Here is a 230,686-nt window from a genome sequence, read left to right on the forward strand (position 1 = left end):
TGTCACCATCAACTAAACCTGAGACATCGACACCATCAATGCTGTAGTTACCATTGGCATCTACAGTGACATTAGGCACAGTGATTTGCGTGCCGTTGGCATCGGTTAATACCAGCGTGACTGCTGAGCCTGCTGGCACGTCAGTGGTGGTACCTGAAATATCTGCGGCAGAATTAGCATCATCAAGAACAAGATCAACGGTAATAGAACCGACAATCGCATCAATAATTCCATCATCAGTATCAGTGGCAGAGTTTCCAGCAGGATCGGTCACTTCTGCAACAACGGTGTAACTGCCCTCGGCTAATGGGTTGGCTACATCAACTTCATAATTGCCATCGGGTGTTACGGTGGCAATAAGCGTTTGTCCATTGCCTGCACTGTCAGTTACTGTGAGTGTGACATTGCTTCCAACCGGCGCATCAGTGGTGCCTGTTATTGTTGGGGTGTTGTCATCACTACTCTCGGGAGCGTCAACTGTAATTATTGGGGGAGTCGTATCTAAAATTGCTGCATCGCTACCTTCAGGAGAAACATTACCTGCGGGATCAACGACTACTGCCACAACTTCAATGGTTTCGCCTTCAGCAGGGGCGGGTAAGTCTATGTTCACCGACCCCGTAGCTATATTTTCTGGGGTTAATATTATTTCTATACCATTAACAACAAGCGTATCGCCTGGTTGAGCACCTGTTGCTTCAATACCAATAGTTACGTTAACGACAGGGCTGCCATCTAATTCAGATTGACTGATGAAGCCATCATTATCAGCATCAGTATTGATCACCACGGTTGGAGCACCATCTGCAACCGGTGTCACTTCAATGGTTAACGTGGCGCTTGCACCGGTATTAGTGGTGTAAGTGATCACAGGAACTTGGCCGTTCCAGTTTTCATTCGGGGTAAAGGTGTATGAGCCATCTTCATTAAGGATTAAGCTGCCACCCTCAAGGCTCACTTCAGTCCCTGCTGGGTAAGTATCGCCCTCGACTTCAAAGCTTGTAACGCTTAGGTCTGAATCTACATCGCCATCGTTATCTAATACATTTCCGGTTGCTGGGGTATCTTCAGCCACGGTTTGGGCATCATCGATAAGCACTGAAGCATCATCAACTGGCGTCACGGTAATGGTTAGCGTGGCGGTTTCACCCGTATTAGTGGTGTAAGTGATCACAGGAACTTGGCCGTTCCAGTTTTCATTCGGGGTAAAGGTGTATGAGCCATCTTCATTAAGGATTAAGCTGCCACCCTCAAGGCTCACTTCAGTCCCTGCTGGGTAAGTATCGCCCTCGACGGCAAAGCTTGTAACGCTTAGGTCTGAATCTACATCGCCATCGTTATCTAATACATTTCCGGTTGCTGGGGTATCTTCAGCCACGGTTTTGGCATCATTGATAAGCACTGAAGCATCATCCACCGGTGTCACTTCAATGGTTAGCGTGGCGGTTTCACCGGTATTAGTGGTGTAAGTGATCACAGGAACTAGGCCGTTCCAGTTTTCATTAGGAGTAAAGGTGTATGAGCCATCTTCATTAAGGATTAAGCTGCCACCCTCAAGGCTCACTTCAGTCCCTGCTGGGTAAGTATCGCCCTCGACGGCAAAGCTGGTGACGCTTAGGTCTGAATCTACATCGCTGTCGTTATCTAATACATTCCCGGTTGCAATGCTATCTTCACTAATTGTGTTAGTGTCATTTTCAACTAGTGTTTGTATGTCATAGTCTTCAGTTGTTGTTGCCGTTCCTTTAGCATTATTGTCACCGTAACCATATACAATGGCATCAATAACTGTGTCAGGATCACTTAATAAATCACTGCCGTTAACTTCAACTGAGAATGTTCCGTCAGCTTGCATGAATGTTTGATACTGTTGACCATTAATGGTTAATATCACAACGCCTATAGTAATTGATGCGTCTGCTGTTACGGTACCGGTGATGGTTACCATGCCATCGGCTTCACCTTCTACTAGTAGGTTATCTCCTGTAACTGGGTCAAGATCAATGCTGATAGCGGTATTATCTGGGCTGTCATCATCTAAAATACGTAATGTTGCTTGAGTGTCACCGAGTACTGCATTTGTCACGTTAGATAAATTGATTAGAGCAAATTCTGGGCTTTGTTCAACAATATTATCGTCAACAATTTCGATGGTAATATAGGCCGTTGTTTGACCCGGTAAAAATGTCACTGTGCCTGATGAATTAATAAAGTCTTCACCGAATAAAGCAGTTAATTCTTCTGAGCTATAATCAATTGTGACTGTTTCAGTACTTGGGCTACTTAACGATAGAGTGAAAACGGCTGCTCCCGCGCCTTCAACGACTACCGCATAATCTATGTTGACTACGGGTAGGTTAGCTGGACCGTCGTTATCAAATATGGCGAATTGAATTTCTTCATCATAAACATTTTCGCCGCCAACTACGGCGTGGAAATATTCAGTAGGCTCAATTAATGCATCGTCAAAAATGGGGACTCGGATCTGAATACTGTCGTTACCCGCAGCTAAAGTGAAGCCAAAAATGGGGCGAGGTAAACTACCGCTATAATCAATATCTACAACGGTCATTGTTTGCCAAGTGAGGCCACCATCGTTTGAGTATTCAATAGGGACAAGATAATCATCTGCATATTCAGCAATGGGAAAACCAAGTTGGTCACTTAACAGTTCGCTGGTGAAATTGATTGTTAGTTGCTGATCTGTATCAAACGTTAGCTCAGAATTTAATGTGAACTGGTTGAAACCATCACCTTCAAAAACATCTGGGATTTCAGCTGATAGGTGAGATTTGTAGGTGTCTTGAGTGGCAGACGTGACATCTCTGAATACGGTCCAATCTTCAACTCGATAATCAATACTCAGACCTTCTAAGTCATATTGGTCATACCCTTCGTTAAGGATGATGGCATAATTACCATCGCCTAAATCTTGAAGAGTACCAATGTCGGCAAACTCAGCACTTAATCTGACATTTGAAACCAATAGGTTTTCAGTGATAACTTGTTGCCCTACAGCGCCTTCAAGTAAATCTTTAACTGTGAAGGTGATAGTGCCGTCTATCTCATTGTAATTATATTGAATTAAACCGCCTGGAACGTCTAAAATATCCACTAAACGAGCATCGTGTTCTTCTGGTGTGCGGTCTCCTGCTAATTCATCAATCGTTTCTGAAACATGCTCCATAGCGATGGTTTCAAATACGTTCTCACCATTTTCTTGGCGTTCAGAATCACGTGTGAAAATAATTCCAAGCTCAGCAAGTACTTGAGACAGCATTTCTTTACCGGCTGTAGCAATATTTAACGGTTGGCCTGTGGTTGCATCGATATAGTTAGCCAATGCATCGTGAACAGACTGTAAAATATTGATATAACTGCTATAGCTATCGTCATTGTTGATTAAGCTATTTGATTGTAAAACGCCATCATCCGTCCCATCTGAGAGGTCACTATCCAATAGTTGGAGGAATATCGCCATATTCTCCACGTAGTTCATATTGGTATCAGATAATGATGTTGCTGCAATATCTTGTAAGAAAAGAAGTTCGCCTTGAATGACATCAGCGCTGAATGTGCCTACTGTGACATTACCAACTGTGAAGGTAATGGTATCACCGGGAAGATAAGCAAAAGAACCTGGAGAGCCAAAGTCACCTGTATAACCTGATAAGCCTGACGAGGTGGTGAAAAACACGCCATTGACGAAGTTGTCGGTAAATTGGGCAATATTATATTGTGGAGCATCGGCTTGAATATCACCGAATGATAAGTTTGCAACTAATGGGTCTTGGGTGGTAAAGGTTGTGTCAAATCCAGCATCAGCTTGGGTTTCTGATGCTGTTCTATCTACAGATATAAAACCTGAATCACCTTGATTGGCAGGCGCATTGCCGGCCGCGGTTTCAGGTAAGCCTTCCGTTGGGTCTTCACCTGATTCAATCATTGCTTGTAAGGCGGCAATTTCATCTAGTGCATCGAGGTTTTCAGCAAACTCAGCAAAATTATCATCGTTTGTTAGGTTAGCCACATTTTCATTTGATGATTGAATAACATCATCTTGAGTAAAAATAGTGCCGTCATCAAAGGTAATCACAAAGCTAGCACCATCTTCAAAAGACAGTACGCTACCTTCGGGAATCATATCCCCAAGCTTAACAATACTTTGTTGATTTTGAGTCGTGATAGTAATTTGGCTTTGTGCCTCAGTTAACTGACCCACTTTAGACGTTGTAATTGTACCCATTAATTAGCTCCCAACAGCTATGTTGCATCATCTGGTTTACAGCTTGCTCACATTGGTGGCAAGTGTTAGTAAATGTATCGAAATGCGTGGTTATTCCCATTGAATATAATACCTTTAACATGAGTCTCGTGTCAATTTTTTGACTCGATGTAGCGATAATGTAGTTATTACGCATTACATGTTAGTGATAGGTGTGTGACTGTTAGTGTTTATCTGTTTTTTTGGGGTGTTTTTGACAGTGGTGGGTCGCTTGATTTGCAACCTATTACGGAGTTTATTTAGCGACAGAGTTTCAGTGGTATATGAGTGAAAATTATGGTGCTAAAACGAAAAATGCCTGCAAATAAACCTGCAGGCATTTTGTGTAATTAGCACTTAATCAAGCTGATTTTTAGGTGTTATTAACGGTTATGCATCTTCTGATGATTCGATAGTAGCAGCATGTCGATAGCTTTGAAGTGCCATGGTGTTATCGCCTAATTGTTCTTGCACCCGTGCTAAGGCCAGCCAGTTGCTTTTTCTAGGGTGTAATCGACAGGCATTTTGCCAATGACTCTTTGCTTGTCTAAATTCTCGTGACTGTAATGCCAGTTTTGCCATACAAACTTGATAACTTTCATCATGTTCATGTGTCTGTTCGAATTTGCCAAGTAACTTTCTAATGTCTTGATCATGTGCGGTGACGATATCTGGTGTCGCGGAAAACAATAACTCAGTTGGGTTCGCTTTCAATTGCTTTGTAAGTAACTTTAATGCTTCAGCTTGACGCTGATGTAAGCATAATGCCTTCAAATAAGCGATAAATGTTGGTGGATTTTGTTTTTCAGTTTTGGTGAACCAAGCCCAACATTTTTCAACTTTTTCAAGAGACTCATTAGCCGCTTCGTTGAGCAAATTAATATTGCAGTTTTTAGTTAACTGAGCAAGTTTTTCATCAGTTAGAATACTGCGCTTTGACAGTATTGGCATGATCAGTTTTAGCGCCGACCAGTCTTGTTGGGCGACATATAAATCTGCTGCTAATTTTAATACTGGAGTACTACTTTTACTCGTAGGTTCTAATGTATCCAGTAACGTTCGAGCTTGGGTTAACTCTCCTTGTTGCAGCAAATAACGTGTCTTGGTTGTCAGCACGGCTGTTTTGGCTAGCGGTTCACGTTCTGCTTGCTCAAGATATTTATCGCGCTCGATAATTTTATTTTGATGTTGTGCCGCTCTTGCCGCGGCAAAATAATTTACCGTCGGTAACTCACCATTTTCAGCTCCTTTCAACATGGCTTTTTCAGCAGCAGGCCAGTCTTCTTCTGCCAAGGCGAGAGCACCGATTAGTGTTTGCTTTTTAGCTTTACTGATTCGCCATTTTGTAGGCAGGTAACGGCTATTGAGCACTACATGCAGCGTGCTAATAATGATTTTTTTAGCAAGTTCGAAACTGATAAAAGCCGCAATGATGGCGAACAGGCCAAACAACAAGCTTGTTTCGATTTGATAATCCCATACGGCAATATAAATATAACCATCAGCCTCAATAAGATACGGAGCAATGTACAGTCCGAATAATATTATTAATAGGTATGCCAACATTTTTATCATAACGATGGCTCCTCAATTTGAGACATTTGACCATAATTAACTAATTGCTGGAGTAACGGTGTCGATTTAAATTGAGTGGTATTTAGAGGCTCAATGTCTATTTTTGAAAGGCTGTCTAATTCAGATAGCACCTTTTGAGTTTGGCCATGATGGGTATCAAAATATTGTTTGGTCCAACGTTGAGCATAACTAATGGCGTTGTCATAAGCTTTTTTGTCGTAGTTATATAATGCAAACTGCGCTTGTAATAACTTATGGCGAACGTTTTCAATTAAGTACCACTGTTGTTCAACGGGTAACAGAGGCTCTAAATCAGTGGTTCGTTCACGTATTGTGATAAAGCCTGATAAAAACTCAGTAACAGATTTAGATAGATTCGACTGCCAGTCGTCAACAGAATCAGACAGCTGACTTTCCGAGTCATCATGGCTAATTTCGGTATTAACTTGGTTTAACGGTAAAAATGCTATTTGTTCAATAACCGCATCGATGGCATAAGTTGCGCCAGTAATATCGGTGGTTTTTAGCGCTCTGGTGGTGACAATATCATGAGCAAGCGCTTTTCTGAGAGGGTTGAGCGCAGGATCTTTCATTGCCTCGATACGACTATCTGCCGCTTGAAGCAGTTTAGTGGCTGTTTGAGGGTCTTGTTCAAGCCAAAGCTTTCTACTGGCCATGCGAGCTAAGTATTCAGCTTCTGCCGCCATCCAATGATTTGGATTACGCTGGGCGACAAGATTGACTCGCTGTTGTAATTGTTGTTGCTTTTGCTTCAGCTCGCTGAGTTCAGCATAAGCTTTGGTGTCGTCTTTTTGCTGTTGTTCCAGCTTTTGAATGCGTGCTATAGGCTCATTAATTGCTTGACTAATATTTTGTTGAAGCGCCTTATTACGCGCTTCAAGTGAGGCAATTTTGGCTGTTGTAGATTGTTGAATAGATTGCTGAATAGATTGTTGTTGGTTCAATTGCATGTATAACCAATAACACGCAGCAATAGCAGAGCCCGCAGCAATCCAGCTAATTAAAATACTTAATCTGACCCACCATGAAGAGGCTTTTCTTCTTTTACGGCTAGATGGGCGGGGAGGGCGTTTAGCTTGTGGAGAAAGTTCAGCTTTCACTTTGGGATTGGTGTCTTTGCTAGCCTGATTATCTGATGCAGATGTAACATTGATGTCAGCAGAGTCGAGTTTGTTATTTTCCATGAACGGTCCTTGAAAGCAAAAGGTCAAAAACTGAAGGATTTTTATAATTAATTGAAACTATAAAAGATCAAACTATGCAGATAGACCTAATGCTGCAATAACGGCGTGGGTATTTGCCCCGTTAGCATTGGTTACCTTGGTTAAACCTAAAGCATTTGCCTGTAATTCCACACGATTACTTGGCACTATGATATGACATGAATTTAACCATGCAAATGATTCTTTTGGAATTATTGAAATTAAGTTTGTTAAAACTTCACCACTGGTTAGCACGATTGTATCTATACCAAAATGAATCCATTGCTGATAAAGCTTTGAATAATCTAATGAGGGCAGTTGGCGTTTGTAAACATTCCAGTAGCTGACATTAGCCCCTTTTAACGTGAGTTCTTGGGCAATGGTTTCTCTACCGCCTGAGCCTCTACATATAATAATGTTTTGATTATTAACATCTTTTAGCTCTGGCAAAGCAAGCAAACCTTCACTGTCTTGACTATTTTCAGGGGCACAATAGGGGGTTAATCCCTGGGAAATTAAGGCTTGGGCTGTGGCTTGGCCGACAGCAAAGTACTGACTTTGTTTGGGGAATGGGTGGTTAAGTGCTAAAGCGGCAAATTTAACGGCATTGGTGCTAACGAAGATAAGTTTATCAGCTTCAGCAAAGCCGATAGGTTGTGCAGATTGAGAGGCCACTACAGCCAGTAAGGGAGTGACAAGATGAGCAACTTGATACTGTTCAAGTTGCTCAATCATATCTTGATTACGACCTTCTGGTCGAGTCAGCAAGACTTTCATGAAGTGGATTACTTGGCGTAAACCGCATCAAGAATCGTTTTAGCACCACGACTTAATAAGTCATCTGCAAGTGATTGGCCTAGTTCAATAGCGTGTGTTTTATCACCACTGACTTCACCTGTAATCACTTGGCTACCGTCAGGATTACCCACTAAGCCACGAAGTGTTAGGATTTCTCCTGAGATTTCAGCATAAGCGCCGATTGGCACTTGGCAGCCTCCTTCAAGGCGGGTGTTCATTGCGCGTTCAGCTAATACACGATAACGGGTTTCTAAATGCTCAAGCGGCGCGAGTAAACTTTTAACGCGTTCGTCATCAGTACGGCACTCAATTCCAACTGCACCTTGGCCGTTGGCAGGTAATGACTCTTCTGCTGAAATAAAACTGGCAATGCGTTTTTCAAGTTTTAAGCGAATAAGCCCGGCTGCAGCAAGAATGATGGCATCGTAATCACCGCTATCTAACTTAGCTAAACGTGTGCCGACATTACCACGTAAATCTTTAATAACGAGATCTGGGCGGGCAGCACGAATTTGACATTGGCGACGTAAGCTAGAGGTTCCAACCACAGCCCCTTGTGGCAGTTGATCAATTGATTGATAACTATTCGATACGAATGCATCGCGTGGATCTTCTCGATCACAAATCACTTGCAGACCTAAGCCTTCTGGAAAATCGACCGGTACATCTTTCATTGAATGAACTGCAATATCGGCTCTATCTTCTAGCATGGCAACTTCAAGTTCTTTTACAAACAAGCCTTTACCACCCACTTTTGCTAATGGCGTGTCTAAAATCACATCACCTTTTGTGCTCATAGGTAATAATTCAACCACGAGGCCTGGGTGAATACGTTCAAGTTCAGCTTTGACAAATTCAGCCTGCCACATGGCGAGAGGGCTCTTACGCGTAGCAATACGAATTGTGTTTTCAGACATAGTTATGTTTATCCATCATCTAACAGTAATTACGCTAATGCTAACATTGCATTAAGACATTTGGCATAACTGTATTGAAATTGTTTGAAGTTGACCCATCATTTTAACTTTCTCAGGGTGAGTGGAAATGTTTATTTTTTGTTACAAAGCTTGTGGCCAGATTGCATAACTATAAATAGGTGTTATTCTTATCACAATAATGCTTGAAACTCGATCTTGGTCACACGCAGCAAGCCTGAAAACGACTTTGAATTAATTTGAGTTGTTTGGATTTACTGAATTAAATCACAAGATCGTTTTAGGAAAACCCTTTGAAAAATCATTTAGTGACTGAAACCAGCAGCTTAATTATCAACCGCATTAAAAAATTAAACTCGATGAGGCTTCAACGGGTTCATTCAACTTTGTCTGAAGAACAAATGCAGCTGTTCACACTAATTCCTTATCTTTTTCAAACAAATCATATTCAATTACCTGGTTTTATTGATGCAGCTACACCGTTTGGGGTAGTTAATTTTACATTTTCTGAAGCGCTAAAATCTGCGTGTTCAGCACTCAACATTGCCTATTTTGATAACCAATCGCAGCAACCGAATGCATTAGAAGGGGTTTACGCCATGGGAAGCTCTGCGAGCTTCGGGCAAAACCACAGTAGTGATGTTGACATTTGGTTGGTTTATCAAAGTTCGCTCAGTGTTGCTGATGTTGAGCTTCTTGGTCAAAAAGCTGTGGCGCTGACACAATGGTTTGCTAATTGGGGTTTTGAAGTTAATTTTTACTTAGTCCATCCTAATCAATTTAGAGAATGTGGCTTATATGATAATTGCCAACCTTTAGGTGAAGAGCATAGTGGGTCAGTACAACACTGGTTATTACTTGAAGAGTTTTTTCGTTCTCATATTTGTTTAGCGGGTAAATATATTGCTTGGTGGCCTAAAGCTAGCGGTGAAGATTTATTGTATTTAGGTGATCCAACAAATTTACCTGCCAGTGAGTACTTTGGCGCGTCTTTGTGGCAATTATATAAAGGTTTAAATAAACCCCATAAAGCACTGCTTAAAGTGATGCTTTTAGAAGTCTACGCCAGTGAATATCCTAATAATCATATGATTACTGAACAAATATGGGATTTTTGTAGTCGAGATGATTTTTCTGCCAACAATGACGCGTACTTGCAATTATATTTACGCATTGAAGCCTATTTATTGGCACGGCGTGAAGTGAGGCGATTAGAGATTGTGCGCCGATGCTTTTATTTGAAATGTGGTGTGGCTTTGTCAGATCCTACTCGTTCAAAACAAGATTGGCGTTATAACAAATTACTCGAGTTAACCCATAGTTGGAAATGGCCCAGCAGCTTATTGATCACCCTAGACAATGCTAAAACATGGCATTCAGGGCAATTACAATGGTTTAACCAACAACTTAATGAACTGCTATTAGCCAGCTATAAGAATTTACTCCACTTTGCTACCAAGTATGAATTGAGTGACAGAATGCGAGTTGAAGATCTAGGCTTGCTTGCACGTAAGCTTCATGGCTTTTTTAACGAAGATAAACACTCATTACCTTTTCTAAACCCGTTGTGGAGCCAAGGGGTATCTGAAGATCAACTTGCGGTGTGTTATTCCAAAAAAGACACTAATTATCATCTATTTAGAGGGTGTAATACTTCTCAGCAATTATTAGGTCAGCAGGCTTTGTTTGTTGCTGATACGGCAACCGCAGTGGTTGCTTGGGCTGTTTTGAATGGCTTAGTAACTGAGCATACACAATGGGCTGGTATTGAAAGTCGTAAAGTGTTTGCAGTCAAATTGGCATTATTGTCGAAAAAGCTGTTGCCGCAGATCAATCATAAAGTAAAAGTGACCAAGCGAAACCTTTGTCAGCCATGGTTTTATCAGCAAGTGATAGTTGTTGTTAATATGAATGATGACGCGACGCGAGACTGGCATGGTCAGGAAATTATGGTCGACTACATGAATGGTGACGTGTTGTCCCTTGGACGTGAAAAAAATAACATGGTGTCAAATATTGATGTGATTACCTTAAATAGTTGGGGAGAATGGCATAGTCATTGTTTTGAAGGCGAAACAGGTTTGCTAGATGCTATTTCATTTTTAGTCGTCGGTGTTAAGCGAGCTGATGCACACAGTCATATTACCGTTTTATCTTGTTCTAAAAAGCTCGTTAAACAAATTGAAGATCAACTTTCTCAATTATTGGAGCTTTGTTATCAAACCATTCAAAAAGTGACCGATAGTCAGACGCTATTAATCGAGCTTAATATTGGTAAGTCAAAATACGGTTTACATTTTAATTCGTTAGGGGTGGTGTTTAAGCTGTTAGATGGTAGTGCGCCGATTTTCTACCCCAACAAGCCAAGATTAGTGACTCATTTGCCTCGGCCAGAATTGTCTAATGAGCCTTTTTCTGCTGTTCCTGTCATTATCCAACGTTATATTTCTGTGGGAGCAAAGCAGTATTTTTTTAGGCAACTACAGCACCGAGTCGAGATTATTTTAGTGGACGAACACAATGCTTTAACCCACACAATTGAAGAAAACTGCACCATCCAATCACTGGTTAATGAACACAGTTTACGATTTGTTAAAAGTAGCCACAAAGACCAGCATGCTTTTTTTAATATGCCGCAGTTTTTCCAGTTAATTCGTCGGGAGGGGGATTTATTGGTAGAACCTTTTGGCGTGTCAGAAGATGAGATGGGTTCAGCATTTTAGTGACAATATACTGAACCCAGATCTTATTATAGTGAGATTTTGATCCCGCCTTGTTGCGCAATAGCGTCGAGAACAAAAGGAATAAAGTTAATATTATTGCGGGTATCTAACCATTCACCTTCAACATAAGCAAAGTGATAACCGCCCGTTTTGGTCGCTAGCCATATTTCATGTAAAGGTTCTTGTTTATTAATTACAATTTGAGAACCATCCTCAAAAGTAAGTTGAACCACGTTACCGCTGTAGTCGATGTCCACATCAGCGTCTTGTTCGTCAATTGCGGTTTCAATAGCGTTATCAATGGCGCTGAAAATTTCATCAGCCAATTGGTGAAACTCAGTATCTGTCATAGCCATGCATTTCTATCCTTTGCTTTCTGCGTGATGAATGCGATTATAAGGCCATAATTGAATATATGCATAGATGTTGAGAAAAATGAGACTGCTTTTATTACTTTTGCTTGCTAGCCTATCAATTACTGCCTGTGGTCAAAAAGGGGCGTTATATAAATCGCCTGACCCACAAAGTAACCAATCTGCGGAGCCTGCAGAAGAACAAGGCTCAAAAGTGAACGAGGTTGATCCCGTAACAACAGATGAACAACAATAAAATATAGGAATCGCATAGTGGATTTTTTTACCTACAAAGATAATCAGTTATTTGCCGAAGATTGCGATGTCAGTGCTTTAGCCAAAAAACACGGTACACCTCTTTATATTTACTCTCGTGCGACATTAGAGCGTCACTGGCACGCTTTTGATAACGCCGTTGCCAACCATCCACATTTAGTGTGTTATGCCGTGAAAGCCAATTCTAATTTAGGGGTATTAAACGCCTTAGCTCGCCTAGGTAGTGGCTTTGATATTGTCTCTGGTGGAGAGCTTGCTCGAGTATTACAAGCGGGAGGCGATCCAAAAAAAGTGGTCTTTTCAGGCGTAGGTAAAACAGACGCTGAAATGGCGCAAGCACTTGAGGCCGGTATTTACTGCTTTAATGTTGAGTCCAGTGCCGAAGTTGAACGTTTAAATGAAGTTGCAGGCCAATTAGGTAAAGTTGCCCCAGTGTCTTTACGGGTTAACCCTGATGTAGATGCAGGTACGCATCCGTATATCTCTACCGGTTTAAAAGAGAATAAATTTGGTATCGCAATGGATGAAGCCGAGCAAGTATTTGCTCGTGCAGCGTCTTTACCGCATTTGCATGTTAAAGGGGTTGATTGTCATATTGGCTCTCAGTTGACCGAAATTCAACCGTTTTTAGATGCAATGGATCGCATGTTAGCGTTAATTGATCGCTTAGCAGAGCAAGGTATTGTGATTGAACACTTTGATGTTGGTGGTGGTTTAGGTGTGCCATATAACGATGAAACCCCACCACACCCAGATGTCTATGCAGCAGCATTGTTAGAACGTTTAGGTGACAGACCTTTAAAGCTGATTTTTGAGCCGGGTCGTGCTATTGCTGCCAACGCAGGGATTTTTGTCACTGAAGTTTTATTTTTAAAAGAGAATAGTGATAAACGCTTTGCGATTGTTGATGGTGCCATGAACGACTTGATCAGACCGTCACTGTATAGTGCTTGGCAAAACATTATTCCTGTTAAGCAAACTCAAGGTGAAACTCACAGCTTCGATATTGTGGGTCCAGTATGCGAAACAGGTGACTTTTTGGGTAAAGACCGTCAATTAGCTGTACAAGCGGGTGATTTATTAGCGGTTCGCTCTAGTGGCGCATATGGGTTTGTGATGTCATCGAATTATAACTCCCGTCCACGAGTGGCTGAAGTGATGGTTGATGGTGACAAGGATATTTTAGTCAGAGAGCGCGAAACCGTCGCACAGTTATGGCAAGGCGAGCATTTGCTTCCTTAACCAAATAAAAGCAAAGGACACTCATTTGATTCACTTTACTAAAATGCATGGGTTAGGCAATGACTTTATGGTTGTTGATGGCGTCACCCAAAATGTATTTTTCTCGCCAGAGCAAATTCGTCGCTTAGCCGATCGTAATTTTGGCATTGGGTTCGATCAACTGTTGTTGGTTGAACCGCCTTATGATCCTGATTTAGATTTTCACTACAGAATATTTAACGCTGACGGTGGAGAAGTTGAGCAATGCGGCAACGGTGCGCGTTGCTTTGCGCGATTTGTACGTAATAAAGGGCTAACGAATAAGAATAAAATTCGAGTCAGTACTAGCTCGGGTAAAATCACTTTACGCATTGAACGAGACGGTAACGTCACCGTTAATATGGGCGTTCCGGTTACCGAGCCCAGCCAAATACCGTTTAAAGCGAAAAAAAGTGAGAAAACCTACTTACTTCAAACGCCAATGCAAACCTTTTTATGTGGGGCAATTTCAATGGGCAACCCGCATTGTGTGATAGACGTTGAAGATGTTGCCACGGCTAATGTAGACGAAATTGGCGCGTTACTGACTCGCCATGAACGCTTTCCTAAAGGGGTTAATGTTGGCTTTATGCAAGTGGTGAATGACAGTTATATCAAGTTGCGTGTATATGAGCGTGGCGCAGCTGAAACCTTGGCTTGTGGGACGGGGGCATGCGCCGCGGTTGCGGTAGGTATGCTACAACAAAAGCTGTCTAACCGAGTGAAAGTTGACCTTCCTGGTGGTTCATTAATGATAAATTGGGAAGGTGAGGGTAAGCCGTTATGGATGACAGGCCCTGCAGAACATGTTTATGATGGTCATATTCAGTTGTAATATTTTTAGGTAGATTTTTCATGAGTGACGTAACATCAGCCACTGATTTGGCCTCAAGTACCTCGTTAGAGACTTCGGTAAGTATTGACGATATTGGCCAAGATTTAGAGGCAGAAATGCTAGCTAATCTACGTAATCAAGTACTTGATGAAAATTTAGTGCGTGATTATTTACTCGATAATCCAGAGTTCTTTAATCGTCATCCAGAGTTGTTAATTGCAATGCGAGTGAATCATCATGAGCGTGGCACCGTTTCACTGGTTGAGCGCAAGCAAGAAATACTTCGTCAAAAAGTGACTCAACTTGAAGAAGAAATTACTTCGTTAATGAACGTCGCTAAAACTAACGAGCGGATATTTTTGTTCAATAATGAACTGTCATTTCAGCTTCTTGAGTGCCAAAATTTAGGTGAACTCAGACATACCTTGTCTGAAGGGTTAAAAAATGAGTTTGGTTTTACTCATGTAAGGTTAATTACCGTCCATGACATTGATAGTGAATTAGCTAATATTTGGCGTCATCGCATTACCAATAATTACTATTTTGGTCGACTCACTCAGTCAGAGTCTAAAAGGTTGTTTGGCAGTGAGGTTGGCTCTGTAGCATTAACTAAGCTATCGGAAAAAAATGGCCAAGTGATATTTGCTATTGCCAGTGCCGATGCAGCCCATTTTCATCCGGATATGGACTCATTATTATTTAGTCAAATACGTCGTTTGTTAGATCATCTTTTACCCACATTTTAAGGTCATCATAACGGCTTCATGTGTAGGCGCCTGTATCGGGCGGCCTACTATTCAATAGGAGTCAACTGGGTGAAACAACAAGATTGGTTAGGACTATTTCAGCAATATTTAACCTCTGAACGCCAGTTATCGCCGCATACCACTCGTAATTATTTATTTGAATTAAAGCGAGTCAGTGAACTGCTTGGTGAGTCCCAACCTTTATTTCAAGCAAATCGCTCAAGTTTACAAGCGGTTTTAGCTAAGCTCCATCGTCAAGGGCTAAGCCCTCGTTCTATTTCATTGAGCTTATCGGCGCAAAAACAATTTTATGAATTTTTACTGCGACAAGGGGTTATTGAAGTGAACCCCGCCAGTTCGCTTACTGCGCCTAAGCAAAATAAGCCTTTACCGAAAAATATGGATGTTGATTCTATTAGTCATCTGCTTGATATTGATAGTAATGATCCACTTTCCATTAGAGATAAAGCCATAATGGAACTATTCTATTCAAGTGGCTTGCGTTTAGCTGAGCTTGCTGGGCTTAATTGTAATGATATTCAATTTGATAACGCAGAAGTCAAAGTCACCGGTAAAGGCAATAAGCAACGTATTGTTCCCATTGGTAATATGGCCATCAATGCTTTAAAGGCTTGGTTAAGTTGTCGAGAGCAATTACCCACCGTGGCCGCCGGTGATGCGTTATTTGTTAGTAACCAAGGCAAGCGGTTATCTCATCGCAGTATTCAAGCAAGAATGAAAAAATGGGGACAGGAGCAAGCATTATCAGTGACGGTTCATCCGCATAAGCTGCGTCATTCATTTGCGACGCATATGCTTGAGTCCAGTGCAGATTTACGTGCCGTACAAGAACTATTGGGTCATGCTAATTTATCAACAACGCAAGTATATACCAGTTTAGACTTTCAACATTTAGCTAAGGTGTATGATGGCGCCCACCCAAGAGCGAAAAAACTTAAGGGAAAATAATATGCAAAAAGTGATAACAAAGAATAGTTTAGATGATATAGATGCCCCAGTAACGGCAGCAGTCACTCAATATCAGCGGTTGAGTCCTGTGAAGGCGTTGAGCTTTGACTTAGACGATACCTTATACAATAACGCTCCGGTAATTAAAAAAGCGGTGTCAGCATCATTTGCACTACTTATAGAGCAATTTCCCAAAGCCAGTGAACTGACACTGGATGATTGGCAAGCGATTAAGATTGCTGAGCAGCTAAAATGGCCGGAATTAATGCATGACACTTCTGCGGCTCGTTATGCCATGCTCCGTGAAGGGCTTATACAGTTAGGTTATAGTGAACTAGATGCCAGCCAAGGTGCACAAAATGCATTAGATTGCTTTCATGATCATCGAAGTGATTTTAAGGTGTCGGCTGATGTTATTAAAATTTTGGCACAATTAAAACAACGTTATCGGTTAGTTGGCATCACTAACGGTAATGTGAATTCAGCTAGAATTGGTTTAGATGAAGTGTTTGATTTTGTACTGCACCCTGGTTATGGGGTGAAAATGAAGCCATATGGCGATATGTTTGCATTGGCTTGTAAGCAGTTATCTATTCAGCCCGCGGAACTATTACATGTTGGCGACCATCCACATTCAGATGTTGTTGGGGCGAGAATCGCGGGGTGTCAAACGATTTGGTTAAATCCTTGTCAGCAACAAAAGTACAAATCATCGTCTAATTTATTACCTACAGTTGAAATAACCCAGTTAAATCAGTTGCTCACAATACTATTATGAAGAAGGTTGTGATAATTCAACCTTTTCATGATGGAGACTTACAATGATAGTGCTTTAGTGAACAATAGCTGATCTTCAACGTAAATATGCATGCGCAAGTCTGCTGTAAACTCAGCAAGCTTGTTATAACAATCATGCCAAATTTGACTAGCTCCTTCAGGAGGCTGAAAATCATTAGTTAACTGATAAATGTTCTCTAAAGCTTGTTCAGTATTTCTATGCTCATGATCCATAGCATTGATAGGGTTTTGAATATGACCGAAGCAAGCATTGAACTCTTCTCCCGTAGAGAGAGCACGAATTGCCGGAAATAGCACTCGCTCTTCTTTCATTAAATGTGGCATTAGCTCACCAATCAACGCATTAATCCAGTTAGCCAAGGCTGTGAGTTGTGGTTGTTGTTCGCCATAGCTTGTAACGAGTTGTGCTATATATTCTTGCAATATCGGGGCATTATCGCGCACATAAATATGGTGTGTAGCTTCAATATGTTCAATTAACTCAATTAATGACAGTGTCGATAATTGAGATATTTGTGCTGTTTGCTGTGGTAACAAAAAATCGCGCGATATCATTGATGTTCCAGATTATGCAATAAAAGGCCGAAGATTTTTAATCAGCCTTAAGGTGTTAGACAAGTGCATACGATAATATTTGCAAGGCCTATCACATTGGATGATAAAAATAGCATTTTAGGTAACGTGTAATGCTTATTGATAATAAATATCAATAAGCATTGTGATTAATAGAGCCGTCACATTTGCGGTTCAGTCGTTAAGTCAGTTCATTTGGCTCAAAGGGATTATATAACAATAATCTCCTTGAGTTGAGGTTAATTCGTTTGACTGAGTTTTTTAGCGACGATAATTCCTGCGATCATTGCTATAAAAAAACCGATGAATTGAGTGCTCATAGTGGTTAAATTAACAATAGCTGGCCCAGGACAAATGCCGACCACACCCCAGCCTAAACCAAATAAACTTGCTCCTATGATAAGTCTCTTATCAAGTTGGGTTTTTGTGGGTAAAAAAAACTGCTCGTCTAATAATGGTGCAGATTTAGGCTTAACTAATAGCTTATACCCAAGACTAAAAACAGTGAGGCCCGCTGCCATCACTAAGGCTAAACTGGGATCCCATTGACCAAAAAAATCTAAAAAGTTAAGCACTTTTTGAGTATCAACCATTTGAGCGATAATCAACCCTAAACCAAATAAACCACCACTGATAAAAGCGATGATCGTTTGCAAAAGTGTTGTTTTTTTAAGTTGTGTATTTATCATCGTTAGGCTCCAATGACGTGGCGGCTAATAAAAACCACGACTGCAGCAACACACATAAATATCAGGGTGGCTACAATAGAGCGTTTAGAAAAGCGTCCTATGCCACAAATTCCGTGTCCACTGGTGCACCCTGAGCCTAAGTAAGTTCCTAGACCGACAATAAATCCACCTATTAATGTCAGTGTCCAATTGGCATCAATTGTTGAGGGCATATTGAGGCCTAACGAAGGGGCTAAAAATCCACTCATTAGTAAGCCTACAATAAAAGCCCAGCGCCACTTTACGTTTTGCGACTGGGTAGTTAATACTCCGGTAAGAATGCCGGAGATACCCGCGATACGGCCATTTACAATTAATAGCAATATGGCGGCAAAGCCTAATAATGCTCCGCCAATTAGTGCGCTGATGGGGGTGAAATCTGTCATGGTAATGAGTCATATTTGGAAACAATAATAGCTATTATAACCAAGAACCCCGTGAGGTTAATGAGTAATTAACGCTGAGGCGTTATAATGTGAGCATAAAAATACTTTTTGAGTTTTATGAATGAAATTAAGACAGGTAGATAAGCCACAATATCGTAAAGTAAGTAATCAAGTTCAATTTGGCCTGATTGCTATTTTAGCTATTTCATCAGTGATTTTCGGGCAAATATTAATAGCCTTGTTAGGTAATGCAACCGTTGAAGTTGGCCAGCCAACGGGCAATTTTTACTTTAATTTTGGTGGGGTCATATTAGGGTTAATGCTGTGCACTTTTGTGGTGAAACATTTTCGAGAAAAGCCACAATATGCCGATGTATTCTATGTGTGGCAACTTAAGCAATTGCAAAACAAAATTTTTCGTAAATTAAATGCTGTTCAAGCTGGGGCTGCTGATAATGATGTAAAAGCATTAACTATTTTATGTTTTTACTATCAGAGTCTTGCATTAGTTTATGAGTTAGATAACAACACCTTGACCATGTCTGAGGTTAATAAGCAGCTGGCTCAGCTAAAACAACAAATTGATGATCACAATTTGACGGTGAATGTAGATGAATTTGAACCGGCACTATTAGCAGACTTTTAGCTTTTACCTTATCACCATTTAATCAAAGCCAAGGCACACATGCCTTGGCTTTTTTGTCTTTAAATTACCTTGCTATCAGTCACTTAAATGGCTTGATTGTTGACGCTAATTTTGACATCAATATTGTTACGCACTGCATTTGAGTAGGGGCAAACTTGATGTGCTTTTGCCACTAATTTAACCGCTTCATCTTGTGGTAAATCTAACTCAACCGCTAGCGCAATAGTTAAAGAAAAGCCTTGGTTATCATTTGGGCCAATACCCACTGTGGCCGTTGTTTTGGGTGGTTGGGCTAAGGTAATTTTCATTGCATTAGCAACGTGGGCTGTTGCGCTGGCAAAACAAGCAGCATAGCCTGCGGCAAATAGCTGCTCTGGGTTTGTGTGCTCACCTGTGCCACCCATTTCTTTTGGGGTACTTAGTGATAGTGTTAATTTTTTATCATCTGACTCTACTTGGCCATTACGTCCGGCTGATGCAGTGGCTTGAGTGGTGTATAAGGTTTTCATAAGTGTGTCCTGTGGTTTATAGAGTATAAAAATAGAGATTCAAAACTTAAACATCAGTAATGAGATTTAAGTTGCGCACAATTCAATTGCCTATACTTTAAACCGATTTTTGATTTCACGCAACTATATTGCGCGCAACCTAGTTTGGTGTGAGGGTTATGACACACATGTTTTGGCTACAAGAGGACGTGTTACAGAGGCTAACCGTGTATTTGTAAAGCCACAATTTTTAACGGATGGTTATCATCAAAAGAAGGGAAGTCTTCATGGCAATCTAGCCATTGATGCTTAACGACTTGTCTGTTTTGTTTTTCAACGCAGCGAATTAATTGCTCAAACCATACTTGTTTATCGACTTTAGCGACATTGTTACAACACACAATTGTGCCACCTGATTTAGTGGCTAGCATTGCGGGTTTGAATAGCCCTTGGTAATCATTGATTAAGTCAACGGTGCCGAAAGGACTTTTGGCAAATCTAGGTGGGTCGAGGAAGACTAAGTCAAATTGGGTTGCAGGTAATTTAGGGTATTTGGGCATACGTTGGTTTCGTCGCCCACCAACGGGCAACCCTGCAAGCTGTCTTACCGCAGGAAAGGCGTCGCTTTGAATAAATTCACATACCTCACTCACATCATTCAATTGGGCATTTTTCTGCCCAGCTTCTAAAGCAAATGATGAAAAGTCGACATTCACCACTCGCTTAGCTCCACCCACAGCGGCAGCAGTGCCTATGCCGCAGGTGTATGAGAATAAATTGAGTACGGTTTTATCGTGACTGATTTGTTGCACATATTCACGGCCTACACGCATATCTAAAAACAGTAACGGGTCTTGACCTTCGTGGCGTAATTTAGAAGTGAACTTGATGCCGTTTTCTTGAAACTCACTCTCTGATTCAGCAAAAGCTTGTTCTTGGGTTTCAATGTTGTTCATTACGCGAGAGTTTTTTTGTGAGCGGTCGTTATATACCACTGGATAATCACCGTGCTCAGTGAGTAGGGCTTTGATTTCAACTAATTGTGAGTCAGTTAAGGTTTGATGAAAACTTTGAATTAACCACGCATCGCCATAACGGTCGATATTAAGTCCGGTTTCACCTTCAACCGTGCCATGAAAAACCCGATAGGCGGTGGTGTTATCTCTACTTGATTGAGTTAAAAATGTGGCTCGGTTAGCAAATGCTTGAGACAGTGAAGTAGAAATAGACATAACCGTGGGCTCTTGAAAAGTGACAGGCGAAACAACGATTATATCAAGTTTTGAGCTCAAGCGGGGAAGATATTTGCGCTGATAAGCCGTGGGTTATTTAGCTAGGTACAGATTATTTAGGCAAGTGCACTTTAAATGTTTTGTCAGCCACTACTTTTCCGTTTAACTCTAATGTCATGCGCCAGTCACCGGTTTTATCTGATATTGGTGCCCAAATACAATCGCCTAAGTAAAATTTCCAATCGTTTTCTTTAACGTAGACTTCACCATCAAAGGGCGGACGTATATTGCCATCGGCATCTACTATATTGGGGTGGTAAATGCAGTAACGTAAGAGTTGATTTTTCGCTTTACGGATGCGCGCAATAAAACCAAATTCAATATCAATCGTGGCGGGCACATGCACGGTGGCTTGCAAAAACTTGGGTAGTTGATCGCTTTCGCTATCCCACTGACTAAATATGCCACTGTAAATAATGTCTACAACAGGTTTTAACTTGCTCACGCCTGACTTGCTCTCAATGTGTGTAATGGATGGATGTTTAACAGTATTAAACGGTTAATTGTTTAAGCGCTGCTTGTAATGCAAACTCATATCCTTGGGCACCTAGGCCACATATTACGCCAACCGCTTTATCAGAAAAGTATGAGTGGTGTCTAAAAGGTTCTCTGGCATGAACATTGGATAAGTGAACTTCAATAAATGGAATTGCAACACCTAAAATGGCATCTCTAATCGCCACACTGGTGTGAGTAAACGCCGCAGGGTTGATAATGATAAATTGCGCATCGGTATTATGAATAGCATCAATAATTTCATGTTCCGCGTTAGATTGAATGTGGCTTAACTCAACATTCGCTTCACTGGCTGATTGCATTAGCCCTGCAACAATTGTCTCGAGGTTCTGAGTACCATAATGCCCAGGCTCACGACGGCCGAGTAAATTTAGGTTTGGGCCGTTAATCAATAATATTTTGGCTTGCTGACTCATGATAATCCTTTGGCAATGACATTAGATGAACTGAATAATTGTTTTAACGTAACTCATCAAACGAGTAAACCACAATATGAATAAACAGTGATACTTTATGAATCTAATTTATTCAAAACGTGACTTATTTTGCCTTAGTGCTTTGGTTGCGCCACGTTGTTTTTTAGCATCCACTCGACGTTTTTGACTGTTTTTAGTGGCGCGAGTCGGGATGCGTTTTTTCGCCACAATGGTGACACTTTTCACTAACTCGATAAACTGCTCAAGGGCTAATTGTCGATTAAAGTCTTGGCTTCTCGATTGTTGGCACTTAATGATAATTTTGCCACTTTGGGTAATGCGGTGATCCGCTTTGGCGAGTAGTTTTTGTTTATAAAAATCAGGCAGCGAAGATTGATTGATGTCAAAACTTAGCTGAGCAGCGGTCGAAACTTTATTAATATGTTGTCCGCCAGCACCACTTGAGCGTACAAATTGCCATTCAAGTTCTTTATCTTCTAGCGTTACGTTTTGGGAAATATTTATCATACTGATAAGGGTATCACTTTTAGATTAAAAATAGTTATGTATTGAGCTGAGTAATTTTTGTTATTATTTGCGACCTCAACACCAAACTATGTTAAGTTGCGTTATGCAGCCTATCGCCAAGGTTATGTCGCACGGAGCTGCCTATGTTATGCCAAATACCTGAAATTCAACCCGGTGTAATTAGCTTATTTGTCAGTGGTCGTTTGTCTACTGCTGATTATCAAACCTGCTTACAACCTGCCATTTGTCGTTCTCGTGAAAATTGGCAACAAGTCTGCTTGTATATTGAAGCTGATGTGTTATTAGAAGGGTGGGAGTTTGGTTCATTAACGGGTAGTGGTGAAGTACAATTACCCCAATTCGATGCGCTGGTGTTTGTTGGCGGCCCTGATTGGGTAGGCAATGCGGTACGATTAATGGGGCCGTTTATGCAAGGTGAGGTCGCGTGGTTCCCTTTATCTCAAAAGCAAGATGCTATCGCTTGGGTTTCTGAGCGGTCAAAAAACTAACTATTTATTAAATCAGACATTTTTCATGTGCTGAGTGATATAAAATCAAGGAAGTATTATGTTATTAAAGAAATTATTAGCCGTATCTTTTGTCGTTGTATTAGCGGGTGGGTTAAGCGCATGCGCTCCTGAAGTGGGGAGTGAAGCTTGGTGTAAGCAAATGAAAGAAAAACCTAGCGGTGATTGGTCTACCAATGAAGCTGCTGATTACACTAAGCACTGTGTATTTAATTAAACACTGTGAATTTCTGTTACTTGTTAGCGTCAATTTGTCGCTAACAAGTCGGTGAAAGCCGTATCTGATCATATTTATGTCATTAATTTTTCATTTCTCCGCTTTTTCTTCCTCTGAATCAAACTGATTTTTATCGAACATCATGTTCTTTAGCTCGTTACTTTTGCTTGCTTTTTGTTGCTCGGTGATTCGTGTGCTGCCACCTTGTTAATATTTGTGCAACATATCAGCCATATAACCGTCATTTTTTAGCAGTCTTTTTGTCATTTTTGTCCTTTAAGTTTGTCACCCAACAACGACATTCATATGTGAACTTACTTAAATCCGTCTTCGGAGATGACAATGGAACTGAAAAATCTTTTCAAATTAACCGCAATTTCAACTGCATTAGCAACAACTTTAGGCCTTGCTGGTTGTGGTGGTGACATTAATATCAATACTGGAGGTGACGAGGTCACTTCTCCTTCAACCCCACCAACAGAAACGCCAACACAAACCCCACAAGAAAAGGCCTATAGCGGTTTTGCCACTAAAAGCACTACTTTTGCTGCTGTTGACGGTAAAGAAGTTTGGCAGTTAAGTGGCACATTAACGCCATCAACTGCGGCGTCAACGATGTCTACAGGCGGTCAAAACGGTAACGAAATTGTCTTAGGAAACGATGTTGTATGGCTGCTTGATGGAGCGGTTATTGCTGGTGGCGACAATGAAAACTCAGTGGAACTGTCTATTTTACCAGGCACTAAAATTCTAGGTGGTAGTGATTCATATTTAGTTATTAGCCGTGGCTCAACCATTATGGCTGAAGGTGAAATGGAAGCGCCAATTGTATTCACCTCAGCAGAAACCGCATTAGGTCAAGAAGGTAAGGCTGGCCAGTGGGGTGGTTTAGTGTTGTTAGGTAACGCGCCTGTTAATACTTGCCCTGACTTAGCCAATTGTGATGCCTCATTTGAGGTGGGTAATTATAACTATGGTGGTGACGATACAACCGATAGCTCTGGCGTGCTGAAGTATGTTCGTGTTGAATTTGGTGGTTTTAAAATTAATGATACCCAAGAAATGAACGGGATTAGTTTTGCGGGTGTAGGCAGTGGAACTGAAGTTGACCACATTCAAGTGCATTTAAATAATGATGATGGCGTTGAGTTTTGGGGCGGTAATGTTTCTATTTCGAATGTGGTATTAACCGAGAACTTTGATGATTCATTAGATTGGACTAATGGGTGGCAGGGTAGCGCTCAGCATGTTTATATTCGTCAAGCCGATAACGGTTCTAATCGCGGTATTGAGGCAGACAGTAATAGTGACGCTGCCGCTAGCCCAATGTCTAAACCATTATTATCCAATGTCACCATTCAAGTGGCTAATGGCGCTAACTCTGGTGGTGACGATGCCGAAGGTATTTTATTCCGTAAAGGAACTGGGGTAATTGCTTACAACTTACTCGTTAAAGGTGATGTCGACTCAGGTGAATGTTTAGAAGTTAATGACGACAACACAGTTAATAACGCTAACAGTGCAGATCTGGTTGTTGAAAACAGCTTAATTGATTGTGTTGAGCCATTTAAAAACGCTAAGCCAGATGACGCTGAAGGGCGCACATTATCGCTAGACGTTGAAGCTTGGTTTAAAGGTCAACAAGGCAACTTAGTGGCGGCTTCTGACTTAAACGGCTATATGCCAAATTCATCGTCGGTTGCTCTTACTGCCGGTAAAGCTGACCTTGCTAACATGGATGACCGTTTAGTCGACGCACAATACGTTGGTGCATTTGACGGTAAAAATGATTGGACTAAGGGTTGGACCACTGCCATACATGATGATGTTGATACGGCTCCTGCAGAATTACCCACGCTAACCTCTTGCCCAGTAGGAACCACATCTGAAGATGTTGTTGCCGGTCTTTATAAAGATGATTCAGTAACCTTAGTGTGTTCGTTACAAGGAAATCTGTTGAATAACACCACGTTATTAGCGGGTCAAAATGTAATGTATAAAGTGGATGGTGGTGCTGTGGTTGTGGGTGGTGATAACGAAAACTCTGCCACCTTAGCGATTCAAGCAGGCACCAAGCTTTTTGCCACCGACAATAGCTATATTGTCATCAGCCGTGGTTCAAAAATTATGGCTCAAGGTAGTGCTGATTACCCCATTGAAATGACCTCTGAACAAGATGTTATCGCCGGAGCACAAGGCGAACGCGGCCAATGGGGCGGATTAGTGGTTCTGGGTAACGGTTTAACCAATACTTGCCCTGATAAAAATGCCTGTGATGCGTCATTTGAAGTGGGTGATTTCCCATATGGTGGTAACGACAACACCGATAGTAGCGGCCAAGTAAGCTATGTAGTGGTTAAGTATGCAGGCTTTAAAGTTAACGATACTCAAGAAATGAATGGTATCTCGTTTGCCGCAGTAGGAAGTGGTACTCAAGTTGACCATATTCAAGTACATGCTAACGGCGATGACGGTGTTGAGTTTTGGGGCGGAGCAGTCAACCTTAAATATGTGTATTTAACTGATAACTTTGACGACAGCCTTGACTGGACAAACGGCTGGCAGGGTAAAGCGCAGTTTGTTTACATCACCCATGAAGATGGCAATGCCAACCGCGGCATTGAAGGTGATAGCCACAAAGGGACTAATGATACGCCCGTTTCTAAGCCTAAACTGGCTAACTTTACCATTTTACCGGGTGCCGATATTGAAAATGCGAGTGGTGACAAAGGTGAAGGGATTTTACTACGTGTAGCCACGGCTGCTGAACTTTACAACGTGTTAGTGCAAGGCCGAAAAGGTGAAACAAGTACTACAGAGTCTGGTGAGTGTTTAGAGCTTGATGGTAGCTACGCTGGCCTAGTAGACAATGTTAATGACGGCTTGTTGACCATGTCTCATTCAGTGATTGATTGTAACGAGCCATTTAAATATAGCTCAGACAATGCCGCCACCACTGATGCCATTAACGTTGAAACTTGGTTTATGGGCCAAGAAGGTAATGCCACAACTGCAGTGACATTAACTGACGGTATGCCAGCAACATCTGATGCCGCACTCATTGGTACAGGTAAAGACTTAAGTGCAGATGACAGCTTCTTTGAATCAACCACCTTTATTGGTGCATTTGATGGAGAGAATGACTGGCGTCAAGGTTGGGCTTACTTTCCACAGTAATTAATCACCACCTCACTTTAAGTTAATAGCCGCTTGCTAAGCCAAGTCATAGCAGCGGCTATATCTGAACCGCATACAGGACAGAACACGTATGAAAACCAAGCCGAGCTTTACCGCCAACAAATTAACGGTCGCAATTATATCGGTATTATCAGCCAGCGCGTTATTAACAGCCTCGCCGGTTATCGCACAAGACAACACAACAGAAGTTCAAAGTAATCAGCCTGTAAGCCCTGTTGATGAATCTTTTCCCATTGAGCCGATTGAAGTGATTTCTGTCACTGGTCGATTACGTACCTCAGCGTCGGCCGCAACAGAAGAGCGACGTGAGCAAATTAATGTTGCCGATATTATGGGCTCTGAACAAATTTCGAGAACCGGCGACAGCGACGCTGCCGCAGCATTGCGTCGTGTAACGGGGTTAACCCTCAAAGATGGCAAATTTATTTATGTTCGAGGGCTGGGTGAGCGTTATTCAAGTACGTCGCTCAACAGTGCCATTGTGCCTTCACCGGATCCCACCCGAAATGTGGTGCCATTAGATATGTTTCCGGCCTCTATTATTGAATCGCTTTCAGTTCAAAAGTCAGCCTCTGCTGACAAGCCAGCCGCTTTTGGTGGCGGGCATGTGGATATTCGCACTAAAGCCATACCGGCTAATTTCTTTTTCAAAGCGTCAGTGGGTGGCCGATATAACACGAATGACAGCAAAGACACCTATACCTACAACGGTGGTGGTGACGACTGGACGGGTAAAGATGATGGCACCCGTACCATGCCATCCAGCATTAATAACACCATAAACCAGTACGGTGGTATTAGCCCCATTGATATTGTGAGTGGTTCAAATGGTGTCATTAATTACCCAATGGCTCAGCAAATGAATCGTGAGCTGGCATTGGACATGTATCGAGATATGGCAGTAAAAACCGAAAGTACCGACCCAGGGTTTAGAGGCGATATTGCTATAGGTGATCGCTGGGATATTAACGATGATGTGGTTTTTGGTGCTTTAGCTGCTTACTCTTACAAAGAACAGGCTGAAAATTACAGTAAGTATGAAGTAGAGTTAGATGGTGATAGCGAGCAAACCCAAGTAGAAAATCAGCAAGATATTTTGGGCACTGATTCAATAGTGCAAATGTCGGCGATGATCAATTTAGGGTTAGAGATTGGCTATAACCATAAAATTGAAAGCTTTACCACGTACTTACGCGACACCTCTGACGATGTTTCTGTGGGTATTGAAGAAACCATTGATACCATTGGCGAGCCTAATGCATTACAAGTGTATGGTATTGATTATGAAGAACGCACCTTAATGAGTAATCAAATTAAGGGGCACCACTTTATTGAGATACTTAATGATGCTGAATTCAGCTGGATGTTTTCTGATGCTCAGTCAGAGCGTAATGCGCCTAATGAATTATCATACACTTACAACGTCATTTTAGATGACGCTAACCTGCCTGTTTCACGTAACTTGAACACCCAAGATGCGCCAAAATATGTGTATTCAAACCTACAAGATGATAGCCAAAACTACGGTTGGGACTTTGCTTATCCGGTGCAATTTGATAGTGCATTGATGAAGGTTAAAGTGGGCTATCAATATTACGAGCGCACCCGAGAAAGCTATGCCACACGCCTTGGTTTTGATGTTGATTTAAGCCCGACAGATCCAAATGGCAATATTTTATCTGAAGACTTCGATAAGATATTTTCAGACGACAACATCAACAACAATCTATTAGCACTAGAGTTAAAAGACGCTTCAACTGATACCGAAGACTATATTGCCGCAGAGAAAAATGACGCAGGCTTTATTGCAATAGATGTAGATTTTGATGATGTATGGCGGCTATATGCTGGCGTGCGTTATGAAGATTTTCGTCGAGTCACGTTGCCTATCACCCCAGAAGGTGACATTTCAGACGAGGGCGGCCGATACGACTTGCAAGATTATGCTATTGCGGAAGATGGCTGGTTTCCGTCAATGTCGTTAACATGGAAGCAAACGGATACTAGTCAATGGCGATTGGGTGCCAGTAAAACCATTGTGCGTCCAGACTTGCGTGAAGTGTCTCCAGTACGGTTTCAAGACCCTGTCACCGGCTTTGATTTCTTTGGTAATCCAGAGCTAACCAGCTCAGACATGATGAACCTTGATCTTCGTTGGGAATACTATTCTGATGAAGGTGACAACTATAGTTTAGGCGCGTTTTATAAAGATGTTGACGCTCCCATTGAGCCGATTCAGCGTATATCTGAAGCAGGCCGGCAGTTGAAGTTTTATAATGCTGAGTCGGGTTATGTTTATGGTATTGAAGCAGAATTTTTACAAACGCTAGACTTCATCAGTGAAGGCAGTGCATGGGAAGACTTCTTCATAGCCGGTAACCTTACCTTAGGTGATTCAGAAATTGATATTGCCCCAAATGGTGAAATTGACCCGACTAATCTTCAACGTCGAATGACAGGGCACTCGCAATGGGTCGCTAATGTGCAACTGAGTTATGACTCATCGAATAGTTATCACAGCGCCACATTGGTTTATAACGTTTTTGGTGAGCGAATTGCTTATGGTGGCCGAGGCGGGCTAGATGATGTGTATGAAAAGCCGTTTCATAGCCTTGATTTTACCTATAGCTTTTTCCCAACAACAAGTATGGCTGTGAAGTTAAAGGCGAAAAACCTGTTAGGGGAATCAACTGAGTATGACCAACAAGATATTCTGGTTTATGCCAAAGACCCTGGCACAGAGTATACCTTACAATTCAGCTATGAATATTAACCATTAATTAGAGGGGGCACCCTCAACCGAGTACTTATTTTTAGTGGCTTTTACTCATCATTTCAGTCACTAAAAATGTACATGGCCACTTTCTCTTGGAACAAGAAAGTGGCTTTTTTTTGTCAGTTTGCGGCGTTACATTCTGTAAAAATACGTCATTAACAAATGCAATAAATAGCGAGAATAACTCTGCAGGATCGTCGTTTATTTACTCATTAATTCGTCAGGTGATGCTTCACTTTCTATTTTTGATTTATGTTGATTCAGCAGGTCAATTACATTGAGATTATTTAAGGTTAAATCATCAAATCGTTGATTAATTTCTTGAAGTTCAAGCCCGTAACTAGGGTCATCTTTAGAGTTATCTTGCCAAAAACGTTTACGGTCAAGTTTTTGAATTTCGCTTGCGCGTAGAATCTCAAAATAGCTGTTTTCTTGCTTTAGCCTATATATCTCACCAGCCAATAACTGTAAAAGCTTTTCTTTAGAAATGGTTTGCTTCTTTAATAGTGCTTGAAGTGGGTCTTGTTTTAATTCGCGTTTGTCAGAGTCAATTTCAGTGGTGACTCCGTTTTCATATTCAATTTTATGTTGGCGAAATTCTTGTGGGCATACGCTATGGCTGAAGACCACTTTATTGTCTTTCATGCATTTATAAATAGCATTAGTGTTCGCTAGCGCCAGTGTTGGGCTAAGTAATAACACCATGATATTGAATATTTTTGCCATGCGGCCACATATCCTTCTGTTATTCCACGATATACCTATTTAACCTGAGTTCAGGTTATTCACAGTATAGGATCATCGTAGGCTTACCGCATAAAAACTAGTGGATTGAATTAACCTTTATGAAACATTTATTAGTGTAACGATAAAAGCACTTTTTTGACAATTGATTTTTTATTGACACATGTAACTTATTGTTACTGTGTGAGGTTTTTTCATATTGGGGTTGATTCACTTGAAACAAACTTACGTTGAAATAAATCAGCCCTGATGAACAGGGCTGATTTTAAAGCCGTAAAAGGTTAATTATTTTGAGAAGGTAAGGTTATCAATTAATCTTGCTTTGCCTAAATAAGCTGCCGCAACAATCACCAGCTCTGTATTATCAGCAGCGGCAATTTTTAAGTTATTAGCATTGCGAACTTCTAAATAATCAGGCTTAAAACCTGCCTCAATTAACATGTTAGTGGCTTGTTTTGTCACTTCAGCAATTGAGCGGCCTTGTTTAATACCTTCGGCCATCATGTCTAAAGATTGCTTAAGCGTGCAAGCAATGGCTTTTTCTTCTGTGGTCAAATAACCATTGCGAGAACTCATGGCTAATCCTGACGGCTCACGAATGGTGTCTACGCCAATAACTTTGATGGGCATAGATAAATCTTCAACCATGGTTTTTATGACCAATAATTGTTGAAAATCTTTATTGCCGAAAAAGGCTAAGTCAGGCTGAACAATGTTAAACAGCTTGTTGACGATGGTGGCGACACCTCTAAAGTGTCCTGGACGGCTTGCGCCACAAAGCTCATCACCAATTTCAGGCACATCAACAAAAGTTTGCTTGTCTAACCCTTTTGGGTAAATAATCTCTGGGGTTGGGGTAAATAATAACTCTGCACCGGCCTCAATTAATGCCCTTGAATCCGCTTCAAGGGTTCTTGGGTAGGCATCTAGATCTTCATTTTTACCAAACTGCATCGGGTTAACAAAAATCGATACAACAACATGATCGGCTTGCGTTAAGGCTTCGGTGACTAAAGTAATATGCCCTTGGTGTAAATTACCCATGGTAGGAACAAAAGCAACCGACTCGCCTTGTTGGCGCCATGCGTTAACTTGGGTGCGAATATCAGCAATATTGGCAGTGGTGATCATTTTCAATTAAACCTGCAAAAATTAGTTAAAAATATGCTCTTCAGCAGGAAAGCTGCCGTCGGCCACTTCTTCAATATAAGCTCGAATGGCACTGCGTATTTCACCAGTTTGCTTTAAGTAATTTTTTGAAAAACGTGGAATATAACCACTAGAAATCCCTAAAACATCGTGCATCACTAAAATTTGGCCGTCTGTATCAGCGCCCGCGCCAATACCAATTACTGGAATGGCTAGAGCCTCAGTAATCGACTTAGCTAACGCGGCTGGAATACATTCTAATACTAAAAGTTGAGCTCCGGCTGCTTGTAAAGCTTTGGCTTCATCCATAATACGTTGGGCGTTATCGGCATCACGACCTTGTACTTTAAAGCCACCGAATACGTGAACTGATTGCGGTGTTAGGCCTAAGTGGGCACAAACAGGAATACCGCGTTCAGTCAGCATTTTAACGCTTTCTAATAGCCAATGGCCACCTTCTACTTTCACCATATTAGCGCCTGCTTGCATAAGCTTGGCAGCATTATCCATGGTTTGTTGTGGGGTGGCATAGCTCATAAAAGGCATGTCAGCGATTAATAAGCTACGTTTAATACCACGACGCACGCATGCGGTGTGATAAGCAATATCTTCAATGGTAACAGGTAGGGTGTCGTCATGGCCTTGTAATACCATGCCCATAGAGTCTCCGACTAATAAAACATCAATCCCTTCACTATCAAAGGCGCCTGCAAAACTCGCATCATAAGCAGTTAGAGCAGTAAACTTCTTACCTTCTTGTTTAAACTTCATCAAGGTTGAACTAGTGACTTTTGACATAATGGACTCTTAAACATTCATTAAAACTTCTGCTTGAACCTAAGTTAGAGCAGGACTTTTCACCATTAACTGGTTATTTTGTGCAGTGATTGTTGCATGTCTTCAGTAAGCAAAGATTTTACGCTCTGTTGACATGGTAAAACTAAATCAGCTGCTATTTCAGCTAAAGGCACTATCACAAAACTACGTTGTTTCATGCCGTAATGTGGCACTTGTAATCTGGGGATATTAATCGTTTGATTTTCGTAAAGCAGTATATCTAAATCGAGCGTTCTTGGCCCCCAGTGTTCTTTACGAACGCGACCTTGATCTTGCTCTATTTTTTGTAATGCATCGAGTAACTCAATAGGGGGTAATTGAGTGTCTAGTGCTGCGACAGCATTGACATAGTCAGGTTGGGCGATATCGCCCATAGGGGTAGAACTGTAATAACTCGATACGGTGACCTTGTTATCAATGGCAATGTTTTTTAATGCAACAACAGCTTTGTTAAGCTGTTGTATTGGGTCATTAAGATTGGCCCCAAGTGCAATATAAACCAACGCCATTGTTACTCTGCCGTTGAATCGTTTTTTGGGGTTGTAGGCTTACGTCTACGTTTGCGATGAGTAGCATTACGGTTGCGAATACCACGGCCTTTGTTGCCACTTTTAGCAATCACTGCGCGTTGTGGTTCATCAGCTTCAACAAACGATTGCCACCAATTAGCTAACTTAGCAACATTGCCACCTTCAGCTTCGCCTCTAAGCAATAATAAATCATAGGCGGCTCTGAATTTAGGGTGCTCTAATAATTTAAATGCGCGGGTACCTTGGCTACGTTCAAGTCGCATTTGTAACTGCCATATATCTTTGGCTGGGGTGCTAAAGCGTCGTGGAATACTGATGGTACGACATTGTTCTTCCATCACATCGCCCATTGCAGCAATGTGTGCATCATATAGAGGTAAACCACTTTCTAAAGCAATGTCATCGGCACGTTGTTTTAGCGGATACCATAAAATAGCCGCATAAAAGAACGCTGGGGTGACAGACTTATCTTGATTCACTCTGTCATCGGTGTTGCGCATGACTGAATCAAGCATTTTTGCCCCGTAGCCTTTTGGTGACTCAGTAATTAACTTATGTACCAATGGGAATAATGGGGCAAATAAATGATATTTTTGCATCATTTGGTAATTGGCTTGCGCTTTACCAGCAAAAAATAACTTTAACACTTCTTCGTACATTCTGGCTGCTGGAATGTCAGCCAGTAATGGTGCTAGCGTTTTAATAGGTTCAGCCGTAATTGGATCAATTTTCATATCCAATTTAGTGGCAAACCGAACGGCTCGTAGCATCCGAACAGGGTCTTCGCGGTAGCGGGTTTCTGGGTCACCTATTAGCTTAATGGTTCTATCATATAAGTCATTGATACCGCCGCCGTAACTGCGGATAGAGTAGTCGCTAATGTCGTAATATAGGGCGTTGACGGTAAAGTCGCGGCGTTCAGCATCTTCGTCAATTTCACCGTAGACGTTATCGCGCAATAAACGGCCTTGAGAGTTTGACTTAGAAATCGCATCACTATTTTCTTTGTGGTGGCCTCTAAAGGTGGCCACTTCAATCACATCACGACCAAAAACAATATGAGCTAAGCGAAATCTACGGCCGACTAAACGGCAGTTTCTAAATAATTTTTTGATTTCATCTGGAGTGGCATTGGTAACAACGTCAAAGTCTTTTGGCTGTAAACCCAATAAAATATCACGTACACCGCCACCAACTAAATAAGCCTTGTAGCCAGACTTATGCAGTCTATAAAGCACTTTAAGTGCATTTTCACTGATTTGACGGCGTGAAATATCGTGGCTATCACGTGAAATGATGTCCAATTGTAAACCGTCTTGTGCTTCTGACGGCATTTCAGGCTCGGGCGCTGCTTGATTACTTTCAAATAATTGTTTGCAGAACTGGCTAATACGGCGAAAAATAATACACCTCGTTGACACTAAATAAATTGATTAAAAATCTGGCGGGTATGATATACCAAATGTATCAGAATGAGTAGTTGATGAAGATGATAAGTGCGCTGAATTTTGCGTTTAATCACTTGCCTGAACGGTCTTTATGCCTTTAAGTTTCAGGCCAAATAACTTCAATTTGCTTTGGGATACTGGCCAATGAAAACTGGCTAATTGCTTGCGCTAACATTCTATCAACGGTATCAGTATCAACTTTAGGTTGTCCTAAAAAGCACAGTGCGTCATGTAAGTTTTTTTGCGGTCGCTGCGGATTAATGGCATCTGCATGATTTTGCTTAGATAATTTAAACCCTTTGCGAGCACATGCTAGTGGTAGGTGTAACCATTTGGGCGTGGGTAAATTCAGCATTTGAAATAAACTGATTTGTCGACAACTGGCCTCTAATAAATCACTGCCTCTGACAACCTCATTAATGCCTTGGTAAGCGTCGTCTAATACTACGGCTAGCTGATAAGCAAATAACCCATCACTGCGCTTAATAATAAAATCTTCGCTGGCGAAATTGGGGTCAACTTTTACATCACCGTGGTTTATATCGCGAAAAGAATTCACCTTGGCATCATTTTTAATGCGGATAGCACCTTGATTGAGGCTTTGGGGAGAAGCGCCGCATCGTCCATCATAGGTACCGCCCATGGCTTGAATCATTTTTCGGGTACATTGGCAGTAATAAGCGTTATTTTGTTGAAGTAATTGGTTAATGCAATCTTGGTAAGCGTCATAGCGATGACTTTGATATAACACACTGCCATGCCAATTTAACCCAAAGGCTTCAAGGGTGCGAAGAATATCATCACTGGCACCGGCAACTTCTCTTGGTGGGTCAAGGTCTTCCATACGCACCAACCACTGACCGTTTTGGCTGTGGGCGCGCAGATAACTACCAAGTGCGGCAACTAATGAACCGAAATGAAGTGAGCCAGAAGGGGATGGAGCGAAGCGTCCAATATAAGACATAACCTTGGTATTAAATACTATGTAAGGTAAAGGTAATAGAAAAGGGCGAGAATAACCTCGCCCTAAACGTAATTAACCAGCCATTTGCTTTTCTTTGATTTCTGCAAGGGTTTTGCAGTCAATACATTGGTCAGCAGTGGGGCGGGCCTCTAAACGACGAATGCCGATTTCGATGCCACATGAGTCACAGAACCCAAAATCATCTTCCTCGATTTTTTGTAATGTTTTCTCAATTTTCTTGATCAGTTTACGTTCTCTATCACGAGCGCGAAGCTCTAAGCTGAACTCTTCTTCCTGCGCAGCGCGGTCAACAGGATCTGGGAAGTTTGCCGCTTCGTCTTGCATATGAGTCAGTGTGCGATCGACTTCTTCACGCAATTGGTTACGCCATGCTTCGAGGATCAATTTAAAGTGACCACGTTGAGTGGTATTCATATATTCCTCGCCAGGTTTCTCCTGGTAAGGTTCTACACCTGCGATAGCGAGTACGCCAAGTTTTTTAGTGCCTTCAGGCATAACGCATCTCCTGTAATCGTTTGCGTTTAAATTGCGTCTTAAATTTACGGCCGCTATCTATAGCAGAATCTGTATAGCGTGGCAAACTTTTTACTTGATAAATAATTATTATTTGATCTTAGTAATTACTTCGCATGGGCCAATTATTTTACTGGCTTGAGGGGTTATCTCGGTCCGGTATGCCAGTATTTCAACGCCTTGGTCAACGGCTAATGTCAATAAGTCTGCGTACTGTGGGTCGATATGTGTTGCTGGTTTGACTTGAAAAATACCACTGTGCTGTACCACAAACAATAATACAGCGCGGTGTCCCTGTTGCACCATTTGGGTGAGCTCCCTTAAATGCTTTTGACCTCGGGTAGTTACCGCATCCGGGAAGTAGCCCGTGTCATGCTCTAATAAAGTGCAACTTTTAATTTCAATATAGCACTTAGGTTTTTCTTGGCTAGTTAAAAGAATGTCTATCCGACTATTTTCTTCACCGTATTTGACTTCTCTTTGTAAGGTATCATACCCCTCTAATTCTGGTATGACACCATTTATAATGGCTTCTTCTGCTAGGGCGTTAGCTCTGCCAGTGTTAATGCCAATTGAGTGACCAGCATCGGTTTGCATTATTTCAAAGGTATGGGGATATTTGCGTTTTGGGTTGTCAGATTGCGAATACCACACGGTTTGCCCAGGATATAGACAGTTTTTCATTGACCCGGTATTAGGGCAATGAATGGTTAATTCTGTGCCATCTTCAAGCACTAAATCGGTTAAAAAGCGTTTATAACGTTTAATTAAACGCCCCTTTTGCAATGGGGGAGTAAAGTCCATGAGAATAAATCATTCAGCAAATAATGCTCACCATACACCATTATACCAATCGCAATAAATAATTGATCACCCTAGCTTGTTAAAATACTTGTTAAAGGCGTTATATTTTTGATTGTAGAATAATTACTTATTGAAAAATCTACCTTGTTCTCAAGCATTTTCCCAAGGCTATTTTTGTAAGCTTACTTATCGTGATTGGCATTAGATAAAACAATGTGACTACTGATATACTGGATACCATATTTGTTCGCTTCGTTTAGCAACATATTATCTGCTAAATGATGTGTGATACCAATCGTGATTGGTGTAAATGGTCGCAATTACAAGGATTTACTATGCAAGTTATGAATGTTTTATTAACCCAGCAAGCACCCGCAGAACATTGGGGCAAAGCCGATGTGACATATGAAGGACAGAATAGTGTTATTCATCTAAACGGTGCAGATCCATTACGCCAAGTGCAAATGGCGGCCAGAAAAATTCGCAGTCAAGGCATTAGCCAAGTTCAGCTTGAAGGTGAGTTATGGACGGTTGATTTACAGTGGGTATTTGCCCAAGGTTTTGCCAGTGCTAAACCGGGCTATCAAGTTGGATGGTGTGGTGATGATGCCGAGAAACAATTACTTGAGCATCGCTTAGTCGCTGCGACATTTGCGCGCAAATTGATTAATGACACCCCAGAAGAATTGTCACCGGTTAAATTAGCTCAGCAAGCGGCACAATGGTTAACAGATATTGGTGGAAACAACGTCAGTTACTCAATTATTGAAGGCCAAGAATTACTAGAGAAAAAATGGGTCGGTATTCATGCGGTAGGTAGAGGAAGTGAACGTCCACCTGCATTATTAGAACTTGATTTTAACCCGATTGGTGAAGGCGCTCCGGTTGATGTGGCATTAGTGGGTAAAGGCATTACTTTTGATTCAGGCGGTTATAGCCTGAAATCATCTGAAGGAATGTTGACCATGAAGTGTGATATGGGTGGCGCAGCTACGGTAACTGCGGCATTAGGTTTAGCCATGAAAACCGGTTTGAACAAGCGAGTTAAACTCTATCTTTGCTGTGCAGAAAACTTAGTCAGTGGCCACGCATTCAAATTAGGTGACATTTTAACTTATAAAAACGGCACGACGGTTGAAATTGTTAATACCGATGCTGAAGGTCGTTTAGTATTAGCTGATGGTTTGCAAGCGGCTTCAGAATCTGGCGCTAAGTTGATTATTGATGCAGCAACATTAACGGGTGCAGCGGTAATGGCAGTGAGTAATCAATATAATGCGATATTTTCTCCACAGGCTGAAACGATTAAATTAGCCCAAGAAAGTGCTGCTGCAGTGTCTGAAAATGTATGGCCTTTACCATTAGACCCTTGGCACAAAGACACTTGTCCATCAGCCTATGCAGATACGGCTAACAGTCGCCCTGTTAAAGGTGGCGGAGCGGGCGGAGCATCAAATGCCGCAGGTTTCTTATGGCGTTTTGTCAGTCCTGAAGCGAATTGGCTTCATATTGATTTAGCAGCAGCATTTGAAAATAACGCCTCTGCTTTATGGGGCGCGGGCGCTACCGCACATGGTGTGTTAACGGTTGCTGAGTTACTAAAACGATAAGTTACTTGGTTCAATTGGAGCGGTAATCTGATCCCAAATGTATTGATAAGCCATTAGCTTTTCGCTAATGGCTTTTTTTTGCTAATGGCTTGCCTCTCGCTCTGACAGCGTTTTGTTGAATATGGCCTGCAGCCACTAACGTCGTGGCGCTTCGCCCACACCAGACCAAAGGGGCAAAACGCTTGCGCCCCTTTGGAAACCCTCAGCGCCCCAGACGAAAAATGCTGAAAAGCGCATAATTTTCGATGGGGATTGTTCCAGCTTTTAACCTCATCTTTAGCCGTCTTCGGTCATTGTCGAAAAGCTCTAACGCTTCCGATAGGCCGTCCCTGGCCTAACGTAAGCTAGCTTGGCATCCATGCCAAGCTCACGATTTTTTCTCGATGCCCTCAATTCAAATGAAATCATCAATATATAAACTTCATGCTTTTGATTTTAGATTGGTAGTCAAAAACAAGGTTAAATCGAAGAGACAATAATCAAGGTGCAGATGAGCCAGCGAGTATCCAAAACATGGATGTTTTGGTTAAGCCCACAGGGAAGTGCTTGCGGCGTCTCGCTGGATTATTTGCACAAGGTCGCTCTTTCACATCCATGTGATCGCGACATTCCGTTCATCCTGAACATCCCAGCGGCAGGCAATTGGTTAGATTGAAGTTATGGTCTTCTGTGTCTGAGCAAAGGTACAAAAATTATAAAGTTGGTATCTGTAACACGTTTATGTCTAGAAATTGCCTAAACAAGCTCTATAGTATTGAGCAATTTACGTTGCCCACATCAATCGAAGCATTAATTAGAATTTTAGAACACAAAATAGTCAGTGCAAAACTATAGTTTATTGTTATAAACTTATTTGTGTGCATGAGGGCTCACTAGAAAAAGTGAGCGGGGCTGCAACCCACGCTCATGTACTTAGATATATTAGTAAGCAGGTGACGAAATGCTTTCGTTGCCTGTTTTACTTTTTATCTCTTGGCGGGAACGGATCGCCACCATGACTATCTGCCCGTTGGATCTTTCCATCTCTTCCATGAATAATAAACTCGCTTTCTCTACCCTGACTAAACGACCTCCCGATAGCCTCAGCTTCAGCTTTAGTTTTAGTTACTCGATAGGCTCTATCCGAACCACCTGACTTTACTTGCCACCCATCCTTATGGGGGGTTACATGAGTTGTTTTTCTAGACATTCTTAAAACCTCCACTGGCTTAACCAGCACAAGATATGGTGCTTTGAGTTAGCCTGTATACAAGATATGGTTATTGTGTGGGGTTTTCAAGTACGGGTTTTATTAGAAAGTTGTGGATAAGTTGAAGGTAAAAAAAACTGTTGGTGGTTGTTAACCGTACAGCTCTTTGGCCGTCTTAATATTTGGGGTCAGAGTTAATTTAACCAGTTGAGATACTTTTTTCATCTAAGCTACTGGTAATCAATTCGATAATTTAATCCAAAAATGTCCAAAAACACGTTTCAGAAGTAGAAAAGTTGCAAACTTTAATGTCCTCCGAAAGTTGTTACGTGACCAGAGGCCAGTGATGAATAATCGAGTACTTTACTCCCGCTGGGGTGCTGGTTGATTCATATAAATTGAGTTGTGTCGGGCTGATAACCACTGGCGAAAATTTAGGGTTTATCTCTTGTGTTGACGGTTTCGCTTTGCGAAATAAAGTTACATGTGGGCGATAAGGATAAACTGAGCTATGAAGTTTTAAGCGAGTGGCGATGTCTTGTGCAGAGTTGGCCATTGCCATGAGTTCGGCTGGTGCTTCGCCGGTGATACACATTATTCTAGGCTTAGGCCAAACATCTAAGGTATCTAGTTGAATTGTAAATGTCGGTTTTAGTAAACCATCATACTCACTAATTAACTGTAGAATATTGTGCTCAAAAACTTGGCCTAAAAAGCACAATGTCATATGAAAATTACTTGGCTTCACTGCAACAGCTTGTGAATTAATTATTGAGGTTAACTCTTGTTGTATATCAGCCAAATAACCGACATGCTGTTTTTTGACACTAAAGCCGATAAATAACCTTTTATTGACGCTGTCTGTATGTTTTTTCATCTATGGCTACTTTTTTAGTTGTTACTTTTGAATGGTTTTAAAAATTTTCATGCAGAAATACTGACTAACATCTTGTTTTCAACTATTGTTTAATAGGTTGTCAGCATTGCTGTGGATCTATACACAATCAGTGACCAGTGAATATGGTTAATCAAGGAGCGATAATCATTAACAATGTATAACTCGTCCTTTTTTATAACAAGTTTTTAGCGGTACTGGAGTCAATACATTGTTTCATTTGCTTCGGTAAGGTAGGAAAACCAACAGAGTTTATTAATGACGGAAACTACATCTCAATTATTAAAATCTGCGTTAACACCGAACGCACTGGTCGAGCAGTCGAATTCATCCATTATGATCATTGATGAAGTATTGGCGCTACTGTGTAAGCAATTAAATTGTAATGCCGTGTTTGCTATCAAAAATTGTCATAGTAACAATACCTTCTCGCCTAGTTTGGATATTGTTGATACCTCGTATAATACTGTTGCTAGTCATTTTAATGATTTCAGAAATATACAGGCAGAGATGACGCATAAAATAGAGTCGAATGTTGCATTTATTGACCAATTACTGAGTCTTAATGAAGCCATTTCTTTTCATCAATCACAAGTTTCCCCAGCGACCCCACAAGCCACTGAAATCACTAACACGTTAACCCGTTTTTTAGGCGATGAGGTTGTTATTCATCATGGTGAAGTCACTCCCGTTATTGAAGTCGGCAATGTGTCGATGATACTTATTGGGTTATCTTTTGCTGAGTTTACAACGGAGTCAGCCAATAGCAGTAATTGTTTCTGGCAAGCTAAGTTAGAAGAGCATGGCTTTCAATTGGCCAGTGCATTTGAGTTACAGCGTTTATCATTACTGATTGATAATAAAGAAAAGCAGTATCAAGAGCTGTTCAGTAACCTGCCTATGGCGTGCGCATTGATAGACGTTAAAAATAATGTGGTTATTCAAAATAATGTCTCTGAAGTCATGTTGAGTTTTGAAATTGGCCAAAGCTTGTTTGATTTACTTCATCGCGATGACCATGAACTTCTTAAAGATACTTTGCATATTGTTCGAGAAGGGGTTTTACGCCAAGCATGGTGTGAAGTTCCTATCAAAATTGGCTTTAATACACACTGGTATAAGATGAGTTTTTGTCATGCGCTTAATGTGCATAAACAGCTACTTATGATGGTTGAGGATGTGACAGAGCGCTACCGGTTAGCAGATGAACTGACTTTTCATTCTAACCATGATGCCTTAACGGGCTTGCCAAATCGTTTGCAATTTGAAGGGATGTTAGACGAGCTACTGAATAATGAAGACGCACCTCAAGCCTGTGTCGCATTTCTCGATTTAGACCAGTTTCAAGTGGTTAACGACTTGAGTGGTCATCAAGCCGGTGACGAGTTATTGCAGCAAGTGTCAAAACGCTTGAAACAATTAGTCAGAAAAGGGGATATTGTTGCTCGACTTGGTGGTGATGAATTTGGCATTTTGATGTATTACTCGGATAAGAGTGCGGCTCAACAAGTCGCCAAGCGCATTTGTCAGCAGTTAAGTGAACATGAATTCCGATGGAAAAAGGTGAAACATAACGTTAGCATCAGTATGGGGGTGGCCACATTTAATCCTGCCGCCGCGGATATTTATGAAGTGATGAGCCAAGCCGATGCTGCCTGTCGTCTCGCCAAAGAAGACGGCCGCAATCGTTGGCACTATTTCAGCCCAGATGATCCGCAAATACATTCTTTATATTCACAAATGGTGGCATCAGTTGATATTACTGGGGCATTAGCGTTAAACCAATTCGAATTGTTTTATCAACTCATTGAGCCTTTAGAGAAGAATGAGTCAGGTCTTCATATGGAAATATTGCTCCGTATGGTGCAAGAAGATGGCACATATGTATCGCCTGCAATATTTTTACCCGCTGCAGAACGTTATAACTTAGCGTCTAAAATAGATCGCTGGGTGATAGATAATTTACTTAAATGGGGCAGCGAGAACCTTAAAATTTGGCATGAAATATCGATGGTTTCGGTGAATTTGTCGGCGATGTCGTTAGCCGATAAAAAGTTCATGGGTTGGTTAGAAATGCGTTTAATGGTTGAACCTGAGCTGGTCAGTAAATTGTGTTTTGAAATAACTGAAACTGCCGCAGTGAGCCAATTAGATCAAGCCACAGCGTTAATCGACTTATTAAGACCTATGGGGTGTAAGTTAGCCCTAGATGATTTTGGCTCAGGTTTTTCGAGCTTTGCTTATTTAAAAACTTTAGACGTTGATTTTGTGAAAATAGATGGTCAATTTGTGGTTAATGTTTGTAGTGACAGAAGTGATAAGGCGATTGTTTCAGCCATATGTCAATTATCTATAGATATGGATTTTGAGGTGATAGCCGAGTTTGTGGAAAGCACTGAAATTGGTATAAAGCTTAAATCTCTAGGTGTCGATTATGGTCAAGGATATGCGATTAACAAGCCTTGCCCACTGGCTTCATTAACCTCAGGCGTTCGCGAACCTTGGTTAGCAGTGCGTTAACTTCAGTAAAAATTAATCTTTTGCTAGTTTGCTTTCATCCGTGAGCTCAGTAAACTAAGCCGCTCAAATTCAACCTGATTCCCGTTGGTAAATAATAACGACATGGCCTCTGATTTAGCCTTACCTATTAATAGTGTATTAGCTGATATTCTTGAAGCAATCGCTTCGCATCATCAAATTATATTACAAGCGCCAACAGGTGCAGGTAAGTCGACTGCATTGCCGTTAGCTATTCTGCAATCGGGTATTGTGGCGGGTAAAATTATTATGCTTGAGCCTCGGCGAGTTGCGACTCGGGGAGTGGCTAGCTTTATCGCACAGCAGTTATCACAGCCATTAGGCGAACAGGTCGGTTATCGGGTTAGAGGTGACAGTAAAGTAGGTAAACATACTCAGTTAGAAGTGGTGACTGAGGGCGTGTTAACGCGAATGATCCAAGACGATCCAGAGCTTAATGGTGTCGACTTAATCATCTTTGATGAAATTCATGAGCGTCATTTACCGACAGATATCGGCTTAGCATTAGCATTAGAAGTGCAATCTTCATTAAGAGAAGATTTAACCATACTGGCAATGTCGGCAACCTTAGATGAGCTTGAGTTAAGCACCCTGTTACCGGAAGCCGTTACCATCACAAGTGAAGGACGCAGTTTTCCCGTAGAGGTTCTTTACCGTCCGGTAAGCTCGTCTCAAGATTGGTTAGCTCATATGGCGAGCATTATTGTTGAAGAGGTTAATAGCGGTAAGGATACCGGGGCGATATTGGCTTTTTTACCTGGCCAGAAAGAAATAAATCAGCTAGCAAAACGGTTATTAGCATCAATAAGTGAAAAAGTGCTTGTGTGTCCTTTATATGGCAACTTATCTGCAGCAGAACAAGATAAGGCAATTCAAGCCGCACCAGTGGGTTTTCAAAAGGTAGTGTTAAGTACCAATGTGGCTGAGTCGAGTTTAACCATCGAGGGGGTAACCACAGTGGTGGACAGTGGCTATCAGCGTAGTGCCACCTTTAACCCCAAAACTGGGGTGAGCCGTTTGAGTTTAACGCGCATTAGCCAGGCCTCGGCAATACAGCGAAGTGGGCGTGCAGGGCGGTTGTCTGCCGGAAAGGCTATTCGATTATGGAGCCAAGAAGAACAAGGGCGATTAAGCAAAGCCTCAATGCCCGATATTATGTTATCTGAGCTGACTTCAACCGCATTAGATTGTGCTTGTTGGGGGGCGAAACAGATCAACGAGCTAGCATTATTAACCCCCGCCCCTAAAGTACATGAACAGCTTGCTTGGCAATTATTACAACGACTTTGTTTAGTCGATACCGACAATAAAATTACTCCGTTGGGTCGCAAAGCCCATGATTTAGGCTGCCATCCTCGCTTGGCGCATATGTTATTAACCGCTAAATCGATTGCTGAACGGCAACAATCTGATTTAGGGTTATTAGCGTGTTTGATTGCGACCATTGTTGAGGCCAGAGGGCTACCGGCTAAAGGTGCAGATATTAGTCGGTATTTACCCATAGCAACCCAAGGGCAAATGGGCCAACAAGCCAAACAATGGCAACGTAAGCTTGCCATAAAAGGCGAGTTAACATCTGTTAGCTTACAGGCCAGTGACTACGACATAGGTCATTTATTAGCGTTGGCCTTTCCCGATAGAATTGCAAAATCTAGAGGGCAGCTGGGCTTTTTACTCAGTAACGGCACTGGCGTAACCTTAGCTGAAGAAGATAGTTTGGCTCATGAAACATTTTTAGTCGTTGCTGATTTTCAACAAACTCAAGGGCGTAATGCGGGTCGGGTTTATTTAGCCAGTGCTTTAGATGAGCGGCTTTTAGACAATGAGTTATCTCAGCTGGTACAGCAGCAACGTCATAGTGGGTGGGATGATAAAAAAGGCCGATTTTTTGCCTCAATGCGAACTCAAATAGGCAGCATTGTGCTTAGCGATAAACCCGACACTAACATCAGTGATGCTGATATTACCCATGCCTTAATGGCACAAATTCAACAACAAGGTTTAAGCTTACTTAATATGACTGATACTGCAAAACAACTGCAGTTAAGAGTGATGATGGCTGCTCATCTGGATAATGTGACTGACAAACCTTGGCCTGACTTTTCAGATAGTGGTTTGTTAGCCACTATTGAACAATGGTTAAAGCCTTACTTAGCGGGGGTTAAGACCCTATCTCAACTTAATAAAGTGGATATTGATAAGCTATTATTGAATTTCCTATCATGGCCTCAACAGCAAAGACTAAATGAACTTGCTCCGGTAAATTGGCCAATGTCCACTGGAACAAAAGCGCCGATTTATTACCAATTGCCCACAAATGATCAAGGGGAAGCCTATTTTGATTTATCTCAAACTCGAGCGTTACTCAGTGTTCGATTGCAAGAAGCATTAGGTTTAGCACAAAGTCCGACCATATTTGATGGTAAACTTACCGTAAGCATGGAACTATTATCTCCCGCGAGAAGATTACTTGCGACAACAGCGGACTTAGCCAGCTTTTGGAATGGGCCTTATGTTGAAGTGAAAAAAGAGATGCGGGGTCGATATCCCAAACATTTTTGGCCAGATGATCCATTGAACGCCAACGCGACTAAATTCACTAAAAAGAAGACGCCAGGCTTATAAATCATTCACCGTTACTTATTATTGAAACATCATTTTGTAGAAGAACATGACACAAAAGAAATCCGCAACAAGAAAAAAACCAACCAAAAAGAAAGCCGCTAAAGGCAAAAAGTCTTGGTTGAAAGCCGCCTGGTCAATTATTTGGAAGTTGTCGTTAATCAGCATTGCTTTTGTTTTGTTGTACGCAATCTATCTTGACCAAGTTATTGCCAAAAAGTTTGAAGGGCAAAAATGGCATTTACCGGCTCAAGTATTTAGCCGTTCAATGGCGTTATACCCTGGGGCTGCTGTGAGCCATCCACAGCTGATGTCTGAGCTTAAATTATTAGGTTATCGCAAAGTGGCTAACCCTCGTCAAGTGGGTGAGTTTTCTGCATCAAGCACTCGCATTGAATTATGGCGTAGACCGTTTTTACACCCTGAGGGTAATCAAGCTGAACAACGAGTGATGATTAGCTTTGATGATTTAGGCGTGAGCTCTGTTAGGCGTATGAGTGATAAACGTGAATTAGCGGTGTTCCATTTAGAGCCGGTATTATTAGACCGCATTATTGCTGGTGATGGCGAAGATAGATTGTTTGTTCCCACTGATGAAATGCCTAGTTTAGTGGTGGACTCCCTACTGCTGGTGGAAGACCGCAGTTTTTATGATCACCATGGGGTTAACCCACTGGCAATTTTAAGGGCGGCTTTTGTCAATGTTACTGCTGGTCGTACTGTACAAGGTGGCTCTACTTTAACTCAGCAGTTGGCTAAAAACTTCTTTTTAAGTAGTGAGCGTTCACTTATTCGTAAAGCCCGCGAAGCCGTGATGGCGTTAATTATTGATTTTAGATACAGCAAAGATGAAATTCTAGAAGCTTATTTAAATGAAGTTTATATGGGGCAAGATAGAGCTCGTGCCGTTCACGGTATGGGGCTTGCCTCACAGTTTTATTTTGGTCGTCCTGTTGCTGAATTAACGGTAGCTCAACAAGCCTTTTTAGTTGCGGTCATTAAAGGTCCGTCTTATTACAATCCGTGGCGATATCCAGAGCGAGCGCAAGAGCGACGTGACCTAGTATTGCGCTTGCTGATGGAAAATGATCGGCTTACTGTGGGGCAATATAAGGCAGCGGTTGAATCTCCTTTAGGCCTGAGAGACAGTAAGAAGTCTGTGCAACAAAAATTACCTGCCTTTTTTGCTGTGGTTAAAAATGAATTATCTGAGCGCTTTGGCAGCACATTGCTAAATGAATCAGGTATTAAAGTGTATACCACGCTTGACCCCATGGCACAGGATGCAGCTGAAAAAGCTGTAATCTCCACCATGAAGTCACTTGATGAGCGCACTAAAAATGTTCAGGTAGGTATGGTGGTCACTGACAAATACTCTGGTGGTATTGCCGCCATGGTGGGAGATCGTCAACCTAGTTTCGATGGTTTTAATCGTGCCGTTGAAATCCGTCGCCCCATTGGCTCGTTAATTAAACCTTTTGTATATGCCACAGCGTTGGCTAAGCCTGAGCAGTTTAATTTAGCTTCGCCATTAGCTGATAAACCCATTACTTTGCAAAATGGTGAAGGTAAAACTTGGTCGCCTCAAAATGTCGATAAACAATTTAGTGGCGAAGTGCCATTATTGGAAGCGTTTAGAGATTCAATGAACGTACCTACTGTGAATACAGGCTTAGCCGTAGGTGTAGATAATGTGGCCTCTACCTTGAAGAAAGCAGGATGGAGCGATGCCATTTCAACTTACCCTTCTATGCTATTAGGGGCGGTAAATGGCTCACCTTTAATGGTGGCACAAGTGTATCAAACCTTGGCTGACGAAGGCCGGTATCGCAAACTCACTTCTATTACCGCTGTGTTAGATAGTGAAAATAACCCGCTGCAAGTCAGTCGCCCGCAGAATGCAATGGCTATTGATCCTGCAACCGATTATTTAGTGCAATATGCTATGACTCAAGTGGTTCAAAAAGGAACTGCAAAACGCCTTGGAGCCACTTTCCCTTATGTCAAATTAGCGGGTAAAACCGGAACCAGTAATGAAAGCCGAGACTCTTGGTTTGCTGGGTTTGATGAGCGAAACGTGGCCGCTATTTGGGTAGGGCAAGACGACAATAGTAAAACTGGTCTTTACGGCAGTAGCGGGGCGATGGCGGTGTATCAAGCGTTCTTGAAACAACGCCCTCCATTAAGCCTGCGTTTACCACCTGCCAACGGAATTGTTAATGGTTATTTTGACCGTACCACTGGTGCCCCCATGCAGCCTAAATGTAATAATGTAATTAATCTGCCTGCTCATCAAGCTAGTTATAAGCCTGCTGCAAACTGTGGTGAGCCGCTGTCTTGGTGGCAGAAACTGCTGGGAGAATAACCAAGTATTTAACCAACATTGTAAATTTATGTCGCCATATCCCAAATAGATAAAAGCCAGTAACTTAAGTTACTGGCTTTTATTTTAAGGCTTAGTTACATAAATATTAGCTACATAAATATATGCAGGTAACATGGGGAAAATTACTCACTTATAATTTATTAAACTGTGGCCCCAAAGCTTTAATGGTTTCCATATTAATATACTGATCGGTTGGTAAGTTATTATCTTTTTGGAAAGCATTTACTGCTTTTATGGTGTCATGACCGAATACGCCATCGACTTTACCAGGGTTATAGCCTTTACTTGCAAGGGCTTGCTGAATATCCATAATAATTGAACGTGTCATGTTTGTTTCACACAAAATGGGGCGCCATTCCATAAAGCCATTTTTACTCACTTTATTTAATGTAACCGTTTCATATTCGGCAGGAATATCGATGCGTTTTTCTTGAGCTGGATTAACAAGTTTATCGATCTTCACTGTTTCGTATTTTGCAGGTATTTCAATACGTTTAGTGCTGGCAGGTTGAACCACAACTTGACGAGTCACAGTTTCATATTTAGCTGGAGTTTCAGTTAAGCAGATTTTATTACCCGTTCTGGTTGATGAAGGGTGTTCAAGGTTGTGAACTTCATGCCATACAAACTTAACGTCTGAAACTTTTTTGGTTACGGTTAAATCTTTATACTCTGCTGGAACTTGAGTGCGAATTTCTTGTACCTCAGATACCAACTCTTGTACTTTCACAGTTTCATATTCAGCTGGGATTTCAATAGTTTTGGTTGTTGCGGGTGATACAAGTACCCGTTTATTCACTGCCTTATAGGTTGCAGGTACTTCCACTAAACACATGATTTCGCCTGTAGCTTCATCAATTTTTTGGATTGGGCCTGTGCCTTTTTTCCAAATGGTATGTGCTGGAATATCAACTACATTTTCCGTTACGGTTTCATATTGCGCGGGTACTTCTTCGATACGCGTACTTGCTTCTTTGATTAATATGCGCTTTTCTACCCAACGAAATTCAGCAGGAACAGTATCGACCTTCTCGTAGGCTTCGCTGATTAAAACTGATTCGTTTTGCTCTTCATATTTGGCTGGTAGATAGTGTTCGTGATAGCACATGCCAACTTCAGCAGAACTTAGATTAATTCCATGGTCTGATGCGGCTTTTAAAATCTCAGAACTGGCAGGTGCACTGCCTTTTTTAAGATCAACTAACCATTGAGTCCCCGCTTCTTGAACTACTTTTTGTTCTGTAAGCGTGTCATATGTAGCAGGTTCAGCAACGATTTTATAGCTAGCAGGTTGTATCGTTACTGTTTCGAGTGCTGTTTCATATTGTGCTGGAATGACTTCAATACGCTGGCTAGCTTCTTTTACTAAAACTTGTTCAGTGTATTGCTCATAGGTTGGTTCCACCCATACCCTAGCGTAGCATTCACCGGCATTAGCATTTGGAGGAAGTAGTTCACCGTTTTCGTCAAGGCTGCTCTGCATTGCGACTTCTTGTGCTAGAGCTTCTCGTTTTGCTATGGCCGTTTCTCGCTCTAGAAGTGCTTGATTTCGTGCTTCAAGTTCAGCAGCTGAGTAAGAAGAGACTTCCTGTTGTGGGGTTGTTGAGCATGCGCTAAGTAGTAGTGCAATAGATGTAGATAGAGCACTATATTTGAAAAAGATTGTTTTAGACTTCACCATGATTCCTCTTTAATGGATATAAACATTTTAAAAAATGCTTTTACTTGTATGTGTATCAGAATGTATCAGGGTGGGGTGTTGAGTGACATGCATGTTGCGGTTTTTATATATGAATTTTGTGAGAGTATCTGTGTGGGCATCTCCATAAATTGGAAAGTGAATTAACACAAATTGTTTGTAGTGTGCTTTGACTTTATGGTGAAAGTCGATATGTTGCGGGCGTTAGAACGGGGGCAAAAAATAGCCGCAAAAGCGACTTTTTATAATGAAAAATGATGTCAGTTAAGTTGTCTCAAGGCTGCTGTGAATGATCATTTTATATAGGGTTATTTTTTAGAATAGTACATATCTACAGTGAGTTAATTCCGTATTCAAATATCTAAATTATGGGATTAATGAGTATGCTTGTTATTTATTTGAATCTGTAGTTTTACTGAGCTCCTGTTTTAGCTGAGATATTTCATTTAACATTTTTTGTTGGTTTTGCTCCATTTGTTGTTGATTAGCTTCCATTCGTTCCAGTATTTGATCTAATTCATTTTTAATCATTTCTTGTTGTGACTCTTTACGCTCTTTTTCATCTGGGGCGACAAACACTGATGCCATATAACCTGAAATTACCCCGAAAAAGCTTACGCCACTTACAATGACAATACCGCCAATTACATGGCCTAACGTGCTAACAGGATAAAAGTCACCGTAACCTACAGTAGAAATAGTCACTAATGCCCACCAGATAGCTTGTTCGGCGGTATGAATGTTCGCCCCTTCAACCCCGCTTTCAACAATTAAAATCAGCACAGAAGCATTAGCTAAAATCATTACCATTGCCAACAGCAAGCTGGCTAAAGTGGTTTGTTTACGTTGTCTTAATAAAGGCCAAATGAATGAGCGGCTCATTTTGATTAAACGGATAACCCGTAATATCTGGAAAACACGGGCAATTCTTAACGCTTCGATGGCGGGAATACTGGCGACAAAATCTATCCAATGATGGGTCAGGTAATATTTTTTATCTCTCGCTTTGTATAAGCCCCAAAAAAAACGGCTCATAAAAATAACGCAAATACTGGTGTCGATATATAGCAATACCCGGTAGGTTTCTTTGTCTAATTTACCAAAGGTAAGTGCTAGAACAATAACGACTGAAAAGAATGACAAGATCATCATGACAAAATCAAAAGGGTCGAGAGTGTGGAGGTTTTTAGTGGACCAACGTTTTGATTTGAACATGAATAAATCCGTTTACAAGTGAATAAGGGCTATCATAAAAAATGCGCTAGGGATAAGTCTAGCGCAAGTCTGAAGTAATTGATTCTAGTTTGTAAAACAATCAGCTGGAATAAGCTCAGAACTGAGATTATTTCTTATCAACAAAATGGACTAAATCATCTAATACACGTTTTTTTATTTCTAGCTGTGCGTCAGACGGTAAACCATACTTTTCTGCCAGAATCACGTAATCTTCGCCGCTAAGAGAAACGGTTAGACGAGGTCTTTTAGGACGCTTAGAAACAGACAGGCCCAAAATAGTGCGAATTTGATCTGATGGACTCACACCGCGATCAAGTGCAGCTTTACGAATTGAGTATTGAAACTTTTCATCAATATCAAATGCCACTTGAGTTGCTTTAGCGGCTTTTTGGTTATTTAGCCATTTCTCCGGTAACGGCTTTCCTTTACTCATTAAGACAGATCTCCTTAATTAGCTTGCTGGCCAGTAGTCTCTAATGTCAGTGAGTGGACGGTATAGGGTTAACATGACTTCGGTATCGCCGCCTTCATAGACTTCAATATCAAGGGCGTGAGTGTCGTCATTGTTGACTAATGAATAGCTTTCAAAGGCTTCACCTCGTTGACCATTCTCGTCTTGTGGTGGCGTGAGGTTGCGATAATCTTCACGATGGAAATAACCAAATCCAGCAAATTCTACCTGATGGTAGTCTTGTGCTAGCCATTGACCAAACTCTTCAGCTAATTCTGTAGAAAGCGTTTGTGGTGTTAGGTTTGCCTGACCCGGCTCTTCAAATATTTCAGCAAAAGCATCAAGATCAAACAGTTGTTCAACCACTGCGCGGTTTACTTTGATTGAAAAACTCAGGTATGACTCGTCTTCAACGATAAAAGACATAAAGATAGGGTTTGCACCATGCCCACGTAGCATGAATTCACATTGTTGAGAGCGTTGATATTCATAGGTGTGAATCGCCTCAACTTTTAGCTGCTGCCCACGCAATTGCGCGGGCAGAGCAAAACTGTCATCAAGGGTTAACATATCACCCTTGAGCAGTTTAGTGGGATGGTCAAGCTGACGTTTTGGAGCTTCTTTTTTGCCAAATAGGCCGCTTAAAAATCCCATAGTCGATTAACCTTTACGTGCTTTAATGCGATCTAGTACTGCATTGGCATTTGACTTTTGCTCACCAATTCCTGCTTCAGCTAACTTCGCATGTAGCGACTTGTCGCTGTTTTCTTCGGCTAAAGTTTCAGAGGCTTTTAAGCGATCATCAAATTGCTGCTGACGGGCTTTAATGCGCTCTAATGAGTCTTTAGCGTTAAGCAGTTTTGAGTTGCTAGAGGCAAAAGAGTCAGTAATCGTTGCGGTTGCTTTTTGCACGCTTTCAGTGGTTTTCACCATGCTTAATTGACGTTGGTAATCCGATAACTGACGCTCAGTTTTCTTCACCAATTCTTTTAAGCGTGTAGCGTGAGAACTAAAGCTATCATTTGCACTTTGTTGTTCTGCTAACTCTTGGTCGAGTTGCGAAATTTTCTCAGCTACTTCAATGGCTAATGCTTCGTTTTCTTTTTCTAAAGCTTGAACAGCATAGCCTTCATGTTCGGCAATGCTACGCTTTAGTCGGTCAACTTCACGACTAGCCTGCATTTCTTTGGCCATTACATCGGTAAGTTCACGCTTGGCTTTAGTTAAATGCTTTTCTGCATCGCGAATTTCTTGTTCAAAAATACGGGTAGAGTTGGCATCAACAATGCTTTGGCCTACTTCAGTTGCACCACCACGAAACGCGGTAAGGATTTTATTTAAAATGCCCATAGTTGACTCCTTATTTCAAAAACTCTGTGAGTTCGTCGATAACTTCCAAACAGTTGTCTGAAAGTACTGCTAATTCTTGCTCAATTTCTTCCATGCTAGAACCGACTGATAATGCACCGTATACCACGTATTTATCATCAATTTTGGCAAATGAAGACAGTGGCATCGGGATGTTTAGCTCTAACATGGTTTCAAACATTTCAGCACGGCGAGCTTGATTGACTTCATCTTCTCCCCATAAATAGCTGATACATAAAATTTGGTTGTCGGTAACTGAAACAAATACTGGAATTTCTTCACGTCCCGCAACATTGACTTGTAAAACTTCAACGTCACCGTCAATGGGGTAACAATCAAATTGGAAGCCAGTTTGGCTTTTGTCACAAAGACCATTTAAATGGTTAGCAATAGTATGAATGTTCATAGTTGTCCTTTATTGACATATTATGTCTGAGTTAAAGATAGCATTGAGACATAATATGTCAAGCACTATCTGATCCATTAAAAAAGATTCATCACTTCGTTTTCTGACCATGCCGCTAAGTGGTAGTGGTATAGCTGCAACGAACCGATGTGATTAACGTTAACCTTGTCTGCGTCTTGGTAATAATTGGCTGGGAACTCAAAAGCGCCGTTGACTAAACCTAAAGTTAACCAGTCATTTTCTATGGGAAGCTGAGTTAAATTAGCTAATCTTTGCTGTGGGCCTAGCCCTTGTTTAGTGGCGATGCTCCAACCCCACTCTCCAAAGCTGGGTACATTGTGATGATACTGATTAACCTTAAATCCAGCTGATTTTAGGGTCTTGCCAATGGAAATAAAGGCATTTGGCGCATGGTAAGGCGAGGTCGATTGTACGGTAACCACGCCATCTGCACTAAGTAGCTCGTTGAGCTTTTGGTAAAATAAATCGGAATACAGCTTGTTTAAATCTGGATGGCTGGGGTCCGGTAAATCCACAATAATGGCATCAAAATGCTGGTTGTTAGCAATTAGGTTATCGACCCCATTAAAGGCGTCATCATTAATAATCTCTACTCTGGGGTCATTTAAGCTATCGGCGTTAAGTGCCAACATTGCCGTGCTCAAAAATTTAGGCATATCATCAGGAGGTGACTTAAACAGGCTAACAAGATCTTTATCTAAATCCATCAGTGTGACGGACTTAGGGTTCCATTCCAGTACCTGTTTTAAGCCTAAACCATCGCCGCCGCCAATAATGAGTACATTATCGTGCCGCGCACTGGCTGCTAAAGTTGGGTGAACTAAAAAGTGATGATAAATATGTTCATCATTGCTGGAAAATTGCAGTCGCCCATTAATATATAAATTATAAACCGGCGCTAAACCATTGCCTCTTAACCGTTCGGTAAAAGTCAGTTGCTGAAAACGAGTGGCTTTGGCATAAACTACTTTATCTTTATAAAGCAGGTTATTGAAATGCTGCTCCCATTGTGGGCCTTTACTGGCCAATAAACCAATTAAAATACTGGCAATAATATGGCCGATTAACAGGAGTTTTGCATGGTTAATTTGTTGCCAAAAACGCCAAATAAACACTAGCCCTGCCAACAAGTTAACACTAGCTGTTAATGCCGCAGCAAGTTGAATGTCGATGGCTAGCATAAAGCCGACCCATATAGCAGCACCTATGCCAGCACCAATGTAATCAGCGCCATAAATTGTGCCTGCATTATGCAGCAAGTGTGCTTCTGACAACGACTGCCTAACACGAGCAATTAGCGGAATTTCCATGCCAATCATTAAGCCTAAAATGACTCCCCAAACATAAGGTAAGTATTCGCTTAACGCTTGTAATATGGCAATAAAGCCGCCGTTAGGAAGTTGGTCAGGCGGTAATCCAAGGTTATTGGCAATGGCTAATGGGAGTTGCTGGCCAAAACCAATCACTGCGGCGGTAATGATAATGGCGAATGAGCCACACAGTGCCACGGTAAGCTCTAACATGGCAAAGCCGGTAAAGGCGCACTTAATTTTACGCGCCGCAAAAGCACCAACGCCCATTGAGACAATCATTAAGCCTATCATGGTGTAGATTGCCGCTTCTAACGCCCCTAAAATTCGCCCAGCATAGTGGGATAATAGGTACTCATAAATTAACCCACAGCCAGCAAGCAGCGCCATGATGCCTAATAAAAGAGCATCATCAAACCAAGTAATTGAATGGGATAAACGTGAGGGGGCTTCATCACTTTGCTTGAAGCCCTCCGAGGTAGATTGAGGTTGTTTTGCTTCAAGCAAAGAGTCAGACATAATTATTAAGCCATTAACGCCGTTAAGATAAGTGCCACTGCGATACTGATAGCCATTTCGACTGCTGCAATACCAATATTGTGCTGTTGCTCAACTTCTTCTGCCAAGTTAATGCCGGCAAGTACGAGCTTTTTCACTATGGTGATGATGACACTCATTAGAATTAACATCACAAACGAGAACGCTAACCAACCAATAATGTTGCTTACGTAAGCAGATGGAATGTAAATAATAAAGTGGCTAGCAGCATTAAAGCTTAATGCCATAGCGATCATGTAACCACTGTGTCGTAGCGCTAAAGCTGTTTGACCTTGTTGCAAGGCTTGTTGCATTGATGCGCCTTGATTGCGTTTAGCGTAACGGTTCTCACGGACACGAGTTAGTATCACTAACACTAATTGTGAGACTAAAAATGCACTAAAGATGGCGATGAAAGTATCAATAGTAATGTCTTCTGCCCACATTAATACCGCGCGAATAATAATGGCGGTAGCAATAGCTGATGCGGCATCTACCACAGCAACAGAGACGTTGCCTTTTAGAATTTCTTCATTTTTAGGAAATTCATTTAAGGCAATTTTGTCATGTAAAAAGCGTCCAAGTCGAATTAACACTAGACCAAAAACACCATAAGCCGTCATGCCTATGGCCTCAATGGTATAAGAGGTTGCTGCTTCACCGGTGATTGCGCCAGTAAGCACAATACCTAATGCTGCAACGACACCTGCAGTGCTGATCCCAAATGCAAAATTGTCGCGTTCGGCAAGCTCTTGAGTACTATTTACCTTTACCGACCAACCTTGTAAATAGCGCATAAAGGCAAGTAAAACGATGGCAATGGCTAAGTCGATTGCCAGAATAATCAGTAGTGGCTCTGTGATGCCATATTGTTGAAGAAATGTCATTGTTAGTCCTACTTATTTTCCACGGCTAATACCGCGAGTGGTGCGGCTACTTGAATTACGGAAACTACTGGTTTTAGAGTAGTTTGAGCGAAATTTATTACTGGCGGTACGCGTTGTAGTACTGGCTTTTGGCGCACTCGCACTTTGGCGAGATAAGCTGGTTGAGCCCGTACGTGTTTTAGCATAAGGGCTATTAAATCGCTTGCCTTGGCTTTCAAAACGCTTTTTAGTTTGTTCAAAAGTCTTCGCTTGAGCCGTAGCTTGTTTTGGCGAGGTATAACGATAGCGCCCTACATCATTGTAGTAGCTATAACCTCGACGGTTAGACCAATTGTCGTAATAAATAGGGCGTTGGAAGATATTAGAAAACATGGCATACATGCCATACCATGCCCAAAAAGAAGTCCCGCTCGAGTTTGTTTGCCAACTGCCGTAAGAAGGGTTACCCACCAATTGGCTGCCAGCGCCAAAGTCTTCATTACCATTGGCAAGTGCTGCCGCTTCACGGCTAATAGAGTTAACCCTTGCCAGCTTGCCATTGGATAGGTCGGCAACAACGTTGACCGGATCAGACAGCATATCGTTGTATAAGCTCATATCAGTAGCTTGATAAACGTTTTCAGCTTCTGCTAACTGTTGATCTAAATCGACATAGTTTGCAGCATTAGCTAAATCAGCATGACGACGTACTAATGACTGATACATTGGCCCAGTCGTTGACGCATCAAGAGCCAATTCGTTTAATAGCGGTACTAAATCAGGACTCTGACTGGAAAGTAGCTGAGTGTATTGTTTTAGTAAGGTGGCATTACGTAATTGACCATTCTCTAACCCTGATTTTAACTGTGTCAGTCGTTGAGCGGTTAATTGCTGATATTTTTCAATTTGCTCAGGTCTATCGTCGCCACAACCGGTTAGGCTTATTCCGATAAAAAGCATGATGAAAAATGTGAATACACGGGGGAACTTACCAGCCATGTTTTCTCCAAGTGTTATATAATTCATGTGCATAGAGCATATTTTTTAATGCGCGTTTGCTACAGGGTATAGTATCTTGACTATATTCGGTATCTTCAATATCAAGATATAGCATTCTTGACATATTATGTCTAATGTAGAATTGGATTAAAGGACAATTATCCCATGCCATCTCAAAGTAACAAGGCCTTATCTGCAGATATTCAACATAAAGCAGAAAGTTACTGGTCCTCTCTTAAAATACAAGCTCCTGAGATCACAAGCTTACCCCCTGAACAGCAATTAGAATTGCAACAAATGCTTGGGCTGAGTGATTATATTGCCGAGCAATTGTGCCGCCACCCACAATGGATAACTGAGCTATTTGATGGCTTGCTAGATGAAGTGAACCGTTCTGACTTTGACCAAGAGCTACATCAACTGTTGGCCGATGTGACTTCAGAAGAAAGTGCTAAATCTGTGCTTAGGCAATATCGCAACAAACAGATGGTGCGCCTAGCTTGGCGTGATTTTGGTAACTATGCCAAGTTAGAGGATTCTTTGGTTGATTTATCTTCATTAGCCGAAGCGCTAGTGATCAGTGCCAGAGACTGGGTATATCAAGATATGTGCAAACAACTTGGTACGCCACAAGATGCTAACGGTAATGCACAACCGCTATTAATTTTGGGAATGGGCAAACTTGGTGGCCGTGAACTTAATTTTTCATCTGATATCGACTTAATTTTTACCTTTCCAGAGCATGGTGAAACCCACGGTGGTAGACGCTCACTAGATAACCAACAATTTTTTATTCGCATGGGACAAAAACTGGTGAATTTGTTAGATCAAGTCACCGTAGATGGTTTTGTTTTTCGTGTTGATATGCGTTTAAGACCTTACGGCGAAAGTGGCCCATTAGTTGTGAGCTTTTCTGGCCTTGAAGATTACTATCAAGAGCAGGGGCGCGATTGGGAACGCTACGCCATGGTGAAGGCTAGGGTACTTGGGCCTTGGACAACTTATTGTGATGAATTACATGATTTATTGCGTCCGTTTGTTTATCGCCGTTATATCGACTTTTCGGCCATTGAGTCTTTGCGAAAAATGAAGCAAATGATTGCTCAAGAAGTCCGTCGTCGCCAGTTAACCGACAATATAAAGTTAGGTGCGGGTGGTATTCGAGAAGTGGAATTCGTGGTGCAAAGTTTTCAGCTTATTCGTGGTGGACGTGAACCCGCGCTCAGGCAGCAAAGCTTATTTGGGGCCATTGATACCTTGTATAGTCTTGGGCAGCTGGAATACTGGGCGGTAGATGAGTTAAAAGAATCTTATATATTGTTACGTAGGGTAGAAAATTTACTGCAAGCCATTGGCGATAAGCAAACGCAAACCTTGCCCGACAATGCCTTAGATTGGCAGCGTTTGTGTCATAGCATGGGTTTAGCTGACGAAACTGAACTCCGTGGCCAAATAGAGGCTGCTATGACTAAGATTCACAGCCATTTTAATGCCACTGTTGGTGGCAGTGACGCTCAAGAACAAAGTGACGACTGGACCAGTTTATTTTGGAATATACAGCATGATGATCATGCCGACACTTTATTGCAAGAGCATCAAATTGAAGACCCTGAACTTTGGCCCTTACTCAGTCATTGGCGTGACACAGTAAGTAAACGCTCTATTGGTCCCCGTGGTCGCGAAACCTTAGATAAACTGATGCCCAAGTTACTTGACGAGTTAATGGGGCAAGCTAAACCCAGTGCGGCTTTCTCGTCTGTGTCGAATGTGCTGGATAAAATTTTAACTCGAACGACTTATTTAGAATTACTTTGTGAAAACCCAGGAGCAAGGCAGCAATTAGTCAGTTTATGTTGTGCCAGCCCGTGGATTGCCAAAGAATTAGCCAATTTTCCGATGTTACTAGATGAGCTAATTGACCCCGCGCAGCTTTATGATATTACCTCTGTTGATGATTACCCCAGCGAGCTACGCCAATACTTACTCCGTGTACCTGAAGATGATATGGAACAGCAGATGGAAGCGCTGCGACAGTTTAAATTATCTCAACAATTAAAAATTGCGGCGGCCGATATCACCGGTGTTTTACCGGTTATGCAAGTAAGCGATCACTTATCCTTGTTAGCAGAAGCGATTATTGAACAAGTTGTGGTGCAAGCTTGGCACCAAATTTCAGTTAGACACGGTGTGCCAGAAGGCACTAGCCCAAGCCAAATGGGGTTTGCGGTGATAGGTTACGGCAAGCTGGGTGGCATAGAACTTGGCTATGGCTCAGATTTGGATTTAGTGTTCTTACATGGTAATAAATCCGCGGGTCAAACCGATGGTGATCGCCCCATTGATAACAGTCATTTCTATTTGAAGCTGGCTCAACGTATTGTGCATTTGTTTGCAACACGCACCACTTCAGGTGAATTGTACGAAGTGGACATGCGTTTGCGTCCGTCAGGGGCGTCGGGCTTATTAGTCAGTGAGATTGAACGATTTGGAGAATATCAAACTCAAGAAGCGTGGACATGGGAGCATCAAGCGTTGGTGCGATCGCGTTTTGTATTTGGCGATCATGAGCTTGCTCATCGATTCAGCGAAATTAGAGCCGCGGTATTGCAAACACAGCGGGATAAAGTTGAACTCGCCAAGTCCGTAAGGGAAATGCGCATTAAAATGCGTGACCATTTATTGCAAGTCAGTGAGGGTATTTTTGACTTAAAACAGAGCCCAGGAGGCATTGCTGATATTGAGTTTTTAGCCCAATTTATGGTGTTAGCTTATTCACATGAATATGAAGCTTTAACCGTTTGGTCTGACAATGTGCGTATTTTTGAGGTATTAGCAGAATTAGAACTGTTGCCAGTGATGCAAGCCCAGCATTTGACGCAAAGCTATATTTGGTTGCGAGATGAAAACCATGAACTAACATTACAGCAGTTACCGGGGAAAGTGGATGCTGATTTAGTCAAAGATAAAGTTGATACAGTTATTGATATCTATAAATATATCCTTGAAAATTAATGCATTAATTTTTCATCATTTGTTAGTTAATATTTGCTTTATATCAAGATAACTGCTTTATTTAGCTTAAAAAATAATTAAGGACAATTGACCTCTATGCTGTGTGCACCGATACCAGACAACGAACAAGTTCGATTAGACACCTTAAGAGGGTTAAACATATTGGACTCAGCGGCTGAAGAGCGCTTTGACCGCATAACTCGTTTAGCCAAACGCCTTTTTGGTGTGTCGATTTGTTTAGTTAGTTTGGTCGATAGTAATCGACAATGGTTTAAGTCAGCACAGGGCCTTGAGGCCGCGCAAACCGATCGTGATATTTCTTTTTGTGGTCACGCGATTATGCAGAGCGAAGTGTTGGTTATTGAAGATACCTTCCATGATCAACGCTTTGCCGATAACCCATTAGTCACCCAAGCGCCTAAAATTCGTTTCTATGCGGGTTACCCGCTAACGATGCCTAACGAAACTCGGGTGGGGACGTTATGTATTATTGATGAAAATCCTCGCAAATTCTCTCAAGATGATATTGTGGCATTGGAAGATCTTGGTCACTTAGTTGAAGATGAACTAGTGGCAATACAGCAATCGACATTAGATCCTTTAACCTGTATTTCGAATCGACGTGGTTTTGAAATGCTGTCAGAACAAGTACTTGCTAATAGTGATCGACTTGGGTTTAACACCAGTTTACTGTTTTTTGATTTGGATTATTTCAAAGAAATTAATGACGAGTATGGTCATGCTGAGGGGGATAAAGCATTACAGACATTTGCTGGGTTATTGATCGACAGTTTTAGAGACTCTGATGTGATTGCACGCTTTGGGGGTGATGAGTTTATCGTGTTGTTATCGCATGAGGGGCAAGGAGATAATTGCATGGTATTAAATCGGTTTGAGCATATTGTTGCGAAACATAATGCCCAATCAAATGCACCGTACAATTTAGCCTATAGTGTTGGCATAGCCAATCGTGCTTTCGATTCAGAACTCACATTAAATGAATATCTTACCAATGCAGATGAAGCGATGTTTGCTATAAAACAATGTCACCATCAAGATAAAGAGTTCAGTTCTTAGCGTGTTTTATTTAGCATAAACTCTTTTGCAATGTTTGTTAACCGGGTGCTTACCTGGTGATTTCTGTTGTCTACAAATCCCTTTCGTCTTGTGAAATATTAATTTTTTGCTGTGCATTCAACTGTTAATGATAACTGGGGTTTCAGTCGCGTTTTGGTTTACTTTAAGGTAAATTCAACCTAATAGACTAACCCGTATAGGAAAGTAGAATGAATAATAAAGGGAAGGGTATAACATTTATTGGCGCAGATATGTCGCTCAATGGGAAAATGGATATTCAGGGGCCAGCATTAATAGCGGGAAAAATATCAGGGACTGTGCGCTCAAGTGATGTTATTAAAATTGAACCCAGCGGTGAAGTTGAGGGAGAAATTTATTGCCAGGAGTTACGTGTTAGTGGCGTACTTAAAGGGAAGTTGTTTTGCAATAAATTAGTGATTGTCAGTACCGGCGTGGTTGAAGCTGATGTATCCAGTCACGATATGGAAATCTATGATGGTGGCCAGTTTATTGGTATGCGAACTACGGGCCCAAGTGCTGACGTATTACCTAAACCAACACAGTCAGAGGCAACCGCTGATAGCACAGCGGCAAATAATGCAGTTCAAAAAGAACTGAAATCATCTAGTAGTCACTCAACTTCTCAATCTTCAGCCGAAACTAAAGCTTCTGTTGATGCCACTACTCAAAATAATAGCCAAACTCAAGAACGAGCAGATAAGCCTGTAAAAAAGTCGAATAAAGGTGTTTTGGCTATCGCTGTAGTTGTATTGGCTGCTGGCGGGGTATGGCAATTTGGTGGTTTCAAGCACACTAATGCTTTATCTGAAACCAGTGTAGAACCGGCTTTGTTTACACCACCAAGTGCATCAACTGACACCGTTGCGGAAAAAAATGCCGCCAAGTTATTGCAAGATGTTCAAGCGGAACAAATATTAGCAGAGCAAGAGGCACCAAACTCTGAGCAGGTTGTCGATGATGCGATGGAAGATTTAGATGCCATGGCCATGTCTAATGAGCAGCTAGCAGATAACATGTTGGATTCTGACCAACAAGCTACAATTGTTGAATCGGTCAATGAAATGACTGCTGAAGCTGAGATGGTCAATAAATCTATTATTGAAAATAATACTGACAATGGAGCAGCAAATTAGCCCATTGGTTTTGTTTTATAAAGAAAACGGCTTGCATATTCTGCAAGCCGTTTTTATTGATGGATAGCTAACCGTTATGGGTTAATACGGGTAGGCGTTCCTACTCGTTGTTCTAATAAACGTTTTAATACAAAAGAGTCAGTATCTGGGTGGGCTATAAAGCGCATGGTTTCTTTATCTAAATTTAGAGAAACAGGCTCAGTTGACTCAAATTCGTCTTGGGTTCTCGATAAGGGCTCATGTACTTCTAAATAACGATTACCATCTGGTTCTTCAGTAAACTTAACTGGCTGATTAATAAACTCGACTCGCGTGCCAACCGGCACAGAGTTAAATAAATGTTCAATATCATTATCTCTTAATCGAACACAGCCCTGGCTAACCCGTAGGCCAATACCAAATGTCGCATTAGTGCCGTGAATGGCGTATAAGTTACCCACATAAAGGGCAAATAATCCCATTGGATTGTCAGGGCCAGCAGGCCAAACGTCAGGAAGAATTACGCCATTGGCGGCATATTCTTTGCGGATACGCGTGGTAGGTGTCCAGGTTGGATTTGCGCGTTTACGATACACTTGAGTCACCCAGTTTTCAGGGGTGTCTTTACCAATTTGACCAATACCTATGGGTAAAACTTCAACAGTTTTTTTCCCTTTAGGGTAATAATATAAACGCATTTCAGCCACGTTAATGACAATACCTTCTTGTTTGGTATCAGGCAAAATGAGCTGATGTGGAATCACTAAAGTGCTTCCGGCTTTGGGTAAAAAAGGGTCTACACCGGGGTTAGCTTCTAATAAATTTGTTAAGCCTAATTGAAATTGCGCGGCAATTTCCTCAAGGGTCAACTTGCCTTCGGGGACGACATAATATTGGTTTTCACCGACTAAGCGACTGCCTTTCTCAGGTAAGCGGTATTCTAATGCGTAGCTATTTAAACTTATTACCGCTGCTGTTACTGCAAAAACGACTGATTTTACAACGTTTAACATAATGCTGAGAGGTTCCTATCTATAAAAGAATTTCTGCTAAAAATGAACACCATTTAATCGGCGCATCGTTACTTATTCCGCTTAAAATATCAACTCATTTCTCGATTAAAATGGTTAAGTTAAAAATATTTAATTGTGGCTGTCGAGCCACTCTAACGACAAGCCTCTGCACAACAAATTAGTGGTTATTGATATAAGGATGGATCATCTTTATTAGGACGTGTTTTAAATCGTCGGTGAAGCCACATGTATTGTGAACGGTTTTTATTGATAATGTTTTCGACAATACCGTTACCTCTAACCGCATCGTCATATTCGTTTTCTCCAGGGAAGTTATCTAACGACGGCATAATTTCAATTTTATAGCCTTTGTCATCAGCGCTGCGCTCGACAAAAAAAGGATGCACATTGGCTTTTCCTAGTTTGGCTAAAGATGTTGCACCGGTAATGGTTGCGGCATCTGGGACAGCAAAAAATGGAATAAACACCGCACTCGAGCGACCAAAGTCTTGATCAGCGGTATACCAAATAACATCAGGGGTTCGTAAACTACGGATCATTTGTCGAATATCACGCTTGGGGACTAAGCCTTTATTTGAGCGTAAACGACCTTTGACCTGTAAGTATTCCATTACTGGATTATTATGTGGGCGATAGACTCCTATTCCTGGTTCAAATTGACCAAATATTCTTGCCCCCATTTCTAAAGGAAGGCAGTGAACAGCAAATAAAATCACCCCTTTACCATTATCAAGGCTGTCTCTGATATGTTGTTGACCCTCAATACTCATATGCTGTTGCACTTTGGCATCTGACCACCACCAAGCATTAATGGTGTCAAATATCGCTTTGCCAGTTTCTTCAAAGTTTTTCACTAGTAAGGCCTGTTGTTCTTCTTGGGGCATATCAGGAAAACATAAACTAATATTGCGCTTGGCGGTGCGGGTTCGACTACCTGCAATTTTCATTGCTGTGCGCCCTAGTAATGCGCCTAACTTCATTTGAATATGCATTGGCAGTAATTGAGTTGTACGTATTAAAGCAACACCTATCCATAATAACCAATGTTTAGGATGTAACAGTTTGGCGGTAAATTCGGCTTTCTCGACCACAAGTGACCCGTTTTCAACTAAAAATTTTTATTATTCTAACTCATTTTTATCTGAAAATTAGGTACAATTAGGCTAATTTTTTGTAATACACAATGGTTGCTGTATGAAGGTTTCTCTTCCCGCTTTTGAAAATGCTCAAGTTTTAATACTTGGTGATGTGATGCTAGACCGTTACTGGGTTGGCCCTACAGGACGAATCTCTCCTGAAGCACCTGTGCCTGTCGTTAAAATTAATCAAATTGAAGACCGCCCGGGGGGCGCGGCTAACGTGGCGTTAAATGTGGCGACATTAGGTGGACACGTCAAATTAGCAGGGTTGGTGGGGCAAGATGAAACTGCAGATGCGTTGACTTTAGGTGTAAGAACCTTGGGAATTGACCCTCAATGGTTAACCGTTGAAGATAAACCGACTATTACTAAATTAAGAGTGCTTTCGCGTAATCAGCAGTTAATTCGCTTAGATTTTGAAGAGCCATTTGCACCGAGTGATAGTGAGCGCTTATTTGCTCATGCAGAAAGCCTATTGGAAGGTGTTGACGTGGTCGTGTTATCTGATTATGCCAAAGGCGCTATTGATAAGCCGGCTGAGTTTATCGCCAAAGCTAAAGCCAAAGGTGTGAAAGTATTAGTTGATCCTAAAGGCACTGATTTTGGCCGTTATCAAGGCGCTTCTTTAATAACGCCTAATATGAGTGAGTTTGAAGCGGTAGTGGGTCCGGTAAGTGATGAAGCCGATTTAATCGCCAAAGCACAACATTTACTTAAGGTGCATCAAATTGATGCTATTTTGGTGACTCGTTCAGAAAAAGGTATGACATTAATTACTGAAGGTGAACCTGAGTTACATATTCCGACGGTTGCTCGAGAAGTCCATGATGTCACAGGTGCAGGTGATACGGTTATTTCAGCGTTAGCAACCTCAATTGCGGCGGGTGCAACCTTACCTCAAGCGTGTGCAATAGCCAATACGGCAGCTGGTGTTGTGGTGGGTAAATTAGGTACCTCAACCGTTAATCGTATTGAGCTTATCAATGCTTTTGACATGAGCCATGGTGAGTCTGGTTATGGTGTGATGAGTGAAGACCAATTAGCGTATGCCATGGAAAATGCTCGCTTACGTGGTGAGAAAATTGTCATGACTAATGGCTGTTTTGATATATTACATGCAGGACATGTCAGCTATTTACAGCAGGCACGTGCGTTAGGTGACAGATTAATTGTTGCAGTGAATGATGATGCCTCGGTTAAGCGCTTAAAAGGAGAAGGCCGTCCGGTTAATCCCGTTGATCGTCGTATGACCGTTTTAGCAGGTCTTGCCTCTGTTGATTGGGTTGTACCATTTACTGAAGACACACCGCAACGCATAATTAGCCGATTATTACCCGATTCATTGGTAAAAGGTGGCGACTACAAAGTTGAAGAGATTGCCGGTGGCGCTGAAGTGATCGCCAATGGGGGTAAAGTGGAAGTATTAGGTTTTGAAGACGGTGTATCAACGACCGCCATTATTCAAAACATTATGGCAAATAAGTAATTTGTTTAAAGAAGCGCATTTATCCGAGACGTTATCTTATAGAACGATAACAGCTCGGTTTATGCGTGGTGTTTTTCTACTCTTTATCTGTTCTATTGTTCCTTCTACATGGGCGACATCGCAGACTGTGGTATCTGCGCCCACATGGATCAATATTCTAGATAAACAAGCATTAGTGTGTCAGCTTGACACTTTGGCACCATGTTTAGCCCACCTTCCAGTAGACTTTGCTCAACTAAATGCGCTGCACCCTGACAAAATTAGTCAATCCATTGGAATGAAGTCTGCTATGGTATTGTCGATTAACCATGGGCTGATAGCAGGAATTATTGTTGTTCAACCTCATAAAGAAATCCAAATACAAACAGGATCTCTCGGGTTAAAAACCTATTCAATACCTTTAAAAAATCAATCTCAATTAAGCCTGTGGCACGAAGTAGGCCATCTGTACAATATCGCTTTGCAAGGTGAGATTTTACCTGCTTCATTGTCATCATATCAGCATGAGTGGTTGGCCGATATCTATCTCTTTTGGCAGCTAGCCCAAGTCGAACAGCTTGAATATGCTTGGCAACAATTACATCGGCGTAATTTAGCGGTTATTCATAACAGTGATAATTTGTCACATTGGAGTTCACCTCAGCTTAGTAAGGTGCTACACAGTGATGAGACTATTCGTTATGCCAGTGAGCATAGCTATAAAGACTTTATTGCTTATATTTATCCTCAATTACCTAATTATTCTGCTAGAGATCTTGCCGAGTATTCTAGTCTCATCCAACGTACTTTTGGTGCAGGAGTTGTGCAACCATTACCCAATTACATTTTTTGGCGTCAACCCAGTTTATCAAATGTGATAGCGCCTACCTTACATAAGTTGATGGGCGCCAAAGCTGCTCAAGTTTGGCTTAGCCAGCATTTAGGAGCGGGCACGACATAATAAGTTTGTTTGTTGAATCTTTAATATTGATATTAAATACGTTTATGAAAAATAAGGGTAAAATTCCGCTTTAGGTTATTATTGTTCTGAAATATCCCGATACACAGGATAATATACGGTTAAAAATGTTGTTTTTTAGCTAATTATTAGCGGAATTTTCTGTTGCTGTCTGGTAAGCTCTTGCGCAAAAATATTACAGAGTAAGAGTTTTATGGCCAAGCGTTCACGAGTAGAGACTGAGCAAACAATTAATCACATCTTAGACGAAGCCCTTAAACAAATCCTCAGCATAGGTTTTGAGGCTATGTCGTACACAACCTTATCTAATGCGACCGGAATTAGCAGAACGGGAATTAGTCATCATTTTCCCAAAAAAACCGAATTTTTAGTGCGCCTTGATCATCGTATAGGGCAGTTTTTTGTCGCAGCATTAGATTTTTCTTCAATTGAGCGATTAGAAATATCTTGGAAAAAAGCATTAGAATTAGCAGAAAACCGTGCGGTATTGAGATTGTTTTTTAGACTTTGCGGCACCAAAAGTGAGAGTGTTACTTATTTTACTGCAGTGAAAACCGCTCAAGAAACTGCGTTAAGCCAATTAGGTTCTGAGGGGGAATGTTGTATTAAGCAATTAATTGGTGACAGTGCGCTGCTATTACTCGAAAACACATCATATACCGCTGAAGCGGCATAATATGTGCGTCGATTCGGCAAATAACATGCTATAACCTGACCGTCTCAAAGGGCTAGTTGCGGTCAGGTTAATGGTGGATTAATTTTATTGGGTCATTAATTTAAAATGACCTTTAATTTAAAATGATATAGCCGCGATTAGCCATACAATTACGGACAACTTTTTCTTTTTCGGCTTGATAATTAGCTTCATTATTTCGACGGTCCTTAGCACCACCGAGTAAGCCAGATACCACACCAACGCCTGCACCAATTTTGGCCCCTTCAGAACCACTTCCTCCACCAATTGCAGAACCAGCAGCACCCACGGCAGCACCTTTAGCAGCACTGCTTAAGACACCACGAGAATGGTGGTCTTTTTGAACCTGTTGTGACATTTCAATACATTGATGCTCATCATAAATAAAGTCTTTGTCATCTACACCCGTTTTGTCATAAATGATATTGGCGTTGGCTGAGAATACGCAAAATGCCAATGCAGTTAAAATGAGTTTTTTCATTGAGGCCTCAGATAATAGATACTGAATAATGCGTTGATCCTATCACATACAAAATGTATGTATGGAATAATGCTTTTCTGAGTTGGAATAGTGAGATTCAAATCATGGAATACAGTTAAAGGAGCAAGGAGGTTTCTCAATACAATGCCACATTGGTTTATGTCGCATTGTATTAAAAGGTGTAAATTTTACAGAAAGTTAAAGCGTCTCTTTTCTTGATTCATAATATTGGCACATTTGCTGGGCTTTATCCTCTTGGTATTCACGTAATCCACTTAGCACCAATGTTTTAGTGCCACTACCAATGATGCGGTCATGAGTACGTAATTCAAAGGTCAGGGTCACATCCCCTCTTTTACCGTTAATGTCCATATGCTGATGCGTTAAATGCAAGTCAATATTGTCGAAGTCAAAATCATGCAAGTTAAATGACATACTTTCATAAATGACCAGTGGTCTATCTGGATTAATCATCACGTTATATTCTTTCATCATTGGAATAAGGACATGAATAAAGTTCAGCCCAGAAAAAGCCACATAGCTTTTAATAAAGGCGGCTGTTTGGACATCACACTGGCAAATGTCACCGTCGCGTTCTACATGTAGATACTGCTTTTCATTAACGTCAGCAATAGTGAATTGATTGTGACTTTCCGCGGGTAATGTTAACTCAATGCCATCACCTACCATACCAGCAAACTTAAAGGACATGCTTTGGCTTAAGCCGTACTCGGTAAGAACTAAAGCAAACAATAAGTCACCCGGTACACAAAAACGTTTGGCACCCACATCATGTATTGGATTGAAGTCTTCTGCGACACGTTTAGCAAAGTCACTTGCCTGCTGAGCAGAGATAAACACACTTTGATTTTGTTTGTTGTAATAAGGTGATAAAAACATGATGGTTAGCAACTTCTATTAAGGGTTAAATTTTCCCCTGCAGTGTACTGTATATTTCATAAAATACTCACCCGATGACTTAACTTTACGTTCAATTGTTAACACTTTGCTGACGTGTTAGTTGGCTTTTATTGTGACACCGATCACGACAGCTTATTAAGATTGCAGCTTTTTTGGATGGTATGTGAATTTTTTGCGTTTTTAAGGTTGCAATTTTTGTTGATTTGATTAAATATGCACACAATTGTAACAGCAAATAAGAATCGTTTTTATTTGCGTTTGTTTTATATCTGTGTCGGGAGATCACAATGAGTCAATCAAACACCTTACGTTTGAGTGTTTTAGCAAGTGCATTAATCATGAGCATGGGAGCCACTGCCGCTGAAAATGTAGCGCCAGATACGGAAAGCTCAGCGACTATTGAGCAAATTACAATTTTTGGTAGCCGTAACCCAATAAACACAGTACCAGGAAGTGCTCATGTCATTTCAGCGACTGAAATTGAGACATTCAAATATACCGATATCATGCGTACATTAGCTTCAATACCAGGTGTTTATATTCAAGAAGAAGATGGTTACGGCTTACGTCCCAATCTAGGTATGCGTGGCACGGGTCAAAACCGTTCTGAAAAAATCACCATTATGGAAGATGGCGTTTTAGCGGCTCCAGCACCGTATGCGTCACCTGCAGCGTATTATTTCCCTACGTCTGGACGTATGCAAAGTGTTGAAATATTAAAAGGCAGCTCAACTGTTAAGTATGGCCCACGTACCACTGGTGGCGTGGTGAATATGGTATCACGTGAAATTCCAGATGCGGACTTAGCCGGTAAAGTTGATTTATCAGCTGGTCAAGATGGTTTTGCCAAATTGCACGCTTATGCTGGTGGACAGGGCGAACGCATTGGAGCCGTTGCTGAAGTGTATCGTTATCAAGCAGATGGTTTCCGCGATATTAATGGCGTTGGTGGTAATACTGGTTTTGTTAAAAACGATGCATTAGCAAAAGTCAGCTTTAAAACCGATGAGTCAGCTAAGTATCAGCAAGTTGTTGAATTAAAGTTGAAGTATGCTGATGAAGTGTCAAATGAAACTTATATGGGCCTGACTGACGAAGACTTTAACGCTACACCATTTATGCGTTACTCAGCGTCTCAAAAAGATCAAATGACCACTGAGCATAAACAAATTCAGTTAAACCATGTGATTGAATTTAATGATGATTTAGTATTGAGCACCACCGGATATTATAATCATTTTCACCGTAACTGGTATAAAGCTTATAACGTTGACGGTAGTAGCTTAAGTAGTGGTGGCATTCAAACCGCAGCAGATTTTGACAAAGGTTTAATTACTGATGCGATTGAAGTGGGTGTGAAAGCCAACAACCGTGACTATTTATCACAAGGCATTCAAACTGAGCTTAATTATTATTTAGATAACCACGAGTTAGCTTTTGGTGTTCGTTACCACGAAGACGAAATGGATCGTTACCAATGGGCTGATAAGTATCAACTTGATGCATCTCAAGTCATGACTCGTACCTCAAGTGGTATTCCTGGAACCGACTCTAACCGTATTGATAGTGCGCAAGCATGGGCCTTTTTTGTTCAAGATCGTATTACTTTAGGTGACTTTGCGCTAACTGCGGGTATTCGTTATGAAGACGTGACGACCAATCGTTTAGATTGGGGGAAAGCAAACCCAGGTCGTGATGGCAACGCTGATAAAGACGTTACCAACAGCTTTGATGCGGTATTACCTTCGTTATCGGCGACTTACCAAATCAATGATGCATTAATTGTATTAGCGGGTGTTCAAAAAGGTTTCTCTCCAGCGGCACCTGGCAATGCTGATGGTCAAGAAGAAGAGAGCTGGAACTACGAAGCCGGTGTTCGTTTCAACCAAAATGCATTCACTTCAGAAGCTATTGTATTTTTGGGTGATTACAGCAACATGCACGGTAACTGTACCGCTGCTCAAGGTTGTGATGATAACAACATTGGTAACCAATATAATGCAGGTGAAGTTGACGTTAGCGGTTTAGAATTGAGCTTAGGCTACGAGTTTAATCAAACAGGCGACATTAGTGTGCCTGTTAAATTAGCTTATACCTACACCAGTGCTGAATTTGGTTCAGATTTCTCATCAGACTTTGAAAGCTGGGATGACGTGAAAAAAGGCGATTCATTAACGTACCTACCAGATAACCAGTTATATATTTCAGCAGGTGTACAAGCTGAAAGTTGGCAAGTGACGCTAGCAGGTCGCTATACTTCTGAAATGCGTACCAAAGCCGGCCAAGGTGAGATCCCAGCTGATGAGTTAATTGATGCGAAAACCATTTTTGACTTATCAGCGCGTTACTTCATCAATGATGCATCTGAGCTTTATTTAAATGTTGATAACTTATTTGATGAAACTTACATGACCACTCGTGTTCACGGTTCAGTGTTCTCAGGTAAGCCTCAGTCGGCAACTTTAGGTTATAGCTATAAGTTTTAAGCATTGCTAAAACGATAACTGAGAAAAGGGCTAACGTTGGTTAGCCCTTTTTTGTGTTTACAGTAAAAGCAGATCCTCGATGAAAGATCTTGAGGATGACAATATAGAAGGCCGTTATTACGAAAAGGGTCGTCATAGTGATAGTGGCGCCGTCATTGCGGTAATGCTTGTTGGCCGCAATCTGCTGTGTTTTTTACTGTCTAATGTACAGTTCTAAGGCGTTTGAAGCCAAAAAGCAGATCCTCGATGAAAGATCTCGAGGATGACAATATAGAAGGCCGTTATTACGAAAAGGGTTGTCATAGTGATAATGACACCGTCATTGCGGTAATGCTTGTGGGCCGCAATCTGCTGTGTTTTTTACTGTCTAATGTACAGTTCTAAGGCGTTTGAAGCCAAAAGCAGATCCTCGATGAAAGATCTCGAGGATGACAATATAGAAGGCCGTTATTACGAAAAGGGTCGTCATAGTGATAGTGGCGCCGTCATAACGATAAGGGTCGTCTTAGTGATAATGGCGCCGTCATAACGATAAGGGGCGTCTTAGTAATTTTTGCGCCGTCATAAGGATAAGGGGCGTCATAGTGATAATGACACCGTCATTGCGGTAATGCTTGTGGGCCGCAATCTGCTGTGTCTTTAGTGTTTGAAAGCATAGATCTAAGGCGTTTGAAGCCAAAAAGCAGATCCTCGATGAAACATCTTGAGGGTGACAAAAAAATACCAGCCTTAATCGGCTGGTATTTTTGTAATAAAATAAGCCTAACCTGAACTGAGGTTAACTTATTTTACCTATAAGCAATTAAAGTGCTTTTAAGATTGCTTCTACGCTGTCTTTAGCATCACCAAATAACATTTGGGTATTGTCTTTAAAGAACAATGGGTTTTGTACACCGGCGTAACCTGTGTTCATTGAACGCTTAAAGCCAATGACATTTTGCGCTTTCCAAACTTCCAATACTGGCATACCAGCAATAGGGCTGTTTGGATCTTCCATTGCCGCAGGGTTAACCGTATCGTTAGCACCAATTACTAATACTGTATCGGTGTCAGAGAAATCTTCGTTAATTTCATCCATCTCCAATACGATATCGTATGGCACCTTAGCTTCGGCTAGTAGTACGTTCATGTGGCCTGGTAAACGTCCAGCAACAGGGTGAATACCAAAGCGTACTTTAACGCCCATATCACGTAATTTACGTGTGATTTCAGCTACTGGATACTGTGCTTGTGCAACCGCCATACCATAGCCTGGAGTGATGATGACAGAGTCAGAACCTTTAAGCATTTCAGCAACATCTTCCGCACTTGTTTCACGAAATTCACCCACTTCTTCATCACCTGAAGATGCAACGCCGTCACTACCAAACCCGCCAGCAATAACCGATATAAATGAGCGGTTCATTGCCTTACACATAATGTAAGACAGAATAGCGCCTGACGAGCCAACTAATGCACCGACAATAATAAGCAAGTCGTTTGATAGCATAAAACCAGCTGCAGCAGCTGCCCAACCTGAGTATGAGTTCAGCATTGAAACCACAACAGGCATATCGGCACCACCAATAGATGCTACTAAGTGCCAGCCAAAGGCGAAGGCAATTAAGGTCATAATTAGCATTGGTGTAATAGCACCGCCTGTTTGCACAAATTGCACCATTAACACTAGTGATACAATAACGGCTGCTAGGTTAAGCTTATGACGGTGCGGCAAAGCCAGTGCTTTAGATGGGATAAGACCGCGTAATTTACCAAATGCGACCACAGACCCAGTAAAGGTGACTGCACCAATAAATACCCCTAGAAATACTTCAACTAGGTGAATATTTAACATGGCGCCTGACAACTCATGGCTGGCTTGTTGTGCTTGGCTTGCTTCAACAAGTGCAGCCTCAACTGATGCCATAGTGCTATCAAGGTCATTGCCAAGGGTTACAACGATTTCGTTAATTGCTTGAGGATGCATATCAATAAAGCTGTTATAGCCCACTAATACCGCAGCCATACCTACAAAGCTGTGAAGAATTGCCACGAGTTCAGGCATTTCTGTCATTTCAACTTTAAGCGCAAATCGAATACCAATTGCGCCACCAATAACCATGGCTAAAATGATCCATACTACACCTGTGGTACTTGGGTTTAAAATAGTTGCCCCAAGTGCAATGGTCATCCCGATGATGCCAAACAGGTTGCCGTTTTTCGCGGTTTCTTGTTTTGAAAGTCCCGCAAGACTTAAAATAAAGAATACCGCAGCGACTATATACGATGCTGTTACCAGTCCTTCTGACACGATATTTCCCCTTAATCTTTACGGAACATTTTCAGCATGCGCTGAGTGACGGTGAATCCGCCAAAAATGTTAATACTTGCTATTAATACCGCTACAAACGATAAGGCGGTGACTAATGCCGAGCCTTGACCTATTTGCAGTAATGCGCCCACAACAATAATGCCTGAAATTGCATTGGTTACAGACATAAGCGGAGTATGTAATGAATGCGAAACGTTCCACACTACGTAATATCCCACCACACATGACAACACAAACACGGTAAAGTGAGATAAAAACTCAGCAGGAGCAACCGAGGCAATTGCACCAAAGGCTGCAATACCCGCAGCGGCCAAAATATACTTCAGCTTAGATGGGGCTTTTTCCTCTTTTACCTCTGGCTCTGGTGCAGCAGCAGGCTTGGTTGGCGCTGCAGATACCGAAATAGCCGGTGGTGGGAAAGTAATTTCCCCGTCGCGGGTCACGGTCATATTACGCATAACCACATCATCAAAATCTAACACGCCGTTGCCGTCTTTGGCCTTACACATTAGCTTCATTAAGTTAACTAAGTTAGTGCCATAAAGTTGTGATGATTGAGCTGGTAGGCGGCCAGGTAGGTCGGTGTAGCCTAATACCTTAACGCCGTTGTCAGTAATTGTTTTTTCACCGGTGACAGTGTATTCACAGTTACCGCCGGTTGCTGCGGCTAAATCGACAATTACTGAACCAGGCTTCATGCTATCAACCATTTCTTTGGTGATAAGTTTAGGCGCAGGGCGTCCAGGGATCAGTGCTGTAGTGATAATAATGTCGACTTCTTTTGCCTGTTCAGCAAATAGTGCCATTTCAGCGGCAATAAACTCTTCTGACATGACTTTTGCGTAGCCGTCAGATGAGCCGCCATCGGTGTTTTCAAATTCTAGTTTTAAGAATTCGCCACCCATAGATTCGATTTGCTCAGCCACTTCAAGGCGGGTGTCAAATGCACGAACAATTGCCCCAAGTGAGCCAGCAGCGCCAATGGCGGCTAAGCCTGCAACACCTGCACCAATGACTAATACTTTGGCAGGTGGCACTTTACCTGCAGCGGTAATTTGTCCGGTAAAGAATCGGCCAAATTCATGAGCGGCTTCTACCACTGCACGATAACCGCCAATATTCGCCATTGAAGATAGTGCATCTAGCGACTGGGCACGTGAAATACGTGGCACCATGTCCATGGCCATAACGGTGATATTCTTTTGTGATAATTTTTCAACAAGTTCAGGATTTTGAGCAGGCCAAATGAAGCTAACTAATGTGGTGCCGGCTTTCATTTTGTCAATTTCTGAGTCTGTAGGCGCGTTAACTTTAAAAACAAAGTCAGCTTGATACGCGTCTTCGACGATTTCGGCCCCAGCGTGTTCAAATGCGGCATCATCAAAACTTGATAATTTACCTGCATCTGCCTCTATGGCCACACTAAAGCCGAGCTTTTGTAATTGTACCACTGTGGCGGGCGTCGCTGCTGCGCGTGTTTCACCTGCGATACTTTCTCTCGGTATTCCAATCTGCATGACTGATTCCTGATGGTTAATGACTAAAACGAACTAGGGCTCTCCCAACCTAGTCCATTATGACTACATTCATTCAAGGTTAACGGTCGTAATCTTCCTTGAATTGATATTCGCTAGTATTGATGCTGATGACTCGACACCAATTTATTCTGGTTATGATGCTTTTAAAGGCAATCGTTTACTGTTTTTTAACCAGAACAATTAACAATATGAGTTTTAAAATATTGTTCCGGCAGCCTAGCTTGCTGCAGACACTTAATTCACACAAGTGCTGTAAGGATAATTAACCCTGTTTTAATCTAAGAAAATTAAAAAGTTTTAACTACACCACACTTTTGTAGCTTAAAAAGTCACCTTTGCATATACCCAAATGGAATAAAAAATTATCTTTTATTCTTTTTTGCTTTTAAATCGTAGGAGTAAGCTTGACTGCATTACACTGTTATAAGGCCGTCTTATGTTGTTAAAAGAACTATCTGCATTAGCTTCTCCATTGTCACAAGGACAAGTCGACAAGTTAAAGCAACTCACGTCAGAATTATCTTCTGTGCAATTAGCATGGGTTAGTGGTTATTTAGCTGCTAGTGCTAATGGCGCATCAACTTCGGGTGCTGTGGTTGAAAGTCAACCTACAGCTAGCCAAACCGTTACCATTTTATATGGAAGCCAAACAGGCAATGGTAAAGGTGTTGCCACAGAACTAGCTGCAAAAGCACAAGCTCAAGGTTATGCGGTTAACCTAGCTTCAATGGGCGACTACAACGTGCGTCAATTAAAGCAAGAAACTATTTTACTTGCAGTTGTAAGTACCCATGGTGAAGGCGAAGCACCTGACGATGCGATTGAACTCCATAAGTTTTTATCTTCTAAGCGTGCACCTAAGCTCGATAACTTAAGCTATGCAGTTTTAGCCTTAGGGGATTCAAGCTACGAGTTTTTCTGCCAAACAGGTAAAGACTTTGATTCACGCTTAGCGGCTTTAGGGGCTAAATCATTATTACCTTTAGTTGAATGTGACGTTGACTACGAACAGGCAGCAGAAGAGTGGCAGGACAGCGTAGTTGACGCGGTTAAACCGCTTATTCAAACCGCATCAGCCAGTGTGGTTCCGTTAACACAAGCGCAAACAGCAACCAGTGAATACACCAAGCAAAACCCTTACACCGCAGAAGTATTAGTTAGCCAAAAGCTGACGGGGAGAGATTCAGATCGCGACGTTCGCCATGTTGAAATTGATTTAGGTGAATCAGGTATTCAATATCAAGTGGGAGATGCACTTGGCATTTGGTTTAGCAATAACCCTGCGTTGGTTAATGAAATTATTTCAGGTTTATCGTTATCAGCAGACGAGCAAGTCATAGTAGGTAAAGAAACCACAAGTTTAGTCGAGGCTTTAACTGACAAAAAAGAGCTAACCCAATTGTATCCAGGGTTAGTAAAAGCTTGGGCAGAGTTCAGTGGTAATGCTGATTTATTAGCACTAAGTGAAGATAAAGCGCAAACTCGCCAGTTTATTTTAAATAATCAACTAGCTGATTTAGTCAGTGCTTACCCCGCTAAAGTCAACGCAGCACAGTTAGTTGAAGTGTTACGTCCATTAACGCCACGACTATATTCTATTGCTTCAAGCCAAGCTGAAGTTGAGTCTGAAGTACATTTAACCGTGGCACTGGTTGAAGATGAGCGTGAAGGCCAAGCACGATTTGGTGGTGCATCGCATTTCTTAGCGTCAGCCGAAGAAGGCCAGCAAGTTAAAGTTTATGTTGAGCCTAACAAGCATTTCCGCTTACCTGAGTCGGCAGATACACCTGTTATTATGGTTGGCCCCGGCACCGGTGTTGCACCATTTAGAGCCTTCATTCAGCAACGTGTTGCTGATGGTGTGTCAGGTGAAAGCTGGTTGTTCTTTGGTAATCCTCACTTTGAACAAGACTTCTTATATCAGGTTGAATGGCAACAATATCTGAAAAGTGGTGACTTAAGCCGTTTAGATGTGGCGTTCTCGCGAGATCAGGCTGAAAAAGTCTATGTACAGCACCGCATTACCGAGCAAGCTGAGCAAGTGTGGCAGTGGCTACAAAATGGCGCACATGTGTATATTTGTGGTGATGCAGATCGAATGGCAAAAGACGTTCATCAAGCACTTGTTAATGTGGCTGTTAGCCAAGGTGGACTCAGCGAAGAAGATGCAAAAGCGTACTTTGAAGAGCTACGCGCCGCTAAGCGTTACCAAAAAGACGTGTATTAATAAGTCATTATCCCTATAGGTTTAACGGCCGAGTGACAATTGCGACGTGATGGGTCATTAGCAATATTGCCGTTAATCGATACAGAATAAAGTAAAGAGGCTGTCTCAAATGAGTGAGCAAAAGTTAGCAGTAAATGAATACTTAAAAACCGATAGTGATTACCTGCGCGGAACAATTCAGCAAGGTTTAGATACGCAAGTCACTGGATCATTTAGCGATGGCGATCAACAGTTGATCAAGTTCCATGGTTTTTACCAGCAAGATGATCGTGATTTACGTAACGAGCGTAAAGCGCAAAAATTAGAGCCATTATATAGCTTCATGCTACGTGCGCGTGTGCCTGGAGGGATTTGTTCTCCTGAGCAATGGTTAGATGTTGATAGAATTTCATCTACATTAACCACATCAAATAGTATCCGTTTAACTACACGTCAAACGTTTCAGTATCACGGTATTCCAAAGCGTAATTTAAAGACCTTGATTCAAGGGTTAGACCGAGCAGCACTCGATTCAATTGCCGCTTGTGGCGACGTTAACCGTAACGTGATGTGTAACCCTAATCCGGTTGAGTCAAAGTTACATCAACAAGCTTATGCAGTGGCAAAAGAGTTGTCTGATCATCTTCTTCCCCATACTCGTGCTTACGCCGAAATTTGGTTAGATGAAGAAAAGTTATTAGACACAGAAACTAACGAGCCTGTATACGGTAAAACTTACTTACCGCGTAAGTTTAAAATGGCCGTGTCAGTTCCGCCAGATAATGATGTTGATGTTTACACCAACGACTTAGGCTTTATTGCCGTTGAAGAAAATGGCGAACTAGTTGGATTTAACTTAGTTGCTGGCGGCGGCATGGGTTCAACCCATGGTGAAGTAGAAACTTTCCCCCGTTTAGCTGATGACTTTGGTTTTATCAAAACCACTGATGTCATCAAATTTGCAGAAGCCGTGATGACAGTTCAACGTGACTGGGGTAACCGTGTTGTGCGTAAGCGTGCACGTTTAAAGTACACCATTGTTGACCATGGCTATGATGCATTTAAAGCCGAAGTTGAAAAGCGTGCAGGGGTGAAGTTTGAACCTAAGCGTGAAGTTATCATTGGTGATCGTGGTGATCGTTATGGTTGGGTTGAAGGCATTGATAATAAATGGCACTTAACGCTATTTATTGAAAACGGCCGAATTAAAGATTCACCAGGTAAAACGCTACAAACAGGTTTACGTGAAATCGCCAAGGTGCACAAAGGTGATTTTAGAATGACCGCTAACCAGAATATGATTATTGCTGGAGTGGCTGAACAAGACAAAGCTGAAATAGAAGACTTAGCCCGTAAGCATGGTTTATTAGGCGAAGTGTTATCAGCAACCCGTGGTCATTCTATTGCCTGTGTGGCATTGCCAACTTGCTCATTAGCGATGGCAGAAGCGGAGCGTTATTTCCCAGCATTTATTGATCATGTTGATGCACTACAAGCAAAACACGGTATTAGCGAGCAAGCCATTGTGGTCCGTATGACCGGCTGTCCAAACGGCTGTGCGCGTCCATTTGCTGCAGAAATCGGCTTAGTCGGTAAAGCGCCAGGGCGTTACAATTTATATTTAGGCGCCAGCTATGAAGGCACACGTTTAAATAAAATGTACAAAGAAAACATTCAAGAAGCGGAAATTTTAGCAGAACTTGATGGTTTATTTGAACGTTATGCCGCAGAGCGTGATGCAGGTGAAACCTTTGGTAACTTCACAGTTCGTGCTGGTGTGGTTAAGCCGGTTATTGATGCAGCACAAGATTTTCACGGGTAATTGATGATGATTCTATGGGGCGTTGATTATGAATAAAGTAGCCACTGCAACAACCCAATCTTTAGTGACGCCAGAGCAATTATTGCAATTGCTCGACGCGCCAAAAGAGGTGCAACAAGCAGAACTGGAAAAGCTGAATCAGTTTTTGGCTGGATTAACCGCTCAAGAGCGTGTGGCTTGGGGGCTAGCTTTTCTACCCTCAGAACACGCTTTATCATCTAGTTTTGGTATACAAGCCGCAGTAATGCTGCACCTTGTTAGCCAAGTACAGGCAGATATCCCTGTTATATTAACTGATACCGGCTACTTATTTGCCGAAACTTATCAGTTTATTGATCAGCTCACTGAGCGTTTAAACTTGAACCTTAAAGTGTATCGCGCTGAGCAAACAGCCGCATGGCAAGAAGCTCGCTTTGGTAAGCTTTGGGAGCAAGGCCTTGAAGGGCTAGAGCAATACAATCGCATTAACAAAGTTGAGCCCATGCAACGAGCATTAAGTGAGCTAAGCATAGGTACTTGGTTTGCCGGTTTGCGACGCTCACAGTCGAGCACTCGCGAAGCTTTGCCCATTTTAGCGATTCATGGCAATCGTTTTAAATTATTGCCAATTTTAGAGTGGAGCAATAAAGACGTGCATGAGTATTTAACCCAACATGATTTACCTTATCACCCGTTATGGGAGCAAGGTTATGTTTCGGTAGGCGATACTCATTCAAGTAAACCACTTGAGCTAGGTATGAGCGAAGAAGAAACTCGCTTTAATGGTTTAAAAAGAGAGTGTGGATTACATTTTGAAATTTAGTCATTAATAGACTTTAGCTAAGTAATTGAAATACTTAAAACCTGAGCTCGAGATAACAACTTGCTTTCTAGAGGCTATTTTTACTTATAACGGCGTTAAATTTGTTTGCAATACGACCCCATGGATGGGGGAGGTAGAGCGACGTTGGAACCCAAGCCGAGGCCAGCTATTGACGCACAAATCTGCCTTGTTCTAAGCAAAAATATCTCTCTAGAATAAGACGGAAAATAAATCTTTATTAATTCAAGTTTTTAACTAACTTCTTATCCCGAGTTCAGGTTAAAAAGGGTTAATTTTTGTTTAAAAAATTAGGCAAACATTAAAAGAATAGTCTACCTTTATACGTCCCCGTAGACAGTTTTTGTTGACACTTTTTAGGGCTGTATTGCAGTCCAAGTACCTCCAAAAGCTTCGCTCGCCTCCTCGAGCACATTGATTGACTTGTTAGCGTATAAGCAATCATTTTTAGCCCCAACAATCCATTTGTTGGGGCTTTCGTTTATCTCGCCTTGTGTATTTGTTGTTTATTCTATGTTGATTAATTTCAAGGAGCCGATCTTATGGGAGATAAACCTAACAGATTGAACACTAAAACCGATTCACTTATGTTAGATAAAATAAAACCATGTTATTTTGCGTTAAGTAAAACCTGAGTTGATTCAAGCGACTTCGCTTTCTTTTCGAGTTTTCATGGAAGAGTTTATTAATATATAAATTGGAGCTTAACAATGAATAAAATGGCTGTTGCCGTTGCGGTGTTAGCACTGGGCGCGGGTGGATATTACTTTAGTCAGCAAAATGATGCTGTCACTGTGACTGCTAATCCAATGCTAGATTACATTCCTGCTGATACCTTGGTGTTTTCAGGACAACTTACCCCTTTCCCTATTGCAGACTATTTACATAGCACTGCCGGTAATAAACCGAGTTTAACTGCAGAGCAACTGGGTGATATCAGCCAATTTTCTCAGGCTCATGAAAAGTTTTTTTTCAGCCTTTATAAACAATACCTACAAATGCTTAATTCGCCTGAGCAGCTGATAACGCATTATGGATTGCCTGAAACAATGCAAAGCTTCTTTTATACCTTAGGTGCTTTGCCTGTAATGAAATTACAAATTGCAAACCCACAAGCATTTTGGGCTGAGCTGGATAGAGCAGAGCAAGAAAGTGGTTTTACCCATTCAAAGTCATCTATTGGTGGCGTTGATTATCGCGCCTATCGCCTAACAGGTGAATTTGATGAGGAAACTATTGATGTTATTTTTGCCGAGCAACAAGGCTGGTTAACAATGACATTAAACACCTCGTTTAACCAACCTGCGTTATTTGAAACAGCACTAGGGGTAAACAAAGTTCCTAACCCATTGTCTGCCACAACAATGTTAAATGATATTGCCACCAAACATGATTTTACTAATGACAGTATTAGTTTTATCAATCACGTTGAATTGGTAAAAGGGCTAACAACTGAAGATGGAAATATGCTGGCAAAGCAATTGACTAAGCTTGCTAACATGCAAAATGACGATGCACTGACTCAAATACGTACTCCTGTGTGTCAATCTGAGTTTATGGCTATTGCCAATAACTGGCCTCGAACGGTACTGGGCTTTAAATCTTTTAATGTTACCCGTGAGCAAAGCGACTTTGATGCAAGGTTTGTCATTGAATCTAATAACACGGTAATACTTAACGCACTGAGTAACCTGCGTGGCTTTATTCCTGACTTTGATGATGCTGAGCATATATTATCATTGGGTATGGGTGTTGATGTGGGTAAATTGGCCTCATCATTAAATGATGTGTATACCGAAATGACCAGTACAAGTTACCAATGCCAAGCATTGGCCGAATTGCAACAAGGTTCGCAAGAGTTTAATCCTGCCATGTTAGGCATGATGACCGGAATGGCCAATGGCGTAAAAGGGGTAAGCTTGTCTGTATTAGATTATACACTTACCGAGGTTAACGGTTCTCCAGCGTTTAAAAAATTAGATGCGTTAATGACCTTATCGGCAGATAATCCGTCAATGTTATTGTCGATGGTGAAGCCATTCTACCCACCTTTAGCGCAGGTTGATTTATCTTCAGGCGAAGTGGTTGATGTCAGCTCATTACTTATGCTGCCTCCTGAGCTAGGTGTGCAAGCTAATATGGCAATTAAAGGTAACCATTTAGTGATTTATTCTGGTAAAGGTGCATCGTTAGCCGAACGTGTTGCTAAGCAATCACTGACTTCAAATGGCCTAATCAGTTTTGGAGTTGATTACCAAAAAATGATTTCGCCTTTAGTCACTATGATGGAGCAAAACGGTGAACCGGTTCCAGAAGAGTTAACTATGATGAAAGACTACAAGATGAAGCTGAAGATGAGTGTTGATATTACCTCTGAAGGCATTGAAGTTGGCTCAAAGATGAGTGCAAAAGCGCCTTAATATCACTAGCTAATTGTACAAAAAAGCCCCGCTAGCATTGCTTTAGCGGGGCTTTTTGTTTGTGCTAGAAAAGCGTTATAAAATATCATTCATGGCTAAACCAATACCAATGCGTTGATTGTGATGATTATAGTCAATTAAGCTTTCACCGTAGCCGTTAAAGTACTGGGTATAAAGACGTAAGTTGCCGATGATGGGGTAGCTCCACGTAAATTCAAATGCGCCTTTATTATCGCTAGAAAGGTTATTGCGCAGTAACACCGTAAATCGGTGTTTTTCTAACCCATACACGCCGGTTAATTCAAAATTACCCATGTAATCGTTGATGTCTGGATTGTCATCACCTCTAGCATCAGTCGGGCTGTCTTTTTCATCTTCAGGAATACGCCACCAAGCTTTTAACCCTAATGCAAACGGGCCTCGGTCAAAAACCATGGTGCCATAAATTCGGTTCCAACTACGTGATAATGGGTTAGCTTGCCCGTTTGATTGATGCACCGCGCCAAAGCCCCAAAATGAGTTAGTTAGCCCGGCAATTTCCCAATCATTATTAAACAGCATAAACATTTCGGGTTCATGGTTGGTTTCTCTGAATGGTGATGAGACTTCTTTGTTATACACCTGCCAATAAGATTGGTTGGTATAAGCAAAAAATAAATGGCCATTGTCGCCAAAAATATTGTACCAAAGTGGGAATTTAAAACTGATTTGAAATTTAGCTTCAAGGTTGTCTACATCAATATTTTCATCAGGATACTTTTCTTCAAATGGCGTGTTATTAGGGCGAGACTGGTAGGTTACGGGTAACACGTAATTGGCTCTATGGGGGGCAATCACGAAGGGGTTTTCTGCCGTTTTTAACTCTTTTTCTACCCGATCATGAAGTAATGAGTCATCAGCGTTCGTATGAAGGCTGGTTACACCTAGCACCAAGCTTATTATAAAAGTCGTGATATTGATTTTCATAGATGCAATTCCATTGAATGTGTTTCCGTTATGTGAACTTATTGTAACCTTATCTTTTTCAAAAAATCATGCATTGTTTTATTTCATTAGTCGTTTTTGGTGCATTTCTTTCACTTCTTATATATCTAAATGGAATAAAAACTAACTATTAACTATTACATATGGAATATATAAACCGTTATATTTGACCTTAATCAAAGAATACGGGGTAGTGTGTAATGGAATTAATATCAATGCCAGGTCATCAAGCCAAAGGCAAAGTGTGGCTTGTGGGAGCAGGCCCCGGTGACATCGAATTATTAACATTAAAAGCATACCGCATTCTTAAACACGCTGAAGTGGTGTTATTTGACGCCTTGGTCAGCCAAGACATTATTGACTTAATTCCCCATAGCGCTGAAAAAATAGCTGTTGGTAAACGTGCTGGTAAACACAGTGCCAGTCAGGATGAAATAAACCAATTATTAGTCACCAAAGCCTATACCCGTAGAAATGTGGTGCGTTTAAAAGGTGGTGACCCATTTATATTTGGTCGTGGTGGTGAAGAGTTACAAACCTTAGTTGCAGCAGATATACCGTTTGAAGTTGTGCCTGGTATTACCGCGGCTAGTGGTACTTCGGCCTATGCAGGTATTCCGCTAACTCACCGAGACTATGCCCAAGGGGTAACCTTTATTACCGGTCATTGTCAGTTAGCGGGACGTCCTATGGATTGGCAAGGTTATGCTAACCCAAACAATACCTTAGTCGTTTATATGGGCACCTTAAATGCCAATATTATTAGCCAAGGTTTAATTGATGCCGGACGAGATAGCAAAACGCCGGTGGCGATAGTGTCAAAGGCGACAACACAAGATCAGCAAAAGTTTATTGGCACCTTAGATAGCTTAGGCCAATTAGCAGCAGATCCAGCACTTCACATGCCTGCATTAATCATTATTGGTGAAGTGGTTAACCTAACAGACAGCTTAAATTGGTTTAATCCGCAATCCGCGGAAGCGTGTGAAGCAGATTTTTCAACCGCGTCATTATATTAATTTAATTAGCGCCATTTATTGGCACATTTAACAAGCAAACGGAGAACCATCATGGCAGGTCGTTCATTGAGCCATTTACAACAACTGGAAGCGGAAAGCATTCAAATTATTCGTGAAGTTGCCGCCGAGTTTGATAACCCTGTGATGCTTTACTCAATTGGTAAAGACTCTTCAGTGATGCTTCATTTGGCGCGCAAAGCTTTTTATCCAGGCAAAATCCCATTTCCATTGTTGCATGTGGACACTGGCTGGAAATTTAAAGAAATGATCCAGTTCCGTGATGCGCAAGCTAAAGCTTTTGGTTTTGAGTTATTAACACATACCAATCAAGAAGGGGTTGAACAAGGCGTTGGCCCATTCACCCATGGTAGTGCTAAACACACTGACATCATGAAAACTCAAGCGCTAAAGCAAGCGCTAAACCAACATGGATTTGATGCCGCATTTGGTGGGGCCCGTCGTGATGAAGAAAAATCTCGTGCTAAAGAGCGTGTTTACTCATTCCGTGACAAACACCATCGCTGGGACCCTAAAAATCAACGTCCAGAGTTATGGCGCACCTACAATGGCGCGGTTAACAAAGGTGAAAGTATACGTGTTTTCCCATTATCAAACTGGACTGAGTTAGATATTTGGCAATACATCTATCAAGAAAATATTGAAATCGTACCGCTATATTTTGCCGCAGAGCGTCCAGTGGTTAACAAAGGTGGTCAGTTAATCTTAAAAGATGATGACCGTATGCCACTGGAAGAGGGTGAAGAAATTAAAACTGAACGTGTGCGCTTCAGAACCCTAGGTTGTTATCCGTTGACCGCAGCAATGCCATCAGATGCAGATAATTTAGAAAAGATTATTGAAGAGATGCTTCTCACTCGTTCAAGTGAGCGTCAAGGGCGTTTGATCGACTCAGACCAAAGTGCCTCTATGGAACAGAAAAAGCGTCAGGGTTACTTCTAAGTATTTTAGCCGCGCCTTATTAACCACTTAGACAGTAGATTGATAACTCAAATTGAGTGAGAAAGATTATGGATCAAGCAGTAAATAACACAACTCGTATGGCCGCTGAAATTCAGCAACACGGCGTAAAGCAGTATCTGGCATTACAGCAAAACAAAGGCCTATTACGTTTTCTAACCTGTGGCAGTGTTGATGATGGTAAAAGTACCTTAATTGGTCGCCTGCTTCACGACAGCGCACAAATTTATGAAGATCAGCTTGCGAGCTTAAAATCAGATAGTGCCAAAGTGGGGACAACCGGTGAAGCGATTGATTTAGCATTATTGGTTGATGGCTTACAAGCCGAGCGTGAGCAAGGTATTACTATCGATGTGGCTTACCGTTATTTTTCAAGTGAAAAACGTAAGTTCATTATTGCTGACACCCCTGGCCACGAACAATACACGCGCAATATGGCCACAGGTGCCTCTACTTGTGACTTAGCGGTTATCTTGGTTGATGCGCGTTACGGCGTGCAAACTCAAACTAAACGTCATGCATTTATCGCCTCATTACTAGGCTTACGTCACTTTGTTGTGGCGGTGAATAAAATGGATTTAGTTGATTTTGACCAAGGCGTATTTAACAAAATTCAAGCCGATTTTGCTGACTTTGTGAAAGACTTTGGCGATCTAGATATTCACTATGTGCCGCTTTCTGCACTGAATGGCGACAATGTAGTGAACCGAAGCACTCAAAGCGATTGGTATACTGGCGGCACCTTACTTGAGCTACTGGAAACCATTGATACTCAACGCGAACTCAGTGAGTTACCCGTGCGCTTCCCTGTGCAATATGTGCTGCGCCCTAACTTAGATTTCCGTGGTTTTTCTGGCACCTTAGCCTCTGGTGTATTGAAAGTGGGCGATGAAATTGTTGCTCTGCCTTCAAATAAGCGCAGCAAAGTTGAACGTATTGTGACCTTTGATGGCGACTTAAATGAAGCTGTTGCTGGCCAAGCTGTAACCATTACGCTTGAAGATGAAATTGATATTTCTCGTGGAGATTTATTAGCTAAAGCTGACAGCGCACCTAGCCTAGCAAACCACATAGTGGCTGATTTAGTGTGGATGGATGAAAAGCCATTACAAATTGGCCAGTTATATGATGTCAAAGTAGCGGGTAAGAAAACTCAGGCTGTGGTGAGCGAAATTGAATATGTTACTGACGTCAACACCTTAGCTCGCAGTGCAGCAACATCGTTAAGCTTGAATACTATCGCCAGAGTGAAGTTGGATTTAACTGAAACGGTAGTATTAGACCCTTATACTCTTGTTAGGGACACTGGCGGAATGATCTTAATTGATCGTTTATCAAATGCCACTGTTGCCGCAGTCATGGTGGTTGATGGTTATCAAGGTGAAAAGCAAGTTAACAGTGAATATAGTGAATTTGAACTGGAATTCAATGCATTAGTCCGTAAGCATTTTCCACATTGGAATGCCCGTGACATCAGTTTGCTTGGAAAATAATGCATGAGTGAAACGTGGCTGTTAGCGTGTATTTTGTTAGCCATGGTTGGCGGCTTGATTGCAGGGGTCGCCAAACCTGCCACCATGTTTTTTATTGCATTACTCAGTACTTACCTGCTTGGTTTAGTTGACCTAAACCAAGCACTAATTAGCTTCACTAACAATGGTTTAGTGGTGCTAGTCTTATTGGTTCTTGCAGCAACCGCATTAGAAAAAACCTGGTTAATTGGTAAATTAAGCCAAGTGATAGGTAAGGGGAGCCTGTACAGCACCATTGGTAAGTTAGGCTTATCTACAGCCTTATTGTCTTCGTTTACGAATAACACTGCAGTAGTGGCTTCACTGATTGGTGTGGTAAGGCGAAATCAAACACATGCTCCCTCTAAGCTTTTGTTGCCATTAAATTTTGCTGCCATATTGGGTGGCACTTTGACGTTAATAGGGACTTCCACAAACTTAATCGTTAACTCCTTTGTTGAGAATGCAGGTTTAACGCCATTAGGTTTTTTTGAGTTTACTCAGGTAGGCATCATCATTGTGGCAGTTGGCCTCGTAGTGTTAATGCTACTGGCCAATACTTTACCTGATCGCCGTGAAGAAAATGTAGATGAAGCCTTACCGTATTTATTAGAAGCCCATGTAGCCAAACAGTCTCAACTTGTTGGTAAAAGCGTTATCGACAACCGCTTACGATCACTAAAAAAACTCTACCTAGTGGAGTTAGAACGCAGTGGTATTCGCATTTGTCCTGTGCCACCTAACATGGTGATTCAAGCCGGAGACATGCTGCGTTTTAGCGGTGCGGTTGAGTCTGTAGAGTTATTGCATCAGTTTGATGGCTTGGAATGGTTTGGCAAGCAACATGCTAAAGGGCAAAACTTGGTGGAAGCAGTACTAGGCCCGTCTTCAAAATTGGTGGGAACCAGTTTGAAAGATGCACGTTTTCGTGAGGTGTATGACTCAGCCGTGATGGCTATTCGCCGTGGACACGCTCCGTTAAAAGGAGGCCTAGGTGATATTGTTTTGCAACCCGGTGATGTATTGCTGATTACCCCAGGTGATCGGTTTACCCAAAGCCCTAATTTAACCACTGACTTTGCGGCCATTAGTGGCTTAGATTTAAATGTTAGGTTAGACGACAAACGCAGTAACTGGGTGATACTGGGTTTTGTGTTAACCATTTTGTTAAGTGTTTTAGAAGTGGTGCCTCTGGCCAAAGGCTTAGTGGTGTTGCTATTGAGCTATTTTGCTATTGGTGCAGTGAGTTTAACTGAGTTAAAACGCCGTTTTCCAATTGAGCTGGTGGTGATTGTGGGTAGTGCCTTGTGCTTAGCCACCTTAATGATTAACACCGGCTTAGCGGCTACCTTAGCTGATTGTGTTATTAGCGTTTTTAATGGCCAAGGGGTATTTGCGGCATTTGTTGGGGTATTTTTTATTACCTTAATAGTGACCGAATTAATTACCAATAATGCTGCCGCTGCACTGGCATTTCCTGTGGCTTATGCGGTGGCAACCAGTTATGGGGTTGACCCTAGACCGTTCATTATGGCGGTGGTTTTTGGTGCCAGTGCGAGCTTTATTTCTCCCTATGGTTATCAGACTAACTTAATGGTGTATAACGCAGGTAATTATAAGATCTCTGATTTTGTTAGGGTGGGGTTGCCTTTGTCTGTGGTGTACTCGTTAACGGTTATTTTTACAGTACCTTATTTTTTTCCTTTTTAATGTTTGAGTTAATTCAGCGTTAAAACATGAATTTTTTGTAGTAGCCACCTAGGCGGTGGTGTGGAAGGAGTTAGTATGACGGATATTGTTTGGCATCAACATGAAATTGATCAAGCGGCTCGCGGTCGTCAGAAAAATCAAAATCCGGTATTACTGTGGTTCACAGGGTTATCTGGCTCAGGTAAGTCAACTCTAGCGGGTGCATTAGAGCATGCTTTATTTGAAGCGGGCTTTCATACCTATTTATTAGACGGCGATAATGTGCGCCATGGATTGTGTAAAGATCTTGGTTTTAGTCTAGAAGATCGTGACGAGAACCTTCGCCGAGTAGGTGAAGTTGCAAAATTAATGGTTGATGCTGGTTTAGTGGTATTGTCGGCGTTTATTTCGCCTACTCGCGCTGAACGTGAAAGAGTTAGACGTTTATTTCCTGAAGGTCAGTTTATTGAAGTGTTTGTTTCTACACCTTTAAGTGTTTGTGAGTCACGTGATCCTAAAGGTTTGTATGCTAAAGCGAGAAACGGTGAAATAGCTAACTTTACGGGTATTTCATCACCTTATGAAGCACCAGAAGCGGCAGAATTGACTATTGATACTAGTAAAGGTGAGCTTGCCACACAAGTACAAGCATTGGTTGATTATTTAACGGCTATTCAAGTGATTGATGGTGAGAAAATGATGGAAGGCTTAGGTATTTAACATCAAACCGCCATTAGGTTAACCTATTGGCGGTGGACTTCACTTTTATAATCTGTATGTTCGAGAGTAAATCACATCGTATATTTTGCCGAAGCTTAAGGCGTTTTTAACAAACTTATTGCAGCGGGTATTGAGGTTAAATTGAAGTCTTTTAATATGTTTTGAATAATCTCAATAAATTTAGGTTTATGCTGTCTGACTACATGATAAACCTGAAAACATTTCACAATATCTTCATTGCTCAAACGTTGGTTTTGGTTGAATACAGAGGCTAGATAACAACGTACCATAAAACAATCAATCACTAATTGTTGAAATACTTGTTCAGGCTTCTGCTTTTCGTGCATAGGAAAGTGATTGTGGAACATGGAATAAATTACAAACTTAGTAAAAATCTCGTCAGCTTCGATTTTGCTCGACGCGACTTTCTCACTCCACACTTTATTAATATCTTTAATAGAATATTGGTTTTCTTCAGTACATAAGGTACTAATAGCATCATTAATGGAGATAAACCTTTGTCTTTCGCTTCGAGAATGTAACGTGCAAAGTGCATCGTGAATAGCAACAAATGTTTGAGTTTGAGGCGTTTCCGTATAAGGAATTTGCTCAAACTGTTTACTAATAATGCCCTTTTGGGCCATGGTCTGTAACTGTTGATAGCGACTGTCTAATTTATCAACTGATGCAGTGCCTTCAGAAACTTCCTGACTGGTTTTTATTAATAAACCTATAGCAAGTAGTGCCTCTTGCCAGGTTAACCCGCAATTTAATAATAAATCTAAACTATATTCATAAGACTTTTCTAGCCACGTAGGGCTGGGTTGATGGGTTGATTTTGTTCCGCTTGGGTTAGCTGAAAAAATAAATGCTTCTTGTTCGAATAATACTATTCGAGCGACTTCAGGGCAGGACAAATACACACTTTTGTATTTGTCATTACCAATGATTTGATCTCGCTTCGGATAAGTTTTACAGGTGTAACTTAAAGCATCTTCTCCTTCTTTATCATGGATTTGGCATAGTTTTTGTGAATTTAAAAATGGGCAGGCTCCTTGCTTATCAAGTTTAATAACAGCCCAATCTGATTCACTGTCTTTTGTTTCCATCAAGGCAAACTTAGCGATGTCGGCTAAATATTTATTTGAAATCGTTTTCTTATAACTTTGTTTATCAAAAGTGATCATCCAATCATTACAGCAACTGTCACTGCATTTAGGGCCTATACAACTAAATAATGAGACATAATTAGGTTTAATTATTAAGTTTTCCATGGCATTCCTTTGGCTGTTTTTTGACTTATTTAAAATTATATCAGTACTTGGTTGATGACTCTTTGCCAGTTTCCACCCATAATGCGATCGCGATCTGATGACTTAAAACGGGCTTTCTTAAGGGCGTCATCAATCAAACTCATACGATCGATATTATTAAGCTCAGGTATCACCACATGCTTGGGCTCAACATCAAATCCCAGCACGTTTTTGTCCCGCAAGCTATGCCACCAATCTAAATACTGTTTTACGCCTTGCTCATTGTTGTTATTTAGTTTTATTAACTCTTTTTGACCCATTAGCGGAAAGTCATTGGCAATGGCGACACTGTCTACGCCAGCAATTCTGACCACATGATCAATTTGCTTGATATAGTCGCTAATGGTGGGAGTTGGGTTATTAGTAAGCCAAAAGCTCATCATAAATATGCCAAATACGCCACCTGTGTCGGCGATTGCACGAATGACTTCATCTGGTGAGCAGCGGGCATGATTCACAATACTTCGGGCGGCGCCATGGGTTTGAACTATGGGGCTGTTACTGGCTTTTGCAGTATCTAAAGCCGTTTGAGCACTTGAGTGGCTAACATCAATAAGCATGTGATGTTGGTTCATGGCTGCAATAAGCTCGTGACCCGCTTGGGTTAACGGCTTATTGAGCCCTGTTACGCCGTCATTGTCTAATGCGCCACCGGCAAAACGGTTGCCGTAATGGTGAGTCAACTGCAGTACACGTAGCCCGTGTTGTTTAAATTCTTGCAATTGTTGCCAATGTTCAGCGCTATCTTCTTCAACACAATCTGCGCCTTGTATTTGAAAGAATACTGCCGTGCGTCCAGATTCTTGTGCTTTTACGATATCTAGGCCAGTTTGGCCTTGAATATACACATCAGGATTAGCCTCTACAATTTGCTTAGCTGCTTTAATGCTTTTAATGCAGGCATTGTAACTACGTTTATAGTTAGTGGTGCCATCGGCTTGTTTGATGGCTTCAATATCAGAAATATCGGCAATGAAACTAGTCAGCTTTGATGCTTTTACATCGTTAATATCTTCGGGTAAAAATGATAAGCCGTCGATATAAAAAGGTCGATTGGCTGAAGCCCAAGTATGTTGGGCAAAAAAGGGACTACATAACGCTGCTGCGCCTAAGCCTTTAAGTAATTTACGGCGAGTGAGCATGTCATGTGGCATTCAGTATTCCTATTTTTATTATGGTTACGCTGTTAACGTGTCAGGTGATCATTCATTGCTTGTACCAGGGCGTGTAAGCCATTCGTTCTTGACGGGCTTAACTGCCCACTTAACCCTAATTGATTAAAGTATTCAGTAACATCAAATTGGCGAATGACTTCAGCTGACTGGCCTTGGGTGGCGACCAACAATAAGCCAATTAACCCTTTGACTATACGTGCATCGCTGTCGGCTACAAAGTACTCTTTGCCATTGATTGTACGATGGTACAACCAGGCTTGGCTCTCACAGCCTTTTACTTGTGCGCTTTCTTGACGAAATTCAGCAGCTAAGCTTGGCAGTTTTTTGCCTAAAAGCATTATTTGGCGATATTTCTCTTGCCAATTTGTGGCATTGGCGATTAATTTTTCGCCTTGAATTAGTGCTTCGCTAAGCGGTTCAAAAAGCGATTCAGCAGGGGTTGAAGCTGGCGACATTGATATTCTCACAAGGTTAATTTTTGTCTAGCGTTAATCACAATAACATTAATTTTACTTCGTTAAGTGCGTTGATAAAACGATCAATATCTTGTTGGTTGTTATAGATGCCAATAGAGGCTCTACAACACCCCTTAATCATTAAGTGTTGCATTAATGGCATAGCACAGTGGTGACCACAGCGCACCGCAATACCTTGTTGATCAAGTAAAATGCCGACGTCTTGGTGATGTTCACTTGCAAGGTTAAACGCAACCGCTCCTAAATTGTTCGTCGAGGTGGCGTTATTGTCAGCTAACCCACTGCCTTCAACTCCGTATAGGGTAATATCCCCTAGTTGGCTTAATTGTTGCTGAAGATAGCTGAGCATTTCACGCTCATGTTGCTGAATTTGCGGTTTATCAAGTTTTGATAAGAAGGTAATTGCTGCGCCTAAGCCAATCACTTCAGCAATTGCCGGCGTACCGGCTTCTAATCGATTCGGTAATTCGCCATAAGTGGTGGCCTCAAAGCTGACGCTTTTAATCATTTCGCCGCCGGTTAGCATAGGGTCTAGCATATTTAACGCATCAAGGGTGCCATAAAGGATGCCCACACCTGTAGGCCCATACATTTTATGCCCAGAAAAAACATAATAATCACACCCTAAGGTTTGAACATTAACGTCTAAATGCGCTATAGCTTGTGCGCCATCAACTAAGGTTAATGCACCTTGTTGCTTAGCTTTAGCCACTAAATTTTCAACTGGGTTTATGGTGCCTAACGCATTAGTCACATGTGATAACGCCACTAATTTGGGCTTTAAGGCTAATAAATTATCATATGAGCTAAGGTCTAAATGACCGGATGGAGTTAGCCCTATGGGGATGACTTTAGCGCCAGTCCGTTTTGCCAATGCTTGCCATGGCACAATGTTGGCGTGATGAGCTGCACCATCAACTAAAATAATGTCATCTTTTTTAAATTGTGTTGTCAAACCATGAGCGACCATATTGATTGATTCTGTGGTGCCATGAGTAAAAATAACTTGTTGGTTTGAGCCAGCTTGAATCAGCTGTTTGACCTGTTGACGAACTTGTTCATATTTTTGCGTTGCTCGTGCCGATAATTGATGAGCTGCACGATGTACATTGGCATTGTCTTGAACATAATAATCATTCATCGCATCAATCACGCACTGCGGCTTTTGGCTTGTGGCAGCAGTGTCTAAGTAGCAAAGTGGGTGATCGCCCAATTGCTGCTGTAACGTGGGAAATTGCTTACGGATAGCTTGATGGTCAAAACGGCTATTTGTCATGGAATATACACTCGATAAAAAGGCATCAAGATCTTCAATGATCTTGATGCCTAATGCAAGATTAACCTGTCAGCCCTAAGGACAAGGGAAGCGGTATTGTTCTGATAGAATATTAATACGTTGCTGTAATTCATCTGACAACATGACGTTATGGCTGTCGATGTTTTCTTTGAGTTGATGCAAGTTGGTGGCACCAATAATGTTAGCTCCAACAAATTGACGACTATTAACAAAAGCCAACGCCATTTGCGCTGGGGTCAGTTTGAACTCGCGGGCTAAATCTACATAAGCTTGAGTTGCTTCAAGCGCCATTGGCGTGCTGTTATAACGTGCAAAACGTTTATGAATGGTGAGTCGCGCATTTTCAGGCCATTGATTATTTTCATACTTTCCTGTCAGCATTCCAAATGCTAATGGTGAGTATGGCAGTAATGGCACGTTTTCACGTAGACTGATTTCAGACATACCCATTTCAAAGCTGCGATTGAGCAAGTTGTATGGATTTTGAATGCTGACAATTTTTGGTAAGTCATGTTTTTCAGCAAGACGAAGATATTGCATGAAACCCCATGGCGTTTCATTAGATATGCCGATATAACGCACTTTACCTTGCTTAACTATTTCAGCTAAGGCTTCTAAAGTGTCTAAGATAGGCGTGTAGTGCTCATCTTCATCATGGGTGTAAATCATGTCACCAAAATAGTTAGTATTTCGGTCTGGCCAATGCACTTGGTATAAGTCAATACAGTCGGTTTGTAAGCGAGTGAGTGAGTCATCAACCGCTTGGTGAATATTGCGCCAATCCAATGCCATATTAGGACGAATATAATCACCTTTAAGCCCCGGTGCCGCGACTTTAGAGGCAATAATCAGTTCGTCACGATTGCCATGTGCTTTTAAATAGCGACCAATAATACGTTCTGTTTCACCTTGGGTTTCGGCTGAAGGAGGAACAGGGTACATTTCGGCGGTATCAATAAAGTTAACACCTTGACCAATGGCATAGTCTAATTGCTCGAATGCTTCTGACTGCGAGTTTTGTGCGCCCCAAGTCATGGTGCCTAAACAAATTTTACTTACTTCTAGGCTTGAATGCCCAAGACGTCGATATTCCATATTTTTCTCCAGACGGATATCAAACCAATCAACATAAATAACTGCTCATTCTTGCTTGTTAAAATACTTGATAACGGCGTTAGATCTTTTGATTGTAGAATAACGACTTATCTAAATTAATCTGCCTTGTTATCATGCATTTTCCTACGCGATTTTTTGAGCATTTATTTACTAGGATTAGTATCAGTTACTTTGAGGCTACCAAGCTTTTGCAATATTGCAAAGGTTATTGATTCATCAATAATTATGCTGCTTAATAATTCAGCATTTTTTATAGAAATGGTTGTGACATCTTGATGTTTGGTACTGTTATAAGGTTTTCATCATGGCGATTTCACAGGCATCATGGCCAGTATCTCCAAAGTGCTGGCAAGGTGTAAATTGCAGGCTTTGATATAGTGCGAGTGCTTCAACTAATACTGCTGTGGTTTCTAAATAAATCTCATTAAAACCTTGTTGTTTGGCATATTCAAATGCCAGTTGTGATACTTTTTTGGCCATACCGCTTCCCCGTAACTGGGGTAAAAAATACATTTTTTGTAATTCACAAATATCACTTTTCCCCTTAAGCGGTGCGATGCCTGCGCCACCCAAGATTTGTCCTTTATGTTCAATTACCCAATAACAGCTTCGGTCAGCACTGTATACTTGGCTGAGTTGATCTAAGGTTTTGTCAGCCACCCCAAAGCCTTTATCTGGGGTTAAGCCATATTCGGCAGAGACTTGTCGAATCACCGCGGCAATGGCGGCATCGTCATTAGGGGTGATAACTCTTATGTGGTATTCGGGCTGGCTCATAAACAACGTTCCAAAAATTAACTCAGTGAATCGGGGGATAGGCATTAAATGCGTTTAATCAGCATAAAACTCGCGATTAATAAAAGGTGCCATGGCAAGAATAATCGCTTGGGTGTATATACTGCCTCGGGTAGCTAGGTTTTGAGTGAGTAAACCTATCGCACCGCCTTTTTGTTTAATGTTGTGAGTATTGAAAAGCCTGTCCATAACATGGCCTAGTTCTTCTCCCGCCTCTAGTGCCTCATACACTTTTGTGGGTAAAGGTAATAATGCACTGCGGCCAATACTCAATTGATTGTTATTAATTAATGCCATGTATGCAAATGTCGCTGCGCCGTGATCAAACATGTCTACACCCCCTTCCATCGCTACATAGTAATCCGCTTCTATGCCCGTATTGATAGCATGTTGCTGGCAGTATTTTACGCGATTAATGGCACCTTTTTTGGTTTCTTCTGCGCTCATCGGTTGTTGGGCAACCCCTGAGGGAGCATCAATCCCTGCACAATGGATGGCAGCGCTGGGAAAGTATTGTTGAATAGCCTCTTGTGCCGCCGCTATTTTGACCGGATTTTTAGAGCCCACTAAAATGGAGATTTTTTGAGGTGTCATAGAATGCAGATGTCTCAATTGGTTTGAAAATAATGTCGATGTTTCAAGGCATCATAACAGATGATAAAGCAATGCATAACTGCCGAATGTTTTGTGCAATCTAAGGCGTAATTGGCTCGGTCGCTAGCGCTGTTTTAATAAAAGTGGCATGATCAATTAAATCAATTTTCGCCCTTATGGGGCGGCACAGAATTAAAGGCATCAGCGTTATGGCAAAAAAGTTTTATGTTGTTTGGCAAGGCCGCAACCCGGGTATTTATACCACTTGGGATGAGGCTAAACGGCAGGTGGATAAATTTCCAGGCGCTAAATATAAATCGTTCCCCAGTGAGGCTGAAGCGAAAAGTGCCTTTGGTAAGTCACCTAGTCGAAGTATAGGAGCTAAAGCCACGTCTGATGCCGGTGCAAAAGGGGCTTCATCTAGCGCAAAGTCAACCAAGCTTGCTGCTCATACCGAAGACAACTTAACTGAATTTGACGTGGTCTTGTATACCGACGGTGGCTGTGACCCAAACCCCGGTAAAGCCGGTTCTGGTTTAGCTGAATACCGAAAAGGCCAGCTTTATAGCCTTTGGTATGGTTTGTATAATCCTAATGGCACCAATAATACCGCTGAATTAAATGCCTTAAATGAAGCGTTGAAAATGGCAGATAAAGCCTTAAAACAAGGTTTAACGGTGCGTATTTATAGTGACTCTCAATACAGTATTAATTGCATTACTAATTGGGCTTATGGTTGGAAAGCAAAAGGCTGGACTCGCAAAGGAGGCGAAATAGCCAATTTAGCGTTAATTCAACAGGCGCATAGTCTTTATGACACCCTTAAAAACAAACTTGAAGTTGTGCATGTTGCTGCGCACGTGGGGATTGAAGGTAATGAACTTGCAGATAGGATGTCTATTTTTGCGGTAGACCAACAGCAAGTTAACTTTGTAGCTTACCCTGAGCCGATTAATATTGCAGAAGTGATGGCTATGAGAGCGGGCTAACTTGTTAGCGGAGTGACACTTATGAGTGACCACTCCGTAGAATTTGTTTCATGAATTAAGCTTTTTCTTCAAACATTAAGTAATGACTTTGCTTCATACCTAAGGCGTTATAGGTTTTTTGCGCGGGTTCATTTTCTTGTTCAACGTATAAGCGGTAGCTTGCAGCATCTTGGTTTTTGGCGGCAATATCTTTCACCGCTTGATATAACTTGGCGTAAATACCTTGGCGGCGGTTTTGCGGACGAATATAAACACTTTGAATCCAATAATACTGACAAGCTCGCCAGTCACTCCATTCAAATGTCACCATTAACGAGCCAACAATTTCGCCTTCCACTTCAGCGACTAAATAAAAACCTCTTTCAGGATGAGCCAATAAACCATTAACGCCACGGGTTAATGTTTGTTGATCTAAGGTGAGGTTTTCAGTTTCCATTGCCATCGCTTGGTTGAAGTTAACCAATGCCGCTAAATCTTCTATTTGACCTTTTCTTATTTTCATTTTTATCTCTTTTACAAATGGGCGAATTAGGGTCGATATTCGACTAAAGTCTACTATGCTTAATTAATACCAATCGTGATAAATAATTGCTCACCCTAGCTTGTTAAAATACTCGATAACAGCGTTAGATTTTTTGATTGTAGAATAACTACTTATCGAAAAAATCTGCCTTGTTCTCAAGTATTTTTCCTACGCTAATTATGATCACTTACATATCGTGATTGGTATAATCCGTCATTTTTTAGTTGAGGGTAAATTATGCCAAAACGTTATCAATTCAGAGTTCATCGGCATCCTACTACAAATAAATTTATATCTCGAGATGCTTCCTATACTCAAGCTCAGCGTAAAAATAATGCTCGAAGCATAAATCATCCATTACATTTTTGTTTAACACTAATGAGTTTTGGATTGTGGGGGATTATCTGGTGGAGGTTGATCCTCACCTCAAAGGGGGAGAAGAGTTTTATTAGCGCATTGGATGATGATTACTGGAGCTATTTAATTGAACGAGAGCAGCCTCCAGCAGCATTGTATCCATTACAGGTTGGCCGCAAAAAAAATGATATTATTTTTGAAGCGTAATCATTTTTAGCGCATTTGTTGTGCGACTCATATTATATGTAGATGAAAATGCTACATACTGAATGCGTAGCAATTTTCAATATTTAAACTTGCAAAGCTTAGCAATATCTCATATCACAATGATCTAACACCTATATTCAAACAACTAATCTAACAATAACAGGAAATTAGAAAACACTTATTTGCTGTACTCCACTAATGGATAATTGAAATTATCACGCCAATCCAGTAATGTGACGCCACAATAGATATAAGATCTATGTCACAAATTGCATAAATAGATGGAGATGATTATGAAAGTTGCTGTACTTGGTGCTGCTGGTGGTATTGGCCAGGCTTTAGCTTTACTGTTAAAAACTCAACTACCTGCGGGTTCTCAGTTGTCTCTATATGACATCGCACCAGTAACACCTGGTGTTGCTGTTGACCTAAGCCACATCCCAACTGCGGTTGAAGTAAAAGGCTTTGCGGGTGAAGACCCAACACCTGCGTTAGAAGGTGCAGATGTAGTATTAATTTCTGCTGGTGTTGCTCGTAAGCCGGGCATGGATCGTTCTGATCTTTTCAACATCAACGCAGGTATCGTGCGTAACTTAATTGAAAAAGTAGCGGCTACCTGTCCTAAAGCATTAGTGGGTGTTATCACTAACCCTGTAAATACAACTGTTGCAATTGCTGCTGAAGTACTAAAAAAAGCGGGCGTTTATGACAAGAACCGTTTATTCGGTGTGACGACACTTGACGTTATCCGCAGTGAAACCTTTGTTGCTGAATTAAAAGGCTTAAATGTAGCTGACGTAAATGTGAATGTTATTGGCGGCCACAGTGGTGTTACGATTCTGCCATTACTTTCTCAAATTGAAGGCGTAAGTTTTACTGACGAAGAAGTGGCTTCTTTAACCACGCGTATTCAAAACGCGGGTACTGAAGTTGTTGAAGCTAAAGCCGGTGGCGGTAGTGCGACATTATCAATGGGTCAAGCGGCTTGTCGTTTTGGTTTATCATTGGTTCGTGGTCTTCAAGGTGAAGAGAATGTGGTGGAGTGCGCTTATGTTGATGGCGGAAGCGAGCATGCAGAATTCTTTGCTCAGCCAGTAGTTTTAGGCAAAAATGGCGTAGAAAAAGTTTTACCATATGGTGAAGTAAGCGCGTTTGAAGCGAGTGCTCGTGACTCAATGTTAGATACCCTAAAAGGTGATATCAAACTAGGTGTTGAGTTTGTTAAGTAAATAACTCAAGATTTATATCTTAAAATGCCGCTCATCAATGATGGGCGGCATTTTTGTATGCGTTGAATACATTTGGGCAAAGTGACTATATTGAAGGCAATAAGCGGCCATTCAGGCAAAATAAGTCCCAAAAAAAATCCGATAATAAATTATCGGATTTTAACAGGCTATATGTGTTAAGCCTGCTTTTAAAGCGCGGTAACGATGAATTAGTTAACGCTGTCTTTAAGTGTTTTACCTGCTTTAAACTTAGGTACAGTTGCAGCAGCAATTTGAATTTCTTTACCCGTTTGTGGGTTACGACCTGTTCGAGCGGCACGTTGTGAAGTCTCAAATGATCCAAAACCAACGATTGAAATTTTTTCGCCGTTTTTCATTGCTTCAGTTACTGTTTCTTCAAAAGATTTTAATGCACGACCCGCTTCTGCTTTTGTTAGATCCGCGTTTTCTGCAATTTTTGCAATCAGTTCACTTTTATTCATGTTGATGTTCTCTGCTTTCCATAGAAATGTTTAAAAACGAAGTTAACATGCCATAAGCTTCCAAGGTTTAAAAGTGTTTTGTCCGATAAAAGCGAAATTTCCTCCAAAATTTGGGCAAATTTACTCTTCTAGTAATTTATATAAAATTTGTTTAACTAAATTGGGTTCAAATGGCTTGTCACAAAGTGCATTGACTCCCGCGCTAGAGACGTTGCTTAAATGGGTATCATTGGCTTCTGATGACACCATTAAAATAGGAATATGTGATTGTTGGCTTTCATTACGAATGTATTGGGTTAAGGCTAAGCCATCGACACTGGGCATATTGTAATCAGTAATAACCAAGTCAAACATGTTTTGCTGCATTATGTTGATAGCCTGAGCGCCATCTTCAGCTTCAGTGATTAATTGAATGCCTAAATTACTGATAGTGCGTTTAATCACGTTGCGCGCCATACGGCTATCATCAACCACTAATACTCGAAGGTTATGTACGTCAAAGTGAGTTAAATCAAGCTCATCGTGACTAATTAAGTCAATAGTAGAGTTTAAAGCAGTGGCTAAATGATCGGCATTAAAGGGTTTAGGTAAAATGGCAACAACCCCTGATTGGCGAAAAACTTCTAACTGCTCACGTCGGCACTCGCTAGAAACGAGCATAAATTGAATATCTTGATATTCAGAGTGTTGCTTTATAAACAAGAGTAAGTCAGTCGCTTGGCCATCATCAAAGTGCAATGCGCTAGCAATTAAGTCTGGCTTATGGCGACTAATAATGTCTTTTGCTGCGCTAATTGTGTTGGCCGTTTGAATACTGGTAACCCCTTCCTGTTGAAGGCGTGAGATAATTATTTTTCGTTGAGTATCTGAAGGCTCAAGTAACAAGATAGATAACTCACTAGGCGAAAGGTTATGCATTTGTATTTGCTCTTATTAATGTTGCAACAATGATAATTATAACACGTGAAACTATACATTAATTTAACATTAATGTTGATACAAATAGATCAATTCTGCACGGTTTTAGTGAACGCATTAGTCGAATTTATTTGAGGTACTGCCGACTGTGATAAGTCAGTGCTGCCCACCATTGAGTGCACAATAGTAAGAGTGATAAGCCTGCCACAGGCAACACCGGAATATTATAACCGCCGAATTCGAGTTTTACGTCCTCTGGGGTGATTTGGTAAGCAATAAGCGCCGTAGAGCTTAACGCCAGAAAAACTAGGGTTTGCAGTCCTAAATGAAAAAATAACGCCACTTTTGTCCATTTTGCCTTGATAACTAATCCAATTAACACCGGAATGACAGCCAATGACAAAATATCAAATGCGCTAAATTGTACGACGCGGTACAAGGCGATAGCAGTGAATATGGAATACAGCACGATAAGGAAGGTTATTGCAGCAGGGCGAGGAGTTTGTGGCATTTTATGTTCTTGGCAAAAGGTATTTGAGGTAGAATATCGCAATTTTGAAGTGAATGGGAAAGGGTAAATGACTGAAACTGATTTTTGGCAGTTGGTGACACGCAGTCATGCGGAGCAAACAGAGCAAGCACTTGTTGAGCAATTACAGCAAGGCCTTGAGCCTTTGGATAACGAATCACTCAAAGCATTTGATAAGTTTATTGGTCAGCAACTGCGACGCAGTTACACTTGGGATTTATGGGGCGCAGCTTACATTATTACGGGGTGTGATTCAGACTATGCTTTTGCCGAGTTTCGTTGTTTCCTGTTGTCGTTAGGTCAAGAGTGGTACGAAAAAGTGCTCGCTGAACCAGACGCCTTGGGTGAGTTAACCACTTGGCCGTTGAAAGATAATTATGCTTATCCATTCGTAGAAGATTTGGATTTGATAGCTGGTAAGCTTTATGAAGATAGAACCGGAAAAGAGTTACCTTTTGTGCCCTCTGGTACAAAAACGCCTGCAGGAAAGAAGTTTTCAACTAAAGCGAAAGTGTTAAAGCAAACTTACCCTAAATTAGCGCAGCAATTTCCGTTTTAGTTACACGTTTTAGTTTATGAGTGACTTGCTAATAACTAGTCAGCCCCGCAATTGCAGGGCTGAAGAATCTAATCATGTTTTAATCACTTCAAGTTTATGCTGTTAATGCATTCACCCCGTTAACGAATACAGCTTGAGGTTTCAGCATCGTAGCCTAAGTCATTATGTTGACAAATTTTAGCCACAAACTGACTTTCTGCGGCAGCCACTTGTTCACTTGTTTGCTGTTCTAACTCTAACTCTAATTCTTGTTCTGCTTGCATCATTTGTGTATTCAATTCGCTGGTATGTGCCGCAAGCACTTGGCTTTGCATCATCTCATCGGCATGGCTTGGGGTGGCGATAGCGAAGCCAACAATGGCTAACGAAAATAGTGCGGCTAATGAGGTTCTTTTAGTTGTGTTTGATAATGTTTTCATCAGTGTCTGACTCCGTAAAATTATAAATAATTCGATACGATGTTAGATCCTTGAACAATCGCGATGGGTATACCACTTAACTTGTGGGATGAATAATAGCGGGAAGTAGTTGAACGAAAGCTGAACAGATTGATACAAAGTTTGCTCAGATGTTTTCGTTTGTGGGTATTGTCATGATTAACTGTTTTAGCAAAGAGCAATGGCCAATAAAACAAAATACATTACGTTAAGCGAATATACAGGTTTACTCTGCTAAAGTTATCGCAATGAAAACTTTTACAGTTATTAACCTTGTATGGAGATTCCCTATGAACATGAAATACCTCATTGTAGTGGGCGCACTTGTTAGTCATTTCGCCATTGCTGATGAAGCTGTTGAGGCTAATCCCATTACAGAAAATGGCGTGGTAAAAATTGAATGGCAAGAGCCGGATAATTATCGTGATATTAAGACTTCGAATGATATTCAATCTCGCTTTGAAACGCGCTTTTTCGAAACCATGACTAAAAATATCAATAAACAAGCTGAGAAAACATTAGCCCCTAATCAAACCTTGGTTATGCAAGTCACCGATGTTGACTTAGCCGGTGACATGCGTCCAACTTTTGGCGCCACTTCTGGTGATTTAAGAGTCGTTAAAGATTTATATCCACCTAGAATGAATTTCAGCTACCAAATTTTAGAAGGTGAGACTGTAGTGATAGCAGGTGATGAAAAACTAAGAGACATGAGTTTTATGCAGCGTTTAAATCGCCTTAATAATGACCGCCCATTTACCTCTGAAACGATTATGATGCAAGATTGGTTAAAGCGTACCATTGCGCCACAAATAGAGGCTTTACAAGCTAATTAATCAAATGGAATTAACCATAAAAAAACAGCCAAAGTGAATGAGTCACTTTGGCTTTTTTTATCACTATTTTTCATTAATCATTATTTGCTTTAATGATAATGAACGACTTAATCGGAGTGGGTTACTTACTTTGTTGTTTAAACGTTTGCAGCGTTTGCAGCAGCACACCGAGTTTTTTTACAAAGGCCTCAAGTGTTTCTGGTGAGGTATGAATGCTCTCTTGAATCGTTTCAAATTCTGTAGCAAGCTCTTGTACATAAGGTAAGAAGCGGTTGCTATTTTGAGTAAAGCCTTGTTCCTTATTGAAAATAGCGACAAACTTACCGTGACCTGCTTTTTGCAATTCATCTAAGCGATTATCACTGTCGATGGCTTGTCTATAAGCGACTTGTAGGTTCTCTTTCAATTGTTGAATGACTTTGGTGTACGGCATGTTAGCCTCTAAATCTGTTAATGCATTTTGTAAATTATAAGGTTCTGTTATGCAAGCAACAAGTAAAACTCAGTGCCACCACCAAAACAGCCTAAATAACCTTCCCTGGTTCAAGCAAGCATATTGGTTTTTTATCATCATTATTGCCTGTTCATTTGGGGTATCCGCTCAAACGGTTCAGGAAGATCAACCTCCATTTTATAAAATTAGCTGGCAAAATCAGCACGGTTATTTACTCGGTTCAATCCATGTGGGCCAAGCCAGCTTTTATCCTATGGCTGAGCAAATTGAACAGGCTTTTTTACAAAGTGATGCGTTAGTGATTGAGGCTGATGTCGAGCAAGCTGATACCATGGCATTGCTTACTCAATATGGAAAAGCCGCTCCTGAATTGGCAGCAAAGACAAGTAACGTTACCGCCGATTATTGCCAAAAGGTGCAATCGTTTTGTGATGCCATTGCGCCCTATGCACCTTGGTTGCAAGCGGCGCAAATCAGTATGATGCGCTTTGCTTCGTTGGGGTATGTGGCTGATCAAGGTGTTGATGTGACATTTGCAAAAAAGCGCGGCAATAAACCTTTGCTTGAGTTGGAAAGTGTTGCGTTTCAATTTGAGCTGATTTCTTCTTTCAGTGAAAAAACGCAACTGCAAATGGTTGATGAGGCGGTTAATGCATCAGATGCTGATATGGTCGAGTTAATTTCGGTATGGCGCAATGGCGATCAACAAAAACTGGCTGCCATTATGGAGCAACAAGCGGGTGAAGCTGACGAGCTTTTGACTAAATTGTTGTGGCAAAGAAATCATACTATGAGTGACAAAATGCTGACCATGATGCAGCAACATTCCGCTCAGCAGTTGTTTTTTATTGTGGGAGCAGGTCATGTGGTCGGACAGCAAAATATTCCCCAGCTATTGCGCCAACAAGGTGCGACGGTTACAGACTGTTGGCAAAATAGTTGTCGTTAATTTGTCAGTGGTGCAGGGCGTTATGTATTGCGCTTGGCCATAAAATGCACATAGCGACCCAGTGATAAGTAAGGCTCACGTTGCGAGTATTCAAGCTCCATTTCTATTAGCTCTTGTTTGCTAAATCCTGGGGGTAAATGGTACTTCAAATAATCATTTAGCACCCTGACGCCTGATTGGCAGAAAATATCCATTTGCCACAGTGTGAACCAATGCCGAACATCTTCAATAAATAAAGGGTAAGTGGGGGTTAACTTCACTTTCTTTTTTACTTTCATGTCGCGTTTCACGTAGTCAAAATTACCAGAGATAAGACTGTGAAATCGCATCGCCTCTTTGTTGTAAAACATCAGTGAGAACACGCCTTGCGGTTTGAGCAGGTTTAATAAGCCTTGCAGGGTCGATTTCGCGTCTACTAACCATTCCGCGACAGCATGGCATAAAATAATATCAAATTTGCCGAGTTCATCCGCAGATAAGTCTTGAATAGCACTGTGAATTAAAGTGATATTTAAAGGGTTTTGTGCGGCATCAATTTGGGCTTTAGCTTCATCTAGCATTTCTGCAGAAATATCACATAACACCACTTCATGGCCTAATGCAGCGAGTTTCTGACTAAAAAAGCCAAAGCCTCCTCCGGCATCGAGAATTCGCAGAGATTTTGGGGAAAAAGCATTGATAACAGGTTCAAGATCGCGCCATAACACGGCTGCTCTAATTTCGCCTTTGGTTGTGCCATAAATATTTTTGGCAAACTTTTGGCTTAGGGTGTCAAAATTAGTGTCTTGCAATGTTACCGCCCCAATGGATTAAAGGGCGAATATTTTGCAGTTTGAATAAGGTATCGTAAAGCAAAATTTAAACTTTATTCGAGTGCTGTAATAGGGAAGTGTTTTAATTTAGGTGAATTTGTGAGTTATAATGTGCGGCTAAGGTTAAATAGATTACCGTTAAACATATTGCCGTTAAATAAGGGTTTATACATTGAGTTTTGATTACCAAATGGAGTTAAAAGCGTTGCCGTCGCTTTTTACATTATACCGTAAGATTTTTTTCAGTCGTAAGCCAGGCTGGGATCAAAAACCCTTACCAAGTATTGCAATATCAACCAAAGATGTGGGTTTATCGGCTGATAAAGTGCGTCAATATGCCGAGGTTTGCGGCTTTGACTTTGATGGTAAAACCTTACCGCCAACTTATATTTATATTCAAGCGTTTCGTTTGCATGCCGTTATATTTACTCATAACGCCATCACGTTTCCGCTATTGGGGATGATTCATCTTAAAAACAGTATTACCGCCTATCGAGCGGTGAAAGTAGATGAAGTGTTATCGATTCAATGCCAATTACAAAAAAGTACTGAAACAGATACCGGCTTAGAGTTTGAATTAGAGTCGAAAGTATTTGTGGGCGATGAGCTTGTTTGGCAAGCCACTTCAACTTATCTGTATCGTATTGAATCATCTAAAAAGCGTGCTAGACCACCTAGAGCGTCTGATATGGTATGGGATAATGTTCAGCAATGGCGATTAACGGATGATTTAGGCCGTAGATATGCTAAAGCCTCAGGTGACTATAATTTAATTCACTTACATCCATTATTATCTAAGCGTTTTGGCTTTGAACGTGTGTTAGCACACGGTATGTGGTCAAAAGCGCGTTGTATGGCGCATTTAATGCAGTTTGTTGGCGACAAGCCTTTTAAGGTTGATGTTGAATTTAAGCTGCCAGTATTTATGCCCTCAGAAGTGACTTTTGGTTATGAGTCTGTCGAGCAAGGAAAACGCTTTGAAATGCGTGATGTTAAGGGGAAACGCCCTCATTTATATGGCCAATTAACTTATTTAACCTAAGATTCTAATTGACTGTACTCATCTAGGTTGGCAGGGTTATTCCACTACTGACATAATAAAAAAGCGCCTTTGCTACGGTGTTGCAAAGGCGCTTTTTAGTATGTGAAACACATGGCTAGTTCATTATACCAATCGTGATAAATAATTGCTCACCCTAGCTTGTTAAAATACTCGATAACAGCGTTAGATTTTTTAATTGTAGAATAACTACTTATCGAAAAATCTGCCTTGTTCTCAAGCATTTTTCCTACGCTAATTATGATCACTTACATATCGTGATTGGTATTACTAGTCTTTTGTTTCTTGATAAATATGCACATCGCGTTGTGGGAAAGGAATGCTAATACCTTCTTGATCAAAGCGCATTTTCACGGCTCGAGTTACGTCCCAATATACGTCCCAATAATCATCGGGCTTAACCCATGGTCTTACTACAAAGTCGACAGATGACTCCCCTAAGGTATGCAGTCTTACCACTGGTTCAGGAAACTTTTGCACTTTAGGGTGTTGGCTAACAATGTCTTGTAAAACACGTTCAGCGTGCTCAATATTGTCGCCATAACCGATGCCAAATGTCATATCAACCCGACGCTGATGCTCTGCAGTGATATTGTTAATGGTGTCGCCCCAAATTTTGTTATTAGGAATAATCAATCTTTGGTTATCTAAGGTTTTAATGGTCGTCGAAACGAGACTCATGTGGCTGACTCGACCTGTGACTCCTGCGGCATTAATTAAATCGCCTACGTCGAATGGACGATAAATAAGAATCATCATACCGGATGCAAAATTAGATAATGTGTCTTGTAATGCAAAACCCACAATCACACCCGCGATACCGAAACCCGCAAGTAGCGGGCCAAGCTCAAAGCCGAGTTGTGAAAGCGCAATCAATAAACCAATGGCAAATACTGCTTTACTGGATAACGAAATAAAGAATTCTTGCAGTAGTTTGCTGAATTTTAATTTAGATGCGCTGACCGTTTTGCTAACGAGGCGAGTCACCCCTTTCGCCACAATACTGCTAGCAAATAAAATTAATACAAATACTACAATTTTGAAGGTTAAACTTGGGCCGTTATCTAAGGCTTGATTTTTGGCAACATCAGCCCATTGTTGGACTAAGCTTGATGCCACGCTGAAATTCAATACATCTTGTGTGATGTCACCAGAGACACTGAATAATGTTTGCTTTATTTGAGTGGTATCTTCACCTAAAGAATCTAAAAGCTCTGCTGCCACGGTTAAACTGGCGCTGTTTTGTTCAAGACGTTCTTTTAAGTTAGTGACTTTATGTTTTAACTCGGCACTGATGTCTGCCCCTGCATCGGTGGCTTCAGATACTGCTTGTTTCAACTCTTTTTGAGTGTAAGTGACCACACTCTCTAGTCGATCAGCTCTTTCAATGAGCTTATCTGTTAACTGTTTTTTTGCTGTTGCAACATTAAGGTTAAGCTTTTCAGCCCAATTAAGTGTTTCGAGCTCCGCTTTTAGATAATGATCGCGTTGAAATTCACGATGAGAAATCAGTAATAAGGTATTAACGTCGCTGTCTGAGTTGTTTACTTGACTGCGTAACTGGTTAATATCGTGATTTAAGTATTCTCCCACTTTATCTAAGAAGGAAAATTGCCCTTGGATTAACTGTGTGACGAAATCAGTATCAACATCAGGGCTATTGACCAAGGTATCGATAATGGATCTCAGTTGTTCTGTTTTGTTTTTAATTCGATATTCAGTTAATGATTTAAACTCGCCTTTAAGCTGGGGGAGTGAGGCAATATCAGCGGCTATTTGAGTATTTAATAAATTAATTTGTTTTTGTGTATCATTATTGATGGAGTTTGCAGATATAGCTTCACTTTGCGAAGGTTCAATTGTTGATTCTGCATGGAGATAGTTTGGTGCAATAATGCAAGTTAATAATAAACCTGCCATTAACAATTTTTTATACATAGTCATTCATCCTGATTGAATTTAACAACATGGTAATGGGTTTGGGAAACCTATCCAATAAGATTTTCGCTTTAGAGGGTTAATTACTCCATAATGTCGCGCATTTCGGGACCGCGTTCGATTTTTTACTCAATAAACCCGAGTTGAGATTCGAATTTTTACTCTGTTAACCTGAGTTGCGGTTAGTTAAGTTTAGTCTACCATCAAGGATTTAAAATGTTATTACAATGTGCTTTTTGCCATAAGAGCTTCCCAGTATCGAAAGAGACCACACATAGAGGTAAGGGGTTGGGCGCACATGTAAAATGCCCTGAATGTGGCGCATGGCTTGGACGCAATAAACGCTTGACCATTGGCAAGCTAGTTGGCTTTTATGCAGCGGTATTTGCGGGGATTTTTGGCTATATGACAGAAGGGAATATGTTTATTGTTACCCCAGTTATCATTTTGTCGATAATATTAGTTGGGGTAACACATATGATGGATCACTTAGTGTTAATTGAACCACCTGAAGATGCTGATACTAACAATACCGTATCAGAATAAGTGTACAGGTTAGTCAACAACTTGAACTTGGCCAGCTAATGAGGCTTCTACCCAATAAATGCCGCCAAGAACGACAACACCAATAACGATCATGGTAAGAATAATGCCAATGTTTTCACGTAAAAATTTAGCCATGGTCAGTCCTAAGTTTATTTTTTAACAGAATATGCTGCTAATGTTACGAATATCAGCTTAAGTTAATCTTAAATTACAGGGCGAGGTAGAAGAAGCGTCTGTTGTCGCACAAATTTTGTGAAAAAGTGATTTGTAACAATCTAGAGGTTGCAATAATATTATTGTCTTTTAGAATTAGCCTCCGATTTAACATTGATTGTGAAGGGACTGTTTGTGAAATTTAACGCAAAGTTAAAGCAAAATATCGCAATTTGGCTAAGTGCCATTTTGTTGGTGTTGGCTTTTGCTGCGTCAAAGCACAGCGTTGAAGACCACGATCATGGTGTTAATAACCATCACTGTACTTTATGTTTTCATAAGTTTCAGCTCAACAAAGTTGTTCATTCAAGCACCTTTAAACTAGAGATTCAAAAACAACAATTCCACATTGTTGCTGTTGTATTTCAATCCGTTTTACCCGTTACTACGACTCAGTATCATAGTCGCGCGCCTCCTGCTTACTCATAAATCCACAATATCAAAAACTTAAAATTATATTATTTTCACATAGTTAATTGACTATGTGAGTGTCAATTTATGGCTTTAACGTATCTTATTACGTTGAGGCAATAGGGAGATCGTATGTCTGTTTTAAAAACACCTTTATCATTAGTTTCTGTTGCTTGTGCAATGGTTTCAGCGTCTGCATTTGCGCAAGATTCAAGTTTATCTAACCCTAATATTAGTGCTGTGCTTGATGGTTATTATCAAACGGGTGATAGAGGATTAGATGGTCGCGGCGAAGGGTTCGGGCTTGGTGAAACTGAATTAGCTATCAGTGCCAATATTGATGATATGTTTTATGGCAAAATGACCGCTATTCTTGCGATGCATGATGATGAAACCGAAGTCGAGCTAGAAGAAGCCTTTATTCAAACTATGGGGTTGGGCGCTGGTTTTGATATCCGTGCGGGTCGCTTTTTATCTGATGTGGGTTATTTGAACAACCAACACCCACACTCTGATGCCTTTGTTGATCGTCCTGGTGCTTACCGTGCCTTTATGGGTGGCCATTACTTTGATGATGGTGTCCGTTTAACCTATGTTGCGCCAACAGAATTATTCTGGACCATGGGCGTAGAGGTATTTAAAGGTAATAAAATGCGCGCTGCTGAGGTGGGTGAAGAGCATGACGACCATGATGTGCATGGCATGGAAGAAGAGCATGCTGAACGTGATTACAAAACAATTGGTGTTTACTCTGCCTTTACCAAGTTAGGCGGTGATATTGGTACCTCTAGCTCTTGGCAATTAGGGTTAAGTTATTTACGTAACGAAAACGGTATGGGCTTCATTGAAGAAGACCATGATCATGAGCCGCATATTGAAGAAGAGCATGATCACGGTGGGCATAACCATAATGCCGCTTTCACCGGTGAAAACACTTATATTGCCGATTTCGTTTATAAGTGGGCACCAGATGGAAACTACAAATATCAGCACTTAACATTAAGTGGTGAATACTTCCGCGTGACGGATATTTTCTCATTTGAAGAACACGACCACGATATTTTGAGCACTGAAAAGAGCGATGACTATCATGAAGGTTGGTATGTCAGTGGCGTGTATCAGTTTACACCTCATTGGTCTGCCGGGTTACGTTATGGCGAAGTGGATACTCATGAAGTGCATGGTGATCACTTACATGGTCAAAACCTGAAAGAAACTGAATTGAGTCTTGCGTGGCATCACAGTCATTTCTCTACGGTTCGTTTACAGTACACTAACCAGAAAGGTACTAACTTTGATGGTTTCGAAGATGACAATATCATCACTCTTCAATATGTCATGACATTAGGAGCTCACGGTGCGCATCAATTCTAAACTGATAAAGGCCGCCGCCGGATTTGCAGCATTAGTTTGCTCAACGGCGGCCCATGCTGAGCTAAACGTGTTTGCCTGTGAGCCAGAGTATGCCTCTTTGGTTAAATCACTTGCGCCAGAGGCTGATGTGTATTCAGCTACAACAGCAATGCAAGATCCGCATCAAGTGCAGGCTCGTCCAAGTTTGATTGCTAAAATGCGCCAAGCTGATTTGGTGGTTTGTGCTGGTGCTGATTTAGAAATTGGCTGGCTACCTATGCTGCAAATGAAAGCCTCAAATAGCAAGGTTCGTTCAACAGACGAAGGGTTATTTTATGCCGCTGAGCATACTGAAACTTTAGATCAACTTGAAAATGTTGATAGGTCAATGGGGGATGTGCATGCTAAAGGGAATCCTCATTTACATTTTGACCCAATCAAAATGCTTGAGGTTGCTGAAAGTTTATCGGCAAAACTAATCCAATTAGACCCGCAAAACAAAGCCCAGTATGAATCGGCTTTTACTGATTTCAGCAAGCAGTGGCAAGTTAAAATCCCACAATGGCAACAGCAAGCTAAGCCATTACAAGGCAAAAAGGTAATTGGTTACCACTCAAGTTTCCGTTATTTGTTTAACTGGACTGGCATTGAGCAAGTGGCCGACTTAGAACCTAAACCCGGTTTAGCCCCAACCAGCAGTCATTTAGCAACGCTATTATCACGAGCTGAAAAAGGCGATGTGATGGCGATAGTGGTCGCGTCTTATCATGATGAAAGAGGGGCGAAGTGGTTAGGCGATCGTGCTGATTTACCTGTATTAGTGCTACCTATGTCTATTGGTGGTAATGCTGAAAGTACTGACTTAATTAGTTTGTACGACAGTGTACTGTCGATATTAAATGGGGCGTTATAACCTATGATTGACCTCGAGCTTATGTCCATTTTGCTACCCGCTTTGGTTGCTGGCTTTTTGGTATTATCAACCCATGTGGTATTAGGGCAACAAGTATTAAAGCGTGGCATTATCTTTATTGATTTAGCCATTGCTCAAGTTGCTGCCTTAGGGGCGATTGTGTCTCATATCAACCATGATATTGAAGACATACCGTTTTCACATGTGTGGATGCCTGCGCTATTTGCGTTATTGGGTGCAGCCGTTATTGCTTGGCTGGCACGCAAATTTGAAGATGAGCTTGAAGCCTTTATTGGTTGTTTTTATGTTCTGAGTGCTGTGGGGGCAATGTTGCTTTTAGCCAATGACCCTCATGGTGCTGAGTTATTAAAACAGCTAATGTCTGGACAAATATTATGGGTAAGTTGGTCGCAATTAATATTACCTGCGGTGGTATCTGCATTAATATTATTGGCCATAACGCTTAAACCTAAACTGTTGGATGGCGCGAGTTTTTACTTTATTTTCGCCATTGTTATCACCCTCTCAGTTGAACTGGTGGGGGTTTATTTAGTGTTTAGTACCTTAATTTTGCCCGCCTTAGCGCTGAATCAATATAAAGGTAAAGGCAAGTTGGCTCTGGCTTATGTTGTCGGTGTTATAGGGTATGTTGCTGGTTTATGTTTATCTGCCAGTTACGATTTACCCAGTGGCGCGGCAATTGTGGCAACATTAGCCGTCAGCGGACTTGGCTTTAGGTTATTTTTGAGTCAAAAACAGTAAAGTGTCACCTGAACTAGGTATTAAAGATTACCTAGTGGTTTATTGTGTTAACAGGTTAAACTTACTGATTTTTATGAAGTAAATACTTGATGTGTTTGTGAGATATAAAGCGAAACTGTCTATGGTTGACGGTTTCGCTTTTTTTCAGCGTACACATGTAAATAAAATTTATTGAGTCAAATTGCTGGCATCGCTATACTGTCGCCAATTTTTCTGCAGGAGACTATTGTGCTGCTAATTGCTCGTTCGTTAATTCTTGCTGTACTTTTGTGTTTAGCCTTTGTGTTTGCATTAGTGCTTTGCATCATTCGTCCTATGCACCGAGATAATGTGCACGTGTTAGCTAAAATTTTTGCCTCTGTTGCGCCAATTTTAGGTATTAAGGTCATAACACGACATGTTCAACCTGATGTGATTAATCAACAAAATATTTATTTGGGTAACCATCAAAATAACTTTGATTTATTTACTCAAACCTCTGCAGTGCCCAAGTCGACTGTGAGCTTAGGCAAAAAAAGCCTTGCGTGGATGCCGTTGTTTGGTCAGATATATTGGTTAACTGGCAATATTTTAATTGACCGTAAAAACCGCTCTAGTGCATTTGACACTATGGCTAAAACAGTCAAAAAAATGCAGGAAAAACTGTTGTCAGTGTGGATATTTCCAGAAGGTACTCGTTCTCGTGGACGGGGATTATTGCCGTTTAAAGTGGGCGCTTTCCATACCGCAATTGCCGCTCAAGTTCCTGTTGTTCCCGTATTGGCCTCTTGTCAAAAACATATCAAATTAAATAATTGGAATAACGGTGTGGTGATAGTTGAAATGATGGCACCGATTGCGACTGAAGGACTGGATAAAACCGATGCTAAGCCGTTTGCGCTTGAGGTTCATCGTGTGATGGCAGAGCGTTTAGTACAATTAAATGAAGAAGCCAATCAATTAATGGCTAAACCTGCAGCGCAAGATAAAGTATAATAACAAACTTAGCGTGTTATTTTATTTATCTACTATTAAGTTATTCGGAGTGTTTGCATGTCTATTGAACGTCAGCTGAAAGAACAGTTAGCCGAGAACCGCGAAATTGTTGAAGCGTTGATGGCTGATGGTTCAGAGCCAACAGCAGAATATACCATTGAGCATCACTTTTCTGCTCAAAACTTTGAGCGTTTAGAGAAAGCTGCCGTAGAAGCCTTTAAGCTAGGCTTTGAGGTCAATGATGCAGAAGAAATGGAGCTAGATGACGGTTCAGTTATTTTCTGTTTTGACGCCATTGCTTATCATAAATTAGAGGTTCCATTACTGGATAAAGCCTGTGAACAGTTGATTGCTTTAGCGGTTAAGCAAAAAGTGGACTATGACGGTTGGGGCACTTATTTTGTGGGCGATATTGACGATGAAGATGATCAATACGACGAAGACAGTGCGCAAATGCACTAATATTTCAGTCTACTCACAGAGCAAAATGATTTAACAAACGGCCATACAATTGTATGGCCGTTTTTGTTTAAGCGGTATTACGCTTTATCGTCTGTGGTGGCATCATAAACATAGCTTTGATTACGACCGTTCTTTTTGGCTTGATATAACGCTTTGTCGGCACTTGATAACCAAACAGAGCTGTTTTCTGTGCTGCTACCTATTTCACTGATCCCTAAACTGACGGTCACCTTAATAATGCGGTTTTCGAATATGATTTCAGACTGCTCGATTTTTTTCCGTAATCGCTCGGTAAAAAATAAAGCATCAGCTGAGGTGGTCTTGGGTAGCACAATGGCAAACTCTTCGCCACCATAGCGTCCAGCACAATCGGTTTCACGTAATGACTGTTTAATAAGGTGAGCAATGTGTTGAATCACTTTATCGCCCGCCGGATGGCCAAATTTATCATTAATAGTTTTGAAGTGATCAATGTCAATCATGACTAATGTGGCTTGGTCTTGATAGCGTTGGTTGCGCTCAAATTCACGGTCCATACACTCTTGCCAATGGCGTCGGTTGTGAAGTTGCGTTAATCCATCTGTTTGACTAACTTCTTCTAGCTGTTGGTTCATACTCTTTAGCTGCATCTTATTGACGGCAACATCAGTGACATCGTAAACAATGATACTGATATGAGTAATTTGCCCAGTTAATGATGCTAAAGGCAATAAGGTGATGTTTTGATACATGTAATCAGCGCGGCCAGTAATAGGGCGATAATTTTTAAATTTAAACACGTATGGGCGCTGTTCCCAGCTGATAAAGGTTCTATTTTTTAATAGAAAAACAGACTCCATTTTTTGTTTCAACCATTCTGCGGGTAAGTCAGGTTGTTGCTCAAATAAGTTTTTACCTTTAATGGCATTGGGTGAAATTCCGCTGTGGTTTTCCATAAAGCCATTCCACAGCTGAATATTGTAGTTTTTGTCTAACACCACTAAACCGACCTCTATGGTTTGTACCATATCGATCAGCCAGTGAAGTTCGTTCATTGCACTTTGATCATTTGACATATTGACAATATCCAACTGTTAATCAAGTAGATAACCAAGTTTAAAGTTAAGCGTAGGTATCGAATCTTCGGTAAATAGCAGTAATAAATCGCATTGGATGTTGTGGTCTTCAATACGGTAATTAATTTCCATTGCTAAGGTGCGTTGCCACTTTTCTGAGCTGTCATGAATTAAATCATTGACTGTGCAGTGACGTCCTAATACAACAGGGTGGCTTTGGCTAAATTTCATGTCTAATTGCTCAGAAATACCACTTAAAAAAGCCCCAATCAGTACGTTGCCAGTATCCATTAGCACTTCCATTTCAGTGAAGTTTTCTGCAGCGCTGTTTATGCCCATCAGTTTGGCCATATCTTCAAAGCTGGCATCGTGAAAAAGCAGTAGCGCTTCTCCTGCGACTCCTGCACCAATAAATCCCTGACACAAGGCTGAAACGGTTGAAGACTCTTCGGTCGCTTTAAGTGCCATAGTCAGCTCACTGACTTCTAATACGTTAACATTTGGGATTGGCAGTACCACAAACACATCTAATAATTTAGCCAGTAAATCTGCTGCTCGTCCCATGGCGACATTAGCTATTTCTTGGCATGCATCTCTTAAATCAACTTTAACCATGGGCTCCATGTCTGCTGCAGCACCTTGGGTTAAGGTTAAAATTCCGTACTCTTGTAAAATATTACTAATGGCATCAGCACTGACAGGCTTTTGAATAAAGTCGAGTGCGCCTAATGCTTTGACCCGTTCATGGGCCTTAATTTGTATGTCACCTGAAACCACAATAATCAACGCAGGAAGGTCTTGTTGTTGCACGGTTTCCAACACTTCATAACCGTCCATAACCGGCATATTAAGGTCGAGAAAAACGATTTCACCTTTACCTTCTCGAATCGCAGCCAGACCTTCCGCCCCGTTAGTTGCAAAAGTCACTTCTACATCCCAGTCTTTAGGGAGCGTGCGTGCCATTTGCTTTCTGGCGAGTGAGGAGTCATCACATATTAATACAGGAATGGTCATATTGACGTTGGTCCTTATGTCGCCCTGTGCGGTTCCTGAGTGGTACTGGAGTCAGTTCATAGGGCGTTAATTTATTATTTTGAGACTTTTCTATTTATTATCTTTTATTCTAGGTTACTGGCAGTAAATTTGTAAAATTATCGTATGCCTATATTAATTGACTGATTTTTATTGGTTTTAAATGATTTAAGTTATTGTATATTGGTGAGGAAAGAATAAAGACCTGCTGGCTTAGCATATCTTGTAAAATTCATTAGTCCGGTGAAAGCTAAGATGTTGTCATGTTATAACTATTCGATAAAATCGACAAACATGTTAACCTGAAAACTGGACAGACCTGTAGGGAAATCTTTCATGGAAACGGATTTAGTCACCTTCGAACTCAAAAACAATATCGCTTACGTGGGGTTAAATCGCCCTCGAAAAATGAATGCGCTTAACTTTGACATGTTTAAAGCTATCGATCATGTCATCCAAAAAATTGCCAAAAATAGAAACATAACCGCGGTTATTTTATTTGGTGCTGAAGCTAACTTTAGCTCTGGTTTAGATGTAAAAAGCCTTTCAAAGCAGCCGTCTAAAGCGGTGTCGTTATTATTTAAATGGTTGCCAGGTAATGCCAATTTAGCCCAGCGAGTGTCCATTGGTTGGCAAAGGTTGCCGGTACCAGTTATTGCGGTTATTCAAGGGTGTTGTTTTGGCGGTGGGATGCAAATTGCCTTAGGTGCTGATATGCGTATTGCACAGCCTACGGCAAAACTGTCGATTATGGAGGCTAAATGGGGTTTAGTGCCTGATATGGCTGGGCTGGCTAGCTTACGGCAAGTAATGGCTAAAGACAAAGCACTACAATTAACCTATACCGCAGATATATTATCGGCCAATGAGGCGCAAGCGTTAGGTTTAGTGACCGAGGTTGTTGACGATGCAATGGCAAGAGCAGAAAGTTTAGTAAAGCAGTTTCAACAAACCTCGCCAGATGCAATTGCGGCTATTAAACACAGTATTAATAAAAGTTGGAATGGCTCGATTAGGGCATTGTTGAGCCGTGAGTCCATCAGTCAAATTCGTTTGTTAATCGGTAAAAATCGATTAATTGCTGCGATTCGACAAACCAAAAATCCTGATAAAAGTTATCGCCCTCGTCAGTCTTGGTGGTAAACCTCAAGGTGGTTCAAGGATGAACCTACCGGCCGATGACCACTCTGGCAAACCCTTCTATTCGGTCAAGCACCTCTTCCCAGCCCCCTTCATTAGACAAGCTTAAGTGAACAAAGTATTGGCGATAATATTTGTTCGGTTTAATTTGATTATACTGCTTGCGCATTTGTGCCGTTTTTATTGCAAGAGGGTGGGCATCTGCGGAGTAAATATCTAACGTCGGTACCGACATCATCACTAATTCTTCAGATACAGACTTTCGTTGATTGGCCTTATCCACTAGATGCTCATGTTCTCGATAAGGGTTAATTAGCACCAGTAAATCCGGCATTGGAATTTTTTGTTCATACAATAAATGGGTCACCATTGCAGCGCTGTCATCCATAGCAATTAACACGCGAGCACCAGGGTAGGGTTTTCCGATATCAGCCAGTTGTGACAAGGTTTCGGTTAAGGTAGATTGCTGAAAATTACGTATTTCCAACAGTTGTTCGCTATTGAATTTAGGTACGGCTTGATGGGCTGGCAAGGTGATTTGTGATTGTCCCTCTTTAGCGATTTCTTCGCTGGGGGTGGCAAAGTTGGGACGATATAACCCCGCCGGAGGCATAAGTTTTAGCGTTGCCCAGCCTTTAGGGTTTAATTGATGGCGTAAGTAACCAATTAATCCAGCATTTTGCTTATGGTCTTCAGAGCCTGGCACTATCACCATTAAACCAAATTGATTTTTACCACTCCATGAACGCCTTAATACTGTGGTGTCTTTACCGTCGATGGTGATGGTAGATATTTCGCTTTCTGGGATGGTTGCCGATTGTGATGTTGCATACAGTTGGGCCTGGGCTGGGCTGGTCACACACACCAAGAAGGCGAGTATGAAAATAGATTTGACGATTATTGGTGTAAGGTTCACAGGCTTCCCTATTGAGTACTTTCATTGAGTGGCTAATATCATTAGCTCAGGTAATGATAATAAGTTAACGGCAAATAAAAAAGCACATGTGTGTAAAACAACATGTGCTTTTAATAGCTTAGCCTAATTTACCACGGTTGCACTTAAGGCTATACGTGGCTCACTAACACCATACGAATAGCGTCTAATTGCAGTTGACTGTTGTTGATATAGTCATTTAACTCACTCATTTGATCGCGAATATAGTCTAGTTCAGCGTCACGAATATTTGGGTTAACTGCTTTAAGGGCTTCTAGTCTATTGAGTTCGCCACCTAATTGATGAGTCATTTTATCTTTGGCGCTGGCAACCAGTTCAGACAACGCCGCTTGAGCATGGGTTTCACCATGGGCAAATAACGGGTGCAGCAATGGTTGTGATGCATTCACTAACTTACTGGCAATGTGGCGATTAACCGCACTTAACTGTTTGTCGAAGCTAGCATAATCTACTTTATCCGACATATCGTTACCGTTTTTATCTAATAAAATACGGATAGGTGTTGGTGGTAAATAACGATATAACTGGCTCGATTTAGGGGCTGATACATCGGCCATGTAAATTAGCTCTAAAAATAAGGTGCCGGCAGGTAAGGCTTTATTTTTTAATAATGCCACACTGGTGGTGCCGGTTTCAGAACCTGTGATCAAGTCTAACCCTGTTTGAACAATCGGGTGCTCTTGTGAAATAAAGGCAATATCATCGCGAGACAATGCGGTGTCGCGGTCAAATGTGACAGTGACTCCATCTTCTGGTAATCCAGGATAAGTCGGGAACATCATATGCTCACTTGGGCGCAAAATAATGGTGTTCTCGCCGCTGTCTTCTTGGTCGACGCCAATAATATCCCATAGGCGGATAACGTTACCAATTAGGTCAGTGCTACCGTCGTTATCAGCCAAACGTTGAATTAACGCATTGGCGCGTTCACCACCGTGCGAGTTAATTTCAAGTAACTTGTCGCGGCCTTGCTCCATCGCCTGTTTTAACTTTTTGTACTGCTCTTGGGTATGGTTCAGTAGCAAAGTAAGTGCGTCTTCATCTTCATTTGCTAATACATTGGTTAACTCATCAGCAAACTGGCTGAATAACACATGACCACTTGGACACGTTAACTCAAAGGCATTTAAGCCATCATGGTACCAACGCATTAAACGCTCTTGAGCGGTATCAGCAAGGTAAGGCAGATGAATTTGAATGTCATTCTTTTGCCCAATACGGTCTAGTCGACCAATACGCTGCTCAAGTAAGTCAGGGTTAAGTGGCAAATCGAATAACACTAAATGGCTGGCAAACTGGAAGTTACGGCCTTCTGAGCCAATTTCAGAACAGATCAGCGCTTGTGCACCACCTTCTTCTTGAGCGAAGTAAGCCCCAGCTTTATCACGTTCGATAATAGACATGCCTTCGTGGAACACGGTGGCTTGAATACCTTCCCTTGTGCGTAGAGCTTCTTCTAGGCTTAACGCAGTTTCGGCCAAGCTAGCAATAATCAACACTTTTTTACTGCGATGATTTTTTAGAAAATCAATTAGCCAATCCACTCGAGGGTCAAACTTCCACCATGAGCTGTCATTTTCAAAGGCTTGGTAAAGTTTTTCAGGGCTTAAGGCCTGTAAGGCTTTGGCTTCAGGTGTTTTGCTACCACCCATCATGTCATTAACCCGTTGAGCGGTAATATATTGCTCAGGCATGGTTTGTGGGTAGGCGTTAAAGTGACGCTGCGGGAATCCTTTTACTGAAGCACGGCTATTACGGTACAGCACTCGGCCTGTGCCGTGTCTGTCGAGTAACTCTTGTAATAACTCATCACGGGCAAGTTGCTGCTGCTCTGGATCAACATCTGTGGCTTGAATAAGCTTGATGCTGGGCTCAATATCTTTTTCACTTAACAGTTCAGTTAAGCTGTTAATGGCATCTTGGCTTAGGCTGTTATTTGAGGCTAATGCGTTAGCGGCATCGGCAACATCTTTATAGCTTTGCTCTTCTTGTAAAAATGCGTCGTAATCATAAAAACGATCCGGGTCTAGTAGCCTTAAACGAGCAAAGTGACTTTGATGACCAAGTTGATCTGGCGTTGCCGTCAGCAGTAATACACCAGGCACTTCTTCACTTAATGCTTCAACAATGCGGTAAGCTCGGCTTGGGGCATCTTCTGACCATTCAAGGTGATGAGCTTCATCCACCACTAATAGATCCCAGTCAGCGTCTAAAGCTTGCTCTAAGCGTTTCTTTTTACGAAGCAATTCTAAAGAGCAGATCACCAATTGTTCAGTATAAAAAGGGTTGTCGTTATCAGCATAGGCTTCAACACAACGGTCTTCATCAAAAACTGAAAACTTCAGATTAAAACGACGTAGCATTTCAACCAACCATTGGTGGCGAAGCGTGTCAGGCACGATAACTAATATGCGCTCAGCACGACCTGTGAGCAGTTGCTGATGAATAATTAATCCTGCTTCAATGGTTTTACCTAGACCCACTTCGTCAGCTAATAATACCCGTGGCGCATAACGACGACCTACTTCATGGGCAATCCATTGTTGATGTGCAATTAACCCGACTCTAGGGCCTTGTAACCCGAGTAAGTCTGAAGTGGCTAATTTATGACGTAATAATTGAGACTGGTAGCGCACTCCAAAACGCTCTAAACGATCTATTTGGCCTGCAAATAGTCGGTCTTGCGGTTTATTGAAGCGAATATTATGACTAAGTAGCGTTTCACGAAGTGATACTTTTTCGCTAGTTTCACTGTGGGTGCCATGGTAAACAATGATTTGGTTTTTTTCTTCAATTTCTTCAACAGTTAGTTGCCAGCCCTCACCACTTTCAATGGTGTCTCCGGGGTTAAATATCACTCTAGTCAGCGGTGCATCAGAACGTGAAAACATGCGATTTTCACCTGTCGCTGGAAACATTAATGTCACCATGCGTCCTTCTACTTGCACAACTGTGCCTAAACCTAATTCAGATTCGGTATCACTTATCCAGCGTTGACCTAAAGCAAACGGCATTTTTAACTCTCATGTTGAAGCGGGAACAAAAAAGGGGGCGTATGTTAAACCAAAGCCACCCAGAATAAAAATATTAGCAGTTATTTATTTTCATATAGGTGAAATATTCTTTTTTTATATATAAGCGAGTTACCACATGTTTATCATTATTTGATATTTCAGCCAAAAATGTATGCGTTTTGTGAGCGTTACTGACGAAACAGTTGAGGTAGTAGTGAAAAATGACTGATGGTAAATTTTCTGTGATTGTAGAATGAAAAATACCGAAATATAGCGCTAACCTTCAACCCAACAAACTTGAAGAGCTCAAGGTTAGCGATAATAAGGAGTGACTAGTAAAGTTTAGGAGCCGTTTCAGCCAGTTGACCGACAATAGACATAGACACTCGTATACGGCCAATATTTCCTTGATATTGTGGAATACTCTCTGCAGTAAAACGATACTCACCTGTGGCAACTTCGGTTAGCTCTCCTAAGCATTCATGGCCTTCAATGACACCACATTGATTTAAAACACTATGATGCCATGGGATATCAAATGCCGTGGCAGAGGGTTTTATTCCATCAGCTAACATCATTACTTTATAGTTAGACGCGTCAGAAATACGCTCGCCTTGATCATTTTCTAGTGCAAAAGTACCAACAAAATTCTCTGTATCAAATTTAAAGTTAGTGACATTAATACTAGTCGCCTGATCAATATCAATACCTTTAACGATCTCTTCGTTATCATCATCACTACTGCAGGCAAATAAACTCAAGCATATTGCACAAGTTACTAATTGTTTTCTCATGCTTTCTCCTTAGTCGTGACAGTCAGAACAGCTTAAGTCTTCGTGTACCGGTGCACCGCCAGTCATGTCATGAGAGGTGTGGCAGGTTTGACACTGTAAGGTTGAGTTAACATCTGAACCTAAGTAAGCATCGGGCTCACGTTTAGTTGAGCTATGGCAACCTGAACACTCAGCATTGCTTGGGGCAACTTGTTCGGCTTCCAATTTGCCGTCAATTGCATCATTTAAAAATGTCACTGTCATGAAGGCAATTTCTGCAGTTACCTGAGCACAACGCTCTAGCTTAGCTGCATGGCTTGAGCCAAATTTTGATGCTTTAGACCAAAGACTCACAGAGGTATGACATAAGATAGAATTAGCCACCGATTGGCCGATAAGATCAGCGGTAAGTAATTCACCTGCATCAGTGTGACGCGTTGGCGCGCCAATGGCTTCTAAAAACTCTTGTGTGCCTCTCGGCATGCTGGTTTTTTCGTAAAATCTGAATACTGATTTAATAACTTGATTGTTATCTAGATTGTCAGCTTTTAATAAATTTACGCACATTGCTGCAGCATTTACACAACCACATAAAGAACCAATCCCAGCAATACCGCCACCACCGTAAGCAGCCATGTTGGTTGGAATTGCGGCAAAACGAGAGGCATCTTCATGGCCTTGTTCAGCAAGCTCTTGAACAACTGCGTCAAATACACCGTACATACAACCACCACGGTCGTAACCCTCATAGGCGCGTTTAGCTACGGCTAATGGGTCAACTTTTACATAGGTTAATCTGTTTTCTGCTAGTTCAGCGTTGCCGCCACTTCCAACGCCAATAGGATCTTCACAAGATTCTTGAGCTAAAACAGAAGGAACAAAACTGGCTCCAAAACCCACAGCCGAAAAAGTGCACATTTTTTTTAACGCGTTGCGTCTATCTAACATTTTCTTACCTCTCACTAGCGTAAATTGCCAAAAATTTTCGTTGAAGATAGTAGTGAAAGAGCTGGTTTAAAAATTTGCGCTATCTAACATAAAGTTTCATTAGGTTTTTCTAATTGATATTTTTTTGATGTATCTCTAAAGAGGTATTTAAAGTCTGAAGCGATTCAAACTATTGGATTTTTATTGCGCAGACGCAATATTGTTTGAAACTATGTGAGTCGTTTCTTGTTATTGAATAATTGGATTTACAGAGAATATAGAACTGGGATAGGGCTGTGCCTTTGTTGTGGAAATAAAGTGACTTTTGTGCTGCTTTTGTTGTGCTTGCCGAGCTTTGTAAGTCGTGTTTTAACAAGTGAACCAAACGCTTTGGATATTTAACAACTGCAAAATAAGGTAAATAAAATACCTTTTTGACTATTGATTAATTATGGTTTTTATTATCAATTATGTTTTCTGTTGGGCTTGTTAGATCTGTGTTGGTAAAAGTGGTTAATGGTTTTGGTGTTTTGGTTTTAGTGAAAGCTAGCGTGTTTCATTATGGGAGGAGGAAATGTTAGTCAAAGCAACACATTAATGAGAAATCGTCATATAATAAATACTAAGCTATTTTATCAGGAGTAAACGGATGTCCGCGGCCGAGAAATCGTCAAAAAAATTAAGTTATTACATTGTCGGTATTATTATCTTTGTTTGGCTGTATAGCCTTTGGGCGGATCGGGTTACTCCTATGACAACAGAGTCTCGAGTTCACTCCTATTTGGTGCGTGTGGCCCCTCAGGTGACGGGTAATATCACCGAAGTGAATGTGGTTGATAATCAGGTTGTTCGTGCTGGGGAATTGTTATTTAAAATTGATTCTCGTAATTATGTGTACGCCTTACAATCTGCCAAAGCCAATCTAGAATTGGCTGGGCAAAATATTGGTGCAAGCACTGCTGCTGTTGAAGTTGCTCAGGCCAAAGTTGTTGATGCGTTAGCCGCTAGAGAAAACGCCAATATTCAAGCTGCAAGGATAGCTGAGTTGGCTGAGCAAGCGGTATTAAGCCAGTCTGACTTAGATAATGCCAATGAAGACAAAAATAGAGCTCAAGCTAATTACGATGCTGCGGTTGCAAGCTTAGAACAAGCCAAACAAAACCTCGGCCCAGTAGGTGAAAATAACCCACAAATTTTATCTGCTATGGCAGCGTTAGAAAAAGCCCAGCTAGACTTACAACGTACAGAAGTGCGTGCGCCATCGGATGGTATTGTGTCTAATGTTCAATTAACCGTAGGTCAATTAGCCACAGTTGGCACCCCGTTATTGACGTTTATCGACCCTCGAAAAGTATGGATATCCGCCTCCGTTCGTGAAAACTCGTTAGAGCACATTAAAGTGGGCCAAAATGTTGAAGTGGTATTAGATGCGTTACCAGGAAGAGTACTAAATGGTAAGGTCGATAGTATCGCTTGGGGCACGGGGGGCAGTAATAATACTGATTCGGTTACCGGCTTTACCACTGCCGACTCTAGCTCACTTGCAGCACAAAGGTATCCTGTCATTATTACTTTTGCTAACGGAGAAGTTCCTAATAATATTCGTTATGGTTCACAAGCAACGGTGGCTTTTTTCACCGAGCAAAGTAGTTTTGGTGAATTGCTGGCTAAATTATGGATTCGAATAGTGAGTATTTGGACCTATGTTTCATAGTCACGCTAATCCGATTATTAGGCTAGTTTTTGCACCGATATTATTGCTATTTTATTTGCAATACAGTGGCGCACCAATGCCCATTCTAGGTCCTATTTTTGTAGTGATCTTATTAACCCTGATGCCATCTCGCCCGCCGTTCAACATGATGGTAAAAATTCTGCTGAGCTTGTTTTTTATCAGTTTTGGTTTGGTGATTTTAGGTAACTTATTAATTAATACCCCCACAGGCTACAGCCTATTTTTGTTTGCAATATTATTCTGGAGCTATTACCGAAGTCATCACGATCCGAAAGATATTTTATCAACATTAACCCTCATTGTAGTGATTGTGATGACGGTAATGGCAAAGCAGCTTAATGCCTCTATTGATGGTTTACCTTACATCATGTTTGAAGAGTTTTTGATTGCCATCATTGTCACCATGCTCAGTTTTGTATTATTTCCCGGTGAAGAGAAAGATATTCTGCCTGACGAAGAAAACAATGATACCTATGAAGTCGACGTTAAGTTGGTGTTGTTAAAAGCCGTGGCAATGTGGGTGGTGATTATGGCGTTGATAGGTATTGGCGGCTCACAGGTCATGTTAATTGCTATTACTATTAGTAATTTAATCAAAATCCCTAATCGTGAAGGACACAAAGAATTTAAATACAATCGCTTAGTCACTACCTCGATTGGGATCTTATTTACCCTGCCGGTCATGTTTCTTTATTCATTTGGCGTGCCCACATGGGTATTATTAGGGTTCACATTATTTTTTGGTATTCAGTTGGCCTGTTATGCTATTCGGCGCCAATGTCGTTTTAGTTTGTACCAACTCATGTTCACTAACTTTACCGTGTTAACCTATCAAATTATTAAACATGAAGGGATTTTGTCATTACCGGCTGAACTGATGCGGTTAGTGTCTATTGTGATTGCGATATTGGTTGGTGGATTGATTATCAATTTGCTTTCATCTGAACCTCCAAAACTGAAGTCTGTCGCTGATGAACAGCTTGATGCCGATGCTTCACCGTAATCTGCTCAGTAAATACAACGTTTTTGCTTATGGAATGGTGTCTGATTTAAGAGGTTTTACTAGGGATTATTTAAACCTAAATTTACCAAAGAAATGTTTGAGTTTTTAGTCATAGGCTGCCATATTTAAATGAGTTTTTAATCTTAAATTAAACTGTATTTCTAACCTTAAAGGAGTCACTAACAAGTGTAGCGGGTAACTTAAAAACTATTGGAGGCGCCATGGAGCAAACCGACAGAAAGTTGTTTGTATTGGATACCAACGTATTACTGCATGAACCATTAGCGATTTATTCGTTTAAAGAACATGATGTAATAATCCCAATGACCGTTTTGGAAGAGTTAGACAGCATAAAAGATAGAAAACGCGATGTCAGCCGAGATGCTCGAGTCGCCATTAGAGCCTTAGAAGATATCCTAGGCGGGCCCACATCCCCGGAACAAATTATTCAGGGAGTCCCGCTCCCCACCCGAGAGGGACATTTAGAGGTCTCGGGGAGTTTATCCATCTTCCCTGACCATCAAATTGATTTCACCATGGGGTCTCTCCCCGGTGATAACAACGACAACCGCATCATCAATACCGCACTTCACCTACAGAAAAAACACCACCCTCGAACCGTCGTCCTCGTTACTAAAGACATCAATATGCGATTAAAAGCTAAAGGTGCGGGTATTGAACGAGTTGAAGACTATAGAACAGACCAACTTATTGATGATATACGCTTTCTTGCTAAAGGCTTTTACCAGTTTGAAGGTGACTTTTGGCAGCAGGTTGATAAAGTGGCGACCGACAGAGTGGGCCGGCATACGGTTCATCAAGTGCCATTAGAGCATTTGGACAAAGAACCCTATTACGTCAATCAGTATTTAATTGATTCTGACTCTGACTTTTGTGGCCGAATAGCCAGTAAATCAGCTGACCAATTAAGTATTATTGATCGTGGCCGTGAGCGACTAATGCACCATGAAGCGTGGGGGATTAAACCTAAAAATATTTATCAAGGGATGGCGCTAGATGCGTTATTAGACCCAGATATTGAATTAATCATTTTAACTGGCCCAGCGGGTTGCGGTAAAACCTTATTAGCGATGGCCTCAGCACTTGAGTTAGTGATTGAGAAAAAACGCTACGACAAAATTATTGTCACTCGAAATACTCCTGAGATTGCTGAGTCAATCGGCTTTTTACCCGGAACCGAAGAAGAGAAAATGGCGCCTTGGTTAGCGGCAATTACCGACACATTAGAAGTGCTTCATAAAAATGATGTTAATCCTTCGGGAAGTGTTAACTACATTATGGAAAAAGCCAACATTCAGTTTAAATCAATTAACTTTATGCGCGGCAGATCGATTCAAAACTCAGTGGTATTACTCGATGAGTGTCAAAATTTAACCGCATCGCAAATTAAAACCATGATTACTCGAATGGGAGAGGGTACCAAATTGATTTGCAGTGGTAACTTAGCGCAAATCGATTCAACTTACCTGACCGCGGTAACATCAGGATTAACCTATATGGTAGAGCGCTTTAAAGATTTTGAAGGCAGTGCCAATGTTTACTTAAATGGCGTTGTTCGGTCACGTTTAGCTGAATTTGCTGAGGAGCATTTATAGACTTTTGATTCAGTATTTTGAGTGAGTATTTTAACCAATCTTCATCCGGACCATGCCATCTTCAATGGTCCATTTGAGGTGTTGATTTTTATTAGTCAGAAACTAAGGCTACAATAAGTAGCCTTAGTTAATTTTAAGTTCTGACAACCAGATCATTTAGCCTTAATTTAACATTTAAAGTTAAAAACTGTGGATGTTTTCTAGGGGGGGATTTATCCGTCGTTCAGGTTATTTAGTCGTGTGATTGTTATTATGTTCCTGATATTATTGTGGCTATATAACTTAACCCTGAGTTGAGGTTATATCACAAATGTGTTGTTTATTTTTATTGCGCGCGTAATAGCCTACTCTGATATTGCGCCAGAATTTGCGCGGTCGCAAAGGGTATTGAATGAAAGCTACAGAGCCTGATTTACAACTTAAATCACCAATTCAACGTAATTACAATCGAGCGGTTTTTTATACCTATATTGGCGTAATTGTCATGGCATTAATTTCTGCTGCGATGTTTTACGAGCGCCAGAAAGAAGTGCAAATTGAGTTGCGTGAAGATCAAGTCGCCCGACATGTGCTGCAAATCGACTTATTATTAGAATCCAGTATTCGCGCAGTTAAAAGCTTGCGCGATGTGGCTGTTGATCATTTGCGCTTAGGTGAGCAAGTGCGTAAAGACAGGCTACCTCAATATGAAAAGTTCAATGCCGATGGTCAGTTTTTTAGCCTAGAGCCTAACTATGTAAAAAGTGGCGAACCCTTTACCAATATGGGACGCATTACGGGTATGGGCTCGTTAGATGGCCGAAGTGAGCAGTTTTACCAAGAGTTGGAAATGCTGTTCGAACTTTCTTTGTCATTTCCTGTAGCTAAAGAAGCGGCTCCTAAAGCTTCGTCTATTTATTATGTGTCCAAACGTAAAATGATGTCTTATTTTCCTTGGACTAATAGCGAGCAGCGCTTTAGAGAAGAGCAACTGAATAAACAGCAGTTCCAACTGGCCACCCCAAAATTAAACCCACAACGTAATGCTTTTTGGAGCCCAGCCTATGTTGAAGGGGGCGCACAAGGGTTATTAACGACTTTAGGCTTACCGGTTTATTTAGAAGATGAATTTATCGGCACCATTAACTTAGATATGACCTTAGCGTCATTAGCTAAGCAAATTCGTACTTACTTTAAAATGCCGGGGACGGTGATTTTATTAGATCAAGAAAATAATATTTTGTCTCATAGTGACTTTGATTCTAATGAGATGAATCGTGTATTCCATATTAGCCAAAGAATTCCCGCAGAACTTCATTCATTATCGGAATCAGAATTATTTGATGCTCATGAAGGCATCCTACGCAATAATCATTATATTCATTCTGTGGCTTTACATAATGCGCCATGGAGACTGCTTTATATTCAAGAGGAAGGTGCACTTTTTAAAGATTCTTGGGAAAAACTTCAGCTGACTTTTATTATGGTAGTACTGGCGTTATCCGTGTTGGTGACCATTGTGCATTGGCAAACCCGTCGTGCTTTTGTTAGCCCAGCATCAAGACTATTAACTCACTTGGAAGCCTGTTCACAGTCTCCATTGCCACCACCGAAAAAAACCAGCCCGGGTTGGGAGCCTTGGTATGCGTTAGTTAGTCGGATTTTTGAAGAAAACCAACAATATACTCGTCATTTGGCTGAGCAAAATAAACGCCTAGATAATTTGGTAGCCAGTCGAACTCAGCGCTTACGTGATACCACTGAACGTCGTGAACGTGAATTCGCGTTATTACGCTCATTAATTGACTCCTTGCCAGAAGCCATTGTGTTTAAAGATAAAGAAGGTAAGTACCTTGGCTGTAATAAATCAGCCGAGCGAATGTTGGGGGTCAATGAAAGTGACATTATTGGTTTAACAACAGCTGACTTTACCAGTCATGAACAAGGTGATCGTATTCTTGCTGAAGATAAGAAAATTTTGGATGACAAAACCCCGCTAAGATACAAAGAGCGGATTGAAATTGCCGATAAGCCAGTATTGCTTGATGCCTATAAACTCCCTTTCTATAACCGCCGCAACGAATTACTGGGGTTAATTTCTATATGGCGCGATATTACCCGAGAGTACGACTCTGCTGAGCAATTACGTTTGTCTGAAGAACGTTACCATATGGCAATGGATGCGGTTGAAGATGGTTTATGGGATTGGTATATCGACTCTGAACAAATTATTTGTAACCCAGCGTTTTACTCAATGTTGGGTTATGCGCCAAACGAATTCCCCGCGTTACTATCGTCTATTGATGGTTTAACCCACCCAGATGATCGCGACAGAGTGCAAGAGTACCGTAACAAGTATTTGCTTGATCCTACTGACGCATTTGAGATTGAATTTAGAATGAAAGGCAAGCAAGGTGAGTATCATTGGTTGTTGTCTCGTGGTCGTGCGGTTGAGTTTGCTGAAACAGGGCAGGCTAAGCGTATGCTGGGAACACATAAAGATATTACCCGCCAAAAGAGCAATGAAGTGGCCTTGCTTGAAGCCAAGCAAGATGCTGAATTGGCCAATATGTATAAGAGTGAATTTTTGGCGAATATGAGTCATGAAATTCGCACGCCAATGAACGCTATTATCGGTATGTTGCAACTTGCGCAGCGCACTAGCTTAACTCCACAACAGGAAGACTATTTAAATAAAGCGGGCTTCTCTGCGCAATCTTTATTAAGAATTATCAATGACATCCTAGATTTTTCTAAAATTGAAGCGGGTAAGTTAGAGCTTGAGCGAGTTTCATTCCCTCTTGATAAAGTGTTGGATCATGTTCTGGACATGAACGCCATTAAAGCGCAAGAAAAAGGGGTTGAGTTATTACTATATGCTCCTGTGACGGCAGGATTAATATTAAATGGTGATCCCTTACGCCTTGGGCAAATTTTGATTAATTTATTGTCTAATGCGGTGAAGTTTACCCAAAATGGTGAAATTGAATTAGGCTGTGAAGATGTTGGCGAACGCGATCATCGTATTACGCTAAAGTTTTGGGTTAGAGACACGGGCATTGGTATCAGTAAAGAGCAGCAATCAAAACTATTTGATGCATTTTCCCAAGCAGATGGTTCAACCACTCGTAAATATGGCGGGACTGGCTTAGGCTTATCTATTAGTAAACACCTAGTGTCTATGATGGGCGGCACTATGCAGGTGGAATCTTTTGTTAACCAAGGTAGTACTTTTAGTTTCACTATCAGTTTTGAAATTGCAGAAGAAAATACCGTCGCACCCCTTGTGGTACCCGAGCAATTAAACAACTTAACCACCTTAGTCGTTGATGATAACCCGAGTGCATTACAAATTTACTCGGCATTAATGTCAGACTTTAGTTTTGGCGTTCGCACCGCATCTAGCGGTAAACAAGCACTGGAGTGTCTGGCAAGGCAATCCGTTGATTTAGTGTTACTGGATTGGATGATGCCAGAAATGGGGGGGCTCGAAGTGCTGGCTGAAATTGAAGAAATGGTCAAGGATGGTCGTTTAGAAAAACGGCCGGTGATTATTTTGATGACAGCATACAGTGCCGAGCCGTTGGCCGAAGACGTTGTTGACAGTAATGTGCATGCTATTTTGCAAAAGCCGTTCAAAGCGTCGCAATTATTTGATGAAATTATTGGCGCATTTGCTCAAGAACCTAAACTCAATGTGCAAACAGTTCCTAAAGAAGATGTGCAAGAGCAACAATCTGGTTTAATACTGTTAGTTGAAGATAACTTTATTAATCAACAAGTGGCCTCTGAGCTCTTGAAAAGTGCTGGATACGAAGTAGTATTAGCCGACAATGGTCAAGTGGCATTGGACTTAATTGATACTAGACCGTTTGACGCAGTGCTGATGGATATTCAAATGCCTGTCATGGATGGCTTAACAGCATCAGCAGAATTACGTAAACGTTATAGCCCGGAACAAATGCCAATTATTGCAATGACAGCCCATGCAATGTCAGGCGATAGAGAAAAAAGTTTAGCTGCCGGTATGAATGCGCATATTACAAAACCTATTGTATTAAACGAGTTATTTGATACTTTGTCATACTGGATTGAATACAAAAACAATAATAAGTCATAGGTGATAGTAGTATCGGTTTATGTCACCCAATGAAGGATTTTCAACAAGGATTTTATATGAACCGACGACATATCTCGTTTGCGATAATGCTGGCTATTAGTCCAGCATTATCTTTACCGTCTTTTTCATCTCACGCGTCCAGTAATATCACTGCTGAAAAAGTAATCAAAACAAGTGACGTTGCAGAAGGGTTTCTTAATTTATATTTTGAGCCTAAAGAGGGGCAACTTTATCTTAAAATAGATCATTTAAACCAGCCTTTCTTAATGTTAACCAGCTTACCTCAAGGGGTCGGTTCAAACGATATTGGCCTTGATAGAGGCCAGCTTGGACGTACTAGAATGGTTCAGTTTGAGCAGCAAGGACCTTACATTGTATTGAAAGAACTCAATACTTTGTATCGAGCCAGCAGTGATAATAAAGCTGAGCGTGCATCGGTAGAGCAAGCATTTGCCAACTCTATTTTGTGGCGGGGTAAATTACTTGATGGCAAAAAACCGTTGGTGGCCATTAATGACTTAGTTATTAATGATTTGCATGGTGTTTCTGATGTATTAACGGCCAGGAAGCAAGGCAGCTATACCTTGGATAAACAACGTTCAGTGATTATGCCGTCACAGGTTAAATCATTCGAACAGAATGCCGATGTGGATGTCAATTTAACCTTCACCGCGAACAAAGCGGGTGATTTAGTCTCGCAAGTGACACCTGACGGTAAGTTTATGTCGGTTAGAATGCGCTATTCATTTGTGCAACTGCCTCAAGAAACTTACCAGCCTCGTGAATACCACCCGATGAGTGGCTATTTATCTGACCAATATTTAGATTATTCAACCCAAGTTGATGAGCCTATTGTTAAGCGGTTTTTGCTGCGCCATCGTCTTGAGAAAGTGACTCCTGGTGATGCCCCAAGTGAAGTGGTTAAGCCGATTACTTATTATTTAGATCCTGGAGCGCCAGAGCCTATTCGCACAGCATTATTAGATGGGGCAAAATGGTGGGAACAGGCCTTTAATGATGCGGGTTTTATTAATGGCTTTAAAGTTGAAATGCTCCCCGAAGAAGCCGACCCACAAGATGTGCGTTATAACATGATTCAATGGGTGCATCGCGCTACTCGTGGATGGTCATACGGCGCTGCGGTAACTGACCCTAGAACCGGTGAAATTATTAAAGGTCACGTAACGTTAGGAAGCTTGCGAGTAAGGCAAGATCATCTTATTGCCAGAGGGTTAACTTCATCTTGGGTTGACCGTGAAGCCGCCGCTGAAGCCTCTATGGCATTATCTTTGGCGCGAATTCGTCAACTATCTGCTCATGAAATTGGGCACACCTTAGGGCTTGATCATAACTTTGCGGCATCAAGTCATAATAATGCGTCAGTGATGGATTATCCTCATCCGTATATTCGTCTTGAAAACGACAAGATAAATATAGATACCCCTTATACCGAAGGCATTGGTGAGTGGGACAAATACACGATTGCCTTTGGTTATGGACCTCAATCTAATCAGCAAGCGTTGTTGTCTCAAGCGCTAAACGAAGGCTATCGATACATTGGTGAAGCAGACTCTCGCGGAGAGGGAGCGAGCCATGTCTATGCCAGCTTATGGGATAACGGCGGTGATGCCGTAGCTGAACTAATTCGTTTAGAAAAAATCAGACGCCATGCTATTGAACGATTTAATGCAGATGCATTATTAGCTGATGATCCTCGAGGTGAGCTAGCCGATGTGTTTGTACCGATTTATTTATTAACGCGTTATCAGGTAGAGGCGGCTGCAAAATGGATTGGTGGTACAGATTATAGTTACCAACAAATTGGGGCGGGTTTGCGTTGGCATTTTGTTAGCCCAACACAACAAAAAGCGGCATTAAATGCATTAATTGCCAGTTTATCTGCAGACAGTTTATTAGTACCAGAAGATGTGATGCAATGGCTGGTACCTAAAGCCGGTAATTATCAAAAAACTCGTGAAAGCTTTCAAGGCAATCTGGGGGTGATTACTGATCAGCTTGCAATGGCTGAAGTGATGAGTCGTCATATAGTGAGCCAAATTTTATCACCTTTACGTTTAAACCGCGTTAATCAAGCGTATATGCAAGATGCTGAACAGCTATCTGTTGTAAAGCTAATTGACCAACTTGTCGGTGCAACCGTGTATCAAGACTTATCAAGAGGCGATAGTTTAGGGGTTAAGTTAAGAGTGAATGCGGTGGTGATAGAAGGGATACTTAACGCCTATCATCATCCCGAAACGGCTAGTGAGGTTAAAGCACAACTGCTAGCTAGACTGGAGTTTACTGTTAAACAGTTAAAACGCAGAAGCACTCGTGCCAGTGAATATCAAGCTGCGCATTATGATTGGTTGTATCAATCGATTGAAAAAAGCTTAGCGTCGCCAGAATATAAAATCATTGCTAACCCATTACCAATGCCTCCGGGTTCCCCCATTTAAAGGCTATTAGTAGGTTAACATGTTAATAAAAAGCTGAAGTTACTCTTCAGCTTTTTTTATGGAATTAAAAGGTTATTTGCCTGGCTTGATCACTTTAGGGTTTCTGGGGAAGAACCAATCTGGCTTTTTATCTAATGATGAAAAACGACGGGTATTTTTATAAGGTAACTTCATAAAACCGCTAATGCCATGGCCTTGTATTTTACTGGTATGGGCAATAATACGGTCTAAACATCCTCTAAAAGCGGCTTGTTTTCGAGGGTTAAGTAATCTGAGATAACTATGAATTTTTAAGTGAGTGGGTAATGCTTCAAAAATAATACAGCCGGTGTGGTGTATTTGGTTAATGATGGCGAGTTCAGCCATAATTTCTTTTGGCAATTCAAGGTTTTCTTCTGGGTCTTTACCGTCTTCAAAATACGAATGTAGCCGAGATCTATCTTCTAAGGTGGGAACATCTCCCACTTCAAACGGCAATTGTAGATCACCGGTGACTTCAAAGGCATGTTCAGGGCTTTGGCGCTCAAGATGCAAGGTGTCTTTAGCATTAAAAAAGCACGCTTTAAATACCCCAATACGCTTAATTCCGCGCGCAATGGTGACCATGTTATTGACCGCAAGAGTTAATGCAGTTTTTACCTGAGGGTCATAGGTGGCTAAATTTGAATCAATATAGACCCCTGAAGGCTGCCAATGAATGGCTAAACCTCCAACAATAGGATATTGCGCTAATTTACCTACAGCGGCAATAAAGCCTTTTTCGGTGTCACCCATACCAGCCATAAAGTTACGATAATATTTATCAACTTGCACATCATCAATATGGTCAATGGGATCTTGAGTGTTGTGCTCTTTCAAGAATGATTTACGCGAACTATAGCTGACCGTTTCAATTGCCTTTACTTTAGGTTGCACCCAAATAGGGATATCGGCTTTGGTGGGTAAGTAAGGGATATCAGGCAATAAAATATGATGCTTTTGACGCATGGATTTTAAAAAATAATCACCTGCTTTATCTCTTAGGTTTTTATCATCACTTAACATGCCATCAAGGGTTTTAGCCAACTCAATGGGTAACCCAATGCTGGTGGCTGGAATGACTTTGGTGCCAAAACGACTAGATTGTCCCGATGCCAGAGCGTAAAGGGTACCGGCAACACCTTGTTCGTCAAATCTTGCTGATGATAATGCGCCATTTAATTGCTCGTCCCCAATAAAATACACATCACCCATTCGAGCATTGGTTTGGTTTTGATCATTAGACATCAGTGACATGACATTTTCATCAACAGGCTGGTTATATTCATCTCGTTGAGCAAATACTGCTGAGCCCCAATCAATAAGTGACAAATGGTCTGACTCAATGTCATAAACAAGATTAGAAGGCTTAATATCACCGTGTACTAAGGGTTTGCCTTTACGAAGGTAATAAAGAATGTTGGCCAGTTGCCGTGCAATACTCATGACCATTGAGGCGGGAAGGGCGCCCATACGCAAACATATTTTGTCTAAATCTTCCCCTTTGGCCCGCTCCATGACCATAATCCCTTGTTTGCCTACTCGTTCGAATTTAATGGCTTTAGGAATATTGGGATGAGTAATAAGGCTAAGCATGTAGGCTTCTTCTTCAAGCCTGTCTTGAATGTTTTGCGGTAGCGTTAATCTAGAAAATTTAAAAACATGAGATTCAGCAACACTGTTAACCCCTGAAAATACAAATCCATAAGCCCCTTTGCCGATAAATTCGATATCGGTGTAGCCTAAGTTTCCTAATTGCTGCTTACATAATCGCACCCATGCTTTGTGTTTGCGCGCATCGTCAGCTTTAAGTAAATAAATGGATTGTTCTTCATTAATATAGAAGTGTTGTAGTTGTGGAGTTTGCAAGCGATACCCTCATAATGTCTGTGTTCATTTAAGCGTTATCTTGCAATGAGTTCAAGGACTTCCTAACTAATTTAATCCAATTAGTAAACCTTGACGTGAATCAATTTACTGAAGTGACCAAATGGTTAATATTAAGTTAGATTTAGCAATTGGCGTGATAAGGAACACACTCATGGCAAATATCTCTAAAACAGATTTAATTCAATTATTTGAGTTTCCTAGAAAACGTATTTTACAGTCGATGGAAGTGACCCATTGTCCGCACGCTGTTTTTTACAATCACTCAGATGAGCAATGTATTACCTGCCATCAGGGGGAAGAATGTTTATGGATGAATCATAACGACGAGCTGGTGTCGATGGAAGACAAGTCGATAGATGATTTAAAGCAGCAATTGTTGGTGGCAGTGGACTTTGTCGATTCTAGTTTAACGCCACATCATTTATCTCGACGCAACTGTCAATGTGACAACTGTGTTTGGCTACGTAAAGTACAACAAACATTGCAAGGTGAATTGCCAAAAGAATAACGTCACAGAAATTTGCTTCTGCTACGCCAAGCTTATAAAGTGAGCCGCAACTTTATCAATTGGAGTCGGTAATGGATCCTAAGTTTTGGCATGACAAATGGCAGATGCAACAAATTGGTTTTCATCAGCCAGAGATTAACCCGTATTTACAACAGTTTTGGTCTGAATTAGCGCTTAAACCTGTGGGTGACATTTTTGTTCCTTTGTGCGGAAAATCTTTAGATATGTGTTATTTGGCTGAGCTTGGCCATAAGGTTATTGGATGTGAATTAAGCCAAACCGCGGTAGAGCAATTTTTTACAGACAATCAACTCAGTTATCAAGCCAGCCTATTAGGCGAACACCAAGTATTTTCAGCTAATCAAATTCAGCTTATTCAAGGCGATATTTTTTCTCTACCGGTTGATGTTTGCAACAGCATTGTTGGGTTTTATGACCGAGCAGCCTTGATTGCGTTTCCAGATGATATGAGAAAAAACTATGCCCAAAAGCTTGCTGAGTTAATTCCAGTCGGTGTATCGGGGTTATTAGTGACATTAGATTATGATCAAGATGCACTAAATGGCCCGCCTTTTGCGGTTAGTCCTGACTGGGTTGAGGCTTACATCGCCCCTCATTTTGAAGTGAGTCAATTATTTTGTGAAGATGTATTGGCTGACAATCCGCGCTTTGTGAATAAACAAGTACCTTGGCTAAATGAAGCGGTATATAAGCTTACGCGTAAAGCGATTTAACCTGAAATTGGGTTAATTGAAGCCACAAAAAAGGCGAACATAATGTTCGCCTTTTTAAATGGTTAGCGATTAGAAGTCGTAACGCATACCGACTGAGAATACATTATCATCATCTAAATCCATTTTTGCGTCAGCCACTTTGTAATCACCCTCGTACATTGCATAGTGAGCGAAAACTAGCGTAGATTTAGTGATGCGGTAATCAGCACCTACAGTAATGTTTTGTACATTAATGTCTGTACCACCAGTGCCAGAAGCCGCTTTATAGTACTTACCAAAACCTGCGTCATCCATACCATATTCGGCTTTTAAGTTAACGCCGTTTAGGTTGTAAGATAAATTAACGATATAAGAGTTACCATCAACTGAATCATCTGCAACGCTTTCAGAGTTTTGGTATAAACCACCAACCTTAAAATTGCCTATTTTGCCTTGCGCAACTAGACGATATGCATCAATGCCACCAATGGCTTTATTGTAGGCACCGGCAACATAGAAGTTGTGGTTTTTGAATTTCTTATCACCTAATGTTGCACTCACTGCATATTGAGCTTCATCAGAATCTTGATTGTCTTCCATTAAGTAAGTGGCATTAATGGTTAAGATGTCAGCAATCATTGGCGAGTAATACCAAACACCGTCAGCACTACGTGTTTGACCACCTACAATACGGTCGATATCGGCGTTGGTGTTACCAAATAAATCAATTCCGCCTTCAGCTTGCTTGAATACGGTATCATTACGACCGACTAATAAAGAACCTGCACTACCTTTAATGCCTAAAAAGGTGTTACGTGCCTTGAATACATCACCAGAACCTGATGTGTTTTCTACTTGAAATTCCATTTGGTAAATAACATCAACACCATCAGAAATTTTTTCACTGCCTTTAACACCCACATTTGAAAAGTTATTCTCAAAATAGGTGCCATTTTCCCCTTTAGTGACACCGTTAGTTCCGCCTTGTAACGTATAACCATCAGAGTTTGTGATAGATAAATCTAAACGACCATAAAAATTAGGACCGTCAGCAAGCGTCCCAAATGACGTAATTGCTAATACTGACGCTACAGACGCAGATAGTAAGGTTTTTTTCATCTTTCATTCTCCCAGAACATCATGTTCTTTGATTCCATTTTAAGAATGGTTTTAATAGTGACTTTGTCGCAAACCGACCGTGTAACAACCTAGTTATGGATTTTACATTTGTGTTGTTGATAGTTTGTGTGAAAGTTCAAACTTTTCCACTTTACATACCGGTGTTGTTGCAAAACTGTGATCTGGTCGATACTTTACTGTGAAACTTTAGGAGGGAGGCTTTAACATGAGAATAAAAAAACGGCCAACAATGGCCGTTTTATAAAGGGATAGTGAAAAAGTTTAGAAGTCTAAACGTACGCCAACAGTCACAATGTCGTCACTTAAATCAGCTTTAATGGTATCGACTAACATGTCACCATCGTACTTGGTGTAGTGACCATAGACTAAAGTATTTTTGCTTAGACGGTAATCTGCACCCACGCTGAATTGCTGTAGATCAACATCACTTACGGTTTGCATAGTGGCTGAATCATCTTGGCCAACATAACGGCTTACGTACTTACCTAAGCCTGAGTTGTCACTACCGAAAGAAGCTTTTAGTTTTAGATTATCCATTACATAAGCGGCATTGATGATGTAGCTGTCACCTTTTAAGTGTGCTAAATCAGCATCTTTGCTTTCGCTGTGTTGGTATAAACCACCAATGATCACATTGCCAATTTTACCTTGAATTACACCACGGTAAGCTTCAATGTTGCTAATACCGTCTTGGTAAGCCGCAGCAGCATAGAAGTTATGTGATTTAAAGGCTTTATCACCAAAGGTTGCGCTAACGGCATACATTGAGTCTGCTGAAATCTTATTGCCTTTTGAATCAACATGGTTATCGTCGATTAGATAGGTACCATTTAAGGTCATAACATCGGCAATTTTTGGTGAGTAATAAGTAAAACCATCCGCTTCACGATTTTGACCAGCGACTAAAATATCGATGTCAGAGTTGGTGTTACCAAATAAATCGAAACCACCTTCAGCTGATTTAAATACGGTGTCATTACGACCCACTAAAGCCGTACCTGCAGCCGTTTTAATACCAATAAAGCTGTTACGGGCAGCAAAAGTGCTACCAGAGTTATCAAAGTTTGAAACACCAAACTCCATTTGGTAAAGCACTTCTACAGCGTCACTGATTTTTTCAGAGCCTTTAACACCTAACCATGAAAAGTTGTTTTCAATAACAAGCCCATCTTTTTGGTTTTGTGTAGCAATACCTTCGTTTGAGTTTGTTAAAGCTAGATCAGCACGTCCATAGAACTGTGGACCAGTTGCGAGTGCACTAAAAGAAGTTAGCGCGGCACAAGAAAGGAGAGCACTCGTAATTAGGTTTTTTTTCATTTTTTCATCTTCCTTTATTAAGGTAGTGATTATTAAGTCGAAGTGACTATATTTATGGGGCCAGTGTTGGGGACACTGACTTTTTAATTCACGGGGGCAGTCTGACAAAGTTACTTTTAGGAAAGTGTGATTTGGATCAAAAGTATATTTTTTTCCTTTGTAAACATTAACTTGAATGCATTTTGATTATCATCTTTATAACGTTTTGTCTTTCTTGGTAGGCCTTGAGCGTATCAATTCACCACAGTGATAAACTTAATTAACCTTTAACTCATCATTGTATCAGTCTGGTTAGCCGGCACGGTGGATTGGTATGTAATCTACTCGTGTGAATTGTGACAAATAGACATTATGGTTTATTGGCAATAGCCATTTAGCTTTTTTGCTTACTCAGTTAAAATAAGCCTCTTTAATTTCAGTGCCATTATTAGGAACAAGCATGTTGTCAGAAGCTTATATTAATCGTTTTGCGGGTATTGGCCGTTTATATGGACAACCTGCGCTGCAAGCTTTTGCTAACGCTCATGTCGTGGTAGTGGGCATTGGTGGAGTAGGTACTTGGGTAGCGGAAGCGCTTGCAAGAAGCGGTATTGGTAAAATAACGTTAATTGATTTAGATGATATTTGCGTGACCAACACCAATCGTCAAATTCATGCTTTAGCTCAAACCATTGGGCAATCAAAGGTTGAAGTGATGGCGCAACGAATCAAAGACATAAACCCTGACTGTGAAGTAGTTGAGGTTGAAGACTTTATCACCCTTGATAATTTGAATGATTATTTTCCAAGAACTCATGCCAATGTTGCGGTTGAACGAATTGATTATGTGATTGATTGTATTGATGCCGTTAAACAAAAAGCCGCGTTAATTGCCCATTGTAAGCGTAATAAAGTCCCGTTGATTACCATTGGTGGTGCAGGGGGGCAAACCGACCCCAGCCAAATTCAATTAACTGATTTAGCCAAGACTGTTCAAGACCCATTGTTGGCTAAAGTGCGTAATATTTTACGTAAAGAATATGGTTTCAGTAAAAACCTACAGCGTAGATTTGCCATTGATGCGGTATTTTCAACACAGCACTTAGTTTATCCCCAGGCTGATGGAAGTGTGTGTGCCACCAAGGCTACCGCAGAGGGGAGCATGAGAATGGATTGTGCTTCAGGTTTTGGTGCCGTCACTATAGTAACCGGCACCTTTGGATTTATGGCTGTAGGAAGGGTATTGTCAAAACTTGCCGACAAAGTAAAAAAGTAACTGCCTAAAGTTAAAGGGTTTAAGTTAAAAGCTTGTAAGCTAGAAATTTTTAGCTTAATGATTCAGTCACTTCTTGCTCTGGTTGATTAGGAAAGCTCACAATAAACATGGGGCCTCCTAATGGTGATATTGGCTCAAAATCTATTTTGCCATGTATTAAGGTCGCGGCATTAAATGCTGCTGCTAAACCTAAGCCGATGCCACCTTTATTTCTTGTGGTGGTGTAAAACGGTTCGAACATATGTTCCGCTACATCATCAGGAATACTCAAGCCATTATTTTGAATTTCAATGGTAACGTCATCTTTCTCAAGGGTGACCTTGATGTAAATTTTACTATGTTCTACGCCTTTAAATGCATGAGTATAGGCATTGGAGATGATATTAGTGATGATTTGGTTAAGGAGATTGATGTTGCTATTGATATTAATATCCTCTGACACATCCATTGTTATATCAACATGTTGTGGTGAAAACATTATTTGAGCTGAGTCGACAATATCTTCAAGTTTGGCTTTTAAATTGAACTCAGTATTTTTTTCATGACGTTGTTCAGCAGCAACCGTTTTGAATTTTTGAATTAAGGTGCTGGCTCGAGTGATATTATTGACAATGAGCTGACAGCTTTGTTGGTACTCTTCTAAAATTCGATTGATTTCTTCTAAGGTTGCATCTTCACTATGAATCAATTCAATAAGGTCTTCAACATGAGATAATTGAGAGCTTGCAGCCGTCAAACAAATGCCGATAGGGGTATTAATTTCATGTGCCAAACCAGAAACTAAGCCACCTAACGCTGCCATTTTTTCTTTTTCAACTAATACTTCTTGCGCACGCTTCAAGATTAATAACGATTGCTCTAACTCTTGAGTTTGTTCTTTTACTTGTCTAGCTAATTCGTCTTTGTAGCTGCGTTCAAGTTCTAGTAAACGCTCACGATCTTCTAAGGCATCTTGTAAGGCTTTTTTAGATTCTTGTACTTCTGCAAATGAGGCTCTAACCTGCTCTTGCATGGTATTTATTGCCCTAGCCACTAAGCTAAACTCGTCTTGTTTGTCAGTGCGATTAAACGCAAGTGGCTTAAAGGGGCTATTTAAACTAATTTTGTCACAATATTGACCCAGCTTGAGTAGGTGTTGAGTGATGTTTAGCCATACTAAAAATAGAATAAATCCTGCAACAAGGAAGGTTTTAATCGCATTAGATAATAAAATAATGATGGCTTTGTCGTAGAGTCGGTCATAAATAATATTTAGGTCAGCTTGAACCAAGAGTGTGCCAACTTTGACATTACTTGAGTTGCTATAAATTAGGTCGAATTGTTTTTCTATGGTAGAGGTTTGTTGAAATTCACCCGCCGACCATTCTTGGCCGCTGTCATCTTTAATGAGTATGTAGTTAATGTCAGGTAATTGACTCAATCCATCAAGTTGAGTGTTTATCAAGCGTTCATCAATAACCCAAATACTTGACGCTAACACTTCCAAGTTGACCTTTTCGATACTTGAAAAAGCTCTATCGATTCGATCCACATCACTGTTGTAGTCATTAAATAACTGATAAACCGTAGTCACTAAGGTGATTAAGGAGCTAAAAAGGACGATCGACAACATAAGTTGTCGACCGATAGGACTCGTAAAAAGTTGTCTTGAAAATGTGAACATAGTATTTGTGTAATTTTTCTAATAGCTTATAGATTTAAGTTAGTGCAAAAACAACATTTAAGCCACTATTTATTCACAAATGGGTTGTTGTTTTTTTCAACATCTGCAACTAACTCATTGCTGAATATTTACACTAATTTTTGACGTGGATTTATGGCATTGTTTTTGCTTTCTCAGTTTAGCGGTTCAATTTTCTGACGCCAGGTGAAATATGAGAGAAATCATGATTAAAGCAATTGATGTAAGCAATGTTAAACGGAGTTTTATGAGCGTAATGTTGTGGCTGGTTATTGTTTGTGTCGGGTTAATGTTTGCTCCTCAGGCCTTATTACAGCAACTTTCATTGGCTGATTTTGTTATGCAATATAACTTTATCATTGGATTAGGGTTAATCATTGGTGCAGCTTACTTTTTAAGTCAGCTTGTGAGTTTTATTACTGACGAGTCAATTCAGCATTTACAAAAGAAACGCACCGTTGAAACCATCGAAGCCAAAGTGAAATTATTAGACCCAGCAGAACGCGCATTATTAAGAGAGTTTTTTTTACAAGGTGCTACTCTGCTCGCGTTACCGCAAAATGAGTTAGCCGTAAAAAGTTTACTGGAGACTAATATTTTGGAAAAAGTAGGCAATGAGCGACATTACGCCATACAAGGCCCTACTGCAGAATACAAAATATCCATGTCAGCAAGAATTTATTTAAATCGTGATGTTCTTAGATTACCGGCAGGGGAGCCAACGCCAGAAGAGTTAAGCTACCTAATAAAAACACGGCCTCATTTTATTAATGGTTTAGTACAACCCCGTAAACATGCAGCGTAGGGTTTAATGGGTTGAGGTTCTTAGTCTAAAACCCATTTATGGTCTTACTTTTCAGGTAATAGAATGGGGCTGTGAGATATAAAAAAGGGGCTAAATTAGCCCCTAAAATGTTTCAAAATTAAACTAAAAAGAACAAAAATGACGCTCAAAAACACAATATGAATAATAAAATCGGTGTTACACCATTATTCATTATTGGAGGGGGCAGACTTCACAACAAACATCCACATTAGATACGAAATAATGCCGAATGTTGAAAAAATAACAATCATCGACATTAACCCAATCGGGTTACCAAACATTAAATCTAACCAAAATGCCATGATAATTTTCCTTTTAATTGTGAAGTCATGGTTATCATAATGCTGCTTTAAATTAACATTGCTGATCTCGATCAATATTTGGTGCTATTCATTAGTTAGGTTGTTGTTGAAATGTGATCTTTGTTGCATAAGTTGAATGAGTAACAGAAGCGGCTATATAACGAGAGGTTAATTCAGCTCCACAATATTGAATTTATTATCACGGGTTTAATTTAGCGCTGAGATTTTAAGCGTTCACACATAATTGTCTAGAAACTCCAATCAAAGGGCTTGCGATTGTCTGAGGCATGGGTATAATTCCGGTCACTTAACTGAACCTTATCAGTTTTGTTTAGTGCCGGTGTGGTGAAATTGGTAGACACGACGGATTCAAAATCCGTTTCCTTCGGGAGTGGCGGTTCAAGTCCGCCCACCGGTACCACTATTTAAAATAAAGCCTCGACTTATGTTGAGGCTTTGTTGTTTCTGGCATATCAAAATCGCTCTTCAATTTCACTTTCTCGACCATCACGTCAATTCATGAGGTAGCTTTAACGCCGAAATACTCTGTCGGCTTTGTGGCGATGTGGGAGCAGCATGGTAATTTTCGTACTGGTTTTGAAGCTTATTACACCATTGTTCAACGCTTAATTGACAACTCATATATGGCTGAGTCTGATCCCAATTCCGTCATCCTCGAGATCTTTTATCGAGGATCTGTTTTTAGTTTTTGAGGCTTAACCAAAAGATTCCGGCCCACAAGCATCGCCGGAATGACGATTGATGCCCCGTCACCTTCGAAATAACCCAACCCGTCATCCTCGAGATCTTTTATCGAGGATCTGTTTTTAGGTTTTGGGGCTTAACAAGGAGATTCCGGCCCACAAGCTTTACCGGAATGACGGTTGAGATAAGTTTTACCGGAATAACTATTGATATAAGCGTCGCCGGAATGACGGTTGATACCCCGTCACTTTCGAAATACCCCAACTCGTCATCCTCGAGGTCTTTTATCGAGGATCTGTTTTTAGGTTTTGAGGCTTAACCAACAGATTCCGGCCCACAAGCTTTGCCGGAATGACGATTGAGATAAGCTTTACCGGAATGACGGTTGATATAAGCATCGTCGGAATGACGATTGATATAAGCTTTACCGGAATGACGATTGATATAAACTTTACCGGAATGACGCTTGATACCCCGTCACCTTCGAAATACCCAAACCCGTCATCCTCGAGGTCTTTTATCGAGGATCTGTTTTTACTTTTTGAGGTTTTACCAACAGATTCCGGCCCACAAGCTTTACCGGAATGAAGATTATATTTTGCTGGCGATTAACCAACTAAATCTGTTCGCATTGCATCAACACGATATTAATAATACGAGTGACTCCTAGGCATTAACTGATTCACATTCAGCTAGGGTTGATGCTATCCAATTGGTTGCGTCAGACATGGAGCTAAATATTTTTATATTGTCGGCACGCATGGACGGGGCTAAATTTTTCATGATGGTGGCCATAATGGCGGCAGGAAAAACAAAGGCTTTGCCCTGCATATTTTGTTGGTTGACCCAAATATTATACTCTTCTAACACTTGGTATGCTTCAGGTGTGCCGCCAAGTAACTCAGAATTATCAATCAGCATAGCGAAGGGTTGTTGGTTGAAAGACTTCACAATTTCGATAACGGCACAGGTATATCTGTGAGCTCCGTATTCATTAAACGAGCCGATCATTTTTGATTTTATTACTCGTCCTTCAACAGCAATTGTAAACTCTCCGTGCTCAACTGACATAAACATCCCCATCAATTAGTTTTACACATTGATAACATGACAGCGTTGTCTGGCGCAATAATTTATCGATATTGTTGAGTGTTTTAATTATTTTCTTTCTATTAAATCGAATAATAAAGCAGTTTTAATATGATTTTAATGAATATAATAGGTTGGTAGGCTACAAAAATCGATGTAAACGTGAGTAGAGGTTGCAATGCAAGTCATTAGTAAACTGCGTGCTAAAGCCGCACAAGATGGTGATGGTGTTAACATTAATCGTGTGGCTGATTTTAATAAAGTCAGCCTAGACCCTTTTTTGATGCTAGATGAAATTAAGTCAAATGATAGCCAAGATTTTATTGGTGGGTTTCCACCGCATCCGCATAGAGGGATTGAAACCTTTACCTATATTTTAAAAGGCGGTTTTGAACATCGCGATCATATGGGAAACGTCAGAGCTATTCGAGCGGGTGATGTTCAATGGATGAGCACCGGCAGTGGTGTGATTCATTCTGAAATGCCTTTATCTGATGCTACAGATGGCCTTCATGGGTTTCAAATTTGGTTAAATATGCCTGCCAAAGATAAAATGAACCCTGCACGGTATTTTGATACAACCCAACACCCAAGCCCCGTTATTGAGCATAAAAATGGCGCTAAATTAATTGCCTTAGCAGGTCAGTGGCAGTTTGCAGATGATGTTGCAACTGTTGCTACCAATACGCATATAAAGGGGTTAGCGGGCAATGCCGCAATTGCCGACTTAACTCTTACAGCTAACACTAAAGTGGCAATTGATTTAAGTGGCTATCAAAGTGTTAATATTTACCTGTATCAAGGTGAGCTGAAAATAGAAAGTGATTTTAAAACAGAGATTTATACTGCAGGAAGTATGTTAACCATCAACCCTCAAGTATTAGCCCAATTTTGTGGTGGCAATGCGGGGTTAGGGGGCTTAATTTTGGCTGGCACACCCATTAATGAGCCAATAGTTCACATGGGGCCATTTGTGATGAACACCCAAGCTGAAATTGAACAAGCCATTGATGATTATCAACAGGGGCGTTTTGGCCACTTATGATAAAACAATAGGCAGGCAATTTTTAAGGTTTGTTGGTATAATAGCCATAGTTGTGGTCAAAGTTTTTCACTTTGGCCTTTTTGTTTTCCGTTAGCGTTTCAGCACAGGATATTCCTTTGAGCCAGTCACCATCGCAAGTTGCCCGTCAGGCATTTTCATCATTAAAGTTAAAAACCGAGTTAACAGATAACCTTAGCACTATGGGTTATGACACTATGACTCAAATTCAAGCCGAAAGCTTACCGCATATTTTGGCGGGTGATGATGTTATTGGCCAAGGAAAAACCGGCTCAGGTAAAACCGCCGCATTTGGCTTAGGTTTGTTAAATAAGCTAGAAGTGAAACGTTTTCGAATTCAAACCTTAGTATTGTGTCCAACACGCGAATTAGCCGATCAAGTAGCCAAAGAAGTGCGTACTTTAGCGCGAGGCATTCATAACGTTAAAGTGCTTACCTTGTGTGGAGGTGTACCTATGGGGCCACAAATCGGCTCTCTTGAACATGGCGCACATATTATTGTGGGTACACCAGGGCGAATTATTGATCATTTAGATCGCAACCGCTTAGACTTAAGCAATGTGAATATGTTGGTATTAGATGAAGCTGATCGTATGCTTGAAATGGGCTTTCAAGAACATATTGACGCCATTATTGAGCAAACGCCACATCAGCGCCAAACCTTATTATTTAGTGCCACTTTCCCTGAGCAGATTCAATCTATTGCTGAACGTATTATGTATAAGCCTGTTATGGTTAAGGTAGAGTCTACCCATGACAATTTAACCATCGAGCAGCATTTTTACCGTATTGAAGATAACCAAGGTCGTTTAGAAGCCCTAAGGTTATTACTGCTAGATAAGCAACCAGAAAGTGCAGTGGTGTTCTGTAATACTAAACGTGAAACCCAGCAAGTGGCTGATTCGTTGAGTGAATTTGGTTTTAGCGTTTTAGCTTTACATGGCGATTTAGAGCAACGTGATCGTGACCAAATGCTACTGCAATTTGCTAATAAAAGTGCCCGTATTTTAGTGGCAACTGATGTGGCCGCCCGTGGTTTAGATATTGACGCATTAGATGCGGTATTTAACTATCACTTAGCTTATGACACTGAAGTCCATATTCACCGTATAGGCCGTACCGGACGCGCCGGTAGCCAAGGTGCAGCCTATAGCTTTTTTGGTGAAAGTGATGGCTACAAAATGGCAATGATTGAAGAAGCATTAGATAAAGAAATCACCCCATCGACTTTACCTGCATTAAGTGTATTGAATAAAGCCCCGCTTGAAGCCCTAATGCAAACCATTCAAATTGACGCGGGTAAGAAGCAGAAAATTCGCCCTGGTGATATTGTGGGTGCGTTAACGGGCGATAACGGCATTGAGTTTAACGATATTGGTAAAATTAAAGTCACTGATATTCGTGCTTATGTTGCGGTTTCACGTCATGTAGCCAAAAAAGCATTAAATAAAATTACTAAAGGCCGGTTAAAAGGTAAAACCTGCCGAGCATGGTTTATGTAATAGTTTTTTGTAATTGGTTACTTAGTGGCTGGGTAAGTAAAGCCTTGTCGTGACCCAAACAAAAAAAGAACCTTAATGGTTCTTTTTTGTTTTTAAGCAGGTTGGGGTGTAAGTATTTGAGGGGTTATTTTATGGCTTGCTTAAATTCCGCCCGAGTTTGTTCGTTAGCTTTACTGTACCAATAGTCGAGCATTTGGCGAATTTCAGCTTGGTCTTGCTCAATGGTTTTTGGCACAGCCTTGCTGTCGTTAGCGGTGTCAGCTGCGATTGCTACGGCCGTTGGCGCAACAATTGAAGTCGTCGTTTGAGTGGTTGTAGCAACAGTGGCGTGGCTATCATTTATTGCGTTCGATGTTAGCGGGATAAATTGCTGAACCGAAGCAACTTGCTCCATTTGGTTATATTGTGCCATTTCATCTTGATAGTCTCGGCCTATCTGTAAGCCACTTTTTAACAGTACATCTAGGGTTAAACTCACTTGTTGGTCAGCGCTTTTAATGACAACATTTGGATTTTTATTGAAATTGTTTTCAGCTCGATTATTACGAATTGTCGGTAGCTCAATGCGATATTGTTGGTCTTTGGCGTTAAAATTAACAATAACCACTTCAGATTCAAACTGCTCTTGGTTGCCTCTTTCACGGTATGAACCTTGATAGCGAAAGGCAATTTGGTTTAGCCCTATAGCAAGAGGTAAGTTATTTTTTACTTCAATGGATTTGCCATTATGAACAAGTACATTAACATTGTTTGGAATCGTTAAAGATGCCGCCATTATTGTGCTAGGAATTAAGCTAAATGTGACGACGATGATGGCAATAAACTTATTCATTCAATTATCCTGTGTTGAAACAATAGTAATACTAATTGTAATAATTAACTGATCACCCTAGCTTGTTAAAATACTCGATAACGGCGTTAGATTTTTTGATAGTACAATAATTGCTTATCAAAAAAATCAGCCTTGTTATCAAGTATTTTCCTACGCTATTTCTGTAAGCTTACTTATGGTGATTGGTATAAAAGACAACTGAGTATAGCCTTAATTCTTATGAAAAGTGTGACACACTAGTGAATTAAGGCATGTCATCTTTAGGTAAAATGTTATGACCCCAGCGGTAAATTTAGTTAAAAAACACCAACTGCCTTATCAATTACATGAGTATCAACACGACCCCAGTGCCCAGTCTTATGGATTGGAAGCCGCTGAAAAATTACAAGTTGACCCAGCTTTAGTATTTAAAACCTTAGTGGTATCCACTGACAGCAAACAGCTTGTGGTGGCTATTTTACCGGTAGAGCATCAGTTAAACCTGAAAAAAGTCGCCAAGGCGATAAAAGCTAAAAAAGTGCAAATGGCTGATAGTGCATTAGTGGAGCGAACCACCGGATATATTTTAGGCGGCGTGAGCCCATTAGGGCAAAAAAAGCGCCTGACTACTGTGATTCATCAAAGTGCTGAAGCGCTTGCGCAAATTTATTTTAGTGCAGGAAAGCGGGGCTTAGAATTACAGATGTCGCCAATTGATTTACAAAGCTTATTGACTGCAAAGTTTGTTGATATTATTAATGACTGACTTTTATCACTATGCCTTGTTATTACTAGCTTTTTTATAACGAAAACTCGTAAAAACCAAGCTAGCAATAATTCATTGCTAGCTTGGTTTCACCTTGCATTAGCTTACAGTTTGCTTGTATCAGTGGCGTTGGTATTAGTAGCACTTTTTATTAAGTCGCAAGGCGATGTTTCTGGGCCTGTTAATACTGACGGCTCAATTTGGGCTAAACATTTCCAATGGATAAAATTGTTTTCAGTACCAATATTTGGCGTAAAAGTGAGCCGTGAGTCTTCACCATAATACTTTGCCAACTTCACCACAATGTCACTAGATTCGGTTAGGTATAAATCGTTGATTAACGGATGAGATGTTAAGTCATTCACCGGTAAGTCAATATTATCATCAGGCTTTGGTAGTCTTGATTGGTATAGGTAAAAGTCGGCAACGGATATTTTGGCTAACTGTGATAAATCTACAATAGAGTTCAATTGCAGTTTTAAATTTAACCCTTGGTAACTGCCATTTACTGGCGTTTCTACTGTTTTTTTGTCTTCTACCTTAGTTAAACTGGTTGCCGCTATTTGAGTCACAGGTGCTTGCTGGGAAGCAATTAATTGTTGGGTTACTTCATCAATGGACTCTTGGTTATTTAAGGTTCTTCGCATGACTTGCGAAGTATTATTGGCAGATGCATTTACAGTGGTACTAACGTTTTGTTGTTCAGTGGCTACAGCGGGTAGAACAACTCGGTCAGCAATTGCCATGCTAGTCACATCAGCAACTTGTTCCACGTTGCTGATAACATCTTCATCAACAAACTCTATTGGCGCAGTTGAGATTGGCATTGAGTTTCCAATAGTGGGAGTTTCCACATCAACAATGACGACTGGAATAGGTTGAGCTTCATGGATGGCTTCAGAGGGGGCTATTTGAATCGTTTCAGTCAGTGCAACTTCTGTGTCAGTATTTTCAGTATCAATATCCGTAACAATCTCAGTAACAATATCAGTAACAGTATCAGTATTGCCAATTGTCTCCACGACTTCAGCTGCGGTTGGAGTCTCTTGTGGCACGATTTCAGTTTTTTCCGAAGTAACCGCTATTTCTTCTATTTTTTCTACTACTTCAATTTCTTCTATTTTTTGTGCCTCTAGGGCCACCACTATAGGGTTATCCTTTATGGCGTCTAGTTGAGCAATTTCGGTTTCTGTTGTTGCAGCATTAATTTCTTCTGAGTTAGTTTTTGGGGACTCTACAACCTCTATCTCAGCCGATTTACTATTAATTTCTTCATTGCTAGGCTGAGCCACTAAGGCAGTTTTAGTGTCAATTTTAATTTCAGATTTAACTTCTTTAGTGCTCGTTTGTACAGTTTGGTCTACCTGAGCAATATCAGTTTCAGCTTTATCAACAATCACTTTTTCGCTAACAACTTGATTGACTTCAGTGTTTGCTACTGTCACTTCTTCAATAACCTTTACGGGTAAATTAACGTCTGCAATTTCTTCAACGATTTGTTGTGGCTCAATATGATGTGTTTCGGCTGAAACAGGTGCCTCATTAATGGGTTGCTCACCAGCGGTTATAATGTTGCCAGCGCTTTGTATTGCAATGGTCGTTTCAGCTGAGATGTTTTCATTTGCTTTGCTATCTAATTCTTCAGTTTCTGCTGATGTTATAACGGTATGAGTTGGGCTCTGTTCTTGTGAGCTTAAATCAATGTTTGGTATCGCCTCTTTGGCGCTGTCAACAAGATTGCTTGCAGAATCAACAATCTGATTTAAGGTATTTGAAGCATCTTGTTTTAGTGCACCAAAGTCTGTTGAAGCAATACGAATTGCTAAGGTTTTTTCATTAGGATCTTTTGGGCTACCATCATCAAGAAATAACACTTTTATTGCTACACTGACAATAAGCAATAATGAAATATTGATCAGCCAATGATTGAGGTCACGCTGTTTAGATTTAGTTTTTTTATGTGGTACAACGCGAGTGATATTCTTATGTTTTGCAATCACTTCACGAGCAATTTCTTCTATATCTTCTCGCTCAATGGTAGTGATGTCATCTAAGGCCTGTATGTAATCTAGCGGTAACTCCATATGATCAGGATGTTTAGTACCATGACGAAGAGCATCCACTTCAAGAACACGATTCTTGATTTCTTCGATAATGATATTTTGTTGGCTAGGTTGACTAGCTTGGCTCATTGTATTCATCCCTTCAGAATCATAAGACAATTAAAGTTGTGTTTGTTATTTATGCAGTTCTGTTGCTGCATGCTTGCTGGTTTTCAAGCTAACTCGGCGTGAAATATCGTTATCAGTATGGTTCTTTCGCTGAGTTTTTAGCGGACGCATGACGGGATGAGTGAATGTTAATTCACTGGTTTTACAAATGGTTACCCTGTTTTTATTGTTACAAGTAAACCCTAATTCACTTAATTATTATTTGTTGTGAATGACGGTTTGCATGCGCGCGCTTCCTTCGCCGCACACAAGATAACCTAACTGATACAAACTTTACAAATTTTTTAACAATTATGTGTCATTATTCTGTCTCATATTTTTTGTGAATAATTTTCTTATTATGAACAGTGAGTTATTTCTTATGAACTTGTCAAATAATCAACGGTATCGGTATGTTATAGGATGTTTAGGTGTTTTTTAGTCATTTATAAGCGTGTTATAGCATCAAGACGACTACTCGCTAATCTGCACAAATAGCATTAAATAAGTAACATTTTTTTTACAAGTCAGTTAACCTAATCGGCAAGTTTAGCTGTGACTATTTCAGGCTCGATGAACTGATTGGGTGATTGAGGTAGCTTAAAATGTCAGTGCTAATGCATCTTTATGTTAGGGATACAAAATGTAACTTATATCTTTTTCTTTTCTAACAAGTGTTTAAGTTTCTACTTTGCAGATTCCGTTGCATATTGTTTAAGGTATTCTTAATTACTCATTACTATAGGTATATAAAGGTAAACATAAACGTGGAGTTAACATGACTGCGACACAGTATAAAATTGGTGAATGCATATTAGACACCAATGTCATGTCACTGACCCACAAGGATGAAGTGGTCAAGCTTTCAGCAAAAGTCTATGAGTTATTGAAGCTGTTTATTGAAAATGATGAACATATAGTTTCAAGACAACAGGCGATTGAAAGTATTTGGGAAGGAAACCAAGGTGTAGGTGAGAAAGGGTTTACTAATTCAGTTTGGTTGTTAAGGAAAGCATTTAAAGATTTAGCCATTGAAGATGAAGTACTGCTGACTCTACCTAAATTGGGTTATCAACTTGTGCTACCGATTCAAACATTTCAAGACACTAAAGCTGAGCAACCGTTCATCGCGTCTAAGCCAATGAAGTTTAATCAGCTTAAAACTTCATTTGGCGTCATCATTGCTTGTTTAGTATTAATTGGTTACTTAGGTTATGAGCGATTATTGCCTGAGAAAAAAAACAAAAATGTGCTCACTATTGTTTCGCCTACTAAGCAAAAAATAACTAATTTTGAAGGGGTAGAAGAGCACATTGCGGTTTCTAATAATGGCCAACAGTTAGCAATGCAATGGCGCTCTGGTGACTTACCCGGAAAAATTTATATTAAAGATCTTGCGCGCGCGGATTCATCATTAACGTTAATTTCTTTTGGTGAGTATGAAGAGGCTTCACCTGCTTGGTCAAAAGCAGATGACAAACTCGCTTATATACGGGTGTTACCGAATGGTGGGTGCGAAGTTAGGGTAAGAAATTTACTGCAAAATACCGATAGGTTTGTTGCAGATGGTTGTTTTTACCTGCCTTTTAAAAGGGTGTTAACTTGGTCTAAAACCGATGACAATGCGGTCATTTTTTCTAAACAGCTATCAGATCGTGTCGCCTTGTTTTCCTATTCACTAGAGGATAACAGCGTTAAACAGCTGTCATTTCCACAAAAGAATGAAATCGACTTTGCTCCTCACCCATTAAATGAACCTCAAAAATTGGCATTTATTCGTGAAAAAAGCACTTCAATGCAAATGAGTTTGCTGATTTTGAACACGGCTAATGAGCTCAGCGAACAGGATAATATTGTTGATGTAATAACAAATAAAGTCACCATTGTAGATTTTGATTACAGCACAATAGGCGATGCATTTTATGTGAATCATATTGAAAACTCAGCCTTAACCATTACTAAGGTAACCCTGTCTGGTGAAGTGGTTTTTTCGGTGGCGCATTCAGGTATGCCAAGTAATGTGACCTTCTCTGATGCCACGAATACCTTGTATATAAGTGAGCACATTTCAAAAGAGTATATTGGCCAACTGAGTTATGACGGTCAGCAGAATGTGCGCAAAATATCCTCTTCTTCACGTGATATGTATGCACGTTACTCTACAACTACTGACGATATTATCTTTTTATCTAACCGTTCAAAGTTGTGGGGCATTTGGAAAAATAATCAGGTCACCAGTAAAAGCTTGACCAAAAATATGGGTAATGCCGGGGTGGCTGCAATGTCACCAACCAGTGGTAAATTTGTGGTGCCTGTACACAAAGAGGACAACCAAGTGCTTTATTTAGGCGACATAGAGTCAGAGTTATTTGAAGTGATTGATTTACAAAACTTGTCTGCTGAAAACTTGAGTTGGGCCAAAGACGGTCAGTCAATTTATTTTAAAGGTTTTACTGACCAAGAAAGTGCCATTTATCAATATCATCTTACTGATAAATCGCTGACTAAGCTTAATTTGACCCAGGCCAATTATGTGGTTGAAGGTGCGACGCCTAACACCTTGTACTTCTCAAAATTTAATTTAAATGGTCTGTGGAAGTTAGATGTAGCAACAAACGACGTATCTTTGGTTACTGATAAATTAGCTAAATATGATTTTGGTGCTTTTTATCATGAAGATGATGCAGTTTATTTTGTCTCAAGAACAAACCAAAGCGACAAAGTGTTACGAATTAACTCTGATAACAATATTGATACAGTCATGAGTTTTCCTGCAAATAATATTCGTAAATTTTTTGGTATTTCCAGTGCAGATAAGCAGTCAATGTTACTGACTTTAAAGGTGGCAAACGAAGCAGATATAGTCGGGTTTACATTTCGGTAACATTTATAAGGGTTTGTTTTAAAACAAATTAGATATAAAAAAGACCTAAAAAAGACATAAAGAGATTAAAATACGATGATAAAACGAGGTTAAGCTTATTGTGGTGTTGTTCCTGTCGAGTTACTAATTGGTTAAAGGTCTGGAAAAGTCCTTAATATAATTAATAACATTGAAGGAATAGAAATGAATTTTAAAAAATGCACAATAGCAATGTGTGTCACTTCAGCGCTGATTTCAGGCGCTGTTCTGGCAAGCACACAAACAGAAAGTACCCTTGTCGCTTTTGGGCAAACTCAATCAATTGAGCGCACTCCATATACTTTTTATTTAGAGCAACAAACGGACCTATCAAATACTAATCGCGCTTTATTACAAAAAGAAGTCGAACAAATTAAACAAGCGCAAAAAGCATTTTTTGAGCAGGTTAATCAAATTGATGGCGGCAATGCAAAACTGATTTCTAGTTCTCAACTACTTGCCAATATCGTTACCATTGAAGTTAATCCACAAAACCTCGCTGCAATTAGAGCCTTACCAGGTGTTAAAAATGTTTTCCATGCTGACCGCAGCTCAGTGGTTCCAACTAACCAAAATATCAGCCTAGAAAATGCTCAAACAAACGCGGCGATTGCAAGCGCAGAAGAAATTGAGCTAATGCAGCCATACACCGGTAGTGAAACTGCTGGCGCAGGTGTTAGCGTTGCTATTATTTCGACCGGTATTGATTACACGTTACCAATCTTTGGTGGTTCAGGTGTTTATGGTGATGATTCTGATCCTGAAGTGCCACCTGCTAAAGGCAGCTACCTTGACGCTTTAGCCAACGGTGCGATTGAATATGATGGTTTCCCAACAAGCGTAGTTGTTGGTGGTATGGATTTTAAGGGTGAAAATTTTGGTAAAGATACTAACCCTATAGATCAAAATTATACATATGAATCATGGAATGGTTGGGAGTATCCAACGGGCTTAGGTACTGAGCTTGCCAGTGTTGTTCACCAGCTTGCACCAGGTGCAGAATTACATGCATTAAAAGTTTACAACGTTAGCCCTACATACGGTTCAGGTCCTTTCGTTAACACAATCATAGATGCATTAGAGTATGCATTAGATCCAAATGAAGATGGCGACTTTTCTGACCATTTAGATGTGGTATTAATGGAAGCCAGCGGTGCTGGTGCATTCTTTGATATCGATGGCAACGCAGGTGTTACCCCTTTACAATTATTGTTAGAAAAAGTATCCGCTATGGGGGTTACCGTTGTTACTCATGCTGGTGAGTATGGTGAGTATTCATTGCGTGGAGAAGCACAGTCTAAGCACCGTGGTTGGATATCAATTGAAGGTTCACCGACTTCAGTGATGACTGTGGGTGCTGTTGAGCAAAATGATAATGGAGACTTAGCTGTACCAACTTGGGGAGTGATGGGGCCAGTTCGTGGTTCATTAGCTTTAAAACCTGAAGTTGTGACTCATTCAGATGAACAGTCTGTTGTAAAAATTTCTAACGCTGATGAGACAGCATCTAAAACCGGTACACGCTCAGGGGCATTAGTTGCTGCAGCGCGTATGGCTGCTGCTGCCGCTGTTGTTAAGAGTCATTACCCATCATTTGGTCCTGCAGAAATTAAAGCATTATTAGCTAATACCGCAGTTAATGAAGGTATATACCGTGATGACGGCATGACAATGGCAGAGATTTTATCTGTAGGCCACGGTGTTGAAAATGTTGATGCTGCAGTTTCAAGCCCATTGATTATGTGGGAATCTGAGTCTTATCAACCATATATTCAGTTTGGTATGCATGAGGTGGATAAAGTTAAAGTCATTCACAAGCAAGTGACTATTCGTAACTTATCTGATACAGCGCAAACTTATGCCGTTGAGTTTATTCAAAATGGTGAAAAAGCTGCTCATGAAGCATTAATGGTCAACTTACCTGAAACAGTAAGTGTTCCAGCTAACTCAACTGTAAAAGTGCCTGTTAGCATTACTATTGATGGCACAAAACTACCTAAGTGGCCATTAATGATGACCGCTGATCACACCGATGCTAACTTAACCTCAACTGAGTTAAATGGCTTTATTAAGTTAACTGCAGATGACAAACCTGCACTTAATTTAGGTTGGATGGTTAAAGCGCGTAACAATACGACTATTACCAAGCGCCCTCAAGCTATGGAGTTTCCAAAGCGTTTAGGCTGGAACCCTGATTTAGGTATGACAGAGTATGTGCAACTTGATTGGGGTCAAGCTTTGTATCCATCTGAGTCTGAATTTGGCTTCTCAGGTTATTTTTCACTCGTATCATCTTTTGTGAATAACTCACAAACTGAAACGACATTTCAAGCGTTTCCTCTGTTAATTCATAATCCAAATGAACCGACAGAACTTGAAGATGTTAAAGGCCACAAAATTCGTGCTGTTGGTGCGACAATGCTTGATGATGCAATGTGTACTGTAACAGGTAAAAAAATCAGCGTAGCAGTAAACTTTTTCCAACCTGCACAAATGGCAATTGCTAATTATGCAGACAAAATTGGTTCTCGTTTATTCTTCTATGATTTATTCCATGAATACATTGTTAAAGATAATGAATGGGATAAAAGCTTTAGAGGCGGCAGTATCTGGAATGATGCTGACATTATTAACCAACCATTTGTTGAGTTAAATGATGAAGGCCAGCCAGTGACATATGTTATCGATTATAATGTCGAATATGACTGGACAAACCCTGGTGCTCGTTACAAACAAGCCAGTGTACCAACTTACTTTGCTAACAATGGCCGTAACGTTGTATCGCAAGTTTGTGTTGAAGATTTATTCCATCATGAACTAGATAGTGTGGAAGATTTTGATCAAAACTTAGGTTTTCACATCGAAACAGATCGTCACGCAGGTAAAAAGCCTGGTGAGCCAATTACTCAATTTAACCCTGTAAAAGGTGGCTACTATGGCCAGATTGAGTCTTGCTACTTTGATTGGATGACAGGTGAAGAAGTGTGTTCATTGTCACCAGATGATCGTACTGTCCAAGTTGGTTTTGCTGCAAAAGAAGAGGGTGAAACTTATGAAGATGTTGCGGTTAAAGACTTCTCTCGCAAGTTTACCGCGCAACCTGGTGAAGAAATTTATATCGCATCAGTAACAGCACCTGAGATGTTCAGTTTAGATGGTAATTCTGCGCCGAAAGGCTTTATGGTTATGAGTAGTAATGATGATTTCTTTGAAATTGGTTTCAACCAATACTTAGATTTAGATGGTTCAATCATTGCTAAAGTGGCTGATAATCAAGAGTTTGAAATCGCAGAAAATGCTCAATTCCAAGATGTTGTAGGTAAAATTGAGCTAGATACTCAAGGTTTCTTCTCATATGGCCCAACAAGCTATGAAGAGTTTGAGTTAATGATTGTTAACTCATTGCCTGGTACACCATTTGCGATTAACCAAGCTACAGGTGAGCTATATGTTCAAAACCCTGAAGCCTTAGATTTTGAAAATCAAACTGAATATAAAGTTAAGATTCAAACTAAGAAGGGCCAAAATGTCGGTTTAGCAGCTACTGTTGTTGTGCGTGTTACTGATATTAACGACATCATGCCTGAAGTTAACCCTGACGTAGCAGCTAAGTTATCTGTGCCAACATTAAGTTTCACTGAAGGCGGTAGTGCTACATTTGGTCTTAATATCACAGGCTTATTTATTGAAAGAGAGGGTAACCCATTAAGCTACAGCTTATCGGGTGATGGTTTCTCATCATTAGCATTAAATGGCATGAATGTTGTGGGTACCGTTGCACAAGCTGGCTCGCATACATTAACCATTACCGCTTCTGATGGAGAGCATGAAGTTAGCCATTCTGTGCAGGTTGAAGCCGAAGCAACAGAAAAAGACTCTGGTGGTAGCCTTGGTTGGTTATCATTGATACTTGCTGGCTTTATTGGCTTACGTCGCCGCTCGTAACTGATTAGGGAAAACTCATATGGGTTTTCCCTTTTCTATTTGAGTTTGGGGTTAAAATACAATGTTGACCTCTTTAACCTCAGACTCGCAATTCTCTAAGGACATCAAAATGAAATTAAGTCGTATCAGTTTGGTTCTAGGGTTAACTGTTTCAGCAATGCATGCCCCGTTATTTGCTGATGATGCTGTACCTGTTAACACTGTTATACCGGGCAAAGAAAAAATTAAGCAAATTCATAATAATAAAACCCGTACAGATAATATGTACTTTGTACGCTTTAAAGATGAGCCTGTCGCCAGCTATCGTGGTGGTGTTGAAGGCTTAGCTGCAACACATATCCAGACAACGAACAATCAAAACAAAACTGGTTCTGGAGTATTAAATTTACAATCGAGTGCCAGTATTAACTACTCGCGCTACTTAGAACAAAAGCAACAATCGATTACGGCGTCACTGAGTCAAAAAGTGAATCGCACCTTAAAACCTAAGCATAATTATAAAGTGGTGCTGAATGCGGTTGCTGTTGAATTAACTGAATCTGAAGCAAAGCTTATTGCCAAAGACCCTAACGTAGCGGGTGTTGATGCCATTGGATTACACCAGTTGCACACTTCATCTGGCCCACAATTTATTGGTTCGAAAGACGTTTGGAGTGGCACCAGCGGCGGTGTAGCAACCAAAGGTGAAGGCGTTATTGTAGGTATTATTGATAGTGGTATTAATGCATTACATCCGTCGTTTGCTGAAGTGGGTGGCGATGGTTATAAACATATTAATCCATTAGGCGAAGGTAACTACCTTGGCGACTGTATTGACTTCCCAAAATATTGTAATAACAAGCTAATTGGTATTGTTAGTTACCCAGATATTGTCAATGCACGACCAAATGTGGTTGAAGATATTTATGATGATATCGACGATAAACTAAAAGTAGGTTATGACTTTAATGGCCACGGCAGCCATGTTGCGTCAACTGCAGCCGGTAATATTGTTAAAAATGTGCCTTTTTATATGGCCGTAGAGGATGACGAGGGCACGGTTTCAGGCCCAAGTAGTTTCTCATTTGACGATATCAGTGGTGTTGCCCCTCATGCCAATATCGTGTCTTACCAAGTATGTGATTATAACGGTTCTTGTTATCCAGAATTAACCGTGTTGGCCATTGAACATGCTATTGAAAAGGGCGTCAATGTACTTAACTATTCTGTTGGTGGTTCTGCGCGTGACCCTTGGGGCGCATCTGATGCCTTAGCCTTCTTGAATGCACGTACTGCCGGAATCCATGTGGCAACATCTGCAGGTAACGCAGGCCCAGAAGCTGAAACTATTGGCGCTCCAGGTAACTCACCGTGGATTACTACTGTTGCAGCATACAGCCATGACCGTGCATTCACTGATAAAACCCTTTCAGGTTTTAGTGGTGGTGAAACATTACCATCTGATTTAACAGGTAAAGGTGCAACCGCCGCTTATACCGGCAAAGTTGTTTTAGCGGCTGACTATGATGATGCTAAGTGTTTACAACCTTTTGCCGCGGATACTTTTAACGGTGAAATTGTGGTGTGTGAACGTGGTGATATTGCCCGTGTTCGTAAAGGATTAAATGTATTAGAAGGTGGCGCTGGCGGGTTAATTTTAATTAACACTGCAGCAGACGGCGTTGAAAGCTTAAATGCAGATACTCACTTATTACCCGCTATTCACTTGTCTACTGAAGACGGTGAAAAGGTGGTTGAATGGTTATCAGCAGGCAGCGACCACACCGCTACCATTGGTGCGTCAGATTTAACAACTGATCCTGAATTAGGCGATATAGCAGGGGTGTTCACCTCTCGTGGACCTAACTATCCATTCCCTAATATTTTTGCGCCAGATATTGCGGCTCCTGGTGTTGATATTTATGCAGCACACGCAGAAGAAAAGCCATTTGCAGAAGGTGCAGGTCATATTCCATATGTGACTTACTCTGGCACCTCAATGGCTAGTCCTCATGTGGCTGGGGCATTAGCACTTATTTCTTCAGTGCACCCAAGTTGGACTCCTGCGCAAGTGCAGTCAGCAGTTATGTCAACGGCTTATAAAACCACTTACAAGGATGATGATTTCTCAGGGAATAAACTGCGTTCAGATTTCTTTGACCAAGGTGCAGGCAGTATTCGTGTCAATGATGCGGTTAAAGCCGGTTTACTACTGGATATTACTGAAGAGGAATATTTAGCGGTTTCTCCCCAAGATGGTGGTGACCCAAGTAAGCTAAACACCACGTCAATGGTAATGCAGAACTGTATTTCAAACTGCACTTTCACTCGTGTTGTTACAGCAACTCAAGCTAGTAGCTGGACTGCTGACTATGAATACCTAAACCCTGGTTTCACGTTAGAGGTTTCTCCAAGCAGCTTTAGTTTAGCAGCGGGTCAATCACAAACCTTAACCATTACAGCTAGAGCTAACATCGACTTGGCAGACGAGTGGGTACACGGTTATGTGATGCTGAAAAATGCTGATAGCAATATGAGTGATACTCACCTGCAAGCAACCATTGGCTTTAAAGCCGGTGAAATGCCTGCAGAAGTTAATGCAAAACTAGACAACGTGGATAACACCTTAAAAATTGAAGGTATTGTTTCTTCAGGTTCAGATGCATTACAAGCAAAAGGCTTTGGTTTATATAAATCAGTATCTGCCCAAGGCACCGCAATTGGCTCATCTAATGATGCTGAGCGTAATTCGCCTTGGATGTATCACGATACGCTGTTCATCACTACAACAGTGGTTAAACCTTATACCAAGCGTTTAATTGTTGAAATTTCAGAATCAACCTCACCTGACATGGACTTGTTTGTGGGTATTGATGAAGATGGTGATGGTAAGCCTAGTGCTGTAGAGGTGCATTACTCACTCGTATGTATTAGTGGTAATGAAGACTCCAATGAGCGTTGTATTATCGAAACACCAACCTCTGGTAACTATTGGATATTTGCCCATAACTACCGCGGCACGGTGGAAGATGAAGCCGATGACGTTACCATTCGTACCACACATATTGCGTACACCTATGAAGAAAGCTTCACAACAGATGCTCCGTCAGCGGTTGCTCAAGATGAAGAGTTCGATGTGACGGTAACGGTAAATGGTTACCTTGACGACAAGGAACAGTTATTAGCACTAGAAGAAGGCGAAGTCTATTACGGTTTATTTGAGTTAGGTACTAAAGAAAACTTGAAGCGTAATATTGGTGGAACCTTGTTAAAAGTAGAGGGACTAGCGCCACAAGAGGTGATTCCTAATGAGCCTCCAGTTGTTGCTAACCCAATTGCTGATATCAATACTGAGCTAAATAGTGAAGGTAATGTCTCAGTAAGCGTTAATTTATCAGAAGTCTTCACTGACCCTGAAAATGATCCGCTAACGCTGACATTCACAGGAAACGATGAACTGACCTTAGCTGACAATGTATTAAGCGGTACGATTACTCAAGCAGGCACATCAACAATTGTTGTTAGCGCTACAGATGGTGAGTTTACCGTGACAACGCAATTTAACATTGTAGTGGCAGAGGCCCCAGTAGTCGTACCTCCGCCAGCTCCAGAGCCAGAAAAAGACAGTGGTGGCGGTAGCTTAGGGTTTGTTTGGTTAGCGGTGTTAGCGTTAGCTGGAATGCGTCGTCAAGTTAAGCTTGCGCAATAATTTAGTATAGCTAGATGCTAAATATGTGATTGCATAGACCCACATAATTATAATGATAGCTAGAGTCACACAGTGATTCTTTGGGGCAGACAAGGTAGTCTGCCCCTTTTTTATGCTGATGGTTCATGCTGAATACAGGTCTTAGTCGGCAAATCTCTGCTGGACTTATCACAGACTTTTTACCCATTTACTGTACAATACAAAAAGTTGAAACGGCTACAGTGGGAATAAAACGTGCTTACGAAAATTTTGGTCACGTTATTAGTGATTATCGGTGCTTCATTTTATCTAAAAAGAGGCCGCAAGCCTGAAAGTAAAACGGCTCAAATCATTAAAGAACAATCATCCACCCCCTTGTTTAATCGACTGATGATATCTAGCGTAATTGCTGTTTCATTGTTAGCTACAGCCTTGTATTGGGGCTGGACAATATATGATGAAAATCAAGTGGTCACAGTAGAAATCACCTCTCCAATAGATGCAATATCGGCGCAATATCAAGTGCGTAAAAAAGACATTAAAGCCACCAAAATCACCACGGTTGATGGGGTAGAAGTACGCTTGTCGAACCAAGAACGGATTACTATTTCTACACAATAGTGTGAGGGCGTTAACAAGCCAAAGCAGACCCTCGATAAAAGATCTCGAGGGTGACCAACCGTCATTCCGGTAATGCTTTTGAGCCGGAATCTTCTTTTAATGCTTCAATAAGCCAAAGCAGACCCTTGATAAAAGATCTCAAGGGTGACCAACCGTCATTCCGGTAACGCTTTTGTGCCGGAATCTGCCTTTTCTCGTAGGCTCAATTTTATTAGAGCTTATTGGGTATATTCTTAATGAATTTATTTATTGCTAAATTTTTGCTTTGCCTTTGCATAAGGGTCAAACTTTTCGCTTTTAGCTTGCGACGGGGCTGCTGGTTTTTTGGTGTTAGGTTTTTTGTGTCTGTTTTGAGCTTTATCAGATTGAACACCATCTTTAGTGCTGTCTTTATTCGTCTGAGCTCTGTTAGCAAATTTGGGGCCTAAATCAACCAGTTCTTTTTTGCGTCTTGGTGGGCGGTCATTGGTTTTTTCGCCTGCTTGAGTTTGTTGTTTACTACGTGGCTTTGAGGCTTGATTGTTGTTGCCTGAATTACCACGTGATTTACTGCGTGGATTAGCACGTGAATTGGGTTTACTAGGTGCATTAAATTGCGTGTCAGCCAGTGAAAAGCTGGCTTCAAACCCTGACAATGTATTGCGAGTAATTTTACGTTGAATGAGCTTTTCAATTTCACGTAATAATTTACTTTCTTCTTCACTCACCAAAGATACCGCTTGGCCAGTTGCCCCAGCACGGCCTGTTCGGCCTATGCGGTGAACGTAATCTTCGGGTACTTGGGGTAAGTCAAAGTTAACTACAAATGGCAATTGATCAATATCAATACCACGTGCGGCAATATCGGTAGCCACCATCACTTGTGATTTGCCTTGTTTAAAGCTTGCAAGGGCATTGGTTCTGGCTGTTTGGCTTTTATTACCGTGAATGGCAACCGCTGAAATACCGGCAGCATCTAAATTTTTGGCTAAGCGGTTAGCGCCATGTTTTGTGCGTGAAAAAACCAATACTTGGTGCCAGTTATTACGCTTGATTAATTCAATTAAACCAGCCGATTTTCGTGTTTTATCAATGGTATAAATACTTTGGTCAACACTATTGGCGGTACTGTTTCTTGGGGTTACCGAAATTTCTACTGGGTTATTAACTAACCCTTTTGCTAGCTCACGGATTTCAGTAGAAAACGTGGCTGAAAACATCAGGTTTTGACGCTTTTCAGGTAGCAGTGCAAGAATTTTTTTGATGTCTCTAATAAAGCCCATGTCTAACATGCGATCGGCTTCATCCAGTACTAATATTTCTAAAGCATCAAAACTAATGGCGCGTTGCTGGTAAAGGTCTAATAAACGGCCTGGGGTGGCCACTAAAATATCAATACCGGTTTTAAGTGCAGCTAATTGAGGTTGAATAGATACTCCGCCAAATACTACCGCAGATTTAAGCGGTAATTGGCTACCGTATGTGGCAACACTGTCTTGTACCTGTGCCGCAAGCTCTCGTGTTGGGGTCAGTACCAAGGCTCTAACTTGGCTGCGTTTTGCAGGTTTTCCATGAGTTAACAATTCAAGTATAGGTAAGGTAAATCCTGCCGTTTTGCCTGTACCCGTTTGGGCGGCTGCCATGACATCTTTTTGCTGTAACACGGCTGGAATTGCTTGGGCTTGAATCGGTGAAGGGGTGTCATAACCTTGTTTGGCAACTGCTTTTAAAATTGCAGCACTTAGTCCTAGGTTTTCAAAACTCATAGATAAGATCTCAATTAACAACCTGAGTTGCTAAATATAAATAGGTGGCCAATTAATGGCGGGCGTGCAGCTTACCTGAAAAGGCGATTAAGTGCTATCTAAATGGATTAGATGTAATTAGTGAAAAAGTGTTCATGTTCAGTGCTAATATGATAAATATTGCATACAATAAATTACTTGTTGCAGTATAAAGGCATAATTTTTCACTGGATCTTTCAAGTTAACTTGGGCTGTTTGTGATAAAGCAAACAACCGAATACAAGGCAGTTTATGACATCAAAATTTGCTGCACTATCCCATATTGAAAAGATCGCACTGCAGCTGCGTGATCCCGCCCATGCATTAATTAAAAACATCTTGCAGATGTCTGACATTTCTACTCAATCCTTACAACAAGCTATGTTGCAACTTACCCACCATGGCAGGGTCGCTTTGCATTTTCACCCTGACAGACTGGACAGTAGAGGCATATCCGTTATTAACGGGCTTATAAAAGATGGCGTGTATAAAAGCCAGTTTGAAACCCATATTTCTAATGGACAGTTGTCTCCTGAGTTGGGAGGGCCACGTGACCATTGGGAAAATCAATTGTTTGGTCAGTGTTATTCAGGGGTCAAGTTACGTCCTAAATATGGTGCATTAGATTTAGGGCTGTGCCCATTGGGGCCAGCGCCTCGTTTTGGAAGCTGCTATTTTTTAACGTTTCCCAATGTGTTATCACGTTGTACTTTTAGCTACTTAGATTCATACCGGCTGCCAAAAGACAAAGGCACTATTCAATGTTTTGATGGCATATTAGCGGCTTTATTAAGTGAAAGTTTTGAACGCCAGTATGCGTTGGGTGTTCAAGGGCTAAAACCTAGCCGCCTCGTGTCATATTTATTGTCAGATTTACCGCAGTCACTTAGCGCGCGTTTTTCGCGCTCACCAAGTCATAATTTAGATCATTATATTGAGGCGCAAATTCATGGCGAGGTCTCTTTAGATGATGATATTGAAATGCTGGTGGCTGATCCGAGCTTTAAATCAAGTGTTATTGGTGAACAAATCGAGCAGTTATGCCAACAATACCAGGTTCAGTTAGTTTGGCATAATGGATTACATTTAGATTGTAACGCGGTTCCTAGCGATTTTAGAGGACCACAAATGCCTATTTTAGCGCGAGCTATTGCGCAAAATAATCAATTAAATGCCGCCATTATTGGTCATGCGGCGACCACTTTGGTGCAACAACCTGTTAGTTGGAGCGAACGGTCATCACAAGCTAAACGATTACAAGATTTAAAACTGCTATGGCATGTTTTGGTGAAATACGGTGAGCCCGTATAACTATATAGGCTTGAGTTTTGAATGGCTTTTGACGGCGGATCTACTTTAGCTACTGGTAAAGTGTGCGGTAGTTAACATTATTTTGTGAATAACTGTAATAGGAAGCGAACTGCTGCGATACTGCCGCCATATTTTTATATCTGATGTTATTTGTAGTTCACGCCTGCATTAATCTGTTTGGAGCTTCATGGATAAGTCGTTAGAAAAGTCATTAACAAAATGGCTTAAAAGTCAGCAATCTTCCTGCGGATATTTCCTTAAACTAGCCACCCTTTTGGGAGTGCTTAATGGTATTGCGATTGTGGGGCAAGCGTATTGTATTGCCAATATTCTGCATGGTGTGATTATGGTGCAACAAACGCCTGCACAACTGATGGAATTTTTTATCGGTTTAGCCGTCATGTTAGCCGCAAGATCTGTTATTGCTTATTGGCGTGAGCGTTTTAGTTTTGAAGCAGGCCGACGTTTACGGGAAGATATTCGCGCTGCAGTGATGAATAAGCTGGTGAAATTAGGCCCAGCTTTTATTAAGGGTAAACCTGCGGGAGCATGGGCAAGCATTGTGCTTGAACAAGTTGAAGACCTACACGACTTTTACAGTAAATATTTACCACAAATGATTTTGGCCGGGTTTATTCCCTTACTGATTTTAGTGGTGGTGTTTCCACTAAATTGGGCGGCGGGCTTAGTGTTATTAGCAACGGCTCCACTTATCCCGTTATTTATGATTTTGGTGGGTATGGGCGCTGCTGACGCTAACCGTAAAAACTTCACTGCGTTAAGTCGTTTAAGTGGCCATTTTATGGATCGCATACAAGGGCTGAGTACGTTAAAACTGTTTAATCGTGCTGAAGCGGAAATTAAACAAATTCATCAAGCTTCAGAAGATTTTAGAAGCCGAACCATGTCGGTGCTGCGCTTGGCGTTTTTAAGCTCTGCCGTATTAGAGTTTTTTGCCGCATTATCCATTGCTGTATTAGCGGTTTATTTTGGTTTTAGTTACCTTCATCACCTCGATTTTGGCCACTACGGACTCGGAATTAGTTTATTTACCGGCATGTTCGTGTTGATTCTTGCACCAGAGTTTTATCAACCTTTAAGAGATTTAGGCACCCATTATCACGCTAAAGCACAAGCTATTGGTGCGGCGGAGTCATTGGTTGAGTTACTGGAATATCCTGAACCTGATAACGATGCTGCTCAAAATTCAACTAAAAACAGTGCTATAGACTTATCTGCCGTTAGCATTAAAGCCATTGATTTTACAGTTATGACCAGAAGCGGAACCTGTTTATTAGGGCCGATTTCGTTTGATATCAAAGCTGGGCAACATGTCGCTATTGTGGGCACTAGCGGTGCCGGTAAAACCAGTTTAATTCAAGCCTTGCTGGGGTTTTTACCCTTTAAAGGTGAGCTGTTAATTAATGGCCAAGCGTTTGAGTCGATAGACATTGCCTATTGGCGGCAGCACTTAGCTTGGTTGGGGCAAGACCCACAACTATTTCATGGCACCTTTGCTGAAAATGTGGCGTTAGGTAACCCACAAATGAGTGAACAGCAGATGATGGATTTATTGCAACAAGCACAAATTGCTGACTTTGTTAGCCAACATCCCCAAGGGTTAAATGGCATGATTAGTGATCAATCTGCGGGAATTTCAGTGGGGCAAGCTCAACGTATTGCGTTAGCCAGAGCATTAGGTCAGCAAGCCAGTATTTATATTCTTGATGAGCCCACTGCCAGTTTAGATGAACAAAGCGCCAATGCGGTGATGCAGTCTTTATCTCAGGCCGCAATGGGGAAAACAGCCATTATGGTGACCCATAAAACGGATGAGTTAACCCATGCCGACAATATATTAGTTATCGACAAAGGCCAATTAATTGAGCAAGGTCGTTACGCTGAATTAGTCAGTGCCAATGGGCATTTTTGTCAGCTATTACAGAAGGAGGTTCGCTAATGAAAGTGCTACTGCCTTTTTTAAAGCTGTTTAAACGCCAATGGTTAATGATGATGCTGGGCTTGCTGCTTAGTTTTACCACGCTATTGGCTGGTATTGGTTTGTTGTCATTGTCAGGATGGTTTTTGTCGGCCACCGCCATTGCTGGCATAACCTTAGTTACTGCCCAAGCATTTAACTTTTTTACGCCTGCTGGTGGGGTGAGGTTTTTCTCTATCGCCCGTACTGCAAGCCGATACGGTGAAAGGCTTACAACCCATGAAGCAACCTTTAAGCTACTCACAGAGTTACGTGTGTGGGTGTGGAAAAAGCTGCTTCCTTTAAATGCTGCCAACTTAGCAGGCTTGCGCAAAGGCGATTTATTGAATCGTTTAGTGGCCGATATTGATACCCTAGATCACCTGTATTTACGGTTAATTATTCCAATCAGTGCCAGTGTACTCACTATTTTAGCGCTTTATGTGTTTATAAGCTTTTTTGACCCGGCTTTAGCATTGATGTTATGCGGATTTTTACTAGTGATGTTGATTGTTTTCCCAACTATTTTCTATCGCTTAGGTAAACAACCAGGTGAAAATTTAGTTCAAACAAAGCAAGCATTTAGAGTGCAGCTTTTAGATGTGATTCAGGGGCAAGCGGAGTTAAGTTTGTTTGCCGCTAATCAGCGTTATCTCGGCAAGTTATATCAGCAACAACAAGTGTTTTTTAATAGCCAAATTAACATGGCTAAAATTACCGGTTTAAGCCAAGCCTTGCTAGTGTTAACTAACGGTATTATTGTCTTGCTTATGTTGTATTTTGCCGCCACAGCGGTGGGGTCGGCTAATCCCCCAGGGGCATTATTTGCTATGGTGGTATTTGCAACTATGGCCTGTTTAGAAATGATGATGCCTATTGCAGGGGCGTTCCAGCACTTATCTAGCACCGTATTAGCGGCCAAACGTGTCAGTGCTATTACCAATCAAACTCCTGCAATTGCATTTGATGCAAATAAAACTACTAAGGCTAAAAGTGGGGCATTAACACTTAACCAAGTGCATTTTGGCTATCATGAAAATCAGCCTATTCTTAAAGGGGTTAACCTGAATATAGCTGCAGGACAAAAAGTGGCTATTTTGGGTAAAACCGGCTGTGGTAAGTCGAGTTTGCTGAGCTTAATTACCCGTGAATGGCAAGCTCAGTCAGGCACAATTCAGCTTGATTCAGTAGATATTAAACATTATAACGAGGCCAGTTTACGTTCAGCTATTTCTGTAGTCAGTCAAAGAGTGCATTTATTTAATGGCACCCTAAGAGACAATTTACGGATTGCACTGCCTTATGTTGAGGGTGAAAAAGTGACCGCTCATGATGAGCGGATAATGTCAGTGTTACAACAGGTGGGGCTTGGGCATTTGCTTGAAGGCGACAAACCGTTAAGGCTGTGGATGGGTGAAGGCGGACGCCAATTATCTGGTGGTGAGCAACGCCGAATTGGCGTGGCACGTGCGTTACTTCGTGATTCACCGCTACTCCTTTTGGATGAGCCGACAGAAGGGTTAGATAAACAAACCGAGCGTGAAATTTTAGCGACGTTATTTGATTTCTCACAGGATAAAACCTTGCTGATGATCAGCCACCGCACCACGTTATTAACTGAAATGGATGCTATTTATCATATGGTTAATGGTCAACTTGTGGAAAGTCGTTCTGAAGGGTAATAGCCAATAATGTAAATGTAATCAAATGCTAAGCCGGAAAGTTTATCTTTATTGGAATTAGTTTTAGCTAAATTAGCCTTTGCATTCAATGTTTTATTGTGTTGTAAAAGTGCATTTTTAGCTGTGTTTTGGTGAGCATACTCACGTTGTTGGTGCTTTTTTTCGTTTTATTCTTACAGAATACCTCATTAGTGTGATCTTTGTCGGTATATTCTCGTTAACAAAGATTTAAAATTACCTATCGTTTTTCTAGTATGGTGATGCTAATGGCAAGTGTTGCAAAGCAAGTTATAACCATCAAGCGTGGTTTGGATATCCCAATTATGGGAGAGCCCGTCCAGCAAATTTTTGATGGCCAAAAAGCAACGCAAGTTGCTTTACTCGGTGAAGAATATGTAGGCCTAAAACCTACAATGTTAGTGGAAGAAGGTGATCATGTCGTCAAAGGGCAAGCGCTGTTTGAAGACAAGAAAACCCCTGGCGTTCAGTTTACTGCGCCTGCAAGTGGCGTTGTTGCTGCGGTAAAACGCGGTGAAAAGCGTGTCTTACAAGCGGTCATTATTGATTGTGATGAGCAGCAACAGTCTAAAACGTTTGCAAAGTATGAAGACTTATCTTCACTTACTCGGCAGCAAGTTATCGACAATTTAGTTGATAGCGGTTTATGGACAGCACTAAGAACTCGACCATTTTCACGCGTGCCTCAATTGGATGCGATTCCAGCGGGTATTTTTGTTACTGCAATTGACACTAATCCTTTAGCAGCAGACCCTCGCCTTGTGATTGCTGAACAAATGCCAGCATTTGAAGCGGGTTTGCAGGTGCTTAGTCAGTTAACCGAAGGGCAAGTTTATCTTTGCCAAGATGACCAAGACAGCTTATTAAGTGCTGATGCAGCCAAAAAACTTTCGCGCGTTTCGGTGCATCAGTTTAATGGTGTTCACCCCTGTGGTTTAGTGGGAACCCATATTCATTTCTTACTTCCAGCAAGTCTTGAAAGACCTGTCTGGCATTTAGGCTATCAAGACGTTATTGCTTACGGAAAACTATTCCTTAATGGTGAGCTATATACCGACAGAGTAGTGGCATTTTCGGGCCCCAATGTGCTTGAACCTAAGCTTATTCGCACTCAAATGGGGGCTAAATTGAGCCCAATTGTTGAGGGTAATATTAAAGATATTCACTCTCGAGTAGTGTCAGGCAGTGTGTTGAATGGCCATACCGCGTCTGAGGTTTATGACTATTTAGGCCGTTTTCATAATCAAATTTGTGTGTTGTCAGAAGACAGTCAGCACAAGTTATTACCTTGGGTGAGAAAGGATAAAACCAAATTCAGCTTAACCGGCATTATGATGTCTGGTTTCAGCCGTACCAAAAAGTTGTTTGATTTTACTACCCATGCGGGAGGCTCTCAGCGAGCCATGATGGCTTTTGGTCAATTAGCCAGAGTGATGCCGTTGGATATTCTACCGACGTTACTTATTCGTGACTTAGTGGTTAGAGATACCGATGAAGCTCAATTATTGGGTGCACTTGAACTGGACGAAGAAGATTTGGCGTTATGTACCTTTGTTTGCCCCGGAAAGTATGATTTTGGTAAAGAGTTACGTGCTTGCCTAGATATTATCGAGAGGGAAGGTTAATGAGTAAGCCTATTAAAAAACCAACGGCCCAAGATAAGTATTATCAACATGGTGACTCCATGCGTAAATATTTACGCTCATTATGGATTGCCCATGGTCGTAGTACAAAAGGTCAAGTTCACGTACGTGACGCTATTGACGTAAAACGTACCATGCATATTGTGGGGATGTGCTTATTACCTGCATTATTTTTTGGTATGTATAACTTGGGTTTACAAGCCCAGTTAGCCATTGTTGACGGCGCAACCGCTGCTGATACCTGGCAAACCGCGTTATTCAATTTACTATTTCCAAGCTTAACGGCCGATTCTGGCTTTATTAGCCTGCTGGCTTATGGTGCTTGTTTTTATGTGCCATTTTATTTGACGGCTTTGATTGTCAATTTGGCTTGGGAAGTGATTTTCTCGCGCATGCGAGGCCAAGAATTACATGAAGGCTTTTTCATTACAGCCCTACTGTTTTCGCTTATTTTACCTATCTCAACACCGTTATGGATTTTAGCCCTAGGGTTAACATTCGGGGTGATTGTTGCCAAAGAAATGTTTGGTGGCATGGGGTATAACTTCTTAAACCCAGCTTTGGCGGGTTACGCCTTTATCTACTTTGCTTACCCAACCGAAGTGGCGGCTATTGGTCAGTTTGTTGCGGTAGACGGTTATTCCGGCGCAACCACCTTAGGGTTAGCGGCAACCAATAAATTGTCTTTTGCAGATGTTAGCTGGATAGGCGCATTAAGTGACCCATTATGGTGGGATGCGTTTTGGGGCTTTACTGTTGGCTCTGTAGGGGAAACTAGTACCTTTGCCATTTTACTCGGTGGTGGGATATTGCTAATGACCCGTGTGGCAGACTGGCGCGTGGTTGCTGGTGTGTTTGCCGGTATGGTGGTTACAGCCATTATCTTCAATTATTTTGGCCCTGCTAAAAATGCAATGGCAACCATGCCGTGGACTTGGCATTTAGTGACCGGTGGTTTTGCACTGGGGATGATGTTTATGGCAACTGACCCCGTAACCGCATCTTATACCCGCAAAGCTAAGTTTGCTTACGGTGCGTTAATTGGCTTTATGACCATTTTGATTCGAGTCCTTAATGTCAAATTGCCAGAAGGCATCATGCTAGCTATTTTGTTTGCCAATTTATGGGCGCCGTTGTTCGACTACATGGTAGCGCGAGCCAACATCAAGCGGAGACTAAAACGCCATGGCCTTTAAAAAAGATTCAGTGATGGGAACCATGGTTTTCATCATTATTTTAAGTCTTGTATGTTCTTTTATGATTACCGGCACAGCGGAAATTTTAAAAGAAAGAAAGTTGGTTAAAAAGCGCGATGAAGTACAACAGTTTGTATTGAAAGCCGCGTCGATTGACTATGACACAAGCAACTTTAGAGAAATATTCTCAAATCGTGTGACCCCAAGATTGGTGAATCTTGAGTCTGGTGAGTTTGTTGAGCAAGAGAATATTCTCGACTTCGACGAGCGCATGGCAGCGATTAACCCAGAAACATCAAGCAAGCCTAAAAAAGACATCGCTAAGATTAAAACCCGTGCGGATAATATACGCATGTTTGAGGTTAGGGATGAAAACGGCCAATTGTCTAGCCTAGTGATGCCGGTTTACGGTAAAGGGTTATGGTCGATGATTTATGGTTATTTAGCCGTAGAGCCTGACTTAAACACCATTAATAATATTGTGTTTTATGAGCATGGTGAAACCCCAGGTATTGCTGATTTTGTGACTGAACCAGAGTGGAATGCATTGTGGAAAGGTAAGCAGCTATTTGACGACAAAGGCAACGTAGCCATTAAAGTGGTTAAAGGCGGCGCCAAAGCGGGTGATATTCATGGTGTTGATGGCGTATCAGGTGCAACCCGTACCGGTTTAGGCATTCAAAAAGCTGTGGTGTTTTGGTTTGGTGCAGAAGGATATCAAACCTTCTTAACCCATTATGCTAAAGCGGAGGTGAAGTAAATGAGTAATCCTACTTCAACAAAAGCGATTTTAAGCACGCCCATTTTTGCCAATAACCCTGTAGCAATGCAGGTGCTGGGTGTGTGTTCAGCGTTAGCGGTAAGTAACTCAATGCAAACCGCATTGGTTATGACCCTAGCGGTGACCTTTGTATTGGTGTTTTCTAACCTGATTATTTCAACCATACGCCACTTTATTCCAAACAGTGTGCGGATTATTGCTCAAATGACGGTGATTGCCTCTTTGGTGATTATTGTTGATATGGTGCTGCAAGATGTGGCTTATGAGTTATCTAAGCAGCTGTCGGTATTTGTGAGCTTAATTATCACCAACTGTATCATCATGGGACGCGCTGAAGCCTTTGCTATGAAATATCCACCGCATTTAGCATTAGTTGATGCCGTGGGGAACTCACTAGGTTACGGCGTGATTCTACTAGGGGTGGCCTTTGTTCGTGAATTATTCGGGCGAGGCAGTTTATTTGGCCATGAAATATTCACCACAGTTGCAAATGGTGGTTGGTACTTACCAAATGAAATGTTCACTTTACCACCCAGTGCGTTCTTTTTAATTGGCGTGATGATTTGGGCCATTAATGTGATTCAGCGTAAGCGAGGATAAACATGGAACACTATATCAACTTATTTATCCAAGCCGCGTTTATCGACAATATGGCGCTGTCGTTCTTCTTGGGCATGTGTACCTTTTTGGCGGTGTCTAAAAAGGTGTCGACAGCCTTTGGCTTAGGGATTGCGGTTATTGTTGTAATGATGATTGCCGTGCCGATTAATCAGCTTATTTATGTCAATGTACTGGCGCCTGGCGCGCTAGCATGGGCTGGTATGGCTGATTTAAATATTAGTTATTTACAGCTGATTACCTTTATTGGTGTGATTGCTGCACTCGTGCAAATTTTGGAAATGTTTTTAGAGCGCTACATTCCAACATTACATCAAACATTGGGGATCTTCTTGCCACTTCTAACCGTGAACTGCGCTATTTTTGCAGGGGTTATTTTTATGGCAAACCGAGATTATTCGTTAGTAGAGTCAACCGTATTTGCCGCAGGTAGTGCAGTGGGGTGGGCAATGGCCATTGTGTTATTGGCCGGACTACGTGAACGAATGAAATTTAATGCGATTCCAGAAGGCCTACAAGGCATTGGAATTACCTTTATTACGACTGGCTTGATGGCATTAGGTTTTATGTCTTTTGCTGGTATCACCTTGTAAGGAGCTTTCATAACATGATGAAAACCTTACCACAAAGTGACAGATTAATAAGAAGGTGCATTTAATGGAAATGGCAATTGGCATAGGCATGTTTACCATAGTGGTAAGCTTGTTAGTAATGGTGATTTTATTCGCCAAAAGTAAGTTAGTGAACACCGGCGATGTGACCATTAGTATTAATGATGATGACTCATTAGCCGTGACAACTCCTGCAGGAGATAAGCTTTTAGGCGCATTAGCCAGTAAGAATATCTTCATTCCATCAGCCTGTGGTGGTGGTGGAACCTGTGGTCAGTGTCGAGTAAAAGTAAACTCAGGTGGTGGCGACATTTTAGCAACCGAGCTTGAGCATATTAGTAAGAAAGAAGCGAAAGAAGGCTGCCGGTTAGCCTGTCAGGTTGCGGTTCGTACTGATATGGATTTAGAAGTTGAAGAAGAAATCTTTGGTGTGAAAAAGTGGCAATGTGAGGTTATTTCTAATAATAACCAAGCAACCTTCATTAAAGAACTGCTGCTTAAAATTCCGGATGGTGAAGAAGTTCTCTTTAAAGCCGGTGGTTATATTCAAATTGAAGCACCAGCCCATGAAGTTAAATATGCTGATTTTGATATTCCGGCAGAGTATCGAGATGACTGGGAAAAATATGGCTTATTTGACTTAGTTTCTAAAGTGGATGAAGACGTGTTACGTGCATACTCAATGGCAAACTACCCTGATGAAAAGGGTAAGATTATGCTGAATGTGCGTATTGCAACGCCACCAGAGCAAGGGTTGCCACCAGGTAAAATGTCATCTTATATCTTTAATTTGAAAGCCGGTGACAAGGTGACAATTTCAGGGCCATTTGGTGAGTTTTTTGTCAAAGATACTGACGCTGAAATGGTCTTTGTGGGTGGTGGTGCAGGTATGGCACCAATGCGTTCGCACATTTTTAATCAGCTTAAAAGTGTTAAAACTAAGCGTAAAATGACCTTCTGGTATGGTGCACGTTCAACTCGCGAAATATTCTACAAAGAAGATTTTGATACCTTAGCGGCTGAAAATGAAAACTTTGAATGGCATGTGGCATTGTCAGATCCATTACCGGAAGATAATTGGACTGGCTACACTGGGTTTATCCATAATGTATTGTATGAGAACTATCTTAAAAACCACAAAGCGCCTGAAGATTGTGAGTTTTATATGTGTGGCCCTCCAATCATGAACTCTTCAGTGATTGGTATGCTTGAAAGTTTAGGCGTCGAGTCTGAAAACATCTTGTTAGATGACTTTGGTGACTAATTTCAATTATTAAAAACTTAAAAGGGAAAGCCTAAGCTTTCCCTTTTTTTATATCGATTATCAGATAATTATATTAGTTGATGTAAGTCCTTGTTTTCAAAAATAGCCACGCCTTGCTGAGCTTTTTGAGCTTGGTAACACATGGTTTGAGCTAGTTTATCGGCCTGAATGGGTTTGAATTTTTGTAGTGGGCCAATAAAAAATAGCCCGGTAAACATAAATAACCATTGGCCTAGAGTTTCCAGAGGGCGACTGTCTTGGCGTTTGCCCAGTAATAAACTGGGGCGAAAAATTTGTAATTGCGGGATAGCAAGTGCTGTTAATGCTTGCTCCATTTGCCCTTTAACCCGATTATAAAAAATGCTTGAGTTTGAATTGGCATCTAATGCACTGATCACTTGTAATAATAAATTTGGGTTTTGCTGTGCTGTTAATAATTTAGCAAAGGCGACAACGGCCAGTTGATCAACTTCTATAAAAGCTTGCTGGCTACCGGCTTGCTTTATAGTGGTACCTAAACAGCAAAAACCATGGTCGATTGTTTCAGGTAGTACTAGCTCATGAATTTCATCTAGTTGGCAGGTGATAAGTTGTAATTTTTCTATGCCGTAATGATGAGCAGCAATCTGAGGTGGATTACGACCTATCGCATACACTTTTTTGTACTGATCATTATCTAACAAATACTCGAGTAAGTGTGTCCCTACCAAGCCTGTTGCACCGGTTATTGCTGCAATCATTGTTTATCCCTCGTTAAGTCGCTCATTAGTCACTTTAGCAGTAACTGGGTGAGTTGCAATCACCGATTAAAAATTACGATTTATACGTAAATTAACTTAGATTATAGTCAACTAACCAAGTCTTTAATTTGTAGTAAAACTGTTTAGAATTATTTTATTCACGTTTACTGAGGAATCATTATGTCTGAGTCTCATATACCGTTAAGCGATTTTATTGAATACCCACAAGATGAAATGTTGCAACGGGCACAAGATAATTATCAGCAGGTAAAGCGACGACATTCAATTCGACACTTTTCGGATCGTCCAGTGCCGCAGCAAATTATCGAACAGTGCATTCAGGCTGCGGGCACAGCACCTAATGGCGCTAATCATCAACCTTGGCATTTTGTGGCTATTAGTAGCCCTGAAATAAAAGCACAAATTAGGCAGCAAGCAGAAGCATTGGAGCAAGCTTTTTATGCTGGCCGTGCTGGAGAAGAGTGGTTATCAGCTTTAAAACCCTTAGGGACTGATGCTAACAAGCCTTACTTAGAGCATGCGCCTTGGTTAATTGCGGTGTTTAGTCAAAAACATCAAGTTGAAGATGGTGAGCAGAAAAATAATTACTATGTTCATGAATCTGTGGGGATTGCTACCGGCTTTTTGATTCAAGCTCTTCACCACTCTGGGTTGGCTACATTAACTCATACACCAAAACCGATGAGTTTTTTGTCTAAAATATGTGGTCGTGATAATGACAATGAGCGCCCGTATATGCTGATTATTGCAGGGTACCCTAGTGAAGGCGCGACAGTGCCTACTCATGCATTGGACAAAAAACCTTTAGACCAAATTTGTGATTTTATTTAAGCCGTTTTATTCATATAGCGTTTTAGTACCGCCAGTAAATCATCAAGGCTTGAGACAATCAGGTCAGCGGTATGCTGGTAAGACGTTTCAGTGCCGTGATTAATAAAACACGCAATCATATTGGCATTGTTGGCGGCTTGAATATCGTATAAATAATCGCCTACATACATAATGTGTTTATTTGGAATTTGCCATTGTTGTGCAATGGCATTTAAGGCATCTGGTGCTGGCTTTGGCGGGTAGCACTCACGGGTTAATACCGTAGTGATTGGAATGCTATTTTGGCTTAGCTTGGTGTCGCTGGCGAATTGACTATTGCGGGTAACAATAGCTGTGGGCAGCTTTTTTCTTTGAAGAAAATTGAGCAACTCGTGCATTCCCGGCAAACTTTTAGCCGACTCCGCGTCATCATTTTCATGCTGTAGAATGATATCATTAGCCTGTTGTTGTTTATGCTGGCAATCCAAATCCGCGACATAATCCAATAAATCAATATCATCAGGGCAGCCTATTTGTTGTCGAATCATTCGAAAATCGAGCGATGATTCAACTAAAGTGCCGTCAAGATCAAAGATAATGCCTTGAATCATGTTATTCATTCCTTTGGAGGGTTATGCAAACTCTATTGAGTATAGTGAAATATTAAAATTTCCCTGCTGTTTGTTAGCGATTAACCAGCCTACTTTTTCAACATCACTAAATTGTAGTTCAGGCCCTGTGTTGATGTCACGTCCACGAAAGCTGAGTTGAAAGTCGCTGGCAATAAATATGTGCTCGGTTACTTGCCCTGCCAAGGTACTAAATTCAGCCACATAAGCTTCACCATATTTAAGTTGGGCGGTTTTTAATCTGAGTTGATAACGTTTGCCATCACCGTTAACTTTAATGATGCATTGATTAACCACTTTTGTTGGTGATGGAATATCACATTGAACCGATGCAAAGCCGCCATTATTCTCTAATGACACTACGCCTGAGAAGATAACATGATCTTTTTTATGATCAATGCGACTGGATGAGAACCCGCCCATTACCGTGTCATTGTTAATCACAAAGTGGCTGGATTGAGTTAAATTCATCTGCTGGTTCCTTATTTTAGCGATTACTAGCACTTTGGATAAAAAAAGCGACTTACCAGCGGATGATAAGTCGCAAAGGTGGCTAAGGTGATGAAATAGCCGTTCTAGCGGATAAACCTGAGCTGTGTAACTAAAACTACATTACGGTGAAGTCATCTAACAGGATCACACCAAATGGTGCCCCGCCTCCCATGTTGTCAACCGCTGCCACACCATAAACGCCAGAAGCATCTAAAGTCACTTCTAATGGACCAATAGCCACTGTTTTCGTGTTAGCAACCGTTACACTTATGGTGTAAGTACCTGGTGCTACACTGATGCTGCCAGATGATGCTTTAAATGGAACATCTTCAAGTGCTGGAGTTGCTTCACTAATATCAGCAGAAGCGGTGAGGTAAATATCAACTTCAGGAGCTGAATAAGCTGCGTGAGTGACAGTGAGTTTGGCTTCAGTGGCAACACGACGAGTGTTTTCCATCAGTACCAATGGCTCAATCATGTTTTCGGTTAATGAACCTACTGCTAATGCGCTATAGCTCATACCAATCATTAACTCTACTGGTGCTTTGTCAATGACGACTACGCTGTTGTCAGCGTCAGCTGCCACAGTAACAGTATGGTCACCTTCGGGAACATTAACATAACCTGCAATTTTGCCAAATTCCAACATATCAACGGCAGGTGAGGTAGCGTCATCTAAGAACACATCTACTGCTGGAGCGTCTGCTACAGCATGAACGACACGAAGATCACTACCGCTGTTGACATCATTGACGATGACTTGTCCTTCAGGCAGTGCAATATGTAACGCCACTGGCGACATTCCTGACCAAGTATTTGGGATTGCACTAATGAAGTAATCTTGCATGTCTTCTAAAGTGACAGAGCCTGAATCGTAGACCACATCTTTCATACCTGCAGCGGTAATGCGAATTTGATAATCTCCGACGGCTAATTCAAGCTGTGGACTTGCATCCATATAGTTTGCCGATAAAGTGGGTGATATTGAGCTAATGTCAGCATCAGGCGCAGTAACATAAACATCGACTAAACCAACCGAGGGAGTTGCATGTAATACTTGGACTCTGGCATAGCCGCTGGCAATATCTGCTTGGGCGTTTTCGACCAGTTTAAGCATTAAATTTTCATCGGCGACACTACCCAGTGCGACAGCGGTGTATTCCATCATATCCGCAGCCATTAACTCTGCTTCTAATACGGTTGTGGTAGAACCATCAGGGAGTATTGCATCTACATCAATATCATAAGTGGCTGATGATACTTCTAATAAACCACTCGACATCGCGTAATCAACACCGTTTAACAACTCAGCACCATTAGCCATAACATTAACTGCTGGAGCATCGCTGCCAAAATGAATCACCCGCACATGTGATGTTTCGGCTTCAACGACAGGCGTGTCTTCTATAACAGTGTTGTCGTCATCGTCTGAACAGGCTGTTAAACCAAGTAATGATACGCTTAATAAAATAGGATACATCCGTTTCATTTGAGTTATTCCTCATTGAGTAATGTGACGGATTTCTATACGGCGAGATTTTTTTTATAGTTCAAAAAAAAAGTCACTTTGTTGCAAAAAAGTAGTGATTAAACATTATGGCTTTGTTTTTAATAGATTTAATTTTTAAAAATGTGTAGTTGAGAGTTTGGCCAATAAGACCTATGATGCAGTTATTATGAAACTTTGTAGCTGAAAATTTTGATATCAACTCCACTGAACAGCCAAAAAGAGTACCGTGTAGCCACAATAAACTTGTTTAATTTTATGGCACCACCCAATGCCTTTTATGACTTTGAAAACATTTATACGGCTAAACAATGGCAAAAAAAGTGTGCTTGGATAACGGCATTTTTAACCGATAATCAGCCTGATATTGTGGGCTTTCAAGAAGTGTTCAGCCCTGATGAATTAACAGCACTAACTCAGGCAGCAGGATATCCTTATTTTGCGGTGTTAGACCATCCCGAAGTGGAAGACGACTTTATTTATCGCCACCCAGTTGTGGCCTTAGCCTCTAAATATCCCATTACCGATATCGCAAATGTACAAGCCGATGCTCAAGTCTGTGATGCATTAGGGTTAAGCCAATTTGATTTTAGTCGCCAGCCTCTTAGAGTGACGGTTAATTTACCTCAATTTGGCTTATGTGACTGTTATGTTATTCATTTAAAGTCTAAGCGCAGTGGTTTTACAGTTGATGACTTAACTGATACAGGAACTACTGGGGCTGCAGATTTTGTGTCTAGGCAAGTTTTAGGGCGTTGGGCGTCGAGTTTACAAAGGGGGAATGAAGCCAGTTTGCTTTGCCATCAGATGCTGCAAAGGCGTTTTAAAAGCGGCAATCCATTTCTACTGATGGGCGACTTTAATGACCAACTTCACAGTGACTTACTGGCAGCATTTCATCAAAGTTTAAGGGTTTATCGTAGCGATATTACCGATCAAAATTTGGCGATGTTAAACGAGAAAGCATTACTTGCTCAGCTTAATCAATGTTTAATTTTTGATAGTTATGAGCTGTATAAAGCCACTAAAAAATCTAACCATACTTTAGCGGCTGATGAATTTGATTCGGTTTGTGATAGCGAAATAATGCCGCCAACAGTAAGACCAGCCACCCATTATTATGGTAGCGAAGGGTCGGTGTTAGATTACATTTTAGTGTCGAGTGAGTTTGACCCTAAACAGTTGGCAAACTTAGCCCATATTGAGCAGTATCAAACCTTTGACCGACATTTAGTTCGCCCTGATTATGAACGAGATAGTGATAGTACTGATCACGCTCCTGTTATGATGACCTTTAAGGTGAGGTAGCCGAATATCAGGCTACCTAGGGCATTATTAATTTTTTAACCTTCAACCTTGGCTTTTATCTTCAGGCAGCGGTACTCATGTTGTCTTGTTTCTAACAGTGCTCGGCGGGTGAGTTTTGATAGCCCTGTTTGTCTGTTTAATACTTCATCAAGTAAGTCAATATTGTCTTGGCTACAGGCTTGCGGCAGAAGCGCCTTGGTATAGGCTCGCATAAATACAGGGCCTTTATTATCCAGCTCACTCAAGCGGCTCAAACGTTGTTCTGCAGTTGCTAAATTCAGTAAGGTTTGCTCTGAAGGGTAGAGGTTATTCATTGCAACACGCAGTTTAGAAAACGGTATTGATTGATCAAACTCAATCGTATTTAACCATTGGCGTTTAAGCTGTGCCTGTGGGCGAATCACTTCTGCTGCAATTGCTGATTTTTCACCAGCATCTGAACTGTCACCTAATTTCTCATCTTGTAATAACTCATAGGCATTTGCATAGTCATGTCTATTAAGCTGCTTGATAATATTCCAGCGTAAATCTTGATCTAGGGTGAGCCCTTTAATGGTACTTTTACCGATTAATAATTGCTGTAAGTGGAATAGAGCATCAGCTTGAGAGGAAAAACTGACATACGCATCAAACCAACGGCGTTGAAAATCACTATTTTGATGTTGCTCCATAGCCATTCGTAAGCTCATTTGGCTGAGTGCTCGGCTGACTTTTTCGCTGTATTCTTTGTGGTTGGGTTGCATTAAATTAAGTACTTTTTGAGCGCGGTGAAGGTTGCCTATTACTTGCCCTAAAATGGTGTAATCTTGTTCTAAAGGCGCGTTAATTAATGCAACATTAATAAAGTCATTAATAGGGGCTTTGCCTTGTACCACACTGTCCCAAATACTTTGCCATAACATTGAACGTAATAATGGGTCATGTACTTTGTTTAATGCTTGTTTTGCAGTATCCATTGAGCGTTGATCCAGGTCGACTTTTACAAAGCCCCAATCATCTAGGTTGGGGTAAACTAAGTCAGGGCAGTTAGCGCCCACTAACTCGCTAACTTCTGTTTTAGCGCCTTTATAGGTGACAATAGCTGACTTTTGTTTTTCGACACTATATGGGCGTTGATAAAATAAGCCGACTTTCACTTTTTGCTCACGAAGGGTGGGGTAATCTTCATTGACCGCATGTTGAATGATAGCAAACTCGGTAATGCGGTCGTTGTCACATTGGTACTGAGCTTGGATACTATTGACCCCGGCTTGATATAACCATTCTTGAGTCCACTGTTTAAGATCTCGCTGGCTGGTTTGGGCTAAGCTATTGATAAAGTCTTCAAGTTGAGCATTTTGATAACGATATTGGGTAAGGTAATTTTTCACCCCTTGTCGAAAGGTTTCTGCGCCTAGCAAGTGTTGTAATTGGCGTAATGTCGATGCGCCTTTTTGATAGGTAATAGCGTCAATATTATCAAATGCATTTTGGGTGGTAGCCACTGGGACTTCAATGGGGTGAGTGGTGACTAACGAGTCAAGTTCATAGGCTCGTTGTTTGCCTGAGGCATAAAAAGTACGCCAAGCATGAGTAAATTCAGTGGCTTTAGCGGTGGCTTCTGTGCCCATAAAGGCGGCAAAACTTTCGTTTAACCATAAGCCATTCCACCACTTCATGGTCACAAGGTTACCAAACCATTGGTGAGCCATTTCATGCATAATGACGCCAGCTAGGCGCTCTTTTTGCGATGCGGTCATAGCGGCATCGAATAAAAATCTGTCTTCAGAGTAGGTAATGGCTGCGGCATTTTCCATCGCGCCGTACAGAAAGTCCGGCACTAATACTTGGTCATATTTGGCGAACGGATATGGCACCCCAAAATAGCGCTCAAAGAAAACTAAACCTTGCTTAGTGTAGGTAAACCAATCCTCTGGTGTGACTTGCTGACTCACCGATTGGCGTGAAAAAAGTCGCATTGGGTAAGGGCCGCTGTTGTCTTCCCAAACATGGTATGGCCCGGCATGCAGTGAAAAATTATAGGGACTTAACTTTGGTGATTGTGGAAATACCCATAAGTTTTCGTCACCCATCGGCGTGATTTGGCTTTCGCGCATGGCGCTGATCACCTGCCAGTCTTTGGGGGCATATACATTGAGTTGATAAGTGGCTTTGATATCGGGTTGGTCAAATACGGCAAACATTTGCTGCGCCGCTGCAGGCTCAAAATGAGAATAAAGATAAACTTGGCCGTCTACTGGGTCGACAAATCGATGAAGCCCTTCGCCATTGGTGCTGTGCTGACGGGAAAACTCAACTTCAATGGTATTTCGGCCAGAGTTAAGTAAGGCAGGGTTAATGGTGATATAACTGCCGTTGTAGTTAGGGTAAATTTTACTGCCATTAATCAGCATTGAGTGGATATTGGCTTGATTTAAGTCGAGGGTGAAGTGGTCGGTTTTGCCTGTAAGATCAAAATTTACCACTGACTTGGCTCGAAATAGACTTTGCTGAGATAAGTAAAAGCTTAATTGGTAATCAACATTAGTGATCACGCTTGCACGTGCATTCGCTTGGTATTGGCTAATATAGGGTGAGTTATCTCGTTGAGTCGCTTGAGATGATGGAGTACTTGAGCACCCAGAAATGCTCCCTGACACTAAACATAGACCGGCTAATGAGACTAATAAGCTTTGCAACAACTTCACAGCAGTTTTCCCTAACAATATTAAATAATACCAATCGTTAATAAATAACTGCTTATCGAAAAATCTGCCTTGTTCTCAAGCATTTTTCCTACGCTATTTTTACTCACTTATTTATCGTGATGGGTATAGTAGTACAATACAAAAAGCCGACAAGAATGTCGGCTTAACGTTAATGGCAATTAAGTTACAGACCTAAAAACGATTTTGACTTACTTTTGCGAATCTCTTTTTCTTCAGACCACTCAAGTAATCCTGTTTCTAAATCCATTAAGCGCATGGTCATTTTATAGTAAACATCTTTAGTACTGCCATCTTGCTTCACAATACTAGATAAGTTGCCATACAGCATGTACTGAGCGCCAACTTGACGGCCAAACTTAATTGCGGTCGATGGGTCTACCATACCTGCATTGTTTTGATAATCTAGCTGTTTACGAACGGCATCAACTCTTGTCATATCAATAAAACGGAATTTACCTGAGCGCAAAAGTTTATTACTAATGGTGTCAGTAATTGATTCTGTATCGATATGTTCTGAAGTTTTATTTTTAATTTTATCGACAAAAATAATCGGGCGATCGTTTTGAGTCATGGCCACAACAGGAGGGAAAGTTAGCATGCTATCAACCATTTTAGCAGAAATAGCCTGTAAGTCGGTTGAACCAAAGTTCTCATTAACGGTTTCAACCTCAGTCGCATCGCCATATTCGACTTTGGATTGACATGCTGATAGCCCCAGTACGGCCGTTAGAATAAATATTAGTTTCATTGGTTTCATAATCAATTCCATTAGTTGATGGTGCAATTAGAGGATTATTGAATAAAAACGGGTACGATTACCAGTATCTATAATCCAAATTAAAGTTGTTTTGTTATTTTTAACGTCAATTGAAGTATTTTGTCTATTTTCTAAGCTGATATTGTAAGTTCCAGCATTAACATATTGGCGTGCAATCTGTACTTGGCTAGGCAAGGTTAACCAACTTCGCCTATCGGCTTGTTCCGTTATAACGTTAAAAAGCTGCATAGCAATAGCACCTGCATCAATTTGATCGCGCCTACGTTTTGACTCACTGCGCACGCTTTGCGCCATTTCAGCTTTGGCGTAGGTTCGTAATGCTTGCCTTACCAATGCAGCCGGTAAATCTTCTTTTAAGGCATTAACGGCTAAAGCATCAATATTGGCCAGAGGCTGCGCTTTAAGAACCGTGCCAAGCCCTTGTATCTGGATTGGTGGCACATTATTGAGCCTTTGTGGATATGTGGCTAAAGAAACGGTTTGCCAATTGCCGTCAATGGTAAAAGGTACCGTTAAACTTTGCTTTTCGATGGCAAAGCCTTTTTCGATAATCATTACTACCTGACCTTGGTCTTTTTTAGGTAATACAGCCTCACCCCATTTACGTTTAAATTCATTATATTGCGGCATCGACAATTGCTTAGCTAAGCGGACTAAATCTTTTTGTAAATAAGGGTTGTCTGGGGTGATTTGGGCAGCTTTACGGTAGTCAATAAATGCATCATTGGGTTCGCCTAATAACTCATATAATAACCCTGTGGTGTAATAGCTATAGGCATTTAAAAATGAGCTACTGACTGAACCTGTTGTCTTACCTAACTTATCTATTTCGGCATCAACAGTGCCATTGGCCATGGCTTGAACGGATTTTTGTGACTTTTGGTAGCGTTCTTGCTCACTACTTTGCAATTCGTTACTGCGCCTCACTTCAACTAATGCCCCTTGAGCATCACCAGAAAACAGATAATTAAATGCTTGATACTGATGAAGCATAATGCGTTCGTAGCCTGGACCTCGGTAGGGAATGGCATTGTCATTTAACACTAAGCTACTTGCTTGAGCACTCATGTCGGTGATACTCACTTTCGCTTTGTCATCAAAGGCTTGGTATGCCTCTATGGCTTGGTCAAAGTAAGTTTTGCTTTGGGTGAAATCACCATTTATTTGTGCCATTCGACCTGACTCTTGTGCGTAAAGTAGGCCGTCATTGGAGTCTATTTCATTGGCTATTTCAGTGAGGTTGAGTTGTGCTGTAGGACTATTTAATTGCTGCTTATAAGGGGCTATTTGCGAAGGGTAATTAATGAATATGCTATTAAAAGCACAACCAGACAATGACATACACAGTACAAGACTGCTAAACAACTTACTGATATGAGGCAATGTGTTCCATGTCATTGTATTGTCACCACTGGGTAGCAAAATATTATGTTAGTTGAGCTTGTTTAGTTAAGAGCCTTATCTTGAACTATTAACGTAATCCCAACAAGTTTGCATAAGGTTTTTATTAATAATGCGGTGGTGGAGTTTCTTCTGCTTGAGATGCCATGTTGCTTGGCTCTATCGCTTGTAGTTTATTGACCATTAACATTATTTGATGTTGTTGACGCGCAACAAGATCATTCAATGCAATCACTTGCTGATTTAATTCTTCTAGGGTTAATTCTTGAAATGAAATTTTGGTTTCTAAATCATCAATTTTATTCAACAGTTGTTCCATTGATACCTCTAAATATACGGTTATAGATCCCAAGACTCTATTAATCCTTGGCTGCTCACACTACTTACGTTGCTCAAGGTGGGCTGGGCAACAGAGTATACTACAGCGCCACGGTTTTGGCTGTTTTTGGTGACGTTTACTTGCCATCGTTTTAAGCGCTCACCAGAATTGACTTGCCATAAAAAAACTTCTTTAGAAGGGGTACCGGTTAATAATTGCTGATTATTGTTTACAAATCGACTGGCCGTGAATGTCATTTGGCGACGATTTATTTTTAGCTGGCTAAATTTTTCACCACTAGTTGATAACCAAATAAAGCCGTTGCCAGTGATATCCCCTGCAAAACTGTACTGTCCGTCGTCGCTTAAAGCAACTTTGGTGATCCGAGAGTTTAATTGCCAGCTATGGATAGGTTGCCCTGTTTGCGCATGCCATAACTTTACTTGGCCATTGTTGTCACCACTTAGGGCAACTTTGCCGTCATCAGATATTGCGACACTATTGACTTTTTCAGTGTGGCCCAAAAACTGAATCAGTCCTTTATCGGGTAATAAAGACATCACTGAGCCATCGGCTAAACCAATAAGGGTGTGGCTATTATTGGCAATCGCCACACTTTGAGCGTAAGAGGGTAATGACCACCAACCAATAGACTCCCCGCTGTTAATATCCCAAATTGCAATTGAGTCATGTGAAAGTGTTGCGGCAAATAGGTTGTTATTGGAAATGGCGGTATCGAATACATTACTGTTATTTTCATTACCATGTATCCATTGGTAGCGTATTTCATGGTGCTCAAGCGACCACAGCTGGACACCATTGTTGGCGGTGCTGATTAAGGCTAACTGACCGTCTTGTGATAACGTCGCGCTATAGCTTGCATCCGTAGTGAGTACGGTGATTTTATCTGCTTTAGGTTGACAAGAAAAAAGGCAAATAGAGCAAAAAATCAGCATAAGCACTTTTATCATGAACTTGCTCCTTGAAAAGTTGTCCATATAGAGTTGAACCTAATGGTATATCATAAACAGTTAGTATAAAGTGGCTTATTAACATTAGCCTAATTGTCTGACAACTGACAGTTAGAAGCATATTGTAACCACTAAGGGATCCTGAGGAAGCTTTAATGAAATCAATTTATAAATTATCGTTAGTCGCACTGGCCGTTGTTGGTCTTTCTGCGTGTAATCAAGAGCAAGCTGTTGCTAAGAAAGTTGAGCTAACATCAGAAGTTCAAAAAGAGGCATACAGTGTTGGTGCTTCTATCGGTAAGTACATGTCTGGCCATATTAAAGAACAAGAAGAACTGGGTTTTGCAGTTGACCGTGCTTTAATTATTCAAGGTTTCACCGACGGTTTAGGTGATACTACAGAGCTGACTGAAGAAGAAATGCAAACTGTTTTACAAGGCTTAGACAAAAAACTAAACGACAAGCGTTTAGAGCAAGCTGAAGCGTTAGCGGCTAAAGCGGTAGCTGAAGGTCAAAAGTTCTTAGACGAAAACAAAGCTAAAGAAGGCGTGGTAACGACTGAGTCTGGCTTACAATATGAAGTATTAACTGCGGGTGAAGGCGACAAGCCAGCGGCAGAAGATACGGTTGAAGTTCATTACCGTGGCACATTAACTGACGGCACTGAATTTGATAGCTCATACGCCCGTGGCGAGCCAGCTAAATTCCCATTAAATCGTGTTATCCCTGGTTGGACTGAAGGCGTTCAATTAATGCCTGTTGGCGCTAAGTACAAGTTTGTTATCCCTTCTGAGTTAGCTTACGGTGACCGCGATACGGGAACTATTCCTGCAAATTCAACGTTAGTATTTGAAGTTGAATTACTATCAATTGAAAAGGCTGCTGCAGTAGAAGCCGCTGAATAATCATTTGATGACGGTTCAAAAAAAGGCGCATTATGCGCCTTTTTTATTGGGGATATTCATATCCATTTGAAGCGATAAAATAAGTACATCTGTAACGCAATAAGCGCTAATAAACCGACACAAAAAGCCGCGAATGCCCACGAGGTTTCTGCACCAGGAATACCGGCAATATTGACCCCTAATAAGCCTGTCAAAAAACCTAATGGTAAAAACACCGCAGAAATTAACGATAAAAAATATAAGCGTTGGTTAACTTGTTCAGACTGTTTAGACAATAACTCTTCTTGGGTGACACCTGCGCGATCTTTAATGGCATCTAAATCTTCAATGACTCGAATTAGGTTTTCTTGAATCTCACGCAAACGAATTTTATCTTGCTGGTCTAGTAACAAGCTATTTTCATGTAAGGTTTTGCTGAATGCTTCTCGTTGGGGAGCAAGGTAGCGTCGAAACACCACGGTTTGTCTGCGTAACTCTGCAATATCAACTCGCAATGATTTGTCTGCTGAAGTAACGACCCTCTCTTCTAGCTCGTCTAAGTTTTCTTCAATTTTATGAATATAATCAACTTGCCTTAATGTCAGTAATTCAGTCACTGCCAATATAAATCCTGCGCTGTCTGCTGGGCCTTTACCCTCTTGGATCTGCTGTGCAATATCAGTCACTGAGTGTAGTTGGCGCTCGCAAGTGGAAATAATACGATGTTCTTCAGCATAAATTCGAATAGAGACCATGTCTTCAGGGTCGGAGTTAGGGTTTAAGTTAACCCCTCGAAGGGTTAATAAAATCCCATTATTAGAATGAACAGCACGTGGGCGAGTATCGGTTGCTAATAGAGTGTCTCGTTCTACCTTTTCTAAACCTTGAGTTGCTAACCACTGCCTTGCATCGGTTGATTTGTATTTTAGGTGAACCCAAAGTAACCCCTGTTCTGGCTGCCAATCTGCGAGCTCTTGAGGTGTTAAGCTTTTTCCTTTGTTCGGACCGGTCAGCAGTAAACTGTAGATAAATCCTTTGCTCATGAGGTTTTCCTTGCGAATGAGACAATTGTCATTTTGTGGTTTACTTTATGATAAATCCACGATATTCCCTATCAGTATTGTATATCGTGATACAGCAAATGAGATCATTTTGGTTTAAAATGAACGGATAAATTGCAATTTAGAGCATAAGACAATGGAATATGAGTTTCGTCGCAATCGTTTTGAAGGGACGGTATTTGCCACTTTTAGTATGGATCATGAAGTATTTGGTCGTTGGTTTACCGAAGAGTTAGCTAATGATGTAGAGCGTGGTCAGTCTATTTTGGCCGTTATTTCGAGTCTTAAGTTAGCTAAAACGAATCATTGGCGAAGTGTGGGTAATGATCTCACCTTAGATATGGATACTGAACAAGTTCGTATTTTTGTTAATGCCATTGATTTTGAAGAAGATTATGAAGTTGAAGAGGGCATGGCTTTGTATGATCTTGAGTCAGAAGCCTATTGTGGCTTAGAGGATTTTGAAAAAGCCTTACAAAGCTGGTTGGTGTTTATTCAAGAAAAGTGATGGTTTAGGGGAAAAGAGTAGATTCCGGCCCAGAAGCATTGCCGGAATGACGTTATTTATAGTATGGCTGGATTGACGTTACTTATAGCATGGCTGGATTGACGTTACTTATAGCATGGCTGGATTGACGTTACTTATAGCATGGCTGGATTGACGTTACTTATAGCATGGCTGGAATGACGTTACTTATAGCATGGCTGGATTGACGTTATTTATAGTATGGCTGGATTGACGTTACTTATAGCATGGCTGGATTGACGTTACTTATAGCATGGCTGGATTGACGTTACTTATAGCATGGCTGGAATGATGTTACTTATAGCATTGCCGGAATGACGTTACTTTTTAGCATGGCTGGAATGATGTTACTTTTTAGCATTGCTGGAATGACGTTACTTTTTAGCATTGCTGGAATGACGTTACTTTTTAGCATGGCTGGAATGCGGGTAAGGCATTCCAGCCAACAGGTATTATTGATTTAAGTATCTGACCGCCATCTCGGTTCTTGATTTGGCATTGGCTTTGCGTAATAAATTTTTCACATGTACTTTTACAGTCCCTTCACTGATGTGAAGATCTTCTGAGATCACTCTATTACTCTTACCCTCAGCTAATTCTTGCAAGATTTGAAGCTCTCGTGGGGTTAAGCTTTCTATCCATTCATTGTCATCGGTGACATTTTTTAATTCATAAAGATATTCTTCAACTTCTTTACTTATGACCCTATGTCCAGAAATGGCTTTTTTCAGCTGCTCTAACAGTAACTCCGGCTCAGTATCTTTAAGCAGGTAGCCATCAGCACCCGCTCTTAGTAAGCGAACAACATCTTGTTTGGCGTCAGATACGGTTAGAATTACGATACGGGCTGTAACTCCCTCTTGACGCATGGCATTTAAGGTATCTAACCCTGACATGCCTTTCATATTTAAGTCTAATAAGACAATGTCTGGCTCATTTTCATTTAATGCGGTGAGTGCATCTAAGCCTGTGCCTACTTCACCAAAAAGGGTGAAATCACCGTCTGAAGTAATAAGTTGGCAAATACCACGACGAAGTAGAGGATGGTCGTCGACAACGAGTACTGAATATGGCTTACCCATTTAAAGGCTCCTGCTGTGGTGGAAAACTAAGAGTAACTGTTGTGCCGCCATTACTGTTATCGCTAAATGACAGCTGTCCATTTAATTTGTTGGCACGTTCATGCATGATGCCTATACCAAAGTGTTGATCTCGCTCTTTTAAATGCTTAACACCTACACCGTCATCAGAAATAGTAATATTGATGATTTCTGTAGGAGTAAGATAACAATCTATCACGATCTGGCTAGCGTTTGCGTGCTTAATCGCATTTAATGTTGCTTCTCGAGTTAATTGTAAAACATGTATATGCTGTTTAGCTTCAAGTAAGTGAGCTGACAAATTGTAATTCAGAATGAGCTTCGTGTCAGTTTGGACTCTTAACTGTTCTAACATGACTTCCATAGCATGATTGAGGTTCGGTTCTTTAATGGTCAACCTAAATGTTGATAATAACTCTCGCAATTGCACGTAGGCGAAGCTAACCCCGTCGTTAATTTCAATAATCTGAGTTTCAACCTCTTCATTTTTACAACAGTCAGGTAGCTTCTTACGTAATAAGCTGACTTGAATTTTCAAGAATGACAGTAATTGGCCTAATGAATCATGTAGTTCTCTGGCAATAACTGCGCGTTCTTCCATTAGAGCAAGCTGTTGACGTTGTTCGGTCGCATTATGAATGGCAATTGACCTTGCTAACATGACGGCAAAATTATTAAACAATGGATTATTAAGCTCTGTTTTAGAAATAACCTCTAAATAGCCTTGGCAAACCTGTTCTAGTTGTAGTGGAAACTTAACGCTGTTCATAGTGGACTCTGGCCAGCCTTGTTGAGACTCGATAATGTCTTGAGAGTGATCTTCGTGTTCAATCACTAAGCGTAAGTAATCTAAGTTCTCATAGTCTTGAAGCTGATTTAAAGCAGATTTTAATGCCTTGTAATCTAGCCTGTCAGAATGCAGCATGATCAAATTATCATAGAGAAAATTAAGTTCATTATTTGCACGAGTTAAAGCATGAGTTTTTTGAGATACTTGACCCTCTAAGTCTTCATATAAAGTCGACAATTCAGCGGCAGTTTTTTTCAGCGCATTACTTAATGCCGTGAGCTCAATGTACTCCGTTTTAGGCATTTCAACATTAAAATCACCTTGAGAAATAGTGATGGCCCTATCCATCAACAAAGTGAGAGGTTTTACCACGCGTCGTCGGGTAAAGATGACTGCAATGCCTGCTACTATAAGCATTAATGTTAATCCGACGACTTGGCTTAATACTAATACCTTTAACTTGAATGCGGCAAATTGCTCTATTTCGAGTACTAAAATATCAATGGTATCAACAAAGTCTTTTAGGGCATTACTATAAAGACGAGTGTTACCGGTTTCAGCATAGCTTTTCATCGTTTGCCATTTTTCGACGACCAACAAGTACTGTTTAGATAGATCTTCAGGGGTGTACCAAGCTAATGAGTTTTTAAGCACTTTAGCATTTAGAGTGTTTTCAAATTCCTTTATACGCTCATTAACGCGTTGGCTGCCTGAATTAGAAATTAATAACAACCGGTAGCTTTGCATCCTGAGAGAGCCAGACGCATTGATAGCACGGGCATCTCCTAAGCTGAACGATAAATTCACAATTGCATATAACGCTAAACTGGAAGAAAGCAAAATTAGGACTAACATTAAACCTAATATTGTGGAAGTTAGGCTACCTCGCTTTAACATTTATGCCTCATTTATGCTGTAAATTGTTTTGATGTATTCTGCCATGTTTTACATTTTAAAACAGTGAAGAACACTTGAAAAATACGGGTTTTTTGTGGATGAAGCTAATTCGCTTTTTAACAAAAAAGAAAATATGTGACATACAACACGTTTACATTTTGATCTGGCGCAAACTTCTTTTGTTATACTCCTAAAGAGGTATTCTTTATCTAGGTTTTACTCGTTATTTTTGGGTAGAAAGAAACGTGGCTATAAATTGATTATAAAGTAACACGGAGTGAAAGGTGATGAAGATGAAGTTAAAAACAACAGTACTAAGTGCTGTTATTGCAGCGAGTTTTATCGCTACTGGTGTCACTGCCAGTGATAAAACTGAACCTCGCAATGAAGTCTATAAAGATAAGTTTTCTGCTCAATATGAAACTTGGCACGATACCGCTGAAAGCAAAGAAATTGTTGATATGCTTGAAGAAGTACCTAGTCTAGTTGTTTTATGGGCGGGTTATGGATTTGCTAAAGATTATAATGCACCACGTGGTCATATGTATGCCGTAACGGATGTGGTTAACACATTACGTACCGGTGCGCCGACTAATGCTGAAGATGGCCCTATGCCTATGGCGTGTTGGAGTTGTAAAAGTCCTGATGTCCCCCGTGTTATTGAAGAACAAGGTGAAGATGGTTACTTCAAAGGTAAGTGGGCAAAAGGCGGTGCTGAAATTGTAAACACCATTGGCTGTGCCGATTGTCATGAAAAAGGTTCAGCTAAATTACGTATGTCTCGTCCATTTGCTGCACGTGCAATGGAAGCAATTGGTACACCGTTTGATAAAGCCTCTCGTAAAGACAAGCAGTCAATGGTTTGTGGCCAGTGTCACGTAGAGTACTACTTCGAGAAAACAGATGATCGCAAAGGCTTTGTGAAGTTCCCATGGGATATGGGCACCACAGTTGAGCAAATGGAAGTTTACTATGACAACATGGAGTTCTCTGATTGGACTCATGCCGTATCTAAAACTCCTATGCTTAAAGCACAACATCCTGGTTATGAAACGTGGAAACTAGGTGTTCACGGTAAAAACAATGTTACCTGTACTGACTGTCATATGCCTAAAGTGGCTAAAGCCAGTGGTAAAGGTAAGTTTACTGACCACAAAGTGGGTAACCCATTTGATCGCTTTGAAGAGACATGTGCAACTTGTCATAACCAAAGCAAAGAGTTCATGGTTAATTTAACCAAAGAGCGCTACAAAAAAGTGGGCGAGCTAAAAGCCAGTGCTGAAAAACAATTAGTGAAAGCACACTTTGAAGCTAAAGCAGCTTGGGATGCCGGTGCTACTGAAGCTGAAATGAAGCCAATCTTAATGGATATTCGTCATTCACAATGGCGTTGGGATTATGCAACGGCTTCACATGGTGTTGCGGCTCATGCTGCTGACGAAGCATTACGTATTCTAGGTACGTCTGTTGATAAAGCGGCTGATGCACGTATTAAGCTAGCACAATTACTGGCTGCTAAAGGCGTTAAACAACCGATTGCTTACCCAGATGTGTCAACCAAAGCAAAAGCGCAAGCGGCTTTAGGTATGGACATGAAAAAAATGAATGCAGATAAAGAAGCGTTCAAGAAAAATCTTGTACCTAAGTGGCAGGAAGAAGCTAAAAAGCGTGAAGCAACCTATAAATAAGTCAGTCGGCTTAATTTAATAAACTAACGTTTTAGTTGAACATTAAAAACCCTCGCAAGAGGGTTTTTTTATGGGCTTAAAAAATGACTAGGTTGTCGTTTTAGTTATTTTATTGGCCCCACAGTCCGTTGTTCCATCATTGCTCATAAAATCTCAAATACCGCACCAAGATCGGGCGGTGTCGTTTTAAGCCGCACCAAATTAGTGCTCATTGTCTAGGTAAATACTTACCATTAAAACTTAACCTGTTAAATAACAATGGGTTGCAAAACTGGCCTGATGATTGAATCTATAGTTACAACAAATATATAACAAGTTCACTTTTTTAATCTTTGGAGGTCGAGATGAAACTCGTCAGCGCAATCATCAAACCATTTAAGTTAGATGATGTCCGTGAAGCAATTGCTGGAATGGGTATCGAAGGGATGACAGTTACTGAAGTTAAAGGCTTTGGTCGTCAAAAAGGGCATACAGAGCTATATCGTGGCGCTGAATATCAAGTGGATTTCTTACCTAAAGTAAAACTTGAAATCGCCACTAAAGAAGAAAACTTAGACATGCTGATTGAAGCAATTACTTCAGCAGCACATACCGGCAAAATTGGTGACGGAAAAATATTTGTCACTGCGTTAGAGCAAGCAATCCGTATTCGTACGGGTGAAGTAGATAACGAAGCACTATAAGGGGAATAAAATAATGGAAGAATTAGCAAAATTAGGACTAACCGTTAGCGAATTGCGCTTTGCGTTAGATACCTTCTATTTTTTAATCTCAGGTGCATTAGTAATGTGGATGGCAGCGGGTTTTGCCATGTTAGAAGCGGGTTTAGTTCGCTCTAAAAATACCACTGAAATTTTAACTAAAAACGTCTGTTTATATTCTATTGCTTGTGTGATGTATCTGCTTGTGGGTTATAACATTATGTATGTTGATAACGCTGAAGGCGGAATCATCCCATCATTTGCAGCCTTAATTGGTACCCAAGCTGAAGGCGCTGACCATGCATTAGAGTCAGATTTCTTCTTCCAAGTTGTGTTTGTTGCCACTGCAATGTCTATTGTTTCAGGTGCAGTTGCTGAGCGTATGAGACTTTGGGCTTTCTTAACCTTCTCTGTCGTGTTAACGGGTGTTATTTATCCTATTGAAGGCTACTGGACATGGGGCGGTGGTTTTGTTTCTGAAGCCGGTTTTGTTGACTTTGCTGGTTCTGGTATCGTGCATATGGCCGGTGCTGCAGCAGCTATTTCAGGTGTGTTATTACTCGGCGCACGTAAAGGTAAATACGGTGCAAATGGCCAAGTGAATCCTATTCCTGGTTCAAATTTACCTATGGCTACATTAGGTATGTTTATCTTATGGATGGGTTGGTTCGGATTTAACGGTGGTTCTCAGTTATTAGTATCTGATGCTGAAAACGCTTCTGCTGTCGCTAAAATCTTTGTAAACACTAACTCTGCTGCGGCGTTTGGTGCAATTGCTGCGCTAATCGTGTGTAAAGTAGTTTGGGGTAAAGCTGATTTAACCATGATTCTGAATGGTGCATTAGCTGGTTTAGTGGCAATTACTGCTGACCCATTATCTCCTTCACTAATCATGGCGGGTGTTATTGGCCTTGTTGCTGGTGGCGTGGTTATCTTCTCAATTATCGGCTTTGACCGTATTAAAATTGATGACCCAGTAGGTGCGATTTCTGTTCACGGTGTCGCGGGCTTCCTAGGTTTAATGTTAGTGCCATTATCAAATGCTGATGCAAGCTTTGGTTCACAATTATTTGGTGCTGCTGTGATATTTGGTTGGGTTTTTGCTGCTTCATTTGTTGTGTGGTATATCCTGAAAGTGACCATGGGTATCCGAGTTTCAGAAGAAGAAGAGTACAATGGTATGGACGCTTCTGATTGTGGTATTGATGCTTACCCTGAGTTTGTAAGTGTTAAATCTGCAAGCTAACAATTGTCAGTATTAGTGGCATATTGTTAAAGCAGAGCCCTATGGCTCTGCTTTTTGCTTTTGGGCTATACTCATTATTGTCAAAGTCGCTATTGTGGAAAATCGAACCATGAAAAACGTAATGTTGTCAGCTGTGTTGATAGTGGGTTTTATAATGAGCTTTGAATCTATCGCGGGACAAGTTGTGGTAAGAAAGTCTTCTGAACCATTTGATGCGTTTGCCGTAAGAGACCAAGTCGCCAAAGAGCATGAGTGGCAAGAAGCATTAAGAATGCAGCAACAAATTCAAATTTTACAAGCTTTGCCTAATGGTTGTATGCCGGTGGCGGTTCCTTATCGTTACTTTAATTGCCAAGGTTTGTCATATCGACCTTATCAATATCAAAACAAAGAGTTATTCATACAGATTGACCCGCCGCGCCAATAAATCTTCAATAGAGCCTGTCAGCGTTTTACGTTGATATAGGTGACTTTTGGCTGAAATCTTCTTATTTGACTAAACTTATCTTATTCGTATCTCGATTAAGAGGGGTTGGTATGTACTTTTATACCGTTAACCAATACGTCAAAATGGCTGATTCACGCATTGTTATGTGGGGATTATTACTCTGTGCCACATTACTAATGGGGTGTCAGTCGACTCCCAAGTCAACGGCAAGTCGCGTCGATATAGATGCACTATTTTATGATGAGCTTTTTACTCCTGTCGATATTATCTCTCCTGAAGACATCTATGCATTGCCCCCGAGTGATATTGAACAAGTGAAACAGGCTTATTTTCGGGATAAAAGTATTAAGCACCATAGTCAACCGCCCCATGAATGGTTAGCTAATTATATTGGTGCCCAAAAAGGTGGTTTTGAATATCGAGATCATTATACTCGGCCTGCTCACGAAACCATGACCAGTCGCCAAGGTAACTGTATGTCATTGGTGGTATTGTCGGCTGCGTTAGCTGAAGTGCTTAATGTGCCTGTGGAGTTTCAAGATATTGATGTCGAACCTATTTGGGATAAACGTGGTGGATTTTATTTGGTGAATGGTCATGTCAATTTGCTGTTATTCCCCACTAAAAATAGCAACGCATTGATGTTCAGAGAGAACAAGCTATTAATTGATTTTTTACCCGAAAGAGCGATCAGAGGTTACAGCAGTGAGCGGGTTGATAAGCAGATGTTGACCGCCATGTATTATAACAATGTTGCAGCAGAAGCATTAGTGAAGCAAGAGTATGATTTAGCTTATGCGTTGATAAAGAAAAGCATTCAAATTGATTCAAGCTTTGGTTCTAATATTAATACATTAGCGGTTATTTATCGTCATAAAGGAGATGATGCTAAGGCGGAGCAGGCTTATCGCACAGCGTTAAAAGTGAATCAAGAGGATGTCACCACACTGTTTAACTTAGCGCTGATTTTAGGTGAACAGAATCGGCTTGATGAATGGGCCGCAGTGCATAAAATTTTGGAATTAAATCGTATTAATAACCCTTTTTATTATTACGATATGGGGCAACAAGCATTTTTTGAGCAACAATATCAACAGGCGTTAACGTGGTACAAGCGGGCATTAGAAAAAGCGGATTATCGCCACGAGTTTTATTTTGGTTTGTCTCGAACGTATTGGGCAACAGGAAATGTTGGCTTAGCGAAAAAAAATATGCAAAAAGCGTTAGCATTGACCGTAGATGAAAATAATAAACGACGTTATCAAAGTAAGTTACAAGCGATGAAATTTAGATGACGTGTGAACGCTTACCACTCCATAAATAGAATGTGAGGGAGGCGAGTGGTGTTGGTTAATTATTTTGAGTCAGGGGTGTAAGTTTATTCATGATATCTTGGTATTGAGGACTTTGTTTAAATTGTGTAATGGCATCATCTACCAATTTTGCCGTTTGCTCGTTATGACAAGCAATATAACGTGGTGCTGGTGGAAATAAATTTACCTGAGTGACTTTGGGAACAGATTTTAGTGTGGGCATAATGGCTTGCAGATAATACGCAAAAATTCGCTGCTCCAAAATGATAACTTCAGTATGTTTGTTCATTAGCATGAGCACTTGGCTTTTTTGACTCGATAGCTCGCGATAATCAGGGTGGAGTTGAGACAACTTATAAAATGCTTGCCCTAGAAATTGATTTGCATTTTGAAACCCCACTAACGGATAGCGGCGGAGATCATCTAACTCATTAATGTCTAATTGATGTTCAGTCAGAAAAAACACACTATTTTGATACTCAATTAAACTTTGAGTATGAAATAAATCCTCGGTATTAGCTGGGGAATTAATAATGCAATCAATATCTTTGTCTCTTACCATCTTCAGCGCTCTAAGGTTGGTGGCAAAAGTCACTCCTGCTAATGTTAATTGGCTCATTGTTAACGCTTCATCCAGTAATTCGTATTGAATCCCCCCTTGTTGATCAACAAAAAAGTAGGGCTCGATACTATTACTGGTGGTGAAAGTGATTGGTTTTGAGCTCACATTTGAACAGCTAAAAAACAATAACAATAGTGTCCAATGTGGTAAGTATTTGCTAAGGGGAGATGAGTGGTTATCGGTAAGTTGGAACGATAATGGCAAAATTCTTACCTCACATATTGAAATCCATTTTGGGCGAAAAATTAACTTTACAATGAATAGCATTAGCCCTGACTAAATTATAGCAGGGCTATGCGATGTTGCACGAGGTCAGTTTTGCTTTAAGGCTAGATAATGGCTGTTGTTGTTTGTGTTTTGAAATTTAACTTTATTATTTAAAATTATTATTTTATTGAAAACAGTTAGTTATATGTTTAATGTGTTAAAAATAATTAGTTGGTTGATTTGTCTTTTGATAATGGGTAAATTTTAATATCAATAGCGTTTAAATTTGAATAAATACAGGCAAACAATTGTAAATCGATTGAATATTGACCTGTAAAGCCGGAGTCGTATCTATGCATTACCAAAATGATGATGTTCGCATCAACGAAATTAAAGAACTTTTACCCCCTGTAGCAATCTTAGAGCGTTTTCCGGCCTCTGAAAAAGCATCTGAAACGGTATTTAATGCCAGAGAGAATATCCATAACATTCTAACTAAGAAAGATGATCGCTTATTAGTTGTTATTGGCCCTTGTTCGATTCATGACCCTAAAGCGGCGTTAGAATATGGCCAACGTTTGGCAACCATGCGAGAAAAGTTTAAAGACCAGCTTGAAATAGTTATGCGAGTGTATTTTGAAAAACCTCGTACCACAGTGGGTTGGAAAGGGTTAATTAATGACCCTTATATGGATAATAGTTTCAAATTAAATGATGGTTTAAGAACCGCGCGTAAATTACTGGTTGATTTAAATGACAGTGGAGTCCCAACGGCGGGTGAATTCTTAGATATGATTACGCCTCAATATGTTGCTGACATGATGTGTTGGGGAGCCATTGGAGCACGCACTACTGAGTCACAAGTTCATCGCGAGTTAGCTTCGGGCCTTTCTTGTCCTGTAGGGTTTAAAAACGGGACTGATGGCACGATTAAAGTTGCCATCGATGCGATTGGTGCAGCCAGTGCACCTCACCACTTCTTATCTGTGACTAAATTTGGCCATTCAGCTATTGTCTCTACTAAAGGTAATCCTGATTGTCATATTATTTTGCGTGGTGGGAAAAAACCAAACTACAGTGCTGACGACGTTGCAACTATTCAAACTCAATTAGCGGCATGTGATTTAGCTGATAATGTGATGATTGACTTTAGTCATGCGAATAGTGCTAAAGATTATACTCGTCAGATGATTGTAGCCAAAGATGTAGCAGGGCAAATTTCGGCTGGTAACAGTGGTATTTTTGGTGTCATGGTTGAAAGTCATTTAGTCGAAGGTCGGCAAGACATTATTGATGGCAAAGCAGCTTGTTATGGTCAAAGTGTTACTGATGCCTGTATAGGTTGGGACGATACTGAGTCACTATTGGCAACATTAAGCGACAGCGTGATTGCACGCCGAGCTTAGGTGAATACATTGTTTTATTTCATCTGTGGTTAAGATGAGCAAATACTGTTTAAACCATAAAGGCGCTTTTTAGCGCCTTTATTTTTTTGAGTTTTCAGCTAAGTATTCGTTTGCTTTAGCAAGTGTCCCAAATGCTGATATAAGGTTGTTGCGGCCTTTATCTTGCAGCTCAGGGTTACCAGATTCAATCATCATCCAAACCCAGGTTTGGATAAGTTGCAATGGTGGGTACGTGGTGTTGGTGCTATTCACGATAAAACTTCCTACAAATTATTTAACGCAAGTTAATATTTACTACTAATTGAGTAGGTGCCTGTAACCAGTCAGACAAGAGAGTAACAAATTACCAACGCAGACTTTACTACTATTTTGAAGAAAATGCATAATTTGTGTTATTGATACATAAAATTAATGCTTTCATCCTATAAGTTTTAGTCTGAGTAAGTCTTTCGGTTTATATCAAATAGAACGTTGTGTATCAATGTGTATCGATGCGTATTAATTATTATTGCTAATGTGTCACTCATAGTTTGTAAGGTATTTATAGAGTCATTAACAGCCGCATGCGAAGTGGTTAGATAAAACAGAGTTAGTGAATTGTAGCCCTGTGCTGTTATTGTTGAATAAGGTCATACTATCCTATCGCGCGCAATTGCGGGTAGAAGCTTAATCGACGCAAATAATGCTAGCCGTTAACATAAAACTAACTATATGATTAATTTCAAACTCGATACACATCCATGCGTTGAAATATACACTCACATTCTAGCCCCTCAATAAACACTAGCCTATGGAGATAACATGCGGCCATCTGCCTACATAGACGGACCTGTTGGTAAGTTAAATTGGAAGGTTTTTAGTTTACTAATTCCTTATCTATTTGAATTTAAATTAAGAGTTGCATTGGCAATGACGTGCTTAGTTATTGCTAAGCTGGCTAGTGTAGGCTTACCTTTTATATTAAAAGATCTTGTTGATACATTAAGTGCTGTTGATGCTCAAAAGGCATTAATTGCCGCCCCTATCGGTTTGGTTTTAGCCTATGGTGCCGTGCGCTTTTTAAACGTTATTATTGGTGAGGTTAGGGACACTCTGTTTGGTCGAGTAACAGAAAGAGCCATGAGGCGGTTAGGTTTAGCCGTTTTTGAACACTTACATCGATTAGATTTAGATTTTCACCTTGAAAGGCGCACTGGTGGCTTGTCGCGTGATATTGAGCGAGGTACCAGTGGCTTAAGCTTTTTGATGCGTTTTATGGTGTTTAATATTGCGCCAACCTTACTAGAAATTACCTTAGTTATTGGGATTTTCTTTTATCAATATGGCATTGCCTTTTCGCTAATCACGTTTGCTGCGGTAGTGGCTTATATTGGTTATTCGATCATGGCAACAGAGTGGCGCACTGAGTTTGTGCGAGAAGCCGCAAGAGCGGATTCACTATCGAATACCCGTGCAATAGATAGCTTATTGAATTACGAAACCGTGAAGTATTTTAATAACGAGTCTTATGAATCTAAACGTTATGATGAAGCCTTAGCGGGCTGGGAAAGTGCTAAACGGAAGAATCGATTATCGTTATTTGCGCTCAATGCTGGACAAGCACTTATTATTGCAGTGGCAATGACCGCTATGATGGGACTTGCCGCTTATGAGGTCACTCAGTCAACAATGACCGTAGGTGATTTTGTACTAATAAATGCCTTTATGATGCAACTGTTTATTCCATTAAACTTTTTGGGCTTTGTCTATCGTGAAATACGTGGCGCATTGGCCAATATTGAGCGTATGTTCGATATTTTGGATAAACAGCCTAAAGTGGTGGATACAGAGGGTGTGCACACAAAAGAGGTCAATGTCGGCAGCTTAAAGTTTGAAGAGGTGAGTTTTCAATATAACGACCGACCTATTTTACAAGGGGTGAGTTTTGAGGTGCCTTTGGGTAAAAAAGTGGCCGTAGTGGGTGACAGCGGGGCAGGGAAATCGACCTTAATTAAGCTATTGTTTAGATTCTACGATGTTGACCGCGGTTGTATCAGCATTAATGGACAAAATATTAAAGCGATGTCTTTACAATCATTAAGACGATTAATTGCCATAGTTCCTCAAGATACAGTGTTATTTAACGATACCTTGTATGCCAATATCCGTTATGGTCGGCCAGAAGCGACTCAGCAACAAATAGAACATGCCGCTAAAGTGGCACATTTAACTGAGTTTATTGAATCATTACCTGATAAATGGCAAACCAAGGTGGGTGAGCGTGGCTTAAAGTTATCAGGTGGCGAAAAGCAGCGGGTATCTATTGCCAGAGCAGTGTTAAAGTCAGCACCTTTTTTAGTATTTGATGAAGCGACATCATCTTTAGATAGCCGATCTGAGCAAGCTATTTTGAATGCATTGCGTGATGCGGCTAAGGGGCATACTAGTTTGGTCGTAGCCCATCGCCTGTCGACTATAATTGATGCCGATATGATTGTGGTATTAAGCCAAGGGAAAGTGGTTGAAACAGGTCACCATACACAATTGATTAATGCGGGAGGACTTTATTCGCATTTATGGCGAATCCAAAATGAGCAATCAACCACAAATTAATGACCAGAATAGCCAGTAAAGCTTTAAATATGGTGTTTATTTAACTTATATAGGTATAATTAAATTAATTAAACTAGTTAAATTAGGTAAAATATTGGGGAGATTGTGAACGGCAACATCATCCATTATTATTAACTATCAGCATGGAAAATGAGTGAGTTGCATCGTCATAAGTAGGCTGAGTTAATAGATATTTAGCTGTATAAATTCATATTTTACCTTAAATTTAAATCAATATACCTTATGTTAATGATAGTCCATAATGGCGCTTACTTCATTGATATTGTTAGTAACACAGCGCCAATTACATACGGAGATGGCTGATGCAGAATTTACCTTTAATTGCAGCCTTAGAAGGTACTCAGCATAAAGTAAATACCGATTGGTTTGCTATTATGGCAATGCTTAAAACTCGGGATTTATCAGAAGAAGAAATTAATAATATTTATAACGAGTTATGTGCAGGGTTGCGCGTAACAACTCGTGGTGTCACATTATGCAAGCAATCTGGTGATGACCAAAATGAGCAAATTATAAAATCAACAGAAAACAAAGATTTACTTATTTAGTGATACTAAACATGGGATAGCCGTAAGGTGTCAGGGTGGTTTTACGGCTAGGCTATTGATTTAAAACTGGAGTTTTTTGAGGGTTACTTTTTTTGCCAGCCAAGGCAAATTAATCGAGTTTGATAACTTGTCGTCTCCAGCTTCTTTAATCGAGTGATTTTTCCATTATCAAAGCACACTTTCTCACCTTCTATTTCTGTAAGATGGTCACAGTTTTCACAGCTTAAACTTGCTTCTTTGCTGTTTAAAATTGATGGCGATATTTTCAAGTTCAAAAGTTTATCCTTAATAACTGACATGAGTCAGATTGACTTGTGATCTGGTCCATGTTTTCGTTAAAGATGTGATCAAGTCTTCAATATAATTCTAGCCTATATTTTTCACTCTTCAAAGTTATACTTTTTAGGTATGGCGTACCCTTTGCGTATAGTGTTAAGTGAGTTAAGGCATCATATGTTTATAATGTTGGTCTAATGAAATCGACACGCCGCTGCTGACCACAATATGGGCATGGATGCGGGTTAATAGTCTTGCATCTGTCACGCCACATGATTTCGCAATCATGGCTAAGTCATGATGAAGGTAATGATTATAGCTAGCCACACGTGCCGATTTATCTTTGGGATTTAGCCCTCGTTGTAAGCGGGTATTATGAGTCGTTATGCCTGTGGGGCAGGTATCTTTATTGCACTGCAAAGATTGAATACACCCTAATGCAAACATATTACCCCGCGCTGAAGCGATAAAATCGGCTCCTGTCGCCAATGCCCAAGCAACATACGATGGCATGATCATTTTTCCAGTAGCGATAATTTTTATCCGCTGTTTTAGGCCTTTTTCAACCAGTAGGTTTACTAATTTAGGCAGGCTTTCCCTAAGAGGTAGACCCACATTATCCATCAATGCTTGTGGCGCCGCCCCCGTTCCTCCATCCGCACTGTCTAAGGTGAAAAAGTCTGGTGCCGAGTGCATACCTCTGTTTAAAACTTCATCACATAAGTCTTTAACCCATTCAATATCACCTATGACCGCTTTTATTCCACAAGGTTTGCCCGTCGTTTGGCGAACCTGATGTATCATATCAAGAATATCTGCAACGTTTTCAAGCTCAGGGTGCCCATTAGGGCTAATAGAGTCTTGGCCTGCTGGAATGCCTCTAATTTTGGCTATTTCATCGGTCACCTTTACTGCTGGTAAAATTCCACCTTTGCCGGGCTTAGCCCCTTGGCTGAGCTTTATTTCAAACATTTTAACTTGTTCATGTGCGGCGATATGTTGTAGTTTTTGATGATCTAATTTTCCTTGATCATCCCGCACACCATATTTTGCTGTACCTATTTGAAAGACTAAATCGCATCCTCCTTTAAGATGGTAAGGGCTTAAGCCGCCTTCTCCGGAGTTTAACCAGCACCCTGCTTTAGCAGCCCCATGTGATAATGCGGTTACGGCAGGGCGGGATAGTGCGCCAAAGCTCATTGCCGAAATATGACAAATTTTGTCTGTGGTATATGGGGTTGAGCATGCTTCACCTACAGTGATTTTTATGGGGGTATGAGCCTTATTGTCGTTCACTGGAAAAGCGGAGTTAAGAAATAAAATACTGCCTTGCTTGTCTAATGGTTGTGTTGAGCCAAATGAAATTGTTCTATCAACATCTTTTGCCGCTCGATAGACCCAGCTTCTTTCGGCGCGGTTGAATGGCAGTTCCTCTCTATCTTGGGCAAAAAAGTATTGCCGAAAGAACTCTCCTTGTTTTTCAAATAAATATCGAAAGCGGCCAATAACGGGGTAGTTGTGCCTAATTGCTTGTTTAGTTTGTAATTTATCCGCGACATACATATATATTACCGCGATTATTAACAGCCAAAAAAACACCAAAAATAGCCCTGAAAATAGATCTATTCCCCACATCACCCATGCTTGAAGCTGCATATAAATTTCCTTATTAACGTCTATACTGAATGATATTGACTGTAAAAACGCATTTTGACAAATATTGCTTTAGTGAGAGTTTTGAAAGCCGATATAGTCTTAATAGGTCTTTAAATTGGAGTGATGTTATGAATATCAAACCTGCTGGGTATTCTACGGTGGATAAAACGGCTAGCAAACCGCAAAGTACTCAACAAGACCAGGCCAGTCATAACCTAGTTGAATCAAAGTCATTTGAAGAGTCTTCAAACATGTCAGTTCAGCAAGTGACTAAACGATTGATGAATGGTCAAATATTAGCGGCCCAGGAAAAAGTGATGTTGTCAGCCGGTAATGAGTCAATGGCGTTACTATTCAGGAGTGCTATTGATGCCATTGACGCTGAGTTAGATGTGGCATTAGGTGAAAATACCCCACAAAAAGAGGGGCCTTTTTCAACATCCTTTGCAGGAATTGATTACTCTCCATCCAGTACTGCAAGCAGAATAGTGACTGCGGCGACAGGCTACTTTGCATTACATCAGCAACAACAACCCGATTTAACCTATGATGAGCAATTAACAGGGTTTATGGAAAAAATATCTGCTGCGATTGACGTCGGGTTTGGTCAGGCAAAAGACATTCTATCGGGATTAAACGTGTTAAATAAACAAATTGCTGCCGGCATTGAAGAAACCTATGCATTAATTCAAACTGGACTAGATAAATTCAAACAAGATAGGGCGCTTCCTAGCGATAGTGAGCAAAAGTGAGGATAAGTTATGTGGGTTAAGGGCGAAATAATACAGCGCGTTGACTGGAATGATAAGCTTTTTTCTTTGAAAATTAAGGCGCCTATCGCCCCATATATAGCTGGCCAGTTTATAAAATTGAGTCAATTAAAAGAGGATAAAAGAGTCGCTCGAGCTTACTCAATTGTTAATGCTCCAGGAGACGATTTTATCGAAGTATTAGCGGTGGCCGTTGAAGATGGCCAACTTTCCCCTCAATTACAGTCTCTTTCCATTGGTGACACTATCGATGTTAGTCCTAAAGCCAGTGGATTTATGACATTAGATGAAATTCCACAGGGTGAATTGCAAGGAAAGCATTTATGGTTGTTATCAACCGGTACTGCTGTCGGGCCGTTTATATCCATGCTATTAACGCCAGAGCCTTGGGAAAGGTTTGAAAAAGTCGTATTGGTTTATGGGGTTAGATTAGCTGTAGACCTTGCTTATATTAATATTATTCAACAGTTGCAGCAGCAATACCCTGAACAATTTTGTTTTGTGCCTATCGTCACCAGAGAGTCCTATGACGGGGCTTTAAACTGCCGAATTCCACAAGCGATAGACAGTGGTTTATTGCAGAAACAGCTCCAGTTAGACATTAATCCACAAGACTCACAAGTGATGATTTGTGGTAATCCAGGTATGATAGCCGATGCGCAAAATACGCTAGAAGAGTTGGGGTTAACTAAAAATCTTCGTCGAGCGCCTGGACAAATTACCGTTGAAAAATACTGGTAAGCTCACTATCTCTCTTTTGACAATATTAGCACCGAACGCATTTTTTGCTAAAACTGTACATCACATCACAATTTTTTTATCCCAGCTACTTGCTCCTTTGTTATTGATCATTTAATCTTTGTCGCGATTGATAATTATTATCATTGCTATATTCAATAGCTGACAATGCTGGCTTTTCTGCATTCAGACAAGTTAGTAATTTAAGGGAGATAAAAATGACACTGGTAAAAAGCGCGTTAGCATTAGGTTTATTAACGGTTGCCAGCTCGGCAGTTGCTAAAGACTCATTAACGGTTTATTCGTATCGACAAGCCTTTTTAGTTGAGCCTATTCTTGAGCAGTTTACGCAAGAAACAGGCGTTAAAGTCAACGTGGTATTTGCCAAAGATGGTATTGCTGAACGTATTGCCCGTGAAGGTCGTTTATCTCCTGCAGATGTGGTGCTTACCTCTGATTTTTCTCGATTAATGGAGCTGGTGGAAAAAGATCTAGTTTCTCCAGTGAACAACGAGGCTATTAACCAAAACATTCCTGCACAATATCGCTCTCCAGATAATGATTGGTACGCGTTAACCATGCGCGTAAGAAATGTTTATTCTTCAAAAGATCGTGTGGGTAAACTTGATATTAACTACGAAGATTTAGCCAACCCAGAATACAAAGGTAAAATTTGTACTCGTAGTGGTAAGCATCCTTATAATGTGGCGTTAGTGGCGTCTATGATTGCGCATCACGGTGAAGCGGATACTAAAACGTGGTTACAAGGTTTTAAAGCGAACTTAGCGCGTAAACCTCAAGGTAATGATCGTGCACAAGTGAAAGCGGTAACAGAAGGCTTATGTGATATCGCTATTGGTAATAGCTATTATTATGGCAAAATGCTGATGGATGAAAAGCAAAAAAGCTGGGCTGAGTCTGTTTACATTAACTTCCCAAACCAAGATAATCGTGGCGCACACATCAATGTCTCAGGCATGGCTTTAGCTAAGCATTCTCCTAACAAAGATAATGCAGTTAAATTAATGGCTTTCTTAACTTCAAATGTGGCACAGCAAGCATACGCTGAAGTGAATATGGAGTATCCTGTTAAAGCAGATGTTAAGCCATCAGAACTTGTCGCTTCTTGGGGTGAATTCAAAGCTGATACTTTGCCTATTTACAAATTGGCTGAAAACCATCAAGCAGCAGTCAAGTTGTTGGATGAAGTTGAATTCGACCTTTAATCAACTTATTTAGCACTCAGCCAGTTTATTTAAGTCTTCTAATACGGTGTATATGCACCGTATTGTGTTAACTGGAAAAACGTTATGATTTTAGGTTTAACCAGAAGCTGGTCGCTCACTGGTTACATGATTGCGGCGGTCATTGTACTGCCGCTTATTGCATTATTAGTGCAAGCTTCATTCCCTGATGAAGCGGTTTTTAGTCACCTTTTTAATACGGTGCTTCCCACTTATATTTCCAATAGTTTATTACTTATTGTGCTTGTCGGTTTAGGGTCGTTAATTATTGCAGTGCCTGCAGCATGGTTTATTGCGCGGTGTGAGTTTCCCGGCCGTCGCTATTTTCAATGGTTATTATTATTACCCTTAGCAATGCCTGCTTATATTGTTGCCTATGTTTATACCGATATGCTCGATTATGCTGGCCCGGTTCAAATAGCGTTGCGCCAATGGTTTGAATGGTCATCCCCCCATGATTATTACTTCCCGTCAGTAAGAAGTTTGGGCGGTGCTGCTATTATGTTGTCACTGGTGCTATTTCCATATATTTATCTTCTGGCCAGAACGGCCTTTATGGAGCAATCTGCCAGCTTACTGCATGCATCAAGAATTATGGGCTGTACTCCCTGGCGCAGTTTTTGGCGGTTAGCGCTGCCTATGGCAAGGCCTGCGCTTGCAGTGGGGGTGGCGTTGGTGGCAATGGAAACCGCTGCTGATTATGCAACGGTGAGTTATTTTGCTGTTCCTACACTGACCACTGCGGTATATGACACTTGGTTGGGATATGGCAGTTTAACGGCTGCGGCGAAACTGTCGGCCATTATGTTGTTAGTGATATTTGCTATGGTGGGCGTTGAACGCTTTGCAAGACGAAAACAGCAGTTGTTTCAAAAACAGTCATCGCTATCAGCTGCGGATCGTTACTCATTAAAAGGGATTCATGCCTTTGGTGCATTTGGTTATTGTGCCAGTTTATTGTTTGCGGCTTTTGTGCTGCCTTTTGTGGTGTTGCTGACTTATGCCGTTGACTATTTTGATGAAAGTTGGAATGAGCAATTTTGGCAGTACAGCTGGAATAGCCTGTATATTGCTGTACTGGTCAGTGTGATTTGTTTATTACTCAGTTTAATACTGATGTTTGTGCGACGAGTCAGCCCAAGGCCATCAGATAACTTGCCATCACGTCTTAGCAGTACGGGATATGCACTGCCAGGAACCGTATTGGCCATTGGTGTATTAGTGCCGCTCACCTATTTAGATTTTGCCATTAATGATATTTATGATTGGTTTGGCGCAAGAGGGCCCGGCTTACTCTTTACTGGCAGTATTTTTGCTATTGTTTTTGCGTTTGTAGTGCGCTTTTTGGCTATTTCAATTGGCAGTATTGAAAACAGCTATAAACGTATTTCTCCGTCATTAGACATGGCGAGTATTACGATGGGGCAGCAACCTAGGCAATTACTAACGCGTGTTCATTTGCCATTATTACGCAAGGGCTTATTGGCGGGGGCGCTGTTGGTGTTCATCGAAAGCATGAAAGAACTGCCAGCTGCGCTGTTATTACGTCCTATAGGGTTTGAAAACTTAGCCACCTACGTGTTCCAGTTTGTGTCTGATGAAATGCTAGAACATGGCGCGCTTGCCGCAATTGTGATTGTGATTGTTGGCCTTATCCCACTTATTTACCTTAACCGTTCATTGGAGCATGCTAGTTAAATGTCGACTCTTACCATTGAAAACGTATTTAGTGATTACCAAGGACAGGTTATTTTAAAAGGCTTAAATTTGACCTTGCAACAAGGTGAAATTGTCGCTTTATTAGGCCCAAGTGGTTGTGGTAAAACGACGTTGTTACGTGCTGTTGCAGGGCTTCAAGCTATCTCCAAAGGCACCATTAAAATTAATGGTGAAGTACTGAATAACGATGATACCTTCATGCCTAGCGAACGGCGCGGTGTGGGAATGATTTTTCAAGATTATGCGTTATTTCCGCATTTGACTGTGGCAGATAACATCTTGTTTGGTGTAAAAGGGCTGAGCAAGGCTGAGTGTGAGTCACGATTACAAGAAATGCTCGAGCTGGTTAAATTAACCGGCCTTGCGCAACGTTACCCTCATGAGCTTTCCGGTGGTCAGCAGCAAAGAGTGTCGATAGCGAGGGCGTTAGCCTATGAACCACAGATTCTTTTATTAGATGAGCCTTTCTCTAATATCGATGCTCAAGTCCGTAACGAGATGATGTTAGAAATCAGAGCGATTTTAAAACAGCGTAATGTCAGTGCGGTTTTTGTCACTCACAGTAAAGATGAAGCCTTTGTTTTTGCAGATAAGTTAGCGCTATTTAAAGAGGGCGCCATTATTCAGCATGGATTGGCTGAAGAGCTATATGCTTCACCTAAAGATAAATATGTAGCGGAATTTTTGGGCTCAGGTAACTATTTGCCCGTATCAGTAAATAGTCCCCATGAAGTGAAATCGCCCATTGGTATATTACACAGTAGTGCTGCACTTACTTTCCCAGTGGATTACCAAGGTCAGTTATTATTAAGACCGCAGCAAGTTGAGTTAATTGCCGATGAGCAAGGGCTCGCCACGATTATTGAGCGACGCTTTTTAGGTACGGTGTGTCATTACTGGGTTAAAGTTGAAGAGCACTGTTTAGAGGTGAGAAGTCAAATGCTGCAACTGGTTCCCGGGCAAAAAGTTAATTTATATGCGCCAGCGCACCCCTTGGTTATTTTTTAATTGTACCCATGCAAACAGTTAACATATGATAAATTCAGTAAACATGGCTTAACACTAACTGGGATAGTATTTTTGTGTTTAGTTTTTTTCTTTTAAACCGATAACAATTCAGGTGGTTTGTTAAATATGGATAATCAGATTATGCCGCGCGAGCAATTAGGGATATGTGCTGAAGGTAATTTACATAGTGTTTATTTGATGTTTAACGCAAATGATGGCGTTGAAGATCAACTTCGTCCATCCATTGCAAGTGTGGCGCAATATATCTACGAGTTAACAGATCAATATGCCGACAGTGCATTCAATGGGTTTGTGGCAATTGGTGCTAATTTTTGGGACACCTATTACCCTGACAGTCGTCCAGCATTACTAAAGCCATTTCCTTCAATGAATGAAGGTAACCGTGATGCGCCTGCGATGGAATATGATTTGTTTGTGCATATTCGCTGCGATCGTTTTGATATTTTGCACCTTGTTGCCAATGAAATTAACCAAATGTTTGAAGACTTAGTAGAACTGGTTGATGAAGAGCGCGGTTTTAGGTTTATGGATAGCCGTGATTTAACTGGTTTTGTCGATGGCACAGAAAACCCTAAAGGACGAAATCGACAACAAGTGGCTTTAGTCGGTGAAGAAGATACCGAGTTTAAATCAGGCAGTTATATTCACGTACAGAAGTATGCGCATAACTTAAACAAATGGCAGCGTTTACCGGTTAAAAAGCAAGAGGATATCATTGGCCGTACCAAACAAGATGATATTGAATATGCCTCTGAAGATAAGCCACTTACTAGCCATATTAAGCGAGTGAACTTAAAAGACGATGATGGTAATTCTATGGAGATTTTACGTCAAAGCATGCCTTATGGCTCGGTAAAAGAGCAGGGGTTGATGTTTATTTCCAGCTGTAAAACGCCTGTTCATTTTGAAAAAATGCTTCACAGCATGATATATGGTGATGGACACGGCAATCATGATCATTTGATGCAGTTTACTAAAGCATTAACCGGCTCATCATTTTTTGCGCCATCATTAGACTTTTTAACCCAATGGGACGAAGGCTAATCTTACATTCCAAGGGAAACAAAAAAGCAATGCGTTGGCATTGCTTTTTTTATGTTTAACAACTTGGCATTAAGGCGTTGTCTTATTCGCTATAGTTGAATAATGACTTAACAGTTTCTAATGTGTCATCAATGGTTTTAATGCTAGATGGACAAATAAAAATAGTGTCATCGCCAGCAATAGTACCCAAAATTCCTTCAGGTTTACCTATTGAATCTAGAAGCCTTGCAATTAACTGTGCTGCACCAGGACTGGTTCTAACAACAATCATGGCTTGGTTATGATCAACATCAAGCACTAGATTTTTAAGTGGGCTTCCAGCGGTTGGAACGCCTAATTCTGCCGGTAAGCAATAAACCATTTCTTGTTTAGCATTGCGAGTACGTACCGCACCAAACTTGCTAAGCATGCGCGAAACTTTAGATTGGTTAATGTTACCAAACCCCTCGGTTTGTAATGCATTAACAATTTCACTTTGGCTGCCAAAACGCTCTTCTTTTAAGATAGCTTTAAATGTTTTTACCAGATCATCCTGATTTTTATTGGTCGGCATAAATTATTTCATCTTATAGTTGTTATTCATAAAACTAACTAATTCTGAATATAAGGTTGAGTTATGTCAAGAAAAACTCATTTTAAATGAATAAAAATTCAAAATTAGAATTGGACGGATTTGCAGTTAACCTTATTGAGTTAACCGACTTAGCACCATGATTGTCTCGCCTTCTTCATTGACTAATAATAAACGGCTACGATTAAATTTAGCGCCATGTACTTTAGGGAGTGTTTGCATGACATTTCTTTCTTGAGTCATTAATGCTTCAATACAGGCTTTGCGGGTGGAAGCGGCAGGATTCAAGGTTAACACATCATTTTTTAATGTGTATTGACCCATAAAAGGATTGCAACTGGTGTTGCCGACTAGCTTTCCTTGTTCATCGAAAACTAGCTTGGCTGGGCTATAGTCGATAGTAGGTTGAGATAATACAGATTCGATATGCCATTGACCTATTAATGTTTCAGTTTCAATCTCTGATGTACTTTGGCATGCGCTTAACGAAAAAATAACTGCGGCAGCGCTTAAAAAATGCTTTATCATATCTGCTAACTTTACCTAGAGTTGTCATAATTGTATCTATTCTACAAGATACTGGGACAAAGTGATAACTCATAAGCAGCATAAAATTAGGTTCATCAATGATTAAGTGGTTAAAAGTGCTGCATTTAGGCGGCTTAATACTATTAATTATAGGTTGTTATGTTTTATTTTCTTCACAATTAAGTCAGCAGGCTTCTGGGATGTTAATTATTGCTAGCTTGATTGGTCTAGGTTTGATCATGATGGCACCGTTTCCTGTCGCCCTTGTGATTGAGTGGGCGCAAAAGCAAGATCAAATTTCATCTGCTGCGAAGCATTCAGTTAAAGAGAATCAAGATGATTAATTACCGCCTCGCCAATTTAGCGGATGTAGCGCCATTATTAGTGCTTGAACGTACACATGTTAATGCTGAATTAGCACAAGCCGATCCTAGCTTACAAGGGCAAGCACTCTCCTCGGCGCAATTGACGCAATTGATAAACCAACATTGGATTATGCTAGCAGAAGATGACGGCAAAATTGTTGGCTACGTGATTGCAACGCATTGGTCATTCTTCAATAATCAGGGCTTATATAGCAATATTTTAAATCGGTTAGCTAAGCTTGAATGTGTTCACCCTTCAAGCTTTGTGAATATCAGTGAAATAAATAGTTGTCAATATGGCCCAATATGGATTGAAGCAACTTATCGGGGGACAGGAATATTTGCTGAGTTAGTGAATGCACTTTACCGACAGTTAAGTCGTCATTTTGCTTTTGTAGTCGCTTATATTGCTGATGAAAATGCTCGTTCATTTGCAGCGCATACCAAGTATGCCAATATGCAAGTGATGGACTTTTTCAGTTATCAACAACGGGATTACTATTTACTATTGAAAGGGGTCTGATATGGAACAAGATTCGCTAAGCCCTCATGCCGAGTCTGACATGTCCACCAATTTTGAGTCATTATTTTCGCCCTATTTCAGTTTGCAAATGGGCTCATTTGATAATCTAAAATTGGTTGTTGCCTTGTTAACTTTGAAACAGCAAAATTTTGATACTTATGAGTTAACGCTGCCGAATCAAAAACAGCCATTTTATGCGGTTAAGTGGCTGTCTTATTGGATTAATTGTGGCCAAGTTAATCAATATAACGTCAGTTTGCAGTTGTTTGATGGATCAGTAGTAAACGATCAAGTTGCTTTTGCTACTGCAAACGCAACACTCATTTCTGTCCCTATTATGAATATGCAGCAAGTAGAGTTTATGTGTTTAGAACATGCGCACTTTGATCATTGCTGAATCGTTGAAGATTGAACATAGTGATAATGATTTAGCTTATAAGTTTACCCATAAAAAAACCGCCAACTGGCGGTTTTTTTATACTGTGCACTTCACGCTAATTATAGGCCTGCATCTGCACGTAAAATTTCAGCTTTATCTGTTGCTTCCCATGGGAAACCTTCACGACCAAAGTGACCGTAAGCAGCAGTTTGCTGGTAAATTGGGCGTGCTAAATCTAACATTGCTGTTAAGCCATATGGACGTAATTCAAAGTGCTGACGAACAAGTTTAATTAATACTTCTTCAGACACCTTGCCAGTACCAAATGTTTCAATGCTAATGGAGGTTGGCTCTGCAACACCAATAGCATAAGACACTTGAATCTCACAACGGTCAGCTAAACCAGCAGCAACAATATTTTTAGCTACATAACGTGCTGCATAAGCCGCACTACGGTCAACTTTTGATGGGTCTTTACCAGAGAAAGCTCCACCACCATGACGCGCCATGCCGCCATAGGTATCTACAATAATCTTGCGACCGGTTAAACCACAGTCACCTACTGGGCCACCAATGACGAAACGACCTGTTGGGTTAATAAAGAATTTAGTGTCTTTATTTAACCATTGTGAAGGCAGTACAGGTTTGATGATGGTTTCCATCACACCTTCAATTAGGTCTGCTTGGCTAATTTCTTCTTTGTGCTGAGTTGATAAAACAACGGCATCAATACCCACAATTTTACCTTCATTATAAGCAAAGGTAACTTGGCTTTTCGCATCAGGGCGTAACCAAGGTAAGGTGCCATCTTTACGTACTTCAGATTGACGTTTTACTAATTGGTGTGCATAAGTAATAGGTGCAGGCATTAATACGTCTGTTTCGTTACTTGCATAACCAAACATTAAGCCTTGGTCACCAGCGCCTTGTTCGGCTGGATCTGCACGGTCAACACCTTGGTTAATATCTGGTGACTGTTTACCAATCGCATTTAAAATGGCACACGAATCAGCATCAAAGCCCATATCTGAATGGGTGTAACCAATTTCACGAACGGTTTTACGGGTAATTTCTTCGATATCAACCCAAGCAGAGGTGGTCACTTCGCCACCCACCAATACCATGCCAGTTTTGACATAGGTTTCACACGCAACGCGAGCTTTTGGGTCTTGCTCAAGAATTGCGTCTAATACCGCATCAGAAATCTGATCGGCGATTTTATCTGGATGACCTTCTGAAACTGATTCAGAGGTGAACAAGTGCTTTGCCATAGTGGGAGAATCTCGTATTTTGCTAATAAAAAAATATATCTTTATACGTCTAGACGTCTATTCTAGTCGAAATTGATTTTGATAACACCCCTGAATACGAATAAAAGCTAAGAATTGTGCAATGCAGCAAATAAATAAAAGTCTGCCATTTCAACTGTATTGTGATTTGGGTAATTACTTTATTGATTTTTAAATATTTTTAATAATTTTTAATTAGGTTTAAATTGGTTTTGTACATTAATTTGAACAATAATTCCGCGAAAATATTTCGAAAAAGATACTAGACACGCTTTCTAAATAGCCCCCAATTCAATCAACTTACGTCAAATTTCTTGAGCTTAATCAAAAAAATTAACAGAAATTATCTTTACCTCGGTTCAAAATAGGGTGTTTAGAAATTTTAATTTGCGTCACACGGTTTTGTAAGGGAAAATACGCCTCTACAATTGCCCGCTAGACCTCACAAACAAGCAGGAGAGAGCATGTCATCTCGTAAAGAACTCGCCAACGCAATTCGTGCGTTAAGTATGGATGCCGTTCAAAAAGCCAACTCTGGCCACCCAGGTGCGCCAATGGGTATGGCAGATATCGCTGAAGTACTATGGAATGATTTTTTAAAGCATAACCCTAACAACCCTAACTGGGCTGATCGCGACCGCTTCATTTTATCTAACGGTCATGGCTCAATGCTGATTTACTCTCTATTGCATTTATCTGGTTATGCATTACCTATTGAAGAACTTCAAAATTTCCGTCAATTACATTCAAAAACACCGGGCCATCCAGAATATGGTTACACTCCAGGTGTTGAAACAACCACTGGTCCTTTAGGCGCTGGTATCAGTAACGCTGTAGGTATGGCGATTGCTGAGAAAACCTTAGCAGCTCAATTCAACCGTGACGGTCATGACATTGTTGATCACTTTACTTACTGCTTCTTAGGCGATGGTTGTTTAATGGAAGGTATCTCGCATGAAGCGTGTTCATTAGCGGGTACCTTAGGCTTAGGTAAGTTAATTGCATTTTGGGATGACAATGGTATTTCTATCGACGGTCATGTTGAAGGTTGGTTTACTGATGATACGCCTAAGCGTTTTGAATCATATGGCTGGCATGTCATTGCTGATGTTGATGGTCATAACCCAGAAGCCATTGCTAACGCTATCGCTGAAGCTAAAGCGGTAACTGACAAACCAACAATGATTTGTTGTAAAACCATTATTGGTTTTGGTTCGCCTAACAAGTCTGGTAGCCACGACTGTCATGGCGCGCCACTAGGTGACGCTGAAATTGCAGCAGCACGTGAATTTTTAAATTGGCCACATGCGCCATTTGAAATTCCAGCAGATGTTTATGCCGGTTGGGACGCAAAAATCAAAGGCCAAAGCATTGAGTCAGCTTGGAATGACAAGTTTGCAGCTTACCAAGCAGCTTACCCAGAACTTGCCGCTGAATATGACCGTCGTGTATTAAAAGGCGAATTACCTGCAGAGTTTGAAGCTAAAGCTCAGGCCTTTATTCAAGAATGTCAGGATAAAGCGGAAGGGATTGCTAGCCGTAAAGCATCACAAAATGCCATTGGTGTATTTGGGGCAATGTTACCTGAATTACTCGGTGGTAGTGCTGATTTAGCTGGTTCTAACTTAACCTTATGGTCTGGCTCTAAAGGCATTCAAGACGATCCTGCTGGTAACTACATTTTCTACGGTGTACGTGAGTTTGGTATGAGCGGCATTATGAATGGTGTGTCACTGCACGGTGGCTTTATCAATTATGGCGCAACGTTCATGATGTTTATGGAATACGCACGTAATGCGGTACGTATGTCTGCATTAATGGGCATTCAAAACATTTTTGTGTATACCCATGATTCTATTGGTCAGGGCGAAGACGGCCCAACTCACCAACCTGTTGAGCAACTTGCTAACTTACGTTTAACGCCTAATATGGCGGTATGGCGTCCTTGTGATGCAGCTGAAACCGCAGTAGCTTGGAAAGCGGCTATTGAACGTCGTGATGCACCAACGTCATTAATCTTTAGTCGCCAAGGCTTAAAAGCACAAGCACGTAACGCTGAGCAATTAGCTAATGTGGCTAAGGGAGCTTATGTACTGCAAGATTGTGATGGTACTGCTGATGTGATTTTAATTGCCACAGGTTCTGAAGTACAACTTGCACTTGACTCTGCAGCTGCATTAACGGCTGACGGCGTTAAAGTACGTGTTGTTTCTATGCCTTCAAACACGCAGTTTGATGTTCAAGATGCTGCTTATAAAGAGTCTGTACTGCCTAAAGCGGTCACTAAGCGTGTTGCAATTGAAGCCGCGCATACTGACTTCTGGTACAAGTATGTTGGCTTTGGTGGTGACGTTGTTGGTATGACTACCTTCGGTGAATCAGCGCCAGGCGGCGACTTAATGAAGCACTTTGGCTTCACTGTTGAAAATGTGGTTAATAAAGTAAAAGCTTTAGGTTAATTCACAAGATCAAATCTTAGACAAATAGCACTTATATGTTAAGTGGTTAATTGTGTATAATGAAGCGGCTTACATTCGTATGTAAGCCGTTTTTTTTATTTCTTTCGCTTTATTCTGTTTAATTTTATGCTGGAAATTTAATGATTCGAGTCGCAATTAATGGTTATGGTCGCATTGGACGCTCCATATTAAGAGCCCTGTATGAGTCGGGTAAACGCCATCAAATTCAGATAGTTGCGATAAACGAACTGGCAAAGCCAGAGGCGATTTGTCATTTAACTCAGTATGATACTACCCACGGTCGCTTCCAATCTTCTATCAGCCTTAAAGATAATCACCTTGTTATTGGCGATGACGCTATTTTATTACTTAATCAGCCTGACCCTAGCAAACTGCCTTGGGGTGATCTTGATATCGACATCGTTTACGAAGCCACTGGCAGTTTAAATGACCGAAGTGAATGTGAAGTACATATTCATGCTGGTGCTAAGCAGGTATTGATTTCTCACCCATCTTCCGCAGATGTAGATGGCACCATAGTATATGGTGTTAATCATGAGTTATTGCGCCCAGAGCATACTGTGGTGTCTAACGCTTCATGTACCACCAACTGTATTGTGCCAGTGATTGATGTGTTAGATAAACATTTTGGGGTTAAAAGTGGCGCTATCACGACTATTCATTCGGCAATGAATGACCAGCAAGTGATTGATGCCTACCATGATGATTTACGTCGAACGCGTGCCGCGGGGCAGTCTATTATTCCCGTTGATACTAAGTTAGCTAGAGGAATTGAGCGGATTTTACCGCACATGAAAGACATGTTTGAGGCCATTTCTGTTAGAGTCCCAACCATTAATGTTACTGCGATTGATTTGTCTGTAACACTGGATAAGAAAGTTGATATAAATCAGGTTAATCGAGTGTTAGCATTGGCTTCTAATGGCAGTTTTAATGGTATTTTAGGGTATACTGATGAGCCTTTAGTGTCTTGCGATTTTAATCACGATCCTCGCTCAAGCATTGTCGACGGTACCCAAACAAGGGTGAGTGCAGGGCATTTAGTTAAACTACTATTATGGTGCGACAATGAGTGGGGTTTTGCCAACCGTATGCTCGACACCAGTTTGGCCATGTTTCAAGCCAAAAATAGTTAACTGTTAATAAAAATAAACTATAAATTCAGTTGGCTACTAAGTAGTTGCTCAAAAAAAGAATAACTTAAGTTGCTGATAAATATCGGCACTCAATCATTTTTTGTTTTTTAATTTTTAACATTTATAAGGAAAGGCTAATTATGGCAATTATTAATATGGTTGATCTAGACCTACAAAATAAGCGCGTGCTGATTCGTGAAGACTTGAACGTACCCGTAAAAGACGGCGTTGTAACCAGTGATGCTCGTTTGCGTGCCGCATTACCTACGATTAAGTTAGCGTTAGAAAAAGGCGCAGCTGTTATGGTGATGTCTCACTTAGGTCGTCCAACTGAAGGCGAGTTTAATGCTGAATTTTCATTACAGCCTGTAGTTGATTATTTAGCTAAAGCATTAGATTGTCCTGTTAGTTTAGCCAGTGAATACTTAGACGGTGTTGATGCTAAAGTGGGTGAAGTTGTTGTTTTTGAAAACGTACGTTTTAACGTAGGCGAAAAGAAAAACGATGAAACCTTAGCTAAGAAAATGGCGGCGTTATGTGATGTATACGTTATGGATGCCTTTGGTACCGCTCACCGTGCACAAGCATCAACTCATGGTGTAGGCCAATATGCTCCAGTCGCTTGTGCTGGCCCATTATTAGCCCAAGAGTTAGATGCATTAGCGAAAGCAATGGACAACCCGGCTCGTCCTTTAGTGGCAATTGTTGGCGGTTCTAAAGTTTCAACTAAACTTACTGTATTAGAAAGTTTATCAGGCATTGTTGACCAACTTGTTGTAGGTGGTGGTATTGCTAACACCTTTATTGCTGCAGCAGGTCATAATGTAGGTAAATCATTATACGAAGCTGATTTACTAGATGAAGCTAAACGTTTAGTGGCAAATGCCCAAAGCCGTGGCGGTGATATTCCAGTTCCTACTGATGTTGTTGTTGCTGGTGAATTTAGCCCTACAGCTGACGCAACGCTTAAATCAGTGAGTGAAGTTGCTGACGCAGATATGATTTTTGATATCGGTCCAGATAGTGCTGAAGCACTGGCAAAAATTCTTGAGCAAGCTGGCACTATTGTATGGAATGGTCCGGTTGGTGTATTCGAGTTTGACCAATTTGGTAAAGGCACTGAGCGTATTGCACGCGCTATTGCTGAATCAAAAGCGTTCTCTATTGCGGGCGGTGGCGATACCCTTGCTGCAGTAGATAAATATAATATTGCAGATAAAGTTTCATATATCTCGACAGGTGGTGGTGCGTTCTTAGAGTTTTTAGAAGGCAAAAAGCTTCCAGCTGTGGAGATGCTTGAGCAACGCGGTGCTTAAATAGGCTGAGTTTAAAAAAATAATAATTATTAGTATAAACCGCCTCCTCAATACCTGAATTTGCTGAGGGGGCATAACAATTAATCCAAAAATAGCGACCTAGGTGAGTAATCACCCTATATTGGAGACAGAAATGGCACTAATCTCTCTACGACAAATGCTTGATCATGCTGCTGAGCATAATTATGGCGTTCCTGCGTTTAACGTAAATAACCTAGAACAAATGCGTGCAATTATGCAAGCTGCTGAAGCAACAGACAGCCCTGTCATTGTGCAAGCATCTGCTGGCGCACGTAAGTATGCTCGCCCACAGTTTTTAAAATATTTGATGGCTGCAGCGCTTGAGCAGTACCCAGATATTCCTGTGTGTATTCATCAAGACCACGGTACCGATCCTGATATTTGTCAGCGTTCAATTCAGCTTGGTATGTCATCAGTAATGATGGATGGCTCGTTAATGGCTGATGGTAAAACACCTGCGTCATACGAATATAACGTTGATGTGACTCGCCGTACTGTAGCATTTGCTCACGCATGTGGTGTATCGGTTGAAGGCGAAATCGGTTGTTTAGGTAGCTTAGAAACCGGTATGGCTGGTGAAGAAGACGGTGTTGGTGCTGAAGGTATTTTAAGCCATGACCAACTATTAACGACACCTGAAGAAGCGGCGCGTTTTGTTGCAGACACTCACGTTGATGCTTTAGCTATCGCGATTGGTACTAGCCATGGTGCGTACAAGTTCAGCCGTAAACCTACCGGTGACGTATTACGTATTGACCGCATTAAAGAAATTCATGCACGTATTCCTAATACGCACTTAGTAATGCATGGTTCTTCTTCAGTGCCACAAGAGTGGTTAAAAATCATCAACCAATACGGTGGCGAAATTCCTGAAACTTACGGTGTACCGTTAGAAGAAATTGTTGAAGGTATTAAGCACGGCGTACGTAAGGTAAATATTGATACCGATTTACGTTTAGCGTCAACAGGTGCTGTACGTAAGTACCTAGCTGAGCATCCAGCTGAGTTTGACCCTCGTAAATTCTTAAAAGCGTCTATGGAAGCCATGGCTGACATTTGTACTGAACGTTACGAAGCATTTGGTTGTGCGGGCATGGGTTCTAAAATTAAGCCTAAGTCACTACAAGCTATGTACAAAGCTTATCAATCTGGTGAGTTAGATCCTAAGATCAATTAATGACTTTGGCGTAAGTTGATCCCCTGACACGGTATGACATTTGTTAGGGCGATTAGACTGACTCGTTTTAAACCCGCTTAATGACATCATTAAGCGGGTTTTTATTTATCGGTATAAAAAAAGTGTTGTTTTTTTGTACCGTATAGCGCATTATCGCCGCCCTTAAAATGTCATCATCTTCTGCTACGGTGATGAAAAACCATTACGACGACTTGATAGCATTAACCAACTGAACTCGCAAAATGCACACCAACCCAGACAAACCATTATCGCTTTTCGGCTTAACATGGCCGTTATTTATTGACTTTGCATTACATTTTTTAACGGCGGCGTTGAATACGTTTATGATCAGTCATGTTTCCTATCAAGGCGTCGCAGCCTTGTCTGTAGGTAATATGGTCTTTGAATTAGCCATCACCTTATTTAGCTTTGTCAGTATTGGAGCCACTGTGGTGATTACTCAGTATTTAGGCGCCAAAAACAAAACAGCAGCAAAAAATGTCGTGTACTCAGCCATTGGGTTTAATTTAGGGGTAGGCGTGGTTGCTGCATTAGGGGTAGTCAGTGGTGCCAGTACCATTTTGTACTTGATGAATTTACCCGAACATTTGTTGGCTGACGGTAAACTGTACCTGCAAATTGTTGGCTTGTGCTTGATTCCTGAAGCGATGGCGATGTGTATTGCTGGGGCGATGCGCGCTCATGGTCATACTCAACAAGCAATGTGGGTAACGTTGAGTATGAATCTTATTACTTTTACCGGAAATTTATTGCTGCTATACGGTTGGTTTGGCTTACCGCAAATGGGCGTAGCTGGAGTGGCGATTAGTACGGTAACCGGACGAATTATTGGTATGTGTATCATGATGGCCTTATTCGTCAAATACACCGGTATATCGTTACATTTCCCTTCCATTATCAGGCCACAATGGAAAATGTTACGTAAAGTCTTTCATATAGGCTTACCTGCAGCGGGTGAGAACTTATCATGGATGCTGCAATTTTTAGTTGTGACTTCATTTGTGGGGCTGATAGGTGATAAAGCGTTGGCTGCACAGTCGTTATATTTTCAAATCTGTATGTTTATTCTCTTGTTTGGCCTGTCTATTGGTATTGGTAATGAGATTATTATTGGACATTTAGTGGGCGCAAAAGCCATAAAAGCCGCTGAGGCCCAAATGTATCGAGCATTAAAGTGGGGACTGGTTGTGACGACTATAGTCGCGGCAATGGCAGCAATGTGGGGGGATGATATGGTGGCGTTGTTTACCGATGAAGCCGATGTTATTGCGTTGGTTGCGCCATTATTTATTTTAACCTTATTTATGGAGCCGGGGCGGACGTTTAATTTGGTGGTCATTAATGCGCTTCGTGCTAGCGGTGACGCAAAGTTCCCTTTCTTTATAGGGGTTAGCTCTATGTGGTGTATTGCCGTGCCTGGAGCATATTTTTTAGGGGTTCATTTAGAGTATGGTTTGATCGGTATTTGGGCTGCACTCGCTATTGATGAATGGGTAAGGGGATTGGCAATGTTATGGCGCTGGAAAAGTGGTCGTTGGCAGTCGAAAAGCCTTGTTAGTAATTAGTAATAACTTTATTTAACTGTGGTTGTAATGTGTTTATTTTGTCATCTTAGGTGTGCCGGTGTTAATATGTCGCTTGAATTTTAGGGTGAATATTAACAAAGGGAACGCGTAGATGAAAAAATTGCTTTTAACTGCTGCAATTACATTGGCTATGCCATTAACAGCTCAAGCCGGTGCTGATTTTGTTGAAGGTGACAAGACGTTTGCTGGCGAAGCTGAGTTAGGTGCAACATTGACCACAGGTAATACTGACACTTCTTCGTATAAAGCTCGTTTGAATATGAAGCACGAGTTAGGCAATTGGGAAAACCAATACTTACTAGAAGGTTTATACAAAGAAGATACCGATGAAGTAACCGCAAAACGCTATTTTGCGGGTATACAAGCTGATTATCAGATTAACGATCGTAGCTATATCTTCTTTAACACCAATTACGAAGTCGATCCTTTTACAGGTTATGATTTTACCTCAACCAGCTCTGCCGGTTATGGTTATCATTTTATAGATAATCCAGATACCACGCTTAAGGCTGAAATCGGTCCCGGTTATATTTACCAGCGTTTAGACGATGAAACCGCTTTACTAGAAGGTTATGATTCAACTGATAGCGTTGTTGCTCACGCCGTGGTTAACTTTGAAACGGCCATCAGTGAGTCATCTAAGTTTAAGCAACGTTTTATTGCTGACTGGGGTGATAAGTTAGATGCGCGTTCTGAAACATCATTAACGGCAAATATTGTGGGTGCGTTAGCGATGAAGTTTGCTGTTATTGTTCGTTATAATAGCGAGCCTTTGGACGGTAAAGAAAGTACCGATACCGAAACCAACATGACGCTGCTATACGCGTTCTAACGACTCTTAGCTAATTGTTAAGTGTTATTAAATAGCTGGCAACCTTGCCAGCTTTTTTTTTACTCTGCACTACAGTCCTTTTACTTTCTAATTACCTGTCTGTATCAATCATCCTAATGATACAAATTGTTGCGTGATCAAGAGTCGATTTCTAATGCTGCCCAATGAACATGGCCTTAAAATGCGGGCATAATGATGAATATACATGCTAAAAAGCTAAAACTGTATATCAACTTCCTTGTTTGTTTAATTTCCGATACCTTTTTTGAGAGTATGGCATGCAGATTGGCCGCTGTTGGTTTGACCAACAAAAAAAACAATTAATTGATCAATCAACAGAGCAAATATGGTCATTAAATGAACATGAATTTGCAGTGTTAGCACAATTAGTGTTTCATCGCGGCAGAGTGGTTTCTCTTGAACAGTTATCACCAATTAAAATTACCAATGAAGAGCTTACCCATGTTGTCGAGTCTATCTGTCGGTATCTAGGTGAGCAGCATAAAAGTTTGATTGAATATGTGCCGGAGCAAGGCATTATCCTGCATAAAAAAGTCATTTCACATCCTTTTAGATTGCTGGATTCGCCGAAACGCGCCATTTCATATGGTAATTACATTTTGATCCTTATCTTGACAGTTTTGGCGATGACGTTTGTTTATTCAAATTTATCCTATCCAACCAATACGAAGCCAAACTTTGCTAGACAAATCTTGTCAACGCAGGGAAATATCACCCACTTATTGGTGTATGGAAATAAACAGAATAATGACAGTTTACGCCGAAAGACAGAGGCAATTAGTCGACATTTACGCCGATGTAATATTTTGCCTTGGCAGTCTATTACCGTGGCGTTTTCAGAAGACAATTTAAACTTAAGCGTTGTAATGAAAAGAAAAAATAGCGATGGCTGGGAATTTAATAATGCTAAGCTTATCTTACCCAATTTAGACCATTACCATGTTCATTCTGACTGGTATAAAGAGGTGAGTATTTGTGCTTAACTCATCTGGATTAAACCTTAAATCTGGCAAGCTTTTGTTGGTGTTAATGATACTGATCGCTGGCGGTTTGTTACTGAAAGTGGAGCAACTTGCCGACACCAAACCCATGTACACATTTCAATGTGCTGCAGAAACCTATGAAGTGCAGGATGAAAACCCTTTACCGTTTAAAAAAAGCACTATGAACCTAAAAGTGACAGAAGATAATGGTCAGTTATCACTGCGCTATTTATCATCTGTTGCTGGTTTTAATGATGAAACTGCTGAGATTACAGGTGTGTTGTCTGAACTTTCAGTGAGTGAGCTGATGTACCATTATCAGCTGCAATTAACCGACCTTGATGTGAGTAACGGTCATTTGGCTGACTATTTGCGGCATGAGCTGAATATTGATTTATTAACCCTTAATCAGTCATTCAAACAAGATATACAAGTCTTAGAAATGGATTTAGCGCAAAATTACTTAATTATTAAGTTTCTGCCAAATAATACATTGTGGGCATGTGATTTAGTTTAAGTATTTATAAAGTCTGCTTTTGTAGTAAGATGAATGCTATCTATTCATCAGTTGAGAACGTTTGTGGCCAAAGTCAAAGTTAAACAAGAAGAAGCTTTGTCAGTTAAATTTAGTCATCAAATGGGGACAGGCGAGCAAAGGGTATTTGATTTATTCTTTTTCTTACCCAGTGAGATGTGGATAGACAGTAAAACCTTAGACGAAGAAGAATACTACCATAGCGGTATTGTTGGACGTCGTTCCTATTTCTCACAAGCCCTTCACCTACCTTTAGTACAGTCACGTTTTGCCAGTTTAAATAAGCGAACTTTAGAAGAGTTTCGACTTTACTTAAATCTGTTTGCTTACCAATTTGCTGTGGCCATTGAAACTGACGCGAAAGAGTTGCGCCAGCAAACGGATACCGGATTATTTTTTACGGCATTAGATGAACTCAGTGAACAAGTTAGCCAACTGCTGAAAAAGTTTCGCCGCAATGAGCCCAGTGAAGAAAAGTGGAAGTCTTACTTTGAACATGCCGATAATTATCTTTCTTGGTTTTGTGAGCAACAACTACTCAAAACTGTTGCCCATGGGCCAAGAAGCGCTGAGCATAATGACGTCACAGAAAAAGTGATTAGTTTATGTCGTGCTGAAAATCATTATCGTGAAGAAGTGAAGCGATACAACTCTGTACGAACTCAGCAAGATGCCAATAGAATCTCTAATAAAATGTTACTGTTGCGCCGCTTAATACAACAAGGCGTGGTATTAAAAGAAGAACTAAAGCCACTTGGCGTTGGCCTTAAAAAGTTGGTGACGGGGTTAGCTACGGGCTTGGTTATGTTGGTTGTATCAGCATTAATTTTCAAAGCTCAGGGCTTTTTTAATGGCTTAACCATTACCTTATTATTCACTCTTGCGGTTATTTACGGTTTTCGTGAAATCTTTAAAGAAGATATTCGTGAGGCAATGTGGCGTTTGATTCAACGTGGCCGTCCAAGGTGGAGCCGTATTCTGCGTGACACCAGCACTCAAGCCGTAGTGGCTAAACAGCTAGTGTGGCTTGAGTTTATACGCCCTCAAGATATCCCTGAGCCTGTTGTTGATATTATGAAGCAGCGACACAGTCAAAACAAAGTGGAAACCACCACCTTACACTATCGCATTTCAACTAAAGTCACCAATAAGCCCTTTGAAGCGGGATACTCGCAAATTCAAGAACAAGTTAACTTTAGCTTAGCGCCATTTGCTCGCCATTTAGAACGGGGTAAAGCAAAAATTTACCGTGAGTCTGATGGTAAAATCAGTAATGAATCGGTTGAGCGCCGCTATCAACTAAACTTAGTGGCGGTGTTGCGCGATGGTAAAGAACCAGCAGAGTATGCTCGATTTAAAATTACCATGAACCGTTCAAGTATTGTTGAAATAACCGAAAGTAAACTGCCGGATAACATCAACCCATTCAGTGTTGAACCGAGTGAGTCTCACTGATTTCCCTTTTAGGTAAGTTGCTAGAGTCTAATTAATGAGGGTGTTTACTCCCCAAAATTAACTGTGGTTGTTCGGGTAAATGCTTGGCAAATATTTTGGTCGCTCGATTGTTTAGCTCGCTTAAGAGCGACTTCTGCATTCGCTAAGTATTGTTTCAGGCTTTGTTGTTCACTATAACCCGCTATACCGATATTAATTCCTTCATCTAAATTATGGCTGGCTAAGTTGTCTAAAATTTTAATGGCAAATAAATGCGCTTGAGTGGCATTAGTTTGAGGTAAAAACAGTACCAAACGACCGAGCTGCCATTGAGATAATTGATAGCTTACTGGCAAGTCTAATAATAATTTAGATTCAATTTCTTCTTGGCGAGTCTCAAGGCGGCTAATGTCGCCCATATTGCTGAAAATACCTTCAGGATTAATATCCATTACCATTAAGCTAGAACTGGTTTTGATGACTTCACTGGTATTGTTAAAGTGGTTTTCTAAATCCACTAAACGTAGAACAGTACTACTTTTAGGCGACTTAACCCATTTGTTCGCAACGGATTGAGATGAACAATGCTCTATGGTAAAGATTAAATACTCTAAATCTCCCTCTTGAGACAGATTTCCACTGACAATCATTTTTAATTTTTTGCTAAATCGGCTTTCATCAAATGGCTCTACATAACCTTGCCATTCTCCTTGTAAGGTCACTTGAGTTAAAATGTTATTCCAAATTTTAGTGACTTCATCACCCAATAAGTTTTTTAGTTGTACTTCAGTATCTCCGCGTAACTTCATCAGTTGGTCAAAACTATGGTTACAATTAACCAGTTTACCTTGAGCATCGGTTAGGGCTGTCGCAATAGTAGTTTCACTGAGTAATTGACTTATATGCGCGTCGTTACGGCTGGCTACTAGCTCACTGATATCATTGAATACCACAATCCAATATTGCTCGGTAGTACTAATCGCTTGGCGATGAATGTGAATATTGACTTTATGATTATCGTTTTCAAGGCTAATTGCCCCTGTCCAATAGTTATGTTCATGAAGTGTGCTGGTTATTTGCTCAAATTCATCGTCGCTTATGTTTAACACTCGCTGCAAACTACGATCATTTAAGGTATTTAATTGGTATTTTAACACCTTAGCTGCACTATCATTTATGCCTAAAATACGTCCCTTATCCGTTGTAACCGCATAACATAACTCAGTTTTAAATAGGCCATTTGAAAGATGTATGCTGTTTTCTCTGGCCTTTTTTTCCAGCAAAAATATGGTTCGATACAAAATTAATCCAATAGCCAACAATCCTATAGTCACTGAGGCGATGATCAGTACTATGGCCCATTGTTCATATCTGGCGGCAATATCTTTATGACGAATATAGGATAAAAAGAAATACTCACGCTTGTTTTCATTTTGACTGGCTATTTCTACCTTTAAATAAACAAAGGTGGAGTTTTTGCTGTGATACTGACCAAAATTATTCATTGCCATTTCACGCCACAATTCAGGAGCGGATTGCTTTAAACTCGCTCCCAAGGTGTCGGGCATGTTGGGTAAAGGGTTTGCCTGGTTAGCCCCCGCGTATAAAAAGCTTTGATTATCTAACAACATCAATGGCGAGTTGATATTAAAAAATGACGGTTTAATGGTATCAAGTAGGCGAGTTACGGAGTTAAATGTTACCAAATAGCCATTAATAGATTGATCAGGGTTTTCTAGCCAAGCAAGTTGATAAATATAAGGCTCTAACTTGCCCTCTATTGGTGTAAACGCCATGTCAGAAGAATAAATATCTTGCCCTCCCATTGAGCGCTTACCTTGCAATAATTTTTCCGGAATGGTTAATCCGTTTAAATTATCTGATGTTGAAAATCTTAACTTTCCTTGAGGGTCATATAAGGCTAATCCAAGTAATTCGGGAATATGATTTGTCAAAGATTGCCAGCTTTGAAGAAGTTTTTGCTGTTGTTTTTCTGTTGGATTAGCTAAGAACTGTTTAAGTAGTTCACTGTTGGCGAATGTTTGTGTTCTGAACTGCATAAAGCCCATTTTATCTGAAGCAAGAGAGGCAACCGTTTGCAGTTCACTGTATCGTTGTCCTGCCCAGTCATCTTGTAAGCTTTTTTCACCTAAATTGATGATCATTTGGGTGACAATAATAATGCTGATAATGAGTAAAATAATTTGTGCTGAAATAGACAGAATTTGTGTGCGAGACCAACGGACATCTTGCACAAGTGCAATGTGTGAAGAGGTATTTGATAATGAGCTTTTTCGTTTAAACATTGCGCCAACTTTGTTTGCTTAATTACGCTTTAAGTTCCTAAAAGACTGGCTTGAATCTTAGCATGATTTATCTCAATAATGTTAACCCACAACATCAAGTTCTCGCTGAGTAAATTGGCATCCAGCATCTAAGGCAATTTGCTGACACTTAGCAATATCGACACCTTCTAAGCCATTGATTGCACTTACAGATACTTGAGAGATAAATTGAGGAGCAAGGGTAATAAACTCTCGTACAGCAGTATAAGTATTGGTCAATTTAGGGCGGCAATGTAACTCATAGGCGGCGGCATTATCAGCATTTAGCGAAATCGACATAGCATCAATATACGGGGCTAATTCAGGCAAAATATTACGGCGATGAAATAGATTACCTAAGCCATCGGTATTTAATCTAATGCTTGCTCCACGTGACTTAAGTGTTTTGGCGACTTCAATTAAGGTGTCTAAGTTCAGTGTGGGTTCACCATAACCGCAAAAAACATATTCGTTAAATTGGCTGACATCCCCCAGCAAAGGAATAATATCCGCGGCTTTAATCGTTTTACTTAAGGTTAAATCATATTGGCCAACCTGTTTACTACCGTTATGTTTGGGACAAAACTGACAACGAAGCGTACAACGACTGGTAAGATTGATATACCGGTTGTGGCGAATGTCATATACCAAGGTATTGTTGACTGCTGTTTGTGTATTGCTTGTTTCAGTTGAGTTCATTTTGCAGAAGTGTCAAATAGAGGTCATTGTTGGATATTTTACTGCAATTTAGTCTAGTTGGATGTTGTGTCGATCTCAGTTCAAAATAAAAACAGCGCCGGTGGGCGCTGTTTTAGGGGTGTTAATGTCACGCATTAAGCTAACATTATTGATAATCTGCCTCACTACTTTTAGGTTGCCACCACCAATGATAAAAGCGTGTTAATGTTCGTTTTATATCATCTAAAATAATATATAACACCGGTACTAAAATCAGCGTGACAACGGTAGAAAAGAGAATACCGAACGCTAATGACGTGGCCATTGGTATAACAATTTTAGCTTGTAGGCTTTTCTCCATAATAATGGGGGCTAAGCCAACAAATGTGGTTAAGGAGGTCAGAATAATCGCCCTAAAACGATAGCAACCTGAGTCTATAGCCGATTGCATGATTGATTTACCTTCTTCACGGGCTTTATTAACAAAGTCGACTAAGATAAGTGAGTCATTCACTACTACCCCTGCCAGAGCAACAATGCCGCAAAGGCTTAAAACGCTCATTGATAAGCCCAGTAAAAAGTGACCCACTAACGCGCCAATCATACCAAAAGGGATGACAGACATGATAATCAGTGGCTGGCTGTATGATTTTAGCGGGATAGCCATTAACGCATAAATGGTAAACATGGCGAAGAAAAACCCTTGCAGTAAACCAATTAATGCATTTTGTTCATCTAAACTGCTGCCATCTAAACTTGCAGAAACATGAGGGTATTTAGCCGTTAGCTGAGGAATAAAATCTTGTTGAATTTCATTAACCACTTTACTGGGCTCTACTTTATTTTTGTTGACGTTGGCTTGAATGGTTATCGCCCGACGGCCATCTACACGAGTAATAGAGGCATAAGAATCGCCCAGCTCAATAGCTGCAACGGTAGAAAAAGGCACGGTTTGCCCATTACCCGTTCTAATCAGCATGTTTTCAAGGTGTCCAATAGTTCGGCGTTGTTCCAGTGGGTATCTCACCATCACCTTCACTTCTTCTTTGTTACGTAAAATTCGTTGGGCTTCATAGCCATAAAAGCCATATCGAACTTGGCGTGCTAAATCAGATAAAGTTAATCCTTGTGCTTCAGCCTCTGGTAAAATATTTAATCTAATTTCGTGACTGCCAGAAGAGAAGTTGTCTGCGATGTCATAAACCCCTTGGTAAGTCGCTAACTTTTCTTTCAGTTCGTTAGAGGCTTGTGCCAGTTGTTCAAGATCGCTAGAGGTTAATCTGAAAGAAATATCCCCGCCAGATTCGTTGGTGCTGGCGTTAATATTGAGCTTTTTGACCGATAATAATTCAGGTAGCTGTTTAC

Annotated in this window: 197 protein-coding genes and 1 tRNA gene (1 of these 198 cut by a window edge); 106 read left to right on the forward strand and 92 right to left on the reverse strand. The window is 40.9% G+C overall.

The window, feature by feature from the left end; all coding sequences use genetic code 11:
• From L2672_RS00005 to hemC, 5 genes are all read right to left on the reverse strand, one after another.
• A partial coding sequence (locus L2672_RS00005) for a retention module-containing protein (RefSeq protein ID WP_248993778.1) occupies positions 1-4,246 on the reverse strand: 4,246 nt, incomplete at its 3' end.
• A 408-nt stretch (positions 4,247-4,654) separates the two neighbouring features.
• On the reverse strand, positions 4,655-5,839 hold the full coding sequence (locus L2672_RS00010; protein ID WP_248993779.1) for a heme biosynthesis HemY N-terminal domain-containing protein: 1,185 nt from the start codon (positions 5,837-5,839) through the stop codon (positions 4,655-4,657).
• The gene (locus L2672_RS00015; protein WP_248993780.1) at positions 5,836-7,044 is read right to left on the reverse strand and encodes a uroporphyrinogen-III C-methyltransferase; all 1,209 of its coding nucleotides are present in this window, start codon (positions 7,042-7,044) and stop codon (positions 5,836-5,838) included. The genes L2672_RS00010 and L2672_RS00015 overlap by 4 nt, the downstream gene beginning before the upstream one ends.
• 72 nt (positions 7,045-7,116) lie before the next feature.
• Positions 7,117-7,839 (reverse strand): uroporphyrinogen-III synthase, encoded by a 723-nt coding sequence (locus tag L2672_RS00020; RefSeq protein ID WP_248993781.1) that lies wholly within the window; start codon positions 7,837-7,839, stop codon positions 7,117-7,119.
• A gap of 8 nt (positions 7,840-7,847) precedes the next feature.
• Positions 7,848-8,777: a hydroxymethylbilane synthase gene (gene hemC, locus L2672_RS00025; RefSeq protein ID WP_248993782.1), complete on the reverse strand. Its 930-nt coding sequence runs from the start codon at positions 8,775-8,777 to the stop codon at positions 7,848-7,850.
• 311 nt (positions 8,778-9,088) lie between these two features.
• On the opposite strand from hemC, the gene L2672_RS00030 reads away from it, so the two are divergent.
• Positions 9,089-11,518, forward strand: coding sequence for a class I adenylate cyclase (locus tag L2672_RS00030; protein ID WP_248993783.1), 2,430 nt, complete (start codon positions 9,089-9,091; stop codon positions 11,516-11,518).
• 26 nt (positions 11,519-11,544) lie between these two features.
• On the opposite strand, the gene cyaY is transcribed toward L2672_RS00030, so the two are convergent.
• On the reverse strand, positions 11,545-11,874 hold the full coding sequence (cyaY, locus tag L2672_RS00035; protein WP_248993784.1) for an iron donor protein CyaY: 330 nt from the start codon (positions 11,872-11,874) through the stop codon (positions 11,545-11,547).
• Between the two features lie 79 nt (positions 11,875-11,953).
• On the opposite strand from cyaY, the gene lptM reads away from it, so the two are divergent.
• From lptM to L2672_RS00065, 6 genes are all read left to right on the forward strand, one after another.
• Positions 11,954-12,127 (forward strand): LPS translocon maturation chaperone LptM, encoded by a 174-nt coding sequence (gene lptM / locus L2672_RS00040; RefSeq protein WP_420833109.1) that lies wholly within the window; start codon positions 11,954-11,956, stop codon positions 12,125-12,127.
• A gap of 17 nt (positions 12,128-12,144) precedes the next feature.
• A complete protein-coding gene (lysA, locus tag L2672_RS00045) occupies positions 12,145-13,389 on the forward strand; it encodes a diaminopimelate decarboxylase (protein WP_248993786.1) in 1,245 nt (414 codons plus the stop codon).
• 25 nt (positions 13,390-13,414) lie between these two features.
• The gene (gene dapF / locus L2672_RS00050) at positions 13,415-14,242 is read left to right on the forward strand and encodes a diaminopimelate epimerase (RefSeq protein WP_248993787.1); all 828 of its coding nucleotides are present in this window, start codon (positions 13,415-13,417) and stop codon (positions 14,240-14,242) included.
• A gap of 116 nt (positions 14,243-14,358) precedes the next feature.
• The gene (locus L2672_RS00055; protein WP_248994284.1) at positions 14,359-14,988 is read left to right on the forward strand and encodes a DUF484 family protein; all 630 of its coding nucleotides are present in this window, start codon (positions 14,359-14,361) and stop codon (positions 14,986-14,988) included.
• Between the two features lie 18 nt (positions 14,989-15,006).
• The gene (xerC, locus tag L2672_RS00060; protein WP_248993788.1) at positions 15,007-15,957 is read left to right on the forward strand and encodes a tyrosine recombinase XerC; all 951 of its coding nucleotides are present in this window, start codon (positions 15,007-15,009) and stop codon (positions 15,955-15,957) included.
• A gap of 1 nt (position 15,958) precedes the next feature.
• Positions 15,959-16,735: an HAD-IA family hydrolase gene (locus L2672_RS00065; protein WP_248993789.1), complete on the forward strand. Its 777-nt coding sequence runs from the start codon at positions 15,959-15,961 to the stop codon at positions 16,733-16,735.
• Positions 16,736-16,773: 38 nt separating this feature from the next.
• Here the strand turns inward: L2672_RS00065 and L2672_RS00070 are convergent, their stop codons facing one another.
• The 3 genes from L2672_RS00070 to L2672_RS00080 form a co-directional block, all read right to left on the reverse strand.
• Positions 16,774-17,310, reverse strand: coding sequence for a hemerythrin domain-containing protein (locus L2672_RS00070; protein ID WP_248993790.1), 537 nt, complete (start codon positions 17,308-17,310; stop codon positions 16,774-16,776).
• Between the two features lie 257 nt (positions 17,311-17,567).
• Positions 17,568-18,017, reverse strand: coding sequence for a YeeE/YedE family protein (locus L2672_RS00075; RefSeq protein WP_248993791.1), 450 nt, complete (start codon positions 18,015-18,017; stop codon positions 17,568-17,570).
• Positions 18,018-18,019: 2 nt separating this feature from the next.
• The gene (locus L2672_RS00080; protein WP_248993792.1) at positions 18,020-18,442 is read right to left on the reverse strand and encodes a YeeE/YedE family protein; all 423 of its coding nucleotides are present in this window, start codon (positions 18,440-18,442) and stop codon (positions 18,020-18,022) included.
• Positions 18,443-18,563: 121 nt separating this feature from the next.
• On the opposite strand from L2672_RS00080, the gene L2672_RS00085 reads away from it, so the two are divergent.
• The gene (locus L2672_RS00085; RefSeq protein WP_248993793.1) at positions 18,564-19,088 is read left to right on the forward strand and encodes a DUF3087 domain-containing protein; all 525 of its coding nucleotides are present in this window, start codon (positions 18,564-18,566) and stop codon (positions 19,086-19,088) included.
• 83 nt (positions 19,089-19,171) lie between these two features.
• On the opposite strand, the gene ohr is transcribed toward L2672_RS00085, so the two are convergent.
• The 5 genes from ohr to arfB all read right to left on the reverse strand — a co-directional run bounded on the left by ohr (position 19,172) and on the right by arfB (position 22,328).
• Positions 19,172-19,597 carry an organic hydroperoxide reductase Ohr gene (gene ohr / locus L2672_RS00090; protein ID WP_248993794.1) on the reverse strand — a complete coding sequence of 142 codons (426 nt, stop codon included), beginning with the start codon at positions 19,595-19,597 and terminating at the stop codon, positions 19,172-19,174.
• Positions 19,598-19,797: 200 nt separating this feature from the next.
• Entirely contained in the window at positions 19,798-20,808 is a 1,011-nt protein-coding gene (locus tag L2672_RS00095; RefSeq protein ID WP_248993795.1) for a class I SAM-dependent rRNA methyltransferase, read from the reverse strand.
• A gap of 112 nt (positions 20,809-20,920) precedes the next feature.
• Positions 20,921-21,313, reverse strand: a complete 393-nt coding sequence (locus tag L2672_RS00100) for a DUF3859 domain-containing protein (RefSeq protein WP_248993796.1) — start codon at positions 21,311-21,313, stop codon at positions 20,921-20,923.
• A gap of 46 nt (positions 21,314-21,359) precedes the next feature.
• Entirely contained in the window at positions 21,360-21,800 is a 441-nt protein-coding gene (gene aroQ, locus L2672_RS00105) for a type II 3-dehydroquinate dehydratase (RefSeq protein ID WP_248993797.1), read from the reverse strand.
• A gap of 108 nt (positions 21,801-21,908) precedes the next feature.
• Positions 21,909-22,328, reverse strand: coding sequence for an alternative ribosome rescue aminoacyl-tRNA hydrolase ArfB (gene arfB / locus L2672_RS00110; RefSeq protein WP_248993798.1), 420 nt, complete (start codon positions 22,326-22,328; stop codon positions 21,909-21,911).
• A gap of 143 nt (positions 22,329-22,471) precedes the next feature.
• On the opposite strand from arfB, the gene L2672_RS00115 reads away from it, so the two are divergent.
• The 4 genes from L2672_RS00115 to L2672_RS00130 all read left to right on the forward strand — a co-directional run bounded on the left by L2672_RS00115 (position 22,472) and on the right by L2672_RS00130 (position 29,043).
• A complete protein-coding gene (locus L2672_RS00115; RefSeq protein ID WP_248993799.1) occupies positions 22,472-22,837 on the forward strand; it encodes a SpoIIAA family protein in 366 nt (121 codons plus the stop codon).
• Positions 22,838-22,895: 58 nt separating this feature from the next.
• A complete protein-coding gene (locus tag L2672_RS00120; RefSeq protein ID WP_248993800.1) occupies positions 22,896-23,072 on the forward strand; it encodes a DUF3012 domain-containing protein in 177 nt (58 codons plus the stop codon).
• 342 nt (positions 23,073-23,414) lie between these two features.
• A complete protein-coding gene (locus L2672_RS00125; RefSeq protein WP_248993801.1) occupies positions 23,415-26,249 on the forward strand; it encodes a hypothetical protein in 2,835 nt (944 codons plus the stop codon).
• A 91-nt stretch (positions 26,250-26,340) separates the two neighbouring features.
• Positions 26,341-29,043 (forward strand): TonB-dependent receptor plug domain-containing protein, encoded by a 2,703-nt coding sequence (locus tag L2672_RS00130; RefSeq protein WP_248993802.1) that lies wholly within the window; start codon positions 26,341-26,343, stop codon positions 29,041-29,043.
• Between the two features lie 204 nt (positions 29,044-29,247).
• Here L2672_RS00130 and L2672_RS00135 read toward each other — a convergent pair whose 3' ends face one another.
• The 8 genes from L2672_RS00135 to sfsA form a co-directional block, all read right to left on the reverse strand.
• A complete protein-coding gene (locus tag L2672_RS00135) occupies positions 29,248-29,772 on the reverse strand; it encodes a DUF4124 domain-containing protein (RefSeq protein ID WP_248993803.1) in 525 nt (174 codons plus the stop codon).
• Positions 29,773-30,075: 303 nt separating this feature from the next.
• Positions 30,076-30,921 carry a pantoate--beta-alanine ligase gene (gene panC, locus L2672_RS00140; RefSeq protein ID WP_248993804.1) on the reverse strand — a complete coding sequence of 282 codons (846 nt, stop codon included), beginning with the start codon at positions 30,919-30,921 and terminating at the stop codon, positions 30,076-30,078.
• A 21-nt stretch (positions 30,922-30,942) separates the two neighbouring features.
• Positions 30,943-31,737: a 3-methyl-2-oxobutanoate hydroxymethyltransferase gene (gene panB / locus L2672_RS00145; protein ID WP_248993805.1), complete on the reverse strand. Its 795-nt coding sequence runs from the start codon at positions 31,735-31,737 to the stop codon at positions 30,943-30,945.
• 65 nt (positions 31,738-31,802) lie between these two features.
• On the reverse strand, positions 31,803-32,285 hold the full coding sequence (gene folK, locus L2672_RS00150) for a 2-amino-4-hydroxy-6-hydroxymethyldihydropteridine diphosphokinase (protein WP_248993806.1): 483 nt from the start codon (positions 32,283-32,285) through the stop codon (positions 31,803-31,805).
• A gap of 2 nt (positions 32,286-32,287) precedes the next feature.
• Positions 32,288-33,601: a polynucleotide adenylyltransferase PcnB gene (gene pcnB, locus L2672_RS00155; protein ID WP_248994285.1), complete on the reverse strand. Its 1,314-nt coding sequence runs from the start codon at positions 33,599-33,601 to the stop codon at positions 32,288-32,290.
• 250 nt (positions 33,602-33,851) lie between these two features.
• Positions 33,852-34,718: a tRNA glutamyl-Q(34) synthetase GluQRS gene (gluQRS, locus tag L2672_RS00160; protein WP_248993807.1), complete on the reverse strand. Its 867-nt coding sequence runs from the start codon at positions 34,716-34,718 to the stop codon at positions 33,852-33,854.
• Positions 34,719-34,790: 72 nt separating this feature from the next.
• Positions 34,791-35,234 carry an RNA polymerase-binding protein DksA gene (gene dksA / locus L2672_RS00165; protein ID WP_248993808.1) on the reverse strand — a complete coding sequence of 148 codons (444 nt, stop codon included), beginning with the start codon at positions 35,232-35,234 and terminating at the stop codon, positions 34,791-34,793.
• Between the two features lie 108 nt (positions 35,235-35,342).
• Positions 35,343-36,056 carry a DNA/RNA nuclease SfsA gene (gene sfsA / locus L2672_RS00170; protein ID WP_248993809.1) on the reverse strand — a complete coding sequence of 238 codons (714 nt, stop codon included), beginning with the start codon at positions 36,054-36,056 and terminating at the stop codon, positions 35,343-35,345.
• 335 nt (positions 36,057-36,391) lie between these two features.
• Here sfsA and pepB point away from each other — a divergent pair, with 335 nt between their 5' ends.
• Positions 36,392-37,666, forward strand: a complete 1,275-nt coding sequence (gene pepB, locus L2672_RS00175; protein ID WP_248993810.1) for an aminopeptidase PepB — start codon at positions 36,392-36,394, stop codon at positions 37,664-37,666.
• Positions 37,667-38,624: 958 nt separating this feature from the next.
• Here pepB and L2672_RS00180 read toward each other — a convergent pair.
• Together L2672_RS00180 and thpR are read right to left on the reverse strand one after the other, a co-directional pair.
• Positions 38,625-38,855 (reverse strand): DUF2188 domain-containing protein, encoded by a 231-nt coding sequence (locus L2672_RS00180; protein WP_248993811.1) that lies wholly within the window; start codon positions 38,853-38,855, stop codon positions 38,625-38,627.
• Positions 38,856-39,180: 325 nt separating this feature from the next.
• The gene (gene thpR / locus L2672_RS00185; RefSeq protein ID WP_248993812.1) at positions 39,181-39,732 is read right to left on the reverse strand and encodes an RNA 2',3'-cyclic phosphodiesterase; all 552 of its coding nucleotides are present in this window, start codon (positions 39,730-39,732) and stop codon (positions 39,181-39,183) included.
• Positions 39,733-40,008: 276 nt separating this feature from the next.
• On the opposite strand from thpR, the gene L2672_RS00190 reads away from it, so the two are divergent.
• The 3 genes from L2672_RS00190 to mrcB all read left to right on the forward strand — a co-directional run bounded on the left by L2672_RS00190 (position 40,009) and on the right by mrcB (position 47,275).
• Positions 40,009-42,270: a putative bifunctional diguanylate cyclase/phosphodiesterase gene (locus L2672_RS00190; RefSeq protein ID WP_248993813.1), complete on the forward strand. Its 2,262-nt coding sequence runs from the start codon at positions 40,009-40,011 to the stop codon at positions 42,268-42,270.
• 102 nt (positions 42,271-42,372) lie between these two features.
• Positions 42,373-44,913, forward strand: coding sequence for an ATP-dependent helicase HrpB (hrpB, locus tag L2672_RS00195; protein WP_248993814.1), 2,541 nt, complete (start codon positions 42,373-42,375; stop codon positions 44,911-44,913).
• 46 nt (positions 44,914-44,959) lie between these two features.
• Positions 44,960-47,275, forward strand: a complete 2,316-nt coding sequence (gene mrcB, locus L2672_RS00200) for a penicillin-binding protein 1B (RefSeq protein ID WP_248993815.1) — start codon at positions 44,960-44,962, stop codon at positions 47,273-47,275.
• A 151-nt stretch (positions 47,276-47,426) separates the two neighbouring features.
• Here mrcB and L2672_RS00205 read toward each other — a convergent pair whose 3' ends face one another.
• The 9 genes from L2672_RS00205 to L2672_RS00245 form a co-directional block, all read right to left on the reverse strand.
• Positions 47,427-48,977, reverse strand: coding sequence for a peptidoglycan-binding domain-containing protein (locus L2672_RS00205; RefSeq protein WP_248993816.1), 1,551 nt, complete (start codon positions 48,975-48,977; stop codon positions 47,427-47,429).
• A gap of 408 nt (positions 48,978-49,385) precedes the next feature.
• The gene (locus L2672_RS00210; protein ID WP_248993817.1) at positions 49,386-50,210 is read right to left on the reverse strand and encodes an ion transporter; all 825 of its coding nucleotides are present in this window, start codon (positions 50,208-50,210) and stop codon (positions 49,386-49,388) included.
• A gap of 127 nt (positions 50,211-50,337) precedes the next feature.
• Entirely contained in the window at positions 50,338-50,664 is a 327-nt protein-coding gene (locus tag L2672_RS00215; protein WP_248993818.1) for a hypothetical protein, read from the reverse strand.
• 18 nt (positions 50,665-50,682) lie between these two features.
• The gene (locus L2672_RS00220) at positions 50,683-51,336 is read right to left on the reverse strand and encodes a hypothetical protein (RefSeq protein WP_248993819.1); all 654 of its coding nucleotides are present in this window, start codon (positions 51,334-51,336) and stop codon (positions 50,683-50,685) included.
• Positions 51,337-51,342: 6 nt separating this feature from the next.
• A complete protein-coding gene (locus tag L2672_RS00225) occupies positions 51,343-52,032 on the reverse strand; it encodes a PspA/IM30 family protein (RefSeq protein WP_248993820.1) in 690 nt (229 codons plus the stop codon).
• Positions 52,033-52,042: 10 nt separating this feature from the next.
• Entirely contained in the window at positions 52,043-52,456 is a 414-nt protein-coding gene (locus L2672_RS00230; protein ID WP_248993821.1) for a YjfI family protein, read from the reverse strand.
• Positions 52,457-52,533: 77 nt separating this feature from the next.
• Positions 52,534-54,306 (reverse strand): polyamine aminopropyltransferase, encoded by a 1,773-nt coding sequence (locus L2672_RS00235; RefSeq protein ID WP_248993822.1) that lies wholly within the window; start codon positions 54,304-54,306, stop codon positions 52,534-52,536.
• Positions 54,307-54,311: 5 nt separating this feature from the next.
• On the reverse strand, positions 54,312-55,211 hold the full coding sequence (locus tag L2672_RS00240) for a DUF350 domain-containing protein (RefSeq protein WP_248993823.1): 900 nt from the start codon (positions 55,209-55,211) through the stop codon (positions 54,312-54,314).
• 12 nt (positions 55,212-55,223) lie between these two features.
• Complete coding sequence (locus tag L2672_RS00245) at positions 55,224-56,189, reverse strand: hypothetical protein (protein WP_248993824.1); 966 nt, start codon at positions 56,187-56,189, stop codon at positions 55,224-55,226.
• A gap of 165 nt (positions 56,190-56,354) precedes the next feature.
• Between L2672_RS00245 and glnE the strand changes: the two genes are divergently transcribed.
• From glnE to L2672_RS00260, 3 genes are all read left to right on the forward strand, one after another.
• On the forward strand, positions 56,355-59,201 hold the full coding sequence (gene glnE / locus L2672_RS00250) for a bifunctional [glutamate--ammonia ligase]-adenylyl-L-tyrosine phosphorylase/[glutamate--ammonia-ligase] adenylyltransferase (protein WP_248993825.1): 2,847 nt from the start codon (positions 56,355-56,357) through the stop codon (positions 59,199-59,201).
• 96 nt (positions 59,202-59,297) lie between these two features.
• Positions 59,298-60,278, forward strand: a complete 981-nt coding sequence (locus L2672_RS00255; RefSeq protein WP_248993826.1) for a sensor domain-containing diguanylate cyclase — start codon at positions 59,298-59,300, stop codon at positions 60,276-60,278.
• 209 nt (positions 60,279-60,487) lie between these two features.
• Positions 60,488-61,432, forward strand: a complete 945-nt coding sequence (locus tag L2672_RS00260) for a bactofilin family protein (RefSeq protein WP_248993827.1) — start codon at positions 60,488-60,490, stop codon at positions 61,430-61,432.
• Positions 61,433-61,506: 74 nt separating this feature from the next.
• Here L2672_RS00260 and L2672_RS00265 read toward each other — a convergent pair whose 3' ends face one another.
• Together L2672_RS00265 and lpxL are read right to left on the reverse strand one after the other, a co-directional pair.
• A complete protein-coding gene (locus L2672_RS00265) occupies positions 61,507-62,424 on the reverse strand; it encodes a L,D-transpeptidase family protein (protein ID WP_248993828.1) in 918 nt (305 codons plus the stop codon).
• A 185-nt stretch (positions 62,425-62,609) separates the two neighbouring features.
• Positions 62,610-63,536, reverse strand: a complete 927-nt coding sequence (lpxL, locus tag L2672_RS00270; RefSeq protein WP_248993829.1) for an LpxL/LpxP family Kdo(2)-lipid IV(A) lauroyl/palmitoleoyl acyltransferase — start codon at positions 63,534-63,536, stop codon at positions 62,610-62,612.
• Positions 63,537-63,639: 103 nt separating this feature from the next.
• On the opposite strand from lpxL, the gene hldE reads away from it, so the two are divergent.
• From hldE to L2672_RS00285, 3 genes are all read left to right on the forward strand, one after another.
• Positions 63,640-65,070, forward strand: a complete 1,431-nt coding sequence (gene hldE / locus L2672_RS00275) for a bifunctional D-glycero-beta-D-manno-heptose-7-phosphate kinase/D-glycero-beta-D-manno-heptose 1-phosphate adenylyltransferase HldE (RefSeq protein WP_248993830.1) — start codon at positions 63,640-63,642, stop codon at positions 65,068-65,070.
• A gap of 61 nt (positions 65,071-65,131) precedes the next feature.
• A complete protein-coding gene (locus L2672_RS00280) occupies positions 65,132-66,010 on the forward strand; it encodes a hypothetical protein (protein ID WP_248993831.1) in 879 nt (292 codons plus the stop codon).
• 211 nt (positions 66,011-66,221) lie between these two features.
• Entirely contained in the window at positions 66,222-66,704 is a 483-nt protein-coding gene (locus tag L2672_RS00285) for a TetR family transcriptional regulator (protein ID WP_248993832.1), read from the forward strand.
• A 112-nt stretch (positions 66,705-66,816) separates the two neighbouring features.
• On the opposite strand, the gene L2672_RS00290 is transcribed toward L2672_RS00285, so the two are convergent.
• Together L2672_RS00290 and L2672_RS00295 are read right to left on the reverse strand one after the other, a co-directional pair.
• Entirely contained in the window at positions 66,817-67,203 is a 387-nt protein-coding gene (locus L2672_RS00290) for a glycine zipper family protein (protein WP_248993833.1), read from the reverse strand.
• Between the two features lie 198 nt (positions 67,204-67,401).
• A complete protein-coding gene (locus L2672_RS00295; protein WP_248993834.1) occupies positions 67,402-68,103 on the reverse strand; it encodes a DUF3581 domain-containing protein in 702 nt (233 codons plus the stop codon).
• A 308-nt stretch (positions 68,104-68,411) separates the two neighbouring features.
• Between L2672_RS00295 and L2672_RS00300 the strand changes: the two genes are divergently transcribed.
• The 3 genes from L2672_RS00300 (at position 68,412) to L2672_RS00310 (ending at position 70,994) form a co-directional block, all read left to right on the forward strand.
• Positions 68,412-70,610 (forward strand): TonB-dependent receptor family protein, encoded by a 2,199-nt coding sequence (locus L2672_RS00300; protein ID WP_248993835.1) that lies wholly within the window; start codon positions 68,412-68,414, stop codon positions 70,608-70,610.
• Between the two features lie 79 nt (positions 70,611-70,689).
• Entirely contained in the window at positions 70,690-70,827 is a 138-nt protein-coding gene (locus L2672_RS00305) for a hypothetical protein (protein ID WP_248993836.1), read from the forward strand.
• A gap of 29 nt (positions 70,828-70,856) precedes the next feature.
• Entirely contained in the window at positions 70,857-70,994 is a 138-nt protein-coding gene (locus L2672_RS00310) for a hypothetical protein (RefSeq protein ID WP_248993837.1), read from the forward strand.
• 418 nt (positions 70,995-71,412) lie between these two features.
• Here the strand turns inward: L2672_RS00310 and pntB are convergent, their stop codons facing one another.
• Together pntB and L2672_RS00320 are read right to left on the reverse strand one after the other, a co-directional pair.
• On the reverse strand, positions 71,413-72,900 hold the full coding sequence (gene pntB / locus L2672_RS00315) for a Re/Si-specific NAD(P)(+) transhydrogenase subunit beta (protein WP_248993838.1): 1,488 nt from the start codon (positions 72,898-72,900) through the stop codon (positions 71,413-71,415).
• A gap of 11 nt (positions 72,901-72,911) precedes the next feature.
• On the reverse strand, positions 72,912-74,438 hold the full coding sequence (locus tag L2672_RS00320; RefSeq protein WP_248993839.1) for a Re/Si-specific NAD(P)(+) transhydrogenase subunit alpha: 1,527 nt from the start codon (positions 74,436-74,438) through the stop codon (positions 72,912-72,914).
• Between the two features lie 457 nt (positions 74,439-74,895).
• Here L2672_RS00320 and L2672_RS00325 point away from each other — a divergent pair, with 457 nt between their 5' ends.
• The 4 genes from L2672_RS00325 to L2672_RS00340 all read left to right on the forward strand — a co-directional run bounded on the left by L2672_RS00325 (position 74,896) and on the right by L2672_RS00340 (position 81,727).
• The gene (locus L2672_RS00325; protein ID WP_248993840.1) at positions 74,896-76,686 is read left to right on the forward strand and encodes an assimilatory sulfite reductase (NADPH) flavoprotein subunit; all 1,791 of its coding nucleotides are present in this window, start codon (positions 74,896-74,898) and stop codon (positions 76,684-76,686) included.
• A 100-nt stretch (positions 76,687-76,786) separates the two neighbouring features.
• A complete protein-coding gene (cysI, locus tag L2672_RS00330) occupies positions 76,787-78,487 on the forward strand; it encodes an assimilatory sulfite reductase (NADPH) hemoprotein subunit (protein ID WP_275974921.1) in 1,701 nt (566 codons plus the stop codon).
• Between the two features lie 28 nt (positions 78,488-78,515).
• Positions 78,516-79,289 carry a phosphoadenylyl-sulfate reductase gene (locus L2672_RS00335; protein WP_248993842.1) on the forward strand — a complete coding sequence of 258 codons (774 nt, stop codon included), beginning with the start codon at positions 78,516-78,518 and terminating at the stop codon, positions 79,287-79,289.
• Between the two features lie 728 nt (positions 79,290-80,017).
• Positions 80,018-81,727, forward strand: coding sequence for a hypothetical protein (locus L2672_RS00340; protein ID WP_248993843.1), 1,710 nt, complete (start codon positions 80,018-80,020; stop codon positions 81,725-81,727).
• 75 nt (positions 81,728-81,802) lie between these two features.
• Here L2672_RS00340 and L2672_RS00345 read toward each other — a convergent pair whose 3' ends face one another.
• The gene (locus tag L2672_RS00345; protein WP_248993844.1) at positions 81,803-82,693 is read right to left on the reverse strand and encodes a phospholipase A; all 891 of its coding nucleotides are present in this window, start codon (positions 82,691-82,693) and stop codon (positions 81,803-81,805) included.
• Between the two features lie 218 nt (positions 82,694-82,911).
• Here L2672_RS00345 and cobA point away from each other — a divergent pair, with 218 nt between their 5' ends.
• From cobA to cysC, 5 genes are all read left to right on the forward strand, one after another.
• Positions 82,912-83,730, forward strand: coding sequence for a uroporphyrinogen-III C-methyltransferase (gene cobA / locus L2672_RS00350; RefSeq protein ID WP_248993845.1), 819 nt, complete (start codon positions 82,912-82,914; stop codon positions 83,728-83,730).
• A 51-nt stretch (positions 83,731-83,781) separates the two neighbouring features.
• Positions 83,782-84,690 carry a sulfate adenylyltransferase subunit CysD gene (cysD, locus tag L2672_RS00355; RefSeq protein ID WP_248993846.1) on the forward strand — a complete coding sequence of 303 codons (909 nt, stop codon included), beginning with the start codon at positions 83,782-83,784 and terminating at the stop codon, positions 84,688-84,690.
• A gap of 68 nt (positions 84,691-84,758) precedes the next feature.
• Positions 84,759-86,201 carry a sulfate adenylyltransferase subunit CysN gene (gene cysN, locus L2672_RS00360; protein WP_248993847.1) on the forward strand — a complete coding sequence of 481 codons (1,443 nt, stop codon included), beginning with the start codon at positions 84,759-84,761 and terminating at the stop codon, positions 86,199-86,201.
• Between the two features lie 3 nt (positions 86,202-86,204).
• Positions 86,205-87,929 (forward strand): SLC13 family permease, encoded by a 1,725-nt coding sequence (locus tag L2672_RS00365; RefSeq protein WP_248993848.1) that lies wholly within the window; start codon positions 86,205-86,207, stop codon positions 87,927-87,929.
• Positions 87,930-88,004: 75 nt separating this feature from the next.
• On the forward strand, positions 88,005-88,628 hold the full coding sequence (gene cysC, locus L2672_RS00370) for an adenylyl-sulfate kinase (protein ID WP_248993849.1): 624 nt from the start codon (positions 88,005-88,007) through the stop codon (positions 88,626-88,628).
• Between the two features lie 95 nt (positions 88,629-88,723).
• Here cysC and fliB read toward each other — a convergent pair whose 3' ends face one another.
• The 7 genes from fliB to yjjX all read right to left on the reverse strand — a co-directional run bounded on the left by fliB (position 88,724) and on the right by yjjX (position 95,394).
• Positions 88,724-89,902 (reverse strand): flagellin lysine-N-methylase, encoded by a 1,179-nt coding sequence (fliB, locus tag L2672_RS00375; protein WP_248993850.1) that lies wholly within the window; start codon positions 89,900-89,902, stop codon positions 88,724-88,726.
• Positions 89,903-89,937: 35 nt separating this feature from the next.
• The gene (locus L2672_RS00380) at positions 89,938-91,095 is read right to left on the reverse strand and encodes a membrane dipeptidase (RefSeq protein ID WP_248993851.1); all 1,158 of its coding nucleotides are present in this window, start codon (positions 91,093-91,095) and stop codon (positions 89,938-89,940) included.
• 32 nt (positions 91,096-91,127) lie between these two features.
• Positions 91,128-91,571, reverse strand: coding sequence for a SufE family protein (locus L2672_RS00385; protein ID WP_248993852.1), 444 nt, complete (start codon positions 91,569-91,571; stop codon positions 91,128-91,130).
• 37 nt (positions 91,572-91,608) lie between these two features.
• Positions 91,609-92,868, reverse strand: coding sequence for an aminotransferase class V-fold PLP-dependent enzyme (locus L2672_RS00390; protein WP_248993853.1), 1,260 nt, complete (start codon positions 92,866-92,868; stop codon positions 91,609-91,611).
• A gap of 75 nt (positions 92,869-92,943) precedes the next feature.
• On the reverse strand, positions 92,944-93,984 hold the full coding sequence (locus L2672_RS00395; protein WP_248993854.1) for an NADP(H)-dependent aldo-keto reductase: 1,041 nt from the start codon (positions 93,982-93,984) through the stop codon (positions 92,944-92,946).
• Between the two features lie 309 nt (positions 93,985-94,293).
• On the reverse strand, positions 94,294-94,782 hold the full coding sequence (locus L2672_RS00400) for a GNAT family N-acetyltransferase (RefSeq protein WP_248993855.1): 489 nt from the start codon (positions 94,780-94,782) through the stop codon (positions 94,294-94,296).
• A gap of 54 nt (positions 94,783-94,836) precedes the next feature.
• Complete coding sequence (gene yjjX, locus L2672_RS00405) at positions 94,837-95,394, reverse strand: inosine/xanthosine triphosphatase (RefSeq protein WP_248993856.1); 558 nt, start codon at positions 95,392-95,394, stop codon at positions 94,837-94,839.
• 209 nt (positions 95,395-95,603) lie between these two features.
• Between yjjX and L2672_RS00410 the strand changes: the two genes are divergently transcribed.
• Positions 95,604-96,383, forward strand: coding sequence for a ribonuclease H1 domain-containing protein (locus L2672_RS00410; RefSeq protein WP_248993857.1), 780 nt, complete (start codon positions 95,604-95,606; stop codon positions 96,381-96,383).
• A gap of 55 nt (positions 96,384-96,438) precedes the next feature.
• Here the strand turns inward: L2672_RS00410 and L2672_RS00415 are convergent, their stop codons facing one another.
• Entirely contained in the window at positions 96,439-96,885 is a 447-nt protein-coding gene (locus L2672_RS00415; RefSeq protein WP_248993858.1) for a GNAT family N-acetyltransferase, read from the reverse strand.
• Positions 96,886-97,143: 258 nt separating this feature from the next.
• Between L2672_RS00415 and L2672_RS00420 the strand changes: the two genes are divergently transcribed.
• Together L2672_RS00420 and mdh are read left to right on the forward strand one after the other, a co-directional pair.
• The gene (locus L2672_RS00420) at positions 97,144-97,470 is read left to right on the forward strand and encodes a hypothetical protein (RefSeq protein ID WP_248993859.1); all 327 of its coding nucleotides are present in this window, start codon (positions 97,144-97,146) and stop codon (positions 97,468-97,470) included.
• Between the two features lie 293 nt (positions 97,471-97,763).
• Positions 97,764-98,699 (forward strand): malate dehydrogenase, encoded by a 936-nt coding sequence (gene mdh / locus L2672_RS00425; protein ID WP_248993860.1) that lies wholly within the window; start codon positions 97,764-97,766, stop codon positions 98,697-98,699.
• 209 nt (positions 98,700-98,908) lie between these two features.
• On the opposite strand, the gene L2672_RS00430 is transcribed toward mdh, so the two are convergent.
• The 3 genes from L2672_RS00430 to L2672_RS00440 all read right to left on the reverse strand — a co-directional run bounded on the left by L2672_RS00430 (position 98,909) and on the right by L2672_RS00440 (position 100,610).
• On the reverse strand, positions 98,909-99,181 hold the full coding sequence (locus L2672_RS00430) for an HU family DNA-binding protein (RefSeq protein WP_248993861.1): 273 nt from the start codon (positions 99,179-99,181) through the stop codon (positions 98,909-98,911).
• Between the two features lie 120 nt (positions 99,182-99,301).
• A complete protein-coding gene (locus L2672_RS00435; RefSeq protein ID WP_248993862.1) occupies positions 99,302-100,099 on the reverse strand; it encodes a response regulator in 798 nt (265 codons plus the stop codon).
• A gap of 127 nt (positions 100,100-100,226) precedes the next feature.
• On the reverse strand, positions 100,227-100,610 hold the full coding sequence (locus L2672_RS00440; protein WP_248993863.1) for a hypothetical protein: 384 nt from the start codon (positions 100,608-100,610) through the stop codon (positions 100,227-100,229).
• Between the two features lie 67 nt (positions 100,611-100,677).
• On the opposite strand from L2672_RS00440, the gene L2672_RS00445 reads away from it, so the two are divergent.
• The gene (locus L2672_RS00445) at positions 100,678-101,187 is read left to right on the forward strand and encodes a DUF4240 domain-containing protein (RefSeq protein WP_248993864.1); all 510 of its coding nucleotides are present in this window, start codon (positions 100,678-100,680) and stop codon (positions 101,185-101,187) included.
• Between the two features lie 119 nt (positions 101,188-101,306).
• On the opposite strand, the gene L2672_RS00450 is transcribed toward L2672_RS00445, so the two are convergent.
• Positions 101,307-101,606 (reverse strand): hypothetical protein, encoded by a 300-nt coding sequence (locus L2672_RS00450; protein ID WP_248993865.1) that lies wholly within the window; start codon positions 101,604-101,606, stop codon positions 101,307-101,309.
• A 308-nt stretch (positions 101,607-101,914) separates the two neighbouring features.
• Here L2672_RS00450 and L2672_RS00455 point away from each other — a divergent pair, with 308 nt between their 5' ends.
• Complete coding sequence (locus L2672_RS00455; protein ID WP_248993866.1) at positions 101,915-102,460, forward strand: DUF3016 domain-containing protein; 546 nt, start codon at positions 101,915-101,917, stop codon at positions 102,458-102,460.
• Between the two features lie 121 nt (positions 102,461-102,581).
• Here the strand turns inward: L2672_RS00455 and L2672_RS00460 are convergent, their stop codons facing one another.
• Positions 102,582-102,893, reverse strand: coding sequence for a prephenate dehydrogenase (locus L2672_RS00460; protein WP_248993867.1), 312 nt, complete (start codon positions 102,891-102,893; stop codon positions 102,582-102,584).
• A 49-nt stretch (positions 102,894-102,942) separates the two neighbouring features.
• Between L2672_RS00460 and L2672_RS00465 the strand changes: the two genes are divergently transcribed.
• Positions 102,943-103,863 (forward strand): TraB/GumN family protein, encoded by a 921-nt coding sequence (locus L2672_RS00465; RefSeq protein WP_248993868.1) that lies wholly within the window; start codon positions 102,943-102,945, stop codon positions 103,861-103,863.
• A 20-nt stretch (positions 103,864-103,883) separates the two neighbouring features.
• Here L2672_RS00465 and L2672_RS00470 read toward each other — a convergent pair whose 3' ends face one another.
• Positions 103,884-104,654 carry a methyltransferase gene (locus L2672_RS00470; protein WP_248993869.1) on the reverse strand — a complete coding sequence of 257 codons (771 nt, stop codon included), beginning with the start codon at positions 104,652-104,654 and terminating at the stop codon, positions 103,884-103,886.
• 193 nt (positions 104,655-104,847) lie between these two features.
• Between L2672_RS00470 and L2672_RS00475 the strand changes: the two genes are divergently transcribed.
• Entirely contained in the window at positions 104,848-105,717 is an 870-nt protein-coding gene (locus tag L2672_RS00475; RefSeq protein ID WP_248993870.1) for a MaoC family dehydratase, read from the forward strand.
• 288 nt (positions 105,718-106,005) lie between these two features.
• Here L2672_RS00475 and L2672_RS00480 read toward each other — a convergent pair whose 3' ends face one another.
• On the reverse strand, positions 106,006-107,655 hold the full coding sequence (locus L2672_RS00480; protein ID WP_420833119.1) for a mechanosensitive ion channel domain-containing protein: 1,650 nt from the start codon (positions 107,653-107,655) through the stop codon (positions 106,006-106,008).
• A gap of 234 nt (positions 107,656-107,889) precedes the next feature.
• On the opposite strand from L2672_RS00480, the gene L2672_RS00485 reads away from it, so the two are divergent.
• Positions 107,890-108,219, forward strand: coding sequence for a hypothetical protein (locus L2672_RS00485; RefSeq protein ID WP_248993872.1), 330 nt, complete (start codon positions 107,890-107,892; stop codon positions 108,217-108,219).
• Positions 108,220-108,228: 9 nt separating this feature from the next.
• On the opposite strand, the gene L2672_RS17260 is transcribed toward L2672_RS00485, so the two are convergent.
• On the reverse strand, positions 108,229-108,354 hold the full coding sequence (locus L2672_RS17260) for a hypothetical protein (RefSeq protein WP_275974896.1): 126 nt from the start codon (positions 108,352-108,354) through the stop codon (positions 108,229-108,231).
• Between the two features lie 213 nt (positions 108,355-108,567).
• Between L2672_RS17260 and L2672_RS00490 the strand changes: the two genes are divergently transcribed.
• The 6 genes from L2672_RS00490 (at position 108,568) to rraB (ending at position 113,308) form a co-directional block, all read left to right on the forward strand.
• The gene (locus L2672_RS00490; RefSeq protein WP_248993873.1) at positions 108,568-108,861 is read left to right on the forward strand and encodes an ABC-type zinc uptake system zinc chaperone; all 294 of its coding nucleotides are present in this window, start codon (positions 108,568-108,570) and stop codon (positions 108,859-108,861) included.
• Positions 108,862-108,975: 114 nt separating this feature from the next.
• Positions 108,976-110,217 carry a hypothetical protein gene (locus L2672_RS00495; RefSeq protein WP_248993874.1) on the forward strand — a complete coding sequence of 414 codons (1,242 nt, stop codon included), beginning with the start codon at positions 108,976-108,978 and terminating at the stop codon, positions 110,215-110,217.
• Positions 110,201-111,109: a metal ABC transporter solute-binding protein, Zn/Mn family gene (locus tag L2672_RS00500; RefSeq protein ID WP_248993875.1), complete on the forward strand. Its 909-nt coding sequence runs from the start codon at positions 110,201-110,203 to the stop codon at positions 111,107-111,109. The genes L2672_RS00495 and L2672_RS00500 overlap by 17 nt, the downstream gene beginning before the upstream one ends.
• A 3-nt stretch (positions 111,110-111,112) precedes the next feature.
• Positions 111,113-111,871: a metal ABC transporter permease gene (locus L2672_RS00505; RefSeq protein WP_248993876.1), complete on the forward strand. Its 759-nt coding sequence runs from the start codon at positions 111,113-111,115 to the stop codon at positions 111,869-111,871.
• A 228-nt stretch (positions 111,872-112,099) separates the two neighbouring features.
• Positions 112,100-112,846 carry a 1-acylglycerol-3-phosphate O-acyltransferase gene (locus tag L2672_RS00510; RefSeq protein WP_248993877.1) on the forward strand — a complete coding sequence of 249 codons (747 nt, stop codon included), beginning with the start codon at positions 112,100-112,102 and terminating at the stop codon, positions 112,844-112,846.
• 57 nt (positions 112,847-112,903) lie between these two features.
• Positions 112,904-113,308: a ribonuclease E inhibitor RraB gene (rraB, locus tag L2672_RS00515; RefSeq protein WP_248993878.1), complete on the forward strand. Its 405-nt coding sequence runs from the start codon at positions 112,904-112,906 to the stop codon at positions 113,306-113,308.
• A gap of 77 nt (positions 113,309-113,385) precedes the next feature.
• Here rraB and L2672_RS00520 read toward each other — a convergent pair whose 3' ends face one another.
• Both L2672_RS00520 and L2672_RS00525 read right to left on the reverse strand, forming a co-directional pair.
• Positions 113,386-114,363, reverse strand: coding sequence for a sensor domain-containing diguanylate cyclase (locus tag L2672_RS00520; RefSeq protein ID WP_248993879.1), 978 nt, complete (start codon positions 114,361-114,363; stop codon positions 113,386-113,388).
• Between the two features lie 18 nt (positions 114,364-114,381).
• The gene (locus L2672_RS00525) at positions 114,382-115,377 is read right to left on the reverse strand and encodes a response regulator (protein WP_248993880.1); all 996 of its coding nucleotides are present in this window, start codon (positions 115,375-115,377) and stop codon (positions 114,382-114,384) included.
• Between the two features lie 354 nt (positions 115,378-115,731).
• Between L2672_RS00525 and L2672_RS00530 the strand changes: the two genes are divergently transcribed.
• Complete coding sequence (locus L2672_RS00530) at positions 115,732-116,538, forward strand: crotonase/enoyl-CoA hydratase family protein (protein ID WP_248993881.1); 807 nt, start codon at positions 115,732-115,734, stop codon at positions 116,536-116,538.
• A gap of 25 nt (positions 116,539-116,563) precedes the next feature.
• Here the strand turns inward: L2672_RS00530 and L2672_RS00535 are convergent, their stop codons facing one another.
• From L2672_RS00535 to L2672_RS00550, 4 genes are all read right to left on the reverse strand, one after another.
• On the reverse strand, positions 116,564-117,394 hold the full coding sequence (locus L2672_RS00535; protein WP_248993882.1) for a DUF3530 family protein: 831 nt from the start codon (positions 117,392-117,394) through the stop codon (positions 116,564-116,566).
• A 206-nt stretch (positions 117,395-117,600) separates the two neighbouring features.
• Complete coding sequence (gene rapA / locus L2672_RS00540; protein WP_248993883.1) at positions 117,601-120,504, reverse strand: RNA polymerase-associated protein RapA; 2,904 nt, start codon at positions 120,502-120,504, stop codon at positions 117,601-117,603.
• Positions 120,505-120,836: 332 nt separating this feature from the next.
• Positions 120,837-121,298: a hypothetical protein gene (locus L2672_RS00545; RefSeq protein ID WP_248993884.1), complete on the reverse strand. Its 462-nt coding sequence runs from the start codon at positions 121,296-121,298 to the stop codon at positions 120,837-120,839.
• Positions 121,299-121,307: 9 nt separating this feature from the next.
• Positions 121,308-122,225 carry a C-GCAxxG-C-C family (seleno)protein gene (locus L2672_RS00550; RefSeq protein ID WP_248993885.1) on the reverse strand — a complete coding sequence of 306 codons (918 nt, stop codon included), beginning with the start codon at positions 122,223-122,225 and terminating at the stop codon, positions 121,308-121,310.
• A gap of 730 nt (positions 122,226-122,955) precedes the next feature.
• Between L2672_RS00550 and L2672_RS00555 the strand changes: the two genes are divergently transcribed.
• From L2672_RS00555 to L2672_RS00575, 5 genes are all read left to right on the forward strand, one after another.
• Positions 122,956-123,918 carry an HlyD family secretion protein gene (locus tag L2672_RS00555; RefSeq protein ID WP_248993886.1) on the forward strand — a complete coding sequence of 321 codons (963 nt, stop codon included), beginning with the start codon at positions 122,956-122,958 and terminating at the stop codon, positions 123,916-123,918.
• Positions 123,908-124,942: a DUF2955 domain-containing protein gene (locus tag L2672_RS00560; protein ID WP_248993887.1), complete on the forward strand. Its 1,035-nt coding sequence runs from the start codon at positions 123,908-123,910 to the stop codon at positions 124,940-124,942. The genes L2672_RS00555 and L2672_RS00560 overlap by 11 nt, the downstream gene beginning before the upstream one ends.
• A 221-nt stretch (positions 124,943-125,163) precedes the next feature.
• Entirely contained in the window at positions 125,164-126,558 is a 1,395-nt protein-coding gene (locus L2672_RS00565; protein ID WP_248993888.1) for a PhoH family protein, read from the forward strand.
• Positions 126,559-126,949: 391 nt separating this feature from the next.
• Entirely contained in the window at positions 126,950-130,657 is a 3,708-nt protein-coding gene (locus L2672_RS00570) for a response regulator (RefSeq protein ID WP_248993889.1), read from the forward strand.
• Between the two features lie 56 nt (positions 130,658-130,713).
• The gene (locus L2672_RS00575) at positions 130,714-133,116 is read left to right on the forward strand and encodes a zinc-dependent metalloprotease (protein ID WP_248993890.1); all 2,403 of its coding nucleotides are present in this window, start codon (positions 130,714-130,716) and stop codon (positions 133,114-133,116) included.
• A 72-nt stretch (positions 133,117-133,188) separates the two neighbouring features.
• Here L2672_RS00575 and L2672_RS00580 read toward each other — a convergent pair whose 3' ends face one another.
• Positions 133,189-135,003: a protein kinase domain-containing protein gene (locus tag L2672_RS00580; protein ID WP_248993891.1), complete on the reverse strand. Its 1,815-nt coding sequence runs from the start codon at positions 135,001-135,003 to the stop codon at positions 133,189-133,191.
• 172 nt (positions 135,004-135,175) lie between these two features.
• Here L2672_RS00580 and L2672_RS00585 point away from each other — a divergent pair, with 172 nt between their 5' ends.
• Together L2672_RS00585 and L2672_RS00590 are read left to right on the forward strand one after the other, a co-directional pair.
• Complete coding sequence (locus tag L2672_RS00585) at positions 135,176-135,532, forward strand: hypothetical protein (protein WP_248993892.1); 357 nt, start codon at positions 135,176-135,178, stop codon at positions 135,530-135,532.
• Between the two features lie 71 nt (positions 135,533-135,603).
• Positions 135,604-136,266 (forward strand): thiopurine S-methyltransferase, encoded by a 663-nt coding sequence (locus tag L2672_RS00590; RefSeq protein ID WP_248993893.1) that lies wholly within the window; start codon positions 135,604-135,606, stop codon positions 136,264-136,266.
• A gap of 69 nt (positions 136,267-136,335) precedes the next feature.
• On the opposite strand, the gene L2672_RS00595 is transcribed toward L2672_RS00590, so the two are convergent.
• Together L2672_RS00595 and L2672_RS00600 are read right to left on the reverse strand one after the other, a co-directional pair.
• Positions 136,336-137,364, reverse strand: coding sequence for a porin (locus tag L2672_RS00595; RefSeq protein ID WP_248993894.1), 1,029 nt, complete (start codon positions 137,362-137,364; stop codon positions 136,336-136,338).
• A 282-nt stretch (positions 137,365-137,646) separates the two neighbouring features.
• Positions 137,647-138,702 (reverse strand): porin, encoded by a 1,056-nt coding sequence (locus L2672_RS00600; protein WP_248993895.1) that lies wholly within the window; start codon positions 138,700-138,702, stop codon positions 137,647-137,649.
• Positions 138,703-139,144: 442 nt separating this feature from the next.
• Between L2672_RS00600 and tcdA the strand changes: the two genes are divergently transcribed.
• Positions 139,145-139,957, forward strand: a complete 813-nt coding sequence (gene tcdA, locus L2672_RS00605; RefSeq protein ID WP_248994286.1) for a tRNA cyclic N6-threonylcarbamoyladenosine(37) synthase TcdA — start codon at positions 139,145-139,147, stop codon at positions 139,955-139,957.
• A 49-nt stretch (positions 139,958-140,006) separates the two neighbouring features.
• Here tcdA and L2672_RS00610 read toward each other — a convergent pair whose 3' ends face one another.
• Positions 140,007-141,620, reverse strand: coding sequence for a sensor histidine kinase (locus L2672_RS00610; RefSeq protein ID WP_248993896.1), 1,614 nt, complete (start codon positions 141,618-141,620; stop codon positions 140,007-140,009).
• Positions 141,621-141,885: 265 nt separating this feature from the next.
• Between L2672_RS00610 and L2672_RS00615 the strand changes: the two genes are divergently transcribed.
• The gene (locus L2672_RS00615; protein WP_420833110.1) at positions 141,886-142,443 is read left to right on the forward strand and encodes a superinfection exclusion B family protein; all 558 of its coding nucleotides are present in this window, start codon (positions 141,886-141,888) and stop codon (positions 142,441-142,443) included.
• Between the two features lie 185 nt (positions 142,444-142,628).
• On the opposite strand, the gene L2672_RS00620 is transcribed toward L2672_RS00615, so the two are convergent.
• Positions 142,629-142,766 carry a DUF3149 domain-containing protein gene (locus L2672_RS00620; RefSeq protein ID WP_248993898.1) on the reverse strand — a complete coding sequence of 46 codons (138 nt, stop codon included), beginning with the start codon at positions 142,764-142,766 and terminating at the stop codon, positions 142,629-142,631.
• A gap of 336 nt (positions 142,767-143,102) precedes the next feature.
• Here L2672_RS00620 and L2672_RS00625 point away from each other — a divergent pair.
• Positions 143,103-143,187, forward strand: a tRNA-Leu gene (locus L2672_RS00625).
• 635 nt (positions 143,188-143,822) lie between these two features.
• Complete coding sequence (locus L2672_RS00630; RefSeq protein ID WP_248993899.1) at positions 143,823-144,059, forward strand: hypothetical protein; 237 nt, start codon at positions 143,823-143,825, stop codon at positions 144,057-144,059.
• 78 nt (positions 144,060-144,137) lie between these two features.
• Here L2672_RS00630 and L2672_RS00635 read toward each other — a convergent pair whose 3' ends face one another.
• Positions 144,138-144,542, reverse strand: a complete 405-nt coding sequence (locus tag L2672_RS00635) for a hypothetical protein (RefSeq protein ID WP_248993900.1) — start codon at positions 144,540-144,542, stop codon at positions 144,138-144,140.
• 196 nt (positions 144,543-144,738) lie between these two features.
• On the opposite strand from L2672_RS00635, the gene L2672_RS00640 reads away from it, so the two are divergent.
• Together L2672_RS00640 and dbpA are read left to right on the forward strand one after the other, a co-directional pair.
• The gene (locus L2672_RS00640; protein WP_248993901.1) at positions 144,739-145,605 is read left to right on the forward strand and encodes a pirin family protein; all 867 of its coding nucleotides are present in this window, start codon (positions 144,739-144,741) and stop codon (positions 145,603-145,605) included.
• Between the two features lie 200 nt (positions 145,606-145,805).
• Entirely contained in the window at positions 145,806-147,125 is a 1,320-nt protein-coding gene (gene dbpA, locus L2672_RS00645; RefSeq protein ID WP_248994287.1) for an ATP-dependent RNA helicase DbpA, read from the forward strand.
• Between the two features lie 124 nt (positions 147,126-147,249).
• Here dbpA and L2672_RS00650 read toward each other — a convergent pair whose 3' ends face one another.
• Positions 147,250-147,957 (reverse strand): YccT family protein, encoded by a 708-nt coding sequence (locus L2672_RS00650; RefSeq protein ID WP_248993902.1) that lies wholly within the window; start codon positions 147,955-147,957, stop codon positions 147,250-147,252.
• Between the two features lie 274 nt (positions 147,958-148,231).
• Between L2672_RS00650 and ybaK the strand changes: the two genes are divergently transcribed.
• A complete protein-coding gene (gene ybaK / locus L2672_RS00655) occupies positions 148,232-148,702 on the forward strand; it encodes a Cys-tRNA(Pro) deacylase (protein WP_248993903.1) in 471 nt (156 codons plus the stop codon).
• Positions 148,703-148,806: 104 nt separating this feature from the next.
• Here the strand turns inward: ybaK and L2672_RS00660 are convergent, their stop codons facing one another.
• Entirely contained in the window at positions 148,807-150,894 is a 2,088-nt protein-coding gene (locus tag L2672_RS00660; protein ID WP_248993904.1) for a hypothetical protein, read from the reverse strand.
• Positions 150,895-151,690: 796 nt separating this feature from the next.
• Between L2672_RS00660 and L2672_RS00665 the strand changes: the two genes are divergently transcribed.
• The 4 genes from L2672_RS00665 (at position 151,691) to L2672_RS00690 (ending at position 162,047) form a co-directional block, all read left to right on the forward strand.
• A complete protein-coding gene (locus tag L2672_RS00665) occupies positions 151,691-153,796 on the forward strand; it encodes a winged helix-turn-helix domain-containing protein (RefSeq protein WP_248993905.1) in 2,106 nt (701 codons plus the stop codon).
• Between the two features lie 183 nt (positions 153,797-153,979).
• Complete coding sequence (locus tag L2672_RS00670) at positions 153,980-157,759, forward strand: S8 family serine peptidase (protein ID WP_248993906.1); 3,780 nt, start codon at positions 153,980-153,982, stop codon at positions 157,757-157,759.
• A gap of 109 nt (positions 157,760-157,868) precedes the next feature.
• The gene (locus L2672_RS17265) at positions 157,869-161,447 is read left to right on the forward strand and encodes a S8 family serine peptidase (RefSeq protein WP_275974898.1); all 3,579 of its coding nucleotides are present in this window, start codon (positions 157,869-157,871) and stop codon (positions 161,445-161,447) included.
• A 234-nt stretch (positions 161,448-161,681) separates the two neighbouring features.
• Positions 161,682-162,047, forward strand: coding sequence for a hypothetical protein (locus L2672_RS00690; RefSeq protein WP_248993907.1), 366 nt, complete (start codon positions 161,682-161,684; stop codon positions 162,045-162,047).
• A gap of 242 nt (positions 162,048-162,289) precedes the next feature.
• Here the strand turns inward: L2672_RS00690 and L2672_RS00695 are convergent, their stop codons facing one another.
• Positions 162,290-163,792, reverse strand: coding sequence for a DEAD/DEAH box helicase (locus tag L2672_RS00695; protein ID WP_248993908.1), 1,503 nt, complete (start codon positions 163,790-163,792; stop codon positions 162,290-162,292).
• 270 nt (positions 163,793-164,062) lie between these two features.
• Here L2672_RS00695 and L2672_RS00700 point away from each other — a divergent pair, with 270 nt between their 5' ends.
• The 9 genes from L2672_RS00700 to nqrF all read left to right on the forward strand — a co-directional run bounded on the left by L2672_RS00700 (position 164,063) and on the right by nqrF (position 174,912).
• Positions 164,063-165,121 carry a DUF3626 domain-containing protein gene (locus tag L2672_RS00700; protein WP_248993909.1) on the forward strand — a complete coding sequence of 353 codons (1,059 nt, stop codon included), beginning with the start codon at positions 164,063-164,065 and terminating at the stop codon, positions 165,119-165,121.
• Positions 165,122-165,308: 187 nt separating this feature from the next.
• Entirely contained in the window at positions 165,309-167,081 is a 1,773-nt protein-coding gene (gene cydD, locus L2672_RS00705; RefSeq protein ID WP_248993910.1) for a heme ABC transporter permease/ATP-binding protein CydD, read from the forward strand.
• Positions 167,081-168,781, forward strand: coding sequence for a heme ABC transporter ATP-binding protein/permease CydC (gene cydC / locus L2672_RS00710; RefSeq protein WP_248993911.1), 1,701 nt, complete (start codon positions 167,081-167,083; stop codon positions 168,779-168,781). Before cydD ends, cydC begins: the two co-directional genes overlap by 1 nt.
• Before the next feature lie 266 nt (positions 168,782-169,047).
• Positions 169,048-170,424 carry a Na(+)-translocating NADH-quinone reductase subunit A gene (locus tag L2672_RS00715; RefSeq protein ID WP_248993912.1) on the forward strand — a complete coding sequence of 459 codons (1,377 nt, stop codon included), beginning with the start codon at positions 169,048-169,050 and terminating at the stop codon, positions 170,422-170,424.
• Positions 170,424-171,638, forward strand: a complete 1,215-nt coding sequence (locus tag L2672_RS00720; protein WP_248993913.1) for an NADH:ubiquinone reductase (Na(+)-transporting) subunit B — start codon at positions 170,424-170,426, stop codon at positions 171,636-171,638. The genes L2672_RS00715 and L2672_RS00720 overlap by 1 nt, the downstream gene beginning before the upstream one ends.
• Positions 171,628-172,398 carry a Na(+)-translocating NADH-quinone reductase subunit C gene (locus L2672_RS00725; protein ID WP_248993914.1) on the forward strand — a complete coding sequence of 257 codons (771 nt, stop codon included), beginning with the start codon at positions 171,628-171,630 and terminating at the stop codon, positions 172,396-172,398. The genes L2672_RS00720 and L2672_RS00725 overlap by 11 nt, the downstream gene beginning before the upstream one ends.
• A complete protein-coding gene (locus L2672_RS00730; protein ID WP_248993915.1) occupies positions 172,399-173,019 on the forward strand; it encodes an NADH:ubiquinone reductase (Na(+)-transporting) subunit D in 621 nt (206 codons plus the stop codon). It abuts the gene before it with no gap.
• Positions 173,020-173,021: 2 nt separating this feature from the next.
• Positions 173,022-173,630: an NADH:ubiquinone reductase (Na(+)-transporting) subunit E gene (gene nqrE / locus L2672_RS00735; RefSeq protein WP_248993916.1), complete on the forward strand. Its 609-nt coding sequence runs from the start codon at positions 173,022-173,024 to the stop codon at positions 173,628-173,630.
• Between the two features lie 64 nt (positions 173,631-173,694).
• Positions 173,695-174,912, forward strand: coding sequence for an NADH:ubiquinone reductase (Na(+)-transporting) subunit F (gene nqrF / locus L2672_RS00740; protein ID WP_248993917.1), 1,218 nt, complete (start codon positions 173,695-173,697; stop codon positions 174,910-174,912).
• 68 nt (positions 174,913-174,980) lie between these two features.
• Here the strand turns inward: nqrF and L2672_RS00745 are convergent, their stop codons facing one another.
• Positions 174,981-175,652, reverse strand: a complete 672-nt coding sequence (locus L2672_RS00745; RefSeq protein WP_248993918.1) for an NAD-dependent epimerase/dehydratase family protein — start codon at positions 175,650-175,652, stop codon at positions 174,981-174,983.
• 180 nt (positions 175,653-175,832) lie between these two features.
• On the opposite strand from L2672_RS00745, the gene L2672_RS00750 reads away from it, so the two are divergent.
• A complete protein-coding gene (locus L2672_RS00750) occupies positions 175,833-176,504 on the forward strand; it encodes a nitroreductase family protein (RefSeq protein ID WP_248993919.1) in 672 nt (223 codons plus the stop codon).
• Here L2672_RS00750 and L2672_RS00755 read toward each other — a convergent pair.
• The 3 genes from L2672_RS00755 to L2672_RS00765 all read right to left on the reverse strand — a co-directional run bounded on the left by L2672_RS00755 (position 176,501) and on the right by L2672_RS00765 (position 179,093).
• Positions 176,501-177,094 carry an HAD family hydrolase gene (locus L2672_RS00755; protein ID WP_248993920.1) on the reverse strand — a complete coding sequence of 198 codons (594 nt, stop codon included), beginning with the start codon at positions 177,092-177,094 and terminating at the stop codon, positions 176,501-176,503. The two genes, L2672_RS00750 and L2672_RS00755, sit on opposite strands and share 4 nt — an antisense overlap.
• A gap of 21 nt (positions 177,095-177,115) precedes the next feature.
• A complete protein-coding gene (locus tag L2672_RS00760; protein WP_248993921.1) occupies positions 177,116-177,583 on the reverse strand; it encodes a CIA30 family protein in 468 nt (155 codons plus the stop codon).
• A 136-nt stretch (positions 177,584-177,719) separates the two neighbouring features.
• Positions 177,720-179,093: a DUF4397 domain-containing protein gene (locus L2672_RS00765; RefSeq protein WP_248993922.1), complete on the reverse strand. Its 1,374-nt coding sequence runs from the start codon at positions 179,091-179,093 to the stop codon at positions 177,720-177,722.
• A gap of 210 nt (positions 179,094-179,303) precedes the next feature.
• Here L2672_RS00765 and L2672_RS00770 point away from each other — a divergent pair, with 210 nt between their 5' ends.
• The gene (locus L2672_RS00770) at positions 179,304-180,419 is read left to right on the forward strand and encodes an endonuclease/exonuclease/phosphatase family protein (RefSeq protein ID WP_248993923.1); all 1,116 of its coding nucleotides are present in this window, start codon (positions 179,304-179,306) and stop codon (positions 180,417-180,419) included.
• Between the two features lie 35 nt (positions 180,420-180,454).
• Here L2672_RS00770 and pepN read toward each other — a convergent pair whose 3' ends face one another.
• The 5 genes from pepN to L2672_RS00795 all read right to left on the reverse strand — a co-directional run bounded on the left by pepN (position 180,455) and on the right by L2672_RS00795 (position 186,596).
• Complete coding sequence (gene pepN, locus L2672_RS00775) at positions 180,455-183,106, reverse strand: aminopeptidase N (RefSeq protein WP_420833111.1); 2,652 nt, start codon at positions 183,104-183,106, stop codon at positions 180,455-180,457.
• Between the two features lie 184 nt (positions 183,107-183,290).
• Positions 183,291-183,884, reverse strand: coding sequence for a penicillin-binding protein activator LpoB (gene lpoB, locus L2672_RS00780; protein WP_248993924.1), 594 nt, complete (start codon positions 183,882-183,884; stop codon positions 183,291-183,293).
• A gap of 27 nt (positions 183,885-183,911) precedes the next feature.
• Complete coding sequence (locus tag L2672_RS00785) at positions 183,912-185,303, reverse strand: COG3014 family protein (protein WP_248993925.1); 1,392 nt, start codon at positions 185,301-185,303, stop codon at positions 183,912-183,914.
• A gap of 109 nt (positions 185,304-185,412) precedes the next feature.
• Positions 185,413-185,625 carry a SlyX family protein gene (locus L2672_RS00790; protein WP_248993926.1) on the reverse strand — a complete coding sequence of 71 codons (213 nt, stop codon included), beginning with the start codon at positions 185,623-185,625 and terminating at the stop codon, positions 185,413-185,415.
• Positions 185,626-185,645: 20 nt separating this feature from the next.
• A complete protein-coding gene (locus tag L2672_RS00795; protein ID WP_248993927.1) occupies positions 185,646-186,596 on the reverse strand; it encodes a WD40 repeat domain-containing protein in 951 nt (316 codons plus the stop codon).
• A 155-nt stretch (positions 186,597-186,751) separates the two neighbouring features.
• Here L2672_RS00795 and fkpA point away from each other — a divergent pair, with 155 nt between their 5' ends.
• A complete protein-coding gene (gene fkpA / locus L2672_RS00800) occupies positions 186,752-187,501 on the forward strand; it encodes an FKBP-type peptidyl-prolyl cis-trans isomerase (RefSeq protein ID WP_248993928.1) in 750 nt (249 codons plus the stop codon).
• Positions 187,502-187,557: 56 nt separating this feature from the next.
• Here fkpA and L2672_RS00805 read toward each other — a convergent pair whose 3' ends face one another.
• A complete protein-coding gene (locus tag L2672_RS00805) occupies positions 187,558-188,523 on the reverse strand; it encodes a zinc transporter ZntB (protein WP_248993929.1) in 966 nt (321 codons plus the stop codon).
• Between the two features lie 154 nt (positions 188,524-188,677).
• Between L2672_RS00805 and L2672_RS00810 the strand changes: the two genes are divergently transcribed.
• Positions 188,678-189,049 (forward strand): YacL family protein, encoded by a 372-nt coding sequence (locus L2672_RS00810; RefSeq protein WP_248993930.1) that lies wholly within the window; start codon positions 188,678-188,680, stop codon positions 189,047-189,049.
• Between the two features lie 470 nt (positions 189,050-189,519).
• On the opposite strand, the gene L2672_RS00815 is transcribed toward L2672_RS00810, so the two are convergent.
• Positions 189,520-190,149, reverse strand: a complete 630-nt coding sequence (locus L2672_RS00815; RefSeq protein ID WP_248993931.1) for a response regulator — start codon at positions 190,147-190,149, stop codon at positions 189,520-189,522.
• Positions 190,142-191,854, reverse strand: coding sequence for a nitrate/nitrite two-component system sensor histidine kinase NarQ (narQ, locus tag L2672_RS00820; protein WP_248993932.1), 1,713 nt, complete (start codon positions 191,852-191,854; stop codon positions 190,142-190,144). The genes L2672_RS00815 and narQ overlap by 8 nt, the downstream gene beginning before the upstream one ends.
• 293 nt (positions 191,855-192,147) lie before the next feature.
• Between narQ and nrfA the strand changes: the two genes are divergently transcribed.
• From nrfA to L2672_RS00845, 5 genes are all read left to right on the forward strand, one after another.
• Positions 192,148-193,542: an ammonia-forming nitrite reductase cytochrome c552 subunit gene (nrfA, locus tag L2672_RS00825; RefSeq protein ID WP_248993933.1), complete on the forward strand. Its 1,395-nt coding sequence runs from the start codon at positions 192,148-192,150 to the stop codon at positions 193,540-193,542.
• Between the two features lie 344 nt (positions 193,543-193,886).
• The gene (locus L2672_RS00830; protein WP_248993934.1) at positions 193,887-194,225 is read left to right on the forward strand and encodes a P-II family nitrogen regulator; all 339 of its coding nucleotides are present in this window, start codon (positions 193,887-193,889) and stop codon (positions 194,223-194,225) included.
• 13 nt (positions 194,226-194,238) lie between these two features.
• Positions 194,239-195,489, forward strand: a complete 1,251-nt coding sequence (locus L2672_RS00835; RefSeq protein ID WP_248993935.1) for an ammonium transporter — start codon at positions 194,239-194,241, stop codon at positions 195,487-195,489.
• Positions 195,490-195,610: 121 nt separating this feature from the next.
• Positions 195,611-195,916, forward strand: a complete 306-nt coding sequence (locus L2672_RS00840; RefSeq protein WP_248994290.1) for a hypothetical protein — start codon at positions 195,611-195,613, stop codon at positions 195,914-195,916.
• Between the two features lie 143 nt (positions 195,917-196,059).
• Complete coding sequence (locus L2672_RS00845; RefSeq protein ID WP_420833120.1) at positions 196,060-197,232, forward strand: tetratricopeptide repeat protein; 1,173 nt, start codon at positions 196,060-196,062, stop codon at positions 197,230-197,232.
• A gap of 55 nt (positions 197,233-197,287) precedes the next feature.
• On the opposite strand, the gene L2672_RS00850 is transcribed toward L2672_RS00845, so the two are convergent.
• Complete coding sequence (locus L2672_RS00850; protein WP_248993937.1) at positions 197,288-197,977, reverse strand: substrate-binding periplasmic protein; 690 nt, start codon at positions 197,975-197,977, stop codon at positions 197,288-197,290.
• A gap of 455 nt (positions 197,978-198,432) precedes the next feature.
• Between L2672_RS00850 and aroG the strand changes: the two genes are divergently transcribed.
• On the forward strand, positions 198,433-199,485 hold the full coding sequence (gene aroG / locus L2672_RS00855; protein WP_248993938.1) for a 3-deoxy-7-phosphoheptulonate synthase AroG: 1,053 nt from the start codon (positions 198,433-198,435) through the stop codon (positions 199,483-199,485).
• Between the two features lie 78 nt (positions 199,486-199,563).
• Here the strand turns inward: aroG and L2672_RS00860 are convergent, their stop codons facing one another.
• Positions 199,564-199,737, reverse strand: coding sequence for a hypothetical protein (locus tag L2672_RS00860; protein ID WP_248993939.1), 174 nt, complete (start codon positions 199,735-199,737; stop codon positions 199,564-199,566).
• Between the two features lie 549 nt (positions 199,738-200,286).
• Here L2672_RS00860 and L2672_RS00865 point away from each other — a divergent pair.
• Entirely contained in the window at positions 200,287-202,077 is a 1,791-nt protein-coding gene (locus tag L2672_RS00865; protein ID WP_248993940.1) for an ABCB family ABC transporter ATP-binding protein/permease, read from the forward strand.
• A gap of 323 nt (positions 202,078-202,400) precedes the next feature.
• Positions 202,401-202,646 carry a hypothetical protein gene (locus tag L2672_RS00870; protein WP_248993941.1) on the forward strand — a complete coding sequence of 82 codons (246 nt, stop codon included), beginning with the start codon at positions 202,401-202,403 and terminating at the stop codon, positions 202,644-202,646.
• A 441-nt stretch (positions 202,647-203,087) separates the two neighbouring features.
• On the opposite strand, the gene L2672_RS00875 is transcribed toward L2672_RS00870, so the two are convergent.
• Positions 203,088-204,578, reverse strand: a complete 1,491-nt coding sequence (locus L2672_RS00875; protein WP_248993942.1) for an FMN-binding glutamate synthase family protein — start codon at positions 204,576-204,578, stop codon at positions 203,088-203,090.
• Positions 204,579-204,706: 128 nt separating this feature from the next.
• Between L2672_RS00875 and L2672_RS00880 the strand changes: the two genes are divergently transcribed.
• The 6 genes from L2672_RS00880 to L2672_RS00905 all read left to right on the forward strand — a co-directional run bounded on the left by L2672_RS00880 (position 204,707) and on the right by L2672_RS00905 (position 211,122).
• Positions 204,707-205,330, forward strand: coding sequence for a DUF5610 domain-containing protein (locus L2672_RS00880; protein WP_248993943.1), 624 nt, complete (start codon positions 204,707-204,709; stop codon positions 205,328-205,330).
• A 9-nt stretch (positions 205,331-205,339) separates the two neighbouring features.
• Positions 205,340-206,089, forward strand: a complete 750-nt coding sequence (locus L2672_RS00885) for a ferredoxin--NADP reductase (RefSeq protein WP_248993944.1) — start codon at positions 205,340-205,342, stop codon at positions 206,087-206,089.
• A 215-nt stretch (positions 206,090-206,304) separates the two neighbouring features.
• The gene (locus tag L2672_RS00890) at positions 206,305-207,312 is read left to right on the forward strand and encodes a Fe(3+) ABC transporter substrate-binding protein (RefSeq protein WP_248993945.1); all 1,008 of its coding nucleotides are present in this window, start codon (positions 206,305-206,307) and stop codon (positions 207,310-207,312) included.
• A gap of 84 nt (positions 207,313-207,396) precedes the next feature.
• Positions 207,397-209,028, forward strand: a complete 1,632-nt coding sequence (locus L2672_RS00895; protein WP_248993946.1) for an ABC transporter permease — start codon at positions 207,397-207,399, stop codon at positions 209,026-209,028.
• Positions 209,029-210,057 (forward strand): ABC transporter ATP-binding protein, encoded by a 1,029-nt coding sequence (locus tag L2672_RS00900; protein ID WP_248993947.1) that lies wholly within the window; start codon positions 209,029-209,031, stop codon positions 210,055-210,057.
• Between the two features lie 126 nt (positions 210,058-210,183).
• Positions 210,184-211,122, forward strand: a complete 939-nt coding sequence (locus L2672_RS00905) for a Dyp-type peroxidase (RefSeq protein ID WP_248993948.1) — start codon at positions 210,184-210,186, stop codon at positions 211,120-211,122.
• 82 nt (positions 211,123-211,204) lie between these two features.
• Here L2672_RS00905 and argR read toward each other — a convergent pair whose 3' ends face one another.
• Positions 211,205-211,675 carry a transcriptional regulator ArgR gene (gene argR, locus L2672_RS00910; RefSeq protein WP_248993949.1) on the reverse strand — a complete coding sequence of 157 codons (471 nt, stop codon included), beginning with the start codon at positions 211,673-211,675 and terminating at the stop codon, positions 211,205-211,207.
• 132 nt (positions 211,676-211,807) lie between these two features.
• Positions 211,808-212,221 (reverse strand): META domain-containing protein, encoded by a 414-nt coding sequence (locus L2672_RS00915; protein WP_248993950.1) that lies wholly within the window; start codon positions 212,219-212,221, stop codon positions 211,808-211,810.
• A 98-nt stretch (positions 212,222-212,319) separates the two neighbouring features.
• On the opposite strand from L2672_RS00915, the gene L2672_RS00920 reads away from it, so the two are divergent.
• From L2672_RS00920 to L2672_RS00930, 3 genes are read left to right on the forward strand one after another with little or no spacing between them, the layout of a single operon-like run.
• Positions 212,320-212,565 carry a hypothetical protein gene (locus tag L2672_RS00920; RefSeq protein WP_248993951.1) on the forward strand — a complete coding sequence of 82 codons (246 nt, stop codon included), beginning with the start codon at positions 212,320-212,322 and terminating at the stop codon, positions 212,563-212,565.
• On the forward strand, positions 212,558-213,109 hold the full coding sequence (locus L2672_RS00925; RefSeq protein WP_248993952.1) for a GNAT family N-acetyltransferase: 552 nt from the start codon (positions 212,558-212,560) through the stop codon (positions 213,107-213,109). Before L2672_RS00920 ends, L2672_RS00925 begins: the two co-directional genes overlap by 8 nt.
• A gap of 1 nt (position 213,110) precedes the next feature.
• Positions 213,111-213,506 (forward strand): hypothetical protein, encoded by a 396-nt coding sequence (locus L2672_RS00930; protein ID WP_248993953.1) that lies wholly within the window; start codon positions 213,111-213,113, stop codon positions 213,504-213,506.
• 101 nt (positions 213,507-213,607) lie between these two features.
• Here the strand turns inward: L2672_RS00930 and metK are convergent, their stop codons facing one another.
• Positions 213,608-214,759 (reverse strand): methionine adenosyltransferase, encoded by a 1,152-nt coding sequence (metK, locus tag L2672_RS00935; protein ID WP_248993954.1) that lies wholly within the window; start codon positions 214,757-214,759, stop codon positions 213,608-213,610.
• 482 nt (positions 214,760-215,241) lie between these two features.
• On the opposite strand from metK, the gene tkt reads away from it, so the two are divergent.
• The 9 genes from tkt (at position 215,242) to L2672_RS00980 (ending at position 226,340) form a co-directional block, all read left to right on the forward strand.
• Entirely contained in the window at positions 215,242-217,236 is a 1,995-nt protein-coding gene (gene tkt / locus L2672_RS00940; protein WP_248993955.1) for a transketolase, read from the forward strand.
• A gap of 140 nt (positions 217,237-217,376) precedes the next feature.
• Positions 217,377-218,393 (forward strand): erythrose-4-phosphate dehydrogenase, encoded by a 1,017-nt coding sequence (epd, locus tag L2672_RS00945; RefSeq protein ID WP_248993956.1) that lies wholly within the window; start codon positions 217,377-217,379, stop codon positions 218,391-218,393.
• A gap of 140 nt (positions 218,394-218,533) precedes the next feature.
• Positions 218,534-219,709 (forward strand): phosphoglycerate kinase, encoded by a 1,176-nt coding sequence (locus L2672_RS00950; RefSeq protein ID WP_248993957.1) that lies wholly within the window; start codon positions 218,534-218,536, stop codon positions 219,707-219,709.
• Positions 219,710-219,842: 133 nt separating this feature from the next.
• Entirely contained in the window at positions 219,843-220,907 is a 1,065-nt protein-coding gene (fba, locus tag L2672_RS00955; RefSeq protein ID WP_248993958.1) for a class II fructose-bisphosphate aldolase, read from the forward strand.
• A gap of 242 nt (positions 220,908-221,149) precedes the next feature.
• On the forward strand, positions 221,150-222,493 hold the full coding sequence (locus L2672_RS00960) for an MATE family efflux transporter (RefSeq protein ID WP_248993959.1): 1,344 nt from the start codon (positions 221,150-221,152) through the stop codon (positions 222,491-222,493).
• Positions 222,494-222,605: 112 nt separating this feature from the next.
• On the forward strand, positions 222,606-223,346 hold the full coding sequence (locus L2672_RS00965) for a DUF481 domain-containing protein (RefSeq protein WP_248993960.1): 741 nt from the start codon (positions 222,606-222,608) through the stop codon (positions 223,344-223,346).
• A gap of 278 nt (positions 223,347-223,624) precedes the next feature.
• Positions 223,625-224,350, forward strand: coding sequence for a hypothetical protein (locus L2672_RS00970; protein ID WP_248993961.1), 726 nt, complete (start codon positions 223,625-223,627; stop codon positions 224,348-224,350).
• Positions 224,343-224,867, forward strand: coding sequence for a hypothetical protein (locus L2672_RS00975; protein WP_248993962.1), 525 nt, complete (start codon positions 224,343-224,345; stop codon positions 224,865-224,867). The genes L2672_RS00970 and L2672_RS00975 overlap by 8 nt, the downstream gene beginning before the upstream one ends.
• Before the next feature lie 63 nt (positions 224,868-224,930).
• Positions 224,931-226,340, forward strand: coding sequence for a hypothetical protein (locus tag L2672_RS00980; protein WP_248993963.1), 1,410 nt, complete (start codon positions 224,931-224,933; stop codon positions 226,338-226,340).
• Positions 226,341-226,384: 44 nt separating this feature from the next.
• Here L2672_RS00980 and L2672_RS00985 read toward each other — a convergent pair whose 3' ends face one another.
• The 3 genes from L2672_RS00985 to L2672_RS00995 form a co-directional block, all read right to left on the reverse strand.
• Positions 226,385-228,625, reverse strand: a complete 2,241-nt coding sequence (locus L2672_RS00985) for a PAS domain-containing protein (protein ID WP_248993964.1) — start codon at positions 228,623-228,625, stop codon at positions 226,385-226,387.
• Between the two features lie 81 nt (positions 228,626-228,706).
• Entirely contained in the window at positions 228,707-229,342 is a 636-nt protein-coding gene (locus L2672_RS00990) for a TatD family nuclease-associated radical SAM protein (RefSeq protein ID WP_248993965.1), read from the reverse strand.
• Positions 229,343-229,487: 145 nt separating this feature from the next.
• On the reverse strand, positions 229,488-230,686 hold the final stretch of the coding sequence (locus tag L2672_RS00995; protein WP_248993966.1) for an efflux RND transporter permease subunit. It continues 1,933 nt past the right edge of the window; the window shows 1,199 of its 3,132 coding nt (coding positions 1,934-3,132); the start codon falls outside the window, past its right edge; its stop codon occupies positions 229,488-229,490.

Source organism: Shewanella gaetbuli (assembly GCF_023284065.1).
GTDB lineage: Bacteria > Pseudomonadota > Gammaproteobacteria > Enterobacterales > Shewanellaceae > Shewanella > Shewanella gaetbuli.

Excerpts from the sequence above, each read along its gene's own strand:
- L2672_RS00810 (WP_248993930.1), top strand. The coding sequence starts at position 188,678 with ATGGAATATGAGTTTCGTCGCAATCGTTTTGAAGGGACGGTATTTGCC.
- L2672_RS00635 (WP_248993900.1), bottom strand. The coding sequence starts at position 144,542 with ATGTCAGTTGAGCACGGAGAGTTTACAATTGCTGTTGAAGGACGAGTA.
- ohr (WP_248993794.1), bottom strand. The coding sequence starts at position 19,597 with ATGAAAACCTTATACACCACTCAAGCCACTGCATCAGCCGGACGTAAT.
- L2672_RS00970 (WP_248993961.1), top strand. The coding sequence starts at position 223,625 with ATGCAGATTGGCCGCTGTTGGTTTGACCAACAAAAAAAACAATTAATT.
- L2672_RS00265 (WP_248993828.1), bottom strand. The coding sequence starts at position 62,424 with ATGTTAAACGTTGTAAAATCAGTCGTTTTTGCAGTAACAGCAGCGGTA.
- L2672_RS00730 (WP_248993915.1), top strand. The coding sequence starts at position 172,399 with ATGAGTAATCCTACTTCAACAAAAGCGATTTTAAGCACGCCCATTTTT.
- L2672_RS00950 (WP_248993957.1), top strand. The coding sequence starts at position 218,534 with ATGGCAATTATTAATATGGTTGATCTAGACCTACAAAATAAGCGCGTG.
- L2672_RS00495 (WP_248993874.1), top strand. The coding sequence starts at position 108,976 with ATGTCTGTTTTAAAAACACCTTTATCATTAGTTTCTGTTGCTTGTGCA.
- L2672_RS17260 (WP_275974896.1), bottom strand. The coding sequence starts at position 108,354 with ATGGCTAAATTTTTACGTGAAAACATTGGCATTATTCTTACCATGATC.
- sfsA (WP_248993809.1), bottom strand. The coding sequence starts at position 36,056 with ATGGACTTTACTCCCCCATTGCAAAAGGGGCGTTTAATTAAACGTTAT.
- L2672_RS00080 (WP_248993792.1), bottom strand. The coding sequence starts at position 18,442 with ATGACAGATTTCACCCCCATCAGCGCACTAATTGGCGGAGCATTATTA.
- cysD (WP_248993846.1), top strand. The coding sequence starts at position 83,782 with ATGGCAGGTCGTTCATTGAGCCATTTACAACAACTGGAAGCGGAAAGC.
- L2672_RS00585 (WP_248993892.1), top strand. The coding sequence starts at position 135,176 with ATGGCAAATATCTCTAAAACAGATTTAATTCAATTATTTGAGTTTCCT.
- cydD (WP_248993910.1), top strand. The coding sequence starts at position 165,309 with ATGGATAAGTCGTTAGAAAAGTCATTAACAAAATGGCTTAAAAGTCAG.
- L2672_RS00720 (WP_248993913.1), top strand. The coding sequence starts at position 170,424 with ATGAGTAAGCCTATTAAAAAACCAACGGCCCAAGATAAGTATTATCAA.
- L2672_RS00530 (WP_248993881.1), top strand. The coding sequence starts at position 115,732 with ATGGAAACGGATTTAGTCACCTTCGAACTCAAAAACAATATCGCTTAC.
- L2672_RS00345 (WP_248993844.1), bottom strand. The coding sequence starts at position 82,693 with ATGAAAATCAATATCACGACTTTTATAATAAGCTTGGTGCTAGGTGTA.
- ybaK (WP_248993903.1), top strand. The coding sequence starts at position 148,232 with ATGACCCCAGCGGTAAATTTAGTTAAAAAACACCAACTGCCTTATCAA.
- L2672_RS00125 (WP_248993801.1), top strand. The coding sequence starts at position 23,415 with ATGGAACTGAAAAATCTTTTCAAATTAACCGCAATTTCAACTGCATTA.
- panC (WP_248993804.1), bottom strand. The coding sequence starts at position 30,921 with ATGATCACCACTGCCAATATTGCTGATATTCGCACCCAAGTTAACGCA.
- L2672_RS00395 (WP_248993854.1), bottom strand. The coding sequence starts at position 93,984 with ATGGAATATCGACGTCTTGGGCATTCAAGCCTAGAAGTAAGTAAAATT.
- L2672_RS00805 (WP_248993929.1), bottom strand. The coding sequence starts at position 188,523 with ATGAGCAAAGGATTTATCTACAGTTTACTGCTGACCGGTCCGAACAAA.
- narQ (WP_248993932.1), bottom strand. The coding sequence starts at position 191,854 with ATGTTAAAGCGAGGTAGCCTAACTTCCACAATATTAGGTTTAATGTTA.
- L2672_RS00015 (WP_248993780.1), bottom strand. The coding sequence starts at position 7,044 with ATGGAAAATAACAAACTCGACTCTGCTGACATCAATGTTACATCTGCA.
- L2672_RS00870 (WP_248993941.1), top strand. The coding sequence starts at position 202,401 with ATGCAGAATTTACCTTTAATTGCAGCCTTAGAAGGTACTCAGCATAAA.
- L2672_RS00020 (WP_248993781.1), bottom strand. The coding sequence starts at position 7,839 with ATGAAAGTCTTGCTGACTCGACCAGAAGGTCGTAATCAAGATATGATT.
- pepB (WP_248993810.1), top strand. The coding sequence starts at position 36,392 with ATGCAAGTTATGAATGTTTTATTAACCCAGCAAGCACCCGCAGAACAT.
- L2672_RS00920 (WP_248993951.1), top strand. The coding sequence starts at position 212,320 with ATGATTAAGTGGTTAAAAGTGCTGCATTTAGGCGGCTTAATACTATTA.
- hldE (WP_248993830.1), top strand. The coding sequence starts at position 63,640 with ATGAAGGTTTCTCTTCCCGCTTTTGAAAATGCTCAAGTTTTAATACTT.
- L2672_RS00365 (WP_248993848.1), top strand. The coding sequence starts at position 86,205 with ATGAGTGAAACGTGGCTGTTAGCGTGTATTTTGTTAGCCATGGTTGGC.
- L2672_RS00385 (WP_248993852.1), bottom strand. The coding sequence starts at position 91,571 with ATGTCGCCAGCTTCAACCCCTGCTGAATCGCTTTTTGAACCGCTTAGC.
- L2672_RS00255 (WP_248993826.1), top strand. The coding sequence starts at position 59,298 with ATGCTGTGTGCACCGATACCAGACAACGAACAAGTTCGATTAGACACC.
- L2672_RS00320 (WP_248993839.1), bottom strand. The coding sequence starts at position 74,438 with ATGCAGATTGGAATACCGAGAGAAAGTATCGCAGGTGAAACACGCGCA.
- dbpA (WP_248994287.1), top strand. The coding sequence starts at position 145,806 with ATGGGTTATGACACTATGACTCAAATTCAAGCCGAAAGCTTACCGCAT.
- nqrE (WP_248993916.1), top strand. The coding sequence starts at position 173,022 with ATGGAACACTATATCAACTTATTTATCCAAGCCGCGTTTATCGACAAT.
- L2672_RS00435 (WP_248993862.1), bottom strand. The coding sequence starts at position 100,099 with ATGCATAACCTTTCGCCTAGTGAGTTATCTATCTTGTTACTTGAGCCT.
- L2672_RS00465 (WP_248993868.1), top strand. The coding sequence starts at position 102,943 with ATGCAAGCAACAAGTAAAACTCAGTGCCACCACCAAAACAGCCTAAAT.
- fkpA (WP_248993928.1), top strand. The coding sequence starts at position 186,752 with ATGAAATCAATTTATAAATTATCGTTAGTCGCACTGGCCGTTGTTGGT.
- L2672_RS00765 (WP_248993922.1), bottom strand. The coding sequence starts at position 179,093 with ATGAAACGGATGTATCCTATTTTATTAAGCGTATCATTACTTGGTTTA.
- L2672_RS00930 (WP_248993953.1), top strand. The coding sequence starts at position 213,111 with ATGGAACAAGATTCGCTAAGCCCTCATGCCGAGTCTGACATGTCCACC.
- L2672_RS00300 (WP_248993835.1), top strand. The coding sequence starts at position 68,412 with ATGAGTCAATCAAACACCTTACGTTTGAGTGTTTTAGCAAGTGCATTA.
- cyaY (WP_248993784.1), bottom strand. The coding sequence starts at position 11,874 with ATGGCTATGACAGATACTGAGTTTCACCAATTGGCTGATGAAATTTTC.
- L2672_RS00290 (WP_248993833.1), bottom strand. The coding sequence starts at position 67,203 with ATGAAAAAACTCATTTTAACTGCATTGGCATTTTGCGTATTCTCAGCC.
- L2672_RS00610 (WP_248993896.1), bottom strand. The coding sequence starts at position 141,620 with ATGTTCACATTTTCAAGACAACTTTTTACGAGTCCTATCGGTCGACAA.
- L2672_RS00235 (WP_248993822.1), bottom strand. The coding sequence starts at position 54,306 with ATGTCTGACTCTTTGCTTGAAGCAAAACAACCTCAATCTACCTCGGAG.
- L2672_RS00545 (WP_248993884.1), bottom strand. The coding sequence starts at position 121,298 with ATGAGAAAACAATTAGTAACTTGTGCAATATGCTTGAGTTTATTTGCC.
- L2672_RS00785 (WP_248993925.1), bottom strand. The coding sequence starts at position 185,303 with ATGACATGGAACACATTGCCTCATATCAGTAAGTTGTTTAGCAGTCTT.
- L2672_RS00965 (WP_248993960.1), top strand. The coding sequence starts at position 222,606 with ATGAAAAAATTGCTTTTAACTGCTGCAATTACATTGGCTATGCCATTA.
- mrcB (WP_248993815.1), top strand. The coding sequence starts at position 44,960 with ATGACACAAAAGAAATCCGCAACAAGAAAAAAACCAACCAAAAAGAAA.
- L2672_RS00790 (WP_248993926.1), bottom strand. The coding sequence starts at position 185,625 with ATGGAACAACTGTTGAATAAAATTGATGATTTAGAAACCAAAATTTCA.
- nqrF (WP_248993917.1), top strand. The coding sequence starts at position 173,695 with ATGGAAATGGCAATTGGCATAGGCATGTTTACCATAGTGGTAAGCTTG.
- L2672_RS00590 (WP_248993893.1), top strand. The coding sequence starts at position 135,604 with ATGGATCCTAAGTTTTGGCATGACAAATGGCAGATGCAACAAATTGGT.
- L2672_RS00210 (WP_248993817.1), bottom strand. The coding sequence starts at position 50,210 with ATGTTCAAATCAAAACGTTGGTCCACTAAAAACCTCCACACTCTCGAC.
- L2672_RS00900 (WP_248993947.1), top strand. The coding sequence starts at position 209,029 with ATGTCGACTCTTACCATTGAAAACGTATTTAGTGATTACCAAGGACAG.
- L2672_RS00725 (WP_248993914.1), top strand. The coding sequence starts at position 171,628 with ATGGCCTTTAAAAAAGATTCAGTGATGGGAACCATGGTTTTCATCATT.
- L2672_RS00640 (WP_248993901.1), top strand. The coding sequence starts at position 144,739 with ATGCAAGTCATTAGTAAACTGCGTGCTAAAGCCGCACAAGATGGTGAT.
- L2672_RS00665 (WP_248993905.1), top strand. The coding sequence starts at position 151,691 with ATGACTGCGACACAGTATAAAATTGGTGAATGCATATTAGACACCAAT.
- L2672_RS00615 (WP_420833110.1), top strand. The coding sequence starts at position 141,886 with ATGAGCGTAATGTTGTGGCTGGTTATTGTTTGTGTCGGGTTAATGTTT.
- L2672_RS00220 (WP_248993819.1), bottom strand. The coding sequence starts at position 51,336 with ATGGGATTTTTAAGCGGCCTATTTGGCAAAAAAGAAGCTCCAAAACGT.
- L2672_RS00830 (WP_248993934.1), top strand. The coding sequence starts at position 193,887 with ATGAAACTCGTCAGCGCAATCATCAAACCATTTAAGTTAGATGATGTC.
- L2672_RS00560 (WP_248993887.1), top strand. The coding sequence starts at position 123,908 with ATGTTTCATAGTCACGCTAATCCGATTATTAGGCTAGTTTTTGCACCG.
- arfB (WP_248993798.1), bottom strand. The coding sequence starts at position 22,328 with ATGATAAATATTTCCCAAAACGTAACGCTAGAAGATAAAGAACTTGAA.
- L2672_RS00130 (WP_248993802.1), top strand. The coding sequence starts at position 26,341 with ATGAAAACCAAGCCGAGCTTTACCGCCAACAAATTAACGGTCGCAATT.
- L2672_RS00715 (WP_248993912.1), top strand. The coding sequence starts at position 169,048 with ATGGCAAGTGTTGCAAAGCAAGTTATAACCATCAAGCGTGGTTTGGAT.
- L2672_RS00460 (WP_248993867.1), bottom strand. The coding sequence starts at position 102,893 with ATGCCGTACACCAAAGTCATTCAACAATTGAAAGAGAACCTACAAGTC.
- L2672_RS00340 (WP_248993843.1), top strand. The coding sequence starts at position 80,018 with ATGAATAAAATGGCTGTTGCCGTTGCGGTGTTAGCACTGGGCGCGGGT.
- L2672_RS00085 (WP_248993793.1), top strand. The coding sequence starts at position 18,564 with ATGAAATTAAGACAGGTAGATAAGCCACAATATCGTAAAGTAAGTAAT.
- cydC (WP_248993911.1), top strand. The coding sequence starts at position 167,081 with ATGAAAGTGCTACTGCCTTTTTTAAAGCTGTTTAAACGCCAATGGTTA.
- L2672_RS00835 (WP_248993935.1), top strand. The coding sequence starts at position 194,239 with ATGGAAGAATTAGCAAAATTAGGACTAACCGTTAGCGAATTGCGCTTT.
- panB (WP_248993805.1), bottom strand. The coding sequence starts at position 31,737 with ATGTCAAAAGTCACTAGTTCAACCTTGATGAAGTTTAAACAAGAAGGT.
- yjjX (WP_248993856.1), bottom strand. The coding sequence starts at position 95,394 with ATGACACCTCAAAAAATCTCCATTTTAGTGGGCTCTAAAAATCCGGTC.
- L2672_RS00520 (WP_248993879.1), bottom strand. The coding sequence starts at position 114,363 with ATGTCAAATGATCAAAGTGCAATGAACGAACTTCACTGGCTGATCGAT.
- L2672_RS00310 (WP_248993837.1), top strand. The coding sequence starts at position 70,857 with ATGAAAGATCTCGAGGATGACAATATAGAAGGCCGTTATTACGAAAAG.
- L2672_RS00990 (WP_248993965.1), bottom strand. The coding sequence starts at position 229,342 with ATGAACTCAACTGAAACAAGCAATACACAAACAGCAGTCAACAATACC.
- L2672_RS00410 (WP_248993857.1), top strand. The coding sequence starts at position 95,604 with ATGGCAAAAAAGTTTTATGTTGTTTGGCAAGGCCGCAACCCGGGTATT.
- L2672_RS00630 (WP_248993899.1), top strand. The coding sequence starts at position 143,823 with ATGACGATTGAGATAAGCTTTACCGGAATGACGGTTGATATAAGCATC.
- L2672_RS00565 (WP_248993888.1), top strand. The coding sequence starts at position 125,164 with ATGGAGCAAACCGACAGAAAGTTGTTTGTATTGGATACCAACGTATTA.
- L2672_RS00660 (WP_248993904.1), bottom strand. The coding sequence starts at position 150,894 with ATGAGCCAAGCTAGTCAACCTAGCCAACAAAATATCATTATCGAAGAA.
- L2672_RS00880 (WP_248993943.1), top strand. The coding sequence starts at position 204,707 with ATGAATATCAAACCTGCTGGGTATTCTACGGTGGATAAAACGGCTAGC.
- L2672_RS00845 (WP_420833120.1), top strand. The coding sequence starts at position 196,060 with ATGGCTGATTCACGCATTGTTATGTGGGGATTATTACTCTGTGCCACA.
- L2672_RS00840 (WP_248994290.1), top strand. The coding sequence starts at position 195,611 with ATGTTGTCAGCTGTGTTGATAGTGGGTTTTATAATGAGCTTTGAATCT.
- gluQRS (WP_248993807.1), bottom strand. The coding sequence starts at position 34,718 with ATGTCTTATATTGGACGCTTCGCTCCATCCCCTTCTGGCTCACTTCAT.
- aroG (WP_248993938.1), top strand. The coding sequence starts at position 198,433 with ATGCATTACCAAAATGATGATGTTCGCATCAACGAAATTAAAGAACTT.
- L2672_RS00285 (WP_248993832.1), top strand. The coding sequence starts at position 66,222 with ATGGCCAAGCGTTCACGAGTAGAGACTGAGCAAACAATTAATCACATC.
- L2672_RS00065 (WP_248993789.1), top strand. The coding sequence starts at position 15,959 with ATGCAAAAAGTGATAACAAAGAATAGTTTAGATGATATAGATGCCCCA.
- hrpB (WP_248993814.1), top strand. The coding sequence starts at position 42,373 with ATGGCCTCTGATTTAGCCTTACCTATTAATAGTGTATTAGCTGATATT.
- fba (WP_248993958.1), top strand. The coding sequence starts at position 219,843 with ATGGCACTAATCTCTCTACGACAAATGCTTGATCATGCTGCTGAGCAT.
- L2672_RS00885 (WP_248993944.1), top strand. The coding sequence starts at position 205,340 with ATGTGGGTTAAGGGCGAAATAATACAGCGCGTTGACTGGAATGATAAG.
- nrfA (WP_248993933.1), top strand. The coding sequence starts at position 192,148 with ATGAAGTTAAAAACAACAGTACTAAGTGCTGTTATTGCAGCGAGTTTT.
- L2672_RS00760 (WP_248993921.1), bottom strand. The coding sequence starts at position 177,583 with ATGAATTTAACTCAATCCAGCCACTTTGTGATTAACAATGACACGGTA.
- cysN (WP_248993847.1), top strand. The coding sequence starts at position 84,759 with ATGGATCAAGCAGTAAATAACACAACTCGTATGGCCGCTGAAATTCAG.
- L2672_RS00865 (WP_248993940.1), top strand. The coding sequence starts at position 200,287 with ATGCGGCCATCTGCCTACATAGACGGACCTGTTGGTAAGTTAAATTGG.
- L2672_RS00960 (WP_248993959.1), top strand. The coding sequence starts at position 221,150 with ATGCACACCAACCCAGACAAACCATTATCGCTTTTCGGCTTAACATGG.
- L2672_RS00525 (WP_248993880.1), bottom strand. The coding sequence starts at position 115,377 with ATGACCATTCCTGTATTAATATGTGATGACTCCTCACTCGCCAGAAAG.
- L2672_RS00650 (WP_248993902.1), bottom strand. The coding sequence starts at position 147,957 with ATGAATAAGTTTATTGCCATCATCGTCGTCACATTTAGCTTAATTCCT.
- L2672_RS00745 (WP_248993918.1), bottom strand. The coding sequence starts at position 175,652 with ATGATTGCAGCAATAACCGGTGCAACAGGCTTGGTAGGGACACACTTA.
- xerC (WP_248993788.1), top strand. The coding sequence starts at position 15,007 with ATGTGTAGGCGCCTGTATCGGGCGGCCTACTATTCAATAGGAGTCAAC.
- L2672_RS00415 (WP_248993858.1), bottom strand. The coding sequence starts at position 96,885 with ATGAAAATAAGAAAAGGTCAAATAGAAGATTTAGCGGCATTGGTTAAC.
- L2672_RS00190 (WP_248993813.1), top strand. The coding sequence starts at position 40,009 with ATGACGGAAACTACATCTCAATTATTAAAATCTGCGTTAACACCGAAC.
- L2672_RS00295 (WP_248993834.1), bottom strand. The coding sequence starts at position 68,103 with ATGTTTTTATCACCTTATTACAACAAACAAAATCAAAGTGTGTTTATC.
- L2672_RS00570 (WP_248993889.1), top strand. The coding sequence starts at position 126,950 with ATGAAAGCTACAGAGCCTGATTTACAACTTAAATCACCAATTCAACGT.
- L2672_RS00280 (WP_248993831.1), top strand. The coding sequence starts at position 65,132 with ATGCGTGGTGTTTTTCTACTCTTTATCTGTTCTATTGTTCCTTCTACA.
- L2672_RS00205 (WP_248993816.1), bottom strand. The coding sequence starts at position 48,977 with ATGGTGAAGTCTAAAACAATCTTTTTCAAATATAGTGCTCTATCTACA.
- L2672_RS00120 (WP_248993800.1), top strand. The coding sequence starts at position 22,896 with ATGTTATTAAAGAAATTATTAGCCGTATCTTTTGTCGTTGTATTAGCG.
- L2672_RS00445 (WP_248993864.1), top strand. The coding sequence starts at position 100,678 with ATGACTGAAACTGATTTTTGGCAGTTGGTGACACGCAGTCATGCGGAG.
- fliB (WP_248993850.1), bottom strand. The coding sequence starts at position 89,902 with ATGGAAAACTTAATAATTAAACCTAATTATGTCTCATTATTTAGTTGT.
- L2672_RS00400 (WP_248993855.1), bottom strand. The coding sequence starts at position 94,782 with ATGAGCCAGCCCGAATACCACATAAGAGTTATCACCCCTAATGACGAT.
- L2672_RS00550 (WP_248993885.1), bottom strand. The coding sequence starts at position 122,225 with ATGTTAGATAGACGCAACGCGTTAAAAAAAATGTGCACTTTTTCGGCT.
- L2672_RS00390 (WP_248993853.1), bottom strand. The coding sequence starts at position 92,868 with ATGACAAATAGCCGTTTTGACCATCAAGCTATCCGTAAGCAATTTCCC.
- L2672_RS00815 (WP_248993931.1), bottom strand. The coding sequence starts at position 190,149 with ATGGGTAAGCCATATTCAGTACTCGTTGTCGACGACCATCCTCTACTT.
- L2672_RS00505 (WP_248993876.1), top strand. The coding sequence starts at position 111,113 with ATGATTGACCTCGAGCTTATGTCCATTTTGCTACCCGCTTTGGTTGCT.
- hemC (WP_248993782.1), bottom strand. The coding sequence starts at position 8,777 with ATGTCTGAAAACACAATTCGTATTGCTACGCGTAAGAGCCCTCTCGCC.
- metK (WP_248993954.1), bottom strand. The coding sequence starts at position 214,759 with ATGGCAAAGCACTTGTTCACCTCTGAATCAGTTTCAGAAGGTCATCCA.
- L2672_RS00215 (WP_248993818.1), bottom strand. The coding sequence starts at position 50,664 with ATGAGTAAAGGAAAGCCGTTACCGGAGAAATGGCTAAATAACCAAAAA.
- L2672_RS00180 (WP_248993811.1), bottom strand. The coding sequence starts at position 38,855 with ATGTCTAGAAAAACAACTCATGTAACCCCCCATAAGGATGGGTGGCAA.
- L2672_RS00380 (WP_248993851.1), bottom strand. The coding sequence starts at position 91,095 with ATGCCACATGACATGCTCACTCGCCGTAAATTACTTAAAGGCTTAGGC.
- L2672_RS17265 (WP_275974898.1), top strand. The coding sequence starts at position 157,869 with ATGAAATTAAGTCGTATCAGTTTGGTTCTAGGGTTAACTGTTTCAGCA.
- folK (WP_248993806.1), bottom strand. The coding sequence starts at position 32,285 with ATGGCGTTGGTTTATATTGCACTTGGGGCCAATCTTAATGACCCAATA.
- L2672_RS00485 (WP_248993872.1), top strand. The coding sequence starts at position 107,890 with ATGTTATTACAATGTGCTTTTTGCCATAAGAGCTTCCCAGTATCGAAA.
- L2672_RS00480 (WP_420833119.1), bottom strand. The coding sequence starts at position 107,655 with ATGGCAGGTTTATTATTAACTTGCATTATTGCACCAAACTATCTCCAT.
- rapA (WP_248993883.1), bottom strand. The coding sequence starts at position 120,504 with ATGCCGTTTGCTTTAGGTCAACGCTGGATAAGTGATACCGAATCTGAA.
- L2672_RS00245 (WP_248993824.1), bottom strand. The coding sequence starts at position 56,189 with ATGGCTGGTAAGTTCCCCCGTGTATTCACATTTTTCATCATGCTTTTT.
- L2672_RS00700 (WP_248993909.1), top strand. The coding sequence starts at position 164,063 with ATGACATCAAAATTTGCTGCACTATCCCATATTGAAAAGATCGCACTG.
- L2672_RS00095 (WP_248993795.1), bottom strand. The coding sequence starts at position 20,808 with ATGTCTATTTCTACTTCACTGTCTCAAGCATTTGCTAACCGAGCCACA.
- dksA (WP_248993808.1), bottom strand. The coding sequence starts at position 35,234 with ATGCCTGAAGGCACTAAAAAACTTGGCGTACTCGCTATCGCAGGTGTA.
- L2672_RS00555 (WP_248993886.1), top strand. The coding sequence starts at position 122,956 with ATGACAACAGAGTCTCGAGTTCACTCCTATTTGGTGCGTGTGGCCCCT.
- epd (WP_248993956.1), top strand. The coding sequence starts at position 217,377 with ATGATTCGAGTCGCAATTAATGGTTATGGTCGCATTGGACGCTCCATA.
- L2672_RS00695 (WP_248993908.1), bottom strand. The coding sequence starts at position 163,792 with ATGAGTTTTGAAAACCTAGGACTAAGTGCTGCAATTTTAAAAGCAGTT.
- L2672_RS00575 (WP_248993890.1), top strand. The coding sequence starts at position 130,714 with ATGAACCGACGACATATCTCGTTTGCGATAATGCTGGCTATTAGTCCA.
- thpR (WP_248993812.1), bottom strand. The coding sequence starts at position 39,732 with ATGAAAAAACATACAGACAGCGTCAATAAAAGGTTATTTATCGGCTTT.
- L2672_RS00890 (WP_248993945.1), top strand. The coding sequence starts at position 206,305 with ATGACACTGGTAAAAAGCGCGTTAGCATTAGGTTTATTAACGGTTGCC.
- L2672_RS00455 (WP_248993866.1), top strand. The coding sequence starts at position 101,915 with ATGAACATGAAATACCTCATTGTAGTGGGCGCACTTGTTAGTCATTTC.
- L2672_RS00875 (WP_248993942.1), bottom strand. The coding sequence starts at position 204,578 with ATGCAGCTTCAAGCATGGGTGATGTGGGGAATAGATCTATTTTCAGGG.
- L2672_RS00915 (WP_248993950.1), bottom strand. The coding sequence starts at position 212,221 with ATGATAAAGCATTTTTTAAGCGCTGCCGCAGTTATTTTTTCGTTAAGC.
- L2672_RS00420 (WP_248993859.1), top strand. The coding sequence starts at position 97,144 with ATGCCAAAACGTTATCAATTCAGAGTTCATCGGCATCCTACTACAAAT.
- L2672_RS00075 (WP_248993791.1), bottom strand. The coding sequence starts at position 18,017 with ATGATAAATACACAACTTAAAAAAACAACACTTTTGCAAACGATCATC.
- L2672_RS00335 (WP_248993842.1), top strand. The coding sequence starts at position 78,516 with ATGAATAAAGTAGCCACTGCAACAACCCAATCTTTAGTGACGCCAGAG.
- L2672_RS00230 (WP_248993821.1), bottom strand. The coding sequence starts at position 52,456 with ATGAACATTCATACTATTGCTAACCATTTAAATGGTCTTTGTGACAAA.
- L2672_RS00925 (WP_248993952.1), top strand. The coding sequence starts at position 212,558 with ATGATTAATTACCGCCTCGCCAATTTAGCGGATGTAGCGCCATTATTA.
- L2672_RS00135 (WP_248993803.1), bottom strand. The coding sequence starts at position 29,772 with ATGGCAAAAATATTCAATATCATGGTGTTATTACTTAGCCCAACACTG.
- argR (WP_248993949.1), bottom strand. The coding sequence starts at position 211,675 with ATGCCGACCAATAAAAATCAGGATGATCTGGTAAAAACATTTAAAGCT.
- L2672_RS00895 (WP_248993946.1), top strand. The coding sequence starts at position 207,397 with ATGATTTTAGGTTTAACCAGAAGCTGGTCGCTCACTGGTTACATGATT.
- lpoB (WP_248993924.1), bottom strand. The coding sequence starts at position 183,884 with ATGAAACCAATGAAACTAATATTTATTCTAACGGCCGTACTGGGGCTA.
- L2672_RS00750 (WP_248993919.1), top strand. The coding sequence starts at position 175,833 with ATGTCTGAGTCTCATATACCGTTAAGCGATTTTATTGAATACCCACAA.
- L2672_RS00600 (WP_248993895.1), bottom strand. The coding sequence starts at position 138,702 with ATGAAAAAAAACCTAATTACGAGTGCTCTCCTTTCTTGTGCCGCGCTA.
- L2672_RS00260 (WP_248993827.1), top strand. The coding sequence starts at position 60,488 with ATGAATAATAAAGGGAAGGGTATAACATTTATTGGCGCAGATATGTCG.
- L2672_RS00755 (WP_248993920.1), bottom strand. The coding sequence starts at position 177,094 with ATGATTCAAGGCATTATCTTTGATCTTGACGGCACTTTAGTTGAATCA.
- L2672_RS00070 (WP_248993790.1), bottom strand. The coding sequence starts at position 17,310 with ATGATATCGCGCGATTTTTTGTTACCACAGCAAACAGCACAAATATCT.
- L2672_RS00115 (WP_248993799.1), top strand. The coding sequence starts at position 22,472 with ATGTTATGCCAAATACCTGAAATTCAACCCGGTGTAATTAGCTTATTT.
- L2672_RS00440 (WP_248993863.1), bottom strand. The coding sequence starts at position 100,610 with ATGCCACAAACTCCTCGCCCTGCTGCAATAACCTTCCTTATCGTGCTG.
- L2672_RS00670 (WP_248993906.1), top strand. The coding sequence starts at position 153,980 with ATGAATTTTAAAAAATGCACAATAGCAATGTGTGTCACTTCAGCGCTG.
- L2672_RS00620 (WP_248993898.1), bottom strand. The coding sequence starts at position 142,766 with ATGGCATTTTGGTTAGATTTAATGTTTGGTAACCCGATTGGGTTAATG.
- L2672_RS00905 (WP_248993948.1), top strand. The coding sequence starts at position 210,184 with ATGGATAATCAGATTATGCCGCGCGAGCAATTAGGGATATGTGCTGAA.
- aroQ (WP_248993797.1), bottom strand. The coding sequence starts at position 21,800 with ATGAGTCAGCAAGCCAAAATATTATTGATTAACGGCCCAAACCTAAAT.
- L2672_RS00595 (WP_248993894.1), bottom strand. The coding sequence starts at position 137,364 with ATGAAAAAAACCTTACTATCTGCGTCTGTAGCGTCAGTATTAGCAATT.
- lptM (WP_420833109.1), top strand. The coding sequence starts at position 11,954 with ATGAGACTGCTTTTATTACTTTTGCTTGCTAGCCTATCAATTACTGCC.
- L2672_RS00325 (WP_248993840.1), top strand. The coding sequence starts at position 74,896 with ATGTTGTTAAAAGAACTATCTGCATTAGCTTCTCCATTGTCACAAGGA.
- L2672_RS00305 (WP_248993836.1), top strand. The coding sequence starts at position 70,690 with ATGAAAGATCTTGAGGATGACAATATAGAAGGCCGTTATTACGAAAAG.
- cobA (WP_248993845.1), top strand. The coding sequence starts at position 82,912 with ATGGAATTAATATCAATGCCAGGTCATCAAGCCAAAGGCAAAGTGTGG.
- L2672_RS00240 (WP_248993823.1), bottom strand. The coding sequence starts at position 55,211 with ATGACATTTCTTCAACAATATGGCATCACAGAGCCACTACTGATTATT.
- L2672_RS00010 (WP_248993779.1), bottom strand. The coding sequence starts at position 5,839 with ATGATAAAAATGTTGGCATACCTATTAATAATATTATTCGGACTGTAC.
- L2672_RS00430 (WP_248993861.1), bottom strand. The coding sequence starts at position 99,181 with ATGAATAAAAGTGAACTGATTGCAAAAATTGCAGAAAACGCGGATCTA.
- L2672_RS00795 (WP_248993927.1), bottom strand. The coding sequence starts at position 186,596 with ATGATAAAAGTGCTTATGCTGATTTTTTGCTCTATTTGCCTTTTTTCT.
- L2672_RS00450 (WP_248993865.1), bottom strand. The coding sequence starts at position 101,606 with ATGAAAACATTATCAAACACAACTAAAAGAACCTCATTAGCCGCACTA.
- rraB (WP_248993878.1), top strand. The coding sequence starts at position 112,904 with ATGTCTATTGAACGTCAGCTGAAAGAACAGTTAGCCGAGAACCGCGAA.
- cysC (WP_248993849.1), top strand. The coding sequence starts at position 88,005 with ATGACGGATATTGTTTGGCATCAACATGAAATTGATCAAGCGGCTCGC.
- glnE (WP_248993825.1), top strand. The coding sequence starts at position 56,355 with ATGCCATCTCAAAGTAACAAGGCCTTATCTGCAGATATTCAACATAAA.
- tkt (WP_248993955.1), top strand. The coding sequence starts at position 215,242 with ATGTCATCTCGTAAAGAACTCGCCAACGCAATTCGTGCGTTAAGTATG.
- L2672_RS00055 (WP_248994284.1), top strand. The coding sequence starts at position 14,359 with ATGCTAGCTAATCTACGTAATCAAGTACTTGATGAAAATTTAGTGCGT.
- L2672_RS00225 (WP_248993820.1), bottom strand. The coding sequence starts at position 52,032 with ATGGGCATTTTAAATAAAATCCTTACCGCGTTTCGTGGTGGTGCAACT.
- L2672_RS00985 (WP_248993964.1), bottom strand. The coding sequence starts at position 228,625 with ATGTTTAAACGAAAAAGCTCATTATCAAATACCTCTTCACACATTGCA.
- mdh (WP_248993860.1), top strand. The coding sequence starts at position 97,764 with ATGAAAGTTGCTGTACTTGGTGCTGCTGGTGGTATTGGCCAGGCTTTA.